Origin of the sequence: Paraburkholderia sp. BR10936 (assembly GCF_040965735.1) — a bacterium.
Classification (GTDB): Bacteria; Pseudomonadota; Gammaproteobacteria; order Burkholderiales; family Burkholderiaceae; genus Paraburkholderia; species Paraburkholderia nodosa_A.
This window is the reverse complement of record NZ_JBFRCM010000005.1, coordinates 112,360-340,357: the sequence shown is the minus strand read 5'-3', so window position 1 is coordinate 340,357 and position 227,998 is coordinate 112,360. Positions and strand designations below refer to the sequence as shown.

Annotated in this window: 198 protein-coding genes, 2 tRNA genes, 5 pseudogenes and 2 riboswitches (2 of these 207 running past the window's edge); of the genes and pseudogenes, 114 read left to right on the top strand and 91 right to left on the bottom strand. The window is 63.5% G+C overall.

Annotated features, from left to right (window positions below; genetic code table 11):
- The 3 genes and pseudogenes from AB4Y36_RS13780 to AB4Y36_RS13770 form a co-directional block, all read right to left on the bottom strand.
- Positions 1-960, bottom strand: the 5' portion of a protein-coding gene (locus AB4Y36_RS13780; RefSeq protein WP_368683248.1) for a permease. It extends 264 nt beyond the left edge of the window; only the first 960 of its 1,224 coding nucleotides appear in the window; it begins with the start codon at positions 958-960; the stop codon falls past the left edge of the window.
- A 23-nt stretch (positions 961-983) separates the two neighbouring features.
- Positions 984-1,334: pseudogene (locus AB4Y36_RS13775) on the bottom strand (YncE family protein); the annotation flags it as partial.
- Between the two features lie 249 nt (positions 1,335-1,583).
- The gene (locus AB4Y36_RS13770; protein ID WP_368683361.1) at positions 1,584-2,048 is read right to left on the bottom strand and encodes a hypothetical protein; all 465 of its coding nucleotides are present in this window, start codon (positions 2,046-2,048) and stop codon (positions 1,584-1,586) included.
- Positions 2,049-2,153: 105 nt separating this feature from the next.
- On the opposite strand from AB4Y36_RS13770, the pseudogene AB4Y36_RS13765 reads away from it, so the two are divergent.
- Positions 2,154-2,949 (top strand): annotated as a pseudogene (locus tag AB4Y36_RS13765) (ISKra4 family transposase); the annotation flags it as partial.
- A pseudogene (locus AB4Y36_RS13760) lies at positions 2,940-3,260 on the top strand (amidohydrolase family protein); the annotation flags it as partial. The pseudogenes AB4Y36_RS13765 and AB4Y36_RS13760, both read left to right, overlap by 10 nt.
- A 66-nt stretch (positions 3,261-3,326) precedes the next feature.
- Here AB4Y36_RS13760 and AB4Y36_RS13755 read toward each other — a convergent pair.
- The 8 genes from AB4Y36_RS13755 to AB4Y36_RS13720 all read right to left on the bottom strand — a co-directional run bounded on the left by AB4Y36_RS13755 (position 3,327) and on the right by AB4Y36_RS13720 (position 13,464).
- Positions 3,327-4,049, bottom strand: a complete 723-nt coding sequence (locus tag AB4Y36_RS13755; protein WP_368683247.1) for an SDR family NAD(P)-dependent oxidoreductase — start codon at positions 4,047-4,049, stop codon at positions 3,327-3,329.
- A gap of 9 nt (positions 4,050-4,058) precedes the next feature.
- Positions 4,059-4,847, bottom strand: coding sequence for a DeoR/GlpR family DNA-binding transcription regulator (locus AB4Y36_RS13750; protein ID WP_368683246.1), 789 nt, complete (start codon positions 4,845-4,847; stop codon positions 4,059-4,061).
- Between the two features lie 163 nt (positions 4,848-5,010).
- On the bottom strand, positions 5,011-6,195 hold the full coding sequence (locus AB4Y36_RS13745) for an exo-alpha-sialidase (RefSeq protein ID WP_368683352.1): 1,185 nt from the start codon (positions 6,193-6,195) through the stop codon (positions 5,011-5,013).
- A gap of 84 nt (positions 6,196-6,279) precedes the next feature.
- Positions 6,280-7,689, bottom strand: a complete 1,410-nt coding sequence (locus tag AB4Y36_RS13740; protein WP_368683245.1) for a sodium:solute symporter family protein — start codon at positions 7,687-7,689, stop codon at positions 6,280-6,282.
- Positions 7,690-7,755: 66 nt separating this feature from the next.
- Positions 7,756-10,083, bottom strand: coding sequence for a 4-hydroxythreonine-4-phosphate dehydrogenase PdxA (pdxA, locus tag AB4Y36_RS13735; RefSeq protein WP_368683244.1), 2,328 nt, complete (start codon positions 10,081-10,083; stop codon positions 7,756-7,758).
- The gene (locus tag AB4Y36_RS13730) at positions 10,080-11,249 is read right to left on the bottom strand and encodes an iron-containing alcohol dehydrogenase (RefSeq protein WP_368683243.1); all 1,170 of its coding nucleotides are present in this window, start codon (positions 11,247-11,249) and stop codon (positions 10,080-10,082) included. Before AB4Y36_RS13730 ends, pdxA begins: the two co-directional genes overlap by 4 nt.
- Positions 11,250-11,319: 70 nt before the next feature.
- Positions 11,320-12,207: a 4-hydroxy-tetrahydrodipicolinate synthase gene (gene dapA / locus AB4Y36_RS13725; RefSeq protein WP_342946523.1), complete on the bottom strand. Its 888-nt coding sequence runs from the start codon at positions 12,205-12,207 to the stop codon at positions 11,320-11,322.
- 108 nt (positions 12,208-12,315) lie between these two features.
- Entirely contained in the window at positions 12,316-13,464 is a 1,149-nt protein-coding gene (locus tag AB4Y36_RS13720) for a porin (protein ID WP_342946522.1), read from the bottom strand.
- A gap of 502 nt (positions 13,465-13,966) precedes the next feature.
- Here AB4Y36_RS13720 and AB4Y36_RS13715 point away from each other — a divergent pair.
- From AB4Y36_RS13715 to AB4Y36_RS13705, 3 genes are all read left to right on the top strand, one after another.
- On the top strand, positions 13,967-14,224 hold the full coding sequence (locus AB4Y36_RS13715) for a hypothetical protein (protein ID WP_368683242.1): 258 nt from the start codon (positions 13,967-13,969) through the stop codon (positions 14,222-14,224).
- A 96-nt stretch (positions 14,225-14,320) separates the two neighbouring features.
- Positions 14,321-15,073 (top strand): SDR family oxidoreductase, encoded by a 753-nt coding sequence (locus AB4Y36_RS13710; RefSeq protein WP_368683241.1) that lies wholly within the window; start codon positions 14,321-14,323, stop codon positions 15,071-15,073.
- Between the two features lie 51 nt (positions 15,074-15,124).
- Positions 15,125-15,607 carry a MerR family transcriptional regulator gene (locus AB4Y36_RS13705; RefSeq protein ID WP_368683240.1) on the top strand — a complete coding sequence of 161 codons (483 nt, stop codon included), beginning with the start codon at positions 15,125-15,127 and terminating at the stop codon, positions 15,605-15,607.
- A 55-nt stretch (positions 15,608-15,662) separates the two neighbouring features.
- Here AB4Y36_RS13705 and AB4Y36_RS13700 read toward each other — a convergent pair whose 3' ends face one another.
- Together AB4Y36_RS13700 and AB4Y36_RS13695 are read right to left on the bottom strand one after the other, a co-directional pair.
- The gene (locus tag AB4Y36_RS13700; RefSeq protein WP_368683239.1) at positions 15,663-16,346 is read right to left on the bottom strand and encodes a type 1 glutamine amidotransferase domain-containing protein; all 684 of its coding nucleotides are present in this window, start codon (positions 16,344-16,346) and stop codon (positions 15,663-15,665) included.
- Between the two features lie 121 nt (positions 16,347-16,467).
- A complete protein-coding gene (locus AB4Y36_RS13695; RefSeq protein WP_368683238.1) occupies positions 16,468-17,115 on the bottom strand; it encodes a TetR/AcrR family transcriptional regulator in 648 nt (215 codons plus the stop codon).
- Between the two features lie 100 nt (positions 17,116-17,215).
- Here AB4Y36_RS13695 and AB4Y36_RS13690 point away from each other — a divergent pair, with 100 nt between their 5' ends.
- From AB4Y36_RS13690 to AB4Y36_RS13610, 17 genes and pseudogenes are all read left to right on the top strand, one after another.
- Positions 17,216-18,697 (top strand): coniferyl aldehyde dehydrogenase, encoded by a 1,482-nt coding sequence (locus AB4Y36_RS13690; RefSeq protein WP_368683237.1) that lies wholly within the window; start codon positions 17,216-17,218, stop codon positions 18,695-18,697.
- Positions 18,698-20,044: 1,347 nt separating this feature from the next.
- The gene (locus AB4Y36_RS13685; protein WP_342946653.1) at positions 20,045-20,743 is read left to right on the top strand and encodes a type 1 glutamine amidotransferase domain-containing protein; all 699 of its coding nucleotides are present in this window, start codon (positions 20,045-20,047) and stop codon (positions 20,741-20,743) included.
- Positions 20,744-20,803: 60 nt separating this feature from the next.
- Complete coding sequence (locus AB4Y36_RS13680; protein ID WP_368683236.1) at positions 20,804-22,267, top strand: flavin-containing monooxygenase; 1,464 nt, start codon at positions 20,804-20,806, stop codon at positions 22,265-22,267.
- Entirely contained in the window at positions 22,264-23,313 is a 1,050-nt protein-coding gene (locus AB4Y36_RS13675) for an alpha/beta hydrolase (RefSeq protein WP_342946503.1), read from the top strand. The genes AB4Y36_RS13680 and AB4Y36_RS13675 overlap by 4 nt, the downstream gene beginning before the upstream one ends.
- Positions 23,314-23,371: 58 nt before the next feature.
- Complete coding sequence (locus AB4Y36_RS13670) at positions 23,372-23,545, top strand: hypothetical protein (RefSeq protein ID WP_368683235.1); 174 nt, start codon at positions 23,372-23,374, stop codon at positions 23,543-23,545.
- Positions 23,546-23,796: 251 nt separating this feature from the next.
- A complete protein-coding gene (locus tag AB4Y36_RS13665) occupies positions 23,797-25,041 on the top strand; it encodes an NADH:flavin oxidoreductase/NADH oxidase family protein (RefSeq protein ID WP_368683234.1) in 1,245 nt (414 codons plus the stop codon).
- 24 nt (positions 25,042-25,065) lie between these two features.
- Positions 25,066-26,685, top strand: a complete 1,620-nt coding sequence (locus AB4Y36_RS13660; RefSeq protein ID WP_368683233.1) for a GMC family oxidoreductase — start codon at positions 25,066-25,068, stop codon at positions 26,683-26,685.
- Positions 26,686-27,993: 1,308 nt separating this feature from the next.
- Positions 27,994-29,040 (top strand): AraC family transcriptional regulator ligand-binding domain-containing protein, encoded by a 1,047-nt coding sequence (locus AB4Y36_RS13655; protein ID WP_368683232.1) that lies wholly within the window; start codon positions 27,994-27,996, stop codon positions 29,038-29,040.
- 685 nt (positions 29,041-29,725) lie between these two features.
- Positions 29,726-30,550 carry an SDR family NAD(P)-dependent oxidoreductase gene (locus AB4Y36_RS13650; protein ID WP_368683231.1) on the top strand — a complete coding sequence of 275 codons (825 nt, stop codon included), beginning with the start codon at positions 29,726-29,728 and terminating at the stop codon, positions 30,548-30,550.
- 203 nt (positions 30,551-30,753) lie between these two features.
- A complete protein-coding gene (locus tag AB4Y36_RS13645) occupies positions 30,754-32,532 on the top strand; it encodes a ShlB/FhaC/HecB family hemolysin secretion/activation protein (RefSeq protein ID WP_368683230.1) in 1,779 nt (592 codons plus the stop codon).
- 255 nt (positions 32,533-32,787) lie between these two features.
- Positions 32,788-37,209, top strand: coding sequence for a hemagglutinin repeat-containing protein (locus tag AB4Y36_RS13640; protein WP_368683229.1), 4,422 nt, complete (start codon positions 32,788-32,790; stop codon positions 37,207-37,209).
- Between the two features lie 126 nt (positions 37,210-37,335).
- Positions 37,336-37,491 (top strand): annotated as a pseudogene (locus AB4Y36_RS13635) (IS21 family transposase); the annotation flags it as partial.
- Positions 37,488-37,685 (top strand): hypothetical protein, encoded by a 198-nt coding sequence (locus AB4Y36_RS13630; RefSeq protein ID WP_342946495.1) that lies wholly within the window; start codon positions 37,488-37,490, stop codon positions 37,683-37,685. The pseudogene AB4Y36_RS13635 and the gene AB4Y36_RS13630, both read left to right, overlap by 4 nt.
- 117 nt (positions 37,686-37,802) lie before the next feature.
- The gene (locus AB4Y36_RS13625; RefSeq protein WP_368683228.1) at positions 37,803-39,347 is read left to right on the top strand and encodes a Rieske 2Fe-2S domain-containing protein; all 1,545 of its coding nucleotides are present in this window, start codon (positions 37,803-37,805) and stop codon (positions 39,345-39,347) included.
- Between the two features lie 86 nt (positions 39,348-39,433).
- A complete protein-coding gene (locus AB4Y36_RS13620; protein WP_368683227.1) occupies positions 39,434-40,444 on the top strand; it encodes a 2Fe-2S iron-sulfur cluster-binding protein in 1,011 nt (336 codons plus the stop codon).
- Positions 40,445-40,549: 105 nt separating this feature from the next.
- A complete protein-coding gene (gene ilvC / locus AB4Y36_RS13615) occupies positions 40,550-41,563 on the top strand; it encodes a ketol-acid reductoisomerase (protein WP_368683226.1) in 1,014 nt (337 codons plus the stop codon).
- A gap of 77 nt (positions 41,564-41,640) precedes the next feature.
- On the top strand, positions 41,641-42,354 hold the full coding sequence (locus AB4Y36_RS13610) for a GntR family transcriptional regulator (RefSeq protein ID WP_368683225.1): 714 nt from the start codon (positions 41,641-41,643) through the stop codon (positions 42,352-42,354).
- A gap of 65 nt (positions 42,355-42,419) precedes the next feature.
- Here AB4Y36_RS13610 and AB4Y36_RS13605 read toward each other — a convergent pair whose 3' ends face one another.
- Positions 42,420-43,307, bottom strand: coding sequence for a LysR substrate-binding domain-containing protein (locus tag AB4Y36_RS13605; RefSeq protein ID WP_368683351.1), 888 nt, complete (start codon positions 43,305-43,307; stop codon positions 42,420-42,422).
- A gap of 182 nt (positions 43,308-43,489) precedes the next feature.
- Here AB4Y36_RS13605 and AB4Y36_RS13600 point away from each other — a divergent pair, with 182 nt between their 5' ends.
- A complete protein-coding gene (locus AB4Y36_RS13600) occupies positions 43,490-44,332 on the top strand; it encodes a class II aldolase/adducin family protein (protein WP_368683350.1) in 843 nt (280 codons plus the stop codon).
- Between the two features lie 127 nt (positions 44,333-44,459).
- Positions 44,460-45,767 carry an MFS transporter gene (locus tag AB4Y36_RS13595; RefSeq protein ID WP_342946490.1) on the top strand — a complete coding sequence of 436 codons (1,308 nt, stop codon included), beginning with the start codon at positions 44,460-44,462 and terminating at the stop codon, positions 45,765-45,767.
- Positions 45,768-45,864: 97 nt separating this feature from the next.
- Here AB4Y36_RS13595 and AB4Y36_RS13590 read toward each other — a convergent pair whose 3' ends face one another.
- Positions 45,865-46,536 carry a GntR family transcriptional regulator gene (locus AB4Y36_RS13590; RefSeq protein ID WP_342946489.1) on the bottom strand — a complete coding sequence of 224 codons (672 nt, stop codon included), beginning with the start codon at positions 46,534-46,536 and terminating at the stop codon, positions 45,865-45,867.
- 622 nt (positions 46,537-47,158) lie between these two features.
- Here AB4Y36_RS13590 and AB4Y36_RS13585 point away from each other — a divergent pair.
- Positions 47,159-48,106, top strand: coding sequence for a helix-turn-helix domain-containing protein (locus AB4Y36_RS13585; RefSeq protein ID WP_368683224.1), 948 nt, complete (start codon positions 47,159-47,161; stop codon positions 48,104-48,106).
- Between the two features lie 89 nt (positions 48,107-48,195).
- Here the strand turns inward: AB4Y36_RS13585 and AB4Y36_RS13580 are convergent, their stop codons facing one another.
- Positions 48,196-49,593 (bottom strand): amidase, encoded by a 1,398-nt coding sequence (locus AB4Y36_RS13580; RefSeq protein WP_368683223.1) that lies wholly within the window; start codon positions 49,591-49,593, stop codon positions 48,196-48,198.
- Positions 49,594-50,000: 407 nt separating this feature from the next.
- Here AB4Y36_RS13580 and nthA point away from each other — a divergent pair, with 407 nt between their 5' ends.
- The 3 genes from nthA to AB4Y36_RS13565 are packed head-to-tail and all read left to right on the top strand — an operon-like array spanning position 50,001 to position 52,599.
- Positions 50,001-50,600, top strand: a complete 600-nt coding sequence (nthA, locus tag AB4Y36_RS13575; protein ID WP_342946486.1) for a nitrile hydratase subunit alpha — start codon at positions 50,001-50,003, stop codon at positions 50,598-50,600.
- Between the two features lie 50 nt (positions 50,601-50,650).
- Positions 50,651-51,361 (top strand): nitrile hydratase subunit beta, encoded by a 711-nt coding sequence (gene nthB / locus AB4Y36_RS13570; protein ID WP_342946485.1) that lies wholly within the window; start codon positions 50,651-50,653, stop codon positions 51,359-51,361.
- Complete coding sequence (locus AB4Y36_RS13565) at positions 51,358-52,599, top strand: GTP-binding protein (protein WP_368683222.1); 1,242 nt, start codon at positions 51,358-51,360, stop codon at positions 52,597-52,599. The genes nthB and AB4Y36_RS13565 overlap by 4 nt, the downstream gene beginning before the upstream one ends.
- Before the next feature lie 64 nt (positions 52,600-52,663).
- Here the strand turns inward: AB4Y36_RS13565 and AB4Y36_RS13560 are convergent, their stop codons facing one another.
- Positions 52,664-54,055: a PLP-dependent aminotransferase family protein gene (locus AB4Y36_RS13560; protein WP_342946483.1), complete on the bottom strand. Its 1,392-nt coding sequence runs from the start codon at positions 54,053-54,055 to the stop codon at positions 52,664-52,666.
- A 366-nt stretch (positions 54,056-54,421) separates the two neighbouring features.
- Between AB4Y36_RS13560 and AB4Y36_RS13555 the strand changes: the two genes are divergently transcribed.
- From AB4Y36_RS13555 to scpA, 9 genes are read left to right on the top strand one after another with little or no spacing between them, the layout of a single operon-like run.
- Complete coding sequence (locus tag AB4Y36_RS13555; RefSeq protein ID WP_069268576.1) at positions 54,422-54,904, top strand: MSMEG_0572/Sll0783 family nitrogen starvation response protein; 483 nt, start codon at positions 54,422-54,424, stop codon at positions 54,902-54,904.
- Positions 54,905-54,922: 18 nt separating this feature from the next.
- Positions 54,923-55,957 (top strand): Nit6803 family nitrilase, encoded by a 1,035-nt coding sequence (locus AB4Y36_RS13550; RefSeq protein ID WP_368683221.1) that lies wholly within the window; start codon positions 54,923-54,925, stop codon positions 55,955-55,957.
- A complete protein-coding gene (locus AB4Y36_RS13545; protein ID WP_368683220.1) occupies positions 55,908-57,029 on the top strand; it encodes an MSMEG_0568 family radical SAM protein in 1,122 nt (373 codons plus the stop codon). The genes AB4Y36_RS13550 and AB4Y36_RS13545 overlap by 50 nt, the downstream gene beginning before the upstream one ends.
- A complete protein-coding gene (locus AB4Y36_RS13540; RefSeq protein WP_069268573.1) occupies positions 57,026-57,565 on the top strand; it encodes an MSMEG_0567/Sll0786 family nitrogen starvation N-acetyltransferase in 540 nt (179 codons plus the stop codon). The genes AB4Y36_RS13545 and AB4Y36_RS13540 overlap by 4 nt, the downstream gene beginning before the upstream one ends.
- Entirely contained in the window at positions 57,562-58,557 is a 996-nt protein-coding gene (locus AB4Y36_RS13535) for a sll0787 family AIR synthase-like protein (protein WP_368683219.1), read from the top strand. The genes AB4Y36_RS13540 and AB4Y36_RS13535 overlap by 4 nt, the downstream gene beginning before the upstream one ends.
- A 20-nt stretch (positions 58,558-58,577) precedes the next feature.
- Positions 58,578-58,859, top strand: a complete 282-nt coding sequence (locus AB4Y36_RS13530; RefSeq protein ID WP_342946478.1) for an MSMEG_0570 family nitrogen starvation response protein — start codon at positions 58,578-58,580, stop codon at positions 58,857-58,859.
- Between the two features lie 53 nt (positions 58,860-58,912).
- Complete coding sequence (locus tag AB4Y36_RS13525; protein ID WP_368683218.1) at positions 58,913-60,181, top strand: MSMEG_0569 family flavin-dependent oxidoreductase; 1,269 nt, start codon at positions 58,913-58,915, stop codon at positions 60,179-60,181.
- Positions 60,165-61,046 (top strand): Pnap_2097 family protein, encoded by an 882-nt coding sequence (locus AB4Y36_RS13520; RefSeq protein WP_368683217.1) that lies wholly within the window; start codon positions 60,165-60,167, stop codon positions 61,044-61,046. The genes AB4Y36_RS13525 and AB4Y36_RS13520 overlap by 17 nt, the downstream gene beginning before the upstream one ends.
- Positions 61,039-63,102 carry a methylmalonyl-CoA mutase gene (scpA, locus tag AB4Y36_RS13515; RefSeq protein WP_368683216.1) on the top strand — a complete coding sequence of 688 codons (2,064 nt, stop codon included), beginning with the start codon at positions 61,039-61,041 and terminating at the stop codon, positions 63,100-63,102. The genes AB4Y36_RS13520 and scpA overlap by 8 nt, the downstream gene beginning before the upstream one ends.
- Positions 63,103-63,174: 72 nt before the next feature.
- Here the strand turns inward: scpA and AB4Y36_RS13510 are convergent, their stop codons facing one another.
- From AB4Y36_RS13510 to AB4Y36_RS13465, 10 genes are all read right to left on the bottom strand, one after another.
- On the bottom strand, positions 63,175-63,933 hold the full coding sequence (locus AB4Y36_RS13510) for an ABC transporter permease (protein WP_368683349.1): 759 nt from the start codon (positions 63,931-63,933) through the stop codon (positions 63,175-63,177).
- Between the two features lie 52 nt (positions 63,934-63,985).
- Positions 63,986-65,176, bottom strand: coding sequence for an ABC transporter substrate-binding protein (locus tag AB4Y36_RS13505; protein ID WP_368683215.1), 1,191 nt, complete (start codon positions 65,174-65,176; stop codon positions 63,986-63,988).
- 52 nt (positions 65,177-65,228) lie between these two features.
- Positions 65,229-66,053 (bottom strand): ABC transporter ATP-binding protein, encoded by an 825-nt coding sequence (locus tag AB4Y36_RS13500; protein WP_368683214.1) that lies wholly within the window; start codon positions 66,051-66,053, stop codon positions 65,229-65,231.
- Entirely contained in the window at positions 66,050-67,153 is a 1,104-nt protein-coding gene (locus AB4Y36_RS13495) for an acyl-CoA dehydrogenase family protein (protein ID WP_368683213.1), read from the bottom strand. The genes AB4Y36_RS13500 and AB4Y36_RS13495 overlap by 4 nt, the downstream gene beginning before the upstream one ends.
- Complete coding sequence (locus tag AB4Y36_RS13490; RefSeq protein ID WP_368683212.1) at positions 67,150-67,716, bottom strand: carboxymuconolactone decarboxylase family protein; 567 nt, start codon at positions 67,714-67,716, stop codon at positions 67,150-67,152. The genes AB4Y36_RS13495 and AB4Y36_RS13490 overlap by 4 nt, the downstream gene beginning before the upstream one ends.
- Before the next feature lie 105 nt (positions 67,717-67,821).
- Positions 67,822-68,781, bottom strand: coding sequence for an AraC family transcriptional regulator (locus tag AB4Y36_RS13485; RefSeq protein ID WP_368683211.1), 960 nt, complete (start codon positions 68,779-68,781; stop codon positions 67,822-67,824).
- 771 nt (positions 68,782-69,552) lie between these two features.
- On the bottom strand, positions 69,553-70,062 hold the full coding sequence (locus AB4Y36_RS13480; RefSeq protein WP_368683210.1) for an acetone carboxylase subunit gamma: 510 nt from the start codon (positions 70,060-70,062) through the stop codon (positions 69,553-69,555).
- 23 nt (positions 70,063-70,085) lie between these two features.
- On the bottom strand, positions 70,086-72,410 hold the full coding sequence (locus tag AB4Y36_RS13475; protein ID WP_368683209.1) for a hydantoinase B/oxoprolinase family protein: 2,325 nt from the start codon (positions 72,408-72,410) through the stop codon (positions 70,086-70,088).
- Between the two features lie 11 nt (positions 72,411-72,421).
- Positions 72,422-74,566 carry a hydantoinase/oxoprolinase family protein gene (locus tag AB4Y36_RS13470; protein ID WP_368683208.1) on the bottom strand — a complete coding sequence of 715 codons (2,145 nt, stop codon included), beginning with the start codon at positions 74,564-74,566 and terminating at the stop codon, positions 72,422-72,424.
- A 219-nt stretch (positions 74,567-74,785) separates the two neighbouring features.
- Positions 74,786-75,256: a lecithin retinol acyltransferase family protein gene (locus AB4Y36_RS13465; RefSeq protein WP_368683207.1), complete on the bottom strand. Its 471-nt coding sequence runs from the start codon at positions 75,254-75,256 to the stop codon at positions 74,786-74,788.
- A 420-nt stretch (positions 75,257-75,676) separates the two neighbouring features.
- Between AB4Y36_RS13465 and AB4Y36_RS13460 the strand changes: the two genes are divergently transcribed.
- The 4 genes from AB4Y36_RS13460 (at position 75,677) to AB4Y36_RS13445 (ending at position 79,660) form a co-directional block, all read left to right on the top strand.
- Positions 75,677-77,683 carry a sigma-54-dependent Fis family transcriptional regulator gene (locus AB4Y36_RS13460; protein WP_368683206.1) on the top strand — a complete coding sequence of 669 codons (2,007 nt, stop codon included), beginning with the start codon at positions 75,677-75,679 and terminating at the stop codon, positions 77,681-77,683.
- A gap of 718 nt (positions 77,684-78,401) precedes the next feature.
- Positions 78,402-78,842 (top strand): Hsp20/alpha crystallin family protein, encoded by a 441-nt coding sequence (locus tag AB4Y36_RS13455; RefSeq protein WP_368683348.1) that lies wholly within the window; start codon positions 78,402-78,404, stop codon positions 78,840-78,842.
- Between the two features lie 31 nt (positions 78,843-78,873).
- Positions 78,874-79,287 (top strand): Hsp20/alpha crystallin family protein, encoded by a 414-nt coding sequence (locus AB4Y36_RS13450; RefSeq protein WP_069263045.1) that lies wholly within the window; start codon positions 78,874-78,876, stop codon positions 79,285-79,287.
- Between the two features lie 79 nt (positions 79,288-79,366).
- On the top strand, positions 79,367-79,660 hold the full coding sequence (locus AB4Y36_RS13445; RefSeq protein ID WP_342949726.1) for a DUF6566 family protein: 294 nt from the start codon (positions 79,367-79,369) through the stop codon (positions 79,658-79,660).
- Positions 79,661-79,696: 36 nt separating this feature from the next.
- On the opposite strand, the gene AB4Y36_RS13440 is transcribed toward AB4Y36_RS13445, so the two are convergent.
- Positions 79,697-81,157: an efflux transporter outer membrane subunit gene (locus AB4Y36_RS13440; protein WP_368683205.1), complete on the bottom strand. Its 1,461-nt coding sequence runs from the start codon at positions 81,155-81,157 to the stop codon at positions 79,697-79,699.
- A gap of 77 nt (positions 81,158-81,234) precedes the next feature.
- On the opposite strand from AB4Y36_RS13440, the gene AB4Y36_RS13435 reads away from it, so the two are divergent.
- The 5 genes from AB4Y36_RS13435 to AB4Y36_RS13415 all read left to right on the top strand — a co-directional run bounded on the left by AB4Y36_RS13435 (position 81,235) and on the right by AB4Y36_RS13415 (position 90,323).
- Positions 81,235-81,852 carry a TetR/AcrR family transcriptional regulator gene (locus tag AB4Y36_RS13435; RefSeq protein WP_368683204.1) on the top strand — a complete coding sequence of 206 codons (618 nt, stop codon included), beginning with the start codon at positions 81,235-81,237 and terminating at the stop codon, positions 81,850-81,852.
- Between the two features lie 83 nt (positions 81,853-81,935).
- On the top strand, positions 81,936-83,051 hold the full coding sequence (locus tag AB4Y36_RS13430; RefSeq protein ID WP_368683203.1) for an efflux RND transporter periplasmic adaptor subunit: 1,116 nt from the start codon (positions 81,936-81,938) through the stop codon (positions 83,049-83,051).
- Complete coding sequence (locus tag AB4Y36_RS13425) at positions 83,048-86,188, top strand: efflux RND transporter permease subunit (protein ID WP_368683202.1); 3,141 nt, start codon at positions 83,048-83,050, stop codon at positions 86,186-86,188. The genes AB4Y36_RS13430 and AB4Y36_RS13425 overlap by 4 nt, the downstream gene beginning before the upstream one ends.
- 33 nt (positions 86,189-86,221) lie before the next feature.
- The gene (locus tag AB4Y36_RS13420; RefSeq protein ID WP_368618341.1) at positions 86,222-87,028 is read left to right on the top strand and encodes an oxidoreductase; all 807 of its coding nucleotides are present in this window, start codon (positions 86,222-86,224) and stop codon (positions 87,026-87,028) included.
- A gap of 952 nt (positions 87,029-87,980) precedes the next feature.
- On the top strand, positions 87,981-90,323 hold the full coding sequence (locus AB4Y36_RS13415; protein WP_368683347.1) for a PAS domain S-box protein: 2,343 nt from the start codon (positions 87,981-87,983) through the stop codon (positions 90,321-90,323).
- 37 nt (positions 90,324-90,360) lie between these two features.
- Here AB4Y36_RS13415 and AB4Y36_RS13410 read toward each other — a convergent pair whose 3' ends face one another.
- Entirely contained in the window at positions 90,361-91,653 is a 1,293-nt protein-coding gene (locus AB4Y36_RS13410) for an Nramp family divalent metal transporter (protein ID WP_342949799.1), read from the bottom strand.
- Here AB4Y36_RS13410 and AB4Y36_RS13405 point away from each other — a divergent pair.
- The 4 genes from AB4Y36_RS13405 (at position 91,535) to AB4Y36_RS13390 (ending at position 96,513) form a co-directional block, all read left to right on the top strand.
- Positions 91,535-93,073 carry a DUF2252 family protein gene (locus AB4Y36_RS13405; protein ID WP_368683201.1) on the top strand — a complete coding sequence of 513 codons (1,539 nt, stop codon included), beginning with the start codon at positions 91,535-91,537 and terminating at the stop codon, positions 93,071-93,073. The two genes, AB4Y36_RS13410 and AB4Y36_RS13405, sit on opposite strands and share 119 nt — an antisense overlap.
- 148 nt (positions 93,074-93,221) lie before the next feature.
- On the top strand, positions 93,222-93,722 hold the full coding sequence (locus tag AB4Y36_RS13400; RefSeq protein ID WP_368604743.1) for a ferritin-like domain-containing protein: 501 nt from the start codon (positions 93,222-93,224) through the stop codon (positions 93,720-93,722).
- 82 nt (positions 93,723-93,804) lie between these two features.
- The gene (locus tag AB4Y36_RS13395) at positions 93,805-94,716 is read left to right on the top strand and encodes a manganese catalase family protein (RefSeq protein ID WP_069263054.1); all 912 of its coding nucleotides are present in this window, start codon (positions 93,805-93,807) and stop codon (positions 94,714-94,716) included.
- A 681-nt stretch (positions 94,717-95,397) separates the two neighbouring features.
- Positions 95,398-96,513, top strand: a complete 1,116-nt coding sequence (locus AB4Y36_RS13390; protein WP_368683200.1) for a glycosyltransferase family 4 protein — start codon at positions 95,398-95,400, stop codon at positions 96,511-96,513.
- Positions 96,514-96,592: 79 nt separating this feature from the next.
- On the opposite strand, the gene AB4Y36_RS13385 is transcribed toward AB4Y36_RS13390, so the two are convergent.
- The 5 genes from AB4Y36_RS13385 to AB4Y36_RS13365 form a co-directional block, all read right to left on the bottom strand.
- A complete protein-coding gene (locus AB4Y36_RS13385) occupies positions 96,593-97,591 on the bottom strand; it encodes a chemotaxis protein CheB (RefSeq protein ID WP_368602780.1) in 999 nt (332 codons plus the stop codon).
- Positions 97,592-97,695: 104 nt separating this feature from the next.
- Complete coding sequence (locus tag AB4Y36_RS13380) at positions 97,696-101,847, bottom strand: CheR family methyltransferase (RefSeq protein ID WP_368683199.1); 4,152 nt, start codon at positions 101,845-101,847, stop codon at positions 97,696-97,698.
- 580 nt (positions 101,848-102,427) lie between these two features.
- Positions 102,428-104,824: an FdhF/YdeP family oxidoreductase gene (locus AB4Y36_RS13375; RefSeq protein ID WP_368683198.1), complete on the bottom strand. Its 2,397-nt coding sequence runs from the start codon at positions 104,822-104,824 to the stop codon at positions 102,428-102,430.
- Positions 104,825-104,915: 91 nt separating this feature from the next.
- A complete protein-coding gene (locus AB4Y36_RS13370) occupies positions 104,916-105,428 on the bottom strand; it encodes a DUF421 domain-containing protein (protein ID WP_368618337.1) in 513 nt (170 codons plus the stop codon).
- Positions 105,429-105,663: 235 nt separating this feature from the next.
- Positions 105,664-105,855: a hypothetical protein gene (locus AB4Y36_RS13365; RefSeq protein WP_342949736.1), complete on the bottom strand. Its 192-nt coding sequence runs from the start codon at positions 105,853-105,855 to the stop codon at positions 105,664-105,666.
- A gap of 214 nt (positions 105,856-106,069) precedes the next feature.
- Here AB4Y36_RS13365 and AB4Y36_RS13360 point away from each other — a divergent pair, with 214 nt between their 5' ends.
- The 5 genes from AB4Y36_RS13360 (at position 106,070) to AB4Y36_RS13340 (ending at position 114,255) form a co-directional block, all read left to right on the top strand.
- Positions 106,070-107,071: an SDR family oxidoreductase gene (locus AB4Y36_RS13360; protein WP_368602777.1), complete on the top strand. Its 1,002-nt coding sequence runs from the start codon at positions 106,070-106,072 to the stop codon at positions 107,069-107,071.
- 147 nt (positions 107,072-107,218) lie between these two features.
- The gene (locus tag AB4Y36_RS13355) at positions 107,219-108,466 is read left to right on the top strand and encodes a phosphatidylserine decarboxylase family protein (protein WP_342949738.1); all 1,248 of its coding nucleotides are present in this window, start codon (positions 107,219-107,221) and stop codon (positions 108,464-108,466) included.
- Between the two features lie 338 nt (positions 108,467-108,804).
- Complete coding sequence (locus AB4Y36_RS13350) at positions 108,805-110,844, top strand: VTT domain-containing protein (RefSeq protein WP_368683197.1); 2,040 nt, start codon at positions 108,805-108,807, stop codon at positions 110,842-110,844.
- Positions 110,841-111,581 (top strand): endonuclease/exonuclease/phosphatase family protein, encoded by a 741-nt coding sequence (locus AB4Y36_RS13345; protein WP_368683196.1) that lies wholly within the window; start codon positions 110,841-110,843, stop codon positions 111,579-111,581. The genes AB4Y36_RS13350 and AB4Y36_RS13345 overlap by 4 nt, the downstream gene beginning before the upstream one ends.
- A 334-nt stretch (positions 111,582-111,915) precedes the next feature.
- A complete protein-coding gene (locus AB4Y36_RS13340) occupies positions 111,916-114,255 on the top strand; it encodes a PAS domain S-box protein (RefSeq protein WP_368683195.1) in 2,340 nt (779 codons plus the stop codon).
- An 11-nt stretch (positions 114,256-114,266) separates the two neighbouring features.
- Here the strand turns inward: AB4Y36_RS13340 and AB4Y36_RS13335 are convergent, their stop codons facing one another.
- Positions 114,267-114,872 carry a response regulator receiver protein gene (locus tag AB4Y36_RS13335; RefSeq protein WP_368683194.1) on the bottom strand — a complete coding sequence of 202 codons (606 nt, stop codon included), beginning with the start codon at positions 114,870-114,872 and terminating at the stop codon, positions 114,267-114,269.
- A gap of 464 nt (positions 114,873-115,336) precedes the next feature.
- Positions 115,337-115,804, bottom strand: a complete 468-nt coding sequence (locus AB4Y36_RS13330) for a PRC-barrel domain-containing protein (protein ID WP_069263065.1) — start codon at positions 115,802-115,804, stop codon at positions 115,337-115,339.
- Positions 115,805-115,951: 147 nt separating this feature from the next.
- Here AB4Y36_RS13330 and AB4Y36_RS13325 point away from each other — a divergent pair, with 147 nt between their 5' ends.
- A complete protein-coding gene (locus AB4Y36_RS13325; RefSeq protein WP_069263066.1) occupies positions 115,952-116,113 on the top strand; it encodes a DUF1328 domain-containing protein in 162 nt (53 codons plus the stop codon).
- Between the two features lie 186 nt (positions 116,114-116,299).
- On the opposite strand, the gene AB4Y36_RS13320 is transcribed toward AB4Y36_RS13325, so the two are convergent.
- A complete protein-coding gene (locus AB4Y36_RS13320) occupies positions 116,300-117,829 on the bottom strand; it encodes an FAD-dependent oxidoreductase (protein WP_368683193.1) in 1,530 nt (509 codons plus the stop codon).
- Positions 117,830-118,172: 343 nt separating this feature from the next.
- Here AB4Y36_RS13320 and AB4Y36_RS13315 point away from each other — a divergent pair, with 343 nt between their 5' ends.
- Entirely contained in the window at positions 118,173-118,856 is a 684-nt protein-coding gene (locus AB4Y36_RS13315; RefSeq protein ID WP_342949744.1) for a glycosyltransferase, read from the top strand.
- A 14-nt stretch (positions 118,857-118,870) separates the two neighbouring features.
- Here the strand turns inward: AB4Y36_RS13315 and AB4Y36_RS13310 are convergent, their stop codons facing one another.
- Positions 118,871-119,488 carry an SAM-dependent methyltransferase gene (locus AB4Y36_RS13310; RefSeq protein WP_368683192.1) on the bottom strand — a complete coding sequence of 206 codons (618 nt, stop codon included), beginning with the start codon at positions 119,486-119,488 and terminating at the stop codon, positions 118,871-118,873.
- Between the two features lie 282 nt (positions 119,489-119,770).
- On the opposite strand from AB4Y36_RS13310, the gene AB4Y36_RS13305 reads away from it, so the two are divergent.
- Together AB4Y36_RS13305 and AB4Y36_RS13300 are read left to right on the top strand one after the other, a co-directional pair.
- Positions 119,771-120,805 carry a flavodoxin family protein gene (locus AB4Y36_RS13305; RefSeq protein ID WP_368683346.1) on the top strand — a complete coding sequence of 345 codons (1,035 nt, stop codon included), beginning with the start codon at positions 119,771-119,773 and terminating at the stop codon, positions 120,803-120,805.
- A gap of 133 nt (positions 120,806-120,938) precedes the next feature.
- Positions 120,939-121,682: a PIG-L deacetylase family protein gene (locus AB4Y36_RS13300; protein WP_368683191.1), complete on the top strand. Its 744-nt coding sequence runs from the start codon at positions 120,939-120,941 to the stop codon at positions 121,680-121,682.
- On the opposite strand, the gene AB4Y36_RS13295 is transcribed toward AB4Y36_RS13300, so the two are convergent.
- From AB4Y36_RS13295 to AB4Y36_RS13255, 9 genes are read right to left on the bottom strand one after another with little or no spacing between them, the layout of a single operon-like run.
- Entirely contained in the window at positions 121,671-122,615 is a 945-nt protein-coding gene (locus tag AB4Y36_RS13295) for a glycosyltransferase family 2 protein (protein WP_368683190.1), read from the bottom strand. The two genes, AB4Y36_RS13300 and AB4Y36_RS13295, sit on opposite strands and share 12 nt — an antisense overlap.
- Positions 122,594-123,637 carry a UDP-glucuronic acid decarboxylase family protein gene (locus AB4Y36_RS13290; protein ID WP_368602766.1) on the bottom strand — a complete coding sequence of 348 codons (1,044 nt, stop codon included), beginning with the start codon at positions 123,635-123,637 and terminating at the stop codon, positions 122,594-122,596. The genes AB4Y36_RS13295 and AB4Y36_RS13290 overlap by 22 nt, the downstream gene beginning before the upstream one ends.
- A 37-nt stretch (positions 123,638-123,674) precedes the next feature.
- Positions 123,675-124,631 carry a glycosyltransferase family 4 protein gene (locus AB4Y36_RS13285; RefSeq protein WP_368618365.1) on the bottom strand — a complete coding sequence of 319 codons (957 nt, stop codon included), beginning with the start codon at positions 124,629-124,631 and terminating at the stop codon, positions 123,675-123,677.
- Positions 124,628-125,764 (bottom strand): glycosyltransferase family 9 protein, encoded by a 1,137-nt coding sequence (locus AB4Y36_RS13280; RefSeq protein ID WP_368683189.1) that lies wholly within the window; start codon positions 125,762-125,764, stop codon positions 124,628-124,630. The genes AB4Y36_RS13285 and AB4Y36_RS13280 overlap by 4 nt, the downstream gene beginning before the upstream one ends.
- A 5-nt stretch (positions 125,765-125,769) precedes the next feature.
- The gene (locus AB4Y36_RS13275) at positions 125,770-126,831 is read right to left on the bottom strand and encodes a glycosyltransferase family 2 protein (protein WP_368683188.1); all 1,062 of its coding nucleotides are present in this window, start codon (positions 126,829-126,831) and stop codon (positions 125,770-125,772) included.
- Complete coding sequence (locus tag AB4Y36_RS13270; protein WP_368683187.1) at positions 126,828-128,585, bottom strand: carbamoyltransferase; 1,758 nt, start codon at positions 128,583-128,585, stop codon at positions 126,828-126,830. Before AB4Y36_RS13270 ends, AB4Y36_RS13275 begins: the two co-directional genes overlap by 4 nt.
- Positions 128,586-128,621: 36 nt before the next feature.
- Positions 128,622-129,821, bottom strand: coding sequence for a glycosyltransferase family 9 protein (locus tag AB4Y36_RS13265; protein ID WP_368683186.1), 1,200 nt, complete (start codon positions 129,819-129,821; stop codon positions 128,622-128,624).
- Positions 129,818-130,474 (bottom strand): D-glycero-alpha-D-manno-heptose-1,7-bisphosphate 7-phosphatase, encoded by a 657-nt coding sequence (locus tag AB4Y36_RS13260; RefSeq protein WP_368683185.1) that lies wholly within the window; start codon positions 130,472-130,474, stop codon positions 129,818-129,820. Before AB4Y36_RS13260 ends, AB4Y36_RS13265 begins: the two co-directional genes overlap by 4 nt.
- Positions 130,475-130,486: 12 nt before the next feature.
- Positions 130,487-131,776, bottom strand: a complete 1,290-nt coding sequence (locus AB4Y36_RS13255; protein ID WP_368683184.1) for a glycosyltransferase family 4 protein — start codon at positions 131,774-131,776, stop codon at positions 130,487-130,489.
- 380 nt (positions 131,777-132,156) lie between these two features.
- On the opposite strand from AB4Y36_RS13255, the gene AB4Y36_RS13250 reads away from it, so the two are divergent.
- Positions 132,157-134,847: an ATP-binding cassette domain-containing protein gene (locus AB4Y36_RS13250; protein ID WP_368683183.1), complete on the top strand. Its 2,691-nt coding sequence runs from the start codon at positions 132,157-132,159 to the stop codon at positions 134,845-134,847.
- 14 nt (positions 134,848-134,861) lie between these two features.
- On the opposite strand, the gene AB4Y36_RS13245 is transcribed toward AB4Y36_RS13250, so the two are convergent.
- Both AB4Y36_RS13245 and AB4Y36_RS13240 read right to left on the bottom strand, forming a co-directional pair.
- Entirely contained in the window at positions 134,862-135,725 is an 864-nt protein-coding gene (locus tag AB4Y36_RS13245; RefSeq protein WP_069263077.1) for an SDR family oxidoreductase, read from the bottom strand.
- Positions 135,726-135,813: 88 nt separating this feature from the next.
- Positions 135,814-136,950, bottom strand: coding sequence for a glutathione-independent formaldehyde dehydrogenase (locus tag AB4Y36_RS13240; RefSeq protein WP_368683182.1), 1,137 nt, complete (start codon positions 136,948-136,950; stop codon positions 135,814-135,816).
- A 327-nt stretch (positions 136,951-137,277) separates the two neighbouring features.
- Here AB4Y36_RS13240 and AB4Y36_RS13235 point away from each other — a divergent pair, with 327 nt between their 5' ends.
- A complete protein-coding gene (locus tag AB4Y36_RS13235) occupies positions 137,278-137,472 on the top strand; it encodes a hypothetical protein (protein ID WP_368683181.1) in 195 nt (64 codons plus the stop codon).
- A gap of 159 nt (positions 137,473-137,631) precedes the next feature.
- Entirely contained in the window at positions 137,632-137,904 is a 273-nt protein-coding gene (locus tag AB4Y36_RS13230) for a DUF4148 domain-containing protein (protein WP_368683345.1), read from the top strand.
- A 38-nt stretch (positions 137,905-137,942) separates the two neighbouring features.
- Here the strand turns inward: AB4Y36_RS13230 and AB4Y36_RS13225 are convergent, their stop codons facing one another.
- The 3 genes from AB4Y36_RS13225 to AB4Y36_RS13215 all read right to left on the bottom strand — a co-directional run bounded on the left by AB4Y36_RS13225 (position 137,943) and on the right by AB4Y36_RS13215 (position 141,176).
- A complete protein-coding gene (locus AB4Y36_RS13225) occupies positions 137,943-139,355 on the bottom strand; it encodes a hypothetical protein (protein ID WP_368683180.1) in 1,413 nt (470 codons plus the stop codon).
- 15 nt (positions 139,356-139,370) lie between these two features.
- Positions 139,371-140,261, bottom strand: a complete 891-nt coding sequence (locus AB4Y36_RS13220; RefSeq protein WP_368683179.1) for an alpha/beta fold hydrolase — start codon at positions 140,259-140,261, stop codon at positions 139,371-139,373.
- Between the two features lie 81 nt (positions 140,262-140,342).
- Positions 140,343-141,176, bottom strand: coding sequence for an alpha/beta hydrolase (locus tag AB4Y36_RS13215; protein WP_368683178.1), 834 nt, complete (start codon positions 141,174-141,176; stop codon positions 140,343-140,345).
- A 169-nt stretch (positions 141,177-141,345) separates the two neighbouring features.
- On the opposite strand from AB4Y36_RS13215, the gene AB4Y36_RS13210 reads away from it, so the two are divergent.
- On the top strand, positions 141,346-141,585 hold the full coding sequence (locus AB4Y36_RS13210) for a hypothetical protein (protein WP_141710620.1): 240 nt from the start codon (positions 141,346-141,348) through the stop codon (positions 141,583-141,585).
- A 153-nt stretch (positions 141,586-141,738) separates the two neighbouring features.
- On the top strand, positions 141,739-142,044 hold the full coding sequence (locus AB4Y36_RS13205; protein ID WP_368602756.1) for a hypothetical protein: 306 nt from the start codon (positions 141,739-141,741) through the stop codon (positions 142,042-142,044).
- Positions 142,045-142,141: 97 nt separating this feature from the next.
- Here the strand turns inward: AB4Y36_RS13205 and AB4Y36_RS13200 are convergent, their stop codons facing one another.
- Positions 142,142-142,633: a hypothetical protein gene (locus tag AB4Y36_RS13200; protein WP_368683177.1), complete on the bottom strand. Its 492-nt coding sequence runs from the start codon at positions 142,631-142,633 to the stop codon at positions 142,142-142,144.
- On the opposite strand from AB4Y36_RS13200, the gene AB4Y36_RS13195 reads away from it, so the two are divergent.
- A complete protein-coding gene (locus tag AB4Y36_RS13195) occupies positions 142,632-143,237 on the top strand; it encodes a hypothetical protein (protein ID WP_368602754.1) in 606 nt (201 codons plus the stop codon). The two genes, AB4Y36_RS13200 and AB4Y36_RS13195, sit on opposite strands and share 2 nt — an antisense overlap.
- 131 nt (positions 143,238-143,368) lie before the next feature.
- Entirely contained in the window at positions 143,369-144,412 is a 1,044-nt protein-coding gene (locus AB4Y36_RS13190; protein WP_368683176.1) for a lysylphosphatidylglycerol synthase domain-containing protein, read from the top strand.
- Between the two features lie 70 nt (positions 144,413-144,482).
- Here AB4Y36_RS13190 and AB4Y36_RS13185 read toward each other — a convergent pair whose 3' ends face one another.
- Positions 144,483-144,704, bottom strand: coding sequence for a dodecin family protein (locus AB4Y36_RS13185; RefSeq protein WP_069263088.1), 222 nt, complete (start codon positions 144,702-144,704; stop codon positions 144,483-144,485).
- A gap of 275 nt (positions 144,705-144,979) precedes the next feature.
- On the opposite strand from AB4Y36_RS13185, the gene AB4Y36_RS13180 reads away from it, so the two are divergent.
- Both AB4Y36_RS13180 and AB4Y36_RS13175 read left to right on the top strand, forming a co-directional pair.
- A complete protein-coding gene (locus tag AB4Y36_RS13180; RefSeq protein WP_368683175.1) occupies positions 144,980-146,494 on the top strand; it encodes an ATPase domain-containing protein in 1,515 nt (504 codons plus the stop codon).
- Positions 146,481-148,550 (top strand): ATP-binding protein, encoded by a 2,070-nt coding sequence (locus AB4Y36_RS13175; protein WP_368683174.1) that lies wholly within the window; start codon positions 146,481-146,483, stop codon positions 148,548-148,550. The genes AB4Y36_RS13180 and AB4Y36_RS13175 overlap by 14 nt, the downstream gene beginning before the upstream one ends.
- A 282-nt stretch (positions 148,551-148,832) precedes the next feature.
- On the opposite strand, the gene AB4Y36_RS13170 is transcribed toward AB4Y36_RS13175, so the two are convergent.
- The 4 genes from AB4Y36_RS13170 to AB4Y36_RS13155 form a co-directional block, all read right to left on the bottom strand.
- The gene (locus tag AB4Y36_RS13170; protein ID WP_368683173.1) at positions 148,833-149,597 is read right to left on the bottom strand and encodes an inositol monophosphatase family protein; all 765 of its coding nucleotides are present in this window, start codon (positions 149,595-149,597) and stop codon (positions 148,833-148,835) included.
- A 409-nt stretch (positions 149,598-150,006) separates the two neighbouring features.
- Entirely contained in the window at positions 150,007-150,258 is a 252-nt protein-coding gene (locus tag AB4Y36_RS13165) for a hypothetical protein (protein WP_368683172.1), read from the bottom strand.
- Positions 150,259-150,541: 283 nt separating this feature from the next.
- Entirely contained in the window at positions 150,542-150,715 is a 174-nt protein-coding gene (locus AB4Y36_RS13160) for a hypothetical protein (RefSeq protein WP_368683171.1), read from the bottom strand.
- A gap of 63 nt (positions 150,716-150,778) precedes the next feature.
- Positions 150,779-150,976 (bottom strand): hypothetical protein, encoded by a 198-nt coding sequence (locus AB4Y36_RS13155; protein ID WP_069263094.1) that lies wholly within the window; start codon positions 150,974-150,976, stop codon positions 150,779-150,781.
- Positions 150,977-151,364: 388 nt separating this feature from the next.
- Here AB4Y36_RS13155 and AB4Y36_RS13150 point away from each other — a divergent pair, with 388 nt between their 5' ends.
- A complete protein-coding gene (locus AB4Y36_RS13150) occupies positions 151,365-151,619 on the top strand; it encodes a DUF6723 family protein (protein ID WP_368602749.1) in 255 nt (84 codons plus the stop codon).
- A 315-nt stretch (positions 151,620-151,934) separates the two neighbouring features.
- A complete protein-coding gene (locus AB4Y36_RS13145) occupies positions 151,935-152,420 on the top strand; it encodes a GNAT family N-acetyltransferase (RefSeq protein ID WP_069263096.1) in 486 nt (161 codons plus the stop codon).
- A 70-nt stretch (positions 152,421-152,490) separates the two neighbouring features.
- Here AB4Y36_RS13145 and AB4Y36_RS13140 read toward each other — a convergent pair whose 3' ends face one another.
- On the bottom strand, positions 152,491-153,021 hold the full coding sequence (locus AB4Y36_RS13140) for a hemerythrin domain-containing protein (protein ID WP_368683170.1): 531 nt from the start codon (positions 153,019-153,021) through the stop codon (positions 152,491-152,493).
- Positions 153,022-153,201: 180 nt separating this feature from the next.
- On the opposite strand from AB4Y36_RS13140, the gene AB4Y36_RS13135 reads away from it, so the two are divergent.
- Positions 153,202-153,744: a DUF4142 domain-containing protein gene (locus AB4Y36_RS13135; protein WP_368683169.1), complete on the top strand. Its 543-nt coding sequence runs from the start codon at positions 153,202-153,204 to the stop codon at positions 153,742-153,744.
- 136 nt (positions 153,745-153,880) lie between these two features.
- Here AB4Y36_RS13135 and AB4Y36_RS13130 read toward each other — a convergent pair whose 3' ends face one another.
- A complete protein-coding gene (locus AB4Y36_RS13130; protein ID WP_368683168.1) occupies positions 153,881-154,270 on the bottom strand; it encodes a phasin family protein in 390 nt (129 codons plus the stop codon).
- A 272-nt stretch (positions 154,271-154,542) separates the two neighbouring features.
- Here AB4Y36_RS13130 and AB4Y36_RS13125 point away from each other — a divergent pair, with 272 nt between their 5' ends.
- Positions 154,543-155,781: a DNA topoisomerase IB gene (locus tag AB4Y36_RS13125; protein WP_368683344.1), complete on the top strand. Its 1,239-nt coding sequence runs from the start codon at positions 154,543-154,545 to the stop codon at positions 155,779-155,781.
- A gap of 9 nt (positions 155,782-155,790) precedes the next feature.
- On the opposite strand, the gene AB4Y36_RS13120 is transcribed toward AB4Y36_RS13125, so the two are convergent.
- Positions 155,791-156,456 (bottom strand): UdgX family uracil-DNA binding protein, encoded by a 666-nt coding sequence (locus AB4Y36_RS13120; RefSeq protein WP_368683167.1) that lies wholly within the window; start codon positions 156,454-156,456, stop codon positions 155,791-155,793.
- Positions 156,457-156,807: 351 nt separating this feature from the next.
- Here AB4Y36_RS13120 and AB4Y36_RS13115 point away from each other — a divergent pair, with 351 nt between their 5' ends.
- The gene (locus tag AB4Y36_RS13115) at positions 156,808-157,317 is read left to right on the top strand and encodes a CinA family protein (RefSeq protein WP_069263101.1); all 510 of its coding nucleotides are present in this window, start codon (positions 156,808-156,810) and stop codon (positions 157,315-157,317) included.
- Here AB4Y36_RS13115 and AB4Y36_RS13110 read toward each other — a convergent pair.
- From AB4Y36_RS13110 to AB4Y36_RS13100, 3 genes are all read right to left on the bottom strand, one after another.
- A complete protein-coding gene (locus AB4Y36_RS13110; protein ID WP_368602742.1) occupies positions 157,302-158,216 on the bottom strand; it encodes a DUF72 domain-containing protein in 915 nt (304 codons plus the stop codon). The two genes, AB4Y36_RS13115 and AB4Y36_RS13110, sit on opposite strands and share 16 nt — an antisense overlap.
- A 199-nt stretch (positions 158,217-158,415) precedes the next feature.
- Positions 158,416-160,083 (bottom strand): ATP-dependent DNA ligase, encoded by a 1,668-nt coding sequence (locus tag AB4Y36_RS13105; RefSeq protein WP_368683166.1) that lies wholly within the window; start codon positions 160,081-160,083, stop codon positions 158,416-158,418.
- Entirely contained in the window at positions 160,080-161,126 is a 1,047-nt protein-coding gene (locus AB4Y36_RS13100) for a ligase-associated DNA damage response exonuclease (RefSeq protein ID WP_342949803.1), read from the bottom strand. Before AB4Y36_RS13100 ends, AB4Y36_RS13105 begins: the two co-directional genes overlap by 4 nt.
- 428 nt (positions 161,127-161,554) lie before the next feature.
- On the opposite strand from AB4Y36_RS13100, the gene AB4Y36_RS13095 reads away from it, so the two are divergent.
- Together AB4Y36_RS13095 and AB4Y36_RS13090 are read left to right on the top strand one after the other, a co-directional pair.
- Positions 161,555-161,639: transfer RNA gene (locus tag AB4Y36_RS13095), tRNA-Leu, on the top strand.
- A 273-nt stretch (positions 161,640-161,912) separates the two neighbouring features.
- Positions 161,913-161,988: transfer RNA gene (locus AB4Y36_RS13090), tRNA-Ala, on the top strand.
- Positions 161,989-162,096: 108 nt separating this feature from the next.
- Here AB4Y36_RS13090 and AB4Y36_RS13085 read toward each other — a convergent pair.
- Positions 162,097-162,597, bottom strand: a complete 501-nt coding sequence (locus tag AB4Y36_RS13085; RefSeq protein ID WP_342949775.1) for an Lrp/AsnC family transcriptional regulator — start codon at positions 162,595-162,597, stop codon at positions 162,097-162,099.
- 195 nt (positions 162,598-162,792) lie between these two features.
- On the opposite strand from AB4Y36_RS13085, the gene AB4Y36_RS13080 reads away from it, so the two are divergent.
- The 4 genes from AB4Y36_RS13080 to AB4Y36_RS13065 all read left to right on the top strand — a co-directional run bounded on the left by AB4Y36_RS13080 (position 162,793) and on the right by AB4Y36_RS13065 (position 167,089).
- The gene (locus AB4Y36_RS13080) at positions 162,793-163,809 is read left to right on the top strand and encodes a 1-aminocyclopropane-1-carboxylate deaminase (RefSeq protein WP_368602739.1); all 1,017 of its coding nucleotides are present in this window, start codon (positions 162,793-162,795) and stop codon (positions 163,807-163,809) included.
- A 369-nt stretch (positions 163,810-164,178) separates the two neighbouring features.
- A complete protein-coding gene (locus tag AB4Y36_RS13075) occupies positions 164,179-165,849 on the top strand; it encodes an MASE1 domain-containing protein (protein WP_368683165.1) in 1,671 nt (556 codons plus the stop codon).
- A 28-nt stretch (positions 165,850-165,877) separates the two neighbouring features.
- Entirely contained in the window at positions 165,878-166,495 is a 618-nt protein-coding gene (locus tag AB4Y36_RS13070) for a response regulator transcription factor (protein ID WP_342949778.1), read from the top strand.
- 285 nt (positions 166,496-166,780) lie between these two features.
- Positions 166,781-167,089, top strand: a complete 309-nt coding sequence (locus AB4Y36_RS13065; protein ID WP_069263525.1) for a DUF4148 domain-containing protein — start codon at positions 166,781-166,783, stop codon at positions 167,087-167,089.
- Positions 167,090-167,231: 142 nt separating this feature from the next.
- Here the strand turns inward: AB4Y36_RS13065 and AB4Y36_RS13060 are convergent, their stop codons facing one another.
- A complete protein-coding gene (locus tag AB4Y36_RS13060) occupies positions 167,232-167,804 on the bottom strand; it encodes an isochorismatase family cysteine hydrolase (RefSeq protein ID WP_368683164.1) in 573 nt (190 codons plus the stop codon).
- Positions 167,805-168,031: 227 nt separating this feature from the next.
- On the opposite strand from AB4Y36_RS13060, the gene AB4Y36_RS13055 reads away from it, so the two are divergent.
- The 3 genes from AB4Y36_RS13055 (at position 168,032) to AB4Y36_RS13045 (ending at position 170,959) form a co-directional block, all read left to right on the top strand.
- On the top strand, positions 168,032-168,589 hold the full coding sequence (locus tag AB4Y36_RS13055; RefSeq protein ID WP_368683343.1) for a glutathione S-transferase family protein: 558 nt from the start codon (positions 168,032-168,034) through the stop codon (positions 168,587-168,589).
- A gap of 218 nt (positions 168,590-168,807) precedes the next feature.
- On the top strand, positions 168,808-169,764 hold the full coding sequence (locus AB4Y36_RS13050; RefSeq protein WP_368683163.1) for an alpha/beta hydrolase family protein: 957 nt from the start codon (positions 168,808-168,810) through the stop codon (positions 169,762-169,764).
- A 292-nt stretch (positions 169,765-170,056) separates the two neighbouring features.
- Positions 170,057-170,959: a DMT family transporter gene (locus AB4Y36_RS13045; RefSeq protein ID WP_342949782.1), complete on the top strand. Its 903-nt coding sequence runs from the start codon at positions 170,057-170,059 to the stop codon at positions 170,957-170,959.
- Between the two features lie 49 nt (positions 170,960-171,008).
- Here AB4Y36_RS13045 and AB4Y36_RS13040 read toward each other — a convergent pair whose 3' ends face one another.
- The 3 genes from AB4Y36_RS13040 to gcvA all read right to left on the bottom strand — a co-directional run bounded on the left by AB4Y36_RS13040 (position 171,009) and on the right by gcvA (position 173,767).
- The gene (locus AB4Y36_RS13040) at positions 171,009-172,391 is read right to left on the bottom strand and encodes an MFS transporter (protein ID WP_368683162.1); all 1,383 of its coding nucleotides are present in this window, start codon (positions 172,389-172,391) and stop codon (positions 171,009-171,011) included.
- 34 nt (positions 172,392-172,425) lie between these two features.
- A complete protein-coding gene (locus tag AB4Y36_RS13035; protein WP_256094589.1) occupies positions 172,426-172,737 on the bottom strand; it encodes a winged helix-turn-helix transcriptional regulator in 312 nt (103 codons plus the stop codon).
- 130 nt (positions 172,738-172,867) lie between these two features.
- Positions 172,868-173,767, bottom strand: a complete 900-nt coding sequence (gcvA, locus tag AB4Y36_RS13030; protein ID WP_368683161.1) for a transcriptional regulator GcvA — start codon at positions 173,765-173,767, stop codon at positions 172,868-172,870.
- A 144-nt stretch (positions 173,768-173,911) separates the two neighbouring features.
- Here gcvA and AB4Y36_RS13025 point away from each other — a divergent pair, with 144 nt between their 5' ends.
- Positions 173,912-175,195: an adenylosuccinate synthase gene (locus tag AB4Y36_RS13025; RefSeq protein ID WP_368683160.1), complete on the top strand. Its 1,284-nt coding sequence runs from the start codon at positions 173,912-173,914 to the stop codon at positions 175,193-175,195.
- 15 nt (positions 175,196-175,210) lie between these two features.
- On the opposite strand, the gene AB4Y36_RS13020 is transcribed toward AB4Y36_RS13025, so the two are convergent.
- The 3 genes from AB4Y36_RS13020 to AB4Y36_RS13010 form a co-directional block, all read right to left on the bottom strand.
- Entirely contained in the window at positions 175,211-175,621 is a 411-nt protein-coding gene (locus AB4Y36_RS13020; RefSeq protein ID WP_069263115.1) for a VOC family protein, read from the bottom strand.
- 58 nt (positions 175,622-175,679) lie between these two features.
- Positions 175,680-175,895 carry a DUF3820 family protein gene (locus AB4Y36_RS13015; RefSeq protein ID WP_069263529.1) on the bottom strand — a complete coding sequence of 72 codons (216 nt, stop codon included), beginning with the start codon at positions 175,893-175,895 and terminating at the stop codon, positions 175,680-175,682.
- A gap of 129 nt (positions 175,896-176,024) precedes the next feature.
- Positions 176,025-176,648 carry a glutathione S-transferase family protein gene (locus AB4Y36_RS13010; protein WP_368683159.1) on the bottom strand — a complete coding sequence of 208 codons (624 nt, stop codon included), beginning with the start codon at positions 176,646-176,648 and terminating at the stop codon, positions 176,025-176,027.
- Positions 176,649-176,822: 174 nt separating this feature from the next.
- Here AB4Y36_RS13010 and AB4Y36_RS13005 point away from each other — a divergent pair, with 174 nt between their 5' ends.
- Positions 176,823-177,482 (top strand): glutathione S-transferase family protein, encoded by a 660-nt coding sequence (locus tag AB4Y36_RS13005; RefSeq protein WP_342949788.1) that lies wholly within the window; start codon positions 176,823-176,825, stop codon positions 177,480-177,482.
- Positions 177,483-177,577: 95 nt separating this feature from the next.
- Here AB4Y36_RS13005 and AB4Y36_RS13000 read toward each other — a convergent pair whose 3' ends face one another.
- Both AB4Y36_RS13000 and AB4Y36_RS12995 read right to left on the bottom strand, forming a co-directional pair.
- Positions 177,578-177,766 carry a hypothetical protein gene (locus AB4Y36_RS13000; RefSeq protein ID WP_342948599.1) on the bottom strand — a complete coding sequence of 63 codons (189 nt, stop codon included), beginning with the start codon at positions 177,764-177,766 and terminating at the stop codon, positions 177,578-177,580.
- A 67-nt stretch (positions 177,767-177,833) separates the two neighbouring features.
- Complete coding sequence (locus tag AB4Y36_RS12995; RefSeq protein ID WP_368683158.1) at positions 177,834-178,466, bottom strand: ABATE domain-containing protein; 633 nt, start codon at positions 178,464-178,466, stop codon at positions 177,834-177,836.
- A gap of 171 nt (positions 178,467-178,637) precedes the next feature.
- Here AB4Y36_RS12995 and AB4Y36_RS12990 point away from each other — a divergent pair, with 171 nt between their 5' ends.
- The 10 genes from AB4Y36_RS12990 (at position 178,638) to AB4Y36_RS12945 (ending at position 188,020) form a co-directional block, all read left to right on the top strand.
- Positions 178,638-179,489: an alpha/beta fold hydrolase gene (locus tag AB4Y36_RS12990; protein WP_368683157.1), complete on the top strand. Its 852-nt coding sequence runs from the start codon at positions 178,638-178,640 to the stop codon at positions 179,487-179,489.
- Positions 179,490-179,730: 241 nt separating this feature from the next.
- The gene (locus AB4Y36_RS12985) at positions 179,731-180,906 is read left to right on the top strand and encodes a porin (protein WP_368683156.1); all 1,176 of its coding nucleotides are present in this window, start codon (positions 179,731-179,733) and stop codon (positions 180,904-180,906) included.
- 347 nt (positions 180,907-181,253) lie between these two features.
- Positions 181,254-181,670 (top strand): glycine zipper family protein, encoded by a 417-nt coding sequence (locus AB4Y36_RS12980; protein WP_256094611.1) that lies wholly within the window; start codon positions 181,254-181,256, stop codon positions 181,668-181,670.
- 187 nt (positions 181,671-181,857) lie between these two features.
- The gene (locus AB4Y36_RS12975; RefSeq protein ID WP_368683155.1) at positions 181,858-182,436 is read left to right on the top strand and encodes a YSC84-related protein; all 579 of its coding nucleotides are present in this window, start codon (positions 181,858-181,860) and stop codon (positions 182,434-182,436) included.
- A 12-nt stretch (positions 182,437-182,448) separates the two neighbouring features.
- The gene (locus AB4Y36_RS12970) at positions 182,449-183,039 is read left to right on the top strand and encodes a hypothetical protein (RefSeq protein ID WP_368683154.1); all 591 of its coding nucleotides are present in this window, start codon (positions 182,449-182,451) and stop codon (positions 183,037-183,039) included.
- A 96-nt stretch (positions 183,040-183,135) separates the two neighbouring features.
- Entirely contained in the window at positions 183,136-183,522 is a 387-nt protein-coding gene (locus AB4Y36_RS12965) for a response regulator transcription factor (protein WP_368683153.1), read from the top strand.
- A gap of 72 nt (positions 183,523-183,594) precedes the next feature.
- A complete protein-coding gene (locus AB4Y36_RS12960; RefSeq protein WP_368683152.1) occupies positions 183,595-184,929 on the top strand; it encodes a paraquat-inducible protein A in 1,335 nt (444 codons plus the stop codon).
- Positions 184,913-186,538 carry an intermembrane transport protein PqiB gene (locus AB4Y36_RS12955; protein ID WP_368683151.1) on the top strand — a complete coding sequence of 542 codons (1,626 nt, stop codon included), beginning with the start codon at positions 184,913-184,915 and terminating at the stop codon, positions 186,536-186,538. The genes AB4Y36_RS12960 and AB4Y36_RS12955 overlap by 17 nt, the downstream gene beginning before the upstream one ends.
- Complete coding sequence (locus AB4Y36_RS12950; RefSeq protein ID WP_342948608.1) at positions 186,535-187,167, top strand: PqiC family protein; 633 nt, start codon at positions 186,535-186,537, stop codon at positions 187,165-187,167. Before AB4Y36_RS12955 ends, AB4Y36_RS12950 begins: the two co-directional genes overlap by 4 nt.
- Before the next feature lie 19 nt (positions 187,168-187,186).
- Positions 187,187-188,020 (top strand): hypothetical protein, encoded by an 834-nt coding sequence (locus tag AB4Y36_RS12945; RefSeq protein ID WP_368683150.1) that lies wholly within the window; start codon positions 187,187-187,189, stop codon positions 188,018-188,020.
- Between the two features lie 30 nt (positions 188,021-188,050).
- On the opposite strand, the gene AB4Y36_RS12940 is transcribed toward AB4Y36_RS12945, so the two are convergent.
- The 3 genes from AB4Y36_RS12940 to AB4Y36_RS12930 all read right to left on the bottom strand — a co-directional run bounded on the left by AB4Y36_RS12940 (position 188,051) and on the right by AB4Y36_RS12930 (position 191,043).
- On the bottom strand, positions 188,051-188,968 hold the full coding sequence (locus tag AB4Y36_RS12940) for a DUF2950 domain-containing protein (RefSeq protein ID WP_368683149.1): 918 nt from the start codon (positions 188,966-188,968) through the stop codon (positions 188,051-188,053).
- Between the two features lie 11 nt (positions 188,969-188,979).
- A complete protein-coding gene (locus AB4Y36_RS12935) occupies positions 188,980-190,395 on the bottom strand; it encodes a DUF3300 domain-containing protein (protein WP_368602721.1) in 1,416 nt (471 codons plus the stop codon).
- 426 nt (positions 190,396-190,821) lie between these two features.
- A complete protein-coding gene (locus AB4Y36_RS12930) occupies positions 190,822-191,043 on the bottom strand; it encodes a hypothetical protein (RefSeq protein WP_368683148.1) in 222 nt (73 codons plus the stop codon).
- 444 nt (positions 191,044-191,487) lie between these two features.
- Between AB4Y36_RS12930 and AB4Y36_RS12925 the strand changes: the two genes are divergently transcribed.
- On the top strand, positions 191,488-192,771 hold the full coding sequence (locus AB4Y36_RS12925; RefSeq protein ID WP_368602720.1) for a PAS domain-containing sensor histidine kinase: 1,284 nt from the start codon (positions 191,488-191,490) through the stop codon (positions 192,769-192,771).
- Positions 192,768-193,409, top strand: a complete 642-nt coding sequence (locus tag AB4Y36_RS12920) for a response regulator transcription factor (RefSeq protein WP_368602719.1) — start codon at positions 192,768-192,770, stop codon at positions 193,407-193,409. Before AB4Y36_RS12925 ends, AB4Y36_RS12920 begins: the two co-directional genes overlap by 4 nt.
- Positions 193,410-193,490: 81 nt before the next feature.
- On the opposite strand, the gene AB4Y36_RS12915 is transcribed toward AB4Y36_RS12920, so the two are convergent.
- A complete protein-coding gene (locus tag AB4Y36_RS12915; RefSeq protein ID WP_069263131.1) occupies positions 193,491-194,492 on the bottom strand; it encodes an AraC family transcriptional regulator in 1,002 nt (333 codons plus the stop codon).
- A 245-nt stretch (positions 194,493-194,737) separates the two neighbouring features.
- Between AB4Y36_RS12915 and AB4Y36_RS12910 the strand changes: the two genes are divergently transcribed.
- The 9 genes from AB4Y36_RS12910 (at position 194,738) to AB4Y36_RS12870 (ending at position 202,569) form a co-directional block, all read left to right on the top strand.
- Positions 194,738-195,793, top strand: coding sequence for a 3-keto-5-aminohexanoate cleavage protein (locus tag AB4Y36_RS12910; RefSeq protein ID WP_368683147.1), 1,056 nt, complete (start codon positions 194,738-194,740; stop codon positions 195,791-195,793).
- A gap of 132 nt (positions 195,794-195,925) precedes the next feature.
- Positions 195,926-197,257: an MFS transporter gene (locus AB4Y36_RS12905; RefSeq protein ID WP_368683146.1), complete on the top strand. Its 1,332-nt coding sequence runs from the start codon at positions 195,926-195,928 to the stop codon at positions 197,255-197,257.
- Positions 197,258-197,331: 74 nt separating this feature from the next.
- Positions 197,332-198,312 carry a quinone oxidoreductase gene (locus AB4Y36_RS12900; protein ID WP_069263134.1) on the top strand — a complete coding sequence of 327 codons (981 nt, stop codon included), beginning with the start codon at positions 197,332-197,334 and terminating at the stop codon, positions 198,310-198,312.
- A 10-nt stretch (positions 198,313-198,322) separates the two neighbouring features.
- A complete protein-coding gene (locus AB4Y36_RS12895; protein WP_368683145.1) occupies positions 198,323-199,171 on the top strand; it encodes a TauD/TfdA dioxygenase family protein in 849 nt (282 codons plus the stop codon).
- Positions 199,172-199,193: 22 nt separating this feature from the next.
- Positions 199,194-199,754 carry an RBBP9/YdeN family alpha/beta hydrolase gene (locus AB4Y36_RS12890; RefSeq protein ID WP_368683144.1) on the top strand — a complete coding sequence of 187 codons (561 nt, stop codon included), beginning with the start codon at positions 199,194-199,196 and terminating at the stop codon, positions 199,752-199,754.
- On the top strand, positions 199,741-200,451 hold the full coding sequence (locus AB4Y36_RS12885) for a DsbA family oxidoreductase (RefSeq protein WP_368683143.1): 711 nt from the start codon (positions 199,741-199,743) through the stop codon (positions 200,449-200,451). Before AB4Y36_RS12890 ends, AB4Y36_RS12885 begins: the two co-directional genes overlap by 14 nt.
- Positions 200,452-200,482: 31 nt before the next feature.
- Positions 200,483-200,815 carry a Rieske (2Fe-2S) protein gene (locus tag AB4Y36_RS12880; RefSeq protein WP_368683142.1) on the top strand — a complete coding sequence of 111 codons (333 nt, stop codon included), beginning with the start codon at positions 200,483-200,485 and terminating at the stop codon, positions 200,813-200,815.
- Between the two features lie 188 nt (positions 200,816-201,003).
- Positions 201,004-202,155, top strand: coding sequence for a porin (locus AB4Y36_RS12875; protein ID WP_368683141.1), 1,152 nt, complete (start codon positions 201,004-201,006; stop codon positions 202,153-202,155).
- Between the two features lie 33 nt (positions 202,156-202,188).
- On the top strand, positions 202,189-202,569 hold the full coding sequence (locus AB4Y36_RS12870; RefSeq protein WP_069263139.1) for a BON domain-containing protein: 381 nt from the start codon (positions 202,189-202,191) through the stop codon (positions 202,567-202,569).
- Positions 202,570-202,803: 234 nt separating this feature from the next.
- Here AB4Y36_RS12870 and AB4Y36_RS12865 read toward each other — a convergent pair whose 3' ends face one another.
- Both AB4Y36_RS12865 and AB4Y36_RS12860 read right to left on the bottom strand, forming a co-directional pair.
- Positions 202,804-203,613, bottom strand: a complete 810-nt coding sequence (locus AB4Y36_RS12865) for a DUF2182 domain-containing protein (RefSeq protein WP_368683140.1) — start codon at positions 203,611-203,613, stop codon at positions 202,804-202,806.
- A gap of 8 nt (positions 203,614-203,621) precedes the next feature.
- Entirely contained in the window at positions 203,622-204,386 is a 765-nt protein-coding gene (locus AB4Y36_RS12860) for a DUF899 domain-containing protein (RefSeq protein ID WP_368683139.1), read from the bottom strand.
- 149 nt (positions 204,387-204,535) lie between these two features.
- Here AB4Y36_RS12860 and AB4Y36_RS12855 point away from each other — a divergent pair, with 149 nt between their 5' ends.
- The gene (locus AB4Y36_RS12855) at positions 204,536-205,756 is read left to right on the top strand and encodes a helix-turn-helix domain-containing protein (protein WP_368602709.1); all 1,221 of its coding nucleotides are present in this window, start codon (positions 204,536-204,538) and stop codon (positions 205,754-205,756) included.
- 35 nt (positions 205,757-205,791) lie between these two features.
- Positions 205,792-206,433, top strand: coding sequence for a glutamine cyclotransferase (locus tag AB4Y36_RS12850; RefSeq protein WP_368618285.1), 642 nt, complete (start codon positions 205,792-205,794; stop codon positions 206,431-206,433).
- A 57-nt stretch (positions 206,434-206,490) separates the two neighbouring features.
- Here the strand turns inward: AB4Y36_RS12850 and AB4Y36_RS12845 are convergent, their stop codons facing one another.
- The gene (locus AB4Y36_RS12845; protein ID WP_368683138.1) at positions 206,491-208,431 is read right to left on the bottom strand and encodes a TonB-dependent receptor; all 1,941 of its coding nucleotides are present in this window, start codon (positions 208,429-208,431) and stop codon (positions 206,491-206,493) included.
- A 102-nt stretch (positions 208,432-208,533) separates the two neighbouring features.
- A riboswitch (cobalamin riboswitch) is annotated at positions 208,534-208,716 on the bottom strand.
- A gap of 90 nt (positions 208,717-208,806) precedes the next feature.
- Positions 208,807-208,941, top strand: a riboswitch (cobalamin riboswitch).
- A 56-nt stretch (positions 208,942-208,997) separates the two neighbouring features.
- On the opposite strand from AB4Y36_RS12845, the gene AB4Y36_RS12840 reads away from it, so the two are divergent.
- Positions 208,998-210,092, top strand: coding sequence for a porin (locus tag AB4Y36_RS12840; RefSeq protein WP_368683137.1), 1,095 nt, complete (start codon positions 208,998-209,000; stop codon positions 210,090-210,092).
- Between the two features lie 57 nt (positions 210,093-210,149).
- On the opposite strand, the gene AB4Y36_RS12835 is transcribed toward AB4Y36_RS12840, so the two are convergent.
- A complete protein-coding gene (locus AB4Y36_RS12835) occupies positions 210,150-212,111 on the bottom strand; it encodes a phosphatase PAP2 family protein (protein WP_368683136.1) in 1,962 nt (653 codons plus the stop codon).
- 157 nt (positions 212,112-212,268) lie between these two features.
- Positions 212,269-213,852, bottom strand: coding sequence for an MFS transporter (locus AB4Y36_RS12830; protein WP_069263146.1), 1,584 nt, complete (start codon positions 213,850-213,852; stop codon positions 212,269-212,271).
- 317 nt (positions 213,853-214,169) lie between these two features.
- Between AB4Y36_RS12830 and AB4Y36_RS12825 the strand changes: the two are divergent.
- The 3 genes and pseudogenes from AB4Y36_RS12825 to AB4Y36_RS12815 all read left to right on the top strand — a co-directional run.
- Positions 214,170-214,526 (top strand): annotated as a pseudogene (locus AB4Y36_RS12825) (DUF305 domain-containing protein); the annotation flags it as partial.
- Positions 214,527-214,597: 71 nt separating this feature from the next.
- Positions 214,598-216,073 (top strand): YncE family protein, encoded by a 1,476-nt coding sequence (locus tag AB4Y36_RS12820; RefSeq protein ID WP_368683135.1) that lies wholly within the window; start codon positions 214,598-214,600, stop codon positions 216,071-216,073.
- 164 nt (positions 216,074-216,237) lie between these two features.
- Positions 216,238-216,633, top strand: coding sequence for a hypothetical protein (locus AB4Y36_RS12815; RefSeq protein ID WP_368683134.1), 396 nt, complete (start codon positions 216,238-216,240; stop codon positions 216,631-216,633).
- A 16-nt stretch (positions 216,634-216,649) separates the two neighbouring features.
- Here AB4Y36_RS12815 and AB4Y36_RS12810 read toward each other — a convergent pair whose 3' ends face one another.
- A complete protein-coding gene (locus AB4Y36_RS12810) occupies positions 216,650-217,561 on the bottom strand; it encodes a CHAD domain-containing protein (protein ID WP_069263150.1) in 912 nt (303 codons plus the stop codon).
- Positions 217,562-217,785: 224 nt separating this feature from the next.
- Here AB4Y36_RS12810 and AB4Y36_RS12805 point away from each other — a divergent pair, with 224 nt between their 5' ends.
- A complete protein-coding gene (locus AB4Y36_RS12805; protein WP_069263547.1) occupies positions 217,786-218,154 on the top strand; it encodes an NUDIX hydrolase in 369 nt (122 codons plus the stop codon).
- Positions 218,155-218,264: 110 nt separating this feature from the next.
- On the opposite strand, the gene AB4Y36_RS12800 is transcribed toward AB4Y36_RS12805, so the two are convergent.
- The gene (locus AB4Y36_RS12800) at positions 218,265-218,753 is read right to left on the bottom strand and encodes a hypothetical protein (protein ID WP_368683133.1); all 489 of its coding nucleotides are present in this window, start codon (positions 218,751-218,753) and stop codon (positions 218,265-218,267) included.
- A gap of 229 nt (positions 218,754-218,982) precedes the next feature.
- Between AB4Y36_RS12800 and pstS the strand changes: the two genes are divergently transcribed.
- Positions 218,983-220,008 carry a phosphate ABC transporter substrate-binding protein PstS gene (pstS, locus tag AB4Y36_RS12795; protein WP_368602699.1) on the top strand — a complete coding sequence of 342 codons (1,026 nt, stop codon included), beginning with the start codon at positions 218,983-218,985 and terminating at the stop codon, positions 220,006-220,008.
- An 81-nt stretch (positions 220,009-220,089) separates the two neighbouring features.
- Here the strand turns inward: pstS and AB4Y36_RS12790 are convergent, their stop codons facing one another.
- From AB4Y36_RS12790 to AB4Y36_RS12780, 3 genes are read right to left on the bottom strand one after another with little or no spacing between them, the layout of a single operon-like run.
- Entirely contained in the window at positions 220,090-220,218 is a 129-nt protein-coding gene (locus AB4Y36_RS12790) for a DUF3562 domain-containing protein (protein ID WP_368618361.1), read from the bottom strand.
- Positions 220,219-220,938 carry a response regulator gene (locus AB4Y36_RS12785; protein ID WP_368683132.1) on the bottom strand — a complete coding sequence of 240 codons (720 nt, stop codon included), beginning with the start codon at positions 220,936-220,938 and terminating at the stop codon, positions 220,219-220,221.
- Complete coding sequence (locus AB4Y36_RS12780) at positions 220,931-222,385, bottom strand: ATP-binding protein (protein ID WP_368683131.1); 1,455 nt, start codon at positions 222,383-222,385, stop codon at positions 220,931-220,933. The genes AB4Y36_RS12785 and AB4Y36_RS12780 overlap by 8 nt, the downstream gene beginning before the upstream one ends.
- Before the next feature lie 231 nt (positions 222,386-222,616).
- Here AB4Y36_RS12780 and AB4Y36_RS12775 point away from each other — a divergent pair, with 231 nt between their 5' ends.
- On the top strand, positions 222,617-223,366 hold the full coding sequence (locus AB4Y36_RS12775; protein ID WP_069263155.1) for a response regulator: 750 nt from the start codon (positions 222,617-222,619) through the stop codon (positions 223,364-223,366).
- Here AB4Y36_RS12775 and AB4Y36_RS12770 read toward each other — a convergent pair.
- From AB4Y36_RS12770 to AB4Y36_RS12760, 3 genes are all read right to left on the bottom strand, one after another.
- Complete coding sequence (locus AB4Y36_RS12770; protein WP_368683130.1) at positions 223,353-224,255, bottom strand: transglutaminase N-terminal domain-containing protein; 903 nt, start codon at positions 224,253-224,255, stop codon at positions 223,353-223,355. The two genes, AB4Y36_RS12775 and AB4Y36_RS12770, sit on opposite strands and share 14 nt — an antisense overlap.
- Positions 224,252-226,885, bottom strand: coding sequence for a circularly permuted type 2 ATP-grasp protein (locus AB4Y36_RS12765; RefSeq protein WP_368683129.1), 2,634 nt, complete (start codon positions 226,883-226,885; stop codon positions 224,252-224,254). The genes AB4Y36_RS12770 and AB4Y36_RS12765 overlap by 4 nt, the downstream gene beginning before the upstream one ends.
- 77 nt (positions 226,886-226,962) lie before the next feature.
- A protein-coding gene (locus tag AB4Y36_RS12760; protein ID WP_368683128.1) for a DUF2126 domain-containing protein crosses the window boundary here: on the bottom strand, positions 226,963-227,998 show its final stretch. Its footprint extends 2,414 nt past the window's final position; 1,036 of the gene's 3,450 nt are visible here — the last part of the coding sequence; its start codon lies off the right edge, out of view; the stop codon is at positions 226,963-226,965.

The following is a 227,998-nucleotide window of genomic DNA, read 5'->3' as shown; positions in this document are numbered from 1 at the left end:
AAAGAGGGCCTCGACAACAAGCGCGGCGACAACCATCGCGATGTAGAACGTAGCTATCATGAACGCCGTCATTCTGCCGCCGTAGTACTTCCGGTAGATATTGAGAATGGGGAGGATGATGAGGTCGCCGAATATGAACGAGGCAACGCCTCCGAAGCTGATGCCACCTTTCCACAGAACGGCCGCCAGTGGCACGTTGCCGACCGAACAGGTGAATGACGCGACCGCGATGAGTGGCCCGACGAAGGCGCCCCATATCATGGCGAGGGTTGGATGACTGACCAGAATGAATTTCTGCCAGAAGCTATCCGGTACCCATGCCGCTAAGGCGCCGGCAACGAGCAATCCTACGCCAATGTCTCGCCATAGCATGACCCAGTTCATCACGTAGTTATGGCTGATGGCTGTCCAGCCGTCCCTCGATGTGAGGCGTTGTTTCCATGTGCCTTTTTGTTCGCCCATCGACATTGCGGCATGCCCTTCCATGCTACCGGTGATACCTTTGTCCGCCTGTTCGACAGCCTGCTTTCTGAGTGAATCTCGCAAAAGGAAGCGAAACAGCAGGGCAAGCACGACAATCATGATTGGGCCGCCGAGAAACTCGGCAGCGGCGAACTGCCACGCAATCAGCACCCACATGAGCACGCCCAGTTCAAGCACCAGGTTGGTAGCGGCAAACTGGAATGCCATGGCAGCACTGAAGTCGGCCCCTTTTCGAATCATCGAGTGCGCCATGGCAACGGCTGCATAGGAGCAGGATGATGACGCGGCACCAAGCAGGCTCGCTAGCGATATGGAGCGCGGGGAGTTGTCCGGTAGAAGCCTTGACATTTCAGACTTCGAGACCATCACTTCGATGACGGCCGAGAAGAGAAACCCCAGGCTGAGTCCCCAGAATATCTGCCACAACATGGTGAAGGACATCCACAGGGCATGACCCAGTGTGCCGAAAATGTACATCACGACCTCCCTGGATTGCGCGCCTAAAACAATGGCGCGCGATTGTAGAAGTAGATGCCGTGGGGTGACTTGCCGACATTGATTACGCCCACGTAACGGGTAAAGCGGAACGTGACCCACAGATATCGCCGGTCTGGATTCAGCTCCATGTCGTCTGGTCCTGGTGGCAACCCCGTGATGCTCCCGACGTTCATCAGGGTATGGTCAAGGATGCTGATGGTAGTGCCCACGTGATTCGTCACGAGCACATGTTGGCCATCGGCAAGAGACCGGAAGTGGTGTGCCCCTTTTCCCGTCCGAATGATTTTTACGACCTTGCGTGCGCGCCAGTCGACAACGGCGACATATTCAGCACCCGTCATGCCCACCGGGAGACTTGTAGACAATTGCCTGATGCGGTGGGCGTGGCACGTTACAACGGAAACTGGATTGCGTGCGCTTATCGCCATTGAGGTCCGAAGAAATCACGACGTCATTGTCACGAACCGCAGCACGACGACATCGGAGGATTGCGTGCGCGTTTTCACGGTGACAGGTTTCCTGCGTTTTAGACGCTTGACTGAAAATGCGGGTTATCAGTCCAGCGCTGTTTCGCGATCGGCCACACCGCGGTGGAGCATGCATTAGAGGTGCCGCGCGCCGCCGATTCTGGCTCGCTGGTAACGGCGCGCAGCATCGCCCAGCTCCGGGCCCGCCCGCCAGAAGCCGCCGAAGTGCCGGACATCGCTAACGAGCGCGTGGTAGCTGTCGGCCAGCATCGGAGCAATGGGTTCAGGTCTGACAAGCGGGACAGCCGGGGTGTGTGGCAGGGTAACGTGGCAAACGCGCTGATAGTCAGCGGCGCTGCGGCGCAACGCTGTGATGGCGTCACCTGGCGTGGCGCCGACCGCCTGCAGCCGGGCTCCAGCCAGTCGCGCTGCGAATTGCCTGTCCCGGGTGCGGTAAATCCAGCACCACAGGCGCTCGCCCGTGAATCCGAACAGGCGCCGACGTCGAAGGTCGAGTTCCGCCGGCTCGATCGTGTCCATGACGGTCCAGCCGGCATCGCGCGCCCACGTCAAACATGCGCCGGAATGATCGGCGAGCATCGCATCATGGCGCGTCTCCAACGCACGTGTATGCCTGGCGCGTCGTTCAGACTTGGCTGTGTGGGGCGCGGCGGGCCATGTAGAAACAATAGCGCGCCGAACGACGCTATTCCGCAATACAGTTCAGTACGCGCAGTGGGTATCGACGCGGATATATTCGGCTGGCCGGACACAGCAGGACGGCTGGTTCGGAGTGATCGTCGGAAAATCACTGCACGATGACGGCGGCGGACACAACTTCGCATACGTTCATACACTCGAGCACGCGCCCGCCGATCGGATGCTGACGTTTCTCGCCCAGGAGGGTGTCGGTGCGGACCAGCCAGTAGCTTTCCTGTCCGACGGCGGCGACACCGTGCGTCGCGCCCAGCTCGACTTTGGCGATTGTGGCGATAAGGTACTCGACTGGTTTCACGTCGCCATGCGAGTGCAGAATCTGGAACAGGTGATCAAGGGGTTGCCGGATTGCGGCGAACGGCCGTCCATCGGAGCGATGATCGATAGGCAGTGCAAAGTGGCACTCTGGCACGGCTGCCCTTATGCGGCGCTGCAGCGGCTCGAAAGCGTGGGCTGGGAACTCGCCGCGGTTGGCAGTCCAGAGGAGGTCAGGCTGCCGGCCAGACTGGAGGAGTTCATCGGTTACATCGAAAATAACCAAAGCTTTATTGTGAACTACGGATCGTCACGGCGAGCCGATCACCTCGAGCTTCGTCGAATCGGCGGTCAACCAGGTGGTCAGCAAGCGCTTTGTGAAGCGGCAGCAGATGGCGTGGCGGCCCGCTCCCGCGCATGCCCTTCTGCAGGTGAGGACGGCGGTCCCGAATGAGCAGTTGCGATCACGTTTGAGCGATGGTATCCGACGCTCGCGGTCAACAAGCACGCTCACAATAACGCGGCATAGCGCCCCCGCTTTGGCGCGGTCTCCTGGAAGCGCATCTCCTCAACAACGTGTTTTTCGACACCTGCGTTTATCACCAGCCCGGCATCGAATTGCTAACCGAGGTGGTTCCCGTCGACAACATCCTGTTCGCGAGCGAGATGATAGGAGCGGTGCGCGCCATCGATCCATACACGCAGCACTATTTCGACGACACGAAACGCTATATCGAAGCCGCGGACATGAACCCCGACCAGCGGTTCAAGATCTACGAAGGCAACGCACGCCGTGTCTATCCGCGACTGGACGCTGCCCTTACTGCGCAAGGACGTTGAGCACGTGCGAGGCGAAAGAAGATCAGAGGCGCGCGCTGCGCGACAGCCTCCGCACCCACGCCCGCCCTACAGCGAACTCCCCCCGCAGATCATGATCTGCTGGCCCGTGATCGCGCCGGCCTGCGGGCCGAGCAGATACGCGACCATCGAGGCCACTTCCTCCGCCGTCACGTAGCGCCCGATCGGCGGCATGACCGGCGCGCTGGACGTGCGCTTCGGGTCGTTCAACATGGGCGTGGCGGTCGCGGCGGGCGAGACGATGTTGACGGTAATGCCGCGCGGTGCCAGCTCGATGGCCCACGAACGCGCCATGCCGACCATGGCGGCCTTGACGGCGGCGTACTGACTGCGCCCGGCGGAGCCCCCCGACACGCGGCTGCCGATCAGCACGATGCGGCCGCCTCCGGGCATGGCGGGCACGAGCGCATTGGCGAGCGCCGAGGCGGCGCCCACGTGCAGGCGCCACATTGCTTCGCCGCTCGCTGCGTCGAGTTCGCCGATGCGCGCCGTTTTCATGAAGCCGGCTGCGTGCACGAGGCCATCCACCGCGCCCATGCGTTGTGCGACTCCGGCAATTGCGGCCGCATCGTCGAGGTCCGCGGCGCACCAGGTGAAGCGCGGATGATCGAGATCCGGCGCGCTGCGGCTCAGACCGATCACGTCATGGCCCTCGGCGAGCAGGTGCTTCGCAATCGCGTAGCCGATGCCGGAGCTTGCGCCCGTCACGACCATGCGCTTGTTCGTGGGAGGCGTTGACGTGCTATTTGCGGTGTTCGTTGCGTTGTCCATCGTCGTCTTTCAATGCGCGGCTCCCGCAGACACTTCGATCAGCTCGATCGTGAGCCCCGCGAGATTGCGAAATGCCTGCAGCTCGCCATCCGAAGCGCTCGCGTCCGTGATGAGCGTCCACGGCTTCTCGATCGGCGCCCAGTGCTGCTGGCTGTCGCGGTTGAGCTTGTCGGCGGTCACGAGCACGAAGAGGCTCGCGGCCTGCCGCATGAGGCACTCCTTGAGGTAGGCCTGGTCGCCGGTCGCTTCGCACAGGCCGCGGCCGGGCACCACGCCATCGGCGCCGAGAAAGGCCTTGTCGACCGTCACGCGCGTGAGCGCGAGCTGCGCGATCGGTCCGAGCGTACTCATGCTCGACTCGCGCACTTCGCCGCCGATCAGCGTGAGCGGCACGCTGCTGCCCGCGAGCGCCTGCACGACGAGCAGGTTGTTCGTCACCACGCGAATGTCGTGGCGGCCCGCCTGCGCGAGCGCGCGCGCCAGCGCGGCGGTGGTGGTGCCGCTGTCGAGGAAGATCGTGTCGCCGGTGTGCACGTGGGCGGCGGCCGCGTGGCCGATGGCGTCTTTCTCGGCCTGGAAGCTCTGGCGGCGCTGTTCGAGCGATTCCTCGGGCGCGTGCGTGCCGACCGAAGCCGCGCCGCCATAGGTGCGCAGGATGAGCCGCTCGTCGGCGAGCGCGCGCAGGTCGCGGCGCACGGTGGCCTCCGACATGCCGAAGTGTTCGCACAGCTCGGACACTTCGGTCATGCCGGAGAGGACGGCCTGGAGCATGGCTTCACGGCGGCGGGCTACTTTCATGGAGTGTTCGGCGTTGGGTTCGGGGCGCCGCTTCGCGGCGAGGCAGACGGCGTGGACAATACGGCGCGCACGCAGTTTACACGGTACTTTACCGCGTGTTGCACCCCGTACTGTAGCCACTTTCCGACGCCTCGCGTTCATCGCTCAGGGACCCGGCTCCCCATCAGGCGGCGGCGGGCGCGGGCTGTGACGCGGCGCTCGCCGCGCTGGCCCATTCCTCCGCCACGCTCACGTACTTGATGCGCTGGCGGAAGTACGTGTAAGCGATATGCAGGCGCCCGTCGGGCGACTGCGCAATCGACGGGTACGAGAACTCACGGTTGAGCTTGTCCGTCGAGTTGTTCGTCATGCAGTAGCCGTCGCCGGTTTCCAGGTTGCGCGTGATGGGCCAGGTGCGGCCGCCGTCCGTCGAGATGGCGAGCGTCATCGGTGCGCGCGGCGCGCCCCAGAACGCGGTGCCGTGCGCGGAGGCGGCTTGCGTCACCAGCTCGCCGCTGTCTTCCGAGTCCTCGATGTCGTCGTAAAGCGAGGCGCGCCGCCCGGTGCTCTGCGCCGCGCTGCTCGCGTTGAACACAAGGCCCAGGTGCCCGTTGGCGAGCGCGACGAACTGGATCGACGAGTTGTTGTTCGGCAGCGCGAGCGCCTGTGGCGCGCTCCACGTCATGCCGTCGTCGGAGCGGCTCGCGTAGATATGGTCGGCCCAGCGGCTGCGGTAGAGCGCGAGGAGCGAGCCGTCGGCGAGCGGCTGGATGTTCATGTGCACGCAGCCCACGCTTGCGGGCACCGTGTGTTCGGTCCAGCTCGCGCCGTTGTCGGTCGAGCGCATCACCACGCTCACGTCGTCGTTGCCCGACCAGCGCTCGCCGGGCTGCACGCGGCACAGGAACACGGGGCACAACCATGCGCCATCGCGCGCCACCACGATAGGCTGGCGCACGAAGGTGCCGGGGCGGTCGAACAGCGTTTCGATGGGGCCCCAACTGCGGCCCTGATCGGTGGAGACGCGGCGGCGCACGATCGAGGTGTTCTGGTGACCCGAGAGCTGCGCTGTGTAGATAAGCCAGATTTCGCCGTTGGGCGCAGCAAAGAGCACGGGGTTCTGCTCGGAACGCGTCGGGTCGTCGGAGAGGCGCACCGGCTCGCTCCACGTTTCGCTGCCGTTGGTCAGGCGCGAGAGGTAGACCGAAATGTCGGGCACGCCTTCCTGGGTGCCGCCGAACCATGCGCAGAGCACGTCGCCGTTGACGAGCGCGAGCAGGTTGGCCGCATGGCACTGCACGGTGGGGGCAGGGAGGTAGGCGTCGGTGCGAGCCACGTCGCCAGCGGCGGCGTGCAGGCGGCCGGGCATGGTGAACGCGGCTTCGGGCAGCGTGGAGGGAGTCGTCATGATCAATTCCTGTTGCGGTGTGGCGAGGGGTTCGCGCGTCGCGCCTTACGAGTCGGAGTGCACGACGCGCTGGCCGTTGCCGCTCGCCGTGGGCGCGAGCAGCTTCTCGACGACCATCACGATCGCAGGCGAAACGAGCGCGATGTACATATTGTCGATGCCGAGCGGATTGCCGAGCAGATACCAGATCGTGGTGGCGATCGTCGCGACCACGAGCGCGCTGATCGCGCCGCGGTTGCTGTTGAAGAAGGGCAGGTAGATGCCCATCAGCGCAACCACCGTGACCGAGAGGCGCAGCGCGCGGGTGAAGAACGAGAGCGCGAGAATTTGCGGCACGAACAGCACGAAAATGAGCGGCAGGAAGCCCACCACGAAGGAGATCGTGCGCGTGGCGCGCAGCTCTTTTTCAGGCGTCGGGCGATAGCGCGGTACGTAGAAGTCCTTGACGATCAGCGAGGCGATGGCGAGCGCCACGGTGCTCACGCTCACGAAGATCGAGGCAACGAGCGAGACCGTGACCACGCCCGAAAGCAGCGGGTGCATGTGTTGGAGAAAGATCGGCAGCGCGTAGAGGCTCTTGATGTTGGGGAACAGGAACTTCGCCGCGACGCCGAGAAAGCCGAGCGCAATTGCGATGGGAATGCACAGCGCGCCTGCCATCAGCGTGGAGTTGCGCGCCTCGTTCGCCGACTTCGCGCCCGAGATCGCCTGAATGATGAATTGCGTGGAGAAGATCGCGCCGGCCGTGCCGATGATCCAGGCGCCGATCGTGCCGCCGCTCAGCATACCGTTCCAGGTGAAGTATTGGGCCGGCATGGCGTGCATCATCGGCGCGACACCGCCCGTCATGGAGAGCGCAACCCACAAGAGAATGCCGATGCCGATGAGCTTCACGGTGCTGTGCAGGATCGTCACGTAGGCCACGCTCTTCAGGCCGCCCCAGGCGAAGTAGATCGTGCTGACGACAGCGGTGATGAACGCCGCGGTGGGCAGGTTCACGCGCATTACGGTCGAAATGGCCGCGGCGCCGCTCACGTAGTTGCCCACGTTCACGATGAAGAGCGCGTAGATCATGACGGCGGATACAACGAGTTTGGCCGTCTTGCCGTACTTCTGCGCGATGAAGCCCGAGATCGTGAATTCGCCGGATTGGTAGAGGCGCCTGGCCATGAACAGGCCGAAGAACACGAAGCCGATCGAAGCGGAGACCACCGACCACGAAGCCGCGATGCCCACGTTGAAGGCTTCCTGCGAAGTGCCGATGGTCGACTTCGCGCCGATGTACTCCGACATTAGCAGGATGGCGATCACGATGGCGGGCGTGGAGCGGCCCGCGACCATGAACTGTTCGGTGGTCTTGCTGCGCAGCCGGATGCTGATCCAGGCCGTGACGACGATATACACGACCACCATCGCGATGATGATGGAGGTATCCCACACGGTGAGGCGATTCATAGGTGATGTCTCCGATTATTGTGCTGGGCGGCCGGCGACCGCGTGCGGGCGCCGGCGGGGCACCCACTAAGCCGTTTGCACGGCGCGCCGCGTGGCGAGGTCTTGTGCCTGCTTCAGCGCTTCGAGCATGCTGCGTTCGTCGGCAATACCCTCGCCCGCGATATCGAACGCTGTGCCGTGATCGACCGAGGTGCGGATCACCGGCAGGCCCACCGTCACGTTCACGCCGGCTTCGAGGCCCATCACCTTCACGGGGCCGTGGCCCTGGTCGTGATACATCGCCACGACCACGTCGAAGTCGCCGCGGCCTGCGCGGAAAAACAACGTATCGGCGGGCAGCGGGCCTTCCACGTCCCAGCCGCGCTCGCGCAGCACGGCCACGGCGGGCATGATCTTTTCCTCTTCCTCGCCATAGCCGAACAGGCCGTTTTCGCCCGCGTGCGGATTGATGCCGCATACGCCGATGCGCGGCTCTTCGATGCCCGCGCGCACGAGCGTTTCGTGCGCGCGCTCGATCGTGCGCTGCACGAGGCCAGGCTCGATCTTGCGGATCGCGTCGAGGAGGCCGATATGCGTCGTCACGTGAATCACACGCAACTTCGGCGCCACGAGCATCATCGAGACTTCGGGAATGCCCGTGAGATGCGCGAGCATTTCCGTATGGCCGGGGAAGATATGGCCGCCCGCGTGGAGCGCTTCCTTGTTCAGCGGCGCGGTGCAGATCGCATCGAGCTCGCCTGCCGAGGTCAGCTCGACCGTGCGCGCGATGTACTGGTACGCGGCGTCGCCGGCGACGGAGGAAAGCTGGCCGTAGGGCATCGACTCCGGAATCAGGCCCAGGTCGATGCAGTCGACTACGCCGAGCTCGAAACGTGCGTCGGCGGGGGCCTCGATCGAACGCACTTCGAGCGTGACGCCCACGCGCCGCCCGGCGTCGACGAGCCGCTTTGCGTCGCCGATCACGAGCGGGCGGCAGCCGTCGTACACCGACTGGTGCGCAAGGCTCTTCATGATGATTTCCGGGCCCACGCCGGCGGCATCGCCCATCGTGATGCCGATTACGGGACGATAGTTCATGGCTTCCTCTTTGCTGGTGTGGCGCGGCGCGTTCGCGTCCGCTTGCGTCATGGCGGCGAGACGCTGCCATACGCGATAAAGGGTGTCGGGACGCCCGAAGCCGCCCGCCTTGGTGACGACAGGCAATACGCGTGACGCCTGGGTGGCGGCCATGAGCGGCACGCCGTTTTCGATTTCTTCGACCACGCGCAGCGTGGCCACGCCCATGGCTGCGAGCAGCGCGCGCGCCGTTTCGCCGCCCGTGGCGATCAGCGCGGCCGCGTGCGCGGCGGCGGGGGCGAGGCATTCCGCGAGTTGGCGGGCGAGCAATTCGCCGTCGCCGACCAGCACGCGCTCGGACTGGCTCAGAGCGACCACCGCGTGGCGGCCGCGCATGAGCGTGTTCGTCACGCGCGTGCCCAGCGTGAGCGACTCGGGGCTCACAGGGTCGAGCAGTGCAACGGCGTCGACAGTGAAGACGTCAAACGCATCGCCCGCATTGGCGCGCAGCGTGGCGACCTGTTCGTGCGAGACGCTCGACATGCTGCCCACTACCGCCAGCACGCCGCGCGGGTGTTGTGCGATCGTTGCGGGCGAAACGGCTACTGCGGGCGACGCGTTTTGCTGCACGTGGTCGTTCGTGAGGCGCGCGATCACCGTTTGTGCGAGTCCCGCCGAGCCGACCCAGAACGCGCCGTCGAGCGTGTCGGAGGCTTCGGCGAGCAGGGCGAGGTCGGCGTCCGTTTCGCTGTCGCAGATCACGGCCTCGCACTTTGCGGCGCGCAAGGCATCGAGGCGCGCGCGCAACGGCTCAGCGCCTTCGCGCACGGCTTGCAGGTCGAGGTGCGCGACCTGCAAGCCAGCGCCTGCCAGCATGGACGGCAGATGACCCGTGCCGCCGATGCTTTCGTTGCGCCAGACTTCCGTCTCTTCGACGGGCGTGCCGTTCACGAGGAGGCATCCGTTTTGCGTCGTGCGGCCCGCTTCCGGCAGCGCGGGCGCCACGATCGCCATGCCCGCATGAGCGGCGAGCGCGGCCACTTCGGCGGCGACGTTGCCGCGCAGTGTCGAATCGATCTTCTTGTAGAGCCGCCGGCCGGCAGCGTGCGCGCGCCAGGCCTGCGCATTCGCGCTCGCAGCGTCGGCGGGCGCAGCGCGGCGCGTGTCGGTGTCGATCGCAAGCACGTCGGGCGCGGCTGCGCTTCCTTGCGCCGCCGCGTTTAGGCAGACCACGCTGGCAAGGCCGCGATGCGTGCTCTTCACGGCGCAGTCGGCCGTGCCGGAGAGATCGTCTCCGAGTATCAGCAGGCGCACGTTGCGGGTGGTTGGCGTGTTCATGGCAGCAGACGACTGTAGATCGCCTTGATGTCGTCGAGGCTCAGCGCCTTGGGATTATTGCCAAGCAGGCGCTTGACCTTGGCGGCCGCCACGGCGAGCGCGTCGAGATGCGTTTCCGACACGCCGAACTGGCGCAGATCCTGCGGAATCGCGAGCGCCGCGGTCCATTCGCGCAGGCGCTCGAGAAATTTGTCGGCGGCGGCCTGATCGCTGTCGTCGTGCTGCGCGATGCCGAGCGCGTGCGCGACGGTGGCGAGGCGGCCGACGATGGCATCGAGATTGAACGCCATCACGTGCGGCAGCAGCATCGAGTTGGCCACGCCGTGCGTGATGTTGAACATGCCGCCGAGCGGGTAGGCGAGGGCGTGGACGGCGGCCGTGCCGGCCGCGGTGAGCGCGAGGCCGCCGTACATCGAGCCGAGCAGCATGGCTTCGCGCGCCTTCAGCGAATGGCCGTTTTCATAGGCTTCGAGCAGGTTCGCGCCGATCAGGCGCATGGATTCCATCGCGAACATGTCGCTGATGGGATTGGCCTTGGTCGAGATATACGACTCGAGCGCGTGAATGAACGCGTCCATGCCCGTGGCAGCCGTAATGGGCTTCGGCAGGTCGAGCGTGAGCGTGGCGTCGAGTATCACGAGTTGCGGCAGCAGATGGCGGCTCACGATGCCCACTTTCAACGCTTCGTCGGGCAGCGTGACGATGGCGTTGGGCGTGACCTCGGAGCCGGTGCCGGCCGTGGTCGGCACGAGCACGAGCGGCACGCCGGGCGTCTTGATCAGATCGATACCGAGCCATTCGCGCAGCGGCTGCGCGTTGGTGAGGCGCACGGCGAAGAGCTTCGCGGCGTCGAGCACGCTGCCGCCGCCGACGGAAAGCACCGCATCGGGGGCGAACGGCTCGATCTGGCCGCGAAACACCGTTTCCACGTTCTCGATGGTCGGCTCGGGCTGCACGTCGCGCACGATCAGGACTTCGATGTCCTTCGCTTCGAGCGCCGCCACCACGCGCGCCGCGACTCCGTTTTCCTCCATCACCGGTTGCGTGATGAACGCAATGCGGCGAACCGGGCGGTCGAGCAGCGCGAGCTTCTCGGGCAACTGGTCGAGGCTGTTGGCGCCGTGCACGACGTGCTTGACGGTCTGGAAGTGATAAACGGGGTTCATATCGTGAGTCTCGATTTCGGTCTTGCTGCTGTTCTTGCGGAAGGGCGTTCGTTCGGTTGCGCTCGTGGCTTCAGGCTACGCGCGGGTAGATTTCGAGCGCCTTCGCGAGGCGCTCGCGCGTGGCGGCGTCGAGCGGCTGCGCAGGCGAGCGCGCCGGGCCGGCGGGCATGCCGAGCATGGCGGCCGCGGTCTTGAGCACCACCGGCATCGTGCCGAGCGCAAAGGCGTCGCGCAGCGCGCGCAGCGATTCCTGGGCGCGGCGGGCCGCCTCGATTTCGCCTGCCTGGAAGTGATTCCAGATCGACATCACGACACCCGGCACCGCATTCGTCGTGGCGGCAACGGCGCCGTCGCCGCCAGCGATGAGCGACCAGAGGATCATCGAATCGGTGCCCGTGAATACGGCGAAATCGTCGCGGCGCAGGTTGATGAGCTGCAGCAAGCGGTCGAAGTCGCCGCCGCTGTCCTTGATGCCGCGAATGTTCGGAATCTCGGCGAGACGGCGCACGGTGTCGATGGTGAGCGTCACGCCCGCCTTGACCGGAATCGTGTAGAGCATCACCGGCAGCGGCGTGGCGCGCGCGATGCGCTCGTAGTGCGTGAGCAGTTCGGGCTGCGAAGCACCGTTGAAGTACGGCGTGATGACGGAGACGGCATCGACGCCCGTATCCAGCATCTTGCTGTTCAGTTCGATCACGTCGCGCGTGGCGTAGGCGCCGGTGCCCGCGATCACGGGCACCCGCGAGCGCGCCTGATCCACGGCGATGCCCGCGATGCGCAGCTTTTCCGCCTCGGAAAGCGCGATGAATTCACCGTTGGTGCCGAGCACGAACAGCGCATGCACGCCCGCGCCGATCAGGCGTTCGACGAGCGTGCGCAGGCCGGCTTCGTCGACTTCTTCGTCGGCGGTCATCGGGGTGATGAGGGCGGGGATGATGCCCCGGAAATTCACTGCCATGTTCGTTCTCCACTTCGCCGGAGGACAACGCTACGTTGCCCTCCAGACTGGCGGCGCGATGGGGCGCGCCGCGCGGTTTACCTGCCGATTCGCCTGCAGGTTTGAATGCTAGAAGCGGTGCCGCAACCCCAATGCCGCGACGATCTGATGCGAATTGCTCGAGGCCGTGATCGGCCAGAGCGCGGCCACTGCGGCCTTGCCGGTCGAGTCGGTACCGCTCGCGCGCTGGTACGCGGCGGTCAGGTAAATGTCAGTGCGCTTCGAAAGCAGATAGTCGCCGCCGATATTGGCCTGGTTGTAGTGCGCGTCGCCGGCGCCGTGGCTGTTCGTGTATTCATACGCTACGCCCATCAGCAGCGCAGGCGTGAATTGATAGCTGAAGCTCACTTCGGCATTGTCGAACACCGCCGTTGCCCCACGGTAGGCCGCAATCGGCGCTGCCGCCGCGCCCGAGCCGAGATCCTCGAAACGCGAGTTCGAATACACGAGACCGACCTTGGCGTTGCCGAACGTGTAGTTGCCCGCCACGGAGGCAACTTGCTGCGTACGCGCCGACGTGTAGCCCGAGAAGATCGGCGAGTTGTTCGGCGAAATGGGCGCGGCGCCAGCCGTGCCGTCCCACAGCGCGGTGTTGGGGCGCGAGGTGTTGATGTACGACGCGGCCAGCGCGAGCGGTCCTTGCGAGTAGCCCGCCACGACGCTCCAGATGCGGTTGTTGTTGAAGGCGCCCGGCGTGCCGCCGAAGCTGAACAGCGCGCCGCCGCGGAAACCGTGATAGCTCTGGCTCAGGAACTTGATGCTGTTGCTGACGCGCGAATTCACATACAGGTTGTCGGTGTCGCCCGGATGCGCGCCGATGCCGCCCGCCCACTGATTCGCGACGACGAGCGGACCGACGAGATCGGCCGAAGGTTCGTTCTGGCGGCCGAGTGTGACGCTGCCGAACGGCGTGGCCGCGCCCACCCAGGCCGCGCGGCCGAACATACGGCCGTTCTGGCCCAGCGTGCCCGTGGTGCTGCCAAAACCGTTTTCCAGCTGATAGATGGCCGCATACCCGCCGCCCAGATCCTCGGTGCCCTTGAGGCCCCAGCGGCTGCCGGACAAGACACCGCTCGACATCTGGTAGTTCGCCGAGCCCTTCTGGTTGTTCGTATACACGAGCGACGTATCGATCAAACCGTAGAGGGTGACGCTGCTTTGCGCATGTGCGCCGATCGCGGCGCCCAACAGGCCAAGCATGGCGGTGGTCCTTCTCATCGTTACTTGTCTCCGGCAGGGTTAGTTTTTTGACTGTTTCGATCAAGTCAGGGATGTTCACCTGCTGAATTCTGATTGACTCGATCAGTGCAGTCATCTTATTTGATTGAAACGAGCATTTCAACTACGGGAAAACCCTCGGAATGATTGAATCAATCAGTCCGATCGTGCGCACAGATTGCGCTCGCTGGGGTAATCGTCGTTTTCGTGCAAATCTGGCGGTTCCCCTTGACCGGGCGGGACTTCCACTCGCATCTATTAATATCTCAGTCCCAAGCGCGCGGTTCGATGAGTCTCTCCAGGCGATGTTGTTGCGAGCGCTCGAGTCGGCGGTTGCCGGGTTTCAGGCCGAACTCGCTGCCGCTTTACGATAGAGAGGAATGAGTTGTCCCGGATGCATTTCCGCGGAGCATGCGTCCCGTACCAGCGTCTTCCTGCGCGAGCTGCTGAGCGAAGTTTTCGCAGACGGGTGGGCGGCAACCCGCACGATTCGGAGAAACGGATGCGCGAAGCGGATTCGCTTTGCAAGCTCGCGGATTTTCATGTTGGGAGTCGCAATGAAGGCTTGACATTAAAGTCTTCTTTAACTTTAGCCTTCGGGGATAGCCAACTGAAAGGTCGCCTCAATGAAGCCGTTTACTCCCTTGATCCTGCCGAATGGCGCGACGACTCGCAACTGGCTCGCCAAGGGGCGATGGAGGAAAACACGGCCGATGCGGAGCACGCGCCTTCCGACGCGATTATGTCTAAGTCAATATGACTTTCCGTGAGGTGGGGCTGGCCTGACGTGGGCCGCTTCATCGAGCGTCTACTTGCTATGTAGGTCTGCGTTTCGAGCGAATATGACGAGACTGAAATGACACAACGATCCAGGACGGTCCTGATAACCGGCTCCAGCTCTGGCCTGGGCGCCGGGATGGCTCGGGAATTCGCCGCTCGTGGCTACGATCTGGCGCTCTGCGCGCGGCGCACTGAGCGCCTTGTGGAGTTGCAAAGGGAACTGGCCAGCGCGTTCGACGTGAGGGTTGAAATCAGGGCTCTCGATGTCAACGAACACGAGCAGGTCTTCGCGGTATTCAACGAGTTTGCACAGGTGTTTGGCCGCCTTGACCGGATCGTTGTCAACGCCGGCATTGGCGAAGGACGACGTATCGGTACCGGACATTTCGGCACTAATCTGCGTACCGCCGAGACAAACTTCATAGCGGCGCTTGCCCAGTGTGAAGCAGCTGTGGAGATATTGCGCAGGCAGGGCAGCGGCCACCTGGTGGTGATCTCATCGATGAGTGCAAAACGCGGCCTGCCCAGGCATCTGACCACCTATGCGGCAACCAAGGCGGCCGTGGCACACCTCGCTGAAGGCATTCGTGCCGAGTTGATCAAGACGCCGATAAAGGTCACCACCCTGTTCCCCGGTTATGTACGTACAGAGCTGAACGCGGCTGCAAAAAAGCTGCCTTTCGAGCTACAGGAACGCGTGGGCTGTCAGCACATGGTAAAGGCTATCGAGCGCGAGCCGGCGGAGGCCTGCGTGCCCGGATGGCCGTGGTCACTGGTCGGCATACTGATGCAAACGCTGCCGTTACGCTGGGTAGCACGGATGAACTGAAGGTCATCAAGTTGGCGGTCAGGTTCAGTCTGACCGGGGAGTATTGGAAACATGAAAATTGGTGAGCTTGCGGAGCGCACGGGCCTTGCTGCCTCGCGAATTCGCTTCTACGAAGGTATCGGCCTGCTAAAGGCCGAACGTCAGCCGAATGGCTACCGGACGTATTCATCTCAAGCCGTGGTGGTGCTTAAGCTGATTGCGACAGCGCAGCAGGCCGGTTTCAGTCTCGACGAGATTCGGACGTTGCTGCCGCCCGACTTGATGCAATGGAAGCACGCTTCGTTGATGGAAACAATGCGCGGCAAGGTGCAGGATATCGAAGCACTGGAATCGCGACTCGCGCAGAGCAAAGCGCATCTCGTCGCGCTTCTGGCGGAGATCGAAGCGAAACCCGAAGAGATGGACTGCACCGCCAACGCGAAGAGAGTGCTGTCGCGCCTGCATTCGGGGGAAGTGAAAACGCCCGCTCTGGAAGCGGCAGACGTGACGACGCTTCGTAAGGCGAAGCGTCGCGGGTCGCTCAAGCGGGGTTAGGAACCCCCGGCGAGTGACGCCTGGCACGCCGGCTGCGTAGTCGCCTCGCCGCCCGTCACAGCAGTGAAGCGACCGCTTCGGCCGTCGCCTTGGCGGACTGTGGGTTTTGACCGGTGACCAGCCGGCCATCGGTGACGACCTTGGAGACGAACGGAAGCAGGGCTTTTTCGTAGTGCGCGCCGCGCCGCTTCATCTCCTTCTCGGCGTTGTAGGGTACTTTTTTCGCGACACCTGCCAGCACTTCTTCGACCCAGGAGTAACCGGTCAGCCGACGCTGCGCCACCAGCAATGTGCCGTCCGAGAGCTTTGTGTTGAGCAGTCCGCAGTAACCGTGGCAGACGGACGAGACGATCCCTCCGCGTTCGTAGATATCTCGCGTGATGCGCTGCAGGTCGGCATCATCAGGAAAGTCCCACATGACGGCGTGACCGCCCGTGAAATAGATTGCATCGAACTCCGCCGGATCGAGCTGGTCGGGGCGCGCGGTTGTCGCCAAAAGTGCCTGGCGGTCCTTATCGGTGAGCCACTCTTTCACCGAGGTATCGGCTAGCGGCCATTTGAGCGAACGCGGCTCCAAGGGGGAGACGCCTCCCTTGGGGCTGACCAGACGCTGGTCATACCCTTTCCCGGCGAAGACACGCCAGGCGTGGGTCAACTCGGATAGCCAAAGGCCGGTCGGCTCGGACCGGTCGGCATAGCTGGCGACATTGCTGACGACGTGAAGTACGCGTTTGGTCATGTTTGTAGGTTCCTTTCGATCGACCAATCTGCCCGGATGCATCACGAATTGCCTGTCTTCGAGGAGAGCAGGCACGGTGCGTCCGGGAGCCACAACCATAACGGTTAATTCAAGCTGAAGGTTAAGGTCTTTTGACATTACGATCGGCTGATCGGGAATCGCTGGTCAGGAGGCCGTCCAATAGCGTGGTCAGGGCGTCATCAATGGCGTGATCGCCTACCTTCGCTGGCACCAGCCGCCCGTCAATCGCAAGCATCGTCAGGCCATGGAGGTGGGCCCAGCATGCTGTCGCCTGGCCGAGCGCGGAGCGAGGACGAATCGTGCCCTCGCGCTGGCCACGCTCAAGGACATCAATGACCAGCTGGAAGGGCGCCTGCGTACGCGGATCGAGGTGTATGTCCGATGGCTCTCCCGCGTCTGTGTTAAACATCAGACGATAAAGTTCCGCGTTCCTGGCGCCGAAGCCCAAATGAGCGTGGGCAAGCGCCAGCAAGTGCGCGGGCGCGTCCAAAGCCGGACTGAGCGCGGCGAGCAGTTCCTCGCGCAGGCGATCGAATCCGATCAGGGCGAGCTCATGCAGCAGCGCCGTCTTGTCCGGAAAATGCCGATAGGGCGCGGCGTGGCTAACTCCCGCACGTCGAGCAACCTCGCGAAGGGTGAACTGCCAGCCTTTCTGCTCTTGAAGCATGTTAAGGGCCGTTTCGACGATGGCGCGCCGTAAGTCGCCGTGGTGATAGGGCTTTGTCCCGGTGGATGTGTCCGACGGCATGTAGGGCGGTCCGATGTTGACAGGAGACACATTTTGCTCATACCATCCCGAATCGTCAAGTTGACAATGTCTACATTTCGACAATCTCGCGAGGTGCAACGTGTCCATTCCCACAGAACCCATCCCAAACATCGACGCAGCAGAACTGCTCGGGCGTCAACGCAGTGCATTCCTCAGAGAGGAGCCGCCGAACCTCGCGCAGCGCAAGGCCAGACTTGCCCGGCTGCGTGCCGTAGTTCTCGCGAATCGGGAACAAGTGAAGGAGGCGATCAGCGCTGACTTTGGGCACCGCTCGCACCACGAGACGGACATCATGGAACTGGTCGGTGTGATCCAGTCGATCGACTACCTGACGCGGAGCCTCGGCCGGTTCATGAAGCCTGAACGCCGGCACGTTGGAGTCCTCTACCGTTCAGGGCGCGCCTGGGTCGAATACCAGCCGAAGGGTGTCGTCGGGGTGATGGCGCCGTGGAACTATCCGTTCTCGCTGACGTTCATTCCCCTTGCGACCGCGCTCGCCGCCGGCAACCGCGTGATACTCAAACCCTCCGAGTTGACGCCGCGCACCAGCGAACTCATCCGGCGAATGCTCGCGGAAAGCTTCCCGGCTGACGAGGTCGCCGTCGTACTCGGGGGCCCGGAAGTCGGCGCGGCGTTCAGCAGCCTGCCGTTCGATCATCTGTTGTTCACGGGCAGCACCCAGGTCGGCCGCAAGGTCATGAAGGCAGCAAGCGACAATCTGGTGCCAGTGACGCTCGAGCTCGGGGGCAAGAGCCCTGTCATCGTCGCGCGCGGACACCTCGACGAGCGGACCATGAGCAGCATCGTCTTCGGCAAGCTGTCGAACGGCGGCCAGACCTGCGTCGCGCCTGATTATGCGCTCATCCACGAGGGCGACCTTGAGGCCTTCCTCACGCGGTTCGATGCGACGGTAGCCCGCACCTATCCTGAAGGGCCGACCGGCGCCGACTACACCTCGATTGTCAGCGATACGCATTACGATCGCCTGGTCGGCCTCGTCGAAGATGCCCGGCGCAGAGGCGCGCGCGTAGTCGAGGCGGGAGTGGCACCGGAGAGCGCAAGCCATCGCCCGCGTACGCTTGCGCCAACGCTGGTCATCGGCGCGGGTGACGAAAGCGCAATCATGCAGGAAGAGATCTTCGGACCGATCTTGCCGGTACGGACCTATCGCAACATGGAGGAAGTTATCGACTATGTGAATGCGCGGCCGCGTCCACTCGCGCTCTACTATTTCGGCAATGAGGACAACGAATGTGAAATGCTGCTGACGCGGACGACCTCTGGCAACGCCGGCGTCAACAACACGCTCATGCACGTGGCCCAGGACGACCTGCCTTTTGGTGGCATTGGGCCGAGCGGCATGGGGGCCTACCACGGCGTCGAGGGCTTTCGCGCGATGAGTCACGCAAAGGGGGTCTTCGTTCAGGGGCGGTGGAATCTTCCTCGCCTGCTGCGGGCACCGTTCGGGAAAGTCGTGGACCTCGCTTTAACCGTCGCGCTTGGAGCAAGCCGCAAGTCTGACGGCAAGATCCTTCGTTCGGATACAAGGAGCTCAGGTTGATGAGCATCGCCGTGTGAACTCTAAGCTCCTCGGTTGGCGGGAGTCTGGGTCGTCCGCGGAGTTCGACCCGCTGACGCACGAGCTACCTCTGGATGTCTCTTATTGGCGGCGAAGGCGACGTTGAAACGGCCCAGAGGTGCGGCTCTTGCATGCCTGAATGTGGTCGCGGCCTCCAGCGCCGGGAGCGTGCGCGCCGTCGATCAGCCGCGCTTCGGCCCGTCGGCGAGCGCGGCTGCAAACGCGTCGGCCAGCGCGTCCTCGGCAGCGGCGACATCGCGCGTGCGCATCGTGTACGCCTGTCACGCGGCGCATCCCTGCTGCCGCTCGCTGTCGCTCATCTAGTTCCAGCGGTCTTCCGAACAGAGCATCAACAGATATTGCATTCGAGCCTCCGTCATGGGTTGAGGCGGGAGATTTGCATCGCTCCGCCATCTCAATGAGGCGCGGGCCGCGTGCCAACGGACAGGTGCCAGCTCGCGCATGGAAACAGACTTTCTGTGAACGTGTCGCCGCCGCGCATGATCTCCGGGGAGCAAGCGGAGGTCTTCTATCAACGCTTCAGGAGCCTTCTACCGCCGGTACTCCAGCGACCTGTTAAGTCGCAAGGGGGACGCTTGACCTTAAAGTCAACTTCAAGGATAGAGTCCAGGAGTAAGCAAAGTGTGAGGTCCCGAAAAGGGCGCGTACGCTGATACCACTCCGAGGATGCCAGCCACATGACAAAGACCATGCTCAGACCGCAGCGTGCCGCTTGCGAATGTCGTGCTTGTCAGTTCCCGATTGAAGCGGTGGCGGCCGCCCCGTTCATCTGCCACAGCACGATCTGCCACGCCCACACCGGCAAGCGATTTGGCGATGTGACCAACTTGCGCGCCAACGGTGCGTGCAGAGGAAGAGAACTTCTCGTTCGAGAGTTTTCGCCTTTCTCTCACCATCAATCGCAGTCTCTGCAAACGCTGCGGCAAGCCGGCAATTGAATTTGGCGGCTTCCGGGCTGGCAAAAGTCGGCTGCATACCGAGAGTGAATTTCCCGCGGCAGGATTTATTGCCAGCGCAGTAGCCTTTCATATCTACCGAAGGGCAGACCTAATCGACGACTTCCCCAAACGCAACGGCTATCTGAAAAATGCACCCGCCGTTACTAAGCTGACGATGGAAATTTTTAGGCACGAACTAGAAACCATGAACATGACGCGCCGTGAACTGGTGGCTTCGATCGCTGCCGCTAGCCTGGTCGGGCTGGCCGGATGCCAGAGCCCCATAGAGGAAACGACCGTGAATCAAACCGATTCCAATATGCGCAACAGCCGCATCCAAAATTCCGCGCAGTCGCAAGCGGACAACCGAGTGACGAAGAAGGCCGGGAGGAAGCGCATCCTTCATGTCGTCACCAACGTCAGCCACTACAACGATGTCTCGCATCCGACCGGCTTGTGGCTGTCCGAACTGACGCACGCCTATGACGTGTTTTCGGCCGAGGGGTACGAACAGCGGATTGTCAGCCCGCGGGGCGGAACAGTGCCAATCGAACCCCGTTCGCTTAAGTGGCCGCACTTCGACAAATCGGCGCGAGAGGGCTATGCCGACCCGGTGTTGTCCTCGCTGTTGAAAACTTCAGCCGCGCCTGACGAAATAAACGCTGCAGATTTCGACGTCATCTATTTCACCGGCGGCCACGGTGTCATGTGGGACTTCCCGGACGATGCGCGACTCCAAGCGATAACGCGTGAGATTTATGAGTGTGGCGGCGTTGTCTCGTCCGTTTGCCACGGCTATGCGGGCCTGCTCAACACAAGGCTTTCAGATGGTCGCCTGCTGGTCGCAGGTCGGCACCTTACCGGGTATTCGTGGACTGAGGAAATTCTGGCCGGTGTCGCCAAGGAAGTTCCCTACAACGTGGAAGCGCAGATGCGCTCGCGTGGGGCGCTCTATGAAAAGAACCTGCTGCCGTTCACGTCAAATGTCGTTGTCGATGGCCGATTGGTCACGGGACAGAATCCGCAGTCGGCAAAAGCAACCGCTAGAGAGATAGCGCGCATCCTTTGAACAGGATGCCTTTTCGGGGATGGCCGAACGCCATTGACACCCGGTTTCACGGAGACTCAGTTGAAAGTTAAGACCATCATTGTGGGAACCGGCTTCGGCGGATTGGCGACGGCCATCAAGCTGAAACTGGCGGGTGAACAGGATTTCCTGTTGATCGAGCGTGCTTCCGGGGTGGGTGGCGTCTGGCGAGACAATCACTATCCGGGCTGCGCGTGCGACGTGCAATCGCACCTCTATTCCTTTTCCTTCGCGCTCAAACCCGATTGGAGCCGGGAATTTGCCTCGCAGCCGGAAATCCATGCCTACTTGAATAATTGCGTTGATCGTTTCGGCATCCGGAATCGCATCGTGTTCAATGCCGAAGTCACCCGCATGGACTGGCGCGAAGACACCGGCGAATGGTTGGTGACGACAACCCAAGGCAACTACCGGGCCCGCTTCGTTGCGGGCGCTTTCGGTTCGTTGAGCGATCCCGACATTCCGGCGTTGCGCGGACTTGAATCCTTCCGCGGCGAGGTTTTCCACTCTGCGACGTGGAACCCTGCCTTTCGCCATGCAGGCAAGCGTGCAGCCGTCATTGGCACGGGGGCTTCGGCTATTCAGATCGTTCCTGCCATCCAGCCGGAAGTGAGCAGTCTGGTGCTGTTCCAGCGGACGGCACCGTGGGTGTTGCCCCGGCATGACGAGCCAATTCCGGCGCAAAGGCAGAACCTTTATCGGCGCTCGAAACTGGCAATGAAGTGGAACCGCATGAAGATATACACCAAGCGCGAGCTGTTCGTTTTCGGGTTCCGCAATCCTGCGCTCATGCGTCGAACCCAGAAGACCGCGTTGGCTCACTTGCACGGTGCCATTTCCAGCCCCGAGCTTCGCGCAAAGCTGACCCCGGACTACGCGTTGGGCTGCAAGCGCATCCTTATATCGAATACCTACTATCCCGCGCTCGCCAAGAAGAACGTCGAGGTGGTGAATGCCGGGGTCAGGCAAGTGACGGAAACCGGCGTGGTGGACGCGACGGGAACTCTGCGGGAAGTGGATTTCATCGTTTTCGGCACCGGCTTCAAGACCAAGGAGCCACCGTTCGCCAGTTACATTTTCGACGCCAAGGGCGAAACCCTTTCAAGCGCCTGGGCCGGAAGCCCGAAGGCTTACCTGGGAACGACCATAGTGGGGTTCCCAAATCTTTTCCTCCTGCATGGCCCTAACACAGGGCTGGGCCACACCTCGGTAATCTACATGCTTGAGGCTCAAGCCGAGCATATCGTCAAGGTGATCCAATTCGCCGACAGGGCGCGCAAGCGTATCATCGAGCCGAAGCGTGCGGCCCAAGCTGCGTTTGTCGATTTCCTCGACAGCGCGATGAAGGGAACGGTCTGGACAGCCGGCGGTTGCGAGAGTTGGTATCTGGACAAGACCGGCAGGAATTCCAGCCTGTGGCCAAGCTTCACCTTCACGTTCGCAAAGCGGGCGCGGCATGTGTCCGAAGATGCCTACGCACTGAGGGATGCGAGGGTTCCTGAATGACGCCGCGCCTGTGCCTGTTGCGTGCGATGGACTTCATCGCTAGGAATCTCCCCGACTCGCTGACAGGGACACCTTGCAGCGGCGACGGTATTGCGCTGTCGCCATTGCTTCACTGGATTCTAAAGCTCAGGCTCGAAACGGATTTCAACCGGCTGGGTGTGGCCGCGATGCGCGAGGGCTTCCGCAAGGACATGATTGGGCTGCGAGCGGGATATGCCATTGCAGGTACGCGCGACTTGCTGATCGACACGCCTTCCACCCGGCTTCCAGCGCGGCGCTATCTGCCTTTGAAAGAGAACTCCTTGCCCGTATTGCTGGTGTTCTTTCATGGGGGCGGGTTCGTCATGGGTGATATCGAAACCCATGATGATCTGTGCCGGCTGATTTGCCGAACGGCGGGAGTCCAAGTGTTGTCCGTGGATTACCGGCGTGCCCCGGAACATCCATTTCCCGGGCCGCCCGAGGATTGCCTCGATGCATTCCGTTGGGCGCAAGAACACGCCGAAGATTTTGGTGTGCATGAATCCGCTGTCGCCGTAGGTGGCGACAGCGCGGGTGCCAACCTTGCAACGGTCACGGCATTGATGGCTCGACAGGACCGACCTGCGCTGAGTCAACTGCTGTTCTATCCGGGCACAGATCGCATGCCGAACTCCGTGCCGCCAGGCAGCAGAAGGAAAGCATTCCTTACGCCCGAAATCCGCAACTGGTTTTACTTGCAATACTTGGGGAGGGGCGAGCATGAGGCCCGGAACCCACTGGTGTCGCCGCTAAATGCGGAATCGTTGGCCGACATGCCGCCTGCCGTGCTGGTCACGGCAGGATTCGATATCCTGCGAAACGAAGGGCAAGCCTATAGCGCAGCATTGGCGCGACATGGCAACAAGGTGATTCCTTTGCACTTCGCGCGTCTGGATCATGGATTTGGCAATCTGGTCGGGCCGCATCGTGAATCCGAGCACGCGGTCATCGAAGCGGCATGCGCATGGCGGTCACTTTCCGAAGTGACGCTCAAAGTGAGCAAGACGGAACAAAGCCATTCTTAAAAGCGGCGAAAAATCTAGTAGCGTCCCAAGAAGAAATGATGCTGGAGCGCCCGTGGACATGATCGCCGATACCTCCGTTTCCGAATTACACCCGACGCTCGATTGGTACGCTCAGCGTGGCAGGCACATCAATGATGAGCAGCGCATCGACGACCTGCGACGCCTGCGCACAGTGCCGAAAAAAAGCGTCTCGACGAAATGGCGCGGGTGGCTCCGGCTGAGAACCGGATAGTAGAAGTCGGCCCTACGCTCGACTTCAGGTTGCCGGCGACCAGTATCTCGACACAGCAGCCGATGAAGTTGGATGCGCGCATGCGAGCCGATCGGTTCGCAAAGGAAAGTGGATCGACCGCTTCGCGCATCTATTCCCAAAAAATCGTTTGGGAAAGCTCGCCGATCCTCATGGTTTTGGGTAATGAAGGCTTGACATTAAAGTTATCTTTAATCTTAGTCTTTTAGGATAGCAAACGAAAGGTAGCCTCAATGAAGCTTTTTACTCCCTTGATCCTGCCCAATGGCGAGACGATTCCAAACCGGATCGCCAAGGCGGCGATGGAAGAAAACATGGCCGATGCGGAGCACGCGCCTTCCGACGCCTTGTTGCACCTCTATCGAACTTGGGCGGATGGAGAAGCTGGACTACTTCTCACTGGCAACGTGATGGTCGATGCGCGGGCGATGACCGGCCCAGGCGGTGTAGTCCTCGAAGAGGATCGCCACCTCGATCGCTTTGCGCGCTGGGCCGAAGTGGCACGCTCGAAAGGCGCTCAAGTCTGGATGCAGATCAATCATCCCGGCCGGCAGATGGCCGCCGCGCTCGGTCAGGCAACCGTGGCACCGTCGGCGGTGGCGCTGGAACTCGGCTCGCTTTCCAATGGGTTTGCAGTTCCAAGGGAAATGACCGCAACCGACATTGCCGAGGTGCAACGGCGCTTCGTGGCAACCGCCAGACTGGCCGAGCGCGCCGGCTTCACCGGCGTGCAGATCCACGCGGCGCATGGCTATCTCCTGAGCCAGTTCCTGTCGCCGCTGTCGAACCGGCGCAACGACGCATGGGGCGGCAGCCTGGAAAACCGGGTGCGACTGCTGCTCGAAATTGTCCGCGGCGTGCGTGCAGCCGTTGCAAGTGGTTTCGCGGTATCAGTCAAGCTCAATTCGGCAGACTTCCAGCGCGGCGGCTTCTCGCCCCAAGATGCTCAAGCGGTGATTGGCATGTTGGCTCCGCTGGGTGTTGATCTCGTCGAGCTTTCGGGTGGTAGCTATGAAGCGCCTGCGATGACGGGGGATGCGCGCGATGGGCGCACGTTGGCACGGGAAGCCTATTTCCTGGAATTTGCCCGCGACATCGCAGCGACGGCCACCATGCCCTTGATGGTAACGGGGGGTATTCGCCGCCGAGAGATCGCCGAACAGGTTATCGACAGTGGCATCGACATGGCAGGGATCGCAACCGCCTTGTCTATAAACCCGTACCTGCCGCGCGAATGGCGGGCCGGCCATTCGCCGGCTCCTGCGCTGCGTCCGATCACCTGGAAGGACAAGGCATTGGCGGCCCCAGCCCTGCTGGCTGCCGCGAAGTACCAGATGGCCAGATTGAGCCGCGGCAAGCCGACCGAGCCCAATGTATCGCCGGCATGGGCGCTCTTTGTCTCGCAAGCAGAGATGTTGTTCCGTGCACGCCGTTATCGGCGCTGGATGGCTCGCCGTTCAGAGGCTTCACTTCAATAACTCTAAGAAGACGGACGGAGAGGTATGAACACTGCGAACGCGCAAGAAGTGGATTATGTCGTTATCGGCGGCGGTTCTGCCGGCTGTGCAGTGGCGGGGCGTTTGAGTGAAGACGCTGATATCAGTGTGGTGGTGCTGGAAGCCGGCGGCGACGGTGACCGGTTCCTGATCCGCACTCCGGCAGCCATCGTGCTCCTGGTGCCCGCCCGACGGAATGCCTGGATGTTCGAGACGGTGCCGCAGGCGAGCCTCAACCAGCGCCGCGGGTTTCAGCCGCGTGGCAAGGTCCTGGGTGGCTCCTCGGCTGTCAACGCCATGGCTTATATCCGTGGACATAAAACTGATTACGACCACTGGGCCGCCTTGGGCAATGTCGGTTGGTCGTTTGATGAAGTCTTGCCATATTTCAAGAAGTCCGAGCACAACAACGACATCTATGACCAGTGGCATGGGCAAGGCGGTCCGCTGCGTGTCAGCAACTCCTTCACGGACAATCCTTTTCAGGAAATCTGGTTGCAAGCGGCGCGTCAGGTGGGTTATCGCCTCAATGACGATTTCAACGGTACGGAGCAGGAAGGCATCGGCGTTTATCAGGTCACGCAAGACCACGGGGAGCGTTGGAGCGCGTATCGTGGCTATTTGCAACCGCATGTGGAGCAACGCAAGAACCTTCACATTGAAACCGTCGCGATGACGCAGCGCATCCTTTTTGATGGCAAGCGTGCGACCGGCGTGGAGTACCGGCAAGGGGGCGTGCTGAAAACCCTGCGTGCGCGGCGTGAAGTGATTTTGAGCGCCGGCGCCTTTCAATCGCCGCAATTGCTGATGCTGTCCGGCATTGGCGATGCGGCAGAATTGCAGCAATACGGCATTCCGGTGTTGCATCATTTGCCGGGCGTCGGCAAGAACCTGCAGGATCATCCTGATTTCATCTTCGGCTACAAATCCAGAAGCCGGGATCTGTTCGGAATTTCACTGCCTGGCATCGCGCGGGTTGCAAGTGAATTCCGGCGTTATCACCGCGAGCGCCGTGGCATGGTAACGTCCAATTTCGCGGAAGGCGGTGGTTTCCTGAAAACGCGTGCGGAATTCGAAGCGCCGGACGTGCAACTGCATTTCCTCACGGCATTGGTGGATGACCATGCGCGCAAGCTACATGCCGGACATGGCTTGTCTTGCCATGTTTGCGTGTTGCGTCCCAAGAGTCGCGGAACTGTGAAGCTGCAGAACAACGATGCGGACACACCACCGCTGATTGATCCCGCTTTCCTTGCCCATCCTGATGACATGGAAACGCTGGTCGCGGGCTACAAAATGACGGAGAAGTTGATGAAGGCACCGGCGTTTAAGCCTTTCATCACTCGCGATATGTTCACGTCCGACGTAAAGACCGATGACGACATCCGGGCCAAGCTGCGCGAACGAGTGGACTCGGTTTATCATCCAGTAGGCACGTGCAAGATGGGGCACGACGCACAGGCCGTTGTGGATGCAACGCTGAAAGTGCATGGCTTGCAAGGATTGCGCGTTGTGGATGCGTCCATCATGCCCACGTTGATTGGAGGCAATACCAATGCACCTTCTATCATGATTGGTGAAAAAGCCGCAGACATGATCCGCCGGAGCGAGAAACCTTATTTTTAAAGCAAAGTCCTGCCGTATCGCGCATTTCGACAGGCACGCTTTCGTCGCGCTCGCAGGGAGGCGTAGATTCGATTTTGCTTTGGACGATCAACGCGGGCGCGGCTACTGCCGCGCCATGATTTTGCGTGCAGATCGGGTCCGATGCGTCGGGGTCGGCGGCACCGCTAGCGTTTCGTTTCGATGATCCACCACAGCACACACGGCAATGCGCGGCCTCTGATGGGGTGAATGACCATCACATTACTGACACACCGGCAGTCCGAGCTACCCTTATTGGGACGCTTGACCTTCAAGGGGAGTTGAACCTTAAAATGCCGGCAATCACGCTCGCCCGCCGGGTTGTACATCGAGAAATGTCAACAAACACCTGCGCGCGGCACACACCGTCGAATTCGGACCGCACAACGTCGAAGTGCCGGAAGGTGGCTACTGCGACCGCTACGGGACGAACCCCGACCTCGACGAGGTGGCTCGGGATCCTGCCGCGGGAATATTGACTATTCCCACAGGACTCGCGACAACTGGTTGCTTCGGGAGGTTGAGAAGTGCGAGTCGACGGTTCTGAAGTATGGGGCGCGTAGCGCGCATTGCTGCGATTCCGATTCGATCCCTTCGCACGCCCTACGCGCGTGCCGTTCGACGAGAACTGCATCGACTTCGCCCGCCCGCAACCCCGGCAACCGAATCCGCGGAAAGACCGCAGAGGGCGACGTTGAGCCAATGAGCCGCTGCGCGAATCCTGCCGAACCGCATGTCATAGAAATTGGCTTCTTTCCGTAAGCTCTCAGCAATGAACAGCCTCGGCATTCGAATTGTTAGAACACTTCGCAAATTGGCGTTTATTGCGTATAGGGCGCCGACTGTTCAGTATATGAACTGAATAGTCGGATCCGGACGAGCTGCGAAGTCAAATAGACATAAAGCCAAACATGAAGACTGTTGGTGCAATCGGCCTAAGCGATATGGTGTGCGGCATGGCGTCCTCGCTCAAGCGGAGCAGTTATGACGTTCTGGGGCTTCAAGTCTTGCCAGGAATCGCAGATGAGCTGCTGCTAGAAGGAGGTGGGTAGGGACGCTCCGTTATCGCAGCTATATCTAGTAGAAGGCGTAAGACGCTCAGATTGAGCGATCGCGAGATTGCGTGGGCCAGCTTTGAGTCGCACGCGCATTGAGATTGATCAAATCTCACCGAACGACAATAGTGGTCTGTAGACCCCCTTAACTCGAACCGTCACGCAGCGGCGTCACGTCTGTGGTCGCGACGCCGCCGGGCAGATTGACTTTGCGAACACTATCGTATATTGAGAGATGGCTGCATTAACGAGAGCAAGTGGCCTTCGCGGCTATCCTTCGCTGATGCGCGCCATGGGATTTGATCCCGTGCCTCTGCTGGCTCGTCATCACATTGCCGAGGCGTCGCTCGATGGCAGTGACGTGATGGTCCCCCTGCGTGCAGTCGCCCATCTGCTAGAAGCCAGTGCGGAAGCTACGGGATGTGGCGATTTTGGTTTGCGTCTGTCCAGGTGTCAAACCATCGATCTGCTCGGCCCGTTGGCCATCGCGGCCCTGAACGCGCCTACGGTCGGCGACGGACTTACTTATGTAATGCGTCATCTGTTCATTTACAGTCCGGGTCTCGTTGCGACGCTGAACGAGAGCGCCCCGATCTTGGAGAATACGATCGAAGTGTCCTTCGAGCTACGCCTGCCCGCTCATGTCGTCACGCGTCAGACGATCGATCATTGCCTGGCTAATGCACATAATTTCATACGCCTCGGTGCCGGGGACAGTTACGATCTGCGAGCAGTCTCGATACCGCATGAGCCGGTCGTCAAGCGCAGCGTGTACGAGCGGTTCTTTGGCGTGCGCGTTCTAAGGGAGGCCGCCACTGCAACCCTGCACATCAGTCGGGCAACGTTTGCTACCGAAGTTAAAGGCGCGAACGGAATGCTTCGGCAGATCGCGGAAGATTACATCTTCCGGAACTTTGGAGACGCAGGAAACACCGTTTCAGATCGCGTTCGCCGGATGCTACGGCAAACGCTCGGCGAATCAAGCAGTGACAAGTCGACTGTTGCCTCATTGCTTGTGTTGCATCCGAGGACGCTCCAACGTCGTCTCGCGGAAGAGGGCACCAGTTTCGAAAACATCAAGGAAGGAGTGCGCAAGGACCTTGCTCTGCATTATCTGCGAGAGACCAAACTGACGATTGGCCGGGTTTCAATGATGCTTGGTTTTCCTACACAATCGTCACTGTCGCGTGCGTGCCGCGAGTGGTTCGGACTGACCCCTTCAGATATTCGCAGCGGGAATCATCAAAAGCTCCGCCAGTCCGATAGCGTTGCAGATGGTTAGGGCCGTATGCAGCAGCGGGTTGTTCCAACCGATCAGCATTGGAATGAGGGCCTTCAGCCGCTTGTCGCAGATTCGATCTGCCCGTTCGGATGGATCGAGCTTCATCGATTGCTCGACGATGGCGGCAACGCCGTTGATACTCCTGCGAAAAACGACGATATCGCAATGCTTATAGACCTTCAGCGCATCGTCCAGGCGGAACCTCGCGCCGTCCCAGCGCCTCGATCATTGCCGATAGTAACGACGCGTCATTGCCGCTGCATTCAAGCCTAAGTGTGACGCTGTTGGGCGTCTGCACAGTCAACCGCGCCGAAACCATTGCTTGTGTCGGCGTCCTCGCTGCGGTGGGGCTTCGTGACGATGGACTTCGACTACCGGAACGAATGCTGTGGCAACCGGCGGAAACTGAGCGACGTGTCTGCCCATGCCGCGTGCGCTGCATCCATGACCGCACACGTAACGGTGCTAATCGAATGCTACAGATGCCATGTCTCAAATCGTAAATCTATTGTCCCATTTTGTTAAGCCGATAGCGTATTTGTCGCGTAGAGTGACTCCCGAACGAGCAACTAAATTATCTGGCGTGTGGCGGTTTGAGACGCTGTTCAAATCACCTTGGCCGGGCAATCCGCTCACGTTGTGGCGGGCCAGTTAGCCACGGGCGCTTCCGCACGGAGACCTAAGTATGACACTTCATGATCGTGTTGCCGTACTGACCGGTGCTGGGGGCGGTATTGGTCGCGCGCTTGCGCTGTCGCTGGCGCGCCGTGGTTGCCATCTCGCGTTGACCGATACCAACGAACGTGCCCTCAACATGACTGCACAGATGGCGGGTGAGTTGGGCGTGCGGACAAGCCAGCACCTGCTCGATGTCGCCAGCCGTGCCTCAGTCGCTGCATTCCCGGAGGAAGTGGTGCCCGTGCATGGCCGCGTCGACTTGCTGATCAACAACGCAGGTGCAGTGGTGGGCGGCGGGTGCCACCCGGTCAGAGTAGTTGACCTTGAGTGGCTGATGGCGGTCGACCTCGAGTGCGCGGTGACGGTGACTCGTGCCTTTCTGCCCCTGTTGCGTACGCGCAAGCAGGCAAGCGTTGTCAACATCTCAAGCCTGTTCGGGTTCATTGCGCCCTCCGGCGAGTTTGCTTGCTCAGCCAGCAACTTTGTGGTGCGCGAATACTTCACCTCGTGGCGCCGAGAACCCGCAGATCCACCGTTGAAGGTGCCCGTTAATCAACCTGATGGCATCGCCCCATCGATCGCTCGCAATGCGCGGGGAGCACCCGCCGTCTTACAAGAAATCGTGCAGCAAATTCGTGCCGACATGGAAAAGCTGCTCGACATGCCGCCGCAAATAGCGGCCGAGTTTGTCATGCGCGGCGTCGGAGCTGATCGAGGCCGGATGCTGGTTGACCTCGACGCTATTCTTGCCTCCCGCCTCGAGCGCATCATGCCGGTGAGCTATTGGCGGCTGCCAGAAAATTCGAACCCACGCCAACGTGATGAGCAGTAACTAGTGGCCAATGAAACAGCGGGTCGCAGCATCGCGGTAGTGTGCGCTTATCCCTCGTCAGGCAGACCAGACGTGCCTTCGTTGCCTGCGATAGACCCGCGCGCGATCTCCGGGGTGAGAGGCGAAGGGTGCCACATCGTGGCTTTGTTGAGCGAGGTTGATCGCATTTACGCGTAGATTATCGCGGAATCGGAAAGCAAAGTATGCGCGATTGTTTCAAGATAGATGGATCGATTATTTCCCGCGTTGCCAAATTTGCGGTGCATGGCTCTACCGGCCGATCTGCCATTACTAGAAAAGAAGCGTTGACGCGCAGCGCAAAAAGCATGCGCAACGCCTGCCCGATCTGCATTTTCGCTCTCCTGTGCGTGGCTCCGCTTGGCAAGATTACCGCCGCGCCGTCGCCCGACGAGGCTCGAACATCAAGAGAGCAAATGCAGGACATGCAAGCCCTGTGGCAAGTGCAGCAGCACGAATCGCGCCAGAAGTCGTTGCAACAATCCGTACCGGCCAGCGAGAGTCCGACTGTTGAAACGGGGCACGGCGCAGCTTGCCTACCGTGGGAAACAGTTGAAGTGAGAGGCCTCGATTTGCTAAGTGCGAGACAGAAGCGCACGTTATTCGATGCGTTGCATACCGACTGCGTGACCGCGGAGAAGCTCGGAGCGTTGACACGACTGATCGCGGCGATGTTCCTGGAACAGGGCTACTTCCGCATCAACCTCGATCAGGGCCATGTCGGCCGGGCACTCATATGGACGGTCAGGACGGCCAAGGTCGCGGCGATACGCAACGACACGTCGATGAACACCGCGAGCCTGTTCCCAGGACTAATAGGAAAGCCTGTCAACGTACACGATCTCGATCAGGGTCTCGAGCAGGCCAACCGGCTTCCCGGCCATCGGGTGACGATGGACGTGTACCCTGACCAAAGCGGGGATGTGATCCTTGCACTGTCTGACGTTACCACGGGGGCTGTGCACGGCTCGATGGGCTGGAACAGCCTTGGCTCCGGCCGCACCGGCCGTGCGCAGGTCGATGCGGAAATTAGCCTATCGAATCTTGTCGGCTTGGCCGACAGTCTTACGATTAACGTTACCAGCACGCTTCATACTGAGCCATCTTATTACAATCGCAGCGCAGGTGCGCTCTATACCGTCCCCTATGGCCGCTGGACGTTCTCGGCGTTGGGCGGCGCGTCTGCTTACCGCACATCGACCGCACTAGCAATCCACACGGTACGGCTGGACGGCGGTTCCTGGTTCGCAGGGTTAAGAGGGGAATATGTGCTTTCCCGTGACGGCACGCATATCAGCTCCGCGTATGGGCAGCTGACGCGCGAGGTCGTTGAGAGTCGTTTCATGGGTACTGCGGTGGCCCTGCAAGGCGCGTCCCTGAGTACAGTCGCTATCGGTCTCAATCACACGGCCCTCTTTGACGGCAACGCGCTTGGGGCGAACTTCGAATACAAGCAGGGACTGCCTTGGCTCGGCGCGGACAAGGACGTGCCGGGAAGCGGTTTGCCTGTTTCGCAATTCAGGAAGCTGGCGACGTCGTTGTCGTGGTCGCATGCGTACCGGATTAGCAGCCTGGTGGTCCGCTTCGACCATGAACTGGCGGCGCAATACAGCGCGGACAATCTTCCTTCGATCGAGCAGATCGGCATCACAGATCGAGGTACCGTCCGCGGCTTTCGTGATACCTACTTGACCGGTGACTACGGGTTCTATCTGCATCAGACCGCGACGAGTCCGTTGCATGTCGCGAGCGTCGCGCTCAGCCCGTACATCGGTTTGGACGCGGGCCGAGCCCGCCAGCGTGGTGGAGAGTGGCAGGGTGCCATTAGCGGCACTATCGGTGTGACATTGGACAGGAAACCCTGGTCGGCCAACATTGCGCTAAGCCAAGGCAGGGCGTTCGCGCAGTTCTCAGGTGATGCCTGCGAAACGGAATTCATGACGCAGGTCCATGCAAGCTTCTGAGGCAATTGAGCGCCTTGTGCACGAATCACTGGATCGAAGACAGCCGGCGAAAGAACCGAGCAGACTACGAAGGGGCGACAGTTACATTAAGGAGTCGCGGCTTGAGGGAGAGGGAGGCGACGTAATGTTGTCCGGGTGGGCTCAATGATTGGACTTGAAAACACGGGGGAAAGTATGTCGAAGCACCTGACGGAATCATGCATCTTGTCTGCATCGGGGCGACTGTCTGTCTTTGTGGGACTGGCCACAATGGGCATGAGCGCAGCCTATGGCCAGAACATTGTGCCGGTAGGGAATACGAATGTCGGCCAGCACAACGGCGTGGACGTCGTTAGCATCGTGGCGCCGAACGCCACTGGATTGTCGGTCAATCAATTTAACAACTATAACGTCGGTACGCGGGGCGCCGTGCTGAACAACTCGACTGTAGCCGGACAGTCGCAACTCGCTGGGCAGTTGGGCGCAAACCCCCAGTTGCGGGGACAAGCGGCTCAGGTCATCCTTAACGAAGTGGTCAGCAAGAATCCGTCGCTGCTGCTCGGAAAGCAGGAGGTATTCGGAATGGCGGCCGACTACGTGCTTGCCAACCCGAACGGCATCTCCTGCGCGGGATGCGGTTTCATCAACACGCCGCGCGCTTCGCTCGTCGTCGGAACGCCAGAGCTGGCCAATGACCGCATCAAAAGCTTTGCTGTTGGAACCAACGGCAATAGCAATGAACTTGCTGTATCCGGCAACGTATCAGGCGCGGCTGTGCTCGATCTGATCGCGCCGAAAGTCGATATCAACGGCAACCTCCGGGCGAGCGACAGTATCAACGTCATCGCGGGGCGTCAGCACGTCGACTACGATGGTCTCGGCTTGCACGAGCTGACTGCAAGTGAGCAGATGGCAAACGCACCGGTGCCCGTGATGGACGGTTCCCTCGTCGGTAGTATTTCGGCGGGCACGATCCGCATCTACAACAGCGATCCGCAGGGGAACACCAGTATCCAGAGCAATCTGGACGCCGGCCAAGGGGTCAATGTTCATTCGGCGGGCAATATTTCGGTTACCGCCAGTCGGATTGCCGCGCCGCAGATCGCGGTTTCGGCCAAGGATCTTACGATGCAGGGGCAGGTGCAGGCTACGGACATAGTTAATGCACCGAGTTCCAGCGGCTCGTGGACTGGAGGGACACGCACGACGTCGGGCGCCAACCATTCGGAAACTTTTGCCGCGACTCAAATTCACGGCGGCGACATCGATTTAAGCGCGGCCGGCACGGCGAGCCTGAACGGCGTCCAGATCGACGCGCACAACGTCAACGTGACCGCCGAGAACGTCGTGCTCGGCAGCACCGTGACGACCAATGCAGATTCGAGCACCGACACGCAACGCAAGCTACTCTGGAGCAATTCGACCCAGACGGACACGCAGGCTCAAACGCTGTACGCCAACAAGTGGCAAGCTGACCAGAACGTGAGCATTCACGCTACGCACGGTGCGGTGATTGCGAATGCCGCTGCGATCGCCGCGGGCGGATCGGTCTGGATTGGCGGCGTTCAGGGCGTGACGTTGGGTGGAACCGCAACCCAAATCAGTTCAGTCGTCACCAACAGCTACGCAAACGACACCGCAGCACTCAAGACAGGTCAACAGGTCACAACTGACGCGGAACAGACGTATCACGGCACCTTTATCCAGGCCGGCAACAAGGTTGACATCGACAGCGCAGCGGACGTGAATCTGCTCGGCGCGCAAGTCAATGCGACGCAGGTTGCAATTGGCAGCCAGGGGACGGCGACCATCGGCGCGCAGTCCAGCCAGAATGTAGACAGCCGGGAAGAGAATTTTGTGTACTGGGGCGCGATTGGAGGCGGCGAGACGCATGGCGTGCAGACGATTGTCACGACGCAACACGGCAGCACGGTCAATGCACAAAACCTGTCCGTGCAGGGCCGTGACGGAGTGAACATCGTTGGCACCACACTGGCCGGCGTAAGCGGTGTGCAACTAGCGTCCGCCGATGGCGCTGTCAGCATCGACCATACGTTCAATCACAGCGAGATCTTGCAGAACGACAGGCATGGTACGGCGTTTAACATTACCGACAAGAGTCATGGGTCGCGAACCGAAGCCGACATTACAGTAGCATCGGCGATTGCGTCGCAAGGCGATGTTCAGGTGAGCAGCGCGAAAGATGTTTCGCTGACTGGCAGCAGCATCGCTGCTGGAGGCGATTTGAACGTGCACGCTGGCGGCACGATTCGCAGCGACATCGCCGATGCGCAGACCTCGGCGACCATGCAGGACTTCTCGCTCGGTGTCGTGCCGGACGTACAGCACGATACAGCGGGAACTAACCTCAACGTGACTGCGGGAATTGGACTGCAGGGCGTGACGCACACCGTCGGCCATGGCAGTGGCTCAGCCACGGCCAGCACACTGACCGGCGGGACGGTCACACTTCAGGGCGATACGGCGATCAATCTGAAGGGCAGTCATATTGTGGCCACGGCCGGTGACGTCAGGTTGGGTGGCGATAACGTGATCGTTGGAGCTGGTGACAGCAAGGCGACTAACAGCTTCGATGACACCAACATCACGGGGGCCGGCACTTACGTAAGTGGCAAGATCACCAACATCGATACCAGCGATATCTTCAGGTTCATCGACGGCATCAGCAAGTTCAACGGCGTCCAGGTGGTGGGTGGTGTTCAGGCCGGTTCGCAGCAGACCAACATCCACGACGAAGCACATCAGGCGATTGTGTCGACTGTTCACGCCTCTGGCAATGTCACGATGCAGGCCGATCAGATGTTGCGAAACACGGGCACAGCGGTGACCACGCCCGGCACGATCAATTTGGCTGGACACGATGTCGTCGACGACGCGGCAACGAACATGACGACCAACACGGTTGTCAGCGGCGACCAAAAGGTCACGCTTGCGATGGATGCCGCGCGGTTGCCCCAACCGTCTGCCGACTTGGGATTGACCGGCGAGGGCGCCATGTCAACCGGGCTCAACACCACGGCAGTCGGCGGCAAGCTTTCCGGCGGGCAGATCAACGTCAACGGAAGCAACAGTGTGACGGATACCGGTACGCAATATGCCGCTGCCGGCGACGTCAACATTCACGCTGGAACGTATGCGGGCAATGCCGCAGAAAATTCGCAGGTCACGACCGTTCAGACGGGGAGCGCAGGTGCAAGCGTGGGCGCTAGTACGGTCACATTTCAAGATTTCACCGTTCAGGAGAGCGGCAATGGCGCGTATCAGTATCAGCAGACCGGCAGCGCGCAGGCGGTATTCGGCGGCATCAAGGCGCAGAACGTAACCATTCAGGCCGACCATACGTTGTCGTCAGCGATGAACATCGCGGCTACTGATCAAGTAACGTTGGCTGCGGGGCAGGATGTCACAGTTGCACAGGCCAATGACCGCCAATGGCAATTCCGGGCAGGGGTATCAGGCGGCGGCAGCTTGGGCGCGACGGTCGTTCCAGGCGCCGGCGCGATCACGCCTTCATCGTTTTCGTTCAATGGCAGCTCGAACTATGCCACTGTACGCGACAGCCAGTCTGCGGCCGTCAACCTGTCTGGCAAACACATCTCCGTTGTCGCGGGCGACTCGGCCGTGGCGCAAGGCGCAACGTTGATGGCGAATGACGTGACGATGCAGGGAGCAAAAGTGGATTTCGACACCGGCTACGACCACCACGACGCCCTCGGCATCACCACGCAAGGCAGTGTTTCGGTCAATCTTGTTCCAGGCAAAAGCGGTGCGTCGCTCGGCGGCGGGGCGAACGGCGCGGGCGTAAGCGTCGTTAGCGAAAGCGCGTCGCAAGCTCATGGTGGCACGATCGTGGCTGGCGACGTCAACCTGATCGGCAATAGCGAAAATCTCTCTGTCGTCGGCGCGAACATCGACGCCAATAACCTGACCGTCAGCAACTTGTCCGGCAATGTGTCCGTGACAGCTGCCAAAGGTGAGACGCATAAGGCGGATTGGAACGTCAACGGTGTTGTCGAACCTGGCGTGAACGCGCAGGTTGATATCTCTGACGAGAACAAGACGGGTTGGCAGATCGGGAAAATCAGCGCTGGAAACGTCAAACTCACTGCCGGGCAAGACATCATACTGCAAACAAACTTGGAGGCCAGTGCCCTGAATGTGAATGCGGGTAGCAACGTTTCTGTATCCTCCGCTGAGGATCAATCGACCACGTTCGGATTCAAATTCTCGGCGAATACCAACGAAATGCCGAGTGCTATCCGGGGGGCGACCGCAGCCGATGTGGTCAAGTCGATCGCAAACAACGTGGCCAATGGAATCGCAGCGCTCAGTTCGAACGGAAATGTGGTCCTGACGATCGATAGCGCGGCGAACACGCAGGTCAGCACCATTCAAGCCGGGCAGATGAATGTGACTGCAGGCGGAGGGCAAGTGACGGTAAGCGCTGCGAACGTGAACAGCGACGGTGGCTCCGGCTTCGGCGGGGCGGCGGTTATGACGAGAAGCGACCACGCATATGCGTACCACGTAGATCTCAGTGGAGCTGTGGCCGCACTGCTCAGCGTTCCGACGTCCGGTTCGGCTGCCAATGGCTATCCATTCCACTGGCCGATTGGCGGGAACTTCAACATGGGCAGGAAAGACGCCGAAATAAGTGCTTCGATCAATTTGAAGTAGCCATATATTTTTTGGACCAGGCGCTCGCCGAGGCCGTGCCGAGCGCGACGCATGTCATCGTCATCGGGGCGTGGTAATCCTGTTTGTTGTCTAGATTACCGGTCGCCGCCGTGATGCTGGTTGACAGCGAGGCTGGCACTCGAGCAGGAAGCGCTACTGCCACTGCCCACGTCAATGTCGGCACCAGGGGCTGTGTCTTCGCAGTTGCGCCGGGTGCTGCCGCGCGAGCGTCTCCAGCATTCGCTTGCGGTGTATGACGCGCTGCTGGAGATCGCCGCATGAATCTCCAGTACGAACGGATTGCCAGCCTGTGCAAGCAGTTGAAGCTCGAGCGCATCCCCAGTGATCGGGGAGCGCTCGCGCAGCACACCGCCACGACCGATGCGAGTCTGGCGGACTCCCTTGAGCAACTGCTAAAGGCAGAATATCAGCACCGCTCATGTCGTCATTTGGTGTGCATTGGTGTTAACCCATAGAGACAACGGCGCACTACGCGCCTAATCTTTGGATACAGAGTTCAGAACACGGATATCAGTATTCGGAATTAGCCGGCGCTGGAAAAATCGGTCCCTATCAATCAATGGAGGCAGGACATGAGCATCAAAGAGGACAAGCTGGATGAGCAGAAAAGCACGGGCGGCACAGCCCCGGTCGCTAAAAAGCTGATTCCCTATGGCGGGTACTACACGAACAAGGTGCCCGAGCATGACCCCGAGCTCACCGAAACGGGCCCCGGCACGCCAATGGGTGAATTCATGCGTCGGTTCTGGCACCCGGTCTGCATGTCGATGGAGCTGACCGATACCCCTCGCTTCCTCAAGATCCTCAACGAGGAACTTGTTGCCTTCCGGGACAAGAGCGGCCGGGTCGGCGTGCTGCACGCGCACTGTGTGCACCGCGGCGCCTCACTCGAATACGGTGCCATCCAGGAGCACGGCATCATGTGTTGCTATCACGGCATGGTGTTCGATGTCGACGGGAAGTGCCTCCACGTTCCTTTTCCCAAGGGGGAAGAGAAGGAGGCTGAAAAGTTCGCCTGCTCGATTCGTCAGGGTGCATACAAGGCGGTCGAGCGCAACGGTCTCGTCTTCGCCTATATGGGGCCGCCGGAAGACGAGCCGCCGTTCCCCGAGTGGGAGGGCGACTTCACGGTGATGGAAGGTGATGAACTCGTGCCGTACAGCAACTTCCAGCACTGCAACTGGCTGCAGGTCCAGGACAACGCGGCGGACAACTATCATCCGACGGCGCTCCACGCCGGTAAGAACGTTGTTGGTGGTAACTTCCAGGGCACCACGTTCGACGAAGTCGGCGCTGCATCGATGGAAGTCGCGCCTGACATGAACTTCGTCCCGGTGCAAAGCGGGCGCAGCCTCGCGTGTGCGGGTGCGCGCCGCGTGGACAAGGACAAGCTGTTCGTTCGCGTGCAGCACCAAGTGCTTCCGAACCTCAGTCTGCACGCTTATACATCGGAAGATGGCTCGAAGAAGAAGCTCTTCAGCCGCTTCCACATCATCCGCTGGACCGTACCGGTTGACGACGAAAACAGCAAAATGATTGGCTGGCGCGTCATGGGTCCCGGCATCGACACGCGTGGCGTCGGCAACAAGGAAATGGTTGGCTACGAGACCATCGACTTCCTGGAAGGCCAGGTCGCGATGCGACGTCCGGAGCGCTTCGGCAAGTACAAGCTCGAAGACATGCCGCCGATTCCGCCCAACCATCGCGAACGCGCTAACTACAAGGAAGCGCAGTACGCACCGGGTGACTACGAAGCCATCATTAGCCAGCGTCCCATTGCCGTTCATGCACTGGAGCATCCGACGCGCTTCGACGCAGGCTTGTATCAGTTCCGCAAGATGTTGCGCGATGCGGTGCGCGGCACGAATCCGGCTTCTTCTGCCCAAGGATTCGCCGACTGGTTCCGCGAACTCGCCGGCGCACCGAACAGCTTCTGCTCAGGCAACGTCTTCGAAATCGCGGAAGGCGAAACCGTCGAAGACGAGGTGGTTCGCCGCCGCAAGGTACTGAAGTCGGTCGTCGAAATCCTGACGCAGAGTGACTCGATGAAGGGAAAAGAGCGTGCCGAGTTCGTGCGTAGCAAGTTCGACGAACTCGAGCAATCGCTCAAGCGTTAAGCCATCATGGCGCGGACACATCCATGTGCGCGCCCGCTCGCAAGGGCTGTGGCGAACGCGTGTAGTTTGCCGCGCAAGGACATCAAATGGAAACCGTACTGGAAGCAGAAGAGGCAGTCGAGGATATCGACGCAGGAACCCTTGACGTCAGAGTCAAGCAGATTCGCTACGAAGCCCAAGGCATCAATTCTTACGAATTGACGAGCCCGTCCGGCGAGAAACTGCCTCCCTTCGACGCCGGCGCACACATCGATATTCATCTGAAGAACGGCATCATCCGGCAGTATTCGCTGTGCAATTCTTCCGCCGAACGCCACCGCTATGTCATTGCCGTGCTCAAAGACGAGAACGGCAGGGGCGGTTCGCGCGCAGTGCATGAAGGGCTCGGCGCCGGCGATATCGTCACCATCAGCAAACCCCGGAATCACTTCGCACTCACGCGCGAGGCCAAGAAAGTCATCCTCATCGCCGGTGGCATCGGCGTCACGCCCCTGAAATCGATGGCACACGAACTCGAAGAGCGCGGCATCGACTTCGAGATGCACTACTGTGCCCGCAGTCCCGAAGCTGCTGCGTTCGGTCCGGAACTCGACGGCGTGCGTCGGGCAGGAAAGCTGCACTATCACTTCGACAACGGAGCGGTTAGCAACCAGCTCGACATCAAGCAGCTTCTTGCGCAGCCAACCGCGGGGACACATGTGTATTACTGCGGACCCGGTGGATTCATGGCCGCGTGTGCGGATGCAGCGAGTCATTGGTCCAAGGGCACGGTGCACTTCGAGCATTTCAAGGCACCGGAGCAACCGAAGCGCGCGCCGAGCGGCGCCGAGCCTTCCGATGGATGCGAAGTGAGAATTGCGAGCACCGGCCAGGTCATTCAGCTCAAGCCGGAGCAAAGTCTCTCCGATGCGCTCAACGAAGCGGGCGTCGCGGTTGCGACGTCATGCTGCGCCGGGCTGTGCGCCACCTGCAAAGTCAGATATCTCGAAGGCGAGGTCGAGCATAACGACTTCATCCTCAGCGACGAAGAGCGCCAGGCGTACCTGACGACCTGTGTTTCAAGGCCTGCCGGCAAGACACTCGTACTCGACCTCTGAGCAGCTTGCGGTGGGTTTGCCTTTTGGCTGCTTCAAAACGATCACAGCTGATTTATCGACGCGCATCGCGTAAAAGCGCCGAAGGCGCAAACAACTGGAACAAGTATGAAAGTCTTCTATGATAGAGACGCCGACCTCTCACTTCTCAAGAGCCGCAGCGTCGCGGTAATCGGCTATGGCTCGCAGGGGCACGCTCACGCGTTGAACCTGAAGGACAGTGGCATCAATGTCAGGGTCGGCCTGCGCAGGGGGCCGTCTTGGGAAAAGGCCGAGAATGCCGGCCTGAGGGTCTTGAGTATCGCTGACGCCGTCAAGGAAGCCGACATCATCATGCTGCTCCTTCCGGACGAGCACATCGCTGATGTGTACCGCAACGAAGTCGAGCCGAATGCGCGTAAGGGCGCGGTACTCGGCTTCGCTCACGGGTTCAACATCCACTATGGCCAGGTCGTGCCACGCATTGACCTCGACGTGATGATGGTCGCACCAAAGGCACCCGGCCATACGGTGCGCAGCACCTACGCCGCCGGAGGCGGTGTTCCGCACCTCATAGCGGTTGCGCAAAGCCCATCCGGCAGCGCCCGTGATATCGCGCTCGCCTATGCAGCAGCAAACGGCGGCGGCCGCGCGGGCGTTATCGAAACCAGCTTCCTCGAAGAAACCGAAACGGACCTCTTCGGTGAGCAGGCCGTTCTGTGCGGGGGCTTGGTCGACCTCATCAAGGCTGGCTTCGAGACGCTGGTCGAAGCGGGTTACGCGCCCGAAATGGCCTATTTCGAGTGCCTCCATGAGGTCAAGCTCATCGTGGACCTCATCTACGAGGGCGGCATTGCGAACATGAATTATGGCATTTCGAACAATGCCGAATTTGGCGAATACGTGACAGGTCCGCGGATCATCACAGATGCGACGAAGCAAGCCATGAAGGACATCCTGCACGACATCCAGACCGGTGAGTATGCAAAGAGCTTCATCCTCGAGAACCGGGCTGGCGCGCCGACGCTACAGTCGCGGCGTCGTCTGACCGCCACGCATCCGATTGAGACTGTGGGAGCACAGTTGCGGGCGATGATGCCGTGGATCAGCAAAGACGCACTGGTAGACCGCTCCAGGAACTAAGGACGGAAAGGCCGCGTGAACCTGGACGTGTCGACGGTTCAGGCGGTCCTTCCTATCGCAGTGGGGGTGTATGCATCATGACTTCGAGGTTGATTCAGATTCCATCGCGAACCGACTACGTCGAAGAGGTCTATAAGGTGCTGGTGGACGCCATCTGTGAAGGCTCACTGGGGCCCGGTACCCGTCTGACTCAGGAAGAAATAGCGGAGCAGCTTTCGGTATCTCGTTCTCCTGTGCTTCAGGCGCTGCGGCTGTTGAAGAAGGACGGGCTAGTTCATGATGCGCCAGGTCGAGGTGTTCTGGTTGCCCCGCTTGACTTGCAGTGGCTAAGCAACCTCTACGAAATACGAGGAACACTGGATTCGCTGGCGGCAAAGCTTGCCGCCAACAGGCGCGCAAGGCTAGACCCTGCACTTATTGTTCGCGGGCGCCAGTCGTCTCTGAATGCCGATATCAGAGCGATGATTGACGCGGACATGGAGTTCCATTTTGCCGTCTACGCGGCGTCTGGCAATCCGTTAATCGCCGAAACGGCGCGCGTTCATTGGGTCCACCTGCGAAGGGTCATGGGTGCAATGCTTCAAGCGTCGCGTCAGCGAGCGTCGATCTGGGATGAGCATGAGGCCATTGCCGAAGCCATCGAGGCCGGGAAAGCTGCTGCAGCGGTTGAGTTTTCAGACTTCCATACTCAACGTGCTCACGAGCACCTCGTTGCCGAACTCACAGCCGTACTCAAAGGAGATGGTGATAGGAGGACGATCCGGGAGTCTGTCAAAGCCGTGTCCGTTTGAGTCAGCATCGGAGAGCGCCGGGCTTTCCGAGCCCGGCACATTGCTCAGCCTGTAAGGGATGAGTTCTAAAGGCAGGCTGTCTTGAAGAGCCAGAGTCTGAAGCGTTTGACCTTGTCGACTTCTTGCTCGTCTTCGCGGTAGGAGAAAAAGTGCGTCTCGCGGCTGAGTCTTACGAACTCGACGTCCCCCACGATGACGAGGTCTCCACGGGAAAGTTCACGCTCGGCGAGCCGTGTGGTTTCGAGTGCCACGCCCATACCGTCAACCGCGGCTGAGAGCACGAGAGCCGCGCGGTCGAATGAAGGACGGACTGTATGCGGGAGCGGCATGTCGTTGAGCTTAAACCAGTGAGGCCATGTGACGCCGCTGAGTTGCGAATCGATAAGGGTGAGTTTTTGTATCAGTTCACGCGGCTCGCTGCCGGAGCGCAGTAGTGATGGAGAGCACATGGGCACAATTCGTTCTTCACCCATCGGGAGCGCGACGATGCCGGTTCTTTGGACGGCGCGGCCATAGGAGATCGCCACGTCAACTTCCCTATCGCTGGTGAGGTCAATGGGAATCGCGCCCGATGAGAGCCGGATTGTGATGTCAGGGTTTTCGCGCATGAATTCCGGCAAGCGCGGGCCGAGCCATTTGGCGGCAAAGCTGGGAGCGCTATGTAGCGCGAGCACCTGGGCAGTGGGAGCCAGGCTGACTTCGTTGCAGGCAGCTTCAACGACGTCAAAAACGCGGCCAAGGCTTTGCTGGAGACGAAGTCCCTCTGGCGTCGCTTGCACCGTTCGGTGGCGTCGTGCCAATAGCCGGCGCCCGAAGTAGTCCTCCAGTTCGCGAACCTGGTGGCTGATTGCAGACTGAGTTAGGTGCAGTTCCTCAGCAGCACGTGTAAAGCTCTCTAGGCGGGCAGTGGCTTCAAATGCCCTAAGTAGTACGAAACTTGGAAGGCGCCTCATGTTCGTCTCCATGCATGAACCTGATTCATGGTTGTATGAACAGCCATTGTTTGTCAACTGTTCCGCGAAGACCGACGATGTTGTTATCGGTCTTTGCTTCCAGGCACAGAAGCATAAGTTGCGAAGGTGATTTCAATCCACTTTCAGTTTCCATCATCAAATCCTGTAGAAGGAGAATGACCATGTCCACAGTCGCCGAACGCCCTGCCGATTCGATCGTTAAAGCAGGAAAGGTTTCGATTTATCAACCGGAACAGGAGGAACTTATTTTCCCTGAGCTTCCGACATTCAAGACGGTGGAAGACCATCGACAGCATCTGAAGCAACGCCTCGTGGCCGCATGCCGGGCATTTGCTATCCACGGCTTCGACTACGGATTTGCCGGCCATCTCACCGTGCGAGACCCGGGAAATCCCAGCCTCTACTGGACGAATCCGATGGCGGTGCACTTCTCACAGGTCAAGATTTCGAACCTCATCTGCGCCGACCACCAGGGCAAGGTCGTCGAGGGCGAGTACGCCCTCAATCGCGCAGGCTTCGTTCTTCACGCGGCGGTGCACGAGCAGCATCCGGACATCGTCGCGATGTGTCACGCGCACACGGTGTACGGCACAGCGTTCGCCTCGCTTGGCAAGCCGCTCGCGCCTATCTCGCAGGATGCAGCGGCCTTCTACGAAGACCACGTAGTCATCGGCGATGAAGCGGGAAAGGTCGCGGTCGAGGTAAAGGGTGGCAACAAGGTCGCGAACGCCTTCGCCGGTGTCAAGGCTGCAATTCACCAGAATCACGGTCTGCTCACGGCGAGCCGTCACAGCATCGACTCGGCTGCCTTCTGGTTCATCGCTCTCGAGCGCTGCTGCCAGCAACAGCTCATGATTGAAGCGACGGGCGTGACGCCAAAAGAAGTGACGCCGGAGCGTGCCCGCTATAGCCGTGAACATGTCGGTAGCGACTACATCGGCTGGCTGCATTTCCAGACCATCTGGAACGACCTCATCGCGACGCAGCACGACATGTTCGACTAACCAGCGCGGAGCGAACACTCGACCTCCCGAGGAGCATAGAGCTGCTCCTCTTGGGGTCACCGACGTGGCGGAGACAAAGCGCATAAAGCACCCGCCAATCAAGAAAGGCCCCCATTAGGAGACAACAATGAGTTCCCACAGCCCCGTCGCGTATATGGAAGGCGGTGAGTCGTCTGCATTTGCGAAAGCAACGATGCGACTCGTGCCGTTCCTCTTCGTGTGCTATCTAACCGCATATCTGGACCGAATCAACGTTGCATTTGCCAAGCTGCAGATGCTCAACGATCTTGGCCTCAACGAGGCCATCTACGGGTTCGGCGCAAGTGTGTTCTTCATCGGCTACCTGTTGTTCGAGGTCCCGAGCAATCTGATGCTTCTCCGCGTAGGCCCACGGCGCTGGATTGCACGAATCATGGTGACTTGGGGCATTATCTCGGCGTGCATGATGTTTGTCCGGACCCCGGTCGAGTTTTATGTCATGCGTTTTTTGCTGGGCGTTGCTGAAGCCGGATTCTTCCCGGCAATCGTTCTTTACCTGACTTACTGGTTCCCCTCGTCGAGGCGCTCCAAGGTAACGGCGCTGTTCATGACGGGTATTCCGATGTCAGGCGTTATCGGCGGCCCTCTATCGGGTTGGCTCATGACACAGCTGGGTGGTGTGCACGGGATGGCGGGATGGCAGTGGCTGTTTCTGCTTGAGGGCATTCCGACCGTCGTCTTCGGCGTAATTGCATTCTTCTACCTCGATGACAAGGTTCAAGACGCGACCTGGCTTAGCGAGAGTCAAAAGGCTGCGATCGAGCGAAAGCTGCGAGATGAGGCGCCGAAGGGCGCGCTCCATTCTGCGCTGGACGGCTTGCTGAATCCGAAGATTCTTCTCGTCAGCGGCGTCTACTTCTTCTACACGATGGGGCTCTACGGCGTGAGCTTTTGGCTCCCGACGCTGATCAAGTCAAGCGGTGTATCGGACCCGCTCGACGTTGGCTTACTAACTGCGATTCCGTATGCGGCGGGCGCCATTGCCATGATAGTGGTCAGTCAAAGCTCCGACCGCACCGGAGAGCGACGCTGGCACCTGATCGTGCCGGGTCTGGTTGGCGCACTCGGCCTCGCGATGAGCGTTTCGTTCGCGCACTCGACTACCCTTGCGATGGTCGGCCTGACGATTGGAACAATGGGCGTGATGACGACGATCTCACAGTTCTGGGTGTTGCCGCCCGCTTTCCTGGGCGGTGCCGCCGCGGCAGCCGGTCTCGCGCTGGCAAACTCGGTCGGCAGTATTTCGGGTGTGGTCAGCCCGTCGCTGATTGGGGTAATCAAGAACGCAACGGGCTCGGCCGGTGCGGGCGTACTGGTACTCTCGGTCAGCCTTCTGGTTGGGGGTGCGCTGGTACTTTTCGTTCCGCCGACTCTCGTCAACTCCAACCCGAAGTAATCGCTGGAATAAACGAGCCGGCCGAAGGCGAGCCTTCGGCCGGTGGTGTAGTGGTCGGGGCGCCCCTCTAGCGTGGACATGCCTGGCGGGGCACGTTTCATTCAACTGGGATGACGGCCTCACTCATATGCCGGACCAGGTTCTCTCGAGCAAAGTCCGCGTGCTGGAGGCTGAGCTTCGCCGCAAGTTCTTCATCGCCCCTGGCGATGGCATCTGCGATTGCGGCATGTTCGTCCCAAACAGTCTTGCGTTGGCCGACAACTTGATGAACAGCTCCCATGACACGCCGCAGGTGCATCCAATGCAGGCGTGCGTTCTCGACGATGAGCGGATTGCCCGAGGCGGCGTAAATGGCGAGATGGAATGCCATATCGGCTTCAATCATCGCCTTGATGTCTGAGCCCTTTGATAACTTCCTGCCATTCGCAATCAGCGACTTGTCCAGCTTCACCTGCTTCCTGGCCGCGAGGCGGGCGGCAAGACTGTCGAGCGCACCGCGCAGTTCGTAGAGGTGGCCAATCCGTTCCGCGTCCAGAGGTGTCACCTGAAGTCCCCGGCCAGGGGCGTCTTCCACCAGTCCATCCTTCTTTAGCAGACGGAACGCCTGCAAGACGGGGGACCGGGAGACTGCCAGCTGCTCCGCGATTTCCTCCTGGACAATACGTGTCCCGGGGGCAATGGACCCCTCGCTGATGGCGTCGAGGAGGATACGGTAGACCTCGTCGACATAATCTGTTCGGGCCTGGATTTTCAGAAGTTTCGCTGGCATGGCAACGGTTTCGGTGGATACTGAATACTGTAGCTTACCAGCACAAGATAGCTACGCGAAGTCGTGCACCACGGGCGAGATCAAAGTGCGTAAAGATCGGTGACAGGCAATGGGTCCGGGAAAAGGCGCGGGACGTTAAAAGGGCCGGGGCGACGGCGGAGAGTTCAGGGCAGCGTGCGTGCGACCGCTAACCGGAAGAAAGTGTGGCGACCATGCTGGCGGATCGGTTTTTGTTGCCAGACAGTCGGACGCAGAAATCGGATCTCGACTACGGAAGTTTGAACACTGTATTCAATATTAGATTGGCCACTTGTCGGAAGCTATCAGTGTTTAACAGTATTTTGGGTCCAGGATGTCTTCAATATAATTGAATACAGAGTACGGAGTTCGCAGAGGCGCCACGCACCAGGGTGGCCCATCGGCAGACGAGGTTGGTGCACACCCCGCTTACAACGAAGCTGGAATGACGGTCGTACCCGCCCGGTCGTGTAGATCGCGATGGTATGGGTCTTGCGTGAATGGTATGGGTCTTGCATGCCGCTAAGCCAGATTAGGCGGAAGGGGTGCGGTTCATTCGCGCCTCGAGACCGCCTTCCGATCCCGATCATGGAGTAGACGGATTATGAACTTCAGCTATTCGACCACGGCGGTGAGGGCCGGACATCGGCTCGATTACTGGGCCGAGTGCGTTTGCAAGCAATTGATTCCCGCGAATGCGAACTTCGGCACGCAGGCCGATTTTTCCGGAGCGTTGTCGGGCCATTCGCTGGGCAGCCTGACGATTTGCCATATGAATTCGGGAGAGCACACGTTCCTGCGCACCGAAGCCAATATCCGGGCGATGCCAAACGAGGATTTCGTCGCGCTGATGGTGCGCTCGGGCGCAGCGACGATGATGCAGGACGATCGTGAGGTCGAACTGCTGCCGGGCGACATCGTCCTGTGCGATGCGGCGCGGCCGTTCATCAACGGATTGATGTCGGACTCGACTTACCTGCTGCGAATTCCGCGTGCGCAGTTGCTCTCGCGGTTCAGCGGCGCGGAACGGATGATGGCGGTTCGCATCGCCGAGGGCAGGGCCATGGCCCGTCTGCTGCACGAGATGGCGGAAGAGGCGTACAGATGGCAATGTCATTCCGGCTGCGGTGCCGCCGAGGCCCGGCTTGCGTCCGCGCTGGTGGACACGTTGACCGCGGCGATGGAGGTGCAGGCAGCGGGCAGCGGTTGCGAGGCCGCGTCACGCTACGACACACTGTTCGATCGCGCAGACAAATACATTCGCGGACACCTCGACGACGGTACGTTGACGAGTGTTGACATCGCGTTGGCGCTGCACGTGTCGAACCGGACGTTGGTCCGGGCGTTCGCCAGCCGGAACACGACCGTGATGCACCACGTCTGGCAGAGACGACTGGAAGCAAGCTTCTCGATCTTGACGGAGCGCCGCGTCCGTCAAGTTTCGCAAGCCGCGTTGCAATGCGGATTCAACAATCTCGCGCATTTTTCCCGGGCATTCAGGAAGGCGTTCGGTACCACGCCGGGCAGTCTGTTGCACGGAGAAGCGGGCTGACGCCCGCGGCAAGCGTGCGCGGACCTTTGCCTGCAGCACGCTTCGCGACCCGCACCGCAGTCGCGGACTCAACCTTTCCCGCCCGTGACTCAAACGGGCGGATGCCGGCGATGCCAGTCTGTCACGCTTTGCACGGCACCACCGGCGCGCACTAGAGCGGCTTCGTCGAAATGCCGCCCGACGAACTGGAATCCGACCGGCAGGCCTCCTGCAGCCGGAATGCCTGGCAGCGTGATGGTTGGGCTGCCGGTCATGTCGAACGGGCACGTGAATCGCAGCATCGCGCCAAGCAGTTCCTCTTCCTCACCGATCTTCGACACGCGCTCGAGCGTCGGAGCTGCGACGCCCGTGGATGCAATCAGCAGCACGTCGATGTCGTCAAACACGGCCTGCACGTGTCCCGCGAATGCGTGGCGTCGAAGCACGATGCGCTGGTATTCCATCGCGCTCAGGGCACGGCCCTGCTCGATCACGGTGGCGAGCGACGGGCCGTACTGCTCTTTGTGCCTCGGATACGTCTTCTCATGCGCTACCGCGACTTCGATAGCGCACAGATTTACCCAGTCCTTGAATGCCTGGGTCGTATCGGGGAAGCGGATGTCGACGATCTGCGCACCAAGGTACATGACCACTTCGAGTGCGGCTTCGAGCGTGCGCCGAGTGGGTTCGTCAACGGGGTGCTGATTGAGCCGCCTGTCGACGCCGATTCGCAACCCGCGCACCCCCTGGTTTGCTGCTACGTGATAGTCCTGCACCGGCTCGCGGCTCGCGGTCGGGTCTTTGGGGTCGACGCCGGCGATGACGCTGAGCATGGCGCCCGCGTCGGCGGCGCTGCGTGCCATTGGCCCGATGTGATCGAGTGTGGCGGCCAGTTCGAACGAGCCGTGCCGGCTGACACGGCCCCAGGTGGGTTTGAGTCCGGTGACGCCATTTGCGGCGGACGGAAAACGGATCGATCCACCGGTATCTGTCCCGATGGATCCGTAGCAAAGACCTGCAGCCGTTGCGACGCCTGAGCCGCTCGACGACACGCCCGTCCAGCGGGTCGGATCCCACGGATTGATCGGCGGCCGAATGTCCGGATGATGATCGACATAAGCGCCTTCCGTCATCTGCAATTTTCCGAGAATCACTGCGCCTCCCGCGCGAAGCTTCTCGACCACCGTGCCGTCCTCGGTCGGTTTGAAATCGCGATAGATGGGCATGCCGGCCATGGTCGTCACGCCCTTTGTCCAGCACAGATCCTTCACGCCGATCGGCACACCATGCAACGGGCCGCGCCTCTTGCCGGCCGCGATCTCCGTGTCCGCCCGCCTCGCATCGCTCATCGCCTGTTCGGCCATAACGGTCGCGTAGCTGCGCAATTCCCGGTCAACCGTGCCGATGCGTTCCAGCAGCGCCTGCGTGACTTCGGTGGACGAGATTTTCCGGGTCTGGATGCGGTGCGCTACGTCGAGCAGTTCCAGGTAATGCAGATCGGTTTCCATGGGCTTTCTCACGGTTTGTTCGGATGAAGGCGAAGGCGCATTCATCCTGGACTCTAGCAGTGCGTTCATCGGGGAATTTGTCTGCGTTTGCCAATCCGATTTGCTCGAAGGGACAACTTCGTGTCGCCATGTTCGGGGTTCGGAAGGCGTAGAGCGGGGCAGTATTCGTTTGCTCGGCGGCGAGATTACGGGGCGGAGCAGCAATGCGCGAACTCGTCACATACACGGCCGCCGCGGAGAGACTGTCTGTCCGAGGCAAGCCGGATGGCAACGCGAGTCAAGCCGGAAAGCGCGGTTCGCCCTAAGATGTTTCATACACGGTTGGCCGCGCGGACGAATGCAACGTGTCGGTGGCACGTCCGGCTTTCAGCCTTCGAAGATTGCAGCTTCCACAAGGAGTCCCGAACATGAGCAAGCACGAAACCCAGGCACTCACGTCGACGCCCGCGGAGCGGGCGTGGGCGTTGTTCCGTGTTCTGAAGGATAAGAATCTCATTCCGGACGGCTACGTCGAGAGTATGACCGACCTGATGGAGAACCAGTGGGACCCGTCCAATGGCGCACGGATCGTGGCGCGGGCGTGGGTGGACCCGGAATTCCGGGAGCTGCTGCTGCGTGACGGCACGGCCGCCTGCGCGCAGTTCGGCTATACCGGCCCGCAAGGCGAATATGCGGTCGCGCTGGAAGATACGCCGACGCTGAAGAACGTGATCGTCTGCAGCCTCTGCTCTTGCACCAACTGGCCGGTGCTGGGGCTCGCGCCCGAGTGGTACAAGTCGTTCGAGTACCGAGCGCGTCTGGTGCGCGAGGGCCGCACGGTGCTGCGTGAACTGGGGACTGAGTTGCCCGAGGACGTGGTCGTGAAGGTCTGGGACACCACGGCGGAAAGCCGCTATCTGGTGCTGCCAGTTCGGCCGGCGGGCACCGAACATATGAGCGAGGATGAACTGCAAAAACTGGTCACGAAGGACGTGCTGATCGGTGTGGCACTCCCACGCGTGCAGTAAGGGCCGCTGGCCCGCATTTCTTCTGCCCGATTTCATTCAGGAGACTCAACATGGACGGCTTTCACGACCTCGGCGGCGTTCAAGGCTTTGGCAGGGTGCGCCACACCATCAACAGCCAGAGTTACAAGCCGGTCTTTCACGACGACTGGGAGCACCTGGCCTACAGCCTGATGTTTGTCGGCGCAGATCATCTGAAACTGTTCAGCGTCGACGAGGCGCGGCACGCGGTGGAGCGCATCGAGTTTCGCCAGCAGGCCAATACACTGTATTTCGAGCGCTACGTCATCGCGACAGCCACGTTGCTGGTTGAGAAGGGCGTGCTGACGCAGGAGGAACTCGATCGCGCGCTCGGCTCGAAGTTCCAGCTCGCCGTGCCGACCATCAATAAAGGGCGCCCCGCCATCACGGGCCGGCCGCCGTTCGAGGTTGGCGACCGCGTCGTGGTGCGCGACGAATACGTGGCGGGGCACATCCGTGTACCAGGCTACATCCGCGGCAAGGAAGGCGTGGTGCTGCATCGCACGACAGTGAAGTGGCCGTACCCCGACACGATTGGCCATGGCGACCAGACCGCGGTGCACCAGCCCACCTATCACGTTGAATTCAAGGTCAAGGATCTGTGGGGCGATGCCGCCGACGATGGCCTTGTGGTGGTCGATCTGTGGGAGGGCTACCTGGATAAGGCTACACAGCGTTCCGCCGCATCTGACGTGACGACGAGTCTGATCGCCAGATCGGCTGAGCAAGGCGTGACGGCGTGACCTCGGTCGATTCCCTGTTTCGGGGAGCCGCTACACCCAGAATCCCGGTGACTGTGTTGTCGGGATTTCTTGGTGCGGGAAAGACCACGCTCCTCAATCACGTGCTGCGCAACCGCGCCGGCATGAAAGTCGCCGTCATCGTCAACGATATGAGCGAGGTCAACATCGACGCCGAAGACGTCCGGCGTCATGTCGAACTGCATCGGGGCAGCGATGAATTGGTGGAAATGAGTAACGGGTGTATCTGCTGCACGTTGCGCGCCGATCTGCTCGAGCAGGTTGGCGCGTTGGCGCGTGAGGGTCGGTTCGACTATCTGCTGATTGAATCGACTGGTATTTCCGAACCGATGCCGGTGGCAGAGACGTTCGCGTTCCTTGATCAACAGGGCTTCAGCCTGAGCGAGCTGGCTCGGCTCGATACGATGGTCACTGTGGTTGACGGGGAAAGTTTCGAGGTAATGCTCGAATCTGAAGCCTCCTTCGAGGATGAAGGCAAGGGTGCGCAGGCGCAGCATAAACTGTCCGATCTGCTGGTCGAGCAGGTTGAGTATGCGAACGTGATCCTGGTCAGCCGGCTCGACCGGATCGGCGAGGAAGGTTTCGCCAGATTGCGGGCGCTTCTCTTCAGGCTGAATCCTCAGGCGGAGATCCTGCCGATGGAGCACGGCAAGGTCGATCCAGCCCGGATTCTGAATACCAGAAAGTTCGACCTGCCGAGCCTTGCGCATACTCCAGGATGGATGCAACGTATGGAGGATGACGAGCGCCCGTCCGAATCCGACACCTATGGCATAGCGTCTTGGGTGTACCGCGAGCGCGCGCCGTTTCATCCGGGGCGCTTGCTTGCCTTTCTGCACCGTCCGTGGACAAACGGGCGTCTGTTGCGATGCAAAGGGTATGTCTGGCTCGCGAACCGGTATCCCGACATCGGCATGCTGGTGCAAAGCGGAGGCCGGTTTCAGTGGGGCTACGTCGGGCGGTGGTGGCGCTTTATTGCCGAGTCCGAATGGCCTAAAGATGACTATCGCCGGCAACGCATCGTTGAAAAATGGCAAGAACCCGGGGGCGATTGCCGGCAGGAGACCGTCTTCATCGGGCAGTCGATCGATTGGGATGTACTCAAGACTGAACTGGACGCATGCCTTCTGACCATGGCTGAAATCGAGCAAGGCCCGGAGTTCTGGGCAAACCTCGCGGGTGCAGCCGATTTCGACGCCGGAGCCGCTGCTCAGTACTGATCTCGCGATGCCGTGCGAAATTACGCGGCGTGCCCCGGCGACTCGAAGACAAGCGCCTGACTGCTTACAACATCGGGGAATGAAGATTGTCCGGATGATCCAGCATGTCTGCCACCAGATGCAGCGATTCCTCCATCGCGAACGCGTCGCCGGGACCGCCAAGGCAGATGCGAACGGCATTTGGCGGATTGCCGTCTGTACTGAATGCCGCGCCGGAGACCACGCCGATTTGCTTCGTGCGCAAATGTGAAGCGAGTTCGGATGCGCTCCAGCCGGTTTCGGCGGGCACTCTTAGCCACAGATGAAAGCAGTCTCTCGATCCCTCGATTTCGCGCGAGGCGAATATTTGCGCCGCCATGTGCTGGCGCACCTCGCACTCTCCCCGAATTGCCTTCAGCATTTGTTGCGCCACGCCGCTCTCGATCCAGCGTGCCGCGAGATATGACATATACGGGCTTGCCATCACCGTGGTCGCGCGCAACGCACCGGAGAGACGTTCGGCATGCCGGGCGCTCGGTGCGACGACGAAGGCCACACGCAATCCCGCGCCAAAGCACTTCGACATCCCGGTCACGTAGTAGGTCAGCTCCGGTGCGAGCGTCGCGAGCGCCACGGGCGGCATTTCAGAGAGCATGCCGTAGGCGTCGTCCTCGATAATCGGCACGTTGTAGCGCAGCGCGATATCGGCGACATGTTCGCGACGGTTCTGCGAGAGCGTGCGCGTGGTCGGATTCTGCAGCGTGGGATTGCAGTAGAGCACGCCCGGCCTGCGCGTCTTGCAAAGCACCTCGAACGCCGTGGCACTCAGGCCCTCATCATCGCGCGGCAGCGGCGCGAGCGGCATGCCAAGCTGATTCGCGATCACCTTCAAGCCCGGATACGCGAGGCAATCAGTGCAGATCGCTTCACCGGGCTTCACGAGCCGCAGCAGCAGCGCAACGAGGGCATTGTGTATGCCTGGGCACACCAGCAGCGCATCCGCGCGGTGCGCAGGCAGGGTGTGACGCAGCCACTGGCTCGCCATGCTGCGCTCGAACTGCGAGCCGCCGAAATCCTGATAGCGCAACATCGACCACGGGTCGGCCGCGCCGATGATCTGTGCCGCCGACTCCGCGAGCAGTGCAGTCATTTCCGGCGGCTCCGGCGGCATGTTCATGGTCATTTCGAGCGAGGTGCCCGAACGCAGCGGCACCGCGGGCGGCCTTCCGCGCACATACGAGCCGCTGCCTGCGCGCGAGTCGATCAGGCCGCGCTTGCGCGCCTCGGCATACCCACGCGCGAGCGTGGTGTAATTGATCTTCAGCGCATCCGAAAGATCGCGCAGCGCAGGCAGGCGGTCGCGCGGGCGCAGACGGCCGCTCGCCACATCTTCTTCGATGAGGTCGGGAATGGTCTGATAAACGGGCTTGTCGCTCTCGGCGAGCCGCTTGAGCCAATGGGCAGTGACGTTCGTCATGGACGTGCGCGCAGGCGCCTTCAATAGTGGGCCCATTCATTCTAGTGAGAACGGGCGCCGGAAAAATAAACAATTGATCGCATGCGATCGCGTTGAATGATCCGAATTGATGCATGCATGCACCTGAAGCGAATGGGCGTTGCCCCGAGCCAGGGCGTGTGCCAGATCACAACAACGCCGGGGCGCGGCGTGCATACGCGCCTGGCACGCGCTTCACGAAAAAAATCGTCTGGATCATTCGCGGCACGTGGCATTGATTGCCAATTGATCGCATGAAGCGTGCCGATTGATGGCATACCCGTTGCGATAAGAGAGACGCCGGCCACAGGTCGGCCACAGTCCTCAATTATTGAACGGAGTCACGCAATGCCCGCCATCACCACGCCCGCCCACAAGACCGGCGACTTCCTCGTCGATTACGAAGAGAAGGTATTCGAGGACATCAAGGCGGAACCCGGCGAGAAAGCGCTCGTTACGTTCCACACGGTCGCATTCGAAGGTTCCATTGGTTTCGTCAACATGCTGCAAGCCACGCGGCTGCAACGCAAGGGCTTCGAAACGTCGATCCTGCTTTACGGTCCCGGTGTGATGCTGGGCGTGCAGCGCGGCTTTCCCACGCTTGGCGCCGAAGCGTTTCCGGGCCATCTGAACTTCAACAACCAGTTGATGAAGTTCATGGCCGAAGGCGGCAAGGTCTATGCGTGCCGCTTTGCGTTGCAGGCGCTCTATGGCCACGGTGAGGCTGCGCTAATCGAAGGCGTGCGCCCCATCAATCCGCTCGACGTGCTCGACCTGAAACTGCTGCATCGCAAGTCGAACGCGCTCGTGATCGACACCTGGACTGTTTGAACGCACACGGGTATCGCCATGTCGACCACATCCACGAAACGCGTCGTCCGCGCGGCGGCTGTGCAGATTGCACCGGATCTCGAATCGGGCGCTCGAACGCTCGAGCGCGTGGGCGAGGCCATCGTCGCCGCGGCGCGCGAGGGCGTGCAGCTCGCCGTGTTTCCCGAAACCTTTCTGCCGTACTACCCGTATTTCTCGTTCGTACTGCCACCCGTGCAATCGGGCGCCGAGCATCTGCGGCTGTACGAGCAGGCGGTGGCGATACCCGGGCCCGTCACGGACACGGTGGCCTCGCTCGCGCGCCAGTACGGCATGGTGATCGTGCTCGGCGTGAACGAGCGTGATTACGGCAGCCTCTACAACACGCAGCTGGTCTTCGACGCGGACGGCCAGATCAAGGTGAAGCGCCGCAAGATCACTCCCACCTTCCACGAACGCATGATCTGGGGGCAGGGCGACGCTGCAGGCCTGAAGGTCGCGGAAACGGCCGTGGGGCGCGTGGGTGCGCTCGCCTGCTGGGAGCATTACAACCCGCTCGCGCGCTACGCGCTGATGACGCAGCACGAGGAGATCCACTGCAGCCAGTTCCCGGGCTCGCTCGTCGGGCCGATCTTCTCCGAGCAGATCGAAGTGACGATCCGTCATCACGCGCTGGAGTCGGGCTGCTTCGTTGTGAACGCAACGGGATGGCTCAGCGACGCGCAGATCGAATCGATCACGACGGACCCCAGGCTGCAAAAAGCGCTGCGTGGCGGCTGCAATGCCGCGATCGTCTCGCCGGAAGGCCAGCATCTGGCCGCGCCGCTGCGCGAAGGCGAAGGCATGGTGATCGCCGATCTCGACATGGCGCTCATCACCAAGCGCAAACGCATGATGGACTCGGTCGGCCACTATGCGCGGCCCGAGCTGTTGAGTCTCGCGATCAACGAGCGGCCCGCCACGCCCGTGTTTTCTCTCGACGAGGCGAGCGTCGCCCCAGTCGTCCCCACCAGGAGTGCCCACGATGAATGCCAGCGTCAACCTGCCGGAATCGAACCTGCAACTCTTGACTGAACTTCAGTCGAGCGGACTGCGTCTGGCCGAGCCGGAGTCGACGGGCCTGTCGCGCCGCGGAGGCGCGGGACCGTCGGACCACAAGGCCGTTGTGATCGACGGCGTTGCGCTCATGGTGCCGGTCCATACGCACGGCGCGCACCGGTCTGCATTCGTTGCGGATGCGCCCGACGATGCCGGTGTGAGCGTGCTCAGGCGCGGCAGCATTCCCGTTGCGCAGATTGCCTTTGCGAAGACACCGCGCTTCTACAAGCTGCAGACGCTCGATGGTGTGCCGTACTCGCATATCGCGACGCTGCACGGCACCGATGTGCTTGCGACGACGGTGCTGCAAACCTGCATCCGCTATGAGAGCCGTAAGAAGGCCTGCAAGTTCTGCGCAATCGGCCAGTCGCTCGCGGCGGGCCGCACGATTGCGCGCAAGACACCGGAGCAACTCGCCGAAGTGGCTCGCGCGGCGGTACTGCTCGACAACGTGAAGCACATGGTGCTCACGACGGGCACGCCAGCCACGCCCGACCGCGGCGCCGCGATTCTTTGCGAAAGCGCGCGGGCAATCAAGCGCGCGGTCAATTTGCCGATTCAGGCGCAATGCGAGCCGCCCGACGACGACGCCTGGTTCGGGCGCATGCGCGAAGCGGGCATCGACACGCTCGGCATGCATCTCGAAGTGATCGGCGAGGCCGAACGCGCGCGCATCATGCCCGGCAAGGCGTCGGTGCCCGTGAGCCGCTACATGGAAGCGTTCGAAGCGGCCGTGCGTGTGTTCGGGCGCGGTCAGGTGAGCACGTACCTCCTCGCCGGCCTCGGCGACACACCGCAACGGATTCTCGATACCGCGCAGCAACTCCTGCGTATCGGCGTCTATCCGTTCGTAGTGCCGTTCGTGCCCATTGCGGGCACGCCGCTCGAAGACCACGCGCCCCCCACGCCCGAGTTCATGCGCTCGATTCTCGCGCCGCTCGGGGCGATGGTGCGCGAGGCGGGCCTGCGTGCCGACGACATCAAGGCAGGCTGCGGCAAATGCGGAGCATGCTCGTCGCTCGCTTCATTCGAAAAGGAGGCGGCATGAGTGCGTCGCACGATACCGACGAGGAGATCGTCGTGCGCTGGGCCAGCGAGCCGTGGGAGCGCGAAGAAGCATTGGCGATTCGCCGTGCCGTGTTTTGCGAAGAGCAAGGCATTTTCGAGGGAGATGATCGAGACGAAACTGACGACGCTGCGCAACTGCTCGTCGCCGTGCAAGGCGCTGGCGGCACGGCGCCTTGGGTGGTGGGCACCGTGCGCATTCATCGCGATCCCGCAGATGCATCGGTCTGGTACGGTTCGCGGCTTGCCGTGCGCGCGGATTTTCGCCGGCACGGGCGCATCGGCGCGACACTGATCCGTCTCGCCGTGAGCAGCGCCCACGCGCTCGGCTGCACGACGTTTCTCGCGCGCGTGCAGGCGCAGAACGCGCCGCTCTTCCGCCGTCTGCACTGGTGCACGCTCGACGAGGTGATCGTGTTCGGGCGCGCGCATCACGTCATGCGGGCCGATCTTGCGCACTATCCTCCGTGCGCGACGCCGTATGCGGGATTCACCATTGACCAGCGGAGGGCCGCATGACGCTCGACGCAATCGTGGAGACGATCCGGGCGAGCCGCGGACTTGCGCACAAGACCGACATCGCGCCGATGCTCGCCGCGCTCGACGCGGGCTACGACGCATCCGTGGTGATGGCCGCCGGTGATGATTGCGCCGCGCTTCCCGATGGCGACGGCTACCTGCTGTTTGCCGCAGAGGGCATGGTGAGCGACCTGATCGAGGCGATGCCGTGGTTCGCGGGCTATTGCTCGGTGCTCGTGAACGTGAGCGATGTCTGCGCGATGGGCGGGCGGCCCATTGCGGTCGTCGACGTGATCTGGAGTCAGGGCATCGCACCCGCTGCGCAGGTGCTCGAAGGCATGGCGGCGGCGTCCCGGCAGCTCGGCGTGCCTGTTGTGGGCGGGCACAGCAATGCGCGCAGCGACCGCACGCAACTCGCAGTCGCGATCCTTGGCCGCGCGAAGCGCCTGCTATCGAGCTTCGAGGCACGCTCGGGCGACAGGCTGCTGATGGCGGTCGATTTGCGCGGCGCATTCGTCGAACCGTATCCCTACTGGAACGCGGCCACCGAAGCGCCGGCCGAACGTCTGCGCGGCGATCTCGCGCTGCTCGCGCAGATCGCTGAAGACGGCCTGTGCGTGGCGGCGAAGGACATCAGTATGGCCGGTATCGTCGGCACCGCGATGATGCTGGCCGAGTGCTCTCGGGTGGGCGTCGTGATCGATCTCGCCCACTTGCCGAAGCCCGACGGCGTACCGCTTTCGCGCTGGCTCCAGATCTTTCCGAGCTACGGCTATTTGCTGAGCGTGCGCGAAGAACATGTAGCCGAAGTGATCGCACGGTTCGAGGGGCGCGGCATTGCATGCGCCGGGATCGGCGAGATGCAGCCTGAGCCCTCGGTAGACGTGCGCTTGCAGGGCGAAACGCGCACCGTCTGGCGGTTCGACGCGGAGCCCTTCATCGTGCCCGCGGACCGCCGCGCAACGCGCGCATTCGCAAGCCTATCTTCGTAGCACCCGACCAGGACTCCATCATGCCCGTCACTCATTTCGTCGTGCGCTGGCCGGACGGCACCGAAGCGCGTTGCTATTCGCCCTCGACCGTTGTCCGAGATTATCTGCAACCCGGCGACTATCCGCTCGACGCCTTTCTCGATGCGACGCACGACGCGTTGGCCGCGGCGTCAGAGCGCGTGCGCCAGAAGTTCGGCTACGCGTGTTCGTCCGCACTCGATCAGTGGGACGTGATCGAACGCACAGCACAGCCATTCCATTCGCAACCGGCGGCGCTCGTCACTGTCGTGAGCGTCGATTGATTCACAGCGTCGCGGTGGCGTGACCGCCGCGAACGTTGCTTAAGGAGATTCCTATGTCCATTCAGGCACCTGCCGCCGAGGCCCATGTCAGCGTCGCCATTGTCGGTGGCGGTCAAGCCGGCCTCTCGATGAGCTATTACCTCAAGCAGTCCGGCATCGATCATGTCGTGCTTGAAAAGCGCTCCGTCACGCATACATGGCGCCTGCAGCGCTGGGATGCGTTCTGCCTCGTCACGCCGAACTGGCAGTGTGCATTGCCAGACTATCCCTATCGCGGCGACGATCCGCACGGCTTCATGAAGAAGGACGAGATCATCGCGTGGCTCGACGGCTTCGTGCGTCACGTCGATGCGCCCGTGCGCGAAGGCGTGGCCGTGACGCGCGTAGCACGCCGTCCACAGGGCGGCTTTTTCGTGCAGACCTCGGACGGCGCACTGAGCGCCGACCAGGTAGTGGTGGCCTCGGGCGGCTACCACACACCGATTGTGCCGCGCATGGCCGAGCGGCTGCCCGCCCATGTCGTACAGATCCAGTCGTCGGAATATCGCACGCCGGAAGCTTTGCCCAAAGGTGCCGTGCTGGTGGTCGGCTCGGGGCAGTCGGGCGCGCAGATCGCCGAAGACCTGCATCTCGCTGGCCGCAAGGTCGTGCTCGCAGTGGGCGAGGCGCCGCGCTGCGCGCGCTTCTATCGCGGCCGCGACGTGGTCGACTGGCTTGCCGACATGAAGTACTACGACATGCCGGTCGAAGAACATCCGCTGCGTGAGGGCGTGCGCGACAACACTAACCACTACGTGACGGGTCGTGACGGCGGACGCGACATCGACCTGCGCAAGTTCGCTCACGAAGGCATGGAGCTCTACGGCGTGCTCGAGGACTATGCAGACGGGATGCTGCGATTCGCGCCGAACCTGCAAGAGAATCTCGACAGTGCAGACGCCACGTATAACCGTATCAATGCGTCGATCGACAGGTTCATCGCGCAACAGGGCATCAGCGCTCCGCATGGCAGCCCTTATCAACCGATTTGGGCGCCGCAAGCGGAGCGCGAGTTGCTGGATCTCGCGGCGAGCGGTATCGGCAGCATCGTCTGGTGCATCGGCTTTCGGCCGGACTTCGGCTGGATCGACCTGCCGGTTTTCAACGGGCGCGGTTATCCTGGCCACGTACGCGGCGTCACGGCGCAGAACGGCCTCTATTTTCTCGGCCTGCCGTGGCTGCATACGTGGGGTTCCGGGCGCTTCTCGGGCGTTGCGCGCGACGCCGCGTATCTCGCGGACCTCATTGCCGCGCAGGCGAGGCCCGATGCGCGCGCGGCCTGAAAAGACGCGTGAACCCGTGCGCATGCAGACACAGGGCGCGTCGCGCACGCAGTACGTCGCCGGCATGCCCGAGCTGGCCTTCGCGGGCCTCTCGGAGCAGTGGCTTCTGCGCACTTGCGGGCAACTGCACTGGAACGCGCTCGCGCGGCAGGCAGGTCTGGCCTCACCGGACTTCTACGACGACGAAGGGCAAAAGTCGTATGCCGCGTTCACGGCGATCCGCGTGCGCGAGGCGCGACTCGAAGAGGTTGGCGAGCATCAGCGCTTCGCGATCGAAGCCGACGTCCAACGCATCGCGCTCGCGCGGCATTTTGGCGTCTTTCGCGTGTTCACGCCCGAGAGTGCCATCGCAAGCGTGGAGATGATTTCGACGTTCGTGCGCCGCGAACGCATTGGCGACAACCGTTCGGTGTGCCGGGCGATGTTCTGTGGCGCGCCACCGCGAGCGACGCCGAATGCGGCGATGGAACTCGCCGCCCAGGCGAAGCGCTTCCGCACTGGCGAGTGGACGCGTCATGGCCGGCTCGACCGGGCGGAACACGCCGCGCAGCATGTTGTCGAGTACCTGCCGTGCCCGTCGCTCGATTTCAACGGCGCGCATCTCCTTTACTTCGCAAGCTTTCAGTCGATGGTCGAGCGCGCCGAATGGCACTGGCGCTCGGCGTCGAATTCTGCGCCACCGTGGCTCGTCGAACGAGACATGGCCTTCTACGGCAACGCAAACGTGGGCGATCGCTTGACTCTTTCGTTCGGCGCGCGTCACACCAATCATGGCGGCCTTTCGCACTGGTGCTCGATAGCGCGCGCGGCGGACGGCGTGCGCATTGCCGATGTCGTTACGCACAAACGGTGGTCGCATGAATGACACGACATCCCTGCCGCGCAAGCCGCTCTACAGCGCCGCCGATCTCGAAGGCGTGCCGTGGCTCGACGCGCGGCCAGGCGAATATCCTTATTTGCGTGGCGTGCACGCGACGATGTACACCGAGCGGCCGTGGACAATCCGGCAATACTCGGGTCGAGCCGACGCCGGCGTCTCGAATCTGGCGTACAGACGCGCGCTCGAGGCGGGCGCCATGGGGCTGTCGGTCGCCTTCGACTTGCCGACTCATCGCGGCTATGACTCCGATCACGCAGATATTGCTGCTGACGTGGGCGTGGCCGGTGTCGCCATCGATTCCGTAGAAGACATGGCGCGTCTGTTCGAAGGCGTTCCGCTCGACCGCGTTTCCGTTTCCATGACAATGAGCGGTGCGGTGCTGCCGGTGCTCGCGGCATTCATCGTTGCGGCGCAGGAGGCGGGCGTCGACGCGGCGCAATTGCGGGGCACTATCCAGAACGACATCCTCAAGGAATTCATGGTGCGCAACACCTACATCTTTGCGCCCGAGCCTTCGATGCGGATCGCGACGGACGTCGTTCGCTACGTGCTGGAGCACATGCCGCATTTCAATGCGATGTCGATTTCCGGCTACCACATCCAGGAAGCCGGCGCGGACGGCGTGCTCGAACTCGCCCTCGCGCTCGCGAATGCGAGCGAGTATGTGCGGCGGCTGATCGGGTTCGGCGTCGACGTCGACCGCGTTTGCCGCCAGTTGAGCTTCTTCTTCGCGGTCGGGCGCGACTTTTACGGCGAGGTCGCCAAGCTGCGCGCCGCGCGCGTGCTGTGGGCCGAGCTTGCGCGTTCGTTTGGCGCGCGCGATCCGCGTGGCATGCAGTTGCGCATGCATTGTCAGACTGCCGGTTCGACCCTGACTGCGCGGCGCGCGCAGAACAACATCGTGCGTACCACAGTCGAGGCGATGGCTGCCGTGTTCGGCGGCACGCAATCGCTGCATACGAACGCGTGGGACGAGGCGCTTTCGTTGCCCGGCGAGGACGCCGCGACGCTTGCGCGCGACACGCAACTGATCCTGCAACACGAGATGGGCCTGTGCGACGTAGTCGACCCCTGGGCAGGCTCGTATCTGATAGAAGTGCTCACGGCGCGTACCGCCGACGCGGTGCGCGAGATGCTCGCGCAAATCGCCGCGCAAGGCGGCGTGATAGCGGCAGTCGAGTCGGGCTGGGTCGAGGCGCGCGTACACGAGGGCGCGGCGCGGATTCAGGCGCAGACTGATTCGGGTGAGCGCGCGGTTATCGGTGTCAATCGCTTCCAGGTGCCGCACGACGACGAAAGCGAAAGCCTCGATGTCGATGCACGGCGGATACACTCACTTCAGGCCGACAGGCTCCGCCGGCTGCGTGCGAATCGCGATCCACAGCGAGTGCGCGTCGCGCTCGAGCGGCTCGCGGAAGTTGCTAGAAGCGGCGAGGGCAATCTGCTCGCGGCGACAATCGACGCAATGCGAGCGCGCGCAACGGTTGGCGAATGCACATCGGCGCTCGAACAGGTTTGGCCGCGCTGGAGCGCGCCGGTGCGTGCGGACCGGCGCGCCTGGGCACAAGCTCGTGCAAGCGATGCCGCCTGGGAGGCGGCGAAGGACGCCGTAGCGAAGTGGCGGCGATCGCGCGGCCGCGCGCCTCGCATCGTCCTGCTCAAGCTCGGCCAGGACGGCCATGATCGTGGCGTGCGCGTGGTGGCCGCCGCGCTCGCCGACGCAGGCTTCGAGACGGAGATCGGTCCGCTCTTTGTGATACCCGGACAGGCCGCGCAATGGGCGACTTCGCGCTCGCCCGACATCGTCGGGGTTTCGACGCTCGCGGGCGCGCATCTGAGCCTCGTTCCGGCGCTGATCGAGGCACTGCGCGCGACCGATATCGACGCGCCAGTCGTCGTGGGCGGGATCGTCCCGCGCGCAGATCATGCGCGGCTCATGGCGCATGGCGTGGCGGCGCAATTCGGCCCGGACACGCCACTCGACAGCATCGTGCGCAAGCTGTTAAGCGTAACGAGACACGAGACTAACGCGCCTGCTTGAGGGCGCCGAGCACGTCTCCTGTGGCATGCCCCTCGGCGCGAAAGCGGGCTCGAACATCCGAAGCGACGTGCACTAGTCCTGCGTCGGCTGCGCACCGAAGCGGTGATAAAGGCTACGCGCCGCGTAGTCAATCATGAAGCCCAGTGCGCCGATGACGAGGACAACGGCTACGAGTTCCGGGTACGCGAGCCGGTCGCGCGTATCGAGGATGAGATAGCCGAGGCCCGAACTCACACCGAGCATTTCGGCGGGCACGAGTACGATCCACAGCACGCCGACCGCGAGTCGCACGCCGGTCAGGACGTGTGCGGCGATGCCCGGCACATAGACATGCCAGATCATTTCGGCATGCGTCGCGGCGAGACTCTCGCCAAGCTGCACCCAGCGCGTATCGATATGCTGCACGCCCGCCGCAGTGCTCATGACGATGGGCCAGATGGCGGCGAACGCGAGCAAAAAGTAGACGGGCGGATCGCCGACGCCGAGCGACATGACAGCGATCGGCATCCACGAGAGCGGTGAGATCATCCGCAAGAATTGCAGCGCAGGCGAAAGCGCGGCTTCGATCGCCCTGATGCGCCCGATCACGAAGCCGAGCGGCACGCCGAGTGCGATAGCACATGCGAGACCCACGCCGATGCGCCGGAGGCTCGCGCAGATGTGCACAAGCAACCGGTCTTCGCTAATCAAATCGGGAAGTGCTTGCCATGCAGCAAGTGGACCGAATTGGGCGGCGAGTGCATTGTGGCGCGCGAGCGCTGCCACCGCTAGCCACCATAACGCCACGATTGCGGCGAGACCCAGCACGCCGAGCGCGGCGCGCGCGGGCATGCTGTTGCGCACGCGCGATTGCTTGCTGGAAAGTTCCGTGGGGGCGGGCAGGCTAGACAACGATGCTCTCCGAGCGAGCGTAGGAGTCGGGCAAGCCGAACGTCTTCATGCCGCCTGCCGCTGCGATGCTCTTCTTCACAAAGCGGTCATCGACCAGGTCACGCGCGACGAAACCCGGATCGAGCGCCGTGATGAACTGTGCGTTGCCTTCGACCTGCGTGGTCTTGAGGCGCCGAACGAGCTCCTCCGTAAATGCGGGGTAGGGATAGGGCTGAAAGTCGATGCGCTTCTCATGCCAGTCGCCGTGCACAATGGCGTGATCGGCAAGGTAGCGCGCCTCGTCGGCGGGCGAGGGCGCGAGTACGCTTTGCAGGATGCCCGCCGCATGCGGCGTGTAATGGTTCGCACCGCTTTTCGAAAGCAATTGCGCGGCTTCCTGCGGATGCTCACGCGTCCAGACCTGTGCCTGCACGATCGAATCGACGACCTTCTGCGACCACGCGGGCCGCCCGTTCAGGTCGCGCTCGTGCATGAAGACCACGCAGCACGCGTGATCGCGCCAGACGTCGCCCGTGAAGCGGAGCACCTTGCCGACCTTGAGCGCCTCCGCCGCCGCATTGAACGGCTCGGCGACGATAAAGCCAGCGATCTGTTTCGCGGCCAGTGCGGGCGGCATGTCGGCGGGCGCCATCACGACGAGGCGCACCTCGTTGGGCTTGAGCGTGCCGTCCTTGCCGAGCACGGGCGTGAGGCCTTGCGCGCGCAGCATGTCCTGCACGACGACGTTGTGAATGGAATACCAGAATGGCACGGCGACCGACTTGCCGCCGAGGTCTGCGACCTTGCCGATCTCCGGGGCGACCGTGAGCGCGGAGCCGTTGACGTGATTCCATGCCACCACCTTCGCGGGCGCGCGGCTGCCATAGCGCGCCCAGATCGTCATGGGCGCGAGCAAATGCACGACGTTGACCTGCCCGGAGAGAAACGCTTCGACAAGCTGCGCCCAGCTGCGTAGCAGCGTGGGCTTCTCGACCGCGAGGCCCGCTTGCTCGAAGTACCCGTTGTTATGTGCGACCAGCAGTGGCGCCGCGTCGGTGATGGGCAGGTAGCCGATGCGCAGCGGCGCGTCCGCTTCGGTGGCCGCGCGCGCGTTCAGTGCGTCGAGCATCGGCGCGGCGCCCGCGACGGTAAAGAGCGATGCGAGCTTGAGCCACTCGCGGCGGGTCATCGGAAGCTGGCACATATGGCGGTCGTCCTCGTGTAATGAATTGTCGATTGCGAAGTGGGCGCGTCCGTCACGCGGCGGCCGCTGTCCTGTCTGCCACCGTCTCGCGCAGCGCGGTGACGAGGCGCACACGCAGGGCGCCTAGCGCCTCGACGTGCGCCTCGCGCGGCGTGGGAAGGCTGATGGGCAGATCGAGCGCGATGCCGCGCCGTCCCAGCACGGTCACGCGATTGGACACCAGCAGCGCTTCGTCGATGTCGTGGGTGACGAGCAGCGTGGCCGCTTGCGTGTCGTGCACGACGCGCACGAGCAAGCGCTGCATGTCGGCGCGCGTGAGTTCGTCAAGCGCGCCGAACGGCTCGTCGAGGAGCAGCGTGCGCGGCTCGCGCGCGAGCGCGCGAGCGAGGGCGGCGCGCTGCGCCATTCCGCCTGACAACTGGCGTGGCGCGAGCCGAGCCGCATGAGTGAGGCCGACGGCTCGCAGGGCGGCAGTCACGCGCGCTTCGCGCTCACTGCGTGCGAGCTGCGGCTGGCGCCGGAAGCCAAGACCGAACGCCACATTGCGTTCAACCGAGAGCCACGGCAAGAGGCAGGGGTCTTGAAACGCCAGAGCGACATCGGCGCGAGTGGTCGTCAGGGGGGAGCCGTCCACGCGCACGTCGCCCGCATGCGGCGCGATCAGTCCGGCAGCAATGCGCAGCAGCGTGGATTTGCCGGCGCCACTCGCGCCGAGGATCGAGACGATCTCACCCGCACGCACGGCGAGATCGACGCCGTCGAGGATGCTGCGTTCCTCGCGGCGCAACCCGATGCCGCGAAGCTCGATCCGCGGCGAGTGCCCGGCGTGCTCGGCCGGAAATGCGTCGGCGCCTCGAACGTGAACGACGGTGCTCATGCGGCCTCGCAGCGCCGGGCCTGCGCGAGCTGGTGCTTTAGTTGCACGATGCTCGGCGTGACGATCGGAACGAACGCGGCTTCGCGACTGCGGCGCGCCGTGCCAGTCGCGCTGGACGAGCGCAGGTAGCCGCGCCCGCCGGCTGCCTGAACGTCAAGCCTCACGGCGGCATCGACCACGTCCGCGAGCGCGATGCGCAATTCGAACTGCGCAGCCGGCTTTGCGACAAAAGCGCCGCAGGTTACGCCTTCGTAGAGACGCGCGCTCAGCCCGTCAAGTTCGTTGCGCAAGGCGTTTGCGTCATCGGCAAGCGCGGTGCGCACGGCAGGACTGCTGAGTGCCACGGCGTCGAGCGCACGGCGCGCGAGCCCGATCGACATGCCACATTGCAGACCCAGAAAGGCGGGCCGTGCGCGGACGAGGAAGGCACGCGCATCGACATCGATCAGCGAGCCTGCGTCGAGTTCGGTGTCCGTGAGCGTGAGCGCCGCCGTGTTGCTGCCCCGCAGCGCGATCAGGTCGAGATCGTCGCTGCGTGTGACGCCGGGCGCGTTGTGCGGTACGGCGAAGATTGCGGGCGGCGCACCGTCGTGACGATCGAACGCGGCTGCCACCACGAAGCCTTCGCGGCGCAGATTGGTGATCCAGGGCAACGCGCCGTCGAGTGCGAACCGCGTTGCTTGTGCATCGCGCGCCGCCGCACGCATCTGTAGCGGCTCGATGGCGGACAGGTACTTCATGGCATTCGACAGGCCGGTCGCGCCTGCATGCTCGCCGGCGAGCAGCGCGGGCAGCCAGCGTGCACGCAATGCTTCGTTGTCGGTTTGCAGCATATATTCGATGAACGTGCGCTGGCCCCAGAACACGAATGCGCTCGCGAGCGAGTGCTGCGCGACCATCGCGATCGCCTCGATGGCATCAACGGTGGTGCCGCCGCTGCCGCCAAGCGAACTCGCCACGCCGACGCGAAAGAGTCCAGCGCGCGCAAGGCGCGGCACGATCTCGCTCGCGTGGGCGGCGCTTGTGTCGATGGCGTCGGCGTGCGCGCCGAGCCAGTCCTCGAGGTCCGACGGCAGAGCGTGGCTGTGCGCGAGCATCATGCTACGCGGGCGTGCGCTTCCCAGCGAAACGCGGCTAGTTGCGGATTGAGCTCGTTTTGCGCGAGGTTGTTCGCGAAGTTGCAAAGTGTGGCGAGACTCACGCCTAGCACGACTTCGAGCGCGTTGGCGTCGCTGAAACCCGCCGCGCGGAACGCGGCGAGCGACGTGTCGGCGACTGCGCCGCGCGTGGCTATCACGTCGCGTGTGAGCTCGGCAACGGCATCGAGGCGTGCATCGCCGCTCGTCACGCCATCGCGCAGCGCGTCGACGATGGTGGGTAGCAATTGCGCTTTCTTTAGTGCGACGGCTGTATGGCCGGCGACACAGAAGCCGCAGCCGTGTATGGCGGCAGCCGTGATTTGCACGGCTTCACGTTCGGCGAGCGTGAGGCCGCTGCGGCCATTGATTTCGCCGACGGTCAGGTAGGTTTCGAGCGCGACGGGTGCATTTGCGAGCGAGGCGACGAGGTTCGGCAGAAAGCCGTTCGCGGCCTGCGAGCGCTCCAGAAACGGGCGGCTTGCTTCAGGCGCGCTCTCGACGGTATGTAACGGCAGGCGGCTCATGGCGGTTCCTCAGGGATTCGAAATAGTGAGCTCGATTGTGGCGATGCGTGCCGCGGCGGACAATGCGCGCGCGTCTGCGAATCATGCGGATTTGTCTCGCACCGCTCAGTGCAGCACGCCGCGCGCGCTCTCGCCAGCCGTGCGGCGCCATGCGCCCGGCTGCAGACCGGTCACACGCTTGAACGCCTGCGCGAATGCCGACTCCGATTGATACCCCACCTGCTCGGCCGCATCGGGTGTACTCGCGCCGGTGCTCAGCATCGACGCGGCGAATTTCATGCGCACGAGCGTCACGAATTGGGCGGGCGGCTGTCCCGCGAGTTCGGCAAACTGCTTGCAAAAGCGCGCGCGCGACATATTGACGAAATCGGCCATGCGCGCAGTGGTCCAGCGTTCACCGGGCGTCGCGACGATCGCCGCTATGAGCGGCGCGAACGCAGGACGGCGCAGCAGCGCGAAGAAGCAAGGGGCGAGTTCGTCGTTGCTATCGAGCGCGCGTAGCGTGTAGACGAACAAGAGGCTGGTCAGGCGCGCGATCAGCGGCGATGGCGCATGCGGGTCGAGTTGCGCTTCGGCGCGGATAAGCTCGAAGATCTGGCGCGCCGCGTGTTGCGTGGGCTGATCGTGGCGAGCGATGACATGATCCGGCAGCAAGCCGAGAACGAGATCGTCGAGCCCCGATTTGAACTCGAAGAAGCCGCAGGCGAGGCCGAGGCTGTCCGGCGCTTCTTGGCCTGGTGCATCTAGCGGTGTCATCTGGCCATCGCGCACACTCTCGCGGCCCGGCGCGGGCGGTTGCGGGTCGGGAGAGAGACAGTGAGGCTGGTCATTTAGGAGGAAGACGGCGTCGCCAGCCGCGAGCGCCACGCTACGCGCGCGCCGGGTGGTTCCAGCTGGCAGATGTAGCCAGCAGCTGCCATGCAGAACGACATGAAAACTGGCGCGGCGATGGCCGCTCGTGGAGGCCTGCCAGGCGCCGCAATACTGGCCAACATGAAACAGCGTGCTGTGCAGTTCGAGATCTTCAAGCAGCCAGTCGGAAAAAGCATCGGCGTGTGACAGCATGAATTCCAGATAGCTAAGGCGTGGGCGTAGGTACCGCACGGTCTCTCAGATTAACCTGTATTGGTCTCGGCACAACTAACGAATCTTCACATGCTTATTACCAGCTTCACGAGACGCGGGCAGGGAGCGATGGCCATGGCGCGTTGCGTTCGGCACATCAAGCAGCAGATGACGCACAAAATAGCGCAGCAGATACGGCGCGCGCTAGCCCACTCGCCATCGTCAAGGAGTAAGTTCTATGAAAAGATCCGGAAGTACAACCTGCTTGAAGCGGTCCGCAACACGAGGGGACGCGGCACCTTCAGTTGGACGACCGCGCTGCGTGGCTCAGGCAGCGCGCCGATAGGCCGTCATGCGCTGATGCCCAGCCGGAGGCGGATAGACTTGCCACGACCCGTCCCCGTGCCGAAAGAAAGCGACCACAAGCGAGTTACCCGGCTGTGTGACGCAGCGTACGTGCCCGCCGTTCGCGACGCCCGTGCGTGTGATGTGGATCGTCCTCGCACAAGCATATCCGAACCACTTATGGATCTGCATTCTCAATGACTTTCTGGCTGCGTTCATTTCCGTCTCCTACGATCTGATTGTTCTTCCATCGGTCATGCACTTGCTGCGCCTTCATGCGGCGGCCGGGTCAATTCTGCCATTGCTGCCGCTGAATCGGCCTTGCTCTTCATCCTGCACATCTCGTGCCGATCCTTAACGCGGGTCTTCGCTTCGCGTCATGTTGCGGAGGGGCAGGCCATCCTGCCCCTCCGCTTCAGCCGCCCGTCAATCTGGAGCGCGTTCCGGCACCGGTAGCTGCACCCATTCCTTATAGAACGCCTCGATGTCCGGTTCGAAGTCGTGGATCACGGGATACCACGGCGTGGGCGCCTCGACGTCATGCATGGTGCCGCACGTCGGGCAGTAGTACTCGCGATAGACCTGCCACTGCGTGTCCGGGGCCATCAGCTTCGGATAGACCTCGGTCATCGCCTCTTCCGTGTCGCGCACGTAGATCGCGGCATGCAGTTTCCAGTTTTCGCGGTAGTCGCAGAACTCGTGGCCGCAGTCGCACTTGACCAGCCACTTCTTGCTCCCGGCCGATTGCACGATATGCAGATGCGGGCCGAGCGGGAGCACGATGCGGTCGGCGAAGCTGACCCTGGCCTGCAGGGCCGCCAGATACTGCTCGAACCGGCTCTCGTCCTTCGGCATCGAGAGCATGCGGAACGTGGTTTCCCAGTCAAGGGAGCCTTCGACGAGGTGCGCGACCTGTTCATTGGTGTAGGCAGACATTTCTCTACTCCTCTATGGGGTGATTACTCTTCGACCTGGACGACGGTAGTAACGTCGGGCAGCAGGGAGAGATCCATGCGGTGCTTCGAGCCGTAGGACGGGACGCCCAGTTCTTCCTCGAGCAACTGCCAGTCCGCTGGCAGACTCCAGAACTGCTTGAACTCCCGCGTGAACTTCTCCGACAGGGCGAAGCTGGTGGCGAACATGTGCTGCACCTGGACGGACGCGTGCTTGTTGACGATGCGTTCGCGCTCTTCCTTCATCCATTCGCGCGTCGGCAGGGCCCGGGCGAGGCGCTCCTTGCGGACCTCGGCGCGGCGGGATCCGGTCTTCGTGACATCCACCGTGAACACGCCCTTGCCGTCCTTGGTGAAGACGGCGCCATAGACCTTCTGCGCATATTCCGGCAGCAGGAACTTCTGGTTGAGGTCCGCTTCGATGGCCTTCGGGTCCCGGTCGAGAGGGTCGCCAAAGCCGGGACCGCCACGCAGGTAGTTCAGGTAAAGGTCATGGTTCGCATAGCAGTCCTCAGTTGTGATGCACTGCTTGTCGCGCTTGACTTCGGCGGTGGCGTCGATGTGGCGCTCGAAGTCGGGGTTCGTTGGGTCGATGTCGCCGCCGAGAGGTAGCGAGTCACCGATGGCGATGCGCTGCTCTAGGCCGGTCTTGTGCGCCTCGAAGCGATAGCCGGTGGCAGAGGGATAGCCACCCATCATGCCCCAGTCGCTGTTCATGAAGCCATTGCCCATGAAGAACATGGTCCAGTCGTGCGCGTTCCACACCATGCGCAGCGTCTCGAAGCCGCAGCCGCCGCGGTACTTGCCGTAGCCGCCGGAGTTGGCCTTGACGTTGCGCCCGAGGTAGAGCAGCGGTTCGGCCATCTCCCAGATCTCGATGTCGCCCATGTCGCCTTCGGGGTTCCAGATGGCTGCGGCGTGGTTGAGGCCATCCTTGACGGCGCATGCGCCGGTGCCGCAGGAACTGGCCTCGAAGCTGTTGACCGCGTGGATCTCGCCGTCCTGGTTGATGCCGCCCCCTTGCAGCCAGTTGGAAGTATTGGCGTTGCCGGCGTTGACTTCCTCCAGATAGCCGCGACTGAAGTAGGACTGGGACAGGCCGCGCCACAGGGCCGCCCAGCCCGAGACCAGGAAGTGCCAGGCGTAGGCGTGGCCGGTGCGACGGTCATCCGGGTTGCACCACGTGCCCTTCGGCAAGCGGAACTCGGTGGCGAAGTAGGCGCCGTCGTTGATGCGCTGGGTCGGCACCAGGGTCTGGCACATCATCACCCAGATCCCGGAAGTGAAGGCCACCTGGTGAGCATTGAAGGTGTGCCAGCCCCAACGGCTTGCACCCTCGAAGTCGAGGCGCCACTTGCCGTCGGCCTTGATGGTCATCTCCACGGGCGAATGCATGATGGAGTCGAGCTTGGCGAAGGCGTTGGAGACCTGTACGTCCTCGTGCTTGTACGGCACGTCGACAAAGGACACCTTGCGGTACTTGCCAGGCAGGGTCATTGCCTTGATACGGCTCTGCAGCCCTCGACGGCCTTCTTCGATGACCTCATACGTGAACTTGTCGTAGGCCTCGATGCCATCGGCACGGATCACCTCCTCGACGAGCTCGCGGATCATGTGGCAGCCGGCGATGCGGGTACGCTCGTCAAGGATCCAGTACTTCGGCGTGCGAACTGAACGCTGGGACTCATGGAGCCAGTCGCGGAACGGCGTATCGTTGGCGCCGGTTTTGCGGCAGGTGATCATGTAGCCGTCGCCGAAGCGCTGGGTCTGGCCCGTGGACATGGAGCCCGGCGTCACCGAGCCGGTATCGATGACGTGGGTGACGCCGCCGACCCAGCCGATCAGCTTGCCCTCCCAGAAGATCGGCACGATGGTGGCGATGTCGCAGGGATGGACGTTGCCGATTGAGCAGTCGTTGTTGGTGAACATGTCCCCGGGGTTGATGCCGGGGTTGGCTTCCCAGTTGTTCTCGATCATGTACTTGATCGCGGCGCCCATGGTGCCGACGTGGATGATGATGCCGGTCGACGTCAGCACGCAGTCACCCACGGCGTTGTAGAGCGTGAAGCAGAGTTCGCCTTCCTGCTCGACGATCGGACTGGCGGCGATCTTCTTCGCGGTTTCGCGGGCATGCACGAGGCCGCCGCGCAGCTTGGAGAACAGCTTTTCATAGCCGATCGGGTCGCGGTCCCGGAACTCCAGCGTGGTGAGGCCGTTATAGTGGCCGGAAGCCTGCGTGCGCGCGATGATCGCGTCGCGGAACTCCTTAAGGGTCTCGCCGTTCTTCAACAGGTTACCCAGACCCACTTCCTTGTCGCTCATGATGTTCATGGCGTGTCTCCTCAGTTCACTTGCTTGAGATGGAAAAGGCGGTGCTTGTCGATCGTGGTTTCGAAGCCTTCGGGCACGACGAAGGTGGTGGCATCGGATTCGATGATGGCGGGGCCCACGATGTGGTTGCCGGCCTTGAGCGATTCCATCTTCCAGAGCGCGGCGTCCACCCAGTTCTTGTGGCGATAGAAGGGACGTGTACCGAGATACGCCTGCTTGGGCGGCGTCGGTCCGGCATCCGGATCCTCAGGCAGCACCGGCTTCTGGGTCGTGACCATACCGCGCAGGATCGCGCCGGTGATCGAGAAGCCCAGTTCCGGCGAGCGGGCGGAACTCGCATAGACGCGGCCATAGGTGGTCTCGAAGGCCTCGACGATCTGGTCCCAGTCGGTGGCTGTGCCGGCCGTGGCGACCGGCGAGACGATCTCGAGGTCGTTGAGCTGACCCATGTACTGCATCTTGTAACCCGGAATCAGAATGACGTCCTTCGCCTTGAAGCCGTTGTTCTCGAATTCCTCGATGACCTTGACCGCCAGTTCCGACCAGGCTTCCTGCAACGTCTTGCAGGCCGCTGCCTTGTCGGCGTCCGGCGCGATTTGCGCAACGCCCAGATCCACCGATTTGTCGTAGCGATACTCGAAGTCGGCGCAGGCGCAGCCGAACGCCGAGAAGCCGGCTGCCCAGGCGGGCACGACCACGTCCTTGAACCCAACACCCTCGGTGTAGCCGTAGGTGTGAACGGGGCCAGCTCCGCCATAAGAGAAGCAGGTGAATTCCGCCGGGTTGTAACCCTTGGCGCTGATGTTGGCGCGCAGGTACTCGGAGAGAGTCAGGTCCAGCAGTTCGATGACGCCGGCGGCCGCATCTTCCACCGACAGGCCCAGCGGATCCGCGATCTGGTCCTTGATGTGCTGGCGCGCGCGTGCCATATCGAGCTTGATGGCGCCACCGAGGAAGTTGTGCGGGTTCAGGTAGCCCAGCACGACGTGGCAGTCCGAGACGGTGACAGTGTCCAGGCCGCTCTCGGGCCAGCAGGTGCCGACACGGTAGCCGGCACTGTCGGGGCCAAGCTTGATGGACTTGCTGTAAGGGTCGAGGCGCACGAAGCTGCCGGCGCCCGCTCCGACGGAATCCATCGCCACGAGAGGCAGGGAGAGGACCAGACGGGCCATATCCGGGTCCGACTTGATGGCGAAGTTACCCTTGGTGATCAGCGCCACGTCGAAGCTGGTGCCGCCGATATCGGAGCATGCGATGTTCTCGTCGCCCAGGGCCTCACCGAGCAGCCTGGAGCCGATCACGCCCCCGATCGGGCCGGAAACGATCGTGCGCGCCAGCTCCCTGGCCTTCCAGCTGATGGTGCCGCCGTGCGTGGCCATCACGCGCAGGTCGAACTTCGCCCCGTGCTTGCTGAAACGGTCGCTGACTTTTTTCAACGTCTGGCGCGACGGTTCCGCGCCATAGGCTTCCAGGATGGTGGTGTTCATCCGGTGGCTTTCCTTGCGCGACGGGTAGTAGTCCACCGAGGCGAAGACGGGGATATCCACCTTCAGCTTCTTCAGCTCTTCGCGCACGACGTCGCGGGCGCGTTGCTCGCTCGATTCGTTCTTGTGGGATTGCAGCAGGCAAATCACGATGGCTTGCGAACCCGCCTCCACCAGTTCCCGGGTCGCCCGGCGGACCTCGTCTTCACGCAGGGGGATCACCACCTTGCCTTGCACGTCGGTACGCTCTGTGACGCCACGGGTGCGCGAGACCGGCACCAGGGGCTCGTCGTAGCGATGGGTGTTCAGGTGGATGCGGTCTTCCAGGGCATAGCCCAGGTAGCTCTGCAGCGCGCGACCCATCGAATGGATCTGCTCGAAGCCGCGGTTGCAGATCAGGCCAACCGCAAGGCCCTTGCGCATGAGGATCCGGTTGAGCATGGCCGTACCGGAATAGACGCAGGTCACCAGTTCCGGATAGACGTCGTCCACGGTCCGGTCCCAGTGGGCGAGCGCATCTTCGGAAGAGTTGTAGATGGCAAGCGATTCGTCACCGGGATTGCTTTGCGCCTTGCCGACCACGAAGCGGCCATCCGAACGCACGAAGAAGGTGTCGGTCATCGTGCCGCCGGCATCGATGCCCATCACCTGGATGGTGGACTGAGGTTGCATAGTGCCTCCTATCATTGATGTAGTCGTAGTGGGAGATCCCACGCTCCATCCATTTGCAGGGGGCGTGCCAGCGGTGGCCCGCACCTCGTGCCGCGCTTGATCGGCGAACAAAATCAATGAGTTGCGCGCGTTCTCTTGCCACGTCGCCGATCCAGAGGGGCTGCCCGCGCTGTCCGGATTCCTGACGCCTGTGCAGCAGGTGTCCGGGATCCGGACGCGTTACGGACAGATGGCCCGACTGGTGACCGCGAGCTGCCTGGCGATACTGACTACGGCGGCCAGACGATTAGTTATACAGAGCATCAAGACATCGACCTGGCAACTGCGGCTCTCGCCGTACAGGCACCACGTGCAGAAGTGCTCGCAGTTATTGGACATCAGCCGGTAGCGATCCTCGCCGAGACGTGAGTAGGCCCGGCGGATGGCTTCCATGCCAGCGAACCTGGCGGCGGGGCTTTGCCTGATCCAGACCGGGTGCCCATGCGCAAACGCTGTGAGCGACACCTCCTGCACCGGGCCGCGACGCAGTGACCGCGAGAGCCCTGCGTAGTGCACGACCTTCCCCGCGCCCGCATAGAGACCGTGATGTGTATACGCAAATCGGCTGGTGACGAGGTGGGTGCCGATCGTCAGATCCGCGCCGGTCACGGTCTCGACAACCGGGCGCCTCGTTCTCGCTGAATCGTTCATGGTCTCCACCGCACTGTGCTGCCTCTCGCACAAGACCAGGGCATACGGTGTGCCATCGCCACCAGTGATCGGCTCGAGGGCTTTGCGCCCGTGCTGAGGCGCGCAAACAGGGGCGAAAGTTGCCTGCAAGGGGCGTTGTGCGTGCTTGCGCCGTTTGGACAGCGCTGATGTCGCGATGCACCGGACCCGGGACCTCTCTTGCAACCCGGCAACGCTGGAAGACGCTCGCATATTCAACGCGGTCTTTTGCTGAACCCTGCTTTCGCTGTCCCGAATCCGGACGTTCAGGGATAGAGGTGTCCGGATTCCGGACACCTTCTTACGCTGCTGCAGAGCACAAATGATTGATTTAAAAGGCTTTGTTGACTTTGCGCGGGCGAGGGGCTACGGTTGCTGCACTCAATGGAGAGTGACCATCCCATGCCGTTTTCTCAATCCGGCGTCCTGGTTCCCCGCAGTGGCGACGATCCTGTCGTGGCCTCGGCCTGGGAGCGTTTTCTGCAGCACCAGCCTCTCGTGGGGGAGGGTGTGCGCAGCGTCGTCCTGGCTTCGTGGCAGCGCAGCCGTTCCGAGGCCGTTGATCCTGCCAGGCACTCGGCACCGTCGGCGGCCGCCGAGCGTGTTCGCCAGATGCAATTGCAGAACAGGGATCTCTGCGATGCCGCGCGTCCGGCACTGGATAGTCTGCGCGATATCCTGCGGGAATGCGGCACCCTCATCATGCTCTGCGACCCGGGCGGCACCATTCTTCAACTCAATGGCGAGACGAGGGCGCGCAGCGTCGGCGAGCAGGTCAACCTCTCCACCGGGGGCTGCTGGAATGAAGACGTCATTGGCACCAACGCCATTGGCACCGCAATCGCCACCGGCGCTCCGGTCCAGATTCATGCCAGCGAGCATTTTTGCCTGGACGTCAAACGCTGGACCTGTGCTGCTGCGCCTGTTCTCGATCCCCTTACTCGCAGCCTGCTGGGCGTGGTGGACGTCTCCGGCGTCAAGGAGACGTTTCATGGCCACACCCTGGGACTGGTGGTGACCGCTGCGCGGCAGATCGAGGGCGAGCTGGCACGCCTCGACGTTACGCTTCACGAGCGGCTGCTGGCTCGCGCCATCGATCATTTCATCCGCTACGCCAGCGACTTCGTCGTGCTAGTCGACAGTCGCGGGCGCGTTCTCCGCAGTTCCGGAAATGCGCAGGCGGTGAGAGAAACGCATGGCGTGCGGTTGCCGCTTCTGCAGACCGGCACCCAGGTGCCCGGACTCAACCTCGCACTCTCCGACGCTGAGCGTGGCTGCCAACGCGCGGAATGGCTGCGTCCCGAATGGCTGCACCTCGTCAAGGATCATGACGCTACCTTGGGTACGATGGTCGTCATTCCGCTCAGGGCGCAAGCGAACCGAACTACCCTGTCGCCGTCGACCACGGCCACGATGTCACTCGGGGGCAACGATCCTTTCGGCGAAATCATTGGCGCAAGCGAGATTCTGGCGGCGACCAAGGCACGCGCTCGCCGCATTGCGCCTCTCGATCTGCCGGTACTGCTCCTGGGTGAGACCGGAGCCGGGAAGGAACTCTTTGCGCGGGCGCTGCATCGGGCCGGTAACCGCGTCGATGGCCCGTTCGTTGCCGTCAATTGCGGTGCGTTGACTCGTGAGCTCCTGGCCAGCGAACTCTTCGGCTACAACGAGGGCGCGTTCACCGGAGCGCGTCGTGGCGGCCTTCCAGGCAAGTTCGAGCAGGCCGATGGCGGCACACTGTTTCTCGATGAAATCGGCGAGATGCCGCTCGATATGCAGCCCCACCTGTTGCGCGTGCTGCAGGACGGCATCGTGGTCCGGCTTGGCGATACGCGCGAGCGACATGTTTCGGTGCGCGTCATCGCAGCCACTAACCGTGATCTGCAGAATGAGATCGCAGCCAGGCACTTCCGCGAGGACCTGTACCACCGCCTATGCGCCGTCAGCCTGCAACTGCCACCGCTGCGCGACCGGCCTGGTGACATCGAGGCGATCATCGAACATCTGAACGACAAGCTAGCACGCAAGTATGGCTGTGCACCTAAGCGGATTGAGCCCGCCGTGTATCAAGCGCTCGTGAGCTATCGTTGGCCAGGCAACATACGCGAACTGCAAAATGCTTTCGAAGTGATGTTCGCGCTCAGTGAAGGCAGCGTGATCGAGGTTTCTCTGTTGCCCTTGTCCGTCGCGCAGGTAGAGGGTTCAATTCCCACAGCCGCTTCAACGGTAAGCCCCGCTCCATCCAGTCGTCTCGACGATATAGAGAGACAAGCAATAGTCAGTGCCATCGCGAGCGCTCACGGAAATATCTCCATGGCCGCTCGATCACTGGGGATCTCAAGGAGTACGCTTTATGTCAAGCTGGCCACGATTCAGACTCGGCTTGGCAGTTCTGGCTCCAGCGCATAGGCATACGTTGGAGTAAAAATTCTGCCGCGCGACAAGGTCTTCGTGGCAAGAACGCCGGGCAGACCAGCGAGCAGAAGCGATTCCTGCGAAAGGCAACTGATACTCTGTCCGGCGTTTGTTACAGCCACTGGATTGACAATCGAGTGGGGTATATCGGCGGGGGACTTGGACCTACACGCATGTGTCACGTACATTTTGGAAAGTGAATGTGCCCCGTAGGCCAGTCGTGATGTCGCAAATTCGCGACACCCCATAGCGAGACACCTGGACGCCCGAGTTCGTTAAGCTTGACGCGTGCAGATTGCTTTTTGTGCCATTTCGTTCCGCCCTCCCGTGGGGGTAGATGCGGGGGTAACCGGTCATCGCCGCATCGCCCATACCCTTATGGGACGGGCCTGAACGGCTACTATGTGAATCCAGTACGGCCCACATCCAACCGGGGGTTGTGCGCCGCAGCGGCCACCGGCTGCAGCGGCGTGCGCAAACTCGCGCCGGTCCCTGAAGCCTCTCGCTATCGTCCATGAGACTTCGCTCGTGACATGCTGCGGGGCCTCTTGAAATTTCCGTTCCATGCGCTATTTTGTTCATCGCTCAGGCAGTCGCGACAAGCGCTGCGTGTTTCGATTTGTTTGTCGGCGGGGTTTCCCACGGACAGGCGGACTGGAGCGCGTGGTTCCATTCGTCCTCCGTGTCGGCCCCGGTTTTCCAGGAGCCAGTCATGAGCGATCCCTTCTTCAGCACCGATCTGCTGGGCGAATTCGACCGCCTGCAACGGCAGATGGCCAGCCTCTTTCCAGCCTTTCCCGCAAGCCTGCGCGCCACGCGCAGCGAGACGTTTCCACTACTCAACATCGGCAGCACCGACGACAGTGTCGAGATCGTAGCGTTTGCGCCGGGGCTCGATCCGGCGGCGATCGACGTCTCGATTGACAAAGGACTGCTGACGATCAGTGGCGAACGCAGGGCGCCCGAGCGGCAAGCGGGGGACGATACGCGCGTGTATGCCAGCGAACGCTTCAAGGGCGCATTCCGGCGCGTGATCGAGCTGCCCCGGCACGCGGATCCCGGGAACGTCAATGCGCGCTATGCAAATGGTTGCCTGACCATCAGCATCGGACGTTCCGAGGCGTCGAAGCCGCGCGCGGTCACCGTGCAGTGAGCACGGTGAACCATAGATCACGGAGGACACCATGAACGACAGCACTGAACTGACCACCGGTGCGGCGCGCAACGACATCGCCGACCATGAGCGCGGCGGACCCGCGAAGCAGTCCACACGCCTCACGCCCGCCGTCGACGTGTTGGAGGACAGCAGGGGCATCACGCTATATGCGGACCTGCCGGGGGTACCGCGCGAGAAGCTCGATGTGCGGGTACAGGACGGCAATCTGACGATCGAGGCCGAGTCGGTGATTCCGACACCATCCGGGCTGAGGCTGCAGCATGGCGAAGTTCGCCACCCGCATTTCCGCCGCGCCTTCGCGCTCAGCCCGGACTTCGACGTTTCGCGCATCGACGCCCAACTGCGCGATGGCGTGCTCATGCTGACGATTCCTCGCCGTGAGGAAGCGAAACCCCGTCGTATCGAGGTGAGCGTTGGCTAGGTACATTGCACACATGTTTCCGGTCGTGCGGCGCGGGCCGCCGGGTCCGCGCCGTTTCGGCACTTGCGCTCAGACAACCATGGACGATACACGCAATCAGAACTGGAAAGGCTTCGCGATCGAAACCAGCGCTATTGCCGTGCGGCACTGCGTACTTCCGCAGGGATCAGGCAGGTACATGGCCATTGTGCGTATCCGGCGCGGCGAGCAGACGGTCGAGGACTGGCACCTGCCGTGCGTCGCACAGCGCTGGGCGAGTGCGGAAGACGCACATCGGGAGACCGTCGAGTACGCCATCCGCGCGATCGATGCGGGACGCTTCGCCGGCACGGAAAGCTTCGCAGAGACGAGGCGACCGGAATCACCCGGGTGAAGCGACGGAGGCTGAATGAGGCATACATCGTGCTGTCTACCGGCTTGCCACGGCCTCGGGATCGCCGGGCTGCCAACCACCGCCAAGTGCCTTGAAGGCAGCGACGGCTGCGCGGGCCGATTCCGTTTGCGCCTGCACCCGCTCGTCGGATGCGCGCAGTAAATTTTCGTCGGCCTGCAGGACTTCAATCAGGCTGACGACACCTTTTTGATAGGCCGAAAACGAAGCGGCTCGTGCCCGACCAAGTGAGTTCACTCCCTGGGTGAGCACCGCGGCCTGTTCCTCCCGCTTGACGAGCGCTGAAAAGGCGTTTTCCACATCTTCCGTGGCATGCAGTGCGGCGAGCCGATACGCGGCCAACATCTCGGCGTCCTGGCCCCTGGCCTGCGCGATTTGTGCATTGATGCGGCCGAAATCGAACAGACGCCAGCGCAGACCCAACACCCCGGCCGCCTGACTGGCGCCGCCAGTGAACAGATTGCCCGCGGCCATTGACGTTGCGCTCCCGATCAGTCCGCTCAGCGAGAATTTCGGGTAATACTCGGCGATGGCCACTCCGATACGCGCGTTCGACGCAGCCAGGCGACGCTCGGCCACGATCAGGTCGGGTCGGCGCCTGAGCAACTCTCCCGGCGTTCCCGTGTGCGCGATCCGCGGGGCGGGCGGGATGTCCCCAGCATCGACCAGTTCGGCTTGATGCGTGCCGGGCTGTGAGCCCAGCATCACATCCAGTGCGTTCATGGCCGCGTCCAGTGTCGTCTCCAGGACAGGGATGGATGCCTGCACCTGGGCCAGCGCACCCTCAGCCTGGCTTACCTGAAGATCGGCCGCCAGTCCTTTTCCATACAGAAGCTTGATGGTCGAAAGCAGATCCTGTTGCGTTTGCGCCTGCCGCCGGGCCACCTTCAGACGTGCCTGCAATCCGCGAATCGTGATGTAAATATCGGCAGTCTGCGCTGCCACAGCCAGGCGCGTGGCCACCGCGCCGGCTTCCGAAGCCTGATACTCGGCGAGTGCCGCTTCCCGCCCGCGACGCAGGCCACCGAACACATCCAGTTCCCAACTCGCGCTGAAATTGGCCTCGTAGTCGTTGCCGTAGCGGTCGAATCCGGGCGTTGAATTCAGGACGCGCCCCAAGGGCGTTTCGACAGATTGGTAGACTCGCGCCGCCTGGCCGCTGACATTGCCTGAAGGCAGCAGCGCGGCATTCGCTGCGCCGAGTCCTGCGCGCGCCTGCGAGACGCGCGCGGCGGCCTGCTCGAGGTCCAGGTTCTGTTCCAGCGCGAGCGCGACGAATCGTGTGAGTTGCGGATCGCCGAAACCCGTCCACCACGTGACGAGGTCAGAACTGGCCACCGCGTGCCGTTGATCCACCGCGTCCTGGCCCTGGAACTGCCCGGGCATGGCTACACTGGGCCGGACGTAATCAGGGCCCACGGCGCAGGCTGTCGAGAGGCCGGCAACGATGATCGCGGCAAGCATGTGATTGGGTAGCATGAGCGTCTTCGCAGGGTTACTGTGGTGACCATAATACCAAACGGTCACTGGTTGTCTATTGTTGTATGCTTATCCCCATGAAAAACGCCACCACTCCTCCCATCACGACTCGCGGCCCCGCTGACCACGAAGTACGAGATCAGATCGTTGCCGCCGCCACCGAGCACTTCAGCCGGTATGGCTACGAGAAAACGACGGTCTCCGATCTCGCCAGGGCGATCGGGTTTTCCAAGGCCTACATCTACAAGTTTTTCGAGTCCAAGCAAGCCATTGGCGAGATGATTTGCGCGAACTGCCTGCACGAGATCGAAAGCGAGGTCAGGGCGGCCATCGCCCAGACCGATCTGCCGCCGGAGAAGTTGCGGCGAATGTTCAGCGTCTTCACCGAGGCGAGCCTTCGTCTGTTTTTCCAGGACCGCAAGCTCTACGAGATTGCAGCATCAGCGGCCACGGAGAACTGGCAGGCCGTGGTTTCGTATGAGGCGCGCGTCCAGAAGCTGCTTCAGGACATCCTGCAGGAGGGCCGGCAGAGCGGGGACTTCGAGCGCAAAACGCCGCTCGATGAGACCGCGATGGCGATCTATCTGGTCATGCGCCCCTACCTGAACCCGATGCTCCTGCAGTACAGCTTCGATTACACGAAGGTCGCGCCCGCGCAACTGTCCAGCCTCGTGCTCCGCAGTCTGTCGCCTTGATGGAAATTTCGTTTGTGACCATTGACTAAATTGGTCACAAGAACCACAATGAAAGCCCCGATTCCTCCATCAATGGGACTTTCATGCTCCGGCGTCGCCTCGCTACCTCTGCAGTCGTCTATGCACTGCCACTTGCGCTAGCCGCCTGCGGCGACAAAGCGCCTTCCGATCCGCGCACCGAGACGCCCCTGGTGCGCACCGCCATCGCCGAGGCGGCGATCCCCGCGTCCCGTTCGTTTACCGGAACCGTCGCCGCACGCGTGCAAAGCGACCTGGGATTTCGCGTCTCCGGCAAGGTGCTGGAGCGGCTGGTGGATGCCGGGCAAACCGTCAAACGCGGCCAGCTGCTGATGCGCCTCGACCCCACCGATCTCAAGCTTGCCGCGCAGGCCCGGCAGGAGGCGGTCACCGCTGCGCGGGCGCGGGCGCAGCAGACCGCGCAGGATGAGGAGCGCTATCGCGACCTGCGCGGCACGGGTGCGATCTCGGCTTCGGCCTACGACCAGGCCAAGGCGGCCGCCGATGCAGCCAGGGCGCAGCTCAGCGCGGCCGAGGCTGACGCCGACGTGGCGCGCAACGCGACCGGCTATGCCGAGCTGGTGGCGGACGGGGATGGCGTCGTGATGGAAACGCTGGCCGAGCCGGGTCAGGTCGTCAGCGCCGGACAACCCGTGGTGCGCCTGGCCCACGCCGGGCGCCGCGAGGCTGTCATCCAGCTACCGGAAACCCTGCGCCCCGCCATCGGTTCGGTCGCCCAGGCCACCCTGTTCGGCAACAGCGGCGTGAGCGTGCCAGCCACGCTGCGCCAGCTCTCGGATACGGCGGATCCACGTACCCGCACCTTCGAAGCGCGTTATGTCCTGCAGGGTGCGCTGGCCGACGCGCCGCTGGGCGCAACCGTCACGATCGAGATACCGGACGCACGCGTGGCGCTCCAGGGCGGCTTGCAGGTGCCGATCGGCGCGCTGCTCGACGCGGGCAAAGGGCCCGGCGTATGGGTCGTCAACGGCGAGCCGGCCAGGGTTGCATGGCGGCCGGTCACGGTCCTTCACCTGGACGACGACAGCGCTCGCGTCTCCGGTACGTTGAAACAGGGCGAGCGCGTCGTCGCGCTAGGTGCCCAGTTGCTGCGCGAAGGTGAACAGGTCCGGATGTCCGGCCAGGCCGTCGTAGTGGCGAACCAGGGAGCACGTCCGTGAGCGAAGGCCGATTCAACCTGTCGGCGCTCGCCGTGCGCGAGCGCTCCATCACCCTGTTCCTGATCTGCCTGATCTCGCTGGCCGGACTCCTGTCCTTCTTCAAGCTGGGTCGCGCCGAAGACCCGGCGTTCACCATCAAGGTGATGACCATCGTCACCGCGTGGCCTGGCGCCACCGCACAGGAGATGCACGATCAGGTCGCGGAGAAAATCGAAAAGCGCATGCAGGAGCTGCGCTGGTACGACCGGACCGAGACCTACACGCGACCCGGCCTCGCCTTCACAACGCTGACGTTGCTCGACAGCACCCCACCGTCGGAGGTGCAGGAGGAGTTTTACCAGGCCCGGAAAAAAATCGGCGACGAAGCCGCCAACCTTCCGGCTGGCGTGATCGGGCCGATGGTCAACGACGAATACGCGGACGTCACCTTCGCACTCTTTGCGCTGAAGGCCAGGGGCGAACCGCAACGCCGGCTCGTGCGCGACGCCGAGTCGCTGCGCCAGCGGTTGCTGCACGTGCCGGGCGTGAAGAAGGTCGACATCATCGGCGAGCAGGCCGAGCGCATCTACGTCCAGTTCTCACATGATCGGCTGGCAACGCTCGGTGTCGGCCCGCAGGACGTGTTCGCCGCGCTCAATGGCCAGAACGCCCTGACGCCAGCCGGCTCCGTGGAGACCAAAGGACCGGAAGTGTTGATTCGCCTGGACGGCGCCTTTGACAAGCTGCAGAAGATCCGCGATACGCCCGTCGTCGTGCAAGGTCGCACGCTGAAGCTGTCGGACATCGCCACTGTCGAGCGCGGTTATGAAGATCCTGCAACCTTCATGATCCGCAACAACGGCGAACCGGCCTTGCTGCTCGGCATCGTCATGCGCGACGGCTGGAACGGGCTCGATCTCGGCAAGGCACTGGACAGCGAGGTCGGCACAATCAACGCCGGGCTGCCGCTGGGAATGAGCCTGACCAAGGTCACGGATCAGGCCGTCAACATTCATTCGGCGGTCGACGAGTTCATGCTCAAGTTTTTCGCCGCTTTGCTGGTGGTCATGCTCGTGAGTTTCGTGAGCATGGGCTGGCGCGCGGGCCTGGTGGTGGCCGCCGCCGTGCCGTTGACGCTGGCCATCGTGTTCGTGGTCATGGCCGCGACAGGCAAGAACTTCGACCGCATCACCCTGGGCTCGTTGATCCTGGCGCTGGGCCTGCTCGTCGACGACGCGATCATCGCCATCGAAATGATGGTGGTGAAGATGGAAGAAGGCTATAGCCGCGTGGCCGCCTCCGCCTATGCCTGGAGCCACACCGCCGCGCCGATGCTCTCGGGCACGCTGGTGACGGCGGTCGGCTTCATGCCCAACGGCTTCGCACGGTCCACCGCGGGCGAATACACGAGCAACATGTTCTGGATCGTCGGCATCGCGCTGATCGCATCCTGGGTCGTCGCTGTGGTCTTCACGCCGTACCTCGGCGTGAAGATGCTGCCCGACTTCAAACAGGTCGAAGGCGGCCACGACGCGATCTACGACACGCCCCGCTACAACCGCTTCCGTCAGCTGCTCACGCGTGTCATCGCGCACAAATGGCTGGTCGCCGGTTCGGTCGTTGGCCTCTTCGCCCTGGCCATCCTCGGTATGGGCGTGGTCAAGAAGCAGTTCTTCCCGATCTCCGACCGTCCTGAAGTGCTGGTCGAGGTGCAGATGCCCTATGGCACCTCCATTTCCCAAACCAGCGCCGCGACCGAAAAGGTGGAGGCGTGGCTGGCAAAACAGAGGGAAGCCAAAATCGTCACGGCTTACGTCGGGCAAGGTGCGCCGCGCTTTTACCTGGCCATGGGGCCGGAGCTGCCCGATCCGTCGTTCGCCAAGATCGTGGTCCGCACGGACAGCCAGGACGAGCGCGACGCGTTGAAGCAGCGACTGCGTCAGGCCATCGCCGACGGTCTCGCCCCGGAAGCGCGCGTGCGGGTCACGCAACTCGTGTTCGGGCCGTATTCGCCGTTTCCCGTCGCCTATCGCGTCACCGGTCCGGACCCGGACAAGCTGCGCGGCATCGCGGCTGAAGTTCAGCAGGTGATGGAGGCCAGTCCGATGATGCGCACGGTCAACACCGACTGGGGCACGCGCTCGCCCACGCTGCACTTCACGCTGCAGCAGGATCGTCTGCAGGCGGTGGGGCTCACCTCCAGCGCCGTCGCGCAACAACTGCAGTTCCTGCTCACCGGCGTGCCCGTCACCGCGGTGCGTGAGGATATTCGAAGCGTGCAGGTCATCGCGCGTTCGGCCGGCGATGTGCGTCTCGACCCGGCCCGGCTCGGCGACTTCACGCTGGCCGGGGCCAACGGGCAGCGCATCCCGCTGTCGCAGGTGGGCAAGGTCGACGTGCGCATGGAGGAGCCGGTCATGCGCTGGCGCGACCGCGTGCCGACGATCACGGTACGCGGCGACATTGCCGACAACCTGCAGCCGCCGGACGTCTCAACGGCGATCACCCGGCAGATTCAACCGATCATCGCGAAGCTGCCCGACGGCTATCGCATCGAGGAGGCGGGCTCCATCGAGGAATCGGGCAAGGCGACGACCGCCATGTTGCCGCTGTTCCCGATCATGCTGGCGATCACGCTGGTCATCATCATTTTCCAGGTTCGCTCGATTTCCGCGATGGTGATGGTGTTCATGACGAGCCCGCTCGGCCTGATCGGCGTGGTGCCGACGTTGATCCTGTTCCGGCAGCCTTTCGGCATCAACGCGCTGGTCGGCCTCATCGCGCTGTCGGGCATCCTGATGCGCAACACGCTGATCCTGATCGGGCAGATTCATCAGAACGAACATGCCGGGCTGGATCCGTTCCATGCGGTTGTCGAAGCCACCGTGCAGCGCGCCCGCCCGGTGATCCTGACGGCCATGGCGGCGATCCTGGCCTTCATCCCGCTGACCCACTCGGTGTTCTGGGGAACGCTCGCCTACACGCTGATCGGCGGTACGTTCGCCGGGACGATTCTCACGCTGGTGTTCCTGCCGGCGATGTATTCCATCTGGTTCAAGATCCGCCCCGGCACTTCTGCGGGTTCGCACAAGAGCCGGGATAACCAGTCATCGCATTCAGAACCGGTGACACAGGATGCGCTCGACGCGCGCACTTAAAACATCATCAATTTCACCTGAGGGGAGCTGTTCATGTCGAAATCCACCGTTGTCGTTGTGACCGGGGTGTCATCGGGTATCGGACGCGCCACCGCCGAGAAGTTTGCCGGCCGGGGTTGCCGCGTATTGGGTACCGTGCGCAGCATCGCAACAGCGGTGCCTGTCTCCGGCGTCGAGCTCGTCGAGATGGACGTTCGCGACGATGCATCGGTCCGGGCCGCAATCCAGTCCGTCATCGAACTCGCCGGGCGAATCGATGTGCTCGTCAATAATGCGGGAATGAGCCTGATCGGTGCCGTGGAGGAAACTTCGGCTGCCGAGGCCGTGTCGCTGTTCGATACCAATGTATTCAGCATTCTACGCACGACGCAGGCGGTACTCCCTCACATGCGGGAACAGCGTGGCGGAAGGATCGTCAATGTCAGTTCGGTGCTTGGCTTCCTGCCCGCCCCCTACATGGGTCTCTATTCGGCGTCCAAGCATGCCGTCGAAGGGCTGACCGAGACCCTGGACCATGAGGTGCGCCAGTTCGGCATACGCGCAACGCTGGTCGAACCGTCCTTTACCAGGACCAACCTGGACACCAACGCCCCTCTGGCAAGCTCGAAAATCGCCGCCTATGATCGCGAGCGTAGCCTTGCATCGAGCGCAGTCGTCAAGAGTGTCAAAGGCGCCCCCGCGCCCGACGGCGTAGCGAACACGATTGTCGAAGCGGCGCTTGGGAGCTGGCGCATGCGTCGCACACCGGCGGGTGAGGCCTCTCTGTTGAGAAAATTGCGACGCTTTATGCCCACCGGCCCCGTCGATTCAAGCTTGAGGAAAACGTTCGGACTCCTGTGAAGCCGTACCATCAGCCAGCCCGAGTTCCTGCGCTTTCCGCAATGCCGGGATGGGTGATGTTTGATTGATCGGAACGTTTGCGAACCTCGCGACGCATGTTGGACAAGCTGCCCGTTCGCCGCGACGCCCGAAGCCATGTGAGGCGCATCCTTGCGAGTCAATAGACGCGCAATCAGTGCCATATGAATAGTGCGGCGATCGATGCGACAAGCAGCAATACGCCGAGAAGCAGCCACCTGTTGGGTGTCACGAGTGGCACCCCCGTCGTCGGTCCGGAAGTCGTGAGAGCGCCACCTTAGACGGAGGGTGGATGCAGGCGTGAGCGAAGTGCACGACTCCCGGTACGCTCGACGTGGGCCGCATGAGCGGTTTCCTTGGGTGGACACCATTCCATCGTGCCAGATATCCCAACATATGGGAATATTGTTCTGGCGTGAGAGTGCCTCTCAGGACTGGCACCTGCAAACCAGTTTGCATCTCGTTTGGCTGACGTAAAGGAGCTGTCGCTGGCATAGTCTCGAAGAGCTTGCACGACGTGACCTGGTGCTTGTGTTCCCGTTCACATGCCACCCGGTTGATCCAGGATCACGGCATGCGCGTTCGCTTTCGTTGGGGCGCCCCGCCTTCAAACTGGTGCAAACTGTGTGTCGCGATGCCGGCCAACGGGCCGGGGTGGCGCGTGCGGCGCAACCCGAGCGTCGGCCTTGATGACAGTTTTCTCTCGCTGGGTTTCCTGTGCCGCATCCTTTACGTAGCCGTGCAGCGAACTCCGTCCCGGCACGGCGATGAAATCAGGGCGCGTGGGCGGCGCGTCGACGAAATGCAACGGATCGACTTGCCGACAGCATGCAAAATGGCGAAGGTGCCATTTCGACTGTCGTCGCGAAGCGCGGCGGGCTCCGCCGCGCTTCAGGCAGTGCGGGGACGTCATTGTGCAAAAGAGGGGACCAGCATGGCCGAATCGCAAAAGCTGACCGTAGTCTGGGAGACGACAGACTGGGCGGCCCGATGGATTGACTCAACTTCCGACTATGCGATTTTTGCGCTGACGACCGACGGACGCGTTGCGAGCTGGAACCCCGGCGGCGAGTCGGTCTACGGATATGCCCCCGAGGAAATTCTGGGGCGTCCACTATCCATCTTCTATACGGACGAGGACCGTCGCGACGGTGTACCCGAGGATGTACTGCGCGAGACACGGGAAACCGGTCGCAGCGAAGCCGAAGGCTGGCGCTCGCGCAAGGACGGGAGTCTCTTCTGGGCAAGTGTGATTCTCACGGCACTGCACGATCCTGCCGGGCAACTGCTTGGTTACGGCAAGATTGTGCGCGACATGAGCGACAAGAAGCGGGCGCACGACGCGGTGGTCGAAAGCGAGCGGCGATTCCGGATGCTGGTAGACGGCGTCACGGACTATTCCATATTCATGCTGTCGCCCGATGGGCGCGTTACAAACTGGAACCAGGGTGCACGGCGAATCAAGGGCTATGCGGCACCTGAAATCATCGGCTCCCATTTTTCGCGTTTTTATACGCCCGAGGATGCCGCGGCAGGGCTGCCGCAGCGCGGGCTCGAAACGGCCGCGCGCGAGGGTCGCTTCGAATCCGAGGGCTGGCGTGTGCGCAAGGACGGCAGCCGCTTCTGGGCGCATGTAGTCATCGATGCGATTCGCGACAACGACGGTGCGCTGGCCGGTTTCGCGAAAATCACGCGGGATGTTACCGAGCAGCGCGAGACGGAACGCGCGCTCGACGAAACGCGCATGGCGCTGTACCAGTCGCAGAAAATGGAGGCGATTGGCAAGCTCACTGGCGGTGTCGCGCATGACTTCAACAACGTGCTGCAGGTCGTGCGCGGGAATCTCGAGCTGATCGAGAGCAGGCTCAGTCGCGACAGTCAGATACAGGAGCGCCTCGACAAGGCGATCGACGCCGTAGAGCGCGGGGCCAAGCTCGCTTCGCAATTGCTCGCGTTCGGGCGGCGGCAGCCGTTACAGCCGGTTGTCATCAATCTGGCAACGGCACTGCGCAACATGGACGACATGCTGCGCCGCGCGCTCGACGAAACCATCCAGGTCGAAACCGTCGTGGCCGGTGGTCTGTGGAACACCTATGCGGACGTCCATCAACTCGAAAACGTCATTCTGAACCTTGCGATCAACGCCCGCGACGCGATGCCCGACGGCGGGAGGCTGACGCTCGAACTCGGCAACACAATGCTCGATGACCGTTATGTGGCCGGACTGCAGGACGTTCCAGCGGGACAATACGTTCTGCTGGCAGTGACGGACACGGGAGTGGGAATGTCCCCCGACATACTGGCGCGGGCAATTGACCCGTTTTTCACGACAAAGCCGGAAGGCTACGGAACAGGCCTGGGTCTGAGCATGGTCTACGGCTTCGTCAAGCAGAGCGGCGGCCATTTGCGACTCTATAGCGAAGTCGGCCAAGGCACTACCGTCAAGGTGTATTTGCCGCGCTCGACGGGGAGTGCGATCGAGCGTCCGTCGCCCGTCAGCACACCGCTGCGCGGTGGCAGGGAAACCGTGCTCGTCGTGGAAGACGATGCGAAGCTGCAATCGACCGTTGTCGACATGCTGGGCGGCCTTGGCTACACGGTGCTCAAGGCTGACGACCCACAGCAGGCGCTGGCCATCATCCGTAGCGGCGTGCATATCGACCTGCTTTTTACGGACGTCGTGATGCCGGGTCCGCTGAAGAGTCCGGAGATGGCGCGGCAGGCTTGCAAGACGCTGCCTCAGCTAAAGGTGCTGTTCACCTCCGGGTACACCCAGAACGCCATCGTGCATGGCGGGCGGCTGGACGAGGGCGTTGAACTCCTCAGCAAGCCGTACAGCCGCGACCAGCTCGCGCGGAAGATCCGCCGCCTGCTTGGCTCGCCCGGCATCGATCTCGAAGTGGTCGAGGAAGGCGAGCGCGAACAAGGGTTGGCCCCCGGCTCATTGCGCGTACTGGTGGTCGACGACGACGCGGGCTCGGCCGATGCCGTGGGCGCATTGCTCGAAATGCTTGGACATTGCCCTCAGTTGCACAGATCGGCCGAGAGCGCCGACGAGGCACTGCGCAAGCAGGAGTTCGACGTATTGCTGACGGACATCTCGTTGCCTGGCATGTCAGGCGTGGATTTCGCCCTGAAAGCCGTGCGCGAACGGCCCCATATTCGCGTGATATTTGGATCGGGCTCGAGCGTTCCCCCAACCGGCCAGCTGCCTTTTTCATGGCGCGAACTGCGCAAGCCCTATACGGCTGACGACCTGCGCGGGGCACTTTCCTGACGCTTCACCCACTCTCGCGGCACTGCAACGTTGTCCACTAGCCGGGAATGAACATGCCCACGGCCGCAGCCGCCATGAATGCCGTTGCGATCCAGCCGCCCGCTTTCAGCAGCCCGGATATCGCGAACTTGCCCATCACGCGCCGGTTGGTACCCATCAGCATGACCACGACCATGACAGGCACGGCCGCCAGTCCGTTGACGACGGCACTCCAGTACAGCGCCTTGACCGGATCGAGGTGGCAGAACGTGATGGCGGTGCCGCCGAGGATGGCCAGGGCGATGACGGCATAGAACTCACGCGCAAGAGTGAGGTGCAGAGAAAGGCTGCTGCGCCACCGGAACGCGCCAGCAGCCCCGTACGCCGCGGAGCCGGCCAGAACAGGCAGCGCGAGCAGGCCTGTGCCGACAATGCCGGCGGCAAAGATGTATGCCGCCAGATGGCCTGCAACCGGTTCGAGGGCTCTCGCTGCATCGGCGGATGTCTGGATTTTTATGTGATGCGTGTAGAGCGTCGCGGCGGCCGTCAGCATGATGAAGAATCCCACTCCGTTCGAGACGGCCATACCGATCCAGGTGTCAGCCGTGATCCGGTCTATGTGCCGGTAGGCCCGGAACGATGAGATCCATCGCAGCGGCCGCTCGCCAGGCTTCGAGCGCATTTCTTCGACTTCCTGTGACGCCTGCCAGAAGAACAGGTACGGGCTGATGGTGGTACCAAGCACGGCCACAACGGTGGTGAGATACTCGCCAGAAATATTGGCGCGCGGCCAGACCAGTGAGACGGCGACCTTTGTCCAGTCGACCGGGACGACGAACGCGACCGCCACGTAGGCGAACAACGCCAGGGTCAGCCATTTGAGTAGGCGCGCATAGCTCTCATAGGGCAGCGTAATCTGAATGATGGCCGAGAGCACGCCAATGGCAACGACATAGAGATGCTCGGGGCCAGGAACGAGAAGGTGGATCGCCGCGCCCATCGCGGCGAGATCTGCTGCGATGTTGATGGTATTGGCCACGGCCAGCAGCAGCACCAGCACGACGACGAGCCATTTCGGACCGAACGCGCGCATGTTCGAGGCGAGTCCCTTGCCCGTGACGCGGCCGATGCGCGCGCTCGTCATCTGGATGGCGACCATGAGCGGATAGGACAGCAGAAGCGTCCATAGCAGCGTAAAGCCGAACTGCGCACCCGCTTGCGAGTACGTCCCGATGCCGCTCGGGTCGTCGTCCGCCGCGCCGGTCACGAGGCCGGGGCCGAGGCGCGACAGCCAGGAGCGTTCCGTGCGGTCGGTGACCGCGGCCTCGGGCTCGAGATGGTCCTGTTCCAGATCCTTTTCGTCCGGCACGGCGCAGCTCTCCTTTCGAAGCCGCAGCCTGCGGCATAGCCCCATTCCGCAACTTTCGTGCCGAATCCTGACTGCCGCTTCGGCGCGTCTGGCACGGTCCTTGCGCGCCGGGGTTCAGGCCGCGCCAGCGGCCGTGTGCAGCCGGTGTTGCGCTGAGGGAGAAGTCGTGAAAAAAGCATCGCTAAAAGGTGTCCCGACTCCTGAGGAGCGGGCGCCCCGCCTTGCGGATCTACGCATGCGCAAGATGGCGCGATCAGCGCACGCGTACGTACGCGGCAGCGCGGACCGCTTTTATGCGTGGCTCGACAGCCAGGCATCCGGGACGTTGCCTGACGGGCCTCCCGTATGGATTTGCGGCGACTGCCACCTCGGCAATCTCGGCCCGCTGGCCGATGCCTCAGGGCGGGTGGCAGTCCAGATCCGGGACCTGGATCAAAGCGTCATCGGCAACCCGGTGCACGATCTCCTGCGCCTGGGACTGTCGTTGACCACTGCCGCCCGTAGCGCGGATCTGCCCGGCGTGATCACCAGCCGTATGGCTGAAGCGCTCATCGACGGATACGAACAGGCGTTCGACGACGCACGCACGGACGAGACGAAACGCGCGGAACGGCCGACAGTCGTCAGGGTTGCGATGAAGCAGGCGCTGCACCGCTCGTGGCGCAAGCTGGACCGGCAGACGATTGACGGCGTCGCGCCTCGCATACCACTTGGCAAACGTTTTTGGCCCCTGTCCGAAGAGGAATCGCAGGCGGTGCGCACGCTGTTCGAATCGCAGTCAGGGCTTGCGGTACGGGAAGCGCTGGGCCGCGCTGTGCATGGCGGCGGGAAAATAGACGTCCTTGACGCTGCCTTCTGGGTAAAGGGATGCAGCTCCCTCGGGCGGCGGCGCTATGCCGTGCTGCTCGATATCGACGGCACGTGTTCTCCAGGGGGGCCGCCCTGTCTTGTCGACATCAAGCAGGCCGCCGCCGCCGCGGCGCCTCGCCACGCCGGCGCCACGATGCCGCGCGACAACGCAAAGCGGGTGGCGGAGGGTGCCAGACACGTCTCGCCGCTGCTTGGAGACCGCATGCTCGCCGCCCGTCTGGATGGCTGCGCGGTTGTGATCCGCGAGCTCATGCCACAGGATCTCAAAATCGACGCAGACCGGCTCACGGAAGCCGACGCAGTGAAAGCTGCACACTTCCTGGCGCTGGTGGTCGGGCAGGCGCACGCGGGACAGATGGATGCCCCGACCCGCCGGAGCTGGCTGCATGAACTGCAGGCGAGGCGGCCCGGATCGCCTGGCGCGCCATCGTGGCTTTGGCGCAGCATGGTCGAGCTGGCTGTCGCCCACGAAGCGGAGTATCTCGAGCATTGCCGGCGCTACGCGCTTCGTCGGGGCGCCGGCAAGCGGTGATGCCGCGAGACAGCTGGCCGTGCCGCCCCCGTTTGGCGTCGATTGACGAGCCGCGCAGAGAAGCGGCGAGCGCGCCGTTTCCGTCCAGAATCCCTCCCTCAGGAATGGCTGTTGCGTGAAGCGCATCACCCAAACCACGGAGGTGATCATGAGCCAGAGAAAGACGGTAGACGACCTGTTCGTCCATATGCTGTCGGACATCTACAGCGCAGAAAAGCAGCTGACCCGCGCCCTCGGAAAGCTCGCGCGTACGGTCAGCGATCCTGAGCTTTCAGGAGCGTTCAAGACGCATCTGGAAGAAACGCACGGGCAGATCGAGCGCATCGACAAGGCGGTTGAATCCACCGGATTGCGACTGAAGCGCATGAAATGCGTCGCGATGGAAGGCCTGATTGAGGAAGCCGACGAACTGATCGAGGAAATCGAAAAGGGCCCGGTCCTCGATGCCGGCCTCATCGCGGCGGCACAGAAGGTGGAGCACTATGAGATAGCGGCATACGGCAGCCTCTGTGCGCTGGGCAAGCTTCTCGGTCACGACGAGGCGGTGAAGCTGCTCAAGGAAACGCTTGAGGAAGAAAAGGCTACCGATCTGAAGCTCTCGAAGTTTGCCGAGTCGGCGGGCAACGCGAAGGCGGCGGGTAAGGGGTGAGCGACCCGGCAGCGGCGCCTGCTTCGTGCGGCAACGACTGATTAGCAATGCGTAATTTTTTCGGTCATACCGGGAGATCCTGATGTTCATGCACAACAGGAAACTGCAGTACACCGTCCGCGTCGACGTGACCAATCCTGGTCTCGCCAACCTGCTGCTCGAGCAGTTCGGCGGGCCGCAGGGGGAACTGGCCGCTGCGATGCGCTATTTCACCCAGGCGGTTGCCGAGGAAGATCCCGGCCGCAAGGACATGCTCTTCGATATTGCCACGGAGGAACTCAGCCATCTGGAAATCATCGGGTCGATCGTCGCCATGCTCAACAAGGGTGCGAAGGGCGAGCTTGCCGAAGCCGTAGATGAGCAGGCTGAGCTTTACCGCAAGCTCAACGGCGCTGGCAACGACAGCCACGTCACGCAGGTCCTGTTCGGTGGCGGGCCGCCGCTGGTCAACTCCGCAGGCGTGCCCTGGAACGCAGGTTACATCGACACCATCGGTGAACCGACGGCAGACCTGCGCTCGAATATCGCCGCGGAAGCACGGGCAAAGATCGTTTATGAACGGCTGATCAATGTGACGGACGATCCTGGTATCCGTGACGCCCTGGGCTTCCTGATGACGCGCGAGGTCTCGCACCAGAAGTCATTCGAGAAGGCCCTGTATGCGATACAGGGCAACTTCCCGCCGGGAAAGCGTCCGCCCGTCGCCGAATTCGCCAACGTCTACTACAAGATGTCGCACGGAGGCGAAACGATCGCCGCGCCATGGAACAGCGGCAACGGCCTGGAAATGCGCCAGGGTGAACCGGCGGTTGATGGCGGCGACGGCAACGCGTGGGTCAACCTGGACGAGAGCCAGCAGGCCGCGCTGAAAGCCATGCGCGAGCGACTGAGTTCGGAGACCGCCGTGGACCCGCAGACGGGAGCCGAGCTTGGCGAGGCAGCCATCCGGCCCGAGAGCCCTGTTCAGGTGCCGCCTGAGGGAGACTCAAAATGACCACAGCGCAGAAGCATATTGTCGACTGGCTGCGTGGTGCGTATGCGCCGGCCCCGTCACCCGGCATGTGCCTTGCGGATTGTGACTGCTGCCGCCGCGGACGCCGACTGCCGCGCTTTGCATGGCGCACTCGCTGGCTTTGACTCTGGCGGCGTCGATGTCGCGAGACGACCCCTTGAGTTTCGAATCGATTGGAATGGAGGCAAACATGACGACGAAGTCTAAATTGATAGCAGCGCTGGCTTGTATTGCGCTTTCCGGTGGCGCATTCGCCGCCGGAGGCGGTGGAGGTGGGGGTAGCGGTGGCGGCAGTGGAGGTGGCAGTGGAGGCGGCACCGGAGGAGGCACCGGAGGAGGCTCTGGCGGTGGCGGCGGCACAGGCATGAGCGCGCCCAACTCCGGCGGCTCTACGGCCACGGAATCGAATGCCCAGGGTGGCAACACCATGGGCAATTCTGGCCCGTCGAGCGGGACGATGCACCACCGGAAGACGACCCATCCGAAGGCGAGCTCGACGCAGTGAAGTCGTCGTGCCCGGCACGACCGAGTGGGTGCGCGCTCCGACGCTCACAGCGGCGTCGGAACCGTTCGCCCCTCATCCATCGAGTCGCGCGCCGCGTACCAGGCCCCGACTAGTGCGCCGACATTTCCCGGTGCCGGTTGCGCTTGCGAAGGAATGACATGCGTATTGCCCAGATCGCCCCGCTTTATGAATGCGTACCGCCGCAGCGTTACGGTGCCACTGAGCGGATCGTGCATTACCTGACCGAAGCCCTGGTCGAGCGCGGCCACGAGGTGACGCTGTTCGCGAGTGGCGATTCGCAGACTCACGCCACCCTCATCCCCTGCTGCGCGCGGGCACTATGGCACGACCGGGACGTTACCGACACACTGGTTCACCATGTTGCGCAGCTGGAGCGGGTGGCCGCGCGAGCGCACGAGTTCGACGTCATGCATTTTCACACCGAACCGCTGCATCTGCCGCTGGCGTGCCGACTGAACGTCGCTTCGCTCACGACACTGCACGGCGTAATCCGCCCGCAGGATCTGGGCGTGCTGCTGGATGTATCGCGGGACGCGGTGCTCGTCGCACTGTCGCAAGCGCAGCGTGAGGGCGCTCCGCACGCGAACTGGCTCTCGACGATCGGGCACGGCTTGCCGTTCGATCTGTTCAGGCCCAGCGCGGTTCACGACGGCTATCTGCTGTGGATGGGCCGCATGATGCCGGGCAAGGGGCCCGACGCGGCCATCGAAATCGCCCGACGATCCGGCAAGCCGTTGAAGATGGCGGCAGCAGTCCATTCGGGAGAGCGCGCCTGGTTCGAGGATCGTATGCGTCCACTGCTCAGGCGACATGCCAGCTGCGTGGAGTATCTCGGGGAAGTGGGCGGCGAGTTGCGCACGATGCTGTTGAGCCGCGCTGAAGCGTTGTTGATGCCGATCACCTGGGACGAGCCGTTTGGACTTGTCATGATCGAGGCACTCGCGAGCGGAACGCCAGTGATTGCCAACCGGCGCGGCGCTGTGCCCGAGGTCCTCCGCAATGGGGTCAGCGGGTTCATCGTCGAGGGATTGGAAGCGGCCGTCGATGCGGTAGCACGCTTGCCTTCGCTTTCCCGCGACAGCTGCCGCGCCGAATTCGAGCGACGCTTTACGGCCGAACGCATGTGCGATGACTATCTCGCCGCATACGACACGCTGATCGCGCGACGCGGCGCGATGCATACGGCGCCAGCATGGGTCGGGAGCTGCCTATCGCAAGCGAGTGAGGCGAGCCGAACGAGGCTCGCGTCATAACCGCTGATTGGCCGCACGCATGGGAGAGCGGCAGGTTGTCTATCCACTACGCGGGTATGCCTCGGTAGTCGTATCGGCTTCAAGGCCGCCGGTCAGTGCGGGTTGCGGGAAACGCATGCCGGAGCGCGTCAAGGAGCGTCATCCCTTCGTTGATGCGCGCCTGTTCGATCTCTATCTGCTGTTTGTCACCGACGCGCTCGGCCCATTTCTGCCGCTCTCTTGCAAAGACAATGCGTTCGTTGATCGTCCGTATGGCCGTCCAGATCGCGTTTTCTTCAGCCTTTTCATGGCCATCTTCGAGCGAGAGTGCATTGTATGCATGGCCGGTGTGGCAGCGGTAACGTAGTACCCGATCGTCAAGCACGCGCCATAGCATGCCGCCGCATTCCGGGCAGGCGAGCGGCGAGCGCTCGCCGATCCGGTCGAGGTCCTCGGGCTGCAGCACGTCAAGCTGGTCCAGACGCGCCTCAAGAGAAAGGTCGTTCGTGGACATCGGGAGCGGCTCCTTCACTGGAGCGCCGCGCACTGCGGCGACGATGCGCGCTGCCAGATGCGCCGCGTCGGCGATAGCGTCCGCGCCTGCGGCCGCAAGCGCCGAACGGGGCATCGAATGCGCCTCGCAATCGTCAGGATCCTGCACGATGCAGTAGCCGCCATGCGCCCGGACGGTGGCAAGGCCTGCCGCGCCGTCATCGAGGTCGCCGGTAAGGACGGCGGCGACCACGCGGGCTCCGTAATCCAGCGCGGCCGACCTGAATAGCGGATCCGCCGCGGGTCGCGCGAAGTTCTCGGCGGCTCCGCTATCCAGTCTGAGTCGCCCCTGCGACACCCGCATGTGCCGGTCAGGCGGCGCGATGTAAATCCTGCCATTCTCGAGCGCTTCGCCGTCGGCGGGATGGCTGGCAGGCAGGGGGCCCCAATTCGACATCAACTGAGGCAGCACGCTATCGTGCCTGCCAACGTGCAGCACGATGCAGATGGCGGCCGGGAGATCGGCGGGCAGACCGGCGGCGATCATGCGCAAAACGCCGAACGCACCGCGTGAGCCGCCAATGACGACAATGTCACGTTGTTCCATGCCTCTAGCGAGCGCATTTGGCGGTCCCGCTGTGCAGCGACCGGCAGGAACGGCACACCGCTGCATGCAGCGGCCGCGTCGCGCTCAGGCACGCCGCCCTTTTTTTACCGGCGCAGCGCTGGCAGGAGGTCGCGGAGCACCCGAACCAGTGTCTGGAAGTCGACCGGTTTGCTCACATGCGCGTCGAAGCCAGTTTCGCGTGCGGCGCGCCGGTTCGCCTCGGTGTCGTTCGCGGTCACCGCGACAGATCGAAGATTCGCAAGCCGCGGATCTGACCGCAGATGGGCGGTGATCGTGGCGGCGTCGATGCCAGAGCTGCCGACGTCACAAATCAGGACATCAACGACTTCTGCTTCCAGTGCCGCCAGGACCGTGTCTGCGCCAGCCAGCATCACGGTCGATGCGCCCTCCAGTTCGAGAAGTTTTCCCAACGAGGCTGCGGTATCCGGATCATCAAGTACGATCATGGCTCGTACACCTGAGAGCGAACCGGCCGGTAGCGCTGCAGCGCCGGACTCGCCTGCCGCTTCGACGGCCGGCAGCCACACTGTCATCGCGCATCCGAGGCCCGGACCGTCGGAATGGGCGACCGCGCGCCCGCCATGCATTTCAACCAGCTGCCTGACCAGTGCAAGCCCGATTCCGAGGCCTGTCTTTGAGCGGCCGCGGATTCCCTGGCGGTACATGTCGAAGATGTGCGGGAGTTCCTCCTGGGCGATGCCCTGGCCGCTGTCGATCACATCGATCCGCACCATCGACGCTTCAGGAGCGAGGCGCAGCTCGATCCTGCCGCCGTCACCGGTGAACTTGATCGCATTGGAAACGAGGTTCCACAGGATCTGTTCGCAGCGGGTGCGATCCGCATGGACCATAACCGGCGGTGGGGGGACGGTTACCGACAGGTCGATGCCTTTCGCCCTTGTATCCTGTGTGCAGGCGCCCGCGATGCCCTGCAGCATCGAGGCAATGTCGAGCGGCTCCAGCTCCAGCGCCAGTTTGCCGGTGCGCACCCGCGACAGGTCCTGCAGGTCGTCGATGATCTGCGCCTGGCCCCGAACCGCACGGCGAATCGCGTCGGCGGTTTCCCGCACAAACGTGATCTCGCGGGTCTCGGGCTGCCGCGTCAATATTTCTGCCTTCATGCCTATCAGATTCAACGGGTGCTTCAGCTCGTGCGAAAGGACCGCAATGAAATCGTCCTTGAGCTGGTTCGATTCGCTTTGCCTTTGCCTTGCCTCCTGTTCGTGCAGCAACGCGATCTCTTTTGCATCCTCGCGCTGCTTGCGCTGCGTGAGATCGCGCAGGATCGTGGCGAAGCCGGTGAAGGAGGCATCGGCGATCGGCGTGACGACGCCGCTGCACCATACGCGCCGCTGGTCCCGGGTGACGTGCCAGCGCTCATCGTCAGCGCGGCCCTCAATGCCGGCGGCTTCCCGTTGGCTCGCCGCAACGTGCGCATCGCGGTCGTCCGGCTCGTAGATGAGCGCGATATCCTGGCCCATGACCTCGCGTTCGGTGTAGCCGAAGATCCGTTCCGCGCCCGTATTCCAGCTGACAATGCTGCCGGCGCGATCGTGAACGATGATGGCATAGTCGTTGGTTGACTGCGCCACGAGCCGCAGCCGCTGCTCGCCGATGCGTGCCTGCTCTTCTGCCTCGTGGCGCGCGGTGATATCGATAAGCGTGAGCACGGCGCCGTCGATACGGTCGTCGGCCGTTCGGTAGGGAAGCAGACGCATCAGATACCAACGCCCATCCTGGCTTTGCAGTTCGCGCTCGATCAGCTTGAGCGTCTCGAAGGCTTCCTTGACGTCCGCGGCTAGCGTGGGGTGATTCAGGGAGTGCGTGATGTCGAACAGCGAGCGTCCGATGTCGGACTCGATCAGCTTGAAGATGTGTGTGGCGCTCGGGGTGAAGCGTTTGACCTGGATCTTCCTGTCGACAAAAACGGTCGCAATCTCGGTCGAGACGATGATGTTCTGCAGGTCATCGTTAGCCTTGGCGGTTTCCTCGACACGCGCGTGCAGCTCCGAGTTCAACGTGGTGAGTTCCTCGTTGACCGACTGCAGCTCTTCCTTGCTGCTTTCGAGCTCCTCCGTCGCCGAGCGGAGCTCCTCGTTGATTGCCTGGAGTTCTTCGTTCGAAGCCTTGAGTTCCTCGACGGAAGTTTCGTACTGCTCGATGGTAGTGGACAGCTGCTCGCGGCTGTGCTGCAGCTCCTGTTCGAGCTGCATGAGAACCGGGTCCTGCCCCTTTTGCTCGGCTTCGCCTTCGTCCGACATGCGTTCCTGCACCTCGTCGAAAAGCACCAGGAAGAAGTCGGCGTTCACGCCCTGATCATGGAACGGGCGAACAGTCATGTTGATCCACGACGGGCGGCCGTCGCGGACCATCTTCACGCGCCTCGCCTCGACGCTCGCTCCGGTCTGCAGGGCACGGAACAACGTCGTACGCAGATCGAGACGCAGTTCCGGCACGACGACGGTCATGATATTCGTCGACGGCTCGCCCCCGGCGTGGTGCAGGAACCTGCCCGCGTTGTCGGATAGATGCACGATCGCCGAATCACGGTCCACGATGACGCTCGGCGGCGCGTATTCTTCCAGGACCCGCTGGTGCAGGGCGGAGAAGGAGAAGCTCCGGCGCTCGACCGGAGGCGGCGGGACTGCGCTTCCCGCGACCGCCTGCACCTCCTCGGGGACCCCGCTCGCCTGCGCGAGCGAGGGAAAGGCCGTAGCTTGCCTTGCACGATTGACGATCTTGCGCGCTCGATAAACGCGATGTTTCTTGTCGACGACGGCGAAAAGATCATCGGCAGCGTCGGCCGATTCTGCGGACCCAAGGAACAGATAGCCGTCGGGGCGCAGTGCAAAGTGGAACAGTTCGAGGATCTGTCTCTGTACCGAGCGCTCCAGGTAAATCAGCACGTTGCGGCACGTAATCAGGTCGAGATGGGAAAACGGCGGATCCTTGAGCAGGCTGTGCGCGGCAAAGAGAATGCGCTCACGTACCGGCTTGACAATGGCATACCGCCCCCCTTCATGCGTAAAGTAGCGTCGCAGCAGGTCGGCGGGCACGTCGACAGCAATCGACTCGGGATAGGATCCTGAACGCGCCCGCGCAATGGCCGCGTCGTCGATATCCGTCGCGAATACCTGCATCGCCGAAGCCGATCCGGCCGCCTCGCGCGCCTGCGCCATCAGCAACGCGACGGAATACGCCTCCTCGCCGGTCGAGCAGCCGGCAACCCAGGCCCGGATCTGCCCATCGCTGGCGGCAGTACGGAACAAACCGGGGATCACTGCGTGCCGCAAAACATCGAAGGCCTCCCGGTCCCGAAAGAACTGCGTCACGCCGATCAGCATATCGGCCAGCAGCGCACTGGTTTCGTCCGGCGTGCTACGCAGGAAATTGCGATAACTCTCGAGATCTGTCAGCCCGTTCACCTGCAGCCGCCGCTCGACGCGGCGCAGCACCGTTGCGCGCTTGTAATGCCGGAAATCGTGGCCGGTACGTACTCGCAGGTGCATGAGGATATCCTGGAGCGCGCGTTCGTCACCGGTTCGCGGAATATCCGGTGCGTCCTTCCCGGGCGTCATCCCGTCCAGTTCGGGCACGTGGATCCGCTGGGCGTTGTTCCTTAATTCGCGGAGTTTGCCGGGCATTGCAGCCGCGGGCAGGATGATGTCGACATGACCGGTCGTGATGGCATGCTGAGGCATTTCCGGATATTCGGCGTCACTCGGGTCTTGAGCCATCGTCACGCCGCCGCTTTCCCTGATGCGACTGAGCCCCGCTGCGCCGTCCGAACCGGTGCCCGAGAGCACGATTCCCATGGCCCGCATACCCTGGGCGTCGGCCAGGGTGCGGAAGAACTCGTCAATCGTGAGAATCCTGCGGTCATGTTCGTAGCGATCGGTCACCTTCAGGCAGCCGTCCGACAGGTGCAGCTGCTTGCCTGGCGCGATCACGTAGACGTGATCCTTCTCCAGGCGCGTCAACGCGGTGACCTGTTTCACGGGCATGGAGGTCGCCCGTTGAAGGATCGCGTCGGCATGACTTTCGTGCTCCGGCGAGAGGTGCAGAATGACGACGAACGCCATCTCCATTGAGGCGGGCACGTTACTGAAGAAGTCGACCAGCGCGGGGACGCCGCCGGCAGACGCCCCAATGCCGACGACCGCGAATGGCGAGCCAGTCGTCACGCGGCGCGCGCCGCTGGCATGGCTGTCTTCGCCTGGAGCACTAGTTGTCATGCTGAAGTCCTTTCGTTGTCACCGCCGGCCCGGCACGCGGGGTCCATCAGTCCGGCTTCATTGCGGAGCGTACCGACGGCGAGGGCGCCCCGTATGCGCTGACGGAATCGCACATTACTGCCGATGAGACCGACGGTCAACGGCGCTCGACACTGATCCCGCCGTGGCGCGCCGGGGAGGGCCGGTTGCATGGAACGCGGCACTTGCCCGCTCTTCGCAGCTCACCATCATTGCCCGCTTGTCTGACAAGGCGGCCACATGACAGGGATGGCGTTTTTCGGCGACCTGGCACGGTTGAACGCAGGGGATATCACCAGATAAAAGCGTTGTTTGTATGTCCGGACGGCGGGCGCGAAGCGATCCGGCTTCGGAGGAGCGGGTTCGACGACGCACGCACGGACGAGACGAAACGCGCGGAACGGCCGACAGCCGTTAGGGTTGCGATGAAGCAGGCGCTCGACGGCAGGTGTTCTCCAGGGGGGGCCACCCTGTCTTGTCGACATCCAGCAGGCCGCCGCCGCGGCGCACTGCCGGCGCTACGAGTTTCACCGTTGGAGCCACTTGCCCGCTGTCGTGGCACTTAGTGCGAAGCGGTTCCTCCAGGCAACTTGTCGCTGCCCGCACTGTCGGACCCACTTCCGCGCGCACGCTTTGGTTCAATCGCGACCACGCGCACCGGTATCGATTTCGCACCGGGGACCTTGCTTTCCTTTGCGTAGTGCCACAGCGGGAGCAGGGGATTGCATTCGGGATAGTAACCTGCGGCGCATCCGCGGGGGATATCGTAGGGCTTCGCCGCAAGGCCCGCAACCTCACGCACAACGCCATCGTCCGCGATGGTGCGCAGTGTTACGCGGTCGCCCTCTTCTATGTCGCGTGCCTCCATGTCATCGCGGTTCATCAGTACAACCATGCGCGAGCCCTTCACGCCACGGAAGCGGTCATCAAGGCTATAAAGCGTCGTGTTGAACTGGCCATCCGCGCGCAGGGACATCAGCCGCAGCGCGTCGGGCTCGCGCTCATTCATGTCGGGATCTTCTGAAAGCGCTTCGGGAACCATGAATTCTGCCTTGCCGCTTTTGGTTTTCCACGTGCGTTCGCGCGCGGGCAGCGGCCGTACAACCCCGCCAGGTGTCCACATGCTCGACTCGAAGCCGGCGAACATCGCGGGCCATGTCTTGCCCATTTCCGTACGCACCCGCGCGTAGTCCGCGCACCAGTCCTCCCAGTCGACGGTCGAACGCTCGCGCAACGTGGCGCGAGCAAGCCCCGCGATGATGAAGGGTTCGGACCGTACGGTCGGCGCGGCAGGTTCGGCCACGCCCCGCGAGCCATGGAAACGCGCCGTGCTGTCCTCCATCGAGACGAACTGTTCATGTCCACCGGTTCGATCGATTTCGATACGGCTCAGGCAAGGCAGCACATAGGTGGTCTTCGCGTGCACCAGATGGCTGCGGTTGAGTTTCGTCGCCACGTTCACAGCAAGTTGCAGGTTCGCCCATGCAGGTTGTGTGCGGTTCCTGTCAGGCACCGAACGCACAAGGTTGCCGCCGAAATTGACGACGGCCTTCACCGTGCCCTCCAGCATCGCTTCGAAGGCTTCGACCGTGTTGAACCCTTTATCGCGCGGCGGCTCGAAGTTGAACTGCTTCGCGAGCTCGTCCAGCGGGGCGAGTTCGGGCTTCTCCGTGATGCCGACCGTGCGTTGTCCCTGCACGTTGGAGTGTCCTCGCACTGGCGAGGGACCTGCGCCCGGCCTGCCGATGTTGCCACGCAGAAACAGGAGATTGCAGATCATGCGAACGTTCTGGACGCCCAGACGGTGCTGCGTGAGGCCCATGCCGTAATGAACGATGACCGCGTTGGCGACGCTATACTCGCGCGCGGCGGCTTCCAGCGCAACGCGCTGCAAGCCGCTTTCTCGCTCGATGGCGTCCCAGCCGGTCTCGCGGACGAAGTGCGCGAATTCGTCAAAACCCTTGGTGTGTGCTTCGATGAAGACGAGATCGAGTACCGGCGGCTGCCCCAGTGAAACTGCCTTGTCATGCGCTTCGATAACGGCCTTGCAGATTCCTGTTATCGCCGCCGTGTCGCCGCCCACACGCAACTGATGGTACTGGGTACTGATCTGCGTGTTCGCAGGCAGCAGCATGTCGTGGGGCGACTGCGGATTGGCAAAGGCGACGAGGCCCGGTTCGCGCAGCGGGTTGAAGGTGATGATCGGCACGCCGCGCCGACGCGCATCCTGCAACTGGTGGAGCATGCGGGGGCTATTCGTGCCTACGTTCTGCCCGAAGAAAAACATCAGGTCGGTCGTGTCGAAATCATCGAGGCCGATCGTTCCTACGCCCACGCCGATGGCCTCCTTCAGGCCGACACTCGTGCTTTCGTGGCACATGTTCGAACTGTCGGGCAGGTTGTTGGTCCCGTACATTCGCGCGAAAAGCTGGAGCATGTACGACGCCTCGAGGGACGCGCGGCCCGAGGTGTAGAAGACAACGCCCTTCGGATCAAGCCCGCGAAGTTCGGCGCCGATCGACTCAAATGCTTCTTCCCACGAAACCGGCACCAGATGATCGGTTGCCGCGTCGTAGCGCATCGGTTCGGTCAGGCGGCCCGCCTCTTCGAGGTCATGGTCGTGCCATTGCATGAGTTCGGTCACGCTGTGTGCAGCAAAGAATTCCCGGTCGGCCCGTTTCGGCGTCGTGTCCCACGCCGTGGCTTTTGCTCCGCTTTCGCAAAACTCGAAGGCGTGTGGCCTGGCTGGTTTGGCCCACGAGCAGCTCACGCACATGAAGCCTTCCGGCTTGTTTTGAAGGGGAAGCAGACTCATGTCCTTGAGCGCAACCTTCTCCTTCACGAGGATACGGGTGACGGCCTTCAGCGATCCCCAGCCACCGGAGGCGTAGGGATACTCCGAAGTCCGGCGGCTCTCCCGCGCCTGGGGCGTTTCCTTCGATCTCTGACCTTTTGCCATGGCATGCCTCGCGCGGGACGTGAACGCGCTTCCGGTGCGCAAGCCCCATTCCACGCGCTCGGCCGTCCGGGGCGAAATTTGCAGTGCCTTGTCAGCGGCTGTTGCGTTCGTCGGCGCTGGGCTTCACGATCAGGCTGATTTCGCCATTCCTTTCCAGCAGCGCAGCCTCGACCCTATCGAGCGAGGAACCGTGAAGTCCGACGCGGACGGCTTCGAGCACATCGGCCCGCGTGATGAGCGCCGCGGACATCTGCGCATCATCGAAGGTCCCGTCGCGGTACACCGTACGGGCCTCACCGCCAATGACGCGCTCGACGAAGCGTGAGCGCACACACAGCCACCCAAGCGCCCGGTGCATCAGCACGAGCACGAGGGACGCCGCGACGGTGGGGACGGCAGGCGACGCGCCGACAATGAACCGGCTCAGGGTTGCGCCGAGCAGGATGGCAACGACATAGTCGAAGGTCGAGCGCTGCCCGAAGGACCGCCTGCCCGAAATACGGATGAGGACGAGGGTAAGCAGGAACGCTGCTGCGGCGCGGGCAGCCATCTGCCACGCGTCGAGATCCTTGCCTTCCCCGAAAACCGCGTTCAGTGTGTTCATTTTTCGCACCTCCAGTCCTTGCTTCGAGCACCGGGGGGCGAGGCGACGCGAGCGCCTGGACCTCGCCGCCCCGTTCCCACGCATCAACCGTGCGTGGCGCGGGAACGATACCCGGCATGCAATGAACCAGCAGCGCGATCAGGACCGCAACAGCCAGCAAGCAGACGTCGAGGCAAAGTCATTGTGCCGTGCCTCGCACGACGTGAGCGTAAGCGGCGCGCGCAGCGATGGCGGCTCAGCCGCCGCCGATTCCTTGCATGACCTTTCCCGTGCCTCCGCAAACGGCACAGCGCTTGCCCTGCACCAGCCCGGTGCCGTGGCAGGCTCCGCACAGGTCCTCGCCTACGCCTGGCGCGCCCGGTTGGCCTTCGTCACCCGGATTCAATGGAATTTCATTCTGGCCAGATTCCGGCTTTGAACGTTGCATGGCTAGCCCCTTGAAAGTGAATGCCGTCTGGCGTTTTCAGGCCTGACGATCAGGCAGGATTGAGCGCAGTCGCCATGCCCAGCCCGCGAAGACCCTCCCGCAGCGCCGACCGCGACGGCGTACCGGCCGAGGCCGTGGGTACGGTGAATGCGCAGAAGGCGGGCACAAACAAACAGGTTCGCCTTTCCGTTGCCCATCCCTATTGGAGTCCAGCATGCCTTCCCGCGAAATATCGGCGTCCCGTCGCAATTGGATGCAAGCCGCCTCGGCAGGTGTCCTTGCCGCAGTAGCGCCCGCCGCGATGGCGCAGGAGCCGGGTACCGCGAGTGGTCCGACGCCGCAGGAAGATCCCCGCGCCGCTTATCCGCATCCGCCATTTCCTGCCCAGCAGCAACCCTGGCCCGGACTCGCGGGACGCATGACGCCGCGGCCCGACCACGGGGAAACGAGCTATCGCGGCACTGGGCGTCTAAGCGGCCGCAAGGCGCTCGTGACGGGCGGCGACTCGGGCATTGGCCGCGCAGCCGCCATCGCGTTCGCGCGGGAGGGCGCCGATGTCGCGATCGCCTACCTGCCGCAGGAGGAGCCGGATGCCCGCGAAGTTGTACAGTTGATTCAGTCTGCAGGCCGCAAGGCGGTTCCGCTGGCAGTCGACATCCGCAGCGAAGCGGCGTGTCAATCGCTGGTGGAACGCGCGGTGTCAGGGCTAGGCGGCCTCGAGGTCCTCGTGAACAATGCGGGACGACAGCAAAGTCACGACTCGATCCTCGACATCAGCACCGAGCAGTTCGACTGGACCCTCAAGACCAACCTGTATGCGATGTTCTGGATCACCAGGGCGGCCATTCCGCACATGCAGGCAGGCGCCGCAATTATCAACACGACTTCCGTTAACGCCTACGACCCGTCTGCTAACTTGCTCGACTACGCCATGACCAAGGCGGCAATAGCGAACTTCACCAAGGGGCTCGCGAAGCAAATGATCAAGCGGGGAATCCGGGTCAATGGTGTGGCGCCAGGACCTTTCTGGACCGCACTGCAAGTGAGTGGTGGCCAGACCATGGAGAACGTGCAGAAGTTCGGCGAGCAGGTGCCGATGGGCCGGCCGGGTCAGCCGGCAGAAATCGCGCCGATCTATGTCGAACTCGCATCGGCGCAGGCCTCGTACATTACCGGACAGATCTACGGCGCCTCGGGTGGAGCGGGCAACCCGTGAGTATCGCGACGAATGGTCGTCGTGTTGCCACTCTCTATGCTGAGATTGACGGTTCGCTCAGTGGCAGGACGGCTGTTCGTGAACGCGGCTCCCCAACGTAGCGGGCGTGCGGATTGCTGGGACTTCGACATTGCGTGGAGGAGGGCAATGAGTATGGAAACGGGAGCAGTGCGCCGGCGCCTCGGTAACTGGATGCCAGGCGAGGAGCAAAAAAGCGCGGCGTTCAGGCTGGAAATCGCGCGGCAGGCCCGAGCGCGCGCGGCGCGTGCAGCGCTGTCCAGCGTCGTGCAGGATCTCGGAAAACTCATTGACGGCGATCCGGTGCTACGGATGAACCTCGCGCGAGCGATAAGCGAGGCGCTTGAGCAGGGTAAGCAGCTGGGGTATTCGGATATCCACGAGCTGCTCGCCATCATTGACTATCTGACGACATACAGCCCGCCATTCGACAGCGATGCACCGATGGCCACGCCACTCAATACCGTTCTTGAATGGCCAATGTGCATGCCGTCCGGCTATGCGGTTTTCCGGGATCCGGCGTTCAATGCGCAGTTGCGTCGCGTCCTCAATACGTGGTGCGCGTTTCTCAGCGGCCCACGGTCACGCGTATGGCTCAACGATGCGCCGAAGGGCTGGTTCAGCCCTCCCGCGTTGGAGAAGCTCGGGATGGACGACTTCGTCCATGATCGTACGCGAGCGCATTGGGGCTTCGATTCGTGGAACGGTTTCTTTACGCGCCATCTGCGTCCCGGCGCCCGGCCGGTGGCGAGCCCGGACGATCCTGCCGTGATCGTGAACGCGTGCGAAGCGTCGCCCTTCGACGTGCGCGAGGGCGTGCAGCTGATCGACCGCTTCTGGATCAAGTCGCAGCCCTATTCGCTCAAGGAGATACTGACGTCGAGCGACGAGGCGCTTGCCCGACGCTTTGTCGGTGGCACGGTGTACCAGGGCTATCTGAGCGCGTACAACTACCATCGGTGGCACGCTCCTGTCGACGGCAGGGTCCGCGAAGCCTACAACGTCGACGGCACCTACTATTCGGATGCCGAAGCGGAGGGCGAAGACCCGAGTGGACTTAACGACTCCCAGGGCTACACCACTGCCGTTGCCGCTCGCGCAGTGATCGTCATCGAAAGCGACAACCCTGTCATTGGGGAAGTTGCGTGCGTCTTCGTGGGCATGGCCGAGGTTTCGTCATGCCAGATATGCGTACGCCCAGGCGATGAGCTTGGAAAGGGCGACGAGCTCGGGTGGTTTCAGTACGGGGGAAGCACCTACTGCCTGATTTTCCAGCCGGGCGTCGTCGAGCGCTTCGCGCCGCGACCACCGTGGCATGACGACGTGCCGCCACTCCGCGTCAATTCGGCGTTGGCTTTCGCGCGCAGCGGCGCTTGAACCGGAACGCAGTGGCAACCGTGATCTACACGGGGCCACTTGCGCCGAGACCAGCCGTGGTCTGATCCGGTCGTATGCAGGCTAAGTGATTCGGGACCGCGAATTGCGCCGGTCCACGCATGAACCCGCAGATCAAGAGGCGTCCAAGCGGTGCGCTCGAGGACCCGCGCGCCGGTTCCCCAAACTTGCTCCAGCCTGGCCAGACCTGCGAATGCGTTCGTCATGCCGCGCGTTTCCGTCTGCTGATCGACGCGGCGGACTATTTCGCGGCGCTACGTGTAGCGATAGTCCGGGCGCGCCGCAGCGTGATCATTGTCGGCTGGGACATTGACAGCCGCATGACGCTTGTGCCCGCGGGCGCGGGCGATGGATTCCCCGAGCCGCTCGGCGATTTTCTTGCCGCCGTGGTGGCCAGCCGTCCTCTGTTGCACGTTCGGATTCTGGCGTGGGATTTTGCCATGCTGTATGCGCTCGAGCGCGAATGGTTGCCCGCATACAAGCTGGGCTGGCGCAGCGGCAAGCGCATGGACGTGCGGCTGGACAGCCATCACCCACCGGGTGCCTCGCATCACCAGAAGATGGTGGTCGTGGACGACCGGCTGGCCTTCGTGGGAGGCATTGATCTTGCCCGTTCACGTTGGGATTCGTCCGCGCACGCGCCATATGAGCCGCGCCGGAGCAACGGTCCGCGCCAGTACTATGGACCGACCCATGACATACAGGCCATGTTCGACGGCGAGGCCGCCCGCACTGTAGCGGCAATAGCGAACGAGCGGTGGCATATGGCGCAGAGGGTCTCGCGGCGGGCCCCGCGCGCGCAGGAAGTGTCCCCGTGGCCTGCGACTGAGCCGGTCCGCTCGCCGGCGTCCCCATCTGCAAGCGTCGATCCCTGGCCCCCGGGCTACGCGCCCGATATCGAGGACGTGAAGCTGGGGATTGCGCTTACGTGCGCTCCCCATGATCACCGCGAAGGGGTCCAGCAGATCGGCGCCCTCTATCGCGCCGCGATTGACGCTGCGCGCCGAACCCTCTACATCGAGAATCAGTACTTTACGGCGAGTGCCGTGGGCGACGCACTCGCGCAGCGGCTTTCGCAGCCCGATCCGCCCGCGGTCGCCGCCGTCATGCCGCGCGAACAGACCGGCTGGCTGCAAGCCGCGACCATGGGCACGCTGCGCGCGCGACTCTATCGTAGACTGCGTGAAATGGACCGGTATGCGCGGCTACGACTGTACTCGCCTTGGAGCGGCGACTCAGGTGACATATCCATAAACGTCCACAGCAAGCTCATGATCGTCGACGATACGCTGCTGATCGTTGGGAGTGCGAACCTAAACAATCGATCGATGGTGCTCGATACAGAATGCAACGTCGTGCTGGAAGCCGCCGGCGACCAACGTGTGCGCGCCGCGATCGCGGCGATACGCAATGCGCTGCTTGCGGAGCATCTGGGCGTGGATCGCGCGCAGGTCGACGCCGCTTTCGTGCGATTCGAGGGCGACATCCACCGGGTGATCGGTGCTTTTGCAGGCGGCACGCGCGGTCTGCACGTGCTCGAGCCGAAGGTGAGTGCGATGCTCGACCGATGGGTTCCCGAAAGCGCCGTAGTCGATCCGGAGCAACCTGCCGTGCCGGACGAAGTCGTGCGCGAGTTCGTGCCCGGCCGCGGGGGACGCTCGATTACCGGACGGCTCATGCTGCTCGGCCTGGGCGCGCTCTTTGCCGTTTTGATGACGCTGGCATGGCACTACACAGGGCTCGCTCGCTATGCGAACCTCGGCAGTATCGGCAACGCGGCCCGGGCGCTCGCGGCCGCGCGCTTCGGGCCCATGCTCGTGGTGGGCGCTTATGCGCTTGCGGCAGTCGCTTCGGTGCCTGTCACGGTTCTGATCGTCTGCGCGGGGGTGTTATTCGGCGCGTTCGCGGGTAGTCTCTATGCGTTGGCTGGATCGCTGCTCGCCGCACTGATCACCTATTCGATCGGCCGATGGGCTGGCCGCGACGCGGTGCGGCGGCACGCCGGTTCGCGCCTGAACCTGCTTTCGGCGCGGCTTGGCAAACAAGGCGTGGCCGCGGTGGTCGTGCTGCGCATTCTCCCGTTGGCCCCTTTCGTGCTCGTCAATCTGGCGGCGGGCGCTTCGCACATCGGACTGCGCGACTATCTGCTGGGCACGCTCATTGGCATGGGGCCTGGCATCATCCTCGGTGCCACCTTCGCGCAACAGCTTGCCGCCGCTGTGCACCATCCGGGAGTCGGATCGGTGGCATTGCTTGCGGCAATCGGTGCCGTGCTGGTGGCACTGTCCGCAGCGCTGCAGCGCTTTTTCGGAGCGCGTGCATCGCAAGGAAACGCTGCGGCGAAAGGCGGCCCGAAGTGACAGCCGGTCTCGTGAAGGAGGTGCAAGGCGGGCGGGGCGGCGAGCTGACGCTTGTCACCTGGAACATTCACGGCGCAGTGGGAACGGACGGCGCACGCGCACCGGAGCGCATTGCGCGCGTGCTCATGGAAATCGATGCCGACATCGTTGCGCTGCAGGAAGTGCCACTGGGGGGCGCGGCCGCGGCGAGCGCCGATGTTTTGGCGGGACTCGCCCGCGCCACGAACCGCCGGGCCGTAGCGGGCCCGACGCTTGATACGCCTCAGCGCCGATTTGGCAACGCGGTGCTCACACGGTGGCCTGTGACCGAGGCGCGCACGCTCGACCTCTCCTTTGGCGGGCGCGAGCCACGCGGCGCACTCGACGTCGACCTCCTGTGCAACGGCGAGGCGCTGCGCGTGGTCGCGACGCATCTCGGTTTGCGGCCGCGTGAGCGGCGCGCACAGATTGCCCAGCTGCTGACAGCATTCGACCGGCCGGGGCTTCCCGTCATACTTGCGGGCGACATCAACGAGTGGTTGCTATGGGGCCGCGCATTGCGCATGCTGGCCGGGCATTTCCGGGCAGCGCCGGCACCAGCCACTTTTCCCTCGCGCTGGCCCATGCTCGCGCTCGATCGCGTGTGGATGCATCCAGCGTCGCGCCTGGCGAGCGTGCAGGCCTGGAGCCACGGCGAGGCACCGGTGGCCTCGGATCATCTGCCGGTCGTCGCACACATCTCGGCCGGGGCGCGATAGGTGAGCTATCTCAGCCAAATGCGTGGGAAAGCGACATAACAGGCGCCGAGGCATCCCTCCAAACTGGCAGATTATTTGTGTGAAGGATATCGCCACTGGCCGTATGCCCGCCGCGGATGGACTCGTTCACGGAAATACGGCTTGTTCCAATGTCGGGCTCGGGACGAATTCACCCAAGGCTCAGAAATTGCTCTCTACGTCCACTCTGGGGTGTGCTGTTCAGGATTCCATCGGGAGGGCCAATGCTGAAAGTCATTGTTGACGCCGTTTTCGACGCCGCGGTTTGCGGGAAGCGCCGGGAGTCGCGCAGCGAGTCGCGATAATGGAGCAGCGCATGTCCCAGTCTCCATCCACCGACCCAGCGATGGCCTGGGAAATGGCGCTGATCGCTCGCGTCTCCGAGTACGGGATCTTCCGTCTGACGGATGCGGGAATCGTCGCCACCTGGAACCCAGGCGCGGCGCGCATCAGCGGTTACGATGCCGCGGAGATAATCGGCAAGCACTTCTCCGTTTTCCACGCCGCCGAGGACAGGCAAGCCGGCGTGCCGGAGGCGATGCTGCAGTCTGCCCGTGAGCACGGGCACTGCGAGGCCGAGGCGTGGCGCTTGCGCAAGGACGGCTCACGTTTTTGGGCGAACGTCCTGGTTATACCGCTTTCGGCACCGGACGGAAATTTGAGCGGGTTCGCAAACATCGTCCGGGATGTCACGGACAAGCGGCTTGCTCACGAAGCAGTGCTCGAAAGCGAGCGCAATTTCAGGCTGCTCGTCCAGGGTGTTACCGACTACGCGCTCTTCATGCTCTCGCCAGAGGGCATTGTCACGAACTGGAACGTCGGCGCTGCCAGAATCAAGGGCTACGAGGCGGACGAAATCGTCGGGACTCACCTGCGGTGGTTCTATACGCCCGAAGACGCTGCGAAGGGGCTACCCGAACGCGGTCTGGAGATCGCTGCGCGTGAGGGCCGCTTCGAAGCGGAAGGATGGCGCGTCAGGAAAGACGGAAGTCGTTTCTGGGCCAACGCCATCATTGATGCGATTCGGGATGAGCACGGCGAACTCGTTGGCTTCGCCAAGATCACGCGCGACGTGACCGAGCGCAAGGTTGCCCAGGAACAGCTGGAGAAGGCGCGGGCCGCATTGCTGCAGTCGCAGAAAATGGAAGCCATCGGCAAGCTGACCGGCGGAGTCGCGCACGACTTCAACAACGTCCTTCAGGTGCTGCGTGGCAATCTCGAGCTGCTGGAGCGCCGCCACCGCGATTCCTGGTCCCGCGAGCGCCTCGAAAAGGCAATCGAGGCGACCGAGCAAGGCGCAACCCTCGCTTCACAACTGCTCGCCTTCGGTCGGCGGCAAGCATTGCAGCCCGCAGTGGTCAACCTTGCGGTCATGCTCAGGAATATGAACGACATGCTGCGCCGGGCGCTCGGCGAAATGATTCAGGTGGAAACGGTGGTCTCGGGTGGTCTCTGGAACACGCTCGTCGACCCCAATCACCTGGAGAATGTCGTGCTGAATCTCGCCATCAACAGCCGCGACGCGATGCCCCGGGGCGGTCAGCTGACGCTTGAGTTGTCGAACACAACGCTCGACAGCCACTATCACGCGCTTCCTGACGATGTCGCCGAGGGGCAGTATGTGCTGCTTGCGATTACGGACACAGGCACGGGCATGCCGCCGGAAGTGATGGAGCATGCGTTCGAACCGTATTTCAGCACCAAGGCCGAAGGGGAAGGGACGGGACTGGGATTGAGCATGGCCTACGGCTTCGTCAAGCAGAGTAGAGGCCACATGCGGATCTACAGCGAAGTCGAACACGGGACCACGGTCAAGATCTACCTGCCGCGATCGACGGAAGAGGTTGTCGAGCCGGAGCCTTTACCGATGCCACGAGTTCCGGGCGGCTCAGAAACCATTCTCGTGGTCGAAGACGACAAGCGTGTTCAGTCCACCGTGATCGAGATGCTCACCGAACTTGGTTACGTCGTGCTGAAGGCGGATGACGCACAAGGCGCGATGGTGATCATCCGGAGCGGCGCCAGGATTGATCTGCTGTTTTCCGACGTGGTGATGCCGGGGCCGATGCGCAGCACCGAAATGGCAAAAATGGCGGTGCGTGTCTTGCCGGGCCTGAAGGTACTCTTTACTTCGGGCTACACACAGAACGCCATCGTCCATGGAGGACGGCTTGACCCGGGGGTGCATCTGCTCAGCAAGCCGTACAGCCGTGAACAGCTGGCAAGGAAAATACGGCGCATGCTGGCACATCGGCCCGGTCCGGTTCGTCCCGCTGCGCGAAGTGCACCCAACGCGGGCGCGCCGCAAGTTTCCATACTTGTAGTCGACGATGACGCTGCTTCCCGCGAAGCAGTGAGCGAACTACTGTCGCAGATGGGCTACGCAGTCCGGGAGGCCGGCAATCTGGAGTGCGCCCTGCGCGAGGTGAGTGAAAGTGTGCAGATCCTTGTCACTGATATCGCGCTGCCCGACGGGTCGGGCATCGAACTCGCCCGGATTGCACTTCAGCGGGTGCCGACACTGAAAGTCATCTTTGCTTCGGGCACCGAGGCGCCGCCCGCCCGCGATGTGGGCTTTGAGTTCGCCTCCGTGCGCAAACCGTTTTCGGCAGAGCAGTTGCGCGATCTCATTGAGTCGGCACGTGCGGGAGCATGACCGGCACGCGGTCAGCGGTCGTCTGTGATGCGCTCGACATGGCAGTCGCCGATCCTGTCGATCGCGTTTAGCAGCTCATTGAGCGCCAGTGGTTTGTGGATGATCTCGTCGACCTTGCCGGTGAAAGCCGGCGCGTCCTGCGGCCACACCAGTGCGATGATAGGTGGTCTTTCGATGCAGGTATCAAAGCCCTCTATCAGCAACGTGGAGGCGCCGCGAGAAAACAGCGAGACATCGACGACGATCAGTTGCGATGGTTCGAGCCAGACTTCGTGCCAGGTATCGAAGGCACGCGCCTTCGAGCGCCCGTAACCCCGCCCGTAACCCTTCACGTCGAGCAAAACGGCTAACGAATCCCGGACCCACTTGTCGTGTCCAACAATCACAATCGGTCCGGATACCGGCGCTGGTTTCGGTACGCCATGGGCGGCTGACCTGCGCAGCTGGCACTCGCTGCGCAGCCACTCCAGTCGAGACAGATAATAGCGATCCTGCGCCCTCGCAAGCCCAGCGGGGGACGTCGCTGGATCGTGCTCAAGGCGTTCCAGGTCCTGCGTCGCTCTTTTCAGCTCGGCCACCGCAGTACCGAATGCGAGCGCGTCGTCGGGCTTCAGCATGGAGATTTCACGTGAGATACATAAGGAAGGACATAGGGGCGCCACGCCTTCAGACGATCAGTCGTGAGAAATTGGCAATTATTCCGGAAGCTTTTCCGGACCTTGCGAATTCGAAGCCAAGCCTTCAGGCCCGGAGCACAAATATTAATTCTGAATTCGATGGGAAACGAATTAAAAGAAAATATGGGGCTCCGGCCACAATAGAGCATGCATCGCGATGCGAACCGTGGAGATAGTGAGGTTGGGTATGGTTAACAGGATGGCTCATCGCGAATAGTCAGACCATCATTCGGAGAATGGCATGCAGCCGCCCGGCGCTCCCGTCGCTGCATAGCGTTCTCATGAAGCCGTGCAAGCGCGTTCGTGGTCTCGCTGGGCGATCGCGCGCCGGGCCTCGAAGAGGCCACAGCGCGGACATTCATAGCCGTAGGGAGGCATCACTGCCAAACCTCCGCTGTTGGCTCTCAGAGCAGTGGGTCCTCCGATCCACTGCGCGCGACAGGCGATCCGCTCGCGCTCCAGTACGGGCGTCGGTTGTAGTAGTCATGCAATTGCGTACCCCACGAAACGTCGGCCATCGAAGGCCAGTGATCCTTGTCGAAGCCGGGGTCGTCCTTGATGCGCTGGGCCGTCTGGTCGACGCGGAAACATTTTTCGGCAGTGTCCAGCGTCAGCGCGCTCCACGGGATCGCGTGAAGGGTGGTTCCCATACCGAGAAATCCGCCTTCGGACAGCACGGCGTAAGCAACGCGGGCGCTTCGCACATCAAGCATGATGTCGGAGATCTTGCCCACGTGCTCGCCGTCGGACGAATAAACCTTGTTGCCGTCGAGCGTGGCGGCGGCCATGACTTCAGGGCCCGGCCCATCGCCGATACCGCCTCCGGTGATCTTGGCGCCAGCGTTGGGCGAGAGTGGATCAGAGGTAGTCATTTCGTGCTCCAGGGTGGTTAGAGGCGATCACTGAACAGCATCCCGCATGCCGCGGACGCAAACACTCCGTTTGACACCCAGTTCCTCGCGGTGCGCGCCCAGGCACAGAGGGTGCGCTCTGGTGGGCATACTTCAAAGGAGCGGGCAATGCTTTACTACGCGATCGTTTTCTTCGTGATAGCCATCATCGCAGCTGTCTTCGGGTTTGGTGGGATTGCCGCAGGCGCGGCGAGTATCGCCAAAATTCTGTTCGTCATTTTCGTGATCCTCTTTTTGGCGAGCTTGCTGTTCGGACTTACCAGGCGTTAAAGAATCAGCGCCTTGAGTCTTGGTACGAAACGGGGTACGGCAAAGACGATGGCGCGGCGCTTATGGCCGATATGCTCGTGCAGAGCGGCGTGATCCTGATCGCCTGGGAGCACAAAGTATTACCGTCGCTCGTGGCGTGGCATGTTGCCGCTCACGCGAGCGGCAACGAATGGTGCGCTCGCCTGATCAAAAGCCCAGAATTCCGCGCGCTGCGTCGACGGATAGAGGCCTGCGCATGCGCTCGCTCATGAGCGCCATCTCGCGATCGTAGCCGCAGGCGAGTGCGGCCCGAAGGCGGCCCGACTCAGCGTAGAGGACTCCAAAGCGATCGTCCCCGGCGCGGCCGGCAATCACCAGATCGTCCCAATGTCCGGCATGCCCCAGATAGTCGACGCGCTTGTCGTAGTGCTGGGTCCAGAAGAACGGCACGCCGTCGTAGCTTGCCGTCTGGCCCAGCATGTTGAGCGCCGCGATGCGTCCTTGTTGCTGTGCAACGCGCCAATGTTCGATGCGTGTGCGCTGCGGCGTTTCCAACGCGCTGCTGAGCGTGAATCGCGCGATATCTCCCGCCGCGTAGGTTTCGCCGCAGACCCGCATCGTCGCATCCACATCGAGTCCGCCGTCCTCGCCGATCTCGGCGCCGCTGACAAAGTGCGTAGCCGGTCGCACGCCAATGCCGACGATCACGGCCTTCGCGCGCAGCGCGCTGCCGTCGTCGAGTTCGACCGCTTCGACCTCGCGCGCGCCGCTGAAGCGCAGCGCCTTCGCGCGCCGAAACATCACGCCGTGGGATTCGTGCCAGTCGCGGAACATCCCGCCGATACGCTCGCCAAGCACGCGTTGCAGCGGCACACCTGCGGGGGACACGATGGTGACTTCGACGCCGCGTCTGCGCAATGCCGAGGCCGTTTCCAGGCCGATGAAGCTGTCACCCAGCACCACGGCGCGCTCGGTTGGCGCGAGCGCGTGGAGTATGGCTGTGGCGTCTGCCAGGTTGCGCAGCGTGAACAGGTTGCCAAGTTCGGCGCCCGGTATATCGGGTCGTTTTGCCACCGAGCCGCTCGCGATGAGCACGGCGTCGAAGGTATGCATGTCGCCATCGGCTAGTGTGACGTGTCTCGTCTGGACGTCGCAGTGTTTGACCGCTCTGTGCTCGACGCGCAAGCGCTTGTCGTGGGCCACGCTTTCGGGCAGGATCGGCGGGACCTCGTCGGGCGTCATCTCGCCGGCGGGCACGAATTTGCTGAGACAGGTACGGTCGTAGGGCACTTGCGGCTCGGCGGCGAATATCGTCACCTCGCCCGCGAATTCGCTTTCCAGCAGCGTGGCGACGGCCGCTGCGCCCGCCGCACCGCCGCCGATCACCGCGAAACGACGGGCGGACCTGGCGTGCGCGGAGGGCGTGCGAGGCGCGGCGGCACGCTGTGGCGTGAGTTCGACGAGGACGGCGTCGCCTTCGATACGCACGGGGTACGACGTCAGCCCCTCCAGTGCAGGCGGTTCGAGACACGCGCCGCTTTCGATCGAGAACACGCCCTTGTGCCATGGGCATACGATGCGGCCTGCGCACAGCGCGCCCTGTTCGAGTGGCGCGCCCGCATGCGGGCAGTCCGCGCTGAATGCGCGGATGCGATCGCCCGCGTTGACGAGCAGCACGGCGACCCCTTCCAGCTCGATGCGCCGCATGGCCGTCGGGGGCACTGCTGCCACATCCATTGCCTTGATCCATCCAGCCATAGCGTGCTCCGGTCTCTTCTGTGGGACCCCAAGCGCAATCGATGTGCCGGGAGACGCGTGCGCCAATGCCGCGCCCGGGCGCGAGCGGGGCCGGCGCAACGCTGCGAAAAGGTTCGACTGAGGCATCGGCGAAGGAGTGGACGAGAACGGTACGTACGCGTCGACATGTGCGACCCCGGGTGTCGAAGGCCGCGCAGGCGCCGGTATGGGGGCGGACGGCGCAGGCATCCGGCGTGCGCATGCAGTCTGGCCTTTGCTGCGTACGCCACGATGGAACTTCGGGTGGCATGACGCAATGTCACGCCAATACCATGGAGTTCGAATGATCGGGGTCATTATTCCTGCGCACAACGAAGCGGGCCTGATCGCCGCGTGTCTTGCCTCGGTGCGGTGCGCCGCGACGCATCCTGCGCTGCGAGGCGAAGCGGTTCGGCCGCTCGTGGTGCTCGACGCCTGCACGGACGCATCGGCTGAGATCGTCTCGGACTTCGGGTTCGAGGCCCTATGCATAGAAGCGCGCAACGTTGGCGTCGCCCGCGCTGCCGGTGCTGAGGCCTTGCTCGCCTGCGGCGCGCGCTGGCTGGCCTTCACCGACGCGGACAGTCACGTGGCGCCCGACTGGCTTGCCGCGCAGCTCGCGCTTGCCGCGGACGCCGTGTGCGGGCCCGTGAGCGTGGACGACTGGAGCGCGCTGGCGCCTTGCGCCCGCGCGACCTGGGAACGGCGCTACCGCGACGCGGACGGGCATCGCCACATTCATGGCGCAAACCTGGGCGTCGCGGCGCACGCGTATTTGCGCGCTGGCGGTTTTCCGCCGCTTGCCTGCAGCGAAGACGTCGCGCTGGTCGATCTGCTGATCGCGACAGGCGCCACGCTCGCATGGAGCGCGGCGCCGCGCGTGGTGACCAGCGGGCGGCGCGACGCGCGTACGCGCGGCGGCTTCGGCGACACGCTCGCCGCGTGGGCGGACGGCGTGGACGATAGCGAGCAGTCGGTTGCGCCTTGAGTCTCAGCGTGTCTTCACGCGCGTTCGCGGCGCGCGACACTGAGCCGATCGCGGCTCCAGACATCGAGCAGGAAATCCGTGTCTTCGATCTGAACGACCGCATGCAGCGCGGCGTCTGCCGCCGCCTGCGCGAAGATGCCGTGCACCTGGGCGCTTTGCAGCATCCACGTCTCGCCGCCGTGACGCCAGTGGCAGCATGCCAGCGTGCCATCGCCAGCGAGCGAGGAGGCGGCTAGCGTGGCGAGCGAAGTGCAGTCGCTTGCGTTCAGGTAGTACGCGAATTCGCTCATCACGATCAAGTCGAACTGTCCGGCGGGCCAGTCGCGCGGCATGGCAAGCGCGTGCACGTCCACGTTCGCGAACGCGGCAAGGCGCTCTTGTGCCGCGGCGACGGCGCGAGGCGAGAAGTCCGCGCAAACCAGATGCTCGCAACGCCGCGCCAGGTCGGCGGACAAGGCTCCGATTGCGCAAGCCGGCTCGAAGGCCATGCGATAACGCTCGCGCGGCAGCGACGCGAGCAGCAGCGCGCGCTTGCGCGCCTCGTACCAGCTGTCGCGGTAGTGCCATGGATCGGGGTTCGCGGCGAACTTGCTGTCGAAATAGCTGGCGAGCGATGTGGGGGGACGGTCCATCGTTATCCTTGCGATCGCGGGTTCTAGCGCTGCCGCCAGTCTTCGCCGGACTCGAGGACCGCGCCGGCGAGCGCGGCACAGCGGCGGCGCCCAGGTGTGCACGCAAACATCGTTCCGCAACCCGCGCGCCCACGTCGGCGCGCCATGGCAACGGGCCGGGCCGGAACGCCAATTGCGCAGGAGAGGCGTTCGACAAGCCGTATCGACAAGGGATCCATCATGAAACAGAAGCCGGCGGAAGTACGCACGCCGCGGGTGCGAAAAGGACAGATGATGCAAGGTCTGTCGCGCGAGGCGTTTCGGGCGCGTTTTATGGCCCGCTATCACGATCCCGCGTTTCGTGCCGAAGACGCCGCGCTCGCGCGCCTCGAAACGATTGCCTGGGATGCCTATAGCGAAGGACGCAAGGCGCCGCTGACCGCGAAGGCGGGAGAGGGTTACGCCGACCCCGACTATGACCTCTCCACCGAATGGCGCCTCACGCACCAGCGCCTTGAAGCCGCGCAGCGGCGCCAGCGGGAGAGCGGCACGCGCTCCCGCGTGATCGTGGTGAATGCGTCGTCGCGCAATGACTATACGTGCCCGGGAGAGATGTCGAAGAGTTTTCGGCTCGCGCAGATCTGCGAGCATGAACTGACGCAGGCCGGCATCGAAGCCGACATGCTCGACCTCTCGCGCCTCGCTGCCGAACCCGACCTTCACATTTATCCGTGCAAGGGCTGTGTTTCCACGGCAATGCCGCTATGCCACTGGCCGTGCAGCTGCTATCCGAACCATTCGCTCGGTCAGGTCAACGACTGGATGGCGGAGATTTACGAGCGCTTCGCGGCCTGCCACGGCGCGATTTTCGTGACGCCGGTGTACTGGTATCAGGTGAGTAGCCCGCTCAAGCTAATGATGGACCGACTCGTATGCGCGGACGGCGGCAATCCCGATCCCTCCTCGACTCACGGCAAGCATCCGGACGAAGCGAAAGCGCTTGAACTGGCGGGCTGGCATTATCCCAGGCATCTTGCGGGACGAGCGTACGGCGCGATCGTGCATGGCGATGTGGCAGGCATCGAGGACACGCGCCGCGCGCTTGCCGACTGGCTCGACTGGATGGGATGGGTCGACGCGGGCGCGTCGGCGCGCATCGATCGCATGGTGGGCTACTACGAACCCTACGCGAGCTCACATGACGCACTCGACGCCGACGTGCGCTTCCAGCAGGAGGTGGCCAACGTGGCGCGCGCGGTGGGAAAAGCGGTGGTCGCGCTCCGCGCGGGCAAGCTGCATCGCGCCGACGAAGGTATCGAGCCGCCGCGTGCGAAATGAATCAGATCAGCATTGCACAGCCATATGCAGTTGTAGAAGCTACGTGCAAGCGCTGCAAGCGATACGATCCGGGGCACCACCGCGCCATATCACGTGCATGCCATTGGGCGTCTGGAGCCCAAAAGGAGAAACGATGTCGATTGCTCTGCCTCACGACATGAGCGACGGCGCGCCACGGCTGATTGTGGTTTCGCCACATCTGGACGACGCGGTGCTCGGCTGCGCAGGTCTCATCGCAAGGTGCCCTGGTTCGATCGTTTGCACGGTGTTCGCGGGTGAACCCGCCACGCCGATGCATACGCAATGGGATGAAGCCAGCGGCTTTGCCGATGCGCACGAAGCCGTGCGCGCGCGCAAGCGGGAGGACGAGCGCGCGCTTGCGCTGTGTGGCGCGACGCCGTTGTGGCTGGATTTTCTGGATGGACAGTACGGCGCGACGCCCGACGTCGCGGACGTTGCGCACGCGTTGGCCGAGCAGTTCGCGCGTTTCGGCGCCTGGCTGCCCGTGTGCCCGTTCGGCCTGTGGCATTCCGATCATCAACTCGTGGGCGCCGCGTGCCGTTCGCTGCTGCAAACGGAGCGCATTAAACGATATATCGCCTATGAGGACGCGATTTACCGCGCTATGCCCGGTGTGCTCGATGCAGGCTTCCAGCGCCTCGAAGCAGAGCGCTTGCGGGTGAGCCCGATGCGCGCGCAGGCGTTCGGCCGGTATCCGGCTCGGCGGCTCGCGGCGATCAAGCGGCGCGCAGTGGGGGCGTATCCGAGCCAGATGCGTGCATTTGGGCCGTTTCCGCCGGATGTGGAGCGGCCCGAGCGTTACTGGCAGGTGGAGCGGCCTGCATACGTAGGCACAGCGCCTCCACTACCAATCTGAAGGCGACGTGTCCGCGTGCTCGACGGCCCCCCGCGGCGCGCGATCGCCACGGTTTTTTTCTGCCTCCCGCACGGCCGCGCGCATGCGCAGCACGCGCGCAGCAACGGGCCGTCGGCGGCGCAGGGCCCAGCCTATGCCCCGCCAAAGCTCACGAAGATCCTCGCCTGGCCGTCCCGCACGGCACGCGCCGCCGAGTGCCCGCCACGTCGCCGTCAGCGCTTCGCCACAGGGCAGACGCAGCCACGCAACGAGCGCGGCATTGCGCGCCAGCATTCGGCGGCGCAGCGCGCTGTCACGCGCGAGCGAAGGCCGATGGTGCACTTCGAGTTCGCTCGCATAAGCAATATCGTGGCCGCCTTGCAAGACATCGAGCGAAAGCAATGCTTCCTCGCCGCCGATGAAAAGACGCGGTTCATAACCGCCCAGCGCGTTGAAGAGCGCGGCGCGGAACACGCATGCACCTGCCATGAAGCCGACCAGATTCGGCAGAGGATGAGTCGCATGCGCCAATGGGCTCGCGGCCATCAATGCGCAGGCTGGATCGAGTGTGTCTTCCTCGCCCACGTGCACGGACGCCGTGAGCACGCCAATGCGCGCATGGCGGTCCAGCAATTCGACAGCGCGCGTAAGCGACCCCGGCTGCCAGTCGGTGTCGTCGTCACTGAACGCCACATAGTCTGTCGTCACGCGGGCGGCGCCCGCATTGCGCGCGGCTGCGCCGAGGTTGGCTTCGCAGCGCAGCACGCGCAAACCCGGATACGTCTGCGCGAGCAGGTTTGGCGTGCCGTCGGTCGAGCCGTTATCCACCACGATGACTTCGGGCCGCTCCGGCAGACGCAACAGCGAGGCGACCGTGCGCATGACTTCGGCGCGCCGGTTGTGCGTGAGCACGACCACGCTGATGCGCCGGTTCAGGAAGAAGAGACCTTGCATACCTGCGTCTCCACACGGTTCGTCTTCGCCGCTGCCGCGGCGGTGCTCGCGAGCAAGCCTCGTGGATCAGCGCTTGCGATCTCGCGCTGGAAATACGCGATGGTCGCGCTCAAGCCGGCATCGAACGATGTGTGCGGCGACCAGCCGAGCAGCGCGCGCGCGCGTTCGATGGAAGGGCAACGGCGGCACGGATCGTCCACGGGCAGCGGCGCAAAGGCGATCTCCGAGCTCGACTGCGCGGCGGCGATCACGCGGCGGGCCGTGTCGAGCATCGAGATTTCCTGCGGGTTGCCGATATTCACGGGGCCGTCCGGGGGCGTTGCGCGACTCATCAGCAGTACGAGGGCGTCGATCAGATCGTCCACGTAGCAGAAACAGCGCGTTTGCGATCCGTCGCCATAGACGGTCAGCGGCTCGCCGCCCAGCGCCTGCATGACGAAGTTCGAGATGACGCGGCCGTCGCGGGGATGCATGCGCGGTCCGTACGTATTGAAGATCCGCGCAATGCGAATGTCGAGGCCATGCTGGCGCATGTAGTCCATGCACAGCGTTTCGGCGCAGCGCTTGCCTTCGTCGTAGCACGAGCGCGGGCCAATGGGATTCACGTGGCCCCAGTAGTCCTCGGTTTGCGGATGGCGGCGCGCGTCGCCGTAGACTTCGCTGGTGGAGGCCTGCAGCAGTTTCGCCCGCACGCGCTTGGCGAGCCCGAGCATGTTGATCGCGCCGTGCACGCTCGTCTTGGTCGTTTGCACCGGATCGTGCTGGTAGTGCACCGGCGAGGCGGGGCAGGCGAGGTTGTAGATCTCGTCCACTTCCACGTAGAGCGGAAAGGTGACGTCGTGGCGCATCAGTTCAAAGTTGGCGTTGTCGAGCAGATGCGCCACGTTGCGCTTGGAGCCGGTATAGAAGTTATCGACGCACAGCACGTCGTGGCCCAGCGCCACTAGCCGCTCGCACAAATGCGAGCCGAGAAAGCCTGCGCCGCCGGTGACGAGAATGCGTTTGCGGATGAGTTCTTTCACGTTTGCCGTCCTTTGAAAAGCGCTGCAAGCCACGCGTTTACGCGGTCACTTCTCGCAACGCGAGATCCCAGTCGTGCGCGAAGCGATCGATGGAAAAGCGTTCGAGCGCGCCGCGCCGCGCGCCTTCGCCGAGGCGCCGTGCGAGTGCAGGTTCCCGGATGAGCGTGCGCATGCAGTCGACCAGGCGATCGATGCGCGTATCGACGAAGCCGTTCTCGCCGTCGCGTATCACGCTTGCGAGTTCCGTCGTGGCGAGCCCGACAATGGGCAGTCCGACCATCATCGCCTCGACAATGGCCAGACCGAGGCTCGTCCAGCGGATCGGATTGAAGAAGAAGCGGTAGCGCGACACGAACTGCGCGAGCTCGACATTCGAAATCTCGCCGATGCCGCCGAGGCTTTGCGCCTCCATGCCCACGAGATCGAGCGGCACCTTGTGACGAACCTGCGCGAACACGTCCGCGCCGAGCCGCCGCCCCCGTTCGCGCAGATGATTGACGACGACGATGCCGCGCGGCGTCGTGCCCGTGTAGCGCGCGCCTTCAGGCACGAGCACGCCATGCTCGATCACGCGCGTGGGCGTCGCGCCGCTGTCCCACATGAGCGCGTTGAACGGCGTGACGTGCACGAGCAACGCGCCGCCGTCGTCTACCCAGTGCCGCTGCGCAAACGGCGCCTCCTGCGGCGGGTCGTGCTCGATATACACGCGCGGCAAGCGGCGCTGCGCGTCGCTCAGCAGCTCGAACCGGTCATGCTCCCAATGGCTGCGCTGCTGGTACACGACTACGTCGAACTCATTCGAGGCGACGTCCTCGGCCACGACCTCATGGACGTTCGCGCCCCAGGGAAGCACACCCGCGCGGCCCGCGTAGCCCGACGGGCGCCCCGGTTTGGTCACGACATGGAAGTCGTGCGGCGCCTGCGTAAGGTAATAAAGATAGTTGCCGTGTACGTGCCAGGTGAGCACACGCAAGGGCCGCGTGTTTCGCATCAGCATGGCGGGGTCCTCCTCATCGGCATGGGGGCAACGCTTCCCCGGGCTGCGAAGCCGGGCATGCGGTGGGTATCGAGCAAGTGCGCTTGCGCAACGGCCGCGACCTGCTCGGCGCTCACGTTGAGCGCGCAAGGGTGGCCATACGGGCAGGCGTGGAACGAGCAGGGGCGGCAAGCGGGCCAGTCGGCGAGCACGCGGTGCCGGGCGCGGTCGAGCGGCGCCCAGCGCCGCGTGTCGCTGCCTGAGGCGACGACCACGCTCGGCGTGCGCATGGCGGCCGCCACATGCGAAATGCCCGTGTCGTTGCAGAGCACGAGCCGGGCATGGCGCACGAGCGCCGCCAGCGCACCGAGCGTGGTTTCGCCCGCGAGATGATGAGCCGTCTGCGTCATGCCGCCCAGTACGCTCGCGGTCAACTCGCGTTCGCCCGCGGTGCCGGTCACGGCGATCTGCCAGCCGTCGAAGGCGAGCGCGTCGGCAACGGCGGCAAAGCGCTGGGCCGGCCAGCGCCGCGAGGGCAGCTGCGCACCCGGATGCACGAGCACGAGCCGCCCGGGGTGGAGTCCAAAGCGCTCGACGAGGTCGTCGCACGCAGCGTAGTCCGCGTCGTAGAGCGGAAACCAGAGGGTGTCGTCGCGCAGCGCATGGCCTCGCGCGCCCAGCGCGTGCATCAGCGCGAGGTAGCGCTGCGGCTCGGGCAGCGCGTCGGGCCACGGCAGGTAACAGCCGGGCGGCGGCGCTTCGCCGGGCTGGCTAAAGCCTCCGAGCGCGCGCGCGCCGAACTCGTCGACCAGCACGTTTGCCACACCTCCGCTGCCATGGAGCTGGATCGCGAGATCGAAGCGGCGCATGCGCATCGCGTCGAGAAACGCAGGCAGGCCGCGCTCGTCCTCGGCCTGTTCGGGAAAGCCGCGCGCGCCGGGAAAGACAATGTGCTCGTCGACCAGCGTGGGGTAGCGCGCCACGAAATCGGCTGACCACGGCAGACCGACGAGGGCGATGTGCGCGCGGGGGCAGGCTGCACGCAACGCGCGCAACGCGGGCACGCTGCAGAGCATGTCGCCGAGCTGCAGCGCGCGGAAGATCACGATGCGGCGGGGGGCGAGGGCGTCGAGCAGAGTCGGCATGGGCACATCCGTTAGAGGAACCACACGCGGTAACTGGCGGCTCCCTGGAGCCGCCAGAAAATCGAAAGAAACGGAATCCACAGCGACGTCCAGATCATTTCGGCTACATGGAGCGCGTCGCGACGCGTACCGCGCAAGCGGCGTACGCAGAACGCAGCGGTGCAGGCGATCCATGCGGCGAACGCAGCCAGGGCGACCCTCGGCTGACCCCGGGCGAGAGAAGCTAGCAGCACGAGTACGCTGATCAGCACCGCGTAGTAAAGGAGCGGCGGCCCCGCCCCGATGCGCTCGCGATACAGCGCCGGATGCTTGCGGAACAACAGCGCCTCGAAGCGGCTCTTGCGCTGCTGCGCGAGACTCACACCCCAGCGCGCGGGACGCACAGGGTGCACGACCACGGCATCGTCGGCGCGTACTACACTCGCGCCCGCCTGCAGCAATGCGAACTGCAGGTCCGAATCCTCGCGCCACGCCGCTGTGAAGCGCTCGTCGAAGCCGCCGATCTGCGAGAGCGTCGCGCGCTGCACGAACGCATTGGCCGTAGCGAATTCGGCGTGCGCAAGGCCGCTTGCGTCGCGCTCATAATCGCTCGGTGCCACGCCCAGCGGTACGACGATGCGGCCCGCGGCGGCTTGCGCGTGCGCGAGCGCGGCGAGCCCCGCGCGCAGCCAGCCGGGGTCGGCAATCGTGTCGTCGTCGGTGAACGCGATGAGCGGCGCGCGCGCCGCGCGCCAGCCCGCATTGCGCGCCGCGGCCGGCCCTTGGGTGGCGCGCACTGGCACGTAACGGATCGCCAGACCGCGGGGGGCTTGCATCGCCGCCATGCGTTCCACCGTCGCGCGCGTCTCGTCGTCCGGTCCGTCGTCGCACACGACGATTTCATAGTCGTCAGGCGAGAGATCCTGCGCGCACAGTGCGGTGAGGCACTGTCCGAGCAGCGTCGCGCGCTGGTACGTCGGCACGACCACGGCAATGCGCAGGTGTTCGAGCAATGCGCCCGCATAGCCATCGAACTGGGGTTCCTCCGCGCCGATGGGCCGCGGCTCGCGCAACTCGACGTCGGCGGGTCTCATGCGCGTGCCTCGCTCTTGCGCACGAGGAAGGGGCCGATCACGAGCGCATCGAGCGGCGAGGTCCAGAACGATTCGAGCGCGTCGCGCGGCGAGTTGACCATCGGCTCGCCGCGGGTATTGAACGACGTGTTGACGAGCACCGGCACGCCGGTGCGCCGTTCGAACGCCGCGATCAGGTCGTAGTAGAGCGGATGCTGGTCGCGGTTTACGGTCTGAATGCGCGCGGTGCCGTCCACGTGGCGCACGGCGGGAATGCGTTCGGCCTTCCCGGGCTGCACGTCGAAGATGAACAGCATGAACGGCGCGCGCCTCGCGCCCACGAACCATTGCGCGGCGCGCTCTTCCAGCACGACCGGCGCGACCGGCCGAAAGTCCTCGCGGTCCTTGATCTCGTTGAGCTTCGCCTGCATGCCGGGATCGACGGGCGAAGCGAGTATCGAACGGGCGCCGAGCGCACGCGGGCCGAACTCCGTGCGGCCCTGATACCAGCCGATCACATCGCCGTCGGCGAGCAGTTGCGCGGCTTCCTCGGCGATGTTGTCGAGCCGCCGGTAGGGCGTTTTCGACCAGCGCAGGAACTGCTCGATGGTCTCGTCGTCGAACGCCGGCCCGAGGTAGGCGTGGTCCATCTGCCAGCGGCGTTCCGCGCGTTCGCCTGCGGCTTGCGCCGCCTCGCTGCGCAAGCGGTAGTCGGTCCAGAGCGCCGCGCCGAGCGCGGTGCCTGCGTCGCCCGCGGCGGGCTGCACCCAGATGTCGTCGAACGGGCCGTTATCTCGCACATACGAGTTCATCACGCAGTTCAGCGCTACGCCGCCCGCCATGCACAGCTTCGGCAGTCCCGTGCGCGTATGGAGCCAGCGCGCCATCTCCAGCACCGTTTCTTCCAGCACGAGTTGCAGCGAGGCGGCGATATCGAAATGCCGCTGCTCCAGCGGGCCGCCGCGTTCGCGCGGCACGCCGAAGCGGTCCACGAGGTGCGGGTCGGCGACGGTGTAATGGCCATTGCCGTTGTACTGCACGATTTCGCGGAACTGATCGGCATAGGCCGGTTCGCCAAACGAGGCGAGGGCCATGACCTTGTACTCGTCGGAAGAATGCAGGAAGCCGAGCCAGCCTGTCACGGCTTCGTAGAGGAGTCCGAGCGAATGCGGCAACTCCACCTGGGTGATGCGCTTGTACTTGCCGTCGCGAAATTCGCCGAGGCTCGTGGTGACGCCTTCGCCGCGACCGTCCATGGTCAGAACGGCGCATGCGTCGAAGGGGCTTGCGAGAAACGCGCTCGCTTCGTGAGCGAGGTGGTGCTCGACGTTATGCCAGACGAAGCCGTTTTCGCGGTCCACGCCCGCAAAGCGCTTGCGCAGATGATGCGGCGCGCCGTCCAGCAACTGCGCCTTCGCGTTCACGATATAGCTGAGAAAGAGCGGATCCCATGGCGACGCGTTGGCTTCCATGCGCGCGCGCGAGGGGTCGAGCGGCAACGCGATGGTCGCGCCGGGCCGGGTCGGCATATCCGGAAAGAGAGCCGGGTCGTAGGAGTAGGCAACGTGATCGACGTCGGCTAGCGTGATGCCGGCTTCCCTGAGGCAGGCGTCGATGGCGTCGAAGGGCAGTTGCCATGTCGAGAACGGCACGGGACGCTTGGCGTGCTTGACGTGCGTGAAGCGCTCGTCTTCGGCGGCGGCGATCACCACGCCGTCATGGACCAGCGCCGCGGCGCTGTCGTGATAAACGGCATTGATTCCGAGTGTGTACATGAACGGGCTCCCGTTGCGGGCGGTGGGTTGCAGGGGTCAGGCGGGCTGCGGCACGAGCGCGCCGGCTTCCTCGAGCAGTTCGCGCGCCGCTCGCGCGACGTCGCCCGGGGGCACGCCGCGCAGGCAGGCGTGGTGGCCTTCGGGGCACTCGCCGCGATAGCACCATCGGCACGCCACGTCGCGATAGAGCAGGCGGTGCGGCGTCATCCACGGCGAGTGCTGCGGATTCGTGAGCGCGTAGAGATCGACCACGGGTTTGCCGAGCGCGGCGGCCAGATGCGCCGGTCCGCTGTTGTTGGCGATGAGCAGTGAAGCCTGGTCGAGCAATGCGATCAATTCGGCGAGCGTGAGCGCTCCCGCGAGATCGACCAGACGCGTGCTGCCCGGAGAACGCGAGAAACGCATCACGTCGCGCGTCAACGCGCTTTCCCCGAGGCTTCCGGTGAGCAGGAACGGGCAACGCACTGTGGGCGCGAGCAGATCGAGCGCTTCGGCGAAGAGCGCCGGGGGATACCGCCGGGAAGGCGCGCTCGCGCCCGCATGCACGACGATGCAAGGCTCGGCAGGATCGACGCCATGCATGCGCAGCTTCTGCGCGAGCGTGATGCGCGCGGCGGGGTCCACGCTCAGGCGCATGCGTGAATCGGCCGGGTCGGCGAGATCGGCGCCCACGCTGCGCACGAGCGCGAGCTGCCGCTCGACTTCGTGGCGCACGTCCGTCTGCGGCTCGCGCTCCGGCAGCCAGTTAGTCAGCAATGCGTAAGGATTCTCGCGGCAATGCGCGAGACGCCGCTCGATCCCCGCGAAGAAGCACAGCGTTGCAGCCGGCAGCGGATTCTGGCTGTAGACCGTGAAGATCGCCGCGGCGTCGAAGCGTCCGGCGCGCACGCGCGCGAGCACGGCGTCTTCGTTGCCCGCGCCGTCGGCGTGTCCTTCGGCCGATCCGTGAGCGCCGTTGGCCCACGGCGCGTCGTATTCGATGACGTCGTCCACGTCGGGCAGATAGGGCGCCATGGCCGCGCCTGCGGCCGAAGTCAGCAGCGTGATATGACGGCGCGGCGCGCTTTCGCGCAGCGCGTGCATTGCGGGCGTGGTCATCAGCACGTCGCCTAGTTGATCGAGGCGCACGCAGAGAATGCGCTGCACCTCGGCCCCCCAGGGCTCGCTTGCAGGCTGGCGGCGGGGCGAGCGCGCGTGCGCATCGCGCGGCGCGATCGCAAAGGCGGTTCCGTTCATCGCAGCGCCTCCTCCTGTGCACCGTGGCGCGTTGCCGCCCGCACGCGCCGTTCGTGCTCATAACGCTCCACGATCACCTGCGCGGCCTCGTGCAGATCCGCGACGATCGCGTAGGGCAGGCGCGCCGGCGCGCTTTGCCACTCGGTCTCGTTGCCGCAATCGGCGAGGATCGCGCGGCAACCTGCGCGATTGCCCGCTTCCACGTCGTCGAGGATGTCGCCGACCATCCAGCTGCGCGCGAGGTCGATGCCATGCTCGCGGCTCGCGTGCAGCAGCATGCCGGGCGCAGGCTTGCGACAGGTGCAGTTGCACGCATAGGGCGCCACATGGCCGAGCGGGTCGTGCGGGCACCAGTACGCAGCCTGCAGCGTGGCGCCGCAGCCGGCGAACATGCGGCGCAATTGCGCCTCCACGTCGCCGAGCGCCTCGTGCGCGAAGCGCCCCAGCGCAACGCCGCGCTGGTTGCTCACCACGAATAGCGGTAATGGCGTTCGCGCGAGCAGCGCGAGCGCCTGCGCGGCGCCCGGGGCAAAACGCATACGCGAGGGCTCGACGTTGTACGGCACGTCTTCGAGCAGCGTGCCGTCCTTGTCCAGGAACACCGCTGGGCGGGTAGCGAGCAACCCTCGGGGCCCGGTGGTTCGGTTCAGCATACGGTTCGCTCCTCAACCCACGGCGCGCAGCACGCGGCCCTGGGTGCTTTCCCTCGCGTCCTCGCGCGTGTCGAGGCGCACTCCGGCAAGCTGCGCATAGACGTCTTCGAGTTCGAGACCGATCTGCCGCCACGTGAAGTACGTCTGGGCTCGCTTGCGTCCCGCTTCGCCCATCGCGCGGGCGTGCGCGGGGTCGCCATGAATGGCGAACAGGCGCTCGGCGAGCGCCTGGGGGTCGCGCGGCGGCACGAGCCAGCCCGTTTCGCCGTGACGCACCGAATGGCGAATACCACCCACATCCGCCCCGATTACGGGCGTGGCGCACGCCATTGCCTCCACGGGCGTGATGCCGAACGGCTCGTACCACGGCGTGGTCACGAAGACGTCGGCGGCGCTATAGAAGTCGCGCAACTGCGAGCGCTCGCGGCGGCCCACGAAGGTCACGCGCGGCTCGATCCCGCAGCGGTGCGCAATGCCGCGCAGGCGGGCGATCTCGGGTGTGGCGATTTCGTTGGGCGTTTGCGCGTCGCCGCCCACGACGTAGAGCCGGGCTTTCACGCCGTGGCGCGCCTCGAGCGCGGCCACACCGCGCACGACGTTGTCGATGCCCTTGCGCTCCACGAGGCGGCCGAGTTGCAGCACGCAGAATTCGCCGGCGGGCCAGCCCAGTCGGCGGCGCGCCTGCCGGCGGTCCACGGGCGAGAACTCGTCGGGATCGAAGCCGCAGGCAATGACGGCAATCCGCGCGGGGTCGGCGCGATAGTGCTCGACGAGATCGGCTTCATCGGCCGGACACTCGGCAACGATACAGTCCGCGCGTCGCACGAGCTCGTCTTCGATCGCGAAGCGCTCATCGGGAAAGCCGTCGTTCGCACCCTGGTGGAGGCGCCGCACGCGTCCGAGCGCATGGAACGTCATGACGAGCGGCACATGAAGCGCGTCCTTGACCGCGAGCGCCGCCAGGCCCGACATGAAGAAGTTGGCGTGAATGACGTCGTAGGGACGCCTTTCGGCGCGGCAAAAGTCCACGAGAAACTCGGCGAACCGGGGCATGTGGGGCAGCAGTAGTTCCTTGGGCAGCTGCATGGGCGGCCCGGCGGGGACGTGAATCACGCGTACGCCGTCCATCTCCAGAACGGGCGGCAGCAAGGCGCGGTCGCGCCGCGTGAAGACGTCGACCTGATGTCCGGCGCGCTGGAGTTGACGCGCGACATGCGCGACGTAGATGTTCTGTCCGCCGGTATCGACGCCGCCCGCCACGGCGAGCGGCGACGCGTGTTCACTGACGAGTGCGATTTTCATGACGTGTCCTCGCGAGAAGTGGATGGCGAGCTGTGTGTCGCGTTCAAAGGGGGCGCGGAAAGAACTGCTCGAATGTTGCACCCGGTGCAACGGCGTAAGCGCATTTGCTGTGCCGTTGATTGGACGTGCACAGGAACCGGGGGCGGCGCGGTGCGCGAACCTCGCGTGTATTGCTCGAAACGGGCCTCTGTGGACCTTCCGCATCGGCGCCGCTCAGCCGTGACGAATACCAAAACGCATCTGCCAAAGAGGCGACGCGCTTTTACACCAGGCGGCAAGACGTTTCGACAACGCCCCGGGCGTTGTCGGCGGGCTGCGCGCCGCGGGAGCGTCGATTGCGCAACGGTCCGCTTCAGTATCACTTTGGGGGCAGCCGCGCGATGAATGGAGCAACGCCCAGCCGGCGCGCCGTGCGCTCGCGCATCCTGCGCACGCTCGGCGAAGCGCTGTGGCGGCACCGCAGCGCGAGCGCAGCGGCGGCGTCATTGATGATTCTGGCGCGCCTCGGTGCCATTTCGGTGCCGATCGCGCTCAAGCATCTGATCGACGATCTCGGCCACATTCACTCGTTGGCGGCGCTGCCGGCGCTGCTCGCGATCGTCTATGCGCTGCTGCGCTTCCTGTCGGACGCGCTCGGCGAGGCACGCGATGTGGCGTTCAGCATCGTCGTGCAACGCGCAGTGGCCACGCTGCGCGAACGCACGTTCGCTCAGCTGCACCGGCTGGGCGCGCGCTTTCATGCGCAGCGCGAAACGGGTGCGATCGTGCGGGACGTCCAGAAGGGTGCGGACGGACTGGGCTTCCTGCTTGGCACCGCGCTCTTTTCAGTGCTGCCCACGATGTTCGAAATCGCCGTGGTCGTGGCGATCGTCGCGTCGCACTACGACAACGCCTTTGTGCTCGCCATCGCCGGGACCTTTGCGTGCTATGGGACATGGACCGCGATTTACACCCGCCGCCGGCTCGCGTTCCAGCGCGCGGTGAACTCGCTGGAGGCGCAGGCGGACGGCCGGCTCGTCGACAGCCTGCTCAATCACGACACGGTGAAGTACTTTTCGACGGAGCAGCACGAAGTCGCTCGGCTGCGCACCGTGCTCGACGACTGGGTCCTTGCGCGCACGGCGAATCAGCGCGCGCTGACCGTGCTGCACGTGGGCCAGAGCGGCGTGGTGGCGGCAGGTATTGCGGCGGTGATGGTGATCGCCGTGCAGAACGTGCTGACTCGCGCGATGACGGTGGGCGACCTCATCCTCATCAACGCGTACATCATTCAGGTGTGCGCACCGCTCAATACACTCGGCTTCGTGTTTCGCGAGGCCAACGATGCGTTCGTCGATGTCGAGCGGCTCTTCGCCATCCTCTGTGCGCGCGGCACGCCGGGCGAGGATGAGGACATGCCCGGAGCGAGCGCGCTAGTCGTGCGCGAAGGCGAGGTGGCATTCCGGCACGTCGATTTCGGCTACGACGCGGGGCGGCCCGTGCTGCACGATGTGGGGTTCCTGGCCGAGCCAGGGCGCACCGTTGCCGTGGTGGGCGGCAGCGGCTCAGGCAAATCCACGCTGATCCGGCTGCTGTTCCGCTTCTATCAGCCTCAGCGCGGGACCATCTCCATCGACGGCCACGATATTGCGCACGCCACGCAGTCGAGCCTGCGCGAAGCGATCGGCATCGTGCCGCAAGACACGGTGCTGTTCAACGAGACCATCGCGTACAACATCGCCTACGGCCAGCCCGACGCCACCCGGGCGGATGTCGTGCGCGCCGCGCGCGCGGCCCAGCTCGACGAGTTGATCGAGCGTCTGCCCGACCACTACGAAACGCGTGTGGGCGAGCGCGGCGTGCGCCTGTCGGGCGGAGAGCGGCAGCGCATCGCAATCGCACGCGCGATTCTCAAGAACCCGCGCATCATGGTGTTCGACGAAGCGACCTCGGCGCTCGATACGCGCTCGGAGCGAGCGATCCAGAACGAGCTGCAGCGCCTCGCCCACGGGCGCACGACGATCGTGATCGCGCATCGTCTTTCGACGATCGTCGACGCGGATCTGATCCTCGTGATGGAGCACGGCCGAATCGTCGAACAGGGGCGGCACGACGCGCTGCTCGCCCGCCAGGGCGTGTACGCGAAGATGTGGGCGATGCAATGGCAGCAGGACGATCTCGAGCACGCCGAGCGGCGGCTCGTGACGACGCCCGTGAACGTGGCGAACCTGCTTGCACGGGTGGCCGAGCGTGTTCGTGATTCGCTGGGCGAAGCGGCGGCGCGGCTCGTCACGCAACCCGACGACGGGCTCTATGCCACTGTCGCGAACGGCGACGCGTTGCTGGTGGCCCTCACGCTGCTGGTGGAGAACGAAGTGCAGAATGCGGCGTCGATCGCGGCTTCTGTTACCTCGGCAGGGGCCACGCGAGAAACGCGCGGCGTGCAACTGGCCGCGCGGCGCAGCGCCAATACGGTTTTGCTCGGCGTGGCGGGCGGCGCGCGTCCCGCACCGCTCGACGACAGCGCCCTCGCGCGTATCGAAGCGCTGCTGCGCAAGGCGGGCGCGAGTCTCACGCTAGATCCCGAAGGCCGCCGCGTGCGCTACGCCGTGGCGCTGCCGCTGCATGCGCTGCTGCCCGAGCGCACCGCGGAGCGCGGCGGCGAACTCGCCGGACTGCGCATAGCCGTGCTCGACGACGAAGAGCAAACGCGCGATGCGCTGGAAGCTGCGCTCACATTGCATGGGGCGATCGTGCAGCTCGAAAGCAGCGGTGCGCGATGGCTCGCCGGGTTGCGCGAGACGCCGCGCGCCAGGTGGCCAGATGTACTGCTGTGCGACTTGCAGCTAGACGGCGAAGACGGAACGCAAATCGTCGCAGCGCTACGAGACATGGAAGCGGGCGGCGACTATGCAGGCAAAGCGCTTCCTGCCATCGCCATGACGGGCCAGGTTGCGCGCGCCGATTCCCCCGGCGAAGAACGCAGCCTGTTCGCCGCGCGGCTCACCAAGCCAGTTGCGGTGCCGGCGCTGCTCGCCGCGATCGTCGCGGCAACGCAAGGCGGTAACGAAAGCGCCGGCGCCAGCCACTGACTCCGGCCCGCCGTCTAGATGAGCGGCGTGCCGCCCGTCACCGCAACAGTGGCGCCAGAGATGTAGCTGCCCTCGTGCGACGCGAGCAGCACATACGCACCGGCTAGCTCCGCAGGTTGCCCTGGCCGCCCCATTGGCGTCGCCTTGCCGAAGTCGCGCACGTCTTCGGCCGGCATGGTCGACGGAATGAGCGGTGTCCAGATCGGCCCCGGCGCGACGCAGTTCACACGGATGCCGCGCCCGGCCACGAGTTGGGCGAGACCGCCGGTGAAGTTCTGGATCGCGCCCTTCGTGGCGGCATAGGCGAGCAGTGTGGGCTTGGGCTTGTCCGCGTTGATCGACGCGGTATTGATGATGGCAGCGCCCGGCTGCATGAGCGCGACCGCCTCGCGTGAAATGCGGAACATGGCGCCGATATTGGTATCGAAGGTGCGATCCCATTCCTCGTCGCTGATCGATTCGATCGACTCGTGCGTCATCTGGTACGCGGCGTTGTTCACGAGTATGTCGAGCTTGCCCAGCTCGCGCGCGGTCTTGCTCACGAGCTCGCGGCACCACGCACGGTCGCGGATGTCGCCGGGCAGAAGGAGCGCGCGGCGTCCGGCGTCTTCCACCCAGCGCGCCGTTTCCTTCGCATCGTCGTGCTCGTCGTAGTACGCGATGGCCACGTCGGCGCCCTCGCGCGCAAACGCGATGCATACCGCGCGGCCAATGCCGCTGTCGCCGCCCGTGACGAGGGCGACCTTGCCGGCAAGCCGTCCCGACCCGCGATAACTCTTTTCGCCGTGATCGGGTTGCGGGTCCATAGGTGCGGTGCGCCCGGGCGTGCGGTCCTGCTGCTGATCGGGCATGGGCGGGGCGGGGCGATGTTCGTTCATGGTCCTTACCTCTTCGAAATGACGTTGCATGTTTTCTGCGTACCGCGCGAAGCGCAAGACATATGCCGCACGCCCCGCGAGGCTCCGGTCAGCCGGCGGGCTTGAGCACGACCTTGGTCCAGCCCTCGCTGCGCGCGTCGAACTGCTGGTAGGCATCGGGCGCTTGCTCGAGCGGTAAGGTATGCGAAATGATCCGTGAGGGGCGTGCTTTGCCTGCCGCGATGAGATCGCGCAGCTTGCGGTTATACGCCTTCACGTTGGCCTGACCCGTGGCGATGTGCTGTCCCTTCATCCACAACTGGCCGAAGTCGAAAGCCAACTGCCCCTTCTTCGCCAACTCGTCCTGTGCGCCCGGATCCTTCGGCACGAATACGCCCACCACGCCGATGCCGCCCGTCGGCCGCACAGCCTTCACGAGATTGTTCATCGTCAGGTTCGGCACTTCGCGGCCGTGGCAGGTGCATTGATACCCCACGCACTCGCAGCCGCGGTCGGCGCCTTCGCCGCCGGTCATTTCGACGATGCGCTCGGCGGAGTTGCCGTCGCTGTCGTCGATGGGAATCGCGCCGAGCTTTTCCGCCAGTTGCAAACGGTCCGGGTGGGTATCGACGACCATGATTTTGCTTGCGCCCTGGACCTGGGCCGAGAGCGCCGCCATGAGACCGACGGGTCCCGCACCATAAATGGCGACACTGTCGCCGGGCTGCACGCCCGCGAGCACGGTCGCATGCCAGCCGGTCGGGAAGATGTCGGACAGGAGCACGTAGTCGTTCTCCTTTTCCTCGGCATCGGGCGGCAGGCGCAGGCAGTTGAAGTCGCCGAACGGCACGCGCAGCAGTTCGGCCTGACCGCCGCTGTACGGACCCATGTCGGCGAAGCCGTACGCCGCGCCCGCCATGCCCGGATTGGCCGTCAGGCAAAAGCCGGTGAGCCCGCGCTCGCAGTTCTTGCAGAACCCGCAGCCGATGTTGAATGGCATGCAGACGCGGTCGCCCACCTTCACGCGCACGACGGCGGAACCCACCTCGATCACCACGCCCAGATTTTCGTGGCCAAGGATGCGGCCGGTTTCCATGCTGGTGCGTCCCTCGTACATATGGAGGTCGGAGCCGCAGATATTGGTGCTGGTGATCTTGACGAGCACGTCGGTAGGGCGCTCTATCTTTGCGTCCGGCATAGCTTTGACGGTGACTTTACGCGGACCTTCGTAGACGACAGCTTTCACGTGACTCTCCTCGGGAAGCGCGCGCTGCGCGCAGTTGGCCTGGCGCACGCGGTGTTTCGCCTCATCGCGAATGCGTGCACCCGTTGCAGGCGCATTGACCGTTCCCATGAGCCGGCGGCCAGGGATATCAAGCGGCAGCGGTGGGCGCGAGGGCTCCGACGCCGCTGCCGGCCCCCCCCCAGTGCGAAGCGGCCTCCAGGCACAACCGGTGCGCACACAGCCGGACCACGTCGCCACGGCGAGCCTGATCGAGAACTGGATCGACCGGACCGAAGAGCGCTCTAATTTCTGTTCGGGACGACGCGCCATACTGAAAGGAGGTCGACAATGCAAGATGAATCCGGTACGCGCCCCGCGCAATCGCCTGAAGCCGGGCGGCGCAACACTGCGCCGCCTGCACGCACGAGACAGGAGAAGCGCGACGAGAGCGAGAAGAGCAAGCACGAAGCGTCTGAGAACGAGTTGCCGTCCACCCAGGAAAAGAATCCCATACCACCGGGAACGACGCAGAAGACGTCCTGAAATTGCGTGCCCCGCGCGCTGATCGCGGGCCATGGGCGTGGTCACGCAGAACGCCTTTGCAGGCGTAATCGAGGCGGCCGGTGCGATGGTTGCGCCCTCGCGGACGTCCGCCAATCGAGTATCTTTATCAGGGAGAGTGAGATGGCAAAGCCGCATTCCATGCTAGTCACGACAATGACGGTGCTTTCGATCGCGTTAGCGCCCGGCGTAGCTGCCGCGCAGACGAGCGCGCCTGACGCGTCAGCGAATGGGAGCACATCGAAGGCGCAACGCAAGGAAGCACGCAAGCAGGCGCGAGCGCAAAGAAACGCGGAACTGAAGAAGCTCGAAGAAAATGGATATAACCCGGCTGCGGGAAACGATCCAAATTATCCGAACGATATTCAGAACGCCGAAAGAAAGGCGGCGACGCCTGGTAGCGCGAGCCAATAGATGGCGCTCGTGGCGTGGACGTGGTCCTGCGCCCCAGGTCACATTTCGGCGCTCACGGGGCGCGTGGTCGTTTCGCACTGCACACCGAAAGGTTCGCCAAATTCGGCGAGCAAGGCTTCGAAGTGCGCGGGTTCGAGCGGCGAGGGCGGCCCGAGCCGCGGCTTCAACTGCGCGAGTGCCCGCCCGTATCGCTCGAATGTGGCGAAATCGCGTGGGTAGCGCTCGCTATCGACCCCCGCGAAGCGCCCCTCGTGAGCGGCGTGGGCCAGCAGCGCTCGCCAGCGCGAGATCGGCGCGAGCCCGATGCTTTGCGTGCCGTGGGAGAACAGCGTCATGTCGATGTCCTCGAATGCGGGCGTGCTGTCGAGGAAGCGCTGCAGGGCGTCGGCCGAGGGCTCGACACCGAACAGCAGCCAGAACGGTATGGCGTGAATCTCGAGCGTCGTGAGCGGATCCATCAGCAAGAAAGAGTCGACGAGAAGGCGGCGCGTCTCGATCACGCTTTCCTGATACCAGCGCCGATAAACAGCCGCGGTCGCGAAGCTCAGCGCTTCGGGTTCCTCAAAACGGATCTCGACGATGCGCCATTGCATTGGCCCGGCCAGCTCGGCGAGATCGTCGCGCAGAACGGCGTCGAAGCCCCACTCGGCTTCCGGGGCACGCGCGTCGGGAGCCGGGGGGTCCCACCGTGTGCGCACGCTGCCGTAGTGCGCGAGAAACGCGCGCACGCGCTCGCTGCCGTGCAGATATTCGTCTTCGCTCGCGCCACCCGTGGCGCCGAACTGGAACACCGAACGCTCGCTCGTGCGGGTGACTGCCCAATCGCGCGTGCAGTTCACCACGTAGAGGGTCCCGCCGCGTTCCAGATTGCCGAGCAGGAACTCGCGAAACGCGAGCGGCAGGCGTCGAAACTTGAGCCGGAAATAGCGCATGCCATGCAACATCAGACGGTCCTGGTTGGGATCGTGCATATGATGAACGGCAATGCGATCGTCGGCGGCGAGCAGGGCTTCCGTGATGCGCCGGCTCGTGTCGAAGCCCCGCTGGGCATCATCGGGATCGCTGAACGGCGCGCGGACCGGGCATAGAAAGGTTTGCGGCAGCCAGGGTGCGCGCAGCGCGGCCGCGAGATGGATCATCGCACCGTTCGACGACCCGATAAACGCGCAGCGGCGGGGGACTTGCGGATAAAGGTCGGCAAGCCACTGCGCAATGCGTTCGACGTCGAGGCTCTTCGCGCGGCGAGGATCGATGCCCTCGCTCATGCCGCCGACGATATAGGCCCATTCGCGCTGGCGTTTCGGCAGCGCATTGATTGCGGGCATGAGGCGGTCGAGCAGGGGCGACTGGCTGGGGCTCGAAAAACGTCTTCCGTGCAACATGCTCGCCAGTGCCTGGGCCATGGCGGCGGCGGAATCGAAACGGGCGATGCCCGGCGGCGGCTTGTTCATTGAAGTGCTCCCTTGCTAAACGCCAACGGCACCGGCCTTGAGAAACGGTGTGATCGCAAACGCGAACGCATTGGGCGCGGCGTAATTGAGTGTGTGCGTGCCGCCTTCTATCGTCATCAGCCTGCCGTGCTGCAGTTTGCGCGCGGCCTCCGCGCCCCACCCGAGCGGCGCGACGGGGTCGCGCGTGCCCACGACGACAAGTGCGGGCGCAGCGATGCGCGGGAGCCGCTCGTCGACGGGCTCGCGCACCAGCATGCGCATGGTGGCAAACGCGCGCCACAATCCCGCCTTCGCGTAGTCGATCCGGCCGGCCTTCGCCGGCGTGTGGGGACGCTCGCGCAGTCCGTTGATCCAGTCGCGCCACGCCTGGCGCGGCAGCGAGCGGGCGCGAGGGTCCGGTGTGGGTGCTTGCAGAACGAGGCGATCCACCGCCTGCGGGTAGCGCACTGCGAAATCGGCGAGGACCTGGCAGCCGAAGGAGTTGCCCACGAACATCGCTCGTTTCACGCCGCATGCGTTGAGCCACAAATGCAGCGCATCGGCGAGTTGCGCGAGGCTCAGCGCGTCGCGCCTCCGCGCGAGCGGGCTTTCGCCGAAGCCGGGCAGGTCGGGCGCGAACACGTCAAAGTCGCGCTTGAGCGCGTACGCGAGCGGTTCCATGTACCGGCTCGAGACGACGAGGCCGTGGACCAGCACCACTGGCAATCGGCGGGGCGCGTGCGCGTGGCAGCGTGCGACTCGATAGAACATGCGGTATGGGCCAGCCTGCACGAAGGCGCCTTCGATGCCGCGGCGGCGGCTGCCTCGGTCGATGGCAGCGGTTTGCTTGAGCCTGCGCCAGGCAAGCGTCATCCACACGAGGGCGACAACGCAGACGCACGACAGGCAGATGAGAAAAATGAGCACGGCAGCACGCTCCTGTGCGCTCACCGCTTGCGGGCGCCGAGCGCTATCGCAGTGACAACAGCAAACCGTGTTCCACCAGGATCAGGACCGCGAGCCCAGCACGTCGTCGAGAAAACGCAATACGTGAGCATGACCTCCGCGCTCCCATGCATTGACGTGCGAGGCGCCCGCTATGATCGCAAAGCGCCGGGGCGCCCGGACGGCCGTGAAGAGCCGTGAGAATTGCGCTGGGGGAACGACGTGGTCAGCGTCGCCGCCGTAAATGAGGATGGGGGCACGCACGCTGCCGATCTTGGCGAGATTGTCATAGCGGTCGCGCACGAGCCACCGCATGGGAACGATGCGCGGCAGCCAGCGCATGCGCACGGCGGCGACATCGGCGACGCTGGTGAACGGGGCTTCGAGCAACAGCGCGGCGAGAGGGCGTTCGGTCGCGATCTGCACTGCCACGGCCGAGCCGAGCGAATAACCATGGAGGACGACGTCGCGCGAGTGCCGCGCGGCGAATGCGATGGCAGCGCGGCCGTCGGCGTAGAGCCCCGCTTCGCTGGGACGCCCGGGCGCGCCGCCGTAACCACGATAGCCCGCAAGCAGGACGCCGTAGCCCGCGTCGAGCAGCGCATGCGCGATGTGCGTTCGCTGGGTGAGGTCCTCTCCGTTGCCATGAAAGAGTACGACCGTGGCGCGGACGGGGTCCGCCGGTGCCGCGTGGCCGCAAACCAGTTCGTTGCCGTCGGCGGTATGCACGCGCACGTGGCGGATGCGGCCCTGCGCGTCCGGGCGTAGCGGCCCGCGCTGCAGCCGCTCCGACGGGTAGATCAGACGGCCTTGCAGCCAGTACAGCAAGGCCATGGCGCAACCGTAGATCAGTAAGGCGGCGGCAACAGCGAGGGCGATGTATAGCGGTGCGGTCATGGTCTCGTTCATCGCGCACCGAACATTCCCGCGGCTTCGCCACGATGTCCGGAAAGAACGGATTTCGTACAAAAAGCTAATTCAGGGTTCGACCTATAATTCACTGCTCCAGAAACCGAAGTCAGACTTCTGCAAACGTCCTTTCGATAAATGCGCATAGGTGTGAGCAATGGCTTATTCACTGATCTATCGCGGATTCACAATCGACTTTGCGCCATTTTCGGTTGACGGTCATACATTCGGTGCGCAGTGGACGCTAACGCCCAGCGATCCGCATAGGGCTCTCGGCATTCCCATCTCAAGTGGTGATCTGCAGATGCGGGGTGCTCCGGATGAAATGGCGGCGCTTGCAAGGCTGCAAGCGATTGACTGGATTGACCGCAACCATCGGGGTGGTCGTTGCCGCTAAGGCGCTACCAAGAAAGACATTCGCGCCCGCCTGGGACGGTTGCCCTTAAGGATGGATTTACGGACACGCGTCCATTCTGTACTTGCGAGCCACCGCTGGAATATGCTCATACAAGCCACATACGAGCGTTTCGCCGCCAGGATGAGTGACACCATGAGTACTGAAATGGTTGTGCAAAGGCTCACAATTCGGGCTGCCCCGGGCAAGCTCAGAATCATCCCGGTGTGGCGATGCCTGGCACAGAGCGGTGCCAGGGTCGTTCGCTGGAATGTCCATGCCGATCGCAATGACGGCATGGATTTCATGACAGTCGACATTATCGAAGCCGATCCGTCGCGTACGGAAGACATCGCGATTGCGCTCGGAAAAGTACCTCTCGAAATGACAGTCACTGCGCTCAATTTGACAGTGCTGTCCACTCCCGAATCAGCCCATGACCGTGGGCCGCGGAAAGATTAATCGCACGCGACGCGCGGAGCCGGATAGGCATCGAAGTGACGAATACGACGGATTCACGCTCGATGTGGCAGCCGATGCCGACGTTGTCAGGGGCGTCTCACAGACACTCGCAGGTTCTCGCGCCGCTCAGCCGCGCAGGGCGGGAATCGATACTTACCGATGATGCAGATCTGGGCGCCGGGTCGGGCTGCACGCCATTCAGCCGGAGAAAATATTCTTCGCGGCGTTCCTTCATTAAAACCAGGTCGGTTCGCAAGGCGGTTCGAATCTCGGTCGACCACGCTGCCGCGTGGTGGTCCGTGCCGCGTTCGACCTCGGAAAGGCGCTCCATGCACGCCTTGATCTCCGCATCGATATTCAGCAGGGCTACCAGCAGGTCGTCGGTCGTGCAAACCATTTTTTTGTCCCCCTCATCATGGTCAACTCGATGATGCATTGCATCAATGTTAAATCGAGGAGATAGAAATGATGCCTGGGGAATACACCAAATCTCGCGCCGTTGTAACCGCCCGGAGCGCGAGGCTCGCTCGCAATATTTACTAAAATTACGGTAGCCACTCACGAAGAAATGGGTCGCGGGAGATGACATGGCAAGTTCCCAGCCTGAAGGCGGCTCGCTCGAGAGAGAATATGACCTTGCCCTGGAAATCCTCGACGCGAGGTCTGCTGCACTCGAGCGCGCCATACGCCGCCATTCGGTCGATTCGGCTCAGGCCCACGAAGCGCGCAAAGCCTACGATCTCGCCAGGGTGATTTTGCTCTCGTGCGAACTTCGGCTACGAAGCCGGGGGATAGTCCGGCAAACGACGCGTCGTCGTCCGATCACCGTCATCGTTTTCAGCGAGTCGGAACTGCTCAGGAAATCGTTGACGGTATTGCTTCGCGCGGAGGGCTACCACGCGATTTCAGCGACCACGCTCCTCGAGCTGCGAAGCGTGATGGCGGCGCAGGAAGCCGGCGCGATTGTCATTTACCGGGAGCGCGGGGCGTCGCACGCCCCACTTACTATCGACGGCATGGCCAGCGCCGCGCCGTGGGTGCCGACCTTCATGCTGCAGTGCGGCAAGCGGATGTCGACTGCGGAGACATCCGCCGACGCCCGTATCCGTGAAGTTGGCTCGATCCACGAACTGGTCTCCGGGCTGGACGCAACCCTTGTGAGCGGCGGCGGCACTGAGAAGCTCCTGCGGTAGGGAATCGTCGAGATGCGGCGCGTCGTAGTGCTCGCGCTCGTAGCCGAACGATCCCGCGTGACGCACGACTTCGGGCAGCGTCGCGTCCCGGCTGTGCCGCACTGACGTGCCAGACACAGTGACAGGTCCCCATGAAATATCTCCCCCGAATTGCCGCACTCGCCGGCCTCGCCATCGCAGTCTGGCTTGTCTGGCACGCCGATGCGCGAGCGGTGCTCAGTTTGATGCGCGCAGCCGGCGGCGGGCTCGCGCTTGCAGGGATCGCTCATGTTCTGCCGATGCTCGCCAATGCAAGGAACTGGCAAATGTTGATGCGCGGTGCGAGACGTCCAACGCTGTCGGGCGTCCTGCGCCTCGTCTGGATTCGGGAGTCGGTGAACGGTACGTTGCCCGTTGCGCGTGTCGGCGGTGAAGTCGTGACGTTCCGCATGATGTGCAAATGGGGCATGCAGCCGGCCCCGGCGATGGCGAGCCTCGTCGTCGATCTTCAGCTAACGCTGATCAGCGAGATGCTCTTTGCTATTGCAGCCATCGGCTATCTGATCGCACATGCGGGTGCCGGAGCGTTGCACCTCGCTGCGCGACTCGGAGGAGGTATCGCCATACTTGCCGTCCTGCTCCTCGCGTTTTTGTTCGTGCAGCGCATGAGTCCGTTCGCTCGCCTGACGAAACTCTTCAATCGCATCACGAGCGGCAAGTTCCGTTCGCTCGTCGGCGAGTCGGTTCGCATTGATCAGTCGATCAGCGATCTCTGGCGTCAGCGCGGCATGATCATTCGTTATCTGCTCATCTGGCAGTCACTTCAATGCATCGCAACCGCGCTGGAACTCTGGCTCGCGCTCTATTTTCTCGGGGCGAAAGGAAGCTTTCTGCAAGCGATCGCACTCCAGTCGCTCATCCAGGCGCTCAGTAGTGTCGCGTTCTTTGTGCCTGGCGGACTCGGTGTTCAGGAGGGGGGATTCTTGCTGATCGGGACGGTACTCGGCTTCAATCCGCAGACTTGCCTCGCACTTGCGGGTGCGCGAAGGCTTCGTGACATCATCGTCTTTGTGCCCGGGCTCGTCGCATGGCAAGTCGCGGAATGGCGCGACAAGCGACGCGCGCCGGCCAGTTCCGCAACAGGCGGCGAGACAGCGAACTCCGGCCAAAGCGCTTCCCGTCGCAAAGCGCAGTAGAAGGACCGAAGCGCGCGCCACTTCCGGATTGCTTCACGACGCCCGGGCGCAATCGTGGCCTGCGATCTTCTCAGGTCTCGTATTTGAAGGACACGGAGACCCGGGTCCGATATTCAACGACCTTGCCGTCTTCGATCTTGATGTCGAGTTTGCAGACTTCGGCGATTCGCAGGTCACGCAACGACGCGGCTGCGGTTTCCACTGCATTTTTTGCGGCTTCCTCCCAGGAAGTTGTGCTCGTGCCGATGATTTCCGTCACCTTATAGACGCTGGAATCCGTGCTTTTGCTCATGGTCTTTCTCCGTGTTGAGAGGGGCGATGGACTTGCCACGCGCATTCCGCGTGCCTTGCGGATACGCTGGCAGACACGTTCCATGGCCGCTGCACGGCAAGCTGGCGCTCGCTTCGAGATATCCTTCGGCAGCTTCCATGGGGCGGCGGAAGAAGGGCGGGCATGCGTTTTGCGCACGTAGCGCGCCGCAGTCAGTGCATGGAGACGGATACAGTGAGCAGACCGCCCGCGATCCGGGAATATCGCGTCAAAGACCGAGCAGTCAGGAGCGCCTGATGGACGATGAGACCAAAATCACGCCGATCGTGCGTACTGGCGTTCCCGGCCTGGACGATGTTCTGGCGGGAGGGCTGACTCAGGGAAACCTTTTCCTTCTCGAAGGCAGCCCCGGCACGGGGAAGACGACCATCGCCCTGCGGTTTCTGCTTGAAGGTGCCGAGGCGGGCGATCAAGGCCTTTACATCACGCTGTCCGAAACGGAGCGGGAATTGCGCGACGGCGCCGCGTCCCACGGTTGGCAACTGGGCGATCGCGTCGCCGTGTTCGAAGTGGTGCCCCCGGAGAGCCTGCTCGATGCGGATCAGCAGCAGAGTCTGCTGTACTCGTCCGATCTCGAGCTCGGCGAGACGACTCGCCTGATCTTTGACGCTTTCGAGCGAGTACGGCCCAGGCGGGTCGTCCTGGACAGCCTCTCGGAAATCCGTCTGCTCGCGCAGAGCTCGCTGCGTTACCGCCGCCAGGTGCTCGCCATCAAGCATTACTTCTCGCGACAAGGAGCGACCGTCCTGCTGCTCGACGACCTGACTGCAGATGCCGCAGACAAAACCGTACACAGCGTCGCCCACGGCGTCATCAAGCTCGAAGAACTTGCCCCCGACTATGGAGCCGAGCGGCGCAGGTTGAGGATTTCGAAGTACCGGGGGCAGGCGTTCCGTGGTGGGTATCACGACTTCACCATCAAACGCGGAGGTGTTTCCGTGTTTCCCCGGCTCGTTGCTGCGGAACATCGCACCAGGTTTGCACGCGAGCAAATGACGAGCGGCGTGGCGGAACTCGATGCGCTTCTCGGCGGCGGCATCGAACAGGGCTCGAGCACCCTGGTGTTAGGACCGGCCGGCACCGGCAAAAGCATTTTTGTGCTTCAGTTCATTTCGGCTGCGGTCGCTCGAGGCGAGAAGGCGGCACTGTTCGCCTTCGACGAAGAACTTGGACTGTTCTTTGACCGGACCCGCGCGTTGGGTTTCGACCTTGAAGCGATGCGCGAAACCGGCCGGTTGCATGTCGAACAGGTCGATGCCGCGGAACTCTCGCCTGGCGAGTTTGCCCAGCGCGTCCGCGATTGCGTTGACCACGCCGAGGCCAAAACGGTGGCCATCGACAGCCTCAACGGTTACCAGGCTGCCATGCCGCAGGAGAACGCGCTCGTCCTTCATATCCACGAATTGCTGCAATACCTCAACAGGCAAGGCGCGACGACTTTCCTGACGGTAGCGCAGCATGGGCTCGTTGGCGACATGAAAGCGCCCGTCGACGTCACGTACCTTGCCGACACAGTCATCCTGCTGCGGTACTTCGAGGCGCTGGGAAGCGTGCGGCGGGCGGTGTCGATCATCAAGAAACGCACCGGGCGTCACGAAGAGACGATCCGGGAATTTCGCATTGGGCGATTCGGTCTGAACGTCGGGGCACCGCTCGACAGTTTCCAGGGCATCCTGCGCGGTGTACCCACGTTTGTGGGTAACTCAGGGCCGCTTATGCCGACGGGCGCCGCTGGTAATGAAAGCACCTGATTTCAATCGCTGTCCCACACTGGTTTTTACACCTATTGGGCGAGACGCTGTCGTTGCCACGGCTCTCCTGAAAGAGGCAGGCGCTCTTGCGCTCGTATGTCGCGATCTCGAGCATTTCGTCGCCATGCTGGACGAGGGAATCTGTTGCGCGATCGTGACCGACGAGGGCCTGCGAAACGCCGACCTCAAGCCACTCGGAAACTGGGTGTCAGCGCAGCCCACATGGTCCGACTTTCCGTTCATCATCCTTACACAGCGCCGGGGCGCGCCCGATCAGGACCCCGAACTGAGCCGACTCGCGGCGACGCTGGGAAACGCGACATTCATCGAGCGCCCGTTTCATCCGCGGACATTCGTCAGCGCGGTTGGCACAGCACTGCGCGGCCGGGCGCGGCAATTCGAAGCCCGCCTGCGTATCGACGAACTGCGCGAAAGCGAAGCGCGCCTGCACACCGCCCTGACAGCGGGGAAACTGGGCTCATGGGAACTGGACCTGTCGACATTTGCACTGGTGGTTTCGCCTGCGTGTCGCGCGATTTTCGGGCATGCGTCAGGCGCGCCTTTCACGTACTCCGATCTCCTGGCCGGCATCAGTCGAGACGACAGGCCCCGGATGACCGACGCGATCGACTGCAGCCTGGCAACCGGCTGCGATTTCGCACTCGAGCTCTGTACGCTCTGGCCGGACGGGACGGTTCATTGGGCGGACATGCGCGCGCGGCTGGTTCGAGATGGCATTCGAAAGACCGCACGGCTCGTCGGGGTGATATCCGATATCACCATGCGCAAGGCAGCGGAAGACAGCCTGCAACAGGCCAACGACATGCTCGAGGCGAGGGTTGCCCAGCGCACTGCGGAGCTCGAGCGCAGCCACCGACTCGTGCTGGACGAGATGCGGCAGCGCGAGCGCGCAGAAGAGCTGTTGCGCCAGGTGCAGAAGATGGAAATGATCGGGCAGTTGACGGGCGGAGTTGCCCACGATTTCAACAATCTGCTGATGGCCATCATGGCCAATCTCGAACTGCTGCGCAAGCAGCCGCAGGACGCCATTCGAGCAACGCGACTGATCGACGGCGCGCTTAGGGGAGCCCAGCGTGGCGCCGCTCTTACGCAGCGCCTTCTGGCCTTCGCGCGGCAGCAGGATCTCAAGGTCGAGCCGACCCACCTCCCGACCGTGGTTCGGGGGATGACCGATCTTCTGGAGCGGTCGATAGGGCCTCGAGTGGCGCTCGAGCTGAAATTGCCGGAGGGGATTCCGCTTACCCTTGCCGATGGGAATCAGGTCGAACTCGCGATCCTGAATCTGGTCGTCAACGCCCGCGACGCGATGCCTGAGGGAGGGACGTTGTCAATAGCGGTCGATGACGTGCAAACGTGGGGCGACAACGGACTGCCCGCGGGCGAATATGTCCGAATCATCGTCGCTGATACCGGGAAAGGCATGGATGCGGACACCCTTGCGAAAGCAACCGAGCCGTTCTTTACAACGAAAGAACTCGGCAAGGGAACAGGGTTGGGTCTTTCCATGATTCACGGACTCGCGCTGCAGCTGAACGGTGCCCTGCGCCTCGAGAGCGAAGCAGGACGAGGCACGCGGGTAGAGTTATGGCTGCCCGTTACCTCGCAACGTGTCACGACGTCTGATCTGCAGCACGATGCGCAGCCCGAGGGCAGCGTAATCGATCCGATCCAGGCGAGCATTCTTCTCGTCGATGACGATGCCCTGATCGCAACGAGCACCGCGTACCTCCTTCAGGATATGGGACATGAGGTGATCGAAGCCGACTCGGGCGCCGCCGCACTCGAGATCCTGAAGGCGGGACGCAGGATCGACCTCCTGCTCACCGACTATTCGATGCCACGGATGACGGGCCTGGAGCTGGCGCTGGCCGCGCGCGAGTTGCGCCCGACACTCCCTGTGATCCTGGCTACCGGCTACGCAGAGCTTCCACAGGGAGCCGACGTCGGAATTCAGAGGCTTCGTAAGCCGTATCAGCAACATCAGCTCGTCGCGGAAATAGCGAAGGCCCTCACCAAGGCCAGGGCCTTCGGGTAGGGGTCCGACGGCAGTCTCCAGGCAGTATTGGTTGACTGCCGCTACCGCCGCCGTATTGCTGGACGAGCAGGCGCCAACCTGCTTGACGCTATGTCGGTCCTCCGCGTCAGCGACTACATCGAACTGCACCCTCGTTGAGCGAATCTCGCCTTCATTGACGATCGATGCTACGCCTGCCCATTCGGTTCGATTGTCCCGCGCGTCCCCGCGATGCCGGTGGTCAACGCATGGTGTTCACTTCTCGCACGCAACCGCGGCGTGCACGTAGCGGAACCTCGAAGCCTATTGCACGAGGAATCGAAGCGCTTCGGCGTGGAGCTCTGGGGTCGCCGCTGCGATGACCGTGCCATCGAAACGTCTATCGACTGGACGACCTGACCATGTCGTCACGACGCCGCCCGCGCCCTGGACGACAGGTATCAGCGCCATGACGTCAAACATTTCCAGTTCAGCTTCCACAACAAGGTCAACGTGTCCGGAGGCTAGCAACGCGTAGCCGTAACAGTCGGTGCCGAACCGGGTGACTGAAACAGCGCGCGACAGGGTTGAAAAGGCGGTTGACGCCTTGCCCGCGAACGTTTGGGGGTCGGTTGCGCAGAGCCGCGCATCTCGCAGTTGCCTACACGCACTGACCTCGCACGGTACCCCATTGAGAACGGTGCGATTGCCGTTGCCGATCCAGCGCTCGCAGAGTACGGGGACTTCAATCATGCCGTAACGGGGACGTCGCCCTTCAAGCACTGCTACGAGTGTGCCGAACAGCGGCAGACCTGCCACGAAGCTTTTCGTCCCGTCGATGGGGTCAATCACCCAGGTTATGCCATCCCCAAGGTCTCCGCCTTCCTCCTCCCCCACAATATTGTGCGAAGGATACCGTGACAGGATGCGTTCCCGAAGCTGTCGCTCAATCTCGCGGTCCGCCACCGTGACGGGCGTATCGTCGGACTTTGCGGTAACGTCGAGCTGTGTCCTGAAATACTTCAGGGAAACGGCTCGCGCCTCGTCTCCGAGCAGTTCGAGAAGCGCGCAGGCGTCCGTCGGCAACATGTTCGATTCCTTTACAGCCCAGCAACGCCTGGACGCTGTCCGCCGTGCATGCCTGGCACGCGAGGACGGTGCATTGCGAAGCTCCCTGCCGGCTTGAACGCGCCTCGGGACGTCGCGCAGGAAGGTGATTCGTACGCTACTCATGTTGACGCAAGCCCGCATACTGAATGCCAGCCGTTCGTACAGTTCGCTTTCTAGCTTCGTAGTGAGACCACGGCCGCGAAGGCTGTCCGATCTTTTTCTTGAGGCGGAGATCGCGAACTGATGAACGGCATCGATAGGTGAAGTATGTGAGTCATACCGTTCACCCTAACCCCGGTGAACGTCTGCGCATATTCTGTTCCTGCCGCCGTTCATTCGGGCGCCCGTGTCACAGGCGGAGACGAATATCCACGGACAGCCCGACCCCTTACGTTTCGTATTGCTGACTATTCTGACCGGGGGGATGCCTGGTAAACCAGGTATGCCGGATGAGACGGCGGTGTCCGATTTCTACCCTGAGACCGTCGTACAAGGCGGCCAGCAATACGGCGCCGACTTTCCGTTGTTCGTCGCTGTGGATGATCGTCAGTAAGGCACGCTGCTTACGTATACGCCGGACCGCCTCGTGGATATGGCGGTCCGCAAGTATCAGGGCTTGTAGCTCAGTCTCGTCGTCCATCGCAGCTTACCCGTTGCCTCCGTAACCGGCTGGAAGATTTTTGTTTCCCATGCCCCTCTCGTCTGGTCACGCGTGAGCGGTCATGTCGTCCCACGTGACGCTGGAGTCCGGGCCATCTCCGCCTTGTCGACGCAGGACATTCGTCAGATCCCTTGCGACGGCAGGCGCGGCTCGCGTTTTCACGCTCATCCCGATTTGAGATCCGTGGTACTTGTCTTGTCGATACATCCTTCATTCAACAAGTCGGCATCCGGTCACGTTGCCCTCGCGTCGGCGACATTCGTCATTCCCTGGCCGTTTGTTCTCGTTGCGGGTTCACGTGCCTCGCACTTTTCGACGCTGCGTCGGCGATCACATCGACTTTGCCCTGTGCAACCTCGATCGCGGACTGCCCGGTGGTCCCGAGTGCCCCATAGAGCGCATTGGCCACGGTGATCGCCGAGCTGAGTGCTGCCACTGCTGCCTGGGAACCGGCTGGCGCATTTCGGGTGGCTTCTTCGAAGAGCGTGCCGCGCGCCGGTCACCGCTTTCGCATGATCGTTTCGAGCAGGAATTCGCCTTCATCCGTTATACGCGGACGCGGCATACCGGTGGCGAGGCTCTCGAGTGCTACGAGCTGTTGCTCGAGCAGTGTGTCGAGTTCCTCGCGGCCCATGTCGATCTGGTCCGGTGATGACTTGACCAGCATGAGCGTCGCAAATTCGTGAGGGCTCAGCACTTATGTCTCCTGGATTCTCGAACGAGCGGTCTTGCCGCCCTGATAGTTGTCCACCGAAACGACATCTGACCGCGCACACCTCCTCGTGTGGCGTGTGATCGACCTCCGCGTGACATGCGCGAGGCGAGCTGGTAGTGCGCCAGTCGGATCGCTCTTTTTGGCCGGAAGTAGCTTGCTGGTGGCTCATAGGAGCATATGCCAGCCGTCACCTGTCGAGTATCAGGGAGGCGTGTCCGTAAATGCATCCTTATGGACAACGTTTCCCTCACGGGCTGAGCGCGCGGAGCGCTCGCCCACACGACACATTTGTAAGGTCAGGTGCGCGAAATGCTGGGACACTCAGCGCATCAAGCGGGATTGTTATGACGGTATTTGGGGGAGAAAAACCATGGGTAAGCCCGATCGCGCCGAAGACGCACTTCAAATTGTGGGCTACGAGGTGGTTTGCCGACAGAGGATCAATGCGATGGGCCAATATGTCGGAGACCTAAGGATCAGGCGAAAGGCTGATGGGAAGTTGATCTACCCGTTCGACGGCTGTCTCGTTCCTGGGCCATTCGCAACTGCCGACGAAGCCCGACTCGCCGTGCGCGAACTCGCCAAAGAGTTTGTGCGGCTTGATGTCGAGCGTCCCGAGGATTGATGACGCATCGCTGGAGTGGTCGACATCCAGAGATTGTTCGGTCTCGGTTTCCCCGAGGCTCATGCAGCGAGCTTGGCCGACGGAAGCCATGAAAAAGCGGTTTCGACCAACACCGGAGCCAGCGGCTGTTCCGGGCATGAGCGATGCGGAATCGGGCCTGGGCGCGATGCCGCGTCCCCGAGCGGAAGAGAGCCCCGATGAGCACTCAGACCTCATGGAAAACACGACGCTGGGCGCTGCTGCGCTGAACGCGCGGCTAGACCTCGCGGCGCGACAACGCGAGTGCGTAATACTAGGTCCGGGAGGAAATGCGCGATGAAGGAATCGGCCGTAGTGGTCACTGTGCGACGGGAGGATCCCGCTACGCGCGACGCGGGCTTACTGCTCGACGAACTGAGCGCCATGGTCGCGCTGTACTGCGGTGATGGCGCCCAATCCCGATTCAACGAGCAGGATGCGATGACGCCGCGCGGCGCCTTTGTCATTGCCCGTACCACCGACGGCCAGGCGATAGGCTGTGGGGCCCTGCGCCGTTTCTCGTTTGAAGTGGCGGAGTTCAAGCGGATATACCGGCGCGCCGAATTCCATGGAGCCGGCGCTGCGATTCTGCGATATCTCGAAGAGCTCGCCGCCGCAATGGACTTTCGCCGGGTCATCTTGCAGACACGTGAGGCGAACCGGCGCGCAATCGCCTTTTATCGGCGCCACGGTTACCAACACATCGACCCGTACGGCGAATACACGACCATGAGCGACGCTCGATGCTTCGGGAAAGCGCTTCCAGTCAAACCGCAGCCTTGAGCGGCCTCGCTTCTTCGCGGTGATCCCTCGCATTTGCGCCGTGTTTGAAGCATCGTCATCGGGCGGTATCTCAAAGCGGCATATCGAGGTGCGAGAGCACCAACGTCTTGTCGCCGGTGCTCTTCACCCCGGCGGCTTCGAGCTTTGCATCGAGCTCTGCCTTGCGCGACGCGATACGGCGGCCCAGCGCATCGAGGTCCAGATTACTGCGGCGCAAGAGCGGGAATAGCTCTTTCTCTTCTTCTTCGACATGGCGGCGAACGAGGTCGGCCAGCACACGGAACGTCGCGTCGAAACCAGCATGCGCGGGTGTCAGCGTGGTGAAGCGCTGGATGAGCGTTTTCACGAGATAGTGCTCGACTCGAGCCTCGTCCACATCAAGCGCCTCTGTGGGTAGTGCTTCGCTCGCTGCGGGGTAGAGCAACTCTTCCTCAAGCATCGTATGCACGGCGAGTTGCTCGCACGCTCGCTTGGCGATCGTGAAGCGCGCATCTTCGGTGGCCTCGCCGGCACCCCGGTAGGCATCGAAAAGTTTATCGACGGCGCGGTGGTCGGCGATCAGCAGCGCGAGCGCATCGCTGGTCTGTTTCGGTTCGTTCATGACAGGTCTCCAGGGGACATGCCCGTGTGGCGCACCGCGCGTACCCAGCTCCCGGTCTCTCGATGAAAACAGGCCGGGCGGTGTGCGAGGCCGCACGCGCCGCGGCACGCACCGTGCGCGATGGCCCATGCGCGGTCCATATGGGCCCCGCGACCGTTCAACGACCCAAGGATGTCCACCATGAAACTCCTTTTCGCTATTCTCGGTTTGGCCATGGCATGCAGTCTTCCGCTCGCGGCCACAGCACAAGAATCCCAAGCGGCTTCCGCCACCGCGGCAAATCCGCTGCCGGATGTGGATCGCGATTTCGTTCAGGCGGCATCGATGTCTGGATCGACGGAAATCGACGCCGCGAAGCTCGCCATGCATAACACGAAGAACAAGGACGTGCACAAATTTGCAGAGCACATGATCGCCGATCATATGAAGCTTGCAGCGCAATTAAAGCTCGCGGCGCCGCACGGTGTCACGGTGCCGAAGGACAATTCCGATACGTCGATTCTCGATTCGTTACGGCCGCTCAAGGATGAGCAATTTGACAGTGCATACGCGCAGAAGGTGGGGGTAGAAGGCCACAAGGAAGCGGTGGCCGCGTTCCAGAAGGAAATCAGCGACGGCAAGAACGACAGCCTGAAGGCGGCGGCGCGCAAGGCGTTGCCAACCGTCGAAGAACATTACCGGATGGCCCAGGCACTGGCCCAGAAAGTCGGTACGCATTCCTGAGCGAACGGCTTCGTCCAGGGGGCAGCCGTTGCAGCAGGAAACATTGCGGCGGTGCGCGCGAGGCCTTCTGTTGACCCCGCGCAGCACCGATTGGAAGCGGGGCGTGTGTCCCTCGCACGGCCCCCGCCGCATGCCCTTACGAGGTGGTGCCCTCGAACGCGTTACTCCAGGCCATGAAGTCCCGGTTCAGGCGGCTTTCGATACCGCTAACGCAATCGACGATCGCGCCAAGCATGATCTCGTTGATGTGCCGCCAGTAGGCTGCAGTCTTTACTGTGCCCGCTAAAGCATAGCCTGCGTTCAAGCGCCATGCGTCAAATGGCGAACGTTCGCTAGCCGATTCGATTGCGATTGCGCGCTGCTCATTCAGGGTTGTACTGAACGCATGGCTATTCAGTTCTGCGATGCGGCCAGCGGTCTCAACACATAGGCGTGCCAGTTCGTTCATTTCCGTGCCCAGGGACGTAACTCGTTCAGGCGCGTTGCCTGGACCTGCGTCGGGTAGTGCGATCGGTGGTTCAATCATCATCGGCTCCGATTTGAGGTTTGACCGGGCAGATAGGGTTCCGCGGTCTTGCTGCATCGCCGCATTGCTTGTTCCCGATGCGGCCGGTGGTTCGCACGAAGGGCGGCACGTACGGCTGCGCGCTGCCTCGGCGCAGAATTACGCTCCGGCGTTGGCGGCACGGCTATTGCTCCTCGTGCCCAAACAAGGCAATCCGACCGAGGCAAGCCGTGGCAAAGAATCACGCAAATTCAGGAAAGCCGGGCCGCAAAAGTACTGCGCGCGCGAGCGGCATATCGCCGACTGACCTCGGGCCTTGCGGCCTGCGCTATGTCGATGACTCGCATCGCGGGTACACGCGCGAGCGGATCGACGGAGCGTTCGTCTACTTCGATACGCGAGGCAAGCGCATCAAGGACGCTGCCGAGATTCGCCGTATCAACGCATTGGCGGTTCCGCCTGCCTATACCGATGTGTGGATCTGCCCGGATGGGCGTGGCCACTTGCAGGCGACGGGCCGTGACGCGCGGGGTCGCAAGCAGTACCGCTATCACCCGTATTGGCGTGAAACACGGGACGCGACCAAGTACGAGCGCTTGCTGGGGTTCGGCACCGCGCTGCCGAAACTGCGCGCCCGGCTGGCGCGCGATCTCGCGCTCGACGGCATGCCGCGAAACAAAGTGCTGGCGACCGTCGTGCGCCTGCTCGATAGCACACTGATTCGCGTGGGCAGCGAGGAGTACGCGCGGGAGAACCGCTCGTACGGCCTGACCACGATGCGCAAGCGGCATCTGGAAGTGTCGTCTGACCGGCTGCGCTTCCGGTTTCGCGGCAAGAGCGGCATCGAGCACGACGTCGCGGTCAGCGACGCACGGGTTGCGCGCATCGTCAGGCGCTGTATGGAACTGCCGGGCCAGGACCTCTTTCAGTATCTCGATGCCGATGGCGCGCGGTATTCTGTCACCTCCTCGGACATCAACGACTATTTGCATGAGGTCACGGGCGCCGATTTCACCGCAAAAGACTACCGCACGTGGGCGGGCAGCGTGTTTGCGCTTGCGGCGCTGCGCAAGCTGGAGTGGCAAACGGCGACGCAGGCGCGCAAGCACGTCGCCGACACCGTCAAGCAGATCTCCCAGATGCTGCGCAACACGCCGGCGGTTTGCCGCAAGTGCTATATCCATCCGGCCGTGATCGAAGCGTTCGAGGCGGGCGCCCTCGCGCAGGCGCTACCCGCAGTGCGCCTGCGCGGACTGAAGGCAGACGAGGCGGCGCTCGTCGTCTTTCTGAAGCGCGACGCGAAGCGGCGGACGCGTGAGATGTCGCGCCGCGATCGCGCTGGCGAGTCAAGCGACGCGAGCCTCGTCCGCCTGCTCGCGCAAACGAGCCGTAAAGTACGCGCGAAGGGGGCGAAGGACCGCGCTAATGGCGGCGCGACAAAGACACAGAAACCGGAAACGAGCAAGACAGCGTCGCGGCACGTGCGCTCGTCTGCTTCGACTCGATTCGCGCGTGCCGACACCGTTGCATGACGCGGCTCGTCAACGTTTGCCAGCAAGCGCGTCTGCGAGACGCAGTGCCTCGACGATCTGCGCGCGCGCTTTGTCGCGCGCCTCGACGTTCGGCGCCCGTAGCGCGTACGAAGGGTGCCAGGTTGCCACGATGACGAGATCGCCGATGCGACCCGCGTGTTCCATGTAGGCCTTCAGCCGCGCGTTCGGGTCGCGCAAAATCGCGCGCAAGGCGGTTGCGCCGAGCGCGACCACGACCTTCGGCCTGATTTGCGCAAGTTCCCGTTCGAGCCAGTATGCGCAGGCTTCCACCTCGCGCTGGGCAGGCGTCTTGTGCAGGCGGCGCTTGCCGCGCAGTTCCCATTTGAAGTGCTTAACCGCATTGGTCACATAGACGGCCTTCCGTTCGATGCCCGCCTCTTCGAGCGCGGTGTCGAGCAGCGCGCCTGCCGGGCCGACGAACGGCAGACCCGCGCGATCCTCGCTGTCGCCGGGCTGCTCGCCGACGAGCATCAGCGTGGCGCGCGCGTTGCCCGCGCCCGGCACCCCGTGGGTGGCGTCTTTCCACAACGTGCAGCGCCGGCATGCTTCCAGCGAATCGGGTTCCTGATGAGGATCGGCCTGCGTGGTAACGGTGCGGCGCGCGGGGTGCGATTCGTCGCGATCCCGATGGCCGTGCGGTGTGCGCGATGTCACTGCGTTGCCTCGCGCACGGCGAGAGCGCTGACTGGAACGAAACGCGGACTGGCCAGTTTCATCGTTGCTCCCCAAACGGTGGGCGACGCGCGCGACAAACGCGAATCGCCATTGCGGTCCAGGAGGATGCGCAACTGGCGTACCGCGCGGGCGGCAGCCAGGGCACGCTCCTTGCGCGGACAGGACAGCACCCGGGCGAACGAAGGCGAGGGAGCAAAAAGCGCGGCTCAAAAATCCGAAGGGAGTTTGATGATGCGGCGATTCCATGCAGCGACGCGCCATAAGCGGACGTTGCCCGTGAGCGCCGTCGTTCCGGAATGAGCGATGTGCCGGAAAACGTGGAGACTTGCGATGGGTATCGAACAGCACGTCGTCTCATTTCTGACCTCCGTGGGTCGCAAACTCGCCACCGCGGAGTCATGCACGGGCGGACTGATGGCCGCCACACTGGCTGCCGTGCCGGGAAGCGGTGGGTGCCTGGACGTCGGGTTCGTCGCGTACTCGCCCACGGGAAAGGCCGGTTTCCTCGGCGTGCGCGAAGAAACGATGGAGCGTTACGGGCTCACGAGCGAAGAGGTCGCGCGCGAAATGGCCGAAGGAGCGCTGGCGGCGGATGGGTGCAGCGCGGATGTAGCCGTCTCCAATACCGGGGTTGCCGACGCGGTCTGCGACGGCAATGGGCCGCCGGCCGGCACCCAGTGCTTCGGCTGGTCCTGGCGTCTTGAAGATGGGCGATGCGTGACCTTCACCGAAACCGAGCGCTTTGTGGGATCGCGCAACGAGATTCGCGCCGCGGCCGCTCAATACGCGTTCTCGCGTATTGAGCATTACTTCAACCGGCTTCCTCAGCAATCCGTATAGTCGCGACGTGGCGGCGTTTCTTGCGCGCAACCAAACCGGGTCATCAGCCGGCGAGCGTCGAAAGGGGCTTCGGTCTTCTGATCGTTGTCGAAATAGCAGTACACGTCGCGCGGCTTGCGCTCAGATGCACCGAGTTCCGGAGCGATGAGTCGCGCGTGCGCGGCGGATTTCCCCTCGCTCCATGCTCTGAAGCGGGCTTCCCATTTGTCCAGCGACGCGTCGCTGTAGGCGCCCGCATATCTTCCGGTTGAGCCATGCAGCCGCGCGTAGGTGAAGTCGGCCGTGGCGTCCTCGGCATACGGCCACGGCTCGGTGGAGTCGGACACCACGAGCGCGACCCGATAGCGTCGTAGCAGATCCACGAACGCAGGGACAACGAAACTCGCATGACGGATTTCGATGGCGTGGCGCATGGTCCGGTTCTGGTCGATGGTGAGCCACGGAGCCTTCACCCGCGCGTCGTGGCGCCTCGCCAGACGCAGTGCGGCTTCCGTGTCGGGCGGCAGCAGTGCGAGGAAGCGTTCGAGGCGCTCGACATGGAAGGTGTAATTTGGCGGGAACTGCCAGAGTAAAGGCCCCAACTTGTCGTTCAGTGCGAGCAACCCTTGCGCAAAGAAGTTCGCGCACGCAACGGTTGCCGTTTCGTCGCGGAAGCGCAGCATGTGTGTGAGGTAGCGCGCGCCCTTGATGCTGAAGACGAAACCTTCCGGCGTTTCGTCGCGCCAGTGCTCGAACGATGCCGGCGATTGCAGACTGTAGTGCGTGCCGTTAATTTCGATGGTCTGCACGGCGCGCGACGCGAAGTCGAGCTCGCGCTTTTGCGGCCAGCCGGGCGGATAGAACGTGCCGCGCCAACCATCATAGCGCCAGCCGGAAATGCCGATCCGCACTTTGCCCATGATGTTTACCTCTTCGATCTTGCGAACGGGAGCGCTGCTGCAGTTCATCCCAGTCGGGTGTTTGTTGACGCTCAGCACAGCCTGTTCCCGCGCACCCCACGAAGACCTGACAGGTACGAATCATGCGCAATGGCGGCCGCGGCGTCGTCGCAACGAAAGCGGCTCGCTCGCAGCACTCAGGCGCCAGGTGCGAACGCGCTCATGTCTGTGCCTCGCTCAAGAAGCCCTTGAGCATGCCGAGCGTATCCGCGTCCTCGACTGACTTGTCGGTGCGCCAACGCAGCATCCGGGGAAAGCGCACTGCGATGCCCGACTTATGCCGCGAGCTTGCCTGAATTCCTTCGAAGCCGATCTCGAACACCAGGGTTGGTGTGACGCCGTGCACCGGTCCGAACTTCTCAATTGTCGTCTTGCGCACGATTGCATCGACTTTGCGGATTTCTTCGTCGGTGAGTCCTGAGTACGCCTTGGCGAACGGCACCAGCGTGCGCACGCCGTCTGCTTCGTCCCAGACCGCAAACGTGTAGTCCGTGAAGAGGCTCGCCCGCCGGCCGTGACCACGTTGGGCGTACAGCAGCACGGCGTCGATCGAAAACGGATCGATCTTCCATTTCCACCACGTACCCGATGCCTTGGTACGTCCGACGCCGTACATCGATGTCCGCTGTTTCAGCATCAACCCTTCGACGCTGCGCGCGCGGCTCTCCTCGCGCAATTGCCTGATCGCGTTCCAGTCTTCGGCGGCCACGACCGGCGATACGCGCAGCAATTCGGTCGCGGGCGATTGCGACAACGACTGGACAAGCGCGTCGAGTCGCGCGCGTCGTATTTCGAGCGGTTGCGTGCGCAGATCGCGACCCTCGGCTTCGAGCAGGTCGTATGCGACCATCGCGGCGGGCGACTCGCTGAGCACCTTTCTGGTCAGCGACTTGCGCGTGATACGCGGCTGTAGACGCGCGAATGGCAATGGTGCACTCGCCCCCGGTTCCCACGCGAGAATTTCCCCGTCTATGACCGAGCCGTTCGGCAACGCAGCAGCCATCGCCTCCAGCTCCGGAAAACGTTCGGTTACGAGGTCTTCGCCCCGAGACCAGATCCAGACGCGTCCTGCGCGTTTGACGAGTTGTGCGCGAATACCGTCCCATTTCCATTCGAAGATCCAGTCCGCGGTCGGGCCGAGCGTTGTCGGGTCGGCCTGCAACGGATGCGCGAGAAAGAACGGATAGGGCAAGCCGATGTCGGTGGCTTGCGGCGTGTCGGTGTCGTCGCCATCGGCCGAAGCGGTGATTAGCCGGAGATACCCGGCGGCTGTCGGTGTCTTGTGCGAATGCGTCCAACCGACGAAGCGCTGCGCGATGCGTTTGTGGTCGACGCCCGCGACCTGCGCGAGCGCGCGCACGACGAGCTGCCGTGAGACGCCGACGCGAAAACCGCCGCCGATGAGCTTGGTGAGCAAAAACCGCTCGCTCCAGTTCAATTCGTCCCAGTAGGCGGTCAAACGCTCGCGTACGGCGTCCGGCTCGCTGCCTCGCAACGTCAGGAGGCGCTGCCCGACCCATTGCGCCAGACCCAGTTCCGATTCACGCGACGCTGGCGGCAGCACGTGCGCGATCGTCTCTGCGAGGTCGCCGACTGCCTGATATGACTCGTCGAACAGCCATTGCGGCAGGCCGGCGCAATCGCGTGCGCATTCCATCAGCATTCGCGTAGGCACCGACTGGCGAGGCTTCCCACCTGCGAGGAAGTACGCCGCCCACGCCGCGTCTTCAGGTTCGGCGCCGGAAAAATAGGCAACCAATGCTTCGAGCTTGTCGTTGGTGGACGTCGTCGCGTCGAGCGCTGCGTAGAGTGCCGCAAACCGTTTCATTTCGGCGCGTCCTCCGTCGTGGCGGCATCGGCGTCTGCCTCGATCGCGTCGCCGCCATATTCGGTTGCGAAGGTGCCGGCATCGAATCCATGTTCGAGAAGCCATCGCACCATCGGCTCGATGTAACCGTGCGTGACGATCACGCGCTCAGCGCCAGTTGCTTTGATGGCATCGTTGAGACCGGGCCAGTCCGCATGATCCGACAAGACGAATCCCCGGTCGACTCCGCGCCTGCGTCTCGCACCGCGCAAACGCATCCAGCCAGATGCCAATGCGTCGCGATGCTCGCCGAAACGCCGTGTCCACGCGCTGCCTTTCGCGGAGGGCGGCGCAATGATCAGCGCGTTTCTGAACGCGGCCTTGTCGTGCATCGGGATTTCGCCGACGCGTCGCGTCGCGGGCAAGTCGACTGCCGCATCACGATAGATTCGATTCAACGTTTCGACGGCGCCGTGGCAGAAGATCGGGCCGATGCCAGGGTCCACGCCGGCGAGCACACGCTGCCCTTTGCCGAAGGAATAGCAAAACAGCACCGACGCCAGCCCTTGGGCCGCGTTATGCCGCCACCAGGCGTTGATGCCGTCGAATACGGCATGCGACGGTTCCCACCGGTAGACAGGCAAGCCGAAAGTCGATTCCGTGATGAACGTGTCGCACCGGACCGGTTCGAACGGCGTGCATGTCGGGTCCGGTTCGATCTTGTAGTCGCCCGATGCGACCCATACACGCCCGGCATGCTCGAGCCGCACCTGGGCCGAGCCGAGCACGTGTCCTGCCGGATGCAGTGACACGCGCACGCCATTGACTTCGATCTGTTCGCCGTACGGCAAACCCTGCACTGCGATACCTGGCAAGCGGGTCTGCAGTACGCCGAGTCCCGCTTGTGCCGTCAGGTAGTGGCGATGACCAACGCGTGCATGGTCAGCGTGCGCATGAGTAATGATCGCCCGTTCGACCGGCTGCCATGGATCGATGTAAAACGCCCCCGGCGGGCAGTACAGTCCCTCAGGAAGGGCAATGATCAAATCGGAGGAGGTATTCATGTCGTTGGGCTCGTCGCTCGCGACGATCGTGGAGCCTATGAGTGGGTTCACAAAGCTGGAGCCAGACATGTTCCCGGATCACTGCAGAATGCCGGCGCGGGCGCCACGCAGGGCGAACTTTTGCCGGCACGCGCGATGCGCTCAGGGCGATATTAACTGCGGAGGTAGTCATGAGCGACCAAAGAAAGGCTGGAGATTGCGGCCAATCGGCGCTGCTGGAGTGCGGCGGGGTCGAATCACCGGGCGTGGGACTCGGGCGCACGCCTGAATTGACTTCAACGCCGGAGTTTTAAGCGTTGGCGCGGGGCTTCAAAAAATCTTCGCGCGGGGCCTTCAAAAATGCGCGGCGAGTCGATACAATGGCGACCCTTCGAGCCCACGAGGCGAGAAGAGACGGGATCTTTACGCGTCCCGAGTTGTATTGGATTGCCGACGTGGTGAAATTGGTAGACACGCTATCTTGAGGGGGTAGTGGCGAAAGCTGTGCGAGTTCGAGTCTCGCCGTCGGCACCAAAATTGAATCGAGTATCATGCACAGAACTGCGTGATGATACTGGTACGAATTGCATTCGCGCGCTTCTGCTGCGAATGGCGCAAGAGAGCCGGCTGATAAGCCGGCTTTTTATTTTGCGGGCAATCGTAAGGACTCCAGCATAGTTCCAGGCGAGCGCGGGAGTGCTTGCGAGGATGCGTGCGCCGCGTATATAATCGCCGCTCTTCGAGCAGGTCCGCAAGCTGACCTGTTCGATTCTGCGTCATCCCACTGGCGCAGAAGCCGTTCTGCATGGGGGTATAGCTCAGCTGGGAGAGCGCTTGCATGGCATGCAAGAGGTCAGCGGTTCGATCCCGCTTACCTCCACCAACAGAACGCGTGGCCTTCGAGCACGTTGCTTCATCATCCTGATTCACTTCCCCGCATCGCATCGAAATTCGCGCAGCCATTTTCAATGGATTGCATTCGCGCGCACCGTCACAGCGGTAACGCATGCGTCGACAGAATCTCCTTGAGCACCATGAAGCTGCGAACCTGCCGCACGCCCGGCAAGTACAACAACTGCTCCGCATGCAGCTGGTTGAAGCTTTCGTTGTCGCGCGTGCGCACCAGCATGAAGTAATCGAATTCGCCGGTCACGACGTGGCATTCCACACAGCCTGAAACCTTCTGGGCCGCTTTCTCGAATGCGGCGAACGCCTCGGGCGTCGAGCGGTCGAGCACGAAGCCGATCACGACCAGCATGCCTGCGCCGAGCGCCTTCGGGTCGAGCAGCGCGACGATTCCGCGTATCAGCCCTAACTCCTTGAGCCGTTCCACACGCCGCAGGCACGCGGGCGCACTGAGCTTCACCCTGGCAGCGAGGCTGACATTTGAAATCGATGCGTCCTGCTGCAAATGCCTGAGGATCGCGCGATCGATGCGATCCAATGCAGGCGGCTCATTCGGCGTAGCGGGAGAGTGTCTGGTTAATTTCATTGCGTCGTTTAACCGTTTTGCACATTAAAAGTTTTTCGAAGCCAAAAAGAATGCTTTAAACGTAGGCCGTCGATATTTTTTTAGCAAGCTCATTTCGCGGCATCGCGCCTAACATTTCTCCATCGGATTGCGCGTTCCAGGCGCGTACCGACCGTTGACCACGCCCCGCATGAGCCGACCTCCCGGAGATATTCGATGAACCTCCAGCGTTTTCCCCGTTATCCACTCACTTTCGGACCCACGCCCATCCAACCGCTCAAGCGCCTGAGCCAGCACCTCGGCGGCAAGGTCGAGCTCTACGCGAAGCGCGAGGACTGCAACAGCGGACTCGCGTTTGGCGGCAACAAGACGCGCAAGCTCGAGTACCTGATTCCCGACGCGCTCGCTCAAGGTTGCGACACGCTAGTCTCGATTGGCGGCATCCAGTCGAACCAGACGCGTCAGGTTGCAGCCGTCGCTGCGCATCTCGGCATGAAGTGCGTGCTGGTCCAGGAGAACTGGGTCAACTATTCCGATGCCGTCTACGACCGCGTAGGCAACATCCAGATGTCACGCATGATGGGCGCGGACGTGCGGCTCGTGCCAGACGGTTTCGACATCGGCATTCGACCGAGCTGGGAGGAGGCGCTAGAGAGCGTGCGCGCGGCGGGTGGCAAACCGTATGCGATACCGGCGGGCTGCTCGGAGCATCCGCTCGGCGGCCTCGGTTTCGTGGGCTTTGCCGAGGAGGTGCGGGCGCAGGAGGCGCAATTGGGCTTCAAGTTCGACTACATCGTCGTGTGCTCGGTGACGGGCAGCACGCAGGCGGGCATGGTGGTCGGCTTCGCGGCGGACGGCCGGGCGGACCGCGTGATCGGCATCGACGCTTCGGCTACGCCGGAGAAGACCCACGCGCAAATCACGCGCATCGCACGTCATACCGCCGGGCTCGTCGATCTCAACCGCGATATCAGCGACAAGGACGTGATTCTCGACACACGTTACGGCGGCCCGGAGTACGGGCTGCCGAACGAAGGCACGCTGGAGGCGATTCGTTTGTGTGCGCGGTTGGAGGGCGTGCTGACCGACCCCGTGTACGAGGGCAAGTCGATGCACGGCATGATCGACAAAGTGCGCCGTGGCGAATTCGAGCCCGGGTCGAAGGTGCTGTACGCGCATCTGGGCGGCGTGCCGGCTTTGAGCGCGTACAGCTTTATTTTCCGCGACGGCTGAGTTCAAACGCGGTTCGCTGGCGCGCGAGGCGGACGCCACGGTCTTTGACTTTGATCACGGTGTGCATCCGACCAGCACCAACGAGCGAAGAACCTGACGTTGTTGAAAGGCGTTACGACATGAGGCCGTAAACGGTTCGATGTTTGCGGCGTTGGCGACCATCAGCGAAATGACGCCGTAACGTGAAGCGCTTCACGCATAAGGCGTGCTGTGTAGTGTTTGATTAACGCGGTGGGTGCCACCACAATCATAAAGTCAGGTCGGGAACAAGCGCCGAGTGACTCACGGACTGACGGGCGGCTCCCTCCGCGTTCGCCCCCGGGGGGCACGTAGCGTATCCGCACTCCGGCTTCCGGATTGGAAGCGAAAATGGCTACCGTTCGGGACACTTCCAGATTCAGCCTTTTCCTGCACACCGGAATGGTCGCCCTGGCGTATTTCGCCGGTGCAAAGCTAGGCCTTTCCTATGCGGTAGTGGGCGGCGCAATCTCACTCGTATGGCCTTCCAGCGGCATCGCACTCGTTGCGCTGCTCGCACTCGGCATCGAAGTCGCCCCGGGTATTGCCGTCGGGTCCTTCCTCGCCAACGTGTCGAGCGGCGTGCCTGCTGCCGTGGCCGCGGCGATAAGCATCGGCTCCATGGCTGGACCGTTGACGGCAGCGCTATTGCTCAACCGCGCGACACGATTCCGGATCACCCTTGCGCGCATCAACGATGTATTGGCCTTCATCGCCCTCGCTGCGGTGGCGAGTACGGGGGTCAGTGCGCTGATCGGCACGACCGCCCTGCTGGGAGGGGGACTCGTGCCTGCCGCCCGGTACGCCGCAGCCTTTCTGAAATGGTGGCTCGGCGACATGATGGGGGTTCTCGTCGTGGCGCCGGCCCTGTTCAGCCTCCTCACGTATTCAAACCCTGTGCGATCCGCACAGCGGATCGTGGAAGCGTGCGGACTGATTGCTGCGACCTTTTGGGTGAGCTACCTCATCTTCGGTGCCCCGCAACTTGCGGGGCACGGCTACTACCCGGCAGCGCTCGCGATCTTTCCATTCATTATCTGGGCGGCGCTGCGCTTCGATCGCCTTGGCGCGAGCATCGTCACGCTAGTGGTCTCGGTCGTGGCTATCTGGGGCACTACCCACGGTACGGGGCCCTTTGCCGCCGAATCTCCTGTGGACAGCCTGGTGAGGTGGTGCGCCTTCGCGAACGTCGTGGCGGTGACGGGACTGTTGCTGGCGGCGGCACGCGCTCAGGAACAGGGCGCCCATGATCTGCTGCAGGCGGCCCACATCGAACTCGAGCGACGCGTGGAGGAGCGTACCGAAGACCTCGCGAAGGCGAACAACGAGCTAAAAGATGAGATGCAGCGACGCCGTTTGCTGGAGGGCGAGCTGATCCGGATCGGCGATCAGCAGCAGAGACTCATCGGCCAGGAACTGCACGACGGACTTGGGCAACACCTGACCAGCCTGGGACTGTACTGCGCGGCGTTGAATCAGAAACTGCAGACCCAGGGCCACCCGGCCGCCGCTGACGCCGCTACCGTCGTCGGCCTCGCGAAGCAGGCGTCCCTGATGACCCGCAGGATTGCTCACGGCCTTGATCCGGTCGCGATGGAATACGGCGGACTTGCGGACGCACTGCAAGCGCTGGCGGAGACGGCTGGCGCGCTCGATGGCGTAGATTGCAAGCTGCGGATCGCGCCGGATGTGGACTTGCTGGACCCGCTGCTGCAGATCAACCTGTACCGAGCCGCACAGGAAGCCGTCAACAACGCGCTGAAATATTGTCGTGGCCACCGCATCTGGATCGACCTCGAGCGGGCGGGCGGTCTGCAGACGCTCTCGATCAGCGACGATGGGGTAGGCATCGGCCCTGAGGAAATGGAGCGTGCCGCGGGTCTTGGACTGCACAACCTGCGCCACCGGGCGAGCCTTCTGGGCGGCTCCTGCACCGTGACCCGCAACGGCTTGGGCGGCACCACCGTCGCCATTAGCTATCCGCTACCGGAGGGTACTGGCCGTGCAGAGGAAATGCGCTAGCCCAGGCCGTGCGACTCAAATCCTGATCGTGGATGACCACCCCATCATCCGGGACGGGATGACGCTCTTGCTCAATCTGCAAGAGGATCTGCACGTCTGCGGTGCAGCGGGCAGCGCCGACGAAGCGCTCGCGGCGATGAAGTGTCTGCCCGACATGGCCATTGTGGACATCAGCCTGCAGACGGACTCCGGCCTCGAGCTGGTCAAGACGCTGCGGCACCGTTATCCGGATCTGGCAATCCTTGTCCTTAGCATGCACGACGAAAGCCTGTTTGCCGAACGCGCACTGCGGTCCGGGGCAAACGGGTATCTCATGAAACTCGAGGCCACGGAGCATGTCGTGAGCGCTATCCGCGAAGTGCTGGCGGGCAATATCTACATGAGCGCCGCCATGCACGAGAAGCTGGCGCGGGCGCTTGCCGTCCCACACAAAAAGGCCGAGAGCCAAATTGCGAACCTTTCGGAACGGGAATTCGAAGTTCTGCACCTGATCGGACTCGGCTTCAGCACCCGCGATATCGCAGAGAAGCTGAACCGGAGCGTGAAGACCATCGAAGCACACCAGGCCAATATCAAGGAAAAGCTGAACATCCGTAGCGGCAAGGAGCTGACGCGCTTCGCCATTCAGTGGATCGAGAGCCAATAGGGCTGAGCCAGCCCGCCGAATAAGGCAATCCCCTAGCCTCTTTTAGGACAGGTGCCTGGTCCATGCACATGGAGTCGGCGCATACAGTCTTATCTACCCAACGCCGACGCTCTGTCGCCGGGCGTTTGCCGAAGCCGTGCAGCAGCAAGCGCATGGCGATGCGAGCCTGCGCGACGCTCGCTGTCGCAGCCCTCGAGCGCCGATAGTTTGCATATGTTCAACCCAGTCGTGCTCAAGGCAAGGAGGTTCGCCTTGAGCAAGATCTCGTTCGTTGCAGGAGGAATCATGAAATACCTTGCTCAAACTGTCGTTATCCTTACCATCGCGGCTGCTCCGGTGCTCTCGCTCGCACAGTCGAACGGCCCCGTGACAACTGAACAAGTTCGCGCCGAACTCGTCCAGCTCGAACAGGCTGGCTATCACGTCGGTGACGGCGACAATGCAAGCTATCCAGCCGATATCCAGGCTGCCGAAGCGCGCGTGGCTGCGCAGAACGGCGGGAGCAGTTACGGCGGGATGGTCAGCGGATCGTCAGCGTCTGGCGCGCCCGCGGCGGCCATTCCCGGTTTGAAGCCGGTTTACTTCGGTCAGTAAGACAGTGCGCCGACGCACTGTCCTGAGTGGTCTCACAGCACGTCGCACCAACGCATCACACGTTACGCGAAAGCCCCTCTTCTGAATCGAGAGGGGCTTTTTGATTGCTTCGCGGGATTTGGGGGAGAGAAGGCGAGGATATCTAGGCGAGCAGCAGCAAGGCATCCGCGAGCGAGAGTACCGTGGTGCGCGAATCGAATGCGGTGGAGAACAGGTGTTCATGTACCACCGGATCCGGGTCATAGCAGCAATCCTTGACCGTATACAGGCGGAAGTCCGCGTCGCTCGCATACGCGACCGACGACAGCACAACACCGGTCGATGCGATGCCGACCATAATCAGCGAATCGACACCTTGTGCGAGAAGTCGTGCCTGCAAGTCGGTGCCGAAGAACACGCTGGCCCGGTGTGCAACGATGACGGGTTCGCAAGCCTGCCGCCCTAACTCCGGCGGGATATGGTCGTCGACAAAGAGACCGAGTTGCTTGATTCCCTGCCCATTCTTGTTCAATGGGCTGACTTCCGGATAGCCCGGGCTGAAGCGGAGGTTGGCGAAATAAACGTTGACGCCTTTGGTCCGCGCCGCGTCGCAGAGCTTGCGCGTATTGGCAAGCAAGGCCGGCGCGACCGATGGGAAGAGCCCGAGAATGTCGGTCTGATAGTGCATGACGAGAAGCGCGGTTTGGGCCGGCGCGATTGGCGGGATCGACTCCATTCACAGTTCTCCTGTCTCTCGACACGGGGTTCATATTCACAACGCGAGAACGTCGAACGCGGAGAAGCATGTATTGCGAACGCGACGTTCCACTGCCGTGCAAATAGTACTTTATGTCGTCGCGCATGGTTAGCCATGCAGACGAAGTATCGTCTGCGTGTCGGTTTGAGTCGGTCCGCATTTTCGCCCGCAACAATTGCCGCCCCTAATACACTGACACTGGAAATATCACCTGGGGTACGGTTGGTCAAAATCAACAATCTCCCTGGACGAGCGCCTTCCTCAAGCTCAACCCCTCAGGCGCTGTGCCAGCGCTCGAACTGGAAGACGGCCGCGCCCTGTCCGAGTCGAATGCGATCCTTCAGTTTCTGTCTGAGGGGACCGCCTTCCTGCCTTCTGAGCGATTCGGGCGCGCCAAGGTTGCTCAATGGCTCAGCTTCGAGCAGTACTACATCGAACCGGTCATCGGCTCCTTGCGTTTCTGGACATTGACGGGGCGGTTAAAGCGTAATGCTGCGATGGTCCCAGACAAACAGGAGACCGCCACGAAGGCGCTGCGAGCCCTCGATCGGTCCCTGACGGATGCGGCCTTCCTGGTCGGTGACGGCCTGTCCATTGCTGACATATCGATCTACGCATATACCCACCTGGCAGGCGATATCGGTATCGACTTGCCAGCCTACCGTGCACTCGCTGCCTGGCTCTCGCGCGTCGCTGCCGAGATTGGTCCCAACACTCCCGTGCATCCTTACACCATCGATCCGCACGCCATCGTGCGTGACTAGAGGGCGCGCGAAGTTGCGAGCTGACGAATCGCGCGTCCAGCGATTGAGCGTTTGGTCTGCTTGGGAAATCGGACACCTGAGCGACCGCATCATCCGAAATCCCGCCGTTGGCGCACGGGGATAAAATCAGGATCCGACCGAATTCGACCTTCGAGCCGTTTCGCAGTGATACCGCCGATCAGGATATTGGAAGCAGACAACTCGCCTCGCAAACCCACATGAAAACGTCCATATTGGCCGTTCTGTTGTGCCTGTCTACGGCAATTGCACACGCCGCGGGAATAAAGTTCGCGCAGATTCCGGCTGATGCCGCCGGTCCGGCATTAAAAGCGATCGTGTGGACACCGTGTGCTGAGCCTGCCCAGGAGGTGCCGATCGGTCCATATGTCCTGAAGGGGCGGCGCGACTGTCCGACCGTTGGCGAAAAGCTTCCCCTCGTAGTCATTTCGCACGGCTATGGCGGATCGTACCTTGGCCACAGAGACCTTGCCGAGACGCTGGCCGAGGCGGGCTTTGTCGTGGCGGCAATCAATCATCCAGGCGATACATTCTCTGATATGACCCGGGCCGACGATATGTCTGTGTTCGTCGAGCGACCGACCGACATCAAGCGTCTTATCGATTACATGTTGAGAACCGCCCCCGACGCAGCCAGAATCGACCCGCAACGGATAGGCTTTTTTGGCTTTTCGCGCGGCGGCTACACGGGCCTGGTGTTGGCCGGCGGCAACCCGGATTTCCCGCACGCCGATATTACGTGCCCGGACCCGGGCGCCCCGATTTGCAAACAGGTTCGAAGTGGAGTGGTGTCCACCGAACACCTGACTCATGACGCACGGATCAAAGCCTTTGTGCTGGCGGACCCGTTCAATGCATTCCCAACCGCGGCGAGCCTGAAGAATGTGCAAGCGCCAATTCAGCTTTGGGCTTCCCAGTTCGGTGGCGCCGGCGTGCTGCCGCGCAACGCCGACGCACTCGCCAGGACCCTTCCTCACAGGCCTGAATATCACATTGTTTCCAGCGCGGCGCATTTTGCTTTTCTTGCTCCATGTCCTGCGGCAATGAAGAACAATGAGCCGGACCTCTGCGTCGATGCGAACGGCTTCAACCGGATAGTCTTTCACAAGCAGTTTGACGAAATGGTGCTCACGTTTTTTCAAGCGAATCTTCGGTAGATCCCAGCATGGTCCGGCGGACCGCACGTACCGGATGAGGCGGGCGGCGAGCGTCCATTGCACCTTGAAAGTTGCCGTTCGTGCGTGCTGGCAACCAGAACGCGCCGGCCGCATACAAACTCGCATCGCGCCGCAATATACGTTGCGATGCCGTTCGAGCTGGTGCAGCCTTAAATGCAACTGTTCGGCAATTGCCACCTGCCTGTCCGTTCAAGTCGCGGTCGGCCACTTTCGCCATTTGGACGCAGGCCATATGCGATGATGCCAATACTCACCACATCTGCGCATCGCCATGCCATCATCCAGCGCAACACGAACGACATCGCTTGCGCTGAACAGCGTGGCCACCATACTGGCTTCGATGTTTTGCTTCGCTGTAGTGGATGCACTGGCGAAGACAGTCGCGCTGCAATATCCAGCAAATGAAGTCACCTTCTTCCGGATGCTCTTCGGTCTGGTGCCGGCAGTCGCGATGTGCTGCCGTGGGCGTCTTTCGATAACTGAGCGCCTGGCCAACATCGACATCAAAGGGCAGACTGCACGTGCGCTGACGCTCCTCGGCGCCTCAGGACTTTTCTTTGCCGGCTTGCCTTACGTCCCATTGGGAGAAGCGGTTGCACTCGCGTATTCGGAAACGCTAATCGTCATCCTGCTCGCGCCTTTGGTTTTGCGAGAGCGATTGACGGGAAGTGGAGTCGCCGCGGCGCTCGTCGGATTCTGCGGTGTGCTGCTCGTGGTGCGCCCGGGTGGCGGTCAGTCGAGCTGGCTCGGTCCAGTGTTCCTTCTCCTCAGTGCTTTCTTCGGCGCGCTGTCCATCGTCCAGATCAAACGCATACGATCTACCGACGACTCGGTGACGACGGTTCTGTTTTTCACCCTCGTAGGGACGGTCGTTACCGGTCTTACTGTCGTGTTCAACTGGCGCACCCCATCTGTAAAGGCGCTCTTGATCATGGCACTTCTTGGCGCGTTCGCGACCGCAGGTCAGATCTTGATGACGGTCGCTTTTCGCCAGGCGGACGTCGGGAAGCTCGCACCGTATAACTACACGAGCATCGTCTGGGCGGCGCTATTCGGTTACGTCATCTGGGGCGAGATGCTTCAGCCGCTGTCACTGGTGGGAATTGCACTCATCGTCGGCAGCGCCATTTCGGTCTCGGTTAGCCGGAAAGACAAGGAAGGACCGCTCGCCTGACGTGTCATCCGCCGGCGTTCGGCCGGGAGGCATGACGTAGGGTAGACACTCAACGCTGCCGATGGAGACTTTCGTTGACCGCATGCGAGCCATCGGCAAAGCCACCATCCTCGGACACCTCACCGGTATCGACGGTCTCAGATGCCGCGCCCGTTTCTGCAGGCGGCAGCGGTCCGGCCGCGTCGTCGCCGAGCAAGGGGCGCTCGGGGTGCACGAACAGCCATAGCAGCGCACCGCAGGCGGCCGCCGCGCCGATCACGATCATGCCGCTTGCCCAGCTGTGCGTCACCTTGACGATCAACGCCAGCGTCATGGGGCCCGCGACGTTCGAGAGGGCGCCCCACACGTTCGTCCAGCCCGACATGACACCGGCGAACGCGCGCCCGAGATCCTGCGTGGCCGACCACACGACCACCTGCACGAATCCCACCGCGGCAAAAGAGAGGCACAGCAAGCCGATGACCATCGCCATCGATTCCGCGCGCGAGGCCGCCGTCAATGCGAGCGCGCTCACGACGAATCCGGTCATTGCAACGGGCGTGCGCGCCCGATAGATCGAGCCGGTTTTTCGAAGCAGCCAGTCGCTGAATGCCCCCGCGACGAATACCGCCACGAACACGGCAACCCAGGGCAACGATGCGTACAGACCCATCGCCTTGAGCGATAGCCCGCGCGCACGCATGAGATAGGTCGGCAGCCACGTCGTGTAGAAGCTCTGGATCAGCACCAGCAGGAAGTACTGGACACCGAAGATCCAGAAGCGCGGCTGCTTCAGGCAGCGCCTGAGCGCACCCCTGGCTGCCACGCGCTCGGGTGGCTGGCCGGCGGCGATGTACTCGACTTCCGCCTTTGTGATGAGCGGGTGTGCCGCCGGCGTGTCGCGGTAGCCGAACCACCAGATCGCGCCGAGCAGCAGGCCCAGTGCGCCGAATCCGAAGAAAACGGCGTGCCAGCCGAACCGGGCGATGGTCCACGCCGTGAGCGGCGCCGAAACGATCGGGCCAAGATAGAGCCCGGCGAGCAGCAGGGCATTGCCTTTCGCACGCTCGCTGGCCGGAACCCAGCGCTTGAGCGCGACGACACTGCTCGACCAGTCCGCAGACTGCGCCCCGCCCAGCACGAGGCGGCATCCGAAGAGCCAGGCGAACGAGGTGCCCAGCGGCGTGGCGAGCATCATGAGCGACCAGAGCGTGCTCGTGCCGAACAGCACCTTGCGCGACCCGAAGCGCTCGGCAGCACGGCCGGCCGGTATCTGCCCGATTGCATACGCCCAGAAGTAGATCGTGAGAATCATCGACATCTCGACGATCGACAGGCCCAGTTCATTCTGGATCGTCGGGGCCGCGACAGCCATGGCCGTGCGGTCGAGCGTCATCACGAACGTCAGTGGCGCAACGAGCATTGCCACGATCTTCCAGCGGAGATGGTTCACGGTGTGCAACATCCCTTGTATGAAAAACCGCGAATTACGCCTCGCGGTCGGCGTGATCGGGATCGGCGGCGTCGAACCCTTGCGGATCGCGCTCGGCCCACTGATGCGCCCAGGCCAGCAGCGGCTGCAATGCGGCCAGAAGCTTCCTGCCTTCGGCTGTCATGCGGTAACCGCCATCGCCATGCGCGACGAGACCGGACGCCCGCAATTCCGCGAGCCGCGTATTGAGCAGGCGGGCATTGGTGTCGCACGCTTCCTGGAGTGCGCGAAACGTCAGCGCCTCGCCGCGAAGTTCCCACAGTATCCGCAGTGCGGTACGCCGCCCGAGCAGGTCCAGCACGACCATGATTGGCCGTCCGGTGGTCGAGCCGCGTACAGGTTGTCCTGGCCGTGGAATTTTCATGCTTTACTTTTTAAAGCATCGAGTCCGCACTGTCAACCGGCGACCGCGGAGCAGGCGCTGCGCCAATCCAGCGCTACGCGTGATGTGAAAAGCGCTGGCCGAGTTCGCGCAACCAGGCCAGAAAGGTGTTGATCGCAGGATCCTCGAGGCGTGCTTCGCGGACATAGCTGCAATAGCGCCATGCCGGCAGGGCGGGGCCGTCGAACGGGAAGACGAGACGGCCCTCTTTGACGTCGAGCGCGACGAGCGCGGTAGGTCCCATTGCGATCCCCAGGCCGTCGATGGCGGCTTGCAGGGTCAAATAAAAGTGATCGAGTTGCTGGGAATGGCGCGTGGCAAGCCCGGGGTGGCCGCTCGCGGCAAGCCATTCCGCCCAAAGGCCGGGATAGGTCGCCGTGTGAAGCAGAGTGTGGTGCGCGAGGTCCGAAACACGGCGTATCGGATGAGACTCCAGTACCTTGGGCGAGCACACCGGCAGCCGGACTTCCGATAAAAACTCCTTGACCGCATAGCCCGCCGATTTTTGCTCGCTGCCGCGAATCGCCACGTCGCATTCGTCGCCGAGCTTTTCGATTGGCTCGTCCGAAGTCGTCAGCCGGACCTCCACTGCCGGATGGGTCAGCTGGAAGCTCGAAAGCTGCGGCAATAGCCAGCGCAACGCGAACGTCGTCGGCGCGTTGACCCTCACGATCTGCGCGCGCGTGGCCCGAAGCTGCTCACTGGTGGCCAGCGCGATGCGATCCAGCGCCGCCGATACCTCGGCCAGGTAGGCGCGCCCCGACGCAGTCAAGACGACCCTGCGGCCGCGGCGTTCGAACAGATCGAGTCCAAGCCAGTCCTCCAGTTGCCGAACTTGTCGGCTGACGGCCCCGTGCGTGACGCAAAGCTCCTCGGCCGCCATGGAAAAGCTCTCCGCGCGGGCGGCGGCTTCGAATACGCGCAGGGCGTTCAACGGCGGCAGACGACGCGACATCGACCGGATTCCTATGTGACTTTTCCTGACAAGTGCCGTGAGTTTACATCGCTTTTCGTGGCGGCGGAGTCGCCCTATATTGAGCCCCTTTGCAGCAGCTCCGGTTCTGGATCTGTTCGATTAACTCACCAGGTAAAATCTCGCATGTCGAATGTCGTCGTGGTCGGCGCGCAGTGGGGCGATGAGGGAAAGGGCCGGATCGTCGACTGGCTCGCGGAGAAGGCGGATATCGTCGTCCGTTACAACGGTGGCCACAACGCCGGTCACACGCTCGTGGTGGACGGCCGGACCTACAAGCTGGCGCTGCTGCCCAGCGGCGTCGTGCGCGGGAAGCTAGGCCTGATCGGCAATGGCGTCGCGCTCGATCCCGAGGCGCTGCTCGCGGAGATCGACCGCATGGCGGCGCTGGGTATCCGCGTCACGCCGGAGGTGTTGCAGATCGCCGAGACGGCCGCGCTGGTGCTGCCGGTGCATCGCGCGCTCGACGCTGCCCAGGAACGGATGCGTGCGAAGCCGCTCGGCACCACCTTGCGCGGCATTGGGCCGGCGTACGAGGATAAGGTTGGGCGCCGCGGCCTGCGCGTGTGCGACCTGGCCGAACCGGACCTGCTGGCCGAGAAGCTCGACGTTCTGCTCGAGCACCACAACGCGTGGCTTCGCGGCTCGGGCCAGGCGCCATTCCCGCGCGAGCCGATGCTGAGCGGCCTGCTTGCCATGGCGCCGCGCATCCTGCCGTTCGTGGGCCGCGTCTGGGAACAGCTCGACCACGCCCATTCGTCGGGCAAGCGCGTCGTGTTCGAAGGCTCGCAGGCGATCATGCTCGACGTGGATTGGGGCAGCTACCCCTATGTGACGTCGTCGAGCACCATCGCCGCGGGCGCGGCCAGCGGGACCGGCATCGCGCCTTCGCAACTGGGGCGGGTGCTTGGCGTCAGCAAGGTCTATGCGACGCGCGTCGGCGAAGGCCCGTTCACGTCGGAACTGGACGGCGCGCTCGGCGAAGTGCTCCGGCAGCGCGGCGGTGAGTACGGGGTCAACACCGGCCGCCCGCGACGCTGCGGCTGGCTGGACACCGTGCAACTGCGTCAAAGCTGCAAGGTCGCAGGCATCAACCAGCTCGCGCTGACCAAGCTCGATGTGCTCGATGGCTTCGAGTCGCTGCAGCTCTGTGTGGGCTACATGCTCGATGGGGCGCGCATCGACTACATGCCATCCACGAACGCCGAGCAGCAGCGTCTGCAGCCGGTTCTCAGGCGCTTCGACGGCTGGGCCGGTTCGACCCGGGGCGTGCGCTCCTATGGCGACCTGCCGCCACAGGCAGCGGCGCTGATCGAAGCGATCCAGAACGAAGTCGGCGTGCCCGCGGCGATTGTCACCACCGGCCCTGAACGCGACGATGCGATTGTCCTGCAATCCCCATTCGCGTAATGCCCGAATATCGGCCTAACCTTCGCTGTCCATCCTTGAACGGACCTCGCCAGCGGAAAGGTCGCGCTGATGGGTGGCAATCTGCCAGGTGTTTCCCCACGGATCTCTGACCATCGCACGCCTGTCGCCATATGGCAGATCGGCAGGAATCTCGAGCGAGACCGCATTCGCCGCGATCGCTCGCTGGTAGGTCGAATCGGTGTCCTGAACGTAGACGTACAGAAATGCCGGCATCGGCTCGCGAAGACCGTCTGCGCCGCTAACCATCACGACGGAATCGCCGATCCTGATCTCGGCAGGCAACCCATGGCGAAATACGCCTTGTGCCTGAAACACCGTCTTGATGAAGGCGACCAGGTTCTCCGCGTCGCGTACGACAATTCGGGGCGTAACGGTGTGCCATCCATCTGGCTGAAAATTGGCCATGTCGGGCAGCCTCGCAAGAGCTTCGCCCGGGCATTCTGCGCCGGGTGCCCGATTGGCGCTAGCCGCGTTTGCGCAGCGGCTCGAGCAAGCCCTTCAGGCCGTTATGGTCCAGTTCCTGCATCAGCGCGAGCAGCCGGCCGATCTCGCCCGGCGGGAACCCTTCGCGGGCGAACCAGTTGAGGTAATGCCCCGGCAGGTCGGCGATGAGCCGGCCCTTGTATTTGCCGAAGGGCATGGCGAAGGTGACGAGGCGTTCGAGGTCTTGGGCTTGCATGGCGGTATTGTGCACGGCCTGGCGTTCGCGCGCGAATGCTACGAATGCAAACGTGGCAGGCGCTGTCGGCATCGACTGACTTCGCTGCCTGAATTTCCTGGCAATTTGACCCGCGGCCCGCGCCGTTCCTCACGGCGTCCCGTTTGCGCAATGCACTGCAAACCCGGGCCGTTCGGCAAGCCGTTCGAAATATGCAGCAACAGCCGGCAAATGCGGATGCTCGAACGGCGTGCCGAACCAGCGGTTCACCGACAACCCAATGGGAATATCGGCAAGCGAGAATTGCGCGCCGGCGACGAACGCGCCGGTCGCCTGCAGCCGCGCGTCGAGAATGCGCATATGCCGGGTCCAGCTCTCGATGGAAAGGCCAATTTCGCCGGGCGCCTGGTGAGCCGGCGACGCTTTGACCAAGGCGAGAAACGTATAGCTCCACGAACGGTTGAGGTCGGTCGCCTGCCAGTCCATCCATTGATCGACGCGAGCCCGCTCGCACGCATCGGCAGGATAGAGATGCGCGCCGCCATAGCGGGACGCCAGATAGCGGATGATGGTGTTCGACTCCCACAGCACGAAATCGCCGTCCCTGATGACCGGCACGAGCGCGTTGGGATTCAATGCGAGGAACGCCGGCGTATGCGTCGAGCGAAAGCCCGAGCCCCAATCCTCGCGCTCGAAGGGCAGGTTTAATTCGACACAGGTCCAGAGCACCTTGCGAACGTTGATGGACGATGCTTTGCCGAGGATGTTGAGCATATCGAAAGGAAAGAAGAGGGAGCCGCGCCCGTGCACGATACGTCATGCATGTGGCCGCGGCCATGTACAGTTCCCCGAACATGCGCCGCTGCAGTTCCCGGCAACGCTTGCAATCCGCACGCAACCGGTGCATGGTTCAACGACTTTCCCCGGCTCGAACCAGGAGACTCGACGATGCCGCTCGCGCTATATGGACATCCGTTTTCCTCGTACACGCAGAAAGTGCTCATCGCGCTGTATGAGAACGACACACCCTTCGAGTTCCGCGGCGTCGGTCCGGATTCTCCCGAGCATACGGCGCAGTGGCTGCAACGCTGGCCGCTGCGCAAGTTTCCGGTGCTCGTGGACGGCGAGCGCAACGTTGCGGAAACCAGCATCATCATCGAATACCTGCAGCTCGCGCATCCCGGGCCGGTGCGCCTGCTGCCCGCCGATTCCGTGGCCGCGCTCGACGTGCGCTTTCTGGACCGCTTCTTCGACCTGCATGTCATGACGCCCGTGCAGCGCGCCGTGGATGGCGCGTTGACCGGCGATCCGGCGCGGCGCGACGAAGGGCGCGCCTTTGCCGAGGAAAAACTCGAGCTCGCTTATGCGTGGCTCGAAGGCCACCTCGCGGGCAAGACGTGGGCAGCGGGCGAGGACTATACGATGGCGGACTGCGCCGGGTCTTCATCGCTTTTCTATGCTGACTGGACGCATCGCATCGCCCCGACTTATCCCGTCCTGCGCGCCTATCGCGAGCGCCTGCTCGCGCGGCCTTCGTTCGCGCGGGCCGTGAACGAGGCGCGGCCATATCGTCCGCTCTTTCCGCTCGGCGCACCGGATCGCGATTGAAGCGATTCGATCAGGGATGCGAAGTAAGTGCGGCACCATTGTGAAAGAGGCTTGCACGATGCCATGCAAGCCTCTTTCGCGTTACAGACACTAGATCAACCCACCGAAGGCTCACCTTCGCCGGACTGCTTGCCCGGGCGGTCGGCGGGCGACTGCTTGCGCGACTTGTCATCGCGCTCGGGCATGGCGCTGCGCTGGTCGTCGCTGTGCTCGGTGGGTTTCTGCTGGTTTTCGTTCGCTTTGCTGGCGCCCTGTTCATGAGGCTTCGGGTTGCTGGCGGTCATCGTTCCTCTCCCATTCCGGTAGGTCCGCCAGATCCCGCAAGGCTCGCGCCCGGCGCGCGAATACGTTCTACGCGCTTTCACGCTCCTTGAGCCGTTTGCGGTGCGCGGCCACTTTGGCGCGATTCCCGCAGATCGCCATGCTGCACCAGCGGCGCGCGTGCCCGCGCGTGTGGTCGGCGAACAGGAGGGTGCATTTCGGGCCTTCGCAGGCTTTCACGTGCGTGAAGTCCTGCTCGCCGACGATTTTCGCCAGCGCCTCGGCAATCGGCATCAAGAGCGATTCCGGCGTTTTCCAGCGGCGACTCACGCGGTATTCGAACGTCGCCGCGCCGTCACTGCCGACCGCAACGACTTCGCCATAGCGGTCGTCACGCGCGAGCAGATCGTTGAGCGGCGCGAGTTCGCCCAGATCGGCGGCGGCGAGCGGCCGGCCTTTTCTGTCCCGCACGAAGGACCTGAACCATTCACGTAGCGCGCGCGCCTCGCCCGCGACGGTGTCGAACTCGGCCGCGATGAACTGCGCGCGCAGCGCAGCAAGCGCCGGCGCGGGGACCATGCCCGCCTGTGCGAGCCAGGACAGCAAACCTTCGCCGTCGGCGATCCAGTCGATGGGAACGTCCACCGGTGTGGCAACCGAGTTCAGGAAGTCGAGCCCCGGCGCGTCGGCCACGAATATCGCCGGTATGGGGCGGTAGTCCATTTTCTTGCCGCAAAAGGGTAATCAGGGTGCATTCAGTGTAACCGTCAAAATCGTTCTTGACAAGTTACATCACGGATTAGTAACCTCTAATCCACGATCAACTCGGTTACATAAGGAGCGAAGCATGTCTCACGGTAAAGCGAGCTTTTCCGTTCACCTCTGGAGGAACCCATGACTGCCATTGCCTACCGCCGCGCCGATGTCGACGGCTACGACGTGTTCTACCGGGAAGCCGGGCGCGTCGGCGCGCCGAAGCTCCTGCTGTTGCACGGCTTTCCGAGCGCCGGCCACATGTTCCGCGACCTCATTCCGAAGCTGGCCGACCGCTTTCATATCGTCGCGCCGGATCTGCCGGGCTTCGGTCAATCGGACTTGCCGGACCGCGAGGAATTCGCTTACACGTTCGAGAATATTGCGAAGGTGATGGCGCGCTTCACCGAGCACATCGGCTTCGACCGGTTCGCGGTGTACGTGTTCGACTACGGCGCGCCCACGGGCTTTCGCCTCGCGCTTGCGCATCCCGAGCGCATCACGGCGATCATTTCGCAAAACGGCAACGCCTACGAGGAAGGCCTGAGTGACGGCTGGAATCCGATTCGCGCTTACTGGCAGGACGCGTCGCCGGCCAACCGAGAGGCACTGCGTGCGCTGCTCTCGCGCGAAGCGACGATCTGGCAATACACGCACGGCGTGCCCGATGCGTCGGCGGTGTCGCCGGACGGCTATTCGCTCGATGACTACTATATGAACCGCCCCGGCGCGCACGAGATCCAGCTCGACTTGTTCCGCGACTACCGGAACAACGTTGCGCTCTACCCCGAATTTCAGGCGTATTTCCGCACGCATCGGCCGCCATTTCTCGCCGTGTGGGGTAAGAACGATCCGTTCTTCCTGCCGCCCGGCGCGCAGGCATACAAGCGCGACTTGCCGCTAGCCGTGGTGCGTTTTTTCGACACGGGCCACTTCGCGCTGGAAACGCACGCCGACGAGATTGCCACCGCGATCAGGGAATTTCTCGAATGATGGGGACTCCTGATTGTTTGTGCGAAACGAACATCGGCCCGGTGAGCGAAGGGCTTCGCGGCATTTGCAAACATGGCGGTTTTAATGCTTAGTTAAGCTGCGGTTACACAGCGCTGGTCTTCATTCATGTTGCATTGGATGTCTTGTGCCGACAACGGCACCAATTTCACGCTGAGGTCGTTCCGGAGCAAGCGACTAATATAGGAATACCGATTACCCGGTGCGTGAAGGAGTTGCAAACATGAAAAAGCTTGCGCTTATGTTGCTTCCTGTTCCGCTCGCCATGTTGGCGCCGGTCGCTCACGCGCAAAGCAGCGTTACCCTGTACGGCGTGATCGACGAAGCCTTTCAGTTCGTCCACAACGCCGACGCTCAGGGCAACAATCTGTATCGGATGCAAGGTGGCAATCTGCAAGGGTCCCGCTGGGGCTTGAAGGGAACGGAAGATCTGGGCGGCGGCCTGAAAGCGATCTTCCAGCTGGAAAGCGGATTCGACATCAATAGCGGCAAGATGGGCAACTACAACGGCAATACCTTGCTATTTGGCCGTCAAGCCTTCGTAGGATTGACGCACCAGCAGTATGGAACGCTGACACTGGGTCGGCAGTACGACCCGGTCGTCGACATGGTTCAGCCGCTTACCGCAGACAATTACTGGGGCAGCACCTTCACCACGCCGGGCGACGTGGACAACAACGACAACAGCTCTCGTACGAACAATGCGATCAAGTATCTCTCGCCGCAATTCGCGGGCTTCCAGATCGAAGGCATGTATGCGTTCGGCGGCGTCGCGGGCGCGACAGGTTCGCAGCAGACCTGGTCGGCCGCGGCGAGCTATGTGACTGGCTCGTTCAGCATCGCGGCGGGCTACGTCCGCATGACGAACGCCAACTCCACGATTCCTCGCACCGGTTGGACCAGCACCTCGGACGGCACCTTCGACGGCGGTTTTCAGAACCTCGCCTATGAAACCGCCAAGTGGGTCGGCATTGGTTCCGTTGCCCTGCAATACGTGGCCGGACCGTTTACGTTCGGCGGCCGGTATAGCAACGCGCAGTACAAGGCGGACTCGCAATCGCTTTTCCCGTCCAACCAGCGCTACAACGTCGCTGCCGGTTTCGTGAACTACGCGGTTACGCCTGCGTCGCTCATCGGTATTGGCTATACGTGGACGCACAGCGCGGGCGACACCTCGGCGACCTATAACCAGGTCTCGCTGGGCGGCGACTACAACCTCTCCAAGCGTACCGACGTGTACCTCGTCGGCGCGTGGCAGCACGCCAACGGCACGCAGCGCGTACCGACCGCAACGGGTTCCATCCTGACCACCGCGGTCGCTTCCGTGGCGGACTATGGGCTGAACGGCAACTCGAGTTCGCAAATCATGGTGAGCCTCGGCATCCGCCACAAGTTCTGAGTCACTGCAGCCATTCTTCTACGCCCGCCGCACCGCATGGCCGTTCCGGCCGTGCGACGGCGGGCGCTTCATGGCGCCTGCCTGTCCCTATGGGGGACGGTAGGACCATGGTCTGATTGTCTTCGCCGTGCCGCTCCCACATCATTGAACAGACCACTGCGCCGGTTGCACGGCGCGGTGTTCGTCCCGCATTCGGGCGTCGTGCCGGAGGCACGACCGTCATTGTCCAATCTCCCGCCGATAGCAGCAGGCGTAATCGGCGCGATCTCGCACGCGCTCAAGGAGTTGATATGGATACCTATATAAATTGTCGGGCTGGCGCCCTGTGCGCCGCCGTGCTGCTTTTGATGAGTGCCGCGCAGGCAACGCCTATTGCGTATCCCGCGAAGGGGCAGAGCGCGCAGCAACAGCACTCGGACGAATCGGCATGCTACTCGTGGGCCAGGAGTAACACGGGCATTGACCCGAAACAGGTCGCGTCGACGCCACCGCCGCCTTCGGGGCCGGCGGTGGGCGGCGGCCAGCGTGTCCAGGGCGCGGCGCGCGGCGCGGCGGGCGGCGCGGTGATCGGCGCGATCACCGGCGATGCGGGCAGGGGCGCGGCAGTGGGCGCGGCGGCCGGCACGATGGTGGGCGGCTCACGCGCGCGCCAGGAACGGCGTGCCCAGCAGGCCAACGCGCAGCAACAGCAGCAGGGCGCGATCGACACGTTCAACCGCGCGTTTGCCGCGTGTATGCAAGGGCGCGGCTACACGGTGCAGTAGTGCGCCGTGCATGAAGCGGCCTGAGGCGGCGTAAGACCAAGGTCCGATTTGTCCTGTGCGCCGCGTCTGCGACTATGTAACTGAACGATGAGCAACGATGTGCGAGCAACGTCTCATTCCCGCGTGACGTTCGATCCGCATGCGTGAGTGCCGTGTCCGGGCTGTCTAAACTCAATGGAGGACAACAATGAAGCGACGGATTTTTGTGCTTACGGCGGCGGCCGCGGCCGGGCTCGCTGCAGCGGGTTGCAGCACGACCACGAGCAGTGGGACGAGCGGCGCGACCGATGCGGCGAAACGGCAGGAGATCGATGCGGCCGTGGACGGCACGATGTCCCGGCTGTTCTCGACTGTCCCGGGCTCGCAGGAACTCGTTTCGAAGTCGCAAGGCGTGCTGGTCTTTCCATCGGTCGGCAAGGCAGCGTTCATCATTGGCGGGTCGTACGGCCAGGGTGCGTTGCGCGTGGGCGGATCGACGGTCGGGTACTACAGCACGGCGGCCGCTTCGTTCGGCTTGCAGGCAGGGGTGCAGTCCGCTGCCGTGATCTTTCTCTTCATGACGCAGGACTCGCTCGACAAGTTCCGCAACTCGAAGGGCTGGTCGGTTGGCGGCGATGTTGCCGTTGCGCTCGTCAAGGTCGGTGCGAATGGGCAGATCGACACGCGAACCGCAACGGCGCCGGTCCAGGCGATCGTGATGACCAATACGGGCATCATGGCCGATGCGTCGGTCGCTGGCACGAAGGTGACGAAGCTCGATCTGTAACAGGAGGTCGCGATGTCGTACCTCAAATGGGTTGTTTCAGCCGTCATCGTTGCCGCGGCGCAGCTTGCCGCGGCTCAGGGCCAGACGGCGGCCAACGTGACGCACGAGCCGGGCAAGGCAACCGTCACCGGCATGCACAAGGTGACGGCGACCATCACGAAGATCGACGCCGATACCCGCACCGTCACGCTCAAGCGTCACGACGGCAAGCTGGTAGAAGCCGAACTGGGACCGGAAGTCAGAAACTTCGATCAACTAAAGGTCGGCGATGTCGTGACGATGACCTATAAGGAATCACTCACGCTGAGCCTGAAGAAGGGAGGCGACGGCGAGACCTCGGTGCAGGAAACGCCGCAGGTCGAGCGTGCGGCTGCCGGCGAGAAGCCCGGCGGCATGGTGGGCCGTGAGGTGAAAGTCACGGCGAATGTCGTAGCGGTCGACACCAAGACGAAAACGGTCACCCTGATGGGCCCCGAAGGGGGAACGATGGATCTGCGGGTCGAGGATCCCCAGCAGCTTGCAAACGTGCAGGTCGGCGATCAGGTCGAGGCAGTGTATACGGAAGCGTTCGCCGTATCCGTCAAGCCTGCACCACACAAGTAGTCGCGCATGGAGAAGCCGCTTGCGCTCAGGATGCCGGTCGGCGCGCACGGCGGCGCCGCTCTGGCTGTCCTCACCGGTAACCGAACGCTAAGTCAAATGAACACCGTGACACGATCCGTGGCCGTCGTCGACGACGAGGAGTCGGTCGGGCGAGCGATCCAGCGCCTGTTGAAGTCGGTCGGCATCGACTCCGACGTGTACACGAGCGGCGAGGCATTTCTCTACGCCCTGGCGGCCGCGGCGCCTCACGCGCCCGTGTGCGTGGTCCTCGATATCCAGATGCCCGGCATCAACGGTATCGAGGTACAGCGTCGGCTGGGTGGCACCGGCATCCAGTGCATCGTGATTACGGCGCACGACGATGCGCGCGTGCGCGAGCAGGCACAGGCAGCCGGCGCGGTTGCGTACCTGCGCAAGCCGTTCGACGACTCCGCGCTCATCGGCGCGGTCCATGCGGTGCTAGGCGTGCCGCCGCCGGGCTGACGCCCCGCATGCCGAAGCGGTACAGCGACGATGAATCGACCACGCCACGACCGGATTCAGGGAGGCCCCGCAATGAAGCGCGCTGAGCTTCTCGTTTGCCACGACTGCGATCTCATGCAGCGCGGCGCGCCTTGCCCGCCGGGGGGCACCCTGCGCTGCCTGCGCTGCAACGCCGAACTGGAAAGGAATCTGCCGGAAAGCCTCGGCCGTGCGCTCGCGTTCGCGTTGGGCGCACTCGTGCTGTTCGTCATTTCCAACCTGTATCCGATCGTCGGACTCTCGGTGAACGGCAATCTCGTACGCACGACGCTGTGGCATTCGGTCGAGATTCTCTATCTCGACGGCATGTGGCCCATCGCGGCGCTGGTGTTCGCCACGACGATCCTCATGCCTGGCCTGCAGGTCGTGTGTCTGCTCGCCCTCCTCGTGCCGCTCGCGATCGACCGCGCGCCGTGGCAGGCGCCGCTCCTGTTCCGCGCGATGTACATCGCACGGCCGTGGGGCATGACCGAGGTGCTGATACTCGGCCTGCTGGTCGCGCTCGTGAAGCTGTCCCATATCGCAACGGTCGTGACGGGTGTCGCGTTGTGGTCGTTCGGCGCGTTGATGCTGGTGCTCGCGGGCGCGAGCGCGGCGTTCGACGCGCGCCAGTTCTGGTCGCGCGTGGCGCGGGCAACGCAACCGGCCAACGCGGTCAGGGCGCTCGACACGCCCAGCGTGACGACGCGCTACGCGTCGGGCGAGGCGGCCAGAGCGCGAGGCGAGCGCGCCGCAGGCCCGCTCACGGGCGCCGCGTGCGGCATCGCGCGCTGCCATGCGTGCGGAATGCTCGCGCGCATGCCGGCGGCCGCGCATGCGGCGACGTGCCCGCGCTGCGGCAGCGCGCTGCACATGCGCAAGGTCGCGAGCCTGTCGCGCACGTGGGCGCTGCTGGTTGCGGCGATGGTGCTGTACGTACCGGCGAATGTGCTGCCCGTCATGGACACGAGTTCGCTGTTCGGCTCGCAGAAGGACACGATCATGAGCGGTGTGGTGTATCTGTGGGTGTCGGGTTCGTGGCCGCTCGCGCTGCTCGTGTTCATTGCCAGCATCGCCGTGCCCATGCTGAAGATCCTGGGGCTTTCGTATCTGACGTGGACCACGCAGCGCCGCTGGACATGGCTGCCCGAGCAACGCACGCGCATCTACCGGCTGATCGAGCTGGTCGGCCGCTGGTCGATGCTCGACATCTACGTGATCACGATGCTCGTCGCGCTGGTGCAGTTCAACGCGCTCGCCACGATCAAGGCGGGCCCCGCCGCGATCGCTTTCGGTGCCGTCGTGATCCTCACCATGTTCGCCGCGAACATGTTCGACCCGCGTCTCATCTGGGACGCGATGGAGCACGAAAATGGCAGCACCCGGTAACGACGATTCCTTGCCGGGCCTGCCCGAGGCGAAGCCGGCGCGCGGCTCGCGCTGGCGCATGCAGATTGTCTGGCTCGTGCCGATCGTGGCGGTGCTCATTGGCGGCTGGCTCGCTGCCAAGGCGATCATCGAGGAAGGGCCGACGATCACGATCAGCTTCAAGACCGGCGACGGCCTCGAGGCCGGCAAGACGAAGATCAAGTACAAGGACGTCGATATCGGCGTGGTGAAGGCGGTCACGCTCTCGCCCGATCACAAGCGTGTGATCGCGACGGGCGAACTCGTGAAGGACGCGGCGAGCATGCTCGTCGACAACACGCGCTTCTGGGTCGTGCGCCCGCGCATTTCCGGCGGTACGGTTTCGGGCCTGAGCACGCTGCTCTCGGGCTCTTTTGTCGGCATGGACGAAGGCAACTCCAGCAAAGCGCGCCACGACTTCGTGGGACTCGAAGTCCCGCCTGCGATTCCGAGCGACATCCCGGGGCGCGAATTCGTGTTGCACAGCGTGAACATGGGCTCGCTCGATGTCGGCTCGCCGGTGTTCTTCCGCCGTCTTCAGGTCGGACAGATTGCTTCCTATGAAATGGACCCGAACGGCAAGGGCGTGACGCTGCGCGTGTTCGTGAACGCGCCCTACGACAGGTTCGTGCGCAGCGACACGCGCTTCTGGCATGCGAGTGGACTCGACGTCTCGCTCAGCCCGGACGGCGTGCAGATCAACACGCAGTCGGTGGTGTCGCTGCTCATCGGCGGCGTGGCGTTCGAAACGCCCGACGCCGACGCCGGCGGTGAACCGCCCGAGGCCGACGCAGACTCGAAGTTCGAGCTTTACGCCACGCACGCCGACTCGATGAAGGAGCATGACCGCATTGTCGACACCTACGTCGTGACCTTCTACGACTCCGTGCGCGGGCTCACAGTGGGCGCGCCGGTCGATTTCCGCGGCGTCGTGATTGGCGAGGTCACACGTATCTACACGCGCTTCGACCCGGTGAAGAAACAGTTCAGCATTCCTGTTGAAATCAATCTGTATCCGGAGCGCTTTACGTCGCGCTTCGAGAAAGGCCAGCCGGCCGGACGCCTCACTTCGCAACCGCGCCAGCTTGCCGAGTTCCTGGTTGCCAGCGGCTTCCGGTTCCAGCTGCGCTCGGGTAATCCTCTCACAGGACAGCTCTACGTCGCCTTCGACGTCTTCCCGGACGCTGCGAAGGCTAAGATCGACTGGTCGAGAACGCCGCCCGAGATGCCGACGGTGCCGCGCACGTTGCAGTCGCTGCAGGATTCGCTCACGCGACTGCTCGCGAAGCTCAACGGTATTCCGTTCGAGGCCATCGGCGCGAGTGCGCAGCGCACGCTGCAAAGTGCGAACGACGTGGTGGCGAAGCTCGGCACCGACGTGGTGCCGCAGGCGCACGATACGCTTTCGGCGGCAAGATCCACGCTCAACTCGGCCACCGATGCCTTGCAGCCCGACTCGCAGCTCCAGCAGAACACGAGCGACGCCATGCGCGAACTGGCCCGCACCGCCGCGTCCGTGCGCATGCTTACGGATTATCTCGAGCGCCATCCCGAGGCCGTGGTGCAGGGCAAACCTGGAGGCAAGCAGTGAACCGCCGCAACCTGACTCTGCCTGCCGTTCTCGCCGTTGCGATGGCGTGTCTCGCCGGGTGCTCCTCGCCGTCGCCCACGTTCTATGCGTTGCGCGCCGATGATGCGAGCGCCGCGACGGCCAGCGCATCGCCCGCCGTGCCGACGAGCGCCGCTGCACTCGATGTCGTCGTCGGTCCCGTGACTGTGCCCGACATGGTGGACCGGCCGCAAATCGTCACGCGCAATCCGGACAACACGATCCAGATGAACGAGTTCGCGCGCTGGGCCACGCCGCTCAAACTGGACGTTGGGCGCGTCGTTGCCGCGGACCTTGCACAGCGGCTCGGCACGGCGCACGTCTCGACGTTCGATGGCGCGGCCACCCCGCCGGTCTGGCGCGTTCGCGTCGATATCACGCGCATCGACAGCGTACTGGGAGACTCGGTGACGATCGACGCGCAATGGGTCGTGCGCCCGCCGGGTCACCAGGCGCTGACGCTCGGGCACACCGTAGCGCACGAGCAGGTGACGAGCCAGGACTACGGCGCGCTCGTCGACGCGCACGATCGCGCACTCGCCACCATCAGCGCCGACATTGCCGCCGCGATTCGCGCGGAGCATGCAACAGTTGGCAGTGCGACGGAGTGAGCACGCCACGCGGGATCTCATGAAGACGTTGCATTGTGCGTGGCTCGCACTGAGCGCGGCGCTGGCGCTGGCGGGCCACGATGCGTCGGGCAGCGTGCCGCGCAACGAGGACACACCGGCGGGACTTTTCGCAGTGCTCGATTACGTTGTTGCGCCCCCCGAGCCGAGGTCCGCGCAGAGCGCGGTGGCATTGCGCGAGGCCGGCGTCGAGCAGGAGACGATCAAGGCGCGCATCGTCGAAACGTGGTTCTACCGGCTGCGTGCGGACCCTGCCGTGGCGGTCGCCGTGCCCGGCGGCATGGCGGGCCTCGAAGCCCGGCTGCGCGACGACGCGGCGCGCGAGCGCCTGATCCGCGGCGGCATCGCGCGCCTGACGCCACAAGACCGCCTGGCGTACCTCACGCTGCTCGCGAAATACATGGGACGCGCGGCGCGCGGCAATTGCCAGGGCATGGCGAGCGTGCAGGACCTTGCTCAGGGCATTTCGATCGGCAGCATGAGCGATGCCGACACGGCCGAATACTTCTCGTTGCTTTATCGCGTGGTGATCCGATCCCTGCTCGCCGCGCCAGTCAGGCTGCCCACGCCCGTGGCATACGAGCGGGCGTTGCGGCATCTCGACGATGCGGTCAACGCGGCCCTCGCTGGCGATCCGCAGTCCGTGGCGCGGCTCGAGCGCGTCACGAATGGCGGCCCTGGCGCCACGATGGCCGACGTCTGCTGGGCGAGCGCGGTGCTCATGCGCTCGACGGCGGCGATGAGCGCACCCGATCGCGACGCGCTGCTGCTCTACATGCTCGGTGAAGACGCGCCGGCGCGAGCGTCGGCCCCCGAGCCCGCGCGCGCACCGTGAAACGCAGTGGCGCAGCGCCAGTGCCGAGTGTCACGGCGCAGCCTTCGACCAGCCCGGGCCCGGATCGAAGGATGTCATCGCTTCGGCTTTTGCCGCGCCATCCCGGCCGAGATCGCGCTCGTAGACCTGGCCGTCGTGGCTGACCATGAAGGTCTTGATACCCGTGTCGCCGTACCGCACCGGCCACGCAACGACGCCAAAGCCGCCGAACAGCTTGCTGCCAACCATGTAGTTATATGCGCCGCCGGGCGCGTGCGGACCCTGCGAGGTCAGCAGCTTGTAGTGGTAGCCGTAGTAACCTGCGTTTTCGGCGTTGCGCGCGCCGGCCTTGAGGAATGCGACGCCTAGCGGGCTCGGCGCGGCGTCGGGATCGGTCGGCCAGTACAGGCCGTCATGCTTGCCCGGCGAACTCGCGAGCTTGCTGGCGTAGACCAGCATGTCGCTGCCGTCGTGATAGGTCTGCGCATATTCGCGTTGCGCGTCGTAGACCGCGAGCATCGTCTGCATCACGGCAAGCTCGTTGCGGCCAATGCGGCGCACGCGCATTTCCTCGACACCGGCGTGCGTGTCGAAGTGCCAGCCCTGGGCGGTCTTGACGAGCGGGACCGGAAAGGTCCAGCCGTCGTCGCCCACGGCGATCATCGCGTGATTTGCATCGGTATCCTGAATGGTGTGCGAAGTCTGCCATTCACTCAGGAACTTGTCGCGGATCTGAGCGCCGACCGGCGGGATGAGCTGGCGGAAATCTGCGCCGAAGAGCGTGCGCAGTTCCGCCTCGTCGTTGCCGGCCACGGCGTCGCCGAACGCGGCCATCGCCGCGTCGGGCGTAGCGAAGGTGTTTTGCCCGGCGGCCGCGCAAGGCCGCGGCGCGAATACCAGCAGTGCGATGGCGATCGCCGCCGCGAGTACTGCCGATGCAGCCGGACGGAGAAACTCATGTCTGTTCATGGCCGTTCTCCCTAGCGTCTGCCGCCGCCACGACCGCCGCCACCGCCGCGCATACCGCCGCCGCCGCTCGGACGATTGAACCCTGAAGACTGCATGCTGGAGCGGCCGCGACTCGCGTCGCGCTGGGTGGCGCCGCCGCCGCCCACACCCTGGAAGGCGCCATCGCGGCCGCCGCCGCCGTAGCTCCCTCCACCGCCGCCGCCAAACCCGCCGCCTGCCCCGGTGCTCACGCGATTGCTCCCGCCGGCATTGTTAGCCATGCCGCCGCGATTGCCGCCGGCACCGTTATTGCCAAGGTCTCCGCGATTGCCACCCGCTCCGTTGTCGGCGAGGTTCGCGCGATTGCCGACGCTCGCGTTGTTGCCCGCGCCGCCGCGATTGCCGGGATTGCCCTGATTCCCGCGGTTGCCATTGCCCAGGCCCTGGCCGCCTGCACCGCCGCCCGTGCGGTTGCCGGCGCGGTCCGCCACGCTGGCGCCGTTCTGGCCATTCTGGCCATTGCGGCCGCGATAGTCGCGGCGGCCGTCGGCGCCTGCCACGTTGTTGCCGAATTTCTCGCGCGTGGCGTTGTCACGGTATGCGACGCCCTGGCGGTGGCTGGCATCGTGCTGCCACTTGCCTCCCTGGACCTTGGTGCTGTCGAAGTTGCGATTGACGTTGCGCGCCTTGTCCACGTTGATGTTGACGTCGCCGCCGCCCCAGTTGCAATTGCCGAAGATCGCGCCCGCGGCGGCGAGCCCGACGCCCCACGCGAAGCCGGTCATCAGCGCGCCGCCGGGATAGTATGCGGGATAGGGTGGCCAGGCGTACGGCGGGTAAGCCGGGTAGCTCCACGCGCCGTACACGACCGTGGGGTTGTACGCGGGTACGTAGATCACCTCGGGCTTGGCAGGCTCGATCTTCACGATGGTCTGGCCGCCTTGCGCGGGCGGCTGCTCGACCACGACCTTTTGCTGCTCATTGCTCTTGAGGTTGCCCGAGTCCTGTGCGCGTGCACGCAGGCGCTGCACGGCGGCGAGCACATCCTTTTCCTGGGCGAGGAACGCGTCACCGAGTTTCTGGGTCCAGTCGAGCTTGTCGTTCATCGGCTCGAGCGCCTGCGGGAACGCGACGAGCGACTTCACGCTCGTGTCCCATGGCTGGTCCTGCACGGCCTTCACGGCTTCGTCGCCCTTCAGCTTCGGGTGCTCCTTGACCCAGCGGGCCGCATGCACGATTTCGAGCGGGTAAGTCGATGCCATCAGGACTTGCGCCAGCACCGAATCGGGATAGAGCGCAATGGGCGCGACCAGCGCCTCCAGCTCCTCGGGCTTGTAGGGGGCGGGCTGCGGCGCGTCTTGCGCGCGCACCGCCTGAGCGCCTGCCAGGAGCAACGCGAGCACGAGCAGGCAGAGGGTGTACGTGCGTTGTTTGATCCATGAGGTCATGGCCGATCCTTCCAATTGTTTGCTCAACCGGAGTGCGGGACGGATAGCGACAACGTGAAGGGGCGAGCGCGTGCGCGCATTCTTGTTCGAGTGTGGCGAGGCGGAGAGCCCCACGGGTATAGTCCGGCAAGCCACGCTGTGCTGGCAATCGGACCAGAGTCCTATTGACACCGCAATGGCGGCGCAATGATGCTATTCACTCGTCGAGGGCGGCAGCGCCGACACCTGGAGATCCCAAATGAAAATGCGCCTTGCTGTGCCGTGTGCGACGGTGCTCCTGCTTTGTGCGCCCGCCTTCATGTCTGAAGTATTTGCGCAAGCGGGAACGATGGGTACCAGGCAGATGCGGGACGTGCAGCGCAAAGCGGAGCACAAGGCCCGCTCGAGCCAGTCCCGGCAACATGGTCAGCAAAATACGACGCAACATCATGCGGCGAGTGCAGCCGCGCCAGCTTCGGCGCCTTGATCGACAACGGCGTTTACCGAGCTGTCACGCGCCGGACGTGTGAGGGATTCTGCAGGCCATTTCGCGCGTTTCCAGATCGAAATAATGGTGGCGACTATTTCATAAAAAACAGAATAGATAATGCCACGCGACAAACTGCACGATCGCCATTCGTATTGAATAGAGATGATTTCGCGAGCCAATTACCAAATCAAAGAAAACGTTCGCAAATATTCCCGGTAAATAGTCAGTGTATATAGTCCGGTGCAAGCGCATTCAAGGCCTTAGCGCCTGATTAGCGTTATATGCGGAAAAAGTTATCGAAAACAATTGCGCGCGGAACGAATCATCGGCAATTTCTTTCATATAATTAACGCGCGGTGAAAGCGTACAGCGAAGCGGTTCCGCAATCATGATCCCATCCGTTCTTTTCTTCAATGACTGACTCATTCTCCGCCCATGCCGGAGCGTTCTTCGATAATCAAAAGTAAGCTGCAGTCATCATTGGGGCGCAGTTTGCACCGCAAAACGGCCGGAATGCCGGTGCTCGTCAAATCCGCCCCGCCTGGGCGCTGAAGCGTTTGAAACGATTCGCAGGCTGCCGGAGCAGGGCAGCGTAGCCGGAGGACACCGTGATCAGGGCAGACATGGGGAACGAAAAACTAAAACTGAACAGACCGAGAGCCGAACACGCAGCGGCCGGCCTGCTGGCGTGGCTCGACAGAATCAAGCCGCGCACTCTGCCGAACGGCAACGCACTGGCCGCGCGCAACACCGGCCACGCGTCGGCGCAGGCCACACAGGCCATTGCGCAAAGTCTGCACAGCGTTCTCGAAGTCGTGCCCGCGGCGGCGCTCTTGATCGACGAAGCGGGCAGCGTCGCATGGGCCAATGGCATGGCCACCCACGTGCTCGGCTATGCCCTGGGCGAATTGATCGGCATGCGCATCGAAAACGTGCTCGTCGCCTGGCGAAGAGACGCACGCCCCGTATCGTTCGGCGCACTGAAGTCCGCGCAAGGGTTGCCGCATAGCGTGACGCGCGTGGCCATCGCGCGCGCGAAGAACGGCGCCGATATCGACGTGCATGTGAGCGCTTCGGCATCGCTCGCCGCCGGACCTGCGGCGCGCATGGTGGTCGTCATCGAACCGGAAAGGCGCGACACGACGCTCGCGGAGTCCGGCAGCGAACCGCGCCGGTTGCGTCGGGAACGGGCGTCCGAAGTGGGCGACATGGCCGCCGCGCTCGCGCACGAAGTCGATCAGCCGCTCACGGCCATTCTCAGCAACGCACAGGCCGCGCAACGGTTTCTCGCCCAGAGCCCGCCGGCCATGAGCGACTTGCGGGAGCTGCTTGGCGAGGTCGTGTCCGACAGCACGCGTGCGCACGCGATCATCCGCAAGATGCGCCAGTCCGCGCGCTGCGAGCCGCCCGAGCTGTGCCCCGTCGATGTCGGCAGCCTCGTGCGCGACGTGGTGCGCCTGCTGCGCCGCGAGACGGAAACCTGTGGCGCGGCAGTGGGCGCGCGCATCGAAGACGGGCTGCCGCAAGTGCACGGCGATGCGGTTCAACTGCAGCAGGTGCTCGTCAATTTGCTCCTGAATGCGCTCGATGCGGTGCACGACTGCCACGCGGAAGATCGCAGGGTGTGCATCTTCGTGACGGCAAGCGAGGATCGCGGCAAGGTGCGCCTCGCGATCCGCGATCATGGGCCGGGTGTCGATGCCGATCGGCTCGTCACGCTGTTCAAGCCGTTCATGACGTCCAAGCCCCACGGGCTGGGTCTTGGCCTCTCCATCAGCCGCACCATCGTCATGGCGCACGGCGGCCAGCTATGGGCCGAGCGCAACGCTGATCGCGGCCTGACGTTCCATATCGAACTTCCCGCGGAGGGCGCGTGCGTGCAGACGACCACGCGTTTTTCACCATGAACTCGCCAGTTTCCATCGTGTTCGTTGTGGACGACGACGAGCACGTTCGCAACGCACTATGCCGCTTGTTGCGATCCGGCGGCTACACGGCACAGGCGTACGGCAGCGCCAGCGCCTTCCTCGACGGCGCGGACCTGACGAGCGCGCCTGCCTGCCTGCTGCTCGATCTCCAGTTGCCCGACCTGAGCGGCATTGAATTGCAGCAGCGGCTCGAGGGCAGGGTGCCGATCGTCTTCGTTTCGGGCCATGGCGACATGGATACGGCGGTGCGCGCGATGAAGGCGGGCGCATCGGATTTCCTGACGAAGCCGATCGACGCGCAGGTGCTATTCGAAGCCACGTCGCGCGCGCTCGAACGCGCAGGCCAGCTATACGAACAACGCGAGCAGCGCGCGGAGATCCAGCGCCGGGTGGAAAAACTCACGCCGCGCGAGCGCGAGGTCATGGCGCTCGTGGTGACGGGCCGGCCGAACAAGCTCGTGGCCGACGAACTGGGCGCGGCGGAGAAAACGATCAAGATTCACCGGGCGCGCGTCATGGAGAAGATGAAGGCGAACTCGCTTGCCGATCTGGTGCGCCTCATGACCACGTTCGATGCCGACGCGCCTGACTTGCACCCGCTTCCGCATACGGGCTGAGGGACCAAGGGATTAAGGGACTAAAGGACTAAGGGACTAAAGGACCACACGGCAGGGCACGCGCGCCGTCGTCCCGTCGCTTCAGATCAAATGGCTATTGCGCCAGTCGCGCGGCGTCATGCCGAAGCGCGCGCTGAACCAGTTCGTGAACGAGCCCTGCTGGGCGTAGCCGAGCAGGGCGGACACACGTCCGATGGGATAGCGCGGGTTGCTCATGTAGCGCACGGCAAGTTCGCCCCGCACTTCCTCCACGAGCCGCGTGAAGCTCGTATTGGCGACGCCGAGCTGACGTTGCATCGTGCGCACGCTCAGCCGCAGATGCGCGGCCACCCCTTCGACGCTGGCCTGCTCGAGCGGCAGCAGCAGGTAGATCGCCTTGCGCACCTCGAGTGCCGTGGAATCGACGCCCGTTGCGTTGAGCGATTCGGCGAGGCTTTCCGCGTAGCGCACCAGTTCCGGGTCGGCGGCGGGGTTCGGGTAGTCGAGGTCGGCGGCCGCGCATACGATGCCGTTGAAGTCGCTGCCGAATTCCAGCGGGCAGCCGAAAAAACGCCGATGAAACGTGAGGCTGGGCGGCGCCTGGTGAACGAAGTGCACCGCGCGCGGTTTCCAGTGCTCGCCCAGCAGCGCGCTGGAGTGACGCGCGAGCACGCCCACTGCGAGTTCGATGGCCTGGTATGTGGGGGTGCCCGGATCGACGACCAGTTCCTCGCGGATCGTGACGGTTGCGCCCGTGTCTTCGACAAAGATCGCGAGCGCTTCGTTGAGCAGGTGCCGGTATTCGGCGGTGGCGAGCAGCACCTCGCGCAGCGTGCGCTTGTGCGCGAGCAGAATGTTGACCACGCCAGTGCCGAACTTGTGGCGCGTCTCGGCCATTTGCAGCGCGAACGTCGGGCACGCGGCCTTTTCCGCCGAACGCTCCAGCAACCGGCACGCAGCGGCGGCGGGGACGCGTTGGTCGGGAGTTGCGAGCGCCGCGGCGTCCACGCCCGCCTCGTGGGCAAGCTCGACCGGGTTCAATCCCACGCGCTTTGCCACGTCGAAATAACCGCTCAGCGAGACCGAGCTCAGCGTGGTTTCCATTGTCGTGTCTCCTCTATGCTGCGGCCTCGCTGCGCCTTTTCAGCCCGTCAAACATGGGCTTGCGCTTGTCTCGGTGTTAACGCCTGGTGGCGCGAAAAGCTAAAACGATGGCGCGCAATCAGAAAAGTGTAGCGCAGGATTGCCGTATCGTGCATCTCAACGGATCAGCCAGGTTCCGAGCGTTATTTCAGGCTTCTGGCCACGTTGCCAAACGTTGAAATACCGTCCCCATATTGGAGAACACGATGCAATTCCTCGACGATTCGCTGCACCCCGAGAACCAGGACAAGGTTGTCATCACCACCGCGCCGTATGGTCCGGAATGGATGCCCGAAGACTTCCCGGAAGACATTCCGGTGACGATGGAAGAACAGATCCAGAAGGCCGTGGATTGCTACAACGCGGGCGCAACGGTGCTGCACCTGCATGTGCGCGAACTCGACGGCAAGGGCTCCAAACGCCTCTCGAAGTTCAACGAGCTGATCGCAGGCGTGCGCGCCGCGGTGCCGGACATGATCATCCAGGTGGGCGGCTCGATCTCGTTCGCGCCGGAAGACGAGGGCGAAGCGGCGAAGTGGCTCTCGGACGACACGCGTCACATGCTGGCCGACCTCGAGCCGAAGCCGGACCAGGTGACCGTGGCGATCAACACCACGCAGATGAACATCATGGAGCTGCTCTACCCGGAATACCTGGCGGGCACCTCGCTCTCCAACCCGGCGTTCATGGCCGCGTATAGCGAAATGACGGTGCCGGCCGGCCCGGCATGGGTGGAGGAGCATCTGCGCCGTCTGCAGGCTTCGGGCATTCAGCCGCACTTCCAGCTCACGGGCATCCACGCGCTCGAAACGCTCGATCGCCTCGTGCGCAAGGGCGCGTACAAGGGGCCGCTGAACCTCACGTGGATCGGCATCGGCGGCGGCTTCGACGGCCCGAACCCGTTCAACTTCTTCAACTTCGTGCACCGTGCGCCCGATGGCTGCACCGTTACCGCCGAGTCGCTGCTCAAGAACGTGCTGCCGTTCAACATGATGGCGATGTCCATGGGCCTGCACCCGCGTTGCGGCATTGAAGATACGATCATCGACCAGCACGGCAAGCGCTTCACGTCCGTGCAGCAGATTGAGCAATGCGTGCGCGTGGCGCGCGAACTGGGCCGTGAGATTGCCACGGGCAAGGAAGCGCGCGAAATCTATCGCATCGGCGTGCAGTACGAAACGGTCGACGAAACGCTCGCGGCCAACGGCATGGCGCCGAACCGCGTGGCCGGCGTGAAGAACCTGCCGCTGCGCGCGGCGTAATCGCAGTGGGGCCCGGCGCGGGCATAGGCTTGTGCCGGGCCTCGAAGCGGGGGTTTGGCGCTTGCGTCGTACCTGCTGAAACTGAGAGAACAACGGAACCCGGCGAAGAGCGGGCTACCACGGAGACAACCCATGCTCACGCATGCCGAGCCCACCGCGGGCGAATTGACGAAGACCGGGACGAACGTACGCGCATATGCGTGGGTGGTGTTCGCCTTGACGGTCGGGCTGCTGCTTTCCGACTACATGTCGCGGCAGGTCCTGAATGCGGTTTTTCCGCTGCTCAAGACCGCATGGAGTCTTTCGGACACGCAGCTCGGCTCGCTGAGCAGCGTGGTCGCACTGATGGTGGGCGTGCTCACGTTTCCGCTGTCGGTGCTGGCCGACCGCTGGGGCCGCGTGAAGAGCATCGTCCTGATGGCGGCGTTGTGGAGTCTCGCGACGCTTGGTTGCGCGCTCTCGACGAACTACGGCGAAATGCTGCTTGCACGCGCCTTCGTCGGCATCGGCGAAGCGGCTTATGGCAGCGTGGGGATTGCCGTTGTCCTCAGTATTTTTCCGGTGCGCCTGCGTTCCACGATTACGGGCGCATTCATGGCGGGTGGCGCCTTCGGCTCGGTGCTGGGCATGGCGCTGGGCGGTGCGGTGGCTGCGCAGCATGGCTGGCGCGCGGCGTTTGGCGCGATGGCAGCCATGGGGATCGTGCTGGTCGTGATCTATCGCATCGTCGTCACGGAGAAGCGCATTGCCTCGCTGCAGCCGGCGAGCGTGAGCCGCGAGGCGAATGGCCTCGGGATGCGCATGAGCCTGCGCGCGCTGCTCAAGGGCCTGTTTTCCACGCGCTCCGTGGTGTGCGCGTATGTGGGCAGCGGCGTGCATCTGCTCGTGCCGGCGGCCGTGTGGAGCTGGTTGCCGAGCTTCCTGAACCGCTACTACGGCATGGCCACCGGCAAAGCGGCCGGGACCGCCGCAGTGTTCGTGCTCGTGACGGGCGTTGGCATGGTGGTGTGCGGCAATCTCGCGGACCGCTTCAGCAAGGATAACGGCGCGCGCAAATGGAGCATCGCGATTGCGTACTGCCTGATCTGTTTCACGCTGCTCGCGGTCGGCTTGCGCATGCCGGCCGGCCCCGCGCAACTGGTTCTGATCGGCGCGGCCATGTTCTTCTGTGCAGGCGCAGCGGGCCCCTCGGGCGCGATGGTGGCGAACCTCACGCCGCCCTCGATCCATGCCTCGGCGTTCGCCACGCTCACGCTGGCGAACAACCTGCTCGGCCTCGCGCCCGCCGCGGTGCTCACGGGCATTGCCGCCGACCATATCGGCCTGCTTGGCGCGCTGCAACTCGTACCGTTTGCGCCGCTCGTGGCGGCAGTGGTTTTCCTGATCGGCAAGCGCAACTACACCGTCGATCTGGATCGTGTGAATGCCCTGCGCGAAGAAGCCGGTGGTCACGCACAACGATGAAATTGTACAAGTAGTTCTTGTCGGCTTGACTGAGTTCGAGTCAATGCGTTCGAGTAAAGGATAGGAGATTGAACATGGCGAAAGCAGTGCGTTTCCACGAAACCGGCGGTCCCGAAGTCTTGCGCTACGAGAGCGTCGAAGTGGGCGATCCCGGCCCCGGACAGGTCCGCCTGCGCCATGAGGCAGTCGGCCTGAATTTCGCGGATACCTACTTCCGCTCCGGCCTGTACCCCGTTCCGCTGCCTGCCGGCATGGGCGTGGAAGCCGCGGGGGTGGTCGAGGCCGTGGGCCCCGAAGTGAGCAACGTGGCGGTGGGCGAGCGCGTGACCTACACCGGCTTCATCAACACGCTCGGCGCGTACAGCACCGAACGCCTGATTCCGGCGGCCCCGCTCATCAAGCTGCCCGACGCGATCGCATGCGAAACGGCGGCCGGCATGACCATGCGAGGCCTCACCTCGTCGTACCTCATGCGCCGCATTCACGACTTCAAGGCCGGCGACACGATCCTGCTGCATGCCGCGGCGGGCGGTGTCGGTCTGATCGTCTCGCAGTGGGCGAAGCTGCTGGGCCTCACGGTGATCGGCACGGTGTCGAACGAGGCGAAGGGCGAAGTGGCGCGCGCGCATGGCTGCGACCACATCGTGTACTACGGCCGCGAAGATGTCGCGAAGCGCGTGCGCGAACTGACGAACGGCGCGGGCGTGAACGTGGTGTTCGACAGCGTGGGCAAGGATACCTTCGAGGCGTCGCTCGACTCGCTCAAGCGCCGCGGCCTGATGGTTTGCGTCGGCACGGCTTCCGGTCCGATTCCGCCGTTCAATCCGCAGATCCTCGCGATGAAGGGCTCGCTCTATCTCACGCGCCCGGCGCTGGCGGACTATATTGCGGACCCCGCGGAGAAGAACGAGCTGGCCGGCGAGCTGTTCGGGCACGTCGCTGCGGGCCGCATCAAGATCGAACTGAACCAGCGTTACGCGCTGGAAGACGCGGTGCAGGCGCATCGCGACCTCGAAGCACGCAAGACGACGGGGTCGTCGGTCTTCGTCATCTGAGGAGCGCAGCATGCAAGTCGAACAATTGACCTATGCCATCGGCGCGGAACTGACCGGCGTGAATCTCGCCGATGCCGTTCACGACGACGCGCTCTTTGCCGGGATTCGCGCGGCGCTGCTCAAGCACCGCGTGCTCTTCCTGCGCGACCAGAACATCACGCGCACCGAACACGTGGCGTTTGCGCGCCGCTTCGGCGAGCTGGAGGATCATCCGGTGGCGGGCAGCGACCCTGAGCATCCCGGCCTCGTGCGCATCTACAAGAATCCGGAGCAGCCGAACGATCGCTACGAAAACGCGTGGCACGCGGACGCCACGTGGCGCGAGGCGCCGCAGTTCGGCGCGGTGCTGCGCTGCGTGGAGTGCCCGCCCGTGGGCGGCGACACGATGTGGGCGAATATGGCACTCGCCTACGATAAGCTGCCGGAACACGTGAAGGCGCAGATCGCCGGGCTGTATGCCCGCCATAGTATCGAGGCGAGCTTCGGCGCGGCCATGCCGATCGAGAAGCGCCATGCCTTGAAGGCGCAGTTTCCCGATGCGGAGCACCCGGTGGTGCGCACGCATCCGGAGACCGGCGAGAAAGTGCTGTTCGTGAGCGCATTCACGACGCACTTCACGAACTATCACACGCCCGAGCGCGTGCGCTTCGGGCAGGACGCCAACCCGGGCGCGGGCGACCTGCTGCGCTATCTCTTGAGCCAGGCCTATATTCCGGAGTACCAGGTACGCTGGCGCTGGAAGCCGAACAGCATCGCGATCTGGGACAACCGCAGCACCCAGCACTATGCGGTGATGGATTACCCGCCGTGCCACCGCAAGATGGAACGCGCCGGCATTATTGGCGATAAGCCGTACTGAAGCGCGCAGGAGACCTTGACGAATGACGCTGAAGACCACACCGACCATGCTGATGGTCCCGGGGTTGCGCGACCACGTGGCGGAGCACTGGCAAACGCTGCTGCAGCACAAGCTGCCCAACGCGGTCTCGGTGCCGCCGCTCGAGCACGACAAGCTCAGTTGCGCGGCGCGCGTGGCGGCGCTCGACGCGGCGCTCGCGAAGATCGACGGTCCCGTCATTCTCGTGGCGCACAGTGCGGGCGTGATGATCACGGTGCATTGGGCGCAGCAGCACAGCCGCAAGATTCACGGCGCGCTGCTGGCCGCGCCGGCCGACCTCGAAACGCCGCTGCCGCCGGGTTACCCGCCATTCGAAGCACTGGCCGAGCACGGCTGGAACCCGATTCCGCGCAAGCCGTTGCCGTTTCCGAGCATCGTGGGCGCGAGCCGCAACGATCCGCTCGCGCGCTTCGAGCGCGTGGAGGCCATGGCGAAGGACTGGGGCAGCAGCCTCGTCGACCTGGGCGAAGTCGGTCATCTGAATCCCGCAGCGGGTTTCGGCGAATGGCCCATGGCGGAGATGTTGATTCATGAACTTGTCTGATCAAAAGTGGGCGGCGCAGGCGAGTCGCGACGCGGGCGAGCCGCCCGTGCTGACGATCGAAGCCTTCTTCGACTTCATCTGCCCGTGGTGCCTGATCGGCAAGCGCAATCTGGACGAAGCGCTCGCGCGTTTCGCAAATTCGCGGCCCGACGTGCGTGTGCGTGTGCAGTGGCGCCCACACCAATTGCTGCCGTGGACGCCGCTCGAAGGCATGCCGTATCAGATGTTCTATCGCGACCGCCTGGGCAGCGACGAAGCGGTGGCCGCGAGGCGCGCGCAGGTGCAGCGCGCGGGGCGCGACGCGGGTGTCGAGTTCGCATTCGATCGCATCGAAGTGCTGCCGAACACCGCGGCCGCGCACGACCTCGTCACGTTTGCCGCGAGCCGCGGCACGCGCGAACAGAGCGCGGTGCTTATCGACCGCGTGCTCGAGGCGTACTTCATGGAAGGCCAGAACATCGGCGATTACGCGGTGCTCGAGCGTCTGGGGCTCGAATGCGGCCTCGAGCGTGAGCGCCTGGCGGCTCACATTGCCGCATCGAAGCGCCTCGCGGACCCGACCGGACAGCGCGCGCCGTACGCCGATCCACAGGTGAACGGCGTGCCGTATTTCGTGTTCAACACGGGGTACTCGCTCTCGGGCGTGTACTCGCCGGTCGCGATGGCCGGCACGATGGCGCTGGCGGTCGCGCACTGAGGCGAGTTGAAGAAAGTCGAGGGGAACGGGGATGACACGTGAAGTATCGATCGGTAGGGCCGACGAACTTGCGCCGGGCGAGCGCAAGCTGGTTTTCGTCGACGGCCGCAGCATCGTTTTGTTCAACATCGAAGGACAGCTGCACGCGATCGACAATTCGTGCCCCCACAACGGCGCCTCGCTCGCGAGCGGCCCACTCGAAGGATGCATGGTGCGCTGCCCCGCGCATGGACTGCGCTTCGACGTGCGCAGCGGCTGTATGCCGGGCGCGGGCGGGCTGAAGGTCACGACATTTCCTGTGCGGACTGCGCAAGGAAAGCTGCTGGTGAGTGTCATGGAAACGCCGGCTCCGAGCCAGGCATAGCCACGGCATCGCACTCAAGAACCGCAGACGTACCGAAGTCACTTAGGATAGCAAACCATGCAAGGTCTGATGATGGAGCAGCCGCCTCATGCAGATCGTGGATCGCCGCAAGGACGTCATGTAATCCCCACCAGGCAACAACAAAAGGCGCCGGGACCACCCGGCAGCCACACACACGGAGAGAGGCAATGAAATTGAAGTTCGGCAGCGTGGCAGCGCTGGTCCTGTTCGCCAGCGCGGCGCATGCGCAATCGTCGGTCACGCTTTATGGCGTGGTCGACACCGGTGTGCTGTACCAGAGCACTTCGGCCGCAAACTTTTCGGGGACTGCGAAGAATCTGGGGAGCGTCTGGCAACTCAAGGACGGCGGCATCTTTTCGAGTATCTGGGGTTTGAAGGGGACCGAGGACATCGGCGGCGGCTACAAGATCAACTTCAAGCTGCAAGGGTCGTTCACGTCGAACAACGGCAAGCCGGGCCTGTCCGACACGCCGGGCGTGACGGCGCTGTTCAACCAGATCACGACCATCGGCGGATCGGGTTGGTTCGGTTCGATCGACGCAGGCCGGCAGATCATCCCGATGATCTACGCGATGGCGGACACGGACGTACGCGGCGCGCAGTACTTCGGCAGTATTCTCACCGCGTGGCTGGGCCTCAATCAGGCCGCCGGCTGGCCGGGCACGAGCACGAATGCGCCGATCGGCGCGCTCTATGACAGCAACGCGATCGTCTATAACTCGCCAAAGTTCTATGGCGCATCGCTCGCGCTGGAATACGCGCCGGGTGGTGTGCCGGGGCAGTTCCAGGGCGGCACGCGCGAGTCGGCCGTGCTCAAGTACTCGAACTACGGCCTGAACCTGGCTGGCGTTTACTACAGCGGGCACGACACCAACCCGTACGCGGGCACCTATCCGACGACGCCGGCCGCGCCGGCGACGGGCCGCAACAACAACAATTTCTATTATGTCGGCGCGATGTACACGATCAGCGGATTCTCGATATCCGGCTCGTTCAGCTCGTCCAACGCGTCCAGCCTGTTCACCAAAGCAACCTATAACTTCGAAATGATCTCGGCTGGCCTGGGTTACCAGTTCAGCCCGGTCTTCAAGGTCACTTCGGGCTACTACTATTTGAAGGACCGCAACAACTCGGCGAATCATTCGAGCGAAGTCGCCGTGGGCGCCGAATACAACCTCTCGAAGGCGACCAGGGCCTACGCCCAGGTCGGCTACGTCAGCAACAAGGGGACCATGAACCAGACGATCATCTACGGAGCGCCGGTCGCGCCGGGCCAGTCGACGACGGCGGCGATGGTGGGTATTCGTCACGCGTTCTGATCCTCATAAACCCAAGAAAGAACGGAGCAATTCATGAAGAGAACTACGGTAGCCGGATTGGCGATCGCGACGCTCGTCGCGGCGGCTTCCATGAGTGCGTGGGCGCAGGGTGACGCGAGCGCGGCTGCGGGGGCGCAGGCGGCGTCGACAACGGCTGCTCCTGGCGCGGCAGTTCCCACGGACAGGCAGGCGAATCGTGCCATGCGCCGCAAGGTGTATGCGGCCATCGGGAAGGACAAGTCGATCAACGCGGGCAACATCAGCGTCGGGGCCAGGGGTGGCGCGATTACGCTGAACGGGACCGTTTCGGACACCGCGCAGATCGCCAGGGTCGAGGAGATCGCGAAGGGCGTTCCCGGCGTGGCGTCGGTGACCAACAAGCTGACGGTCAAGAAGTCTTTCGGCGGCATGTAAGCCGCCACAAGAGGCGCGGAGCGCGGCGAGGCCGGGAGTCCCCCTGGTCGCGCCGCGCTTCGCCCAGCAGCACAGAGGTGGAATTCGGCCGGCCTCTTGCTGCTACTCCGGACTGCCAACAACAATCCGGAGCGTCGATCAGACTCGTGTGCAGGCGCGAGTCTGGAGGCGTGAGTTCGACGTTAGAGTCGGAGCGTTTTATCGCCGTTTCGCGGATGCGGAACGGCGATTTTTTTATGCGGCCACCGCCCGCACCACCATCGCGACGCCCGCCGCGATCGCAGCCGCGCCAATCCCGCGCGCGACTCTTGTGCCGCCCGGCATCCACCGCTCCGCTGCGATCGCCGCCGCGACCAGCGCCATCGCAGGCCGATCCATCACGCCTGCCGCAAGCAGCGCCGCCATCAAATTTCCGCAGCAGTACAGGCAATGCCGGCCGAGCCTCAAACCGTGCCGCAGCGCGGCCTGCACGTCGAGCCGCGCATGCCCGCACGACGGCAAGTTCCCGCAGCACGCAAGCCAACGCGCTTTCCACGCAGAGAACTGCAACACGCCCGCCATCACGACGACAACACCGGCCACGGCTGGCGCGGTGTGCGCCAATGCAGGCGCTTCGACGGCTAGCGCGGTGAGTTGCGCCCCCGCCGCGAACACGAGCACTCCAACCACGAGCCACACAAAGAAGTAACCCGCCCCAGCCATCACCGTCATCCCACCCGCACGCGCCGCGCGTGCGTCGCCCAGCGCCTCGAAATATCGCCACAAAGCGGGCGTGACCGCAGGCAACATCATCGCGACCATCATCACATTCCACATGCCGGCAAACGATACGGCGGCGTCGAACCAGGTGCGTCCACACATGGGCGTCCAGAGCGTGGACATCGTCCAGCCGCCGGGCATCGGCGTGCCGCCCATCGCCTGCATCGAAGCGCACCAGACGAACGTTGCCGCCGCGCTCGCCGCGAAGACCAACGACGCAACGCCGAAGAAAATCGCGCGCGGTATACCGCCGCAGGGCCGTACCGTCATGCCGACGTTATCCATGATGCGCCTCAGCTCTGTGCGTACTCGTCATGCCGGTGCCACCAGATGCCGGCCTCGTTACGTCCCTTCGGCGCGCGGTCGAGCCACTGGTACATGCCCCACACGCCATCGAGACCGCGGGCATAGGTCGAGTACGTGTGATAGACCACGCCGTCCTCGAGCACGAATGCGCTCAGGCCCGGACGGTCGCGCGTATAGGTCGCCGCGTCGGTGCCGCAACTCGCCGCGAACTCGGCGACGGGCGCGGGCGGCGGATTCATGTCCATGGCGTGGCCGCTGCGCGCATAGTTGTATTCGATGTCGCCCGCGCGCTGCTGCGCCGTGGTGAACGCCACGTTGAAATCGAAGTTGAAGTCGTTGCCGTTCGACGAGGCCCACGGAAAATGCCATCCCATGCGCTTGCGGTAGGCGAGCAGCTTCGCGAGCGGCGCGCGCGACACCGCCACGAGCCGCACGTCGTGATTCGCGAGATGTACCGCGATCCCGTCGAAACCATCCGCAATCGAGGAACACGACGGACAGCCCGCCGCATAGTCCGGCCCGAACATGAAGTGATAAACGAGCAGTTGCGAGCGCCCCTCGAAGAGTTCGGCGAGCGTGGCGCCGCCCTCTTCGGTTTCGAAGCGATACATCTTGTCGACGCGCACCCAGGGCAGCGCCTGGCGTTGCTGCGCCAATGCGTCACCGCGCCGTGTGTGCTCCTTTTCGGCCGCGAGCAGTTCGATGCGCGCCGCGAGCCAGTCTTCGCGTGTTCCTGTGGTATGGGTTGCCATTGCCTGGTCCTCCTATGGGTTGACTACGGTGGCGGCGTGCTGTGGGTACTGCCGCGTCGTTCGATCGATGATTCATTTGATCGCCGTGTTAGATTAGGTCCGGACCGAGAAGGAGGGGGAGTGACAAGTGTGGCGGGATTCCCATGACCATGGATTCGCTGATCACGGCTGCCGCGCGCGCGCTCGCGGCCGGTGATCCGCTCGGCGCGCTGAACCGGGTCGCGTTGCGCGACGACGCCCCCGCGCTCGCGCTGCGCGGCATCGCCATGGCGCAGCTCGGCGACTTCGCGCGCGCCAAAGCGCTGCTGCGCAGCGCGGCGCGCGGCTTCGGCGCGCGCGAGGCCGTCGCTCGCGCGCGCTGCGTCGTCGCCGAGGCCGAAATCGCGCTCGCTTCGCGCGAGCTCGGCTGGCCGACCGATACGCTCGCTGCGGCGCGGCAAACGCTCGAAGCCCATGGCGACCGCCTCAATGCCGCGCACGCGCGCTACCTGGAAATTCGCCGTTTGCTGCTGATCGGCCGGCTCGACGAGGCTGGGGGCATGCTTTCCGAAGTCGATCCCGCGCCGTTGCCGCCCGCTTTGCGCGCGGCGCATGAGCTGATCGCCGCCGGCATTGCCATGCGGCGCATTCAAACGCAAGCGGCGCGGCAAGCGCTCCGCGCGGCCGCGCGCGCCGCGCGTGAGGCGGGCATCGCGGCGCTGAGCGCCGAGATCGAGAGCGCAGCGCTGCTGTTGACCTCACCGGCGGCGCGCCTCATCGCGCGCGGTGAAGAGCGGGTGTTGCTGCTGGAAGACGTCGAGGCGCTGCTCGCCTCGAAGGCCCTCGTCGTGGACGCGTGCCGCTACGTCGCGCGCGAGGGGCCAACCGTCATCGAACTCGCAAGACGGCCAGTGCTGTTCGTGCTCGCCCGCGCGCTTGCGCAGGCGTGGCCCGCCGACGTGCCGCGCGATGCGCTCATCGCCCGCGCCTTTCGCACGAAGCACGCCGACGAAACGCACCGCGCCCGCTTGCGCGTGGAAATCGGCCGCTTGCGCACGCTGATGCGCGACGTGGCCGAGATCGGCGCGACCCAGCAGGGCTTCGCGCTGGCGCCGCGCCACGCGAGCGAAGTGGTGGTGCTGGCGCGGCCCGTGGAAGAAAAGCACGCCGCCGTGCTGGCTTTTCTCGCCGATGGGCAATCGTGGTCGAGTTCGGCGCTGGCGCTCGCGCTCGGCGCGAGCCAGCGCACCGTGCAGCGCGCGCTCGATTCGCTCGCGGCGGCGGACAAGGTGCAGTCGTTCGGCTACGGCCGCGCGCGCCGCTGGACCACGCCGCCCGTCCCCGGATTCGCGACGACCTTGTTACTCCCCGCCCCGCTGCCAGGCGATTAGGATGAACGCCTGTCCCTTCATTCAACGAGGAAACCATGAAACGAACGACTGCCGAAATCGTCCGTGAGTACGGCCCTTTTCCCGGCATCGAGAAGGTGGGCGGGGTCACGTACGACGGCAAACAGGTGTGGTTCGCCGTCGGCGAGCGCATCGCGTCGCTCGATCCGCAGAGCGGCGAGACGCAGCGCTCGATCGACATCGCGGCGCACGCGGGCACGGCTTTCGACGGGCGGCATCTGTTTCAGATCGCCGAGGATCGCATTCACAAGATCGACCCTGAAACGGGCCGCGTGCTCGCGACGATTCCCGCGCCCGGAGGCGGCGGCGACTCGGGGCTCGCGTGGGCGGACGGCACGCTCTGGGTCGGGGTGTATCGAGAGCGCAAGATCCATCAGGTCGATCCGCAGACGGGCGCGATCCTGCGCACGCTCGAATCGAGCCGCTTCGTCACGGGCGTGACGTGGGTGGACGGTGAACTGTGGCACGGCACCTGGGAAGGCGACGAGAGCGATTTGCGGCGTATCGATCCGGGCACGGGCGAAGTGCTGGAACAGCTCGACATGCCGCCCGGCACCGCCGTTTCGGGGCTGGAGTCCGATGGCGGCGAGCAGTTTTTCTGCGGCGGCGGGAACAGTGGGAAGATTCGCGCGGTGCGGCGTCCGAAGCGCGAGGGCTAGGCGAGCGGGTGCGCAAGAAACTTATGAGCACCCGCTCGAGCGCAACGCTCAGAACGCTCAGAACGTATAGGTCACCTTGCCAAACGCCGTGCGCCCCAGCGTGTTGTACCCGTAGGCGGTCACGTACTGCCGGTTGAACACGTTCGCCAGCGTGGCCGATAGCGCGAGATGCGCATTGACCTTGTACGACGCGCGCAGGCTCACCGTAGTCCATGAAGGCAGGTAGATCGTGTTGAGCTGGTCGTCGAACGTCGAGCCGTTATACAGCAGCGAAACGCCGGTACTGAGCGCGTGGAGCTGGAACTCGTCCCATGTGTGATCCACGCTCAGGCTCACCGTCTGGCGCGGGCGGCGATTGAGCCAGGTCTGGTCGGTCACGTCCTGCGGATTCAGAATCCCCACCGTAAGGCTCACCGGCGTGTACTGGCCGAGCGTGCCCTTGTACGAGAGGTCGAGACCCTGAATGTGCGCGCGGCCCACGTTCACGGGCAGGAAGGTCTGCGAGTTGTACGTGATGAGATCGTGCACGCGCGTGTCGTACACGGCCGCCGTGAACGTGCCGATCGACGTGGTGGCATCGAGCGCGGCTTCGACCGAGTCGCTGCGCTCGGGCAGCAGGTTGGGATTCGAGTAGCCCGGATAGTAGAGGTCGTTGAACGTCGGCAGGCGGAACGCATTGCCGTACGAAACGCGCGCCGTGTAGACCGGCGTGATGGCCCACGAGAGCGCGACGTTGCCCGTATTCACCGATTGCCCCTGCACGATTTCGTGCCGCCCCGCCAGAAACAGCGTGACGGGTCCGAGCGTGGACGACTGATGCATCGACACGGCCGAATCGTTGCGCGCGGGCAGCCCGCCCGGCACGTCCACGGGCAGGAACGCCAGCTCGCGGGTGTAGTCGTAGGCGAGCTTGGTCTCGCCGTCGAGCGGCATGCCGAAGAGCGTATGGCCTCTTTCCTGATGCGTGATCGAGGTGGAGGTGGAAAAGCGCGTCGAGTCGATCTCGTCGGAGGGGATCGTCGGGTCGTTCGAATAGAGGAACTGACGGTCCGTCGCGTAGCCCACCGACTGGTCGAACTGCGTGGTCGGCGTGATGTCGAGGTGGAACGCGAGACCGGTCGTGAGCTGCGTGTCGCGCTGCCGGTCGTTGCCTCCCGCGTTGTCGTAGGAGAGCTCGGAGCGGTGGTAGAGCGCGAAGGTCGAGATCGACCAGTTGTCGTGCGCGTAGCCAAGGCGCGCGTCGAGGTTCTGCGCGTGGTATGGATTGCGGCCGTCTTCGTGGCCGTAGGCCCCGGGCTGCGTCGCGTCGATGCCCGCCGTGTTGTAGTCGTGCAGGCCCAGCGAGTAGGTGAGGCCGCTCAGTGCGGAAAGCGGCCCTGTCGATGGGATTGTGCCCGAGGTGCGCACCTGCGTGTCGAAGGTCTTGTTCGAGCCGCCGCCGAACGAGACGGTGGTCTGGTTCGGCTGGTTCGACGCATGGCGCGTGAAGAGCTGCACGACGCCGCCCATGGCATCCGCGCCGAACGAGGCGGCCGCGGGGCCCGAGATCACCTCGACCCGGTCGAACGAGGCAGTCGCAAGATCGGCCCATTCGGCCGTGCCCGTGGTGACGGAGCCTATGCGTATGCCGTCGATGAACACGGCCACCTGGTCGGCCGACGAGCCGCGAATGCTCACCCCCGTGTACGACCCCGGGCCGCCGGTCTGCGAGACGGTGACACCCGGCAGCGTGGCGAGCGCCTGCGCGATGCTGGGGTCGACGGGGGACACGCGCTCGAGGTCCTGGCGCGTAAGCACCTGGGTGGTTGCATAGCGCTGGTCGAACGATTGTGGCAGATGCTGCGCGTCGCCCACGACGAGGATATTGGGCAGCGTGGTGTCGCCGCCGGCTTGCTGCGGCGCCTGGGCGGACGATGCATTGGCGGCGTCGGCGGCATGCGCGGTTTGCCACGCCCAGGCGAGCGCGGCGGAAGTCAATACGAATTGGCGAAACTTCATGATGCGGTGGCTGGAAACAGCTCCTGAAATACGGGCTGTCCGTGCAACGGGCGATCGCCACGCGGGCGGTGCTTGCGCATTGGGGATCCCCGCCCGCTGCGGCTGCTGGACTCGGTTGATGGCAGGTCTCCTGGCTCGCGGGTCGACATCCGCAGCCGGCCTTCCCGGTTTCCCAGTGGCCTTCTCTGGCATGGACTCGCCGCTTACAGTTGCGGGGGCAGCCGCAGTCTTGCACTGCGTTCCCTTTTGATCCCGTCGCCGGGAACCATCAGGGCGCAAGGGTAAGGGCCGCGCATTCGGTGCGTCAACCTTTGACGAGCGTCGTGTGGCAAAAACACCCGGTTTGGCTGCTCCCGCAACTTACGCTATCCTTGCGGCTGTTTTTCGCGCGTAGGCGCTGCACAAGCGAAACGCAGCAGGGAAGCCGGTGAGAATCCGGCGCGGTCGCGCCACTGTGACCGGCTGTCAATCGAGCCAGAAGTCAGACCTCGCTACGTCCTCGCCGCATCGAGCGGGGGCGGACGGCGCTCGTCCACGCAATCCCACCTACACAAACAAGACGACTCATGAACAAGAACATTCTCGCCGTCCTGGGTGGGACGGCATTGGCATTCACCGGCGCTGGCGCCTCGGCGCAGCAGGTCACGTTGTACGGTGAGATGGACGCGAGCGTCGACTATGTCAGCGACGTTGGCGGCCGCACCCAATATCGTGCAGGCTCGGGTCTTGTCGACGGCAGCTTCTGGGGCCTGCAGGGCACTGAGGACCTCGGCGGCGGCAACGCCGCGATCTTTCGCCTCGAGCGCGGCTTCTCGGCCACCTCTGGCGAAGCCTTCAACGACCATCCGATCTACGTTGGTCTGCAATCCGAACGACTCGGCACGATCACGCTAGGCCGCCAGTACGACACGATGCACGACTACTTCGCCCCGTTCACGCTAACGGGCGGCGCGGGCGGCACGGCATTCGCGCATCCGTTCGACAACGACAACGCCAACAATTCGTGGCTCGCCTCGAACGCCGTGAAGTACGCGAGCGCAACGTACGGTGGTTTCAGCGCCGGCGCGATGTACGCGTTTTCGAACGAGGCGGGGCGCTTCGCGCAAAATCGCGCTTACGGCTTCGGCGTCCATTACGAAGGCGGCCCGTTCAGCGCAGGCGTGGCGTGGATGCACATCAACGGACGCGGCGCCTCTTCGGTGGGTGCGTACGATACATCGGTGCTGCCGGGTGCGGGCCTCGTGCCGACCGAGGTCGCGGTGCAGCGCGAAGACACCATCGGCGCGGGCATGAGCTACGCGCTGGGAGACGTCACGCTTGGCGCGGCCTGGTCGCGTTCCATTCATACCGGTGTCAGCGAGGCCGACGGCGGCGCGCCCTTGCCTTCGATCGCATTCAGCAATTACGAAGTGAATGCGCTATGGCAGGTGACGCCAGCGTTCTCGCTCGCGGGCATGTATGCCTATACGGGCGCGACCTCCGCGCATTGGCATCAAGGCGCGCTGCAGGCCGGCTATCAACTGTCCAAACGCACGGACGTTTATACCGAGGCGATCTATCAGCGCGCGTCGTCCGGTGCGCTTGCGATGATCAACACCTGCGACCCGTCGGGCGGCCGCAACCAGGTGCTCGTGGCCGCGGGCATCCGGCATCGCTTCTGATGCGTAAAAAAGGCCCCGAACCGTTGCGATTCGGGGCCTTTATACTGCGTGGCTACGTCACGAAGCCGAGAGCTTCACCGAAACGCCGGTCGAAGAATAAACCGGCGTGGCCTTGAAGCCATCGACCGTGACGGTCGCGAATTTCACCGATGCGCCGTTGCCGTCGATCACGTCGATCGTGTCGCCCGCTTTCGGCGTATAGCCGTTCACGAACTTCACATGCAGCGTGCCGCCCGCCACCGTGAGCTGGCCGCCCACACGCAGGCGTCCGCCGCCGTTGCCGTCGATGTCGAGTTCGAGCGTCGTGCCGTCGAGCTGCGTGTACTTGCCCGCCACCGTCAACGGTGCGCTCGTCGCCACGGTCACGCCGCCGCCGGACCCGACGTACACGTCGCCGTTGCCGAAGGCCGTGGTCGACGCTGCAGCGAGCATGCCGCCGCTCACTTGTGAGCCGCCCGTGTAGCTGTTATTGCCCGCAAGCGTGAGCGTGCCGCTGCCCTGCAGCGTGAGCTTGCCCGTGCCGGCGATGTCGTTGCGCCAGGTGTCGGCGGCGTTGAAGCCGCCCTGGGTTGCGTCCATCGCCACGATCACGTTGCCGTTGAACGCACCGTAACCATCTGCAGCACTAAACATGTTCAGACGGCCCCAGCCCTCGGCGTCGTCCATGACCGGATAGCCCGAGACGACTTCGGTCGTCTTCAGCACGATGCGGCGCTGGTCGGCGCTCAGGTACGGGAAGCGCGTTTCGAGCAGTACCTCGGCGCCCTTGGGCACGACGGGCGGCGCTTCGGTGGATTCGATCTGGCTGAAACCGAACGTCATGCGGCGCGCGAACTCCGACTTGTTGGTCGCATAGTCGGCAAAGCGGTCGGTCGCGGTCGTGGACGAATGCGCGAAGGCGGGGAAGGTCGTGGCGCTCGTGCCGGTGGCCTGTTCGAGCGCGCTGTGCGCCTGCGCATAGGCCGCGCTCTTGAGCGTGGCGTTCGCGGGATCGTAGAGATTCGCGGCAGTGGCGGCCAGCGCGAACATGCGGCCGCCGATCACGTCGAGCGGCGAATGCATGCCCGCGAGAATGCGGTTTTCGCCGAGCTCGAGGCCGCGGCTCGCCATTTCCTGGTAACGCTCGGGCACGAGGTATGCCATGGTCATCGCGTCGCGCATGGCTTCGGCTTCGTGGCCGCTGATGAAGCCGCCGTCTGTGGACGGCGTCGTGCTGATGGCCGGCACGAGCGTGGGGTCGACCACGACGCTCGTGCTCCAGCGGAACGGCCGCGCGTATTTGTAGAAGCGCTTGGCGGGCTCGGTGGAAGCATTGTTGCCCATCGTGTTGAGCAGGTCGACCACCTTGCCGAAGGTTGCGTTGCTCGTGCTGCCCACGCCCGTGTTGTTGCCCGAGTCGCTGTAGAGCGTGGTGGTCGCGTCCGCGGGAATCGACGTGATGCTCGTCGTCTGCTGCGCAGCCGAGCGCCAGGCGGCGGTGAGCGGCCCCATGCCGTCGGTCACGCTGTAGCCCTTGCCGCGGCGATCGTCGTAGTAGGCCGCGTCGGCCTGCGCCTGGCTGCGCTGGGTCGTCGCAGTCACGACGTACTGGATGTTCGCGTTCAGCACGGTGCTGTTGAGGATCGTGCCGTTGGGCGTGCCGTCGGTGGGGACGCCCGTCCACGTCGACTGCACGACCGCGGGGAATGTGCCGTTGGCGGGCGCGGAGACGCCCGCGTCCACCAGCTGCGTGAGCGGCTGCCAGAGATCGAGAAAGCGCGTCACCACGCGCACGCCCGCATTCGTCGCGAGCGTGGCGTAACGCGCGTCGCCGCGCTGGTTGGTCGCGATGTTGTCGACAAAAGCCGGTACGTCGGGAATCGGTGCGTTGTCCACGAAGCCGGGGTCGGCTGGCGGCGCGGGAATCGCGGCGGTGGTGGCGGGATCGCTATTGCCGCCTCCACAGGCGGTCAGCGCGGCAACGCTGGTAAGCACTGCCAGGTAGACCGGCAGTGCAATTCGGTGGCGTGATGCGGGCATGCTGAGGGCTCCGTCGTCGTGATTGATGCTGTGTGGTTATTTCTACTGACGGCGGCGAATTATGCTTACCCTCGATTACTCCCTAATTACCAATTTATTACGCAGATGTTAAACGGGAATGGAAATGAAGTGCGTAGAAGTATTTCGCGGCGTCCATTTACGGCTGCGCCTCGAGATAACCGACCCGCACGGGCGGCACGAACCACGCGAGACACAGGCCGGCCAGTGCGGCTACGGCAGCGACGATGAGGCCCATGTGGATCGAATCCACGAGCGCGCTGCGCGCGGAATTCATCATCGCGTCGCCGGCATGCCCGGCGCTCACGAGGCGGCTGATCAGCGCGGCCTGGTCGGCGCGGTCTACGAGCAATTCGGGACTCGCAAACGACCTGAACCATTGCGTCGCCTGATACGAGTCGAGTGAGCGATTCACGCCCATGGTGTAGACGTGGCCGAGCAACGCGCCCGTCATCGCCGTGCCCAGCATGCCGCCGAATGTGCGCAGCGATTGCAGCATCGCCGTGGCGGCGCCGAGATGGTCGCGCGAGACGATCTGCTGCGAGCAGACCGTGAGGCTCGTGCCCACGAGGCCCAGCCCCAGGCCGCTCGCGCCCATGCACGCCATCCACACGAGATGCGGCTCGTTGCCTCGCAGCACCACCACCGCGAGGCTCGCGAATGCCGCCAACGCGAAGCCGACGTAAAGGATCGCATTGGCGCGCCGGATGCGCGTGACCACGCGATTGTTCACGAAACTGCCGACCGTTGTGCCGAGCAGCAGCGGCGTGATCAGCATGCCCGAGGCGCGCGGCGACATCGCATAGCCGCCCTGGAACAGCAGCGGCACGTAGAAAACGAGCGAGAACAATGCAAATCCGCCGAGCACCGACATTGCAAAGAGCGGGCCGAGTTTGCGGTCGAGCAGCATGTCAACGGGGATGATCGGATAGCCCATGCGCTTTTCCCAGAAGAAAAGCGTCAGCGAACAGACCACCACGATCGCGGCCAGCACGATCGTCGAAGTCGTCCAGCCTTGCCTCGGCAGAAGCTCGATGCCGAGCTGCAGCGCGCCGAACGTGACGGCGACGACGCAAGCGCCGAGCCAGTCGAGACGCAGCCGCGCGCCTTCGCGGGCATGGTGCAGATGCGGCAGGAAAGCATTCACGAAGAAGAGCGCCGCCACGCCCACCGGCACGTTGACGAAGAACACGAGGCGCCAGCTGCCGTGCTGGGTCAGCATGCCGCCGAGCGTGGGTCCCACCACGTTCGCCAGGCCAAACGCCGAGGAGACGAATACCAGCCAGCGCAGGCGTAGCCGCGGATCGGGGAACAGGTCGGCGACGGTCGCGAATACCGTCCCCATCATGATGCCGCCGCCGATGCCTTGCAGGCCGCGCGCGAGCACGAGAAACAGCATGTTGGTCGCGATCCCGCAGAGCACCGAGGCGAGGGTAAAGAGAAGGATGGCTGCCAGCATGAAGGGCTTGCGGCCGAACAGATCGCCCAGACGCCCGAAGATCGGAATCGTGATGACCGACGCCAGCATGTAGGCCGTCGCGACCCATGCATAGAGTTCGAAGCCCTTGAGCTCCGCGACGATGCGCGGCAATGCGGTGCCGACGATAGTCTGGTCGAGCGCGATCAGCATCGAAACCGAAGCGACGCCGAGCATCGCCAATACCGACTCGCGAAACGGCAACAGTTGCCGTCCTTGATCGTGAAGCCCAATGCTCGTGGCCATGTAACGCTCCTTACTGCTGCGACGCGGCTAATCTGCTATGCGGCGCCCGGCAAATAATGAATGGGTCGGGCCCGCGCGTGCGACCTTCATGCGTTGTGCAATGATGGTACGCCCGCATACGCGAATGTCACGGGACGAACACGTCATCGACGAAGTTATTCCACACGACCCGCGCGAGACAGGGGAGATGCGAAGCGTTTGCCAACGTTTCGCGGCTCGTCGCTCTGCAAATCGATTTCGCCCGGCATGGAGTAAATCGGCGAGTCCGTTGTTTGCCTTCATGTCGAATGAGATTCGACCAAAACGGAGGGGACGTCATGAACGCTGCAATTCGACTCGTTTTGCGGGCAACGGCAAGCGTTGCGGCCACGCTTTCCCTGGCCGGTCTATGCGCCGCGTCGGCGAGTGACGCGGGATCGTCTCGCAGCGATGACGAAGCCTCGTTTCTCTCAGAGAACGATGCGGCCATGACGAAGATGATGGCCGGGATGGCGGCCAGGCCGACAGGCGATACCGATCGAGATTTCGTCGCAACAATGATTCCCCATCACCAGGGTGCCATCGACATGGCCATGGCGGAATTGCGGCACGGACACAACGAACAGCTACGCAGGATCGCCCAGGAGATCGTGGTCGAGCAACAGCAGGAGATCGTTGCCATGCGTCTCGCGGTGCATGACCCGAACACGCCGGCGGCGCCGATGTCCCACTGACCCGCTCGCATCAAGACGCAGGAGACAACGTCATGAAATACAACGCCATGCTTGGTGCGGCCCTGACTGCCGCTGCGCTCGCCGCCACGACACTCGCCGAGGCGGGGCAGGTCCCCGGCTCGCTAGCGGCGGCCGATATTGCGGTGAGCCATCGGGACCGGGTGTATTCGTCTGATCAGTTTTCGAATACCGTGTCGATCATCGATCCGGCGGCCAATCGTCTGGTCGGTGTCATCCGCCTCGGGGAGCCGACCCCGGCCAATTTCAGCCCGCTCTATCACGGTCAGTTGCTCGTGCATGGGATGGGCTTTTCGCCCGATCATCGCACATTGGCCATCGTCTCCATCGGCTCGAACTCGGTATCCTTCATCGATACGCAAACCAATGCGGTCAAGCACGTGACCTATGTGGGCCGCTCCCCGCACGAGGCATTTTTCACGCCCGACGGCAACGAGGTGTGGGTGACCGTGCGCGGCGAGAACTATGTCGATGTGCTCGACGCCAAGACCTTCGAAGAGAAGACGCGCATTGTCGTGCCGGCCGGGCCGGGCATGCAGATCTTCTCGCCCGATGGAAAGTACGGGTATATCTGTTCGTCCTTCAACCCGGAAACCGATGTCGTTTCGGTCGCCGATCACAAGATCGTGGCCCGCGTCACGCAGGCGAGCCCGTTCTGCCCGAACATCGCGGCGACGCCGGATGGCCGGCAGGTCTGGTTCACGTTGAAGGATGTGGGCAAGACGCAGGTATTCGACGCCCGGCCGCCGTTTGCGCTGCTGAAAACGCTCGACACGGGGCCGATCACCAATCACGTGAACATCGTGCAGAACGCCCACGGGATGTTTGCGTACGTGACGGTGGGCGGCCTGAACCAGATCAAGGTGTTTCGCACCGACGACTTTTCGCAGGTAGCGACGATTGCGGTCGGCAGCCTGCCGCACGGCATCTGGCCGTCCGGCGACGGCACGCGTGTCTACGTGGGCCTCGAAAACGGCGATGCGATGACGGCAATCGACACGCTGACCAACAAGGTCATCGCTACGGTTGCGGTCGGCCAGGCGCCGCAAGCCGTGGCGTATGTACCCGACGCCGTGCCGGATGGCGACGGCACGGCCAACACGCAGCCGCTCGGCGCGGCGGGGGAGGCCACGCATGTCATGCTGATCCCGGTGGGTGGCGCCGCAGCCGACCATGGCGCTGCGCCGACTTCGGTAGCGTTGTTCGACCAGGGAGTGCTGCAGGTGCTGCAGGCGGCGGTGACGGGATTGCAGGCGGGCCAGCCGTATTTCCTCGGACTTTCGGACCACGCCGACGGCAGTGGCAAAATCGACGTCCTCGCAAGCTTCAAGGCCAACCCGGCCGGCTCCGCAATCGTCAACACGCTGGGCCAGATTCGACAAGTCGTCGCGCCTGGCACGCCCGGCGTGTCCGACCGCCGACGATATCTCGTGATCGCGCCGAGCGTGGGCGGTGCGCCCGGACCCGTAGTGCAGGTGCAAGCCTTGTGAGGATCCCGGGCATCGTCCCGGTCATTTCGAATTCCTTAGTAAAAAACTTGCGGCTCGTGGGCGACACTGTTTGTTTGCCCACGTACGCAGGCGCCTGGCGCTTGACGCCTGCCTCTGCGGGAAGCTAACTGACGGTGATCGGCACCCGAAAGCGAGGTGAAGAAATGAGCGCTTCCCGCAATCTGGCTAACAGCCAGCTTACCGTTCTGTTCCTGATCCTTCTGGTGCATGGCACGGCCCACGCCGCCGACGATCGTGCGGTGTCGGCCGCCTCACCCGGCTTCGAGCCGAGCGAGCTTTCGACAGACTGCATCGACCGGGAATATCGCGGGAAAAATGCCAAACTGGGTCTCGACTACACCGACCTGATCAACAACTGCGGTGCATCGGTCATCATCACGTGGCAGTCGTTCAACCACGGCGCGCCGCAAACCGAAGGCGGCGGGGGAATGGGGCAATCGGCATGCATACCGCCGGGCGGTACCATCACCACCGCATCGCGCGAGCGGCTCGGCACGGCGAGTGAGAACCTGCCTGTTAGCGTCGTGACCTGCCAGTGACGGCGGCGCAGCCGGTTCAGCCGGAAATGGCTCTCACCCTCCGCGAGGCAACATCTATTCGCTGGCACTTCCTTTCTTCCAGCCACTGCAACGACTTCTCGACGACGTCGGCAGGCACCTCGTCGAATGTGGTGTTGCGGATCAAGGTTTCGCTCGCGGCAATGTCGTTGAATTCCCCCAGCGTCTTTTGCACGGAGGTCAGTTCCTTGATGGTGCGATCGTGGTCGCCTTTGATGACGGGTTGAAAAAACTCGAGCAGATAGCGCAGCTTTTTGCCGGCCTTGCGCACGTCATGCAGACTTTCCTCGTGGCCAGCCTCGCTTCGCGCGGCGCGTCTGCTGCGTTTTCGAAGCGTGCGCTGCGCCATACGGACCCGTTGCCTGGCAAACGCGCGGATTGGAAGATCACTGCAACGCGACTGCAGCGTGGTTTGCGCGCGAAGCACCGCGTCGTTCAGAAATGCTTCGACGGCTTCGCTCTTGATCATGGCCTGGCTATGCGCCACCGCTTGCGCGCGTTTCTCACGCGCGGCGGTCACCAGCAGTTCGATGGATGCGTCTGACTTCTGCGCGGTTTCCAGGAGGTCGCCGGCGATGTCCCAGTCGCGCGTTCCGCCCGCTACGGCGGCCAGACGCTTGAATTCTTCGCTGGCTTGCGCGGTGGCTTCCTCGCCGAGCCAGGGCGAGTACGCCCAATACAATGCACGAAGCTTTCTGAAGGCCACCCGAAGCTGATGAAATGCTTCGGGGTCGACGCCTGAAGACAGGGCTTTCGTCCTTTGCACCGCTTCGATGACCACTGGCATGGCCAATGATGAGAAGGTGCTGGCGATGGAGGTCTTGCTGGTGAGTGACGCATCGGAGCGTCGCCGATCGATTCTGAAGCGAGTGCGCGGCCGTGGTAAAGGCCAGTCACCGTCCATATCCATTCGAGCCTCGAGTCTGACGAAAACAGGTTGCCCCAAACCATACCATACGGCCGGTTGGCAACCTGATCTTCGTGACGATTTGATGAAGTGTGCAAATTCTGACAAGTTGACAGCCTTTGCGTCGCCAGCAGGTTGACCTTCTGTATTACGATGCTTACCTACGTCAGGCGTTGCTGTGCGGATGCATCGAGAAGCGCCTCCCGGGAACGAAGTGGGAGTTCGAGTTGAAGAAACGGGCCACCGTGATCTGCCGTAGAGGTAAGCGAATTCTCCTGGTAGCACGCAGTCAGTCGAAGTGGGCACTACCGGGTGGCATGTTGAAGCGCGGTGAGCATCTAACGCAGGCCGCGCTTCGAGAACTCAAGGAGGAGACGCGGCTCCTGGGCAAGTCGGCCAGGTACCTGTTCGACATTCGCGGCAAGCAGAAACACCATCACGTGTTCTCCTGTGAAATACCCAGGCAGGCCAAGGCACGGCCGAGCAGCGAGATAGCCAGGTGTCGATGGGTCCACCTCGACGACATCCCGCGCCTGCTCACCAGCGGCCCGACGAACGATATCGTGCGGCTGATCAACCAGCGGCGCAGGAAGTAACACCACGGCCCTCGTGGTGACGGATTGAACGCCCACGGCGTTCAATCCCGATGCATCTGCCTTCCTCAGGCAGCTATCCCAAGCCCCACATCTTCAACGCTTCGCGCCCATCACGCGTTTTCGTCGCCTTTGGCCGGACGCCCCGTCTTGACGGTTTCAAGTGCTTCGATCGCAGCCAGCAGTCGCTTCTGCGGCGCCGCTTCGAGCAATTGAAGGCCGGCGCGCAATAGTTCGCTCTTTCTCACCGCAACGCCGGCCTCCAGGCACTTGCGTTTGAGGAGCGCGATGCGCTGGTAGTCCGTCTTGGGCATCGTGAAGCTGTCGCGCACGACCTTATCTTTCTTCACGCGCTTGGCCTTGACCTTCTCCGCGGGTGCGGCTGCAGGTGCAGGCGCCGGTGCCTGTGCGGCGCCGTTAGCGGGCTTCGCAGGCGCTTTGGGCGCGGCCTTCTTGCGCCTGGACTTAATCGCCGCTTCCGCTGGCGCTGCCGCAGCGGGCTTTGCCGTTTCGCTTTGGGCATCCGCGGTTGCCTCGGTTGCCGCGGACTTCGGGAAGTGGAACGCCTTCCTGGTGGGTTTGCGTGTGGTCGCTACAGTCATGTCGATCTCCGGTCTGAAAACGGTATAAACAGTATATCCGGTTTATTGCGACATTCCACTCTGCCGCGAGCCACCTTCGAACCTGCTCAGTGAGTCCTTGCTAACACGTCTTCTGAATGGTGACGCCGGCATCCATAAGCTCTCTTTTGCGATCGATTCCAGTGTCACCCAATCGTCACATTGCGAACGTAACGTCCAGCGCATCAAGAACGATTTGAAGGAGTACGGGATGAGAGTCAGTCTCTTTGCGATTGTCATTCTCGCGCTGGGCTCGGGCATCGCCCAGGCTGCGGATATCACGGGCGCCGGCAGCACCTTCGCTGCGCCGATCTACACGAAATGGGCGGACGCCTATCAGAAGTCGGGCGGCGGCAAGGTGAATTACCAGGGCATTGGCTCGTCGGGCGGCATCAAGCAGATTCAGGCCAAGACCGTCGATTTCGCGGGCTCGGACGCTCCGCTGAAGGATGACCAGTTGGCGAAGGACGGCCTGTTCCAGTTCCCGACGGTGGTCGGGGGCGTCGTGCCGGCGATCAATGTGCCGGGCGTAAAGCCGGGCGAGATCACCCTGTCGGGCCCGGTACTCGGCGACATCTACCTCGGCAAGATCAAGAAGTGGAACGACCCGGCCATCGTCGCCCTGAACCCGAAGGTCAAGCTGCCTGATCTCGACATCGCCGTGGTGCGCCGCGCCGACGGCTCGGGCACCAGCTTCATCTGGACGAACTACCTCTCGAAGGTCAGCCCCGAGTGGAAGAGCAAGGTCGGCGAAGGCACGACCGTGAACTGGCCGACGGGTACGGGCGGTAAGGGCAACGACGGGGTGGCCGCTTTCGTGCAGCGTCTGCCGGGCGCGATCGGCTACGTCGAATGGGCGTACGCCAAGCAGAACCACATGGTCTACGCCGCGATGAAGAACGAAGCGGGCACGGTCGTTCAGCCGAGTACCGAAACGTTCAAGGCAGCGGCCGCTGGCGCGGACTGGAAGAAGTCGTTCTACCAGATCCTCACGAACGAGCCGGGCAAGGACGCGTGGCCGGTGGTCGGCGCGACCTTCGTGCTGCTGCATACGGCACAGGACAAGCCTGAGCAGGGCAAGGAAACGCTCAAGTTCTTCGACTGGGCTTTCAAGAACGGCTCGTCCGCCGCCGATAGCCTCGACTACATCTCGCTGCCCGAGTCGGTCGTCAGCGAAATCAAGTCGCAGTGGAAGGAGAAGGTCAAGGACGCGAGCGGCAAGCCGATCGTACCTTGATCGGAAACGCAATCCAGGTGCGCGCATGCATTGCGCGCGCTTGCCTCTCCTGCCACTCAGAGCGTTCGGGGCTTCACGAGCCTAGTGTGCGTCGCTGCGCGAACTCCGAAGATTTTCGCGCACGCGCCGCGCGACCAGCACGCTCAGGTAATCCATGATGCGCGCGCCGTCGCTGAATGCCGCCCAGGTTTCGGGTACAGGCTGTCGAATTCATTCGCCGGCAGGCGCGATCTCCAGGCGATAACCCACACCGTAAATCGAGCGGATCATGTCCTGCTCGGGCCGGATCGACTGGATTTTGCGCCGCAGGTTCTTGACGTGCGAATCGATCGTGCGGTCGGCCACGACGCGGTGATCGTCGTATAGCGCACGCAGAAGAAAGTCGCGCGCGTAAATGCGGCCCGGGCCCGAATGCAGCAACGCGAGCAAACGAAATTCGATGGGTGTGAGGTGCAGATCCCGACCATCCAGGCGCGCGGCGTGTTGCGCGACATCGATCGAAAACGGCGAGGCCACGGTGCCTTCCGCTTCCTGGTGCGCCCGCGCAAGCAGTTCAGCCCGGCGCAGGATCGCCTTGACGCGCGCGACGACTTCACGCGGACTGAACGGCTTGCACACGTAGTCGTCGGCACCCAGTTCGAGCCCGAGCAAACGGTCGATTTCGTCCACGCGCGCCGTGATGATCATCACGGGAATGGCGGAGAACGTGCGCAGTTCGCGGCACACGTCGAGACCGCTGCGCCCGGGCAGCATCAGGTCGAGCAGCACCATCGACGGTTGGTGTTCGCGCACGTACGGCACGACCTCGCGGCCGTCCGCCAGGATCGTCGTGGCGAAATCCTCTTTCGCGAGATAGTCGGCGAGCAGGGCCGCGAGCTTCGGCTCGTCTTCGACGATGAGGATGGACGGCCGCATAGTCGGATCAATCATGATGCGTGTGCAGGCGAGGAAGTTGGACCAGGATCCGCAGCCCACCGAGCGGCGAGCGCGATGCCTCGATCGTGCCGCCGTGTTGCTCGACGATGTGCTTGCACAATGCGAGCCCGAGACCCGCGCCGCCGCTTTGACGGCTGCGCGATGGATCGACGCGGAAAAACCGGTCGAACAGATGCGGCAGTAGCGGCGCAGGAACCGGCGGAAACGAATCTTGAACGTCGACATGGATGTCGTTGTCGTTCGACGTGACCGAGAGCCTCACGCAGCCGCCGGCGTTGGTGTAGCGCAGGGCATTTTCCAGCAGGTTTTTCCACAGCTGCGTGAGGCGATAGGGATCGCCCGAGAGCGTGGCGTGAGCGTCGTCGGGATCGAAATCCAGCGTGATGTCCTTGGCGGCGAGGCGCTCGCGAAATACGTCGCATGCGGCCTCCACGATGGGTACGAGGTCGAGCGGCACTTTTTCGAACGAAAGCTGGCCGATGTCGGCCAGCGAAAGTTCATAGAGATCGTCGATCAACTGGCTGAGCATCGCTACTTCGGACTGCAGAGAAGTGATGGTCGCCGCGTCGGGCCGGCGCACGCCGTCCTCGATCGCCTCGAGTTCGCCGCGCAGCACCGAGAGGGGCGTACGCAACTCATGCGAAATGTCGGCGATAAAGTCGCGCCGGTCGCTTTCGGCTTTTTCGAGCGACGCCGCAAGCCGGTTGAAATCGCTCGCGAGCATCTGCAACTCATCGCTGCCTTTGGCCGGCACGCGCGTAGCGTAGTCGCCGCCCGCGAGGCGATGCGTGGCCGTGACGATCCGCTTGATCGGTGTGAGCAGCGTGCGCGCGAGGATGATCGACATGGCGGCGGAGAGCAACGCCGTAAAGCCCACGATGATCCACGTCACCTGCAGCTGGCGGTCCTTGAAGCGCTGCTCCGCCTGATTGATGAGCGAGGTGGGTCCCCCCAACGCGATCCAGCCGACCGTTTGACCCTTGACGCGCAGCGGATGGCGCACGGCGTCGGGCGGCGGGGGCGGGCCCGCGCTCGTGACGAGTTTCATGTTCGCGTCGTAAAGCGTGTAGGGCGGGCGAAACGGCCGCGAGTGCCCGGCAAGGCCGGGGCCGAAGGGGCCACCGTTGCCGTCGTTGCCGTGGAAGCCGCCCGGCGCATCGGGCGGGCGGCCATCGTCCGGCGGCGCGCCGGGCGGCGGCCCGCCGTCGAATGGAGGCCGGTCTGGCGCGGTCTCACGAGCGAAATCCCAATTGCCATGCTGGGCGTATGAGGCTTCGAGTTCCTGCTGGAGCGCCGCCAGTTCGCTTGCACTTTGTTCCTGCAGAAAATCCACGAAACCGAATTCGAAACTCGTCCGGATCGCGACGCCCATGGCCACGGCGGCGAGCACGCAGGCCGAAAGAATCGCGAGGAAGAGCTTGGAGGTGACGCTGACTTTCATGACGGGTTCAGCAGGGAGCGATAAAGGCGAGTGCGAATTTATTCGGCACTATTTTCGCCCGAAGCGTACCGTAAGGTGTACGTGGCCCGTCCGAATCCACACTTTCTCCAGATTTCCCTTCTTTTTCCTGCACCGTTGTTCCGTATGATCCGCTGCAGATCGAAGCGCATCCCTGCGTTCGTGCGCGGGATCGGAATGGAAGACGCGCATCTCAGAGGAAGGGACAGGTCGATGGACATTCACGTGCTGCTTGTCGAGCCCGATCAGGCGTATCGGGACGACCTGCGTACTTATTTGCAGCGGCAGCAGATCGCGGTGTCGGTGCTGTATGGTGTCGAGCGGCTGGAGCAGCGTCTCGCGCGAGAAACGCCCTCGCTCATCATTCTGCGGCACGATGCGCTCAAGATCGACGGCATTGCAGCGCTGCGCACGCTGCGTGAACGCGGATGGCTGACGCCCGCCATCATCGTGAGCCAGTCCGCCGACGTGGCCGACAAGGTGCTCGCCTTCGAATTCGGCGCCCACGACTACATGGTCGATCCGTTCGACCCGCGCGAACTGCTCGCACGTCTGCACCATGCATTGCGTTGCAAGATCGATTACCCCGCGTCGCCGCGCAGGGAGACGAAGTACGTCTTCGACGGATTCGAACTCGACGCCATCGATAATCAACTGTTCAGGGACGGCCTCAAGATTCCTGCCCCGCCGCTGGTGCTCGCCGTGCTCGCGGTGTTCGCTGCGAACCGCCTGCGGCCGCTTTCGCGCGAGCGCATCGTGAGCATGATCGATCGCAATTCGTCGCTTCACGCGCGCAGCGTCGACGTTGTCGTCTTTCGTCTGCGCAAGCTGCTTGGCCTGTCGCCTTGCGGCCGCCAATATATTCAAACGCGTTACAGGGATGGTTATGTTTTTTGCCCTGACGACGCGCTTGCCGATCTGGACCTCGCTGCCAGCGTAAGCGCGGCAGTCAATCCGCGCTGACATTGACCGCGACATCGACTCGATGCGCGCCCCCGCCGAGAATGACGCCGCGCAGGAGCGACACGTCGGTGTAATCGCGGCCGATGGCGAGCGTGACGTGGCCCTGGTCGGCGAGCACGTCATTGGTCGGATCGAGGTCGATCCAGCCGGCAGAGGGCGCAGACGGCACCGAAGGCACGTAGAGCGACACCCACGCATGCGAGGCGTCCGCGCCGATCATCGGTTGGGCGCCTTCAGGCGGGTCATTGCGCAGATAGCCGCTCACGTAGCGCACGGCTAGCCCGATCGAGCGCAAGCAGCCGATCATCACCTGGGCGAAATCCTGACACACGCCATGGCGCAGTTCGAAGGCGCGCGCGGCGGGCGTGTCGAACGACGTTGCCGAGGGGCGGTACGCGAAATCGGCGTGGATGCGATGCATCAGGTCGATCGCGCCGGTCAGAACCGGGGCGTCGGGCCCAAAACTCTCCAGCGCGTAGGCGCGAAATTCCGGCAGCAACGCGATATTCGGCGAGGCGAAACAAAATTCGGACTCCGCATGGAAGGCGTCCCCCGCCGTGTAACGCAGCATGTGCGCGACGTCTTCCCAGGCCGGCGTGCCGTCTGCGTCGAGCGTCGCGTAGCGCGGCGAGAGCAGCACGCTCGTTTCGCTCGTCATCTGCAGATAGTCGTGCGGCGCGTCGAACGAGAAGTAGAGCACCTCGTTGCCGAAGGCGTCGCGGCGGCTCGTCTGATACGACGGTGCGGGTTCGATACGCTCGCGGTGCGCGAGCACGCGCTGCCAGGGAAGGTCGAGCGGGCGGATGGTCGCGAGATGCTGGGCGGTCTCGACGAGCGTCGAATAGCGGTAGGTCGTGCGGTGCGTGACCGCGAGGCGGGTGCCGTTCATGACCAGACCTGCGCGGCGAGCGGCACGGCGTGGCTGAACCAGCGCGCGCTGATTTCGTTCGACATCGCGGCCATACGCTCGGCGAGACTGTCGCACAGTGCGGTGAGCGCGGGGTATCGGCCGTCCTCGCCGGGCTCGCAGAGCGCCTCCAGCGTCGGCAGTGCCTCGATGGGCGCGAGCTGCGAGGCGAACGGCTCGCGCTTCGGGCCGCGCGCCGCCTGGGCGATTTCGTCGAGTCGCGCGCGCAGCCGCGCGTAGACGCCGTAGAGGCCGCGCGGATTGGTCGGGTCGGTCACGATCACGTCGAGCAGGGCCGGCACTTCGAGTCGCCCCGGATACAGCGAGCGATACGTGAGCGTGCTGTCGAACAGTTGCAGCAGCACGTCGAAGCCCGCGGGCGTGGCGAGCGTGCGTTCGTGCGCGGCGATGCGAAGCATGGTGGCCAACGCGGCCACGCGCTCGATATGGCGCCCCGCGAACAGCAGGCGCCAGGCTTCGTCGCGGGTCATGCGGTCGCCCTGGCAGCCGCTGATGGCGCTCAACTGTGTTGCGAGCGCATCGAGCGCGCCCATCAGCGCCATGCGGTCGTACGGCGTGGGACGCCGGAATTCGATCGCCGCTCCCTGACGCGCGGCCGCAGGCACGAGTGAAAGCGCCTGAAGCGCATCGCGGAAGTCGTTGCGCGAGGCAAGCACAGTGCGCCAGTGATCGTTCGACAGCCGGCCGCGAATCTCACCGCACGCATACGCCTGGGTCGCGAGCGTGCGGCCGATGCCCGTTGCGCCGGCATTTTCGTGCAGATTGGCCACGAGTGAGCGCTCGAAGTCGTCGAGGCTGCGCCGGGCTTCGCTGACTGTGGCGGGCACGAGTCCGTTGGCGGCGGCCAGTTCGACGAAGGTGCCGAACAACTCTTCGGCGTCGCTGCCTTCGAGCGAGCCGAGAATCAGCCGGCACAGGCGCACGCCGTTTTCGGCGCGCTCGCCGTAACGCCCCGCCCAGAACAGGTTCTCCGCCGAACGGCTCGGCACGCGGCGGCGCTCTCGGCGCAACTCGCCGGGCTTGATGGGGCTCGGCAGGAGCGTGAAGGTCGATCCGGGCTGGCTCGACAGCACCCAGGTATCCACGCTGCTGCCGCCCATCTGCATCGATACGGATTCCTGATGTTCGGCCGCGAGGCGCGTGAAGCCGCCAGGCAGCACGCGCCAGCCGTATTCCTGATCGGCAATCGCGTAGACGCGCAGCCCGGCAGGCCGCGCGCCGAGCATGCCCGCGCCGGTCTCGTAGCGCGGCGTATAGCTGTAGCGCAGCGGCTGCTGGACCGTGAAGGCGTCGGGCAACTGCTCGATGCGCTCGCGCCAGTCGGCGAGCGTTTGCACGCCGGCGGCCAGTCCGGGCGGCGCGGACGACCCGTTCGCCGCGCCGGGCCACGTCGGCACGAGCAGCGCCTCGGGCACCTGCGCGAGCGCGTCGCGCCAGGCCGCGTCTTCGCCGCACCACCAGGTCGCGATGCCGGGCAGCGCAAGCTCCTCGCCGAGCAGCGCCCGGGCGATGCCGGGCATGAAGCCGTGCAGCGCGGGCGATTCGACGAAGCCCGCGCCGGGCACGTTCGAGACCATCACGTTGCCCGCGCGCATGACCTGTAGCAGTCCCGGTACGCCAATGGTCGAGTCGGCGCGAAGCTCGACCGGGTCGCAAAACGTATCGTCGAGGCGGCGCAGCACGGCGTGCACGCGCTCCAGCCCGTCCAGCGTCTTCAGGTACAGCATGTCGTCGCGCACCGTGAGGTCCTTGCCCTCGACGAGCGTGAGGCCGAGGTAGCGCGCGAGGAACACGTGCTCGAAGTAAGTCTCGCTGAACGGCCCCGGCGTGAGCAGCACGATATGCGCGGACGTGCCGCTCACGCTGCGCTCGTCGGCGCTCATGATCGCGCGTGCGGCCGCCGCGAGCGTGGCGATGAGCTGCGAATAGGACGGTGCGAGACGATGCACCCGCATGGTGCGAAACGGCTCGGCGAAGAGGCTCGAGACGATGAGCCGGTTTTCCAGCAGATAGCCGAGCCCCGAGGGCGCTTCCGTGCGGTGCGAGACGACGGTCCACTGACCTTCGGGCGAGCGCGCGAGGTCGAGCGCGACGATCTGCAAGTACTGGCGGTCGGCCGGCACGAAGCCTTTCACCGCACGCAGATAGCCCGGGTGGCCGAACACCAGCGCGGGCGGCAGCAGGCCGCGCGCGAGCAGCGTTTGCGGCCCGTAGATATCGGCGACGATCTCGTTGAGCAGGCGCGCGCGCTGCGCGGCGCCGCGCTCGATCTGCGCCCATTCGGCTTCGTCGATGATGAACGGCAGCACGTCGAGCGCCCACGGGCGCGGGCCGCCCGCGTCCGCATAGACGTTATAGGTGATGTCGTTCTCTCGCACCTGGCGCGCGACCGACGCCGCGGCGCCGTCGAAACCCGCCACGCCCGGCTTGCCGAGGTGCCCGAAGAACTGCCGCCACGGCTCGCGCAGCTCGCCTTGCGCCGTCTGCAGTTCGTCCCAGTGACCGGCGCGTACCGGCAGCGTGCGCAGCGGCGCGCCCGCCGGGTCGTCGCTGGCGGAGGAATCGAACGGCAGGGTGGATTGGGTCGGCAAGATCGTGGGTCGGGGCAGCGCGCCTCGCTCGCGAGGCACGCCTTCGGTTAGGGCGCTTGACGGGTTATCGGCCGCAATCAGCCGCAGCGTAGATCCAGTGTGAACGGAAACTCGAGGCTGCGCTCGGGGGGCGCCACTTCCACGGGCCCCGGCGTGTGGCCGGTCGTGAAGAAGCGCGCGCGCCGCCGGCTCTCGGCCTCGTAGGCGTTGACCGGAAACGTCTGATAACTGCGGCCGCCCGGATGCGCAACATGATACTGGCATCCGCCGATCGCGCGCGCACTCCAGGTGTCGACGATATCGATCGTGAGCGGCGCGTGCACGCCGATGGTCGGATGCAGCGACGCCGCCTGTTGCCACGCGCGAAACCGCACGCCCGCCACGCTCTCGCTTACGCGTCCGGTCGGCTGAAGCGGCAGCGCGTGGCCGTTCACGCTCACGACGTGGCGGCTCTCGTTGATGCCGAGCACCCGCACTTCGAGCCGCTCGACCGACGAATCGACATAGCGCACCGTCGTGCCGGCTCCGCCTTCTTCGCCCATCACGTGCCACGGTTCGAGCGCATGGCGCACCGAGAGCGCAATGCCGCTCGTCTGCAGCTCGCCGACCAGCGGGAAGCGGAATTCGAAGTGCGGCGCGAACCAGGCGGGATCGAGCGCGAATCCCGCTGCGGACGTTTCGGCGAGCACGTCGTCGAAATCCATCTGCACGAAGGTCGAGAGCATGAAGCGGTCGTGCAGCTCGGTGCCCCAGCGCGTGAGGCGCTGCGTGTACGGCGTCTTCCAGAAGCGCGCGACGAGCGCACGCAGCAGCAGTTGCTGTGCGAGGCTCATGCGCGCGTGCGGCGGCATTTCGAAGCCGCGCAGCTCGAGCAGGCCGAGGCGGCCGGTCGGGCCGTCGGGCGAGTAGAGCTTGTCGATGCAGAACTCGGCGCGATGCGTGTTGCCGGTCACGTCGATGAGGATGTTGCGCAGCGTGCGGTCGATGAGCCAGGGCGGCACGCGCGGGCCATCGTCGAAGGGGCTTCCGAAGCCGCGCAGCAGATCGACCTGGCGCTGGATCTCGGCGAACGCGACTTCCAGTTCGTAGACCTGATCGTTGCGCGCTTCGTCC

Coding starts and splice junctions, on each gene's coding strand:
- AB4Y36_RS13770 (WP_368683361.1), bottom strand. CDS start 2,048: ATGCTCGCCGATCATTCCGGCGCATGTTTGACGTGGGCGCGCGATGCC.
- AB4Y36_RS13755 (WP_368683247.1), bottom strand. CDS start 4,049: ATGGACAACGCAACGAACACCGCAAATAGCACGTCAACGCCTCCCACG.
- AB4Y36_RS13750 (WP_368683246.1), bottom strand. CDS start 4,847: ATGAAAGTAGCCCGCCGCCGTGAAGCCATGCTCCAGGCCGTCCTCTCC.
- AB4Y36_RS13745 (WP_368683352.1), bottom strand. CDS start 6,195: ATGCCCGGCCGCCTGCACGCCGCCGCTGGCGACGTGGCTCGCACCGAC.
- AB4Y36_RS13740 (WP_368683245.1), bottom strand. CDS start 7,689: ATGAATCGCCTCACCGTGTGGGATACCTCCATCATCATCGCGATGGTG.
- pdxA (WP_368683244.1), bottom strand. CDS start 10,083: ATGAACACGCCAACCACCCGCAACGTGCGCCTGCTGATACTCGGAGAC.
- AB4Y36_RS13730 (WP_368683243.1), bottom strand. CDS start 11,249: ATGAACCCCGTTTATCACTTCCAGACCGTCAAGCACGTCGTGCACGGC.
- dapA (WP_342946523.1), bottom strand. CDS start 12,207: ATGGCAGTGAATTTCCGGGGCATCATCCCCGCCCTCATCACCCCGATG.
- AB4Y36_RS13720 (WP_342946522.1), bottom strand. CDS start 13,464: ATGAGAAGGACCACCGCCATGCTTGGCCTGTTGGGCGCCGCGATCGGC.
- AB4Y36_RS13715 (WP_368683242.1), top strand. CDS start 13,967: ATGCGCGAAGCGGATTCGCTTTGCAAGCTCGCGGATTTTCATGTTGGG.
- AB4Y36_RS13710 (WP_368683241.1), top strand. CDS start 14,321: ATGACACAACGATCCAGGACGGTCCTGATAACCGGCTCCAGCTCTGGC.
- AB4Y36_RS13705 (WP_368683240.1), top strand. CDS start 15,125: ATGAAAATTGGTGAGCTTGCGGAGCGCACGGGCCTTGCTGCCTCGCGA.
- AB4Y36_RS13700 (WP_368683239.1), bottom strand. CDS start 16,346: ATGACCAAACGCGTACTTCACGTCGTCAGCAATGTCGCCAGCTATGCC.
- AB4Y36_RS13695 (WP_368683238.1), bottom strand. CDS start 17,115: ATGCCGTCGGACACATCCACCGGGACAAAGCCCTATCACCACGGCGAC.
- AB4Y36_RS13675 (WP_342946503.1), top strand. CDS start 22,264: ATGACGCCGCGCCTGTGCCTGTTGCGTGCGATGGACTTCATCGCTAGG.
- AB4Y36_RS13670 (WP_368683235.1), top strand. CDS start 23,372: ATGATCGCCGATACCTCCGTTTCCGAATTACACCCGACGCTCGATTGG.
- AB4Y36_RS13665 (WP_368683234.1), top strand. CDS start 23,797: ATGAAGCTTTTTACTCCCTTGATCCTGCCCAATGGCGAGACGATTCCA.
- AB4Y36_RS13660 (WP_368683233.1), top strand. CDS start 25,066: ATGAACACTGCGAACGCGCAAGAAGTGGATTATGTCGTTATCGGCGGC.
- AB4Y36_RS13655 (WP_368683232.1), top strand. CDS start 27,994: ATGGCTGCATTAACGAGAGCAAGTGGCCTTCGCGGCTATCCTTCGCTG.
- AB4Y36_RS13650 (WP_368683231.1), top strand. CDS start 29,726: ATGACACTTCATGATCGTGTTGCCGTACTGACCGGTGCTGGGGGCGGT.
- AB4Y36_RS13645 (WP_368683230.1), top strand. CDS start 30,754: ATGCGCGATTGTTTCAAGATAGATGGATCGATTATTTCCCGCGTTGCC.
- AB4Y36_RS13640 (WP_368683229.1), top strand. CDS start 32,788: ATGAGCGCAGCCTATGGCCAGAACATTGTGCCGGTAGGGAATACGAAT.
- AB4Y36_RS13630 (WP_342946495.1), top strand. CDS start 37,488: ATGAATCTCCAGTACGAACGGATTGCCAGCCTGTGCAAGCAGTTGAAG.
- AB4Y36_RS13625 (WP_368683228.1), top strand. CDS start 37,803: ATGAGCATCAAAGAGGACAAGCTGGATGAGCAGAAAAGCACGGGCGGC.
- AB4Y36_RS13620 (WP_368683227.1), top strand. CDS start 39,434: ATGGAAACCGTACTGGAAGCAGAAGAGGCAGTCGAGGATATCGACGCA.
- ilvC (WP_368683226.1), top strand. CDS start 40,550: ATGAAAGTCTTCTATGATAGAGACGCCGACCTCTCACTTCTCAAGAGC.
- AB4Y36_RS13610 (WP_368683225.1), top strand. CDS start 41,641: ATGACTTCGAGGTTGATTCAGATTCCATCGCGAACCGACTACGTCGAA.
- AB4Y36_RS13605 (WP_368683351.1), bottom strand. CDS start 43,307: ATGAGGCGCCTTCCAAGTTTCGTACTACTTAGGGCATTTGAAGCCACT.
- AB4Y36_RS13600 (WP_368683350.1), top strand. CDS start 43,490: ATGTCCACAGTCGCCGAACGCCCTGCCGATTCGATCGTTAAAGCAGGA.
- AB4Y36_RS13595 (WP_342946490.1), top strand. CDS start 44,460: ATGAGTTCCCACAGCCCCGTCGCGTATATGGAAGGCGGTGAGTCGTCT.
- AB4Y36_RS13590 (WP_342946489.1), bottom strand. CDS start 46,536: ATGCCAGCGAAACTTCTGAAAATCCAGGCCCGAACAGATTATGTCGAC.
- AB4Y36_RS13585 (WP_368683224.1), top strand. CDS start 47,159: ATGAACTTCAGCTATTCGACCACGGCGGTGAGGGCCGGACATCGGCTC.
- AB4Y36_RS13580 (WP_368683223.1), bottom strand. CDS start 49,593: ATGGAAACCGATCTGCATTACCTGGAACTGCTCGACGTAGCGCACCGC.
- nthA (WP_342946486.1), top strand. CDS start 50,001: ATGAGCAAGCACGAAACCCAGGCACTCACGTCGACGCCCGCGGAGCGG.
- nthB (WP_342946485.1), top strand. CDS start 50,651: ATGGACGGCTTTCACGACCTCGGCGGCGTTCAAGGCTTTGGCAGGGTG.
- AB4Y36_RS13560 (WP_342946483.1), bottom strand. CDS start 54,055: ATGACGAACGTCACTGCCCATTGGCTCAAGCGGCTCGCCGAGAGCGAC.
- AB4Y36_RS13555 (WP_069268576.1), top strand. CDS start 54,422: ATGCCCGCCATCACCACGCCCGCCCACAAGACCGGCGACTTCCTCGTC.
- AB4Y36_RS13550 (WP_368683221.1), top strand. CDS start 54,923: ATGTCGACCACATCCACGAAACGCGTCGTCCGCGCGGCGGCTGTGCAG.
- AB4Y36_RS13545 (WP_368683220.1), top strand. CDS start 55,908: ATGAATGCCAGCGTCAACCTGCCGGAATCGAACCTGCAACTCTTGACT.
- AB4Y36_RS13540 (WP_069268573.1), top strand. CDS start 57,026: ATGAGTGCGTCGCACGATACCGACGAGGAGATCGTCGTGCGCTGGGCC.
- AB4Y36_RS13535 (WP_368683219.1), top strand. CDS start 57,562: ATGACGCTCGACGCAATCGTGGAGACGATCCGGGCGAGCCGCGGACTT.
- AB4Y36_RS13530 (WP_342946478.1), top strand. CDS start 58,578: ATGCCCGTCACTCATTTCGTCGTGCGCTGGCCGGACGGCACCGAAGCG.
- AB4Y36_RS13525 (WP_368683218.1), top strand. CDS start 58,913: ATGTCCATTCAGGCACCTGCCGCCGAGGCCCATGTCAGCGTCGCCATT.
- AB4Y36_RS13520 (WP_368683217.1), top strand. CDS start 60,165: ATGCGCGCGCGGCCTGAAAAGACGCGTGAACCCGTGCGCATGCAGACA.
- scpA (WP_368683216.1), top strand. CDS start 61,039: ATGAATGACACGACATCCCTGCCGCGCAAGCCGCTCTACAGCGCCGCC.
- AB4Y36_RS13510 (WP_368683349.1), bottom strand. CDS start 63,933: ATGCCCGCGCGCGCCGCGCTCGGCGTGCTGGGTCTCGCCGCAATCGTG.
- AB4Y36_RS13505 (WP_368683215.1), bottom strand. CDS start 65,176: ATGTGCCAGCTTCCGATGACCCGCCGCGAGTGGCTCAAGCTCGCATCG.
- AB4Y36_RS13500 (WP_368683214.1), bottom strand. CDS start 66,053: ATGAGCACCGTCGTTCACGTTCGAGGCGCCGACGCATTTCCGGCCGAG.
- AB4Y36_RS13495 (WP_368683213.1), bottom strand. CDS start 67,153: ATGATGCTCGCGCACAGCCACGCTCTGCCGTCGGACCTCGAGGACTGG.
- AB4Y36_RS13490 (WP_368683212.1), bottom strand. CDS start 67,716: ATGAGCCGCCTGCCGTTACATACCGTCGAGAGCGCGCCTGAAGCAAGC.
- AB4Y36_RS13485 (WP_368683211.1), bottom strand. CDS start 68,781: ATGCTGTCACACGCCGATGCTTTTTCCGACTGGCTGCTTGAAGATCTC.
- AB4Y36_RS13480 (WP_368683210.1), bottom strand. CDS start 70,062: ATGTCTGCCTACACCAATGAACAGGTCGCGCACCTCGTCGAAGGCTCC.
- AB4Y36_RS13475 (WP_368683209.1), bottom strand. CDS start 72,410: ATGAACATCATGAGCGACAAGGAAGTGGGTCTGGGTAACCTGTTGAAG.
- AB4Y36_RS13470 (WP_368683208.1), bottom strand. CDS start 74,566: ATGCAACCTCAGTCCACCATCCAGGTGATGGGCATCGATGCCGGCGGC.
- AB4Y36_RS13465 (WP_368683207.1), bottom strand. CDS start 75,256: ATGAACGATTCAGCGAGAACGAGGCGCCCGGTTGTCGAGACCGTGACC.
- AB4Y36_RS13460 (WP_368683206.1), top strand. CDS start 75,677: ATGCCGTTTTCTCAATCCGGCGTCCTGGTTCCCCGCAGTGGCGACGAT.
- AB4Y36_RS13455 (WP_368683348.1), top strand. CDS start 78,402: ATGAGCGATCCCTTCTTCAGCACCGATCTGCTGGGCGAATTCGACCGC.
- AB4Y36_RS13450 (WP_069263045.1), top strand. CDS start 78,874: ATGAACGACAGCACTGAACTGACCACCGGTGCGGCGCGCAACGACATC.
- AB4Y36_RS13445 (WP_342949726.1), top strand. CDS start 79,367: ATGGACGATACACGCAATCAGAACTGGAAAGGCTTCGCGATCGAAACC.
- AB4Y36_RS13440 (WP_368683205.1), bottom strand. CDS start 81,157: ATGCTACCCAATCACATGCTTGCCGCGATCATCGTTGCCGGCCTCTCG.
- AB4Y36_RS13435 (WP_368683204.1), top strand. CDS start 81,235: ATGAAAAACGCCACCACTCCTCCCATCACGACTCGCGGCCCCGCTGAC.
- AB4Y36_RS13430 (WP_368683203.1), top strand. CDS start 81,936: ATGCTCCGGCGTCGCCTCGCTACCTCTGCAGTCGTCTATGCACTGCCA.
- AB4Y36_RS13420 (WP_368618341.1), top strand. CDS start 86,222: ATGTCGAAATCCACCGTTGTCGTTGTGACCGGGGTGTCATCGGGTATC.
- AB4Y36_RS13415 (WP_368683347.1), top strand. CDS start 87,981: ATGGCCGAATCGCAAAAGCTGACCGTAGTCTGGGAGACGACAGACTGG.
- AB4Y36_RS13405 (WP_368683201.1), top strand. CDS start 91,535: ATGCCGCTCGGGTCGTCGTCCGCCGCGCCGGTCACGAGGCCGGGGCCG.
- AB4Y36_RS13400 (WP_368604743.1), top strand. CDS start 93,222: ATGAGCCAGAGAAAGACGGTAGACGACCTGTTCGTCCATATGCTGTCG.
- AB4Y36_RS13395 (WP_069263054.1), top strand. CDS start 93,805: ATGTTCATGCACAACAGGAAACTGCAGTACACCGTCCGCGTCGACGTG.
- AB4Y36_RS13390 (WP_368683200.1), top strand. CDS start 95,398: ATGCGTATTGCCCAGATCGCCCCGCTTTATGAATGCGTACCGCCGCAG.
- AB4Y36_RS13385 (WP_368602780.1), bottom strand. CDS start 97,591: ATGGAACAACGTGACATTGTCGTCATTGGCGGCTCACGCGGTGCGTTC.
- AB4Y36_RS13380 (WP_368683199.1), bottom strand. CDS start 101,847: ATGACAACTAGTGCTCCAGGCGAAGACAGCCATGCCAGCGGCGCGCGC.
- AB4Y36_RS13375 (WP_368683198.1), bottom strand. CDS start 104,824: ATGGCAAAAGGTCAGAGATCGAAGGAAACGCCCCAGGCGCGGGAGAGC.
- AB4Y36_RS13370 (WP_368618337.1), bottom strand. CDS start 105,428: ATGAACACACTGAACGCGGTTTTCGGGGAAGGCAAGGATCTCGACGCG.
- AB4Y36_RS13365 (WP_342949736.1), bottom strand. CDS start 105,855: ATGCAACGTTCAAAGCCGGAATCTGGCCAGAATGAAATTCCATTGAAT.
- AB4Y36_RS13360 (WP_368602777.1), top strand. CDS start 106,070: ATGCCTTCCCGCGAAATATCGGCGTCCCGTCGCAATTGGATGCAAGCC.
- AB4Y36_RS13355 (WP_342949738.1), top strand. CDS start 107,219: ATGAGTATGGAAACGGGAGCAGTGCGCCGGCGCCTCGGTAACTGGATG.
- AB4Y36_RS13350 (WP_368683197.1), top strand. CDS start 108,805: ATGACGCTTGTGCCCGCGGGCGCGGGCGATGGATTCCCCGAGCCGCTC.
- AB4Y36_RS13340 (WP_368683195.1), top strand. CDS start 111,916: ATGTCCCAGTCTCCATCCACCGACCCAGCGATGGCCTGGGAAATGGCG.
- AB4Y36_RS13335 (WP_368683194.1), bottom strand. CDS start 114,872: ATGCTGAAGCCCGACGACGCGCTCGCATTCGGTACTGCGGTGGCCGAG.
- AB4Y36_RS13330 (WP_069263065.1), bottom strand. CDS start 115,804: ATGACTACCTCTGATCCACTCTCGCCCAACGCTGGCGCCAAGATCACC.
- AB4Y36_RS13325 (WP_069263066.1), top strand. CDS start 115,952: ATGCTTTACTACGCGATCGTTTTCTTCGTGATAGCCATCATCGCAGCT.
- AB4Y36_RS13320 (WP_368683193.1), bottom strand. CDS start 117,829: ATGGATGTGGCAGCAGTGCCCCCGACGGCCATGCGGCGCATCGAGCTG.
- AB4Y36_RS13315 (WP_342949744.1), top strand. CDS start 118,173: ATGATCGGGGTCATTATTCCTGCGCACAACGAAGCGGGCCTGATCGCC.
- AB4Y36_RS13310 (WP_368683192.1), bottom strand. CDS start 119,488: ATGGACCGTCCCCCCACATCGCTCGCCAGCTATTTCGACAGCAAGTTC.
- AB4Y36_RS13300 (WP_368683191.1), top strand. CDS start 120,939: ATGTCGATTGCTCTGCCTCACGACATGAGCGACGGCGCGCCACGGCTG.
- AB4Y36_RS13295 (WP_368683190.1), bottom strand. CDS start 122,615: ATGCAAGGTCTCTTCTTCCTGAACCGGCGCATCAGCGTGGTCGTGCTC.
- AB4Y36_RS13275 (WP_368683188.1), bottom strand. CDS start 126,831: ATGAGACCCGCCGACGTCGAGTTGCGCGAGCCGCGGCCCATCGGCGCG.
- AB4Y36_RS13270 (WP_368683187.1), bottom strand. CDS start 128,585: ATGTACACACTCGGAATCAATGCCGTTTATCACGACAGCGCCGCGGCG.
- AB4Y36_RS13265 (WP_368683186.1), bottom strand. CDS start 129,821: ATGAACGGAACCGCCTTTGCGATCGCGCCGCGCGATGCGCACGCGCGC.
- AB4Y36_RS13260 (WP_368683185.1), bottom strand. CDS start 130,474: ATGCTGAACCGAACCACCGGGCCCCGAGGGTTGCTCGCTACCCGCCCA.
- AB4Y36_RS13255 (WP_368683184.1), bottom strand. CDS start 131,776: ATGAAAATCGCACTCGTCAGTGAACACGCGTCGCCGCTCGCCGTGGCG.
- AB4Y36_RS13250 (WP_368683183.1), top strand. CDS start 132,157: ATGAATGGAGCAACGCCCAGCCGGCGCGCCGTGCGCTCGCGCATCCTG.
- AB4Y36_RS13245 (WP_069263077.1), bottom strand. CDS start 135,725: ATGAACGAACATCGCCCCGCCCCGCCCATGCCCGATCAGCAGCAGGAC.
- AB4Y36_RS13235 (WP_368683181.1), top strand. CDS start 137,278: ATGCAAGATGAATCCGGTACGCGCCCCGCGCAATCGCCTGAAGCCGGG.
- AB4Y36_RS13230 (WP_368683345.1), top strand. CDS start 137,632: ATGCTAGTCACGACAATGACGGTGCTTTCGATCGCGTTAGCGCCCGGC.
- AB4Y36_RS13225 (WP_368683180.1), bottom strand. CDS start 139,355: ATGAACAAGCCGCCGCCGGGCATCGCCCGTTTCGATTCCGCCGCCGCC.
- AB4Y36_RS13215 (WP_368683178.1), bottom strand. CDS start 141,176: ATGACCGCACCGCTATACATCGCCCTCGCTGTTGCCGCCGCCTTACTG.
- AB4Y36_RS13210 (WP_141710620.1), top strand. CDS start 141,346: ATGGCTTATTCACTGATCTATCGCGGATTCACAATCGACTTTGCGCCA.
- AB4Y36_RS13205 (WP_368602756.1), top strand. CDS start 141,739: ATGAGTACTGAAATGGTTGTGCAAAGGCTCACAATTCGGGCTGCCCCG.
- AB4Y36_RS13195 (WP_368602754.1), top strand. CDS start 142,632: ATGGCAAGTTCCCAGCCTGAAGGCGGCTCGCTCGAGAGAGAATATGAC.
- AB4Y36_RS13200 (WP_368683177.1), bottom strand. CDS start 142,633: ATGTCATCTCCCGCGACCCATTTCTTCGTGAGTGGCTACCGTAATTTT.
- AB4Y36_RS13190 (WP_368683176.1), top strand. CDS start 143,369: ATGAAATATCTCCCCCGAATTGCCGCACTCGCCGGCCTCGCCATCGCA.
- AB4Y36_RS13185 (WP_069263088.1), bottom strand. CDS start 144,704: ATGAGCAAAAGCACGGATTCCAGCGTCTATAAGGTGACGGAAATCATC.
- AB4Y36_RS13180 (WP_368683175.1), top strand. CDS start 144,980: ATGGACGATGAGACCAAAATCACGCCGATCGTGCGTACTGGCGTTCCC.
- AB4Y36_RS13175 (WP_368683174.1), top strand. CDS start 146,481: ATGAAAGCACCTGATTTCAATCGCTGTCCCACACTGGTTTTTACACCT.
- AB4Y36_RS13170 (WP_368683173.1), bottom strand. CDS start 149,597: ATGTTGCCGACGGACGCCTGCGCGCTTCTCGAACTGCTCGGAGACGAG.
- AB4Y36_RS13165 (WP_368683172.1), bottom strand. CDS start 150,258: ATGGACGACGAGACTGAGCTACAAGCCCTGATACTTGCGGACCGCCAT.
- AB4Y36_RS13150 (WP_368602749.1), top strand. CDS start 151,365: ATGGGTAAGCCCGATCGCGCCGAAGACGCACTTCAAATTGTGGGCTAC.
- AB4Y36_RS13145 (WP_069263096.1), top strand. CDS start 151,935: ATGAAGGAATCGGCCGTAGTGGTCACTGTGCGACGGGAGGATCCCGCT.
- AB4Y36_RS13140 (WP_368683170.1), bottom strand. CDS start 153,021: ATGAACGAACCGAAACAGACCAGCGATGCGCTCGCGCTGCTGATCGCC.
- AB4Y36_RS13135 (WP_368683169.1), top strand. CDS start 153,202: ATGAAACTCCTTTTCGCTATTCTCGGTTTGGCCATGGCATGCAGTCTT.
- AB4Y36_RS13130 (WP_368683168.1), bottom strand. CDS start 154,270: ATGATTGAACCACCGATCGCACTACCCGACGCAGGTCCAGGCAACGCG.
- AB4Y36_RS13115 (WP_069263101.1), top strand. CDS start 156,808: ATGGGTATCGAACAGCACGTCGTCTCATTTCTGACCTCCGTGGGTCGC.
- AB4Y36_RS13110 (WP_368602742.1), bottom strand. CDS start 158,216: ATGGGCAAAGTGCGGATCGGCATTTCCGGCTGGCGCTATGATGGTTGG.
- AB4Y36_RS13105 (WP_368683166.1), bottom strand. CDS start 160,083: ATGAAACGGTTTGCGGCACTCTACGCAGCGCTCGACGCGACGACGTCC.
- AB4Y36_RS13100 (WP_342949803.1), bottom strand. CDS start 161,126: ATGAATACCTCCTCCGATTTGATCATTGCCCTTCCTGAGGGACTGTAC.
- AB4Y36_RS13085 (WP_342949775.1), bottom strand. CDS start 162,597: ATGAAATTAACCAGACACTCTCCCGCTACGCCGAATGAGCCGCCTGCA.
- AB4Y36_RS13080 (WP_368602739.1), top strand. CDS start 162,793: ATGAACCTCCAGCGTTTTCCCCGTTATCCACTCACTTTCGGACCCACG.
- AB4Y36_RS13075 (WP_368683165.1), top strand. CDS start 164,179: ATGGCTACCGTTCGGGACACTTCCAGATTCAGCCTTTTCCTGCACACC.
- AB4Y36_RS13065 (WP_069263525.1), top strand. CDS start 166,781: ATGAAATACCTTGCTCAAACTGTCGTTATCCTTACCATCGCGGCTGCT.
- AB4Y36_RS13060 (WP_368683164.1), bottom strand. CDS start 167,804: ATGGAGTCGATCCCGCCAATCGCGCCGGCCCAAACCGCGCTTCTCGTC.
- AB4Y36_RS13050 (WP_368683163.1), top strand. CDS start 168,808: ATGAAAACGTCCATATTGGCCGTTCTGTTGTGCCTGTCTACGGCAATT.
- AB4Y36_RS13045 (WP_342949782.1), top strand. CDS start 170,057: ATGCCATCATCCAGCGCAACACGAACGACATCGCTTGCGCTGAACAGC.
- AB4Y36_RS13035 (WP_256094589.1), bottom strand. CDS start 172,737: ATGGTCGTGCTGGACCTGCTCGGGCGGCGTACCGCACTGCGGATACTG.
- gcvA (WP_368683161.1), bottom strand. CDS start 173,767: ATGTCGCGTCGTCTGCCGCCGTTGAACGCCCTGCGCGTATTCGAAGCC.
- AB4Y36_RS13025 (WP_368683160.1), top strand. CDS start 173,912: ATGTCGAATGTCGTCGTGGTCGGCGCGCAGTGGGGCGATGAGGGAAAG.
- AB4Y36_RS13020 (WP_069263115.1), bottom strand. CDS start 175,621: ATGGCCAATTTTCAGCCAGATGGATGGCACACCGTTACGCCCCGAATT.
- AB4Y36_RS13015 (WP_069263529.1), bottom strand. CDS start 175,895: ATGCAAGCCCAAGACCTCGAACGCCTCGTCACCTTCGCCATGCCCTTC.
- AB4Y36_RS13010 (WP_368683159.1), bottom strand. CDS start 176,648: ATGCTCAACATCCTCGGCAAAGCATCGTCCATCAACGTTCGCAAGGTG.
- AB4Y36_RS13005 (WP_342949788.1), top strand. CDS start 176,823: ATGCCGCTCGCGCTATATGGACATCCGTTTTCCTCGTACACGCAGAAA.
- AB4Y36_RS13000 (WP_342948599.1), bottom strand. CDS start 177,766: ATGACCGCCAGCAACCCGAAGCCTCATGAACAGGGCGCCAGCAAAGCG.
- AB4Y36_RS12995 (WP_368683158.1), bottom strand. CDS start 178,466: ATGGACTACCGCCCCATACCGGCGATATTCGTGGCCGACGCGCCGGGG.
- AB4Y36_RS12990 (WP_368683157.1), top strand. CDS start 178,638: ATGACTGCCATTGCCTACCGCCGCGCCGATGTCGACGGCTACGACGTG.
- AB4Y36_RS12985 (WP_368683156.1), top strand. CDS start 179,731: ATGAAAAAGCTTGCGCTTATGTTGCTTCCTGTTCCGCTCGCCATGTTG.
- AB4Y36_RS12980 (WP_256094611.1), top strand. CDS start 181,254: ATGAGTGCCGCGCAGGCAACGCCTATTGCGTATCCCGCGAAGGGGCAG.
- AB4Y36_RS12975 (WP_368683155.1), top strand. CDS start 181,858: ATGAAGCGACGGATTTTTGTGCTTACGGCGGCGGCCGCGGCCGGGCTC.
- AB4Y36_RS12970 (WP_368683154.1), top strand. CDS start 182,449: ATGTCGTACCTCAAATGGGTTGTTTCAGCCGTCATCGTTGCCGCGGCG.
- AB4Y36_RS12965 (WP_368683153.1), top strand. CDS start 183,136: ATGAACACCGTGACACGATCCGTGGCCGTCGTCGACGACGAGGAGTCG.
- AB4Y36_RS12960 (WP_368683152.1), top strand. CDS start 183,595: ATGAAGCGCGCTGAGCTTCTCGTTTGCCACGACTGCGATCTCATGCAG.
- AB4Y36_RS12955 (WP_368683151.1), top strand. CDS start 184,913: ATGGCAGCACCCGGTAACGACGATTCCTTGCCGGGCCTGCCCGAGGCG.
- AB4Y36_RS12945 (WP_368683150.1), top strand. CDS start 187,187: ATGAAGACGTTGCATTGTGCGTGGCTCGCACTGAGCGCGGCGCTGGCG.
- AB4Y36_RS12940 (WP_368683149.1), bottom strand. CDS start 188,968: ATGAACAGACATGAGTTTCTCCGTCCGGCTGCATCGGCAGTACTCGCG.
- AB4Y36_RS12935 (WP_368602721.1), bottom strand. CDS start 190,395: ATGACCTCATGGATCAAACAACGCACGTACACCCTCTGCCTGCTCGTG.
- AB4Y36_RS12925 (WP_368602720.1), top strand. CDS start 191,488: ATGGGGAACGAAAAACTAAAACTGAACAGACCGAGAGCCGAACACGCA.
- AB4Y36_RS12920 (WP_368602719.1), top strand. CDS start 192,768: ATGAACTCGCCAGTTTCCATCGTGTTCGTTGTGGACGACGACGAGCAC.
- AB4Y36_RS12915 (WP_069263131.1), bottom strand. CDS start 194,492: ATGGAAACCACGCTGAGCTCGGTCTCGCTGAGCGGTTATTTCGACGTG.
- AB4Y36_RS12910 (WP_368683147.1), top strand. CDS start 194,738: ATGCAATTCCTCGACGATTCGCTGCACCCCGAGAACCAGGACAAGGTT.
- AB4Y36_RS12905 (WP_368683146.1), top strand. CDS start 195,926: ATGCTCACGCATGCCGAGCCCACCGCGGGCGAATTGACGAAGACCGGG.
- AB4Y36_RS12900 (WP_069263134.1), top strand. CDS start 197,332: ATGGCGAAAGCAGTGCGTTTCCACGAAACCGGCGGTCCCGAAGTCTTG.
- AB4Y36_RS12895 (WP_368683145.1), top strand. CDS start 198,323: ATGCAAGTCGAACAATTGACCTATGCCATCGGCGCGGAACTGACCGGC.
- AB4Y36_RS12890 (WP_368683144.1), top strand. CDS start 199,194: ATGACGCTGAAGACCACACCGACCATGCTGATGGTCCCGGGGTTGCGC.
- AB4Y36_RS12885 (WP_368683143.1), top strand. CDS start 199,741: ATGAACTTGTCTGATCAAAAGTGGGCGGCGCAGGCGAGTCGCGACGCG.
- AB4Y36_RS12880 (WP_368683142.1), top strand. CDS start 200,483: ATGACACGTGAAGTATCGATCGGTAGGGCCGACGAACTTGCGCCGGGC.
- AB4Y36_RS12875 (WP_368683141.1), top strand. CDS start 201,004: ATGAAATTGAAGTTCGGCAGCGTGGCAGCGCTGGTCCTGTTCGCCAGC.
- AB4Y36_RS12870 (WP_069263139.1), top strand. CDS start 202,189: ATGAAGAGAACTACGGTAGCCGGATTGGCGATCGCGACGCTCGTCGCG.
- AB4Y36_RS12865 (WP_368683140.1), bottom strand. CDS start 203,613: ATGGATAACGTCGGCATGACGGTACGGCCCTGCGGCGGTATACCGCGC.
- AB4Y36_RS12860 (WP_368683139.1), bottom strand. CDS start 204,386: ATGGCAACCCATACCACAGGAACACGCGAAGACTGGCTCGCGGCGCGC.
- AB4Y36_RS12855 (WP_368602709.1), top strand. CDS start 204,536: ATGGATTCGCTGATCACGGCTGCCGCGCGCGCGCTCGCGGCCGGTGAT.
- AB4Y36_RS12850 (WP_368618285.1), top strand. CDS start 205,792: ATGAAACGAACGACTGCCGAAATCGTCCGTGAGTACGGCCCTTTTCCC.
- AB4Y36_RS12845 (WP_368683138.1), bottom strand. CDS start 208,431: ATGAAGTTTCGCCAATTCGTATTGACTTCCGCCGCGCTCGCCTGGGCG.
- AB4Y36_RS12840 (WP_368683137.1), top strand. CDS start 208,998: ATGAACAAGAACATTCTCGCCGTCCTGGGTGGGACGGCATTGGCATTC.
- AB4Y36_RS12835 (WP_368683136.1), bottom strand. CDS start 212,111: ATGCCCGCATCACGCCACCGAATTGCACTGCCGGTCTACCTGGCAGTG.
- AB4Y36_RS12830 (WP_069263146.1), bottom strand. CDS start 213,852: ATGGCCACGAGCATTGGGCTTCACGATCAAGGACGGCAACTGTTGCCG.
- AB4Y36_RS12820 (WP_368683135.1), top strand. CDS start 214,598: ATGAAATACAACGCCATGCTTGGTGCGGCCCTGACTGCCGCTGCGCTC.
- AB4Y36_RS12815 (WP_368683134.1), top strand. CDS start 216,238: ATGAGCGCTTCCCGCAATCTGGCTAACAGCCAGCTTACCGTTCTGTTC.
- AB4Y36_RS12810 (WP_069263150.1), bottom strand. CDS start 217,561: ATGGATATGGACGGTGACTGGCCTTTACCACGGCCGCGCACTCGCTTC.
- AB4Y36_RS12800 (WP_368683133.1), bottom strand. CDS start 218,753: ATGACTGTAGCGACCACACGCAAACCCACCAGGAAGGCGTTCCACTTC.
- pstS (WP_368602699.1), top strand. CDS start 218,983: ATGAGAGTCAGTCTCTTTGCGATTGTCATTCTCGCGCTGGGCTCGGGC.
- AB4Y36_RS12785 (WP_368683132.1), bottom strand. CDS start 220,938: ATGATTGATCCGACTATGCGGCCGTCCATCCTCATCGTCGAAGACGAG.
- AB4Y36_RS12780 (WP_368683131.1), bottom strand. CDS start 222,385: ATGAAAGTCAGCGTCACCTCCAAGCTCTTCCTCGCGATTCTTTCGGCC.
- AB4Y36_RS12775 (WP_069263155.1), top strand. CDS start 222,617: ATGGACATTCACGTGCTGCTTGTCGAGCCCGATCAGGCGTATCGGGAC.
- AB4Y36_RS12770 (WP_368683130.1), bottom strand. CDS start 224,255: ATGAACGGCACCCGCCTCGCGGTCACGCACCGCACGACCTACCGCTAT.